Annotated in this window: 188 protein-coding genes (2 of these 188 only partly in view); 121 read left to right on the top strand and 67 right to left on the bottom strand. The window is 45.4% G+C overall.

Translation table 11 applies throughout. The features are described 5' to 3' along the window. The 9 genes from MKY66_RS22455 to MKY66_RS22415 all read left to right on the top strand — a co-directional run. Nucleotides 1-685: the 3' portion of a pyruvate kinase gene (locus MKY66_RS22455; RefSeq protein ID WP_076216330.1), read on the top strand. 278 nt of this gene lie to the left of the window's left edge; 685 of the gene's 963 nt are visible here — the last part of the coding sequence; its start codon lies off the left edge, out of view; its stop codon occupies nucleotides 683-685. 195 nt (nucleotides 686-880) lie between these two features. Continuing rightward, nucleotides 881-2,818 carry a serine hydrolase domain-containing protein gene (locus MKY66_RS22450; protein ID WP_076216332.1) on the top strand — a complete coding sequence of 646 codons (1,938 nt, stop codon included), beginning with the start codon at nucleotides 881-883 and terminating at the stop codon, nucleotides 2,816-2,818. Nucleotides 2,819-3,085: 267 nt separating this feature from the next. After that, entirely contained in the window at nucleotides 3,086-3,502 is a 417-nt protein-coding gene (locus MKY66_RS22445) for a VOC family protein (protein WP_076216334.1), read from the top strand. Nucleotides 3,503-3,539: 37 nt separating this feature from the next. Continuing rightward, nucleotides 3,540-4,649: a nucleotidyltransferase family protein gene (locus MKY66_RS22440; protein ID WP_076216336.1), complete on the top strand. Its 1,110-nt coding sequence runs from the start codon at nucleotides 3,540-3,542 to the stop codon at nucleotides 4,647-4,649. Between the two features lie 19 nt (nucleotides 4,650-4,668). Beyond that, nucleotides 4,669-6,447, top strand: a complete 1,779-nt coding sequence (locus MKY66_RS22435; RefSeq protein ID WP_076216337.1) for an amino acid adenylation domain-containing protein — start codon at nucleotides 4,669-4,671, stop codon at nucleotides 6,445-6,447. Nucleotides 6,448-6,952: 505 nt separating this feature from the next. Then, complete coding sequence (ispF, locus tag MKY66_RS22430; protein WP_076216339.1) at nucleotides 6,953-7,420, top strand: 2-C-methyl-D-erythritol 2,4-cyclodiphosphate synthase; 468 nt, start codon at nucleotides 6,953-6,955, stop codon at nucleotides 7,418-7,420. Between the two features lie 444 nt (nucleotides 7,421-7,864). Further along, entirely contained in the window at nucleotides 7,865-9,067 is a 1,203-nt protein-coding gene (locus MKY66_RS22425) for a glycosyltransferase (protein WP_076216341.1), read from the top strand. A 448-nt stretch (nucleotides 9,068-9,515) separates the two neighbouring features. Further along, nucleotides 9,516-10,052, top strand: a complete 537-nt coding sequence (locus MKY66_RS22420) for a transposase (protein WP_143760391.1) — start codon at nucleotides 9,516-9,518, stop codon at nucleotides 10,050-10,052. Nucleotides 10,053-10,944: 892 nt separating this feature from the next. Continuing rightward, the gene (locus tag MKY66_RS22415) at nucleotides 10,945-11,085 is read left to right on the top strand and encodes a hypothetical protein (RefSeq protein ID WP_339805995.1); all 141 of its coding nucleotides are present in this window, start codon (nucleotides 10,945-10,947) and stop codon (nucleotides 11,083-11,085) included. Between the two features lie 332 nt (nucleotides 11,086-11,417). Here the strand turns inward: MKY66_RS22415 and MKY66_RS22410 are convergent, their stop codons facing one another. Beyond that, on the bottom strand, nucleotides 11,418-11,783 hold the full coding sequence (locus MKY66_RS22410; protein ID WP_339805992.1) for a hypothetical protein: 366 nt from the start codon (nucleotides 11,781-11,783) through the stop codon (nucleotides 11,418-11,420). Nucleotides 11,784-11,991: 208 nt separating this feature from the next. Here MKY66_RS22410 and MKY66_RS22405 point away from each other — a divergent pair, with 208 nt between their 5' ends. From MKY66_RS22405 to MKY66_RS22395, 3 genes are all read left to right on the top strand, one after another. Further along, complete coding sequence (locus MKY66_RS22405) at nucleotides 11,992-12,939, top strand: YafY family protein (protein ID WP_076216349.1); 948 nt, start codon at nucleotides 11,992-11,994, stop codon at nucleotides 12,937-12,939. 67 nt (nucleotides 12,940-13,006) lie between these two features. Continuing rightward, a complete protein-coding gene (locus MKY66_RS22400) occupies nucleotides 13,007-13,543 on the top strand; it encodes a DinB family protein (protein WP_076216351.1) in 537 nt (178 codons plus the stop codon). Between the two features lie 26 nt (nucleotides 13,544-13,569). Then, complete coding sequence (locus tag MKY66_RS22395) at nucleotides 13,570-14,013, top strand: EVE domain-containing protein (RefSeq protein WP_076216353.1); 444 nt, start codon at nucleotides 13,570-13,572, stop codon at nucleotides 14,011-14,013. A gap of 75 nt (nucleotides 14,014-14,088) precedes the next feature. On the opposite strand, the gene yidD is transcribed toward MKY66_RS22395, so the two are convergent. Together yidD and MKY66_RS22385 are read right to left on the bottom strand one after the other, a co-directional pair. Continuing rightward, nucleotides 14,089-14,394: a membrane protein insertion efficiency factor YidD gene (yidD, locus tag MKY66_RS22390; protein ID WP_083657377.1), complete on the bottom strand. Its 306-nt coding sequence runs from the start codon at nucleotides 14,392-14,394 to the stop codon at nucleotides 14,089-14,091. A gap of 214 nt (nucleotides 14,395-14,608) precedes the next feature. Beyond that, nucleotides 14,609-14,833 (bottom strand): hypothetical protein, encoded by a 225-nt coding sequence (locus MKY66_RS22385; protein WP_076216355.1) that lies wholly within the window; start codon nucleotides 14,831-14,833, stop codon nucleotides 14,609-14,611. Between the two features lie 260 nt (nucleotides 14,834-15,093). Here MKY66_RS22385 and MKY66_RS22380 point away from each other — a divergent pair, with 260 nt between their 5' ends. Both MKY66_RS22380 and MKY66_RS22375 read left to right on the top strand, forming a co-directional pair. Continuing rightward, on the top strand, nucleotides 15,094-15,687 hold the full coding sequence (locus MKY66_RS22380) for a YdeI family protein (protein ID WP_076216357.1): 594 nt from the start codon (nucleotides 15,094-15,096) through the stop codon (nucleotides 15,685-15,687). A 122-nt stretch (nucleotides 15,688-15,809) separates the two neighbouring features. Next, on the top strand, nucleotides 15,810-15,926 hold the full coding sequence (locus tag MKY66_RS22375; RefSeq protein WP_256704346.1) for a type II toxin-antitoxin system HicB family antitoxin: 117 nt from the start codon (nucleotides 15,810-15,812) through the stop codon (nucleotides 15,924-15,926). 14 nt (nucleotides 15,927-15,940) lie between these two features. On the opposite strand, the gene MKY66_RS22370 is transcribed toward MKY66_RS22375, so the two are convergent. Then, nucleotides 15,941-17,263 carry an amidohydrolase family protein gene (locus MKY66_RS22370; RefSeq protein WP_076216359.1) on the bottom strand — a complete coding sequence of 441 codons (1,323 nt, stop codon included), beginning with the start codon at nucleotides 17,261-17,263 and terminating at the stop codon, nucleotides 15,941-15,943. Nucleotides 17,264-17,646: 383 nt separating this feature from the next. After that, nucleotides 17,647-18,258 carry a TetR/AcrR family transcriptional regulator gene (locus MKY66_RS22365; protein ID WP_076216361.1) on the bottom strand — a complete coding sequence of 204 codons (612 nt, stop codon included), beginning with the start codon at nucleotides 18,256-18,258 and terminating at the stop codon, nucleotides 17,647-17,649. A gap of 400 nt (nucleotides 18,259-18,658) precedes the next feature. Here MKY66_RS22365 and MKY66_RS22360 point away from each other — a divergent pair, with 400 nt between their 5' ends. The 5 genes from MKY66_RS22360 (at nucleotide 18,659) to MKY66_RS22340 (ending at nucleotide 24,817) form a co-directional block, all read left to right on the top strand. Next, complete coding sequence (locus MKY66_RS22360) at nucleotides 18,659-21,406, top strand: P-loop NTPase fold protein (protein WP_339805984.1); 2,748 nt, start codon at nucleotides 18,659-18,661, stop codon at nucleotides 21,404-21,406. A 194-nt stretch (nucleotides 21,407-21,600) separates the two neighbouring features. Next, nucleotides 21,601-21,870, top strand: a complete 270-nt coding sequence (locus tag MKY66_RS22355; protein ID WP_076216363.1) for a hypothetical protein — start codon at nucleotides 21,601-21,603, stop codon at nucleotides 21,868-21,870. Nucleotides 21,871-22,069: 199 nt separating this feature from the next. After that, complete coding sequence (locus tag MKY66_RS22350; protein WP_083657368.1) at nucleotides 22,070-23,107, top strand: ROK family protein; 1,038 nt, start codon at nucleotides 22,070-22,072, stop codon at nucleotides 23,105-23,107. A 307-nt stretch (nucleotides 23,108-23,414) separates the two neighbouring features. Continuing rightward, entirely contained in the window at nucleotides 23,415-24,614 is a 1,200-nt protein-coding gene (locus MKY66_RS22345) for an MFS transporter (RefSeq protein ID WP_051450021.1), read from the top strand. A 20-nt stretch (nucleotides 24,615-24,634) separates the two neighbouring features. Next, nucleotides 24,635-24,817, top strand: a complete 183-nt coding sequence (locus MKY66_RS22340; protein ID WP_076216367.1) for a hypothetical protein — start codon at nucleotides 24,635-24,637, stop codon at nucleotides 24,815-24,817. Nucleotides 24,818-24,949: 132 nt separating this feature from the next. On the opposite strand, the gene MKY66_RS22335 is transcribed toward MKY66_RS22340, so the two are convergent. Beyond that, nucleotides 24,950-25,555: a DedA family protein gene (locus tag MKY66_RS22335; protein ID WP_036617246.1), complete on the bottom strand. Its 606-nt coding sequence runs from the start codon at nucleotides 25,553-25,555 to the stop codon at nucleotides 24,950-24,952. A 397-nt stretch (nucleotides 25,556-25,952) separates the two neighbouring features. On the opposite strand from MKY66_RS22335, the gene MKY66_RS22330 reads away from it, so the two are divergent. The 4 genes from MKY66_RS22330 (at nucleotide 25,953) to MKY66_RS22315 (ending at nucleotide 30,919) form a co-directional block, all read left to right on the top strand. After that, the gene (locus MKY66_RS22330) at nucleotides 25,953-26,255 is read left to right on the top strand and encodes an AbrB/MazE/SpoVT family DNA-binding domain-containing protein (protein ID WP_083657369.1); all 303 of its coding nucleotides are present in this window, start codon (nucleotides 25,953-25,955) and stop codon (nucleotides 26,253-26,255) included. Further along, nucleotides 26,252-26,587, top strand: coding sequence for a type II toxin-antitoxin system PemK/MazF family toxin (locus tag MKY66_RS22325; RefSeq protein WP_017687002.1), 336 nt, complete (start codon nucleotides 26,252-26,254; stop codon nucleotides 26,585-26,587). Before MKY66_RS22330 ends, MKY66_RS22325 begins: the two co-directional genes overlap by 4 nt. A gap of 299 nt (nucleotides 26,588-26,886) precedes the next feature. Further along, nucleotides 26,887-30,054: a GNAT family N-acetyltransferase gene (locus tag MKY66_RS22320; protein WP_076216369.1), complete on the top strand. Its 3,168-nt coding sequence runs from the start codon at nucleotides 26,887-26,889 to the stop codon at nucleotides 30,052-30,054. Continuing rightward, the gene (locus tag MKY66_RS22315; RefSeq protein ID WP_076216371.1) at nucleotides 30,041-30,919 is read left to right on the top strand and encodes a TatD family hydrolase; all 879 of its coding nucleotides are present in this window, start codon (nucleotides 30,041-30,043) and stop codon (nucleotides 30,917-30,919) included. Before MKY66_RS22320 ends, MKY66_RS22315 begins: the two co-directional genes overlap by 14 nt. 253 nt (nucleotides 30,920-31,172) lie before the next feature. Here the strand turns inward: MKY66_RS22315 and MKY66_RS22310 are convergent, their stop codons facing one another. Beyond that, a complete protein-coding gene (locus MKY66_RS22310) occupies nucleotides 31,173-31,580 on the bottom strand; it encodes a hypothetical protein (protein ID WP_076216373.1) in 408 nt (135 codons plus the stop codon). A 275-nt stretch (nucleotides 31,581-31,855) separates the two neighbouring features. On the opposite strand from MKY66_RS22310, the gene MKY66_RS22305 reads away from it, so the two are divergent. Then, nucleotides 31,856-33,913: a methyl-accepting chemotaxis protein gene (locus MKY66_RS22305; RefSeq protein WP_179088585.1), complete on the top strand. Its 2,058-nt coding sequence runs from the start codon at nucleotides 31,856-31,858 to the stop codon at nucleotides 33,911-33,913. A 100-nt stretch (nucleotides 33,914-34,013) separates the two neighbouring features. Here the strand turns inward: MKY66_RS22305 and MKY66_RS22300 are convergent, their stop codons facing one another. The 7 genes from MKY66_RS22300 to MKY66_RS22270 all read right to left on the bottom strand — a co-directional run bounded on the left by MKY66_RS22300 (nucleotide 34,014) and on the right by MKY66_RS22270 (nucleotide 40,602). Beyond that, nucleotides 34,014-34,400: a RidA family protein gene (locus tag MKY66_RS22300; protein ID WP_076216375.1), complete on the bottom strand. Its 387-nt coding sequence runs from the start codon at nucleotides 34,398-34,400 to the stop codon at nucleotides 34,014-34,016. 19 nt (nucleotides 34,401-34,419) lie between these two features. After that, on the bottom strand, nucleotides 34,420-35,796 hold the full coding sequence (locus MKY66_RS22295) for an amidase (RefSeq protein WP_076216386.1): 1,377 nt from the start codon (nucleotides 35,794-35,796) through the stop codon (nucleotides 34,420-34,422). Continuing rightward, on the bottom strand, nucleotides 35,793-35,978 hold the full coding sequence (locus tag MKY66_RS22290) for a hypothetical protein (RefSeq protein ID WP_076216388.1): 186 nt from the start codon (nucleotides 35,976-35,978) through the stop codon (nucleotides 35,793-35,795). The genes MKY66_RS22295 and MKY66_RS22290 overlap by 4 nt, the downstream gene beginning before the upstream one ends. 11 nt (nucleotides 35,979-35,989) lie before the next feature. After that, a complete protein-coding gene (locus MKY66_RS22285) occupies nucleotides 35,990-37,021 on the bottom strand; it encodes an ABC transporter substrate-binding protein (RefSeq protein ID WP_076216390.1) in 1,032 nt (343 codons plus the stop codon). A gap of 34 nt (nucleotides 37,022-37,055) precedes the next feature. Continuing rightward, a complete protein-coding gene (locus tag MKY66_RS22280) occupies nucleotides 37,056-37,922 on the bottom strand; it encodes an ABC transporter permease (RefSeq protein WP_076216392.1) in 867 nt (288 codons plus the stop codon). After that, nucleotides 37,922-38,698, bottom strand: a complete 777-nt coding sequence (locus tag MKY66_RS22275) for an ABC transporter ATP-binding protein (RefSeq protein WP_076216394.1) — start codon at nucleotides 38,696-38,698, stop codon at nucleotides 37,922-37,924. Before MKY66_RS22275 ends, MKY66_RS22280 begins: the two co-directional genes overlap by 1 nt. Before the next feature lie 242 nt (nucleotides 38,699-38,940). Beyond that, on the bottom strand, nucleotides 38,941-40,602 hold the full coding sequence (locus MKY66_RS22270; RefSeq protein WP_339805968.1) for a PucR family transcriptional regulator ligand-binding domain-containing protein: 1,662 nt from the start codon (nucleotides 40,600-40,602) through the stop codon (nucleotides 38,941-38,943). 237 nt (nucleotides 40,603-40,839) lie between these two features. On the opposite strand from MKY66_RS22270, the gene MKY66_RS22265 reads away from it, so the two are divergent. From MKY66_RS22265 to MKY66_RS22245, 5 genes are all read left to right on the top strand, one after another. Continuing rightward, nucleotides 40,840-41,316 carry a hypothetical protein gene (locus MKY66_RS22265; protein ID WP_076216398.1) on the top strand — a complete coding sequence of 159 codons (477 nt, stop codon included), beginning with the start codon at nucleotides 40,840-40,842 and terminating at the stop codon, nucleotides 41,314-41,316. A gap of 155 nt (nucleotides 41,317-41,471) precedes the next feature. Beyond that, nucleotides 41,472-41,681, top strand: a complete 210-nt coding sequence (locus MKY66_RS22260) for a hypothetical protein (RefSeq protein ID WP_256704348.1) — start codon at nucleotides 41,472-41,474, stop codon at nucleotides 41,679-41,681. Nucleotides 41,682-41,732: 51 nt separating this feature from the next. Beyond that, on the top strand, nucleotides 41,733-42,113 hold the full coding sequence (locus MKY66_RS22255; protein ID WP_339805962.1) for a hypothetical protein: 381 nt from the start codon (nucleotides 41,733-41,735) through the stop codon (nucleotides 42,111-42,113). A gap of 556 nt (nucleotides 42,114-42,669) precedes the next feature. Then, nucleotides 42,670-43,281 (top strand): NUDIX hydrolase, encoded by a 612-nt coding sequence (locus MKY66_RS22250; protein ID WP_083657372.1) that lies wholly within the window; start codon nucleotides 42,670-42,672, stop codon nucleotides 43,279-43,281. A gap of 114 nt (nucleotides 43,282-43,395) precedes the next feature. Next, a complete protein-coding gene (locus MKY66_RS22245; protein WP_339805958.1) occupies nucleotides 43,396-43,821 on the top strand; it encodes a hypothetical protein in 426 nt (141 codons plus the stop codon). A gap of 151 nt (nucleotides 43,822-43,972) precedes the next feature. Here the strand turns inward: MKY66_RS22245 and MKY66_RS22240 are convergent, their stop codons facing one another. Then, nucleotides 43,973-44,335: an iron-sulfur cluster biosynthesis family protein gene (locus MKY66_RS22240; RefSeq protein ID WP_017687018.1), complete on the bottom strand. Its 363-nt coding sequence runs from the start codon at nucleotides 44,333-44,335 to the stop codon at nucleotides 43,973-43,975. 289 nt (nucleotides 44,336-44,624) lie between these two features. On the opposite strand from MKY66_RS22240, the gene MKY66_RS22235 reads away from it, so the two are divergent. The 8 genes from MKY66_RS22235 (at nucleotide 44,625) to MKY66_RS22200 (ending at nucleotide 57,962) form a co-directional block, all read left to right on the top strand. Then, complete coding sequence (locus MKY66_RS22235) at nucleotides 44,625-45,653, top strand: LacI family DNA-binding transcriptional regulator (RefSeq protein ID WP_076216403.1); 1,029 nt, start codon at nucleotides 44,625-44,627, stop codon at nucleotides 45,651-45,653. Nucleotides 45,654-45,833: 180 nt separating this feature from the next. Further along, the gene (locus MKY66_RS22230; RefSeq protein ID WP_076216405.1) at nucleotides 45,834-47,105 is read left to right on the top strand and encodes a sugar ABC transporter substrate-binding protein; all 1,272 of its coding nucleotides are present in this window, start codon (nucleotides 45,834-45,836) and stop codon (nucleotides 47,103-47,105) included. Nucleotides 47,106-47,206: 101 nt separating this feature from the next. Then, nucleotides 47,207-48,094, top strand: coding sequence for a sugar ABC transporter permease (locus tag MKY66_RS22225; RefSeq protein WP_036668619.1), 888 nt, complete (start codon nucleotides 47,207-47,209; stop codon nucleotides 48,092-48,094). Further along, nucleotides 48,087-48,932, top strand: coding sequence for a carbohydrate ABC transporter permease (locus tag MKY66_RS22220; protein ID WP_076216407.1), 846 nt, complete (start codon nucleotides 48,087-48,089; stop codon nucleotides 48,930-48,932). Before MKY66_RS22225 ends, MKY66_RS22220 begins: the two co-directional genes overlap by 8 nt. A 90-nt stretch (nucleotides 48,933-49,022) precedes the next feature. Beyond that, entirely contained in the window at nucleotides 49,023-50,525 is a 1,503-nt protein-coding gene (locus tag MKY66_RS22215; RefSeq protein ID WP_083657373.1) for a glycoside hydrolase, read from the top strand. A gap of 478 nt (nucleotides 50,526-51,003) precedes the next feature. After that, entirely contained in the window at nucleotides 51,004-54,039 is a 3,036-nt protein-coding gene (locus MKY66_RS22210; RefSeq protein ID WP_076216409.1) for a beta-galactosidase, read from the top strand. A 494-nt stretch (nucleotides 54,040-54,533) separates the two neighbouring features. After that, nucleotides 54,534-55,880 (top strand): glycoside hydrolase family 43 protein, encoded by a 1,347-nt coding sequence (locus MKY66_RS22205; protein WP_076216411.1) that lies wholly within the window; start codon nucleotides 54,534-54,536, stop codon nucleotides 55,878-55,880. 237 nt (nucleotides 55,881-56,117) lie between these two features. Beyond that, the gene (locus tag MKY66_RS22200) at nucleotides 56,118-57,962 is read left to right on the top strand and encodes an RICIN domain-containing protein (protein ID WP_076216413.1); all 1,845 of its coding nucleotides are present in this window, start codon (nucleotides 56,118-56,120) and stop codon (nucleotides 57,960-57,962) included. 118 nt (nucleotides 57,963-58,080) lie between these two features. Here MKY66_RS22200 and solA read toward each other — a convergent pair whose 3' ends face one another. After that, nucleotides 58,081-59,217 (bottom strand): N-methyl-L-tryptophan oxidase, encoded by a 1,137-nt coding sequence (solA, locus tag MKY66_RS22195; protein ID WP_076216415.1) that lies wholly within the window; start codon nucleotides 59,215-59,217, stop codon nucleotides 58,081-58,083. A 164-nt stretch (nucleotides 59,218-59,381) separates the two neighbouring features. On the opposite strand from solA, the gene MKY66_RS22190 reads away from it, so the two are divergent. The 6 genes from MKY66_RS22190 to MKY66_RS22165 all read left to right on the top strand — a co-directional run bounded on the left by MKY66_RS22190 (nucleotide 59,382) and on the right by MKY66_RS22165 (nucleotide 64,020). Further along, nucleotides 59,382-59,939 carry a GNAT family protein gene (locus tag MKY66_RS22190; RefSeq protein ID WP_076216417.1) on the top strand — a complete coding sequence of 186 codons (558 nt, stop codon included), beginning with the start codon at nucleotides 59,382-59,384 and terminating at the stop codon, nucleotides 59,937-59,939. 110 nt (nucleotides 59,940-60,049) lie between these two features. Next, nucleotides 60,050-60,808 (top strand): exodeoxyribonuclease III, encoded by a 759-nt coding sequence (locus tag MKY66_RS22185; protein ID WP_076216419.1) that lies wholly within the window; start codon nucleotides 60,050-60,052, stop codon nucleotides 60,806-60,808. A gap of 229 nt (nucleotides 60,809-61,037) precedes the next feature. After that, a complete protein-coding gene (locus MKY66_RS22180) occupies nucleotides 61,038-62,021 on the top strand; it encodes an alpha/beta hydrolase (RefSeq protein WP_076216421.1) in 984 nt (327 codons plus the stop codon). Nucleotides 62,022-62,071: 50 nt separating this feature from the next. Next, nucleotides 62,072-62,218, top strand: coding sequence for a hypothetical protein (locus tag MKY66_RS22175; RefSeq protein ID WP_017687030.1), 147 nt, complete (start codon nucleotides 62,072-62,074; stop codon nucleotides 62,216-62,218). 32 nt (nucleotides 62,219-62,250) lie between these two features. Then, nucleotides 62,251-62,829 (top strand): hypothetical protein, encoded by a 579-nt coding sequence (locus tag MKY66_RS22170; protein WP_076216423.1) that lies wholly within the window; start codon nucleotides 62,251-62,253, stop codon nucleotides 62,827-62,829. A gap of 207 nt (nucleotides 62,830-63,036) precedes the next feature. Further along, a complete protein-coding gene (locus MKY66_RS22165) occupies nucleotides 63,037-64,020 on the top strand; it encodes a diaminopimelate dehydrogenase (RefSeq protein WP_074096058.1) in 984 nt (327 codons plus the stop codon). A gap of 162 nt (nucleotides 64,021-64,182) precedes the next feature. Here MKY66_RS22165 and MKY66_RS22160 read toward each other — a convergent pair whose 3' ends face one another. The 3 genes from MKY66_RS22160 to gdhA form a co-directional block, all read right to left on the bottom strand. Beyond that, nucleotides 64,183-65,037, bottom strand: a complete 855-nt coding sequence (locus MKY66_RS22160) for a pentapeptide repeat-containing protein (RefSeq protein ID WP_076216425.1) — start codon at nucleotides 65,035-65,037, stop codon at nucleotides 64,183-64,185. A gap of 145 nt (nucleotides 65,038-65,182) precedes the next feature. Further along, on the bottom strand, nucleotides 65,183-65,755 hold the full coding sequence (locus tag MKY66_RS22155) for a DUF421 domain-containing protein (RefSeq protein ID WP_076216427.1): 573 nt from the start codon (nucleotides 65,753-65,755) through the stop codon (nucleotides 65,183-65,185). Nucleotides 65,756-65,910: 155 nt separating this feature from the next. Next, nucleotides 65,911-67,296: an NADP-specific glutamate dehydrogenase gene (gene gdhA, locus MKY66_RS22150; RefSeq protein ID WP_179088586.1), complete on the bottom strand. Its 1,386-nt coding sequence runs from the start codon at nucleotides 67,294-67,296 to the stop codon at nucleotides 65,911-65,913. Nucleotides 67,297-67,684: 388 nt separating this feature from the next. Here gdhA and MKY66_RS22145 point away from each other — a divergent pair, with 388 nt between their 5' ends. From MKY66_RS22145 to MKY66_RS22125, 5 genes are all read left to right on the top strand, one after another. After that, entirely contained in the window at nucleotides 67,685-68,158 is a 474-nt protein-coding gene (locus MKY66_RS22145) for a GreA/GreB family elongation factor (protein WP_076216429.1), read from the top strand. Continuing rightward, nucleotides 68,148-68,654, top strand: a complete 507-nt coding sequence (locus MKY66_RS22140) for a cation:proton antiporter regulatory subunit (protein ID WP_036617317.1) — start codon at nucleotides 68,148-68,150, stop codon at nucleotides 68,652-68,654. Before MKY66_RS22145 ends, MKY66_RS22140 begins: the two co-directional genes overlap by 11 nt. A gap of 3 nt (nucleotides 68,655-68,657) precedes the next feature. Then, the gene (locus MKY66_RS22135; protein ID WP_076216431.1) at nucleotides 68,658-69,863 is read left to right on the top strand and encodes a cation:proton antiporter; all 1,206 of its coding nucleotides are present in this window, start codon (nucleotides 68,658-68,660) and stop codon (nucleotides 69,861-69,863) included. Nucleotides 69,864-70,380: 517 nt separating this feature from the next. Further along, nucleotides 70,381-71,097, top strand: coding sequence for an expansin EXLX1 family cellulose-binding protein (locus tag MKY66_RS22130; protein WP_036668609.1), 717 nt, complete (start codon nucleotides 70,381-70,383; stop codon nucleotides 71,095-71,097). Between the two features lie 108 nt (nucleotides 71,098-71,205). Next, entirely contained in the window at nucleotides 71,206-72,153 is a 948-nt protein-coding gene (locus MKY66_RS22125; protein ID WP_083657374.1) for an alpha/beta hydrolase, read from the top strand. 74 nt (nucleotides 72,154-72,227) lie between these two features. On the opposite strand, the gene MKY66_RS22120 is transcribed toward MKY66_RS22125, so the two are convergent. After that, nucleotides 72,228-73,106, bottom strand: coding sequence for a PhzF family phenazine biosynthesis protein (locus MKY66_RS22120; protein WP_076216433.1), 879 nt, complete (start codon nucleotides 73,104-73,106; stop codon nucleotides 72,228-72,230). Nucleotides 73,107-73,301: 195 nt separating this feature from the next. Between MKY66_RS22120 and MKY66_RS22115 the strand changes: the two genes are divergently transcribed. After that, nucleotides 73,302-74,228: an NADP-dependent oxidoreductase gene (locus MKY66_RS22115; RefSeq protein WP_076216476.1), complete on the top strand. Its 927-nt coding sequence runs from the start codon at nucleotides 73,302-73,304 to the stop codon at nucleotides 74,226-74,228. Here MKY66_RS22115 and MKY66_RS22110 read toward each other — a convergent pair. Then, the gene (locus tag MKY66_RS22110) at nucleotides 74,212-74,847 is read right to left on the bottom strand and encodes a type 1 glutamine amidotransferase family protein (protein ID WP_076216435.1); all 636 of its coding nucleotides are present in this window, start codon (nucleotides 74,845-74,847) and stop codon (nucleotides 74,212-74,214) included. The two genes, MKY66_RS22115 and MKY66_RS22110, sit on opposite strands and share 17 nt — an antisense overlap. A gap of 200 nt (nucleotides 74,848-75,047) precedes the next feature. Here MKY66_RS22110 and MKY66_RS22105 point away from each other — a divergent pair, with 200 nt between their 5' ends. Next, a complete protein-coding gene (locus tag MKY66_RS22105; protein ID WP_076216437.1) occupies nucleotides 75,048-75,785 on the top strand; it encodes a cyclase family protein in 738 nt (245 codons plus the stop codon). A gap of 293 nt (nucleotides 75,786-76,078) precedes the next feature. Here MKY66_RS22105 and MKY66_RS22100 read toward each other — a convergent pair whose 3' ends face one another. Further along, entirely contained in the window at nucleotides 76,079-76,579 is a 501-nt protein-coding gene (locus MKY66_RS22100) for an AAA family ATPase (RefSeq protein WP_218639211.1), read from the bottom strand. A 190-nt stretch (nucleotides 76,580-76,769) separates the two neighbouring features. After that, entirely contained in the window at nucleotides 76,770-77,039 is a 270-nt protein-coding gene (locus MKY66_RS22095) for a hypothetical protein (RefSeq protein WP_017687044.1), read from the bottom strand. Between the two features lie 138 nt (nucleotides 77,040-77,177). On the opposite strand from MKY66_RS22095, the gene MKY66_RS22090 reads away from it, so the two are divergent. The 3 genes from MKY66_RS22090 to MKY66_RS22080 all read left to right on the top strand — a co-directional run bounded on the left by MKY66_RS22090 (nucleotide 77,178) and on the right by MKY66_RS22080 (nucleotide 79,892). Beyond that, the gene (locus tag MKY66_RS22090) at nucleotides 77,178-77,633 is read left to right on the top strand and encodes a hypothetical protein (protein ID WP_143760394.1); all 456 of its coding nucleotides are present in this window, start codon (nucleotides 77,178-77,180) and stop codon (nucleotides 77,631-77,633) included. 548 nt (nucleotides 77,634-78,181) lie between these two features. Next, nucleotides 78,182-79,189 (top strand): ROK family protein, encoded by a 1,008-nt coding sequence (locus MKY66_RS22085; protein ID WP_076216439.1) that lies wholly within the window; start codon nucleotides 78,182-78,184, stop codon nucleotides 79,187-79,189. A gap of 58 nt (nucleotides 79,190-79,247) precedes the next feature. Continuing rightward, entirely contained in the window at nucleotides 79,248-79,892 is a 645-nt protein-coding gene (locus MKY66_RS22080) for a sugar O-acetyltransferase (RefSeq protein ID WP_243391449.1), read from the top strand. Nucleotides 79,893-80,132: 240 nt separating this feature from the next. Here MKY66_RS22080 and MKY66_RS22075 read toward each other — a convergent pair whose 3' ends face one another. The 3 genes from MKY66_RS22075 to MKY66_RS22065 all read right to left on the bottom strand — a co-directional run bounded on the left by MKY66_RS22075 (nucleotide 80,133) and on the right by MKY66_RS22065 (nucleotide 82,879). After that, nucleotides 80,133-80,912, bottom strand: a complete 780-nt coding sequence (locus MKY66_RS22075) for a hypothetical protein (protein WP_076216443.1) — start codon at nucleotides 80,910-80,912, stop codon at nucleotides 80,133-80,135. A 114-nt stretch (nucleotides 80,913-81,026) separates the two neighbouring features. After that, nucleotides 81,027-81,788 carry a LuxR C-terminal-related transcriptional regulator gene (locus MKY66_RS22070; protein ID WP_076216445.1) on the bottom strand — a complete coding sequence of 254 codons (762 nt, stop codon included), beginning with the start codon at nucleotides 81,786-81,788 and terminating at the stop codon, nucleotides 81,027-81,029. A gap of 26 nt (nucleotides 81,789-81,814) precedes the next feature. After that, entirely contained in the window at nucleotides 81,815-82,879 is a 1,065-nt protein-coding gene (locus tag MKY66_RS22065; protein ID WP_076216447.1) for a suppressor of fused domain protein, read from the bottom strand. 147 nt (nucleotides 82,880-83,026) lie between these two features. Between MKY66_RS22065 and MKY66_RS22060 the strand changes: the two genes are divergently transcribed. The 6 genes from MKY66_RS22060 to MKY66_RS22035 all read left to right on the top strand — a co-directional run bounded on the left by MKY66_RS22060 (nucleotide 83,027) and on the right by MKY66_RS22035 (nucleotide 91,480). Further along, nucleotides 83,027-83,320, top strand: a complete 294-nt coding sequence (locus MKY66_RS22060) for an antitoxin Xre/MbcA/ParS toxin-binding domain-containing protein (RefSeq protein WP_083657375.1) — start codon at nucleotides 83,027-83,029, stop codon at nucleotides 83,318-83,320. A 291-nt stretch (nucleotides 83,321-83,611) separates the two neighbouring features. Beyond that, entirely contained in the window at nucleotides 83,612-85,069 is a 1,458-nt protein-coding gene (locus MKY66_RS22055; RefSeq protein ID WP_036668687.1) for a glycoside hydrolase family 1 protein, read from the top strand. A 150-nt stretch (nucleotides 85,070-85,219) separates the two neighbouring features. After that, nucleotides 85,220-86,887 (top strand): S-layer homology domain-containing protein, encoded by a 1,668-nt coding sequence (locus MKY66_RS22050; RefSeq protein WP_339805936.1) that lies wholly within the window; start codon nucleotides 85,220-85,222, stop codon nucleotides 86,885-86,887. A 44-nt stretch (nucleotides 86,888-86,931) separates the two neighbouring features. Beyond that, on the top strand, nucleotides 86,932-88,362 hold the full coding sequence (locus tag MKY66_RS22045) for a glycoside hydrolase family 1 protein (protein ID WP_218639212.1): 1,431 nt from the start codon (nucleotides 86,932-86,934) through the stop codon (nucleotides 88,360-88,362). Nucleotides 88,363-88,595: 233 nt separating this feature from the next. Continuing rightward, nucleotides 88,596-89,447, top strand: a complete 852-nt coding sequence (locus MKY66_RS22040) for a PRD domain-containing protein (protein ID WP_036668684.1) — start codon at nucleotides 88,596-88,598, stop codon at nucleotides 89,445-89,447. Nucleotides 89,448-89,575: 128 nt separating this feature from the next. Continuing rightward, on the top strand, nucleotides 89,576-91,480 hold the full coding sequence (locus tag MKY66_RS22035; protein ID WP_076216453.1) for a beta-glucoside-specific PTS transporter subunit IIABC: 1,905 nt from the start codon (nucleotides 89,576-89,578) through the stop codon (nucleotides 91,478-91,480). Between the two features lie 76 nt (nucleotides 91,481-91,556). Here the strand turns inward: MKY66_RS22035 and MKY66_RS22030 are convergent, their stop codons facing one another. Beyond that, a complete protein-coding gene (locus MKY66_RS22030; RefSeq protein ID WP_076216456.1) occupies nucleotides 91,557-92,459 on the bottom strand; it encodes a LysR family transcriptional regulator in 903 nt (300 codons plus the stop codon). Nucleotides 92,460-92,643: 184 nt separating this feature from the next. Between MKY66_RS22030 and MKY66_RS22025 the strand changes: the two genes are divergently transcribed. The 3 genes from MKY66_RS22025 to MKY66_RS22015 all read left to right on the top strand — a co-directional run bounded on the left by MKY66_RS22025 (nucleotide 92,644) and on the right by MKY66_RS22015 (nucleotide 96,091). Continuing rightward, nucleotides 92,644-93,231, top strand: a complete 588-nt coding sequence (locus tag MKY66_RS22025; protein WP_076216458.1) for an ankyrin repeat domain-containing protein — start codon at nucleotides 92,644-92,646, stop codon at nucleotides 93,229-93,231. A gap of 50 nt (nucleotides 93,232-93,281) precedes the next feature. Next, nucleotides 93,282-94,625, top strand: coding sequence for a uracil/xanthine transporter (locus MKY66_RS22020; RefSeq protein ID WP_256704351.1), 1,344 nt, complete (start codon nucleotides 93,282-93,284; stop codon nucleotides 94,623-94,625). Nucleotides 94,626-94,912: 287 nt separating this feature from the next. After that, nucleotides 94,913-96,091 carry an IS110 family transposase gene (locus tag MKY66_RS22015; protein ID WP_076217271.1) on the top strand — a complete coding sequence of 393 codons (1,179 nt, stop codon included), beginning with the start codon at nucleotides 94,913-94,915 and terminating at the stop codon, nucleotides 96,089-96,091. A gap of 150 nt (nucleotides 96,092-96,241) precedes the next feature. On the opposite strand, the gene MKY66_RS22010 is transcribed toward MKY66_RS22015, so the two are convergent. After that, entirely contained in the window at nucleotides 96,242-96,619 is a 378-nt protein-coding gene (locus tag MKY66_RS22010) for a PilZ domain-containing protein (RefSeq protein ID WP_036617371.1), read from the bottom strand. Between the two features lie 188 nt (nucleotides 96,620-96,807). Between MKY66_RS22010 and MKY66_RS22005 the strand changes: the two genes are divergently transcribed. From MKY66_RS22005 to MKY66_RS21975, 7 genes are all read left to right on the top strand, one after another. Next, nucleotides 96,808-97,275: a DUF6386 family protein gene (locus MKY66_RS22005; RefSeq protein ID WP_076214011.1), complete on the top strand. Its 468-nt coding sequence runs from the start codon at nucleotides 96,808-96,810 to the stop codon at nucleotides 97,273-97,275. Nucleotides 97,276-97,303: 28 nt separating this feature from the next. Further along, the gene (locus tag MKY66_RS22000) at nucleotides 97,304-97,984 is read left to right on the top strand and encodes a hypothetical protein (protein WP_076214014.1); all 681 of its coding nucleotides are present in this window, start codon (nucleotides 97,304-97,306) and stop codon (nucleotides 97,982-97,984) included. Then, on the top strand, nucleotides 97,944-98,660 hold the full coding sequence (locus tag MKY66_RS21995; RefSeq protein WP_256704293.1) for an SMI1/KNR4 family protein: 717 nt from the start codon (nucleotides 97,944-97,946) through the stop codon (nucleotides 98,658-98,660). Before MKY66_RS22000 ends, MKY66_RS21995 begins: the two co-directional genes overlap by 41 nt. Nucleotides 98,661-98,674: 14 nt before the next feature. After that, nucleotides 98,675-99,001 (top strand): hypothetical protein, encoded by a 327-nt coding sequence (locus MKY66_RS21990; protein WP_076214020.1) that lies wholly within the window; start codon nucleotides 98,675-98,677, stop codon nucleotides 98,999-99,001. A gap of 106 nt (nucleotides 99,002-99,107) precedes the next feature. Next, a complete protein-coding gene (locus MKY66_RS21985) occupies nucleotides 99,108-99,293 on the top strand; it encodes a hypothetical protein (protein WP_076214022.1) in 186 nt (61 codons plus the stop codon). Between the two features lie 182 nt (nucleotides 99,294-99,475). Further along, nucleotides 99,476-100,024 carry a sigma-70 family RNA polymerase sigma factor gene (locus MKY66_RS21980; protein ID WP_305956072.1) on the top strand — a complete coding sequence of 183 codons (549 nt, stop codon included), beginning with the start codon at nucleotides 99,476-99,478 and terminating at the stop codon, nucleotides 100,022-100,024. Further along, on the top strand, nucleotides 100,014-101,156 hold the full coding sequence (locus tag MKY66_RS21975) for a DUF4179 domain-containing protein (RefSeq protein WP_076214025.1): 1,143 nt from the start codon (nucleotides 100,014-100,016) through the stop codon (nucleotides 101,154-101,156). The genes MKY66_RS21980 and MKY66_RS21975 overlap by 11 nt, the downstream gene beginning before the upstream one ends. A 123-nt stretch (nucleotides 101,157-101,279) precedes the next feature. Here the strand turns inward: MKY66_RS21975 and MKY66_RS21970 are convergent, their stop codons facing one another. After that, the gene (locus MKY66_RS21970; RefSeq protein ID WP_083657256.1) at nucleotides 101,280-103,265 is read right to left on the bottom strand and encodes a beta-galactosidase; all 1,986 of its coding nucleotides are present in this window, start codon (nucleotides 103,263-103,265) and stop codon (nucleotides 101,280-101,282) included. Between the two features lie 114 nt (nucleotides 103,266-103,379). Between MKY66_RS21970 and MKY66_RS21965 the strand changes: the two genes are divergently transcribed. The 4 genes from MKY66_RS21965 (at nucleotide 103,380) to MKY66_RS21950 (ending at nucleotide 108,742) form a co-directional block, all read left to right on the top strand. Next, nucleotides 103,380-104,222 (top strand): AraC family transcriptional regulator, encoded by an 843-nt coding sequence (locus MKY66_RS21965; RefSeq protein ID WP_076214028.1) that lies wholly within the window; start codon nucleotides 103,380-103,382, stop codon nucleotides 104,220-104,222. A gap of 305 nt (nucleotides 104,223-104,527) precedes the next feature. Continuing rightward, nucleotides 104,528-105,556, top strand: coding sequence for a pectate lyase (locus tag MKY66_RS21960; RefSeq protein WP_235200863.1), 1,029 nt, complete (start codon nucleotides 104,528-104,530; stop codon nucleotides 105,554-105,556). A gap of 302 nt (nucleotides 105,557-105,858) precedes the next feature. Next, the gene (locus MKY66_RS21955; protein WP_076214031.1) at nucleotides 105,859-107,337 is read left to right on the top strand and encodes a methyl-accepting chemotaxis protein; all 1,479 of its coding nucleotides are present in this window, start codon (nucleotides 105,859-105,861) and stop codon (nucleotides 107,335-107,337) included. Between the two features lie 196 nt (nucleotides 107,338-107,533). Then, the gene (locus MKY66_RS21950) at nucleotides 107,534-108,742 is read left to right on the top strand and encodes a GNAT family N-acetyltransferase (protein ID WP_256704294.1); all 1,209 of its coding nucleotides are present in this window, start codon (nucleotides 107,534-107,536) and stop codon (nucleotides 108,740-108,742) included. Nucleotides 108,743-108,861: 119 nt separating this feature from the next. Here MKY66_RS21950 and MKY66_RS21945 read toward each other — a convergent pair whose 3' ends face one another. Both MKY66_RS21945 and MKY66_RS21940 read right to left on the bottom strand, forming a co-directional pair. Further along, nucleotides 108,862-109,227, bottom strand: coding sequence for a VOC family protein (locus tag MKY66_RS21945; protein WP_036617391.1), 366 nt, complete (start codon nucleotides 109,225-109,227; stop codon nucleotides 108,862-108,864). Between the two features lie 163 nt (nucleotides 109,228-109,390). Next, complete coding sequence (locus MKY66_RS21940) at nucleotides 109,391-111,043, bottom strand: alkaline phosphatase (protein ID WP_076214034.1); 1,653 nt, start codon at nucleotides 111,041-111,043, stop codon at nucleotides 109,391-109,393. A 725-nt stretch (nucleotides 111,044-111,768) separates the two neighbouring features. Here MKY66_RS21940 and MKY66_RS21935 point away from each other — a divergent pair. Together MKY66_RS21935 and MKY66_RS21930 are read left to right on the top strand one after the other, a co-directional pair. Next, on the top strand, nucleotides 111,769-114,012 hold the full coding sequence (locus MKY66_RS21935; RefSeq protein WP_076214036.1) for a carboxylesterase family protein: 2,244 nt from the start codon (nucleotides 111,769-111,771) through the stop codon (nucleotides 114,010-114,012). A 143-nt stretch (nucleotides 114,013-114,155) separates the two neighbouring features. Beyond that, nucleotides 114,156-114,362, top strand: coding sequence for a hypothetical protein (locus tag MKY66_RS21930; protein ID WP_036668655.1), 207 nt, complete (start codon nucleotides 114,156-114,158; stop codon nucleotides 114,360-114,362). A 134-nt stretch (nucleotides 114,363-114,496) separates the two neighbouring features. On the opposite strand, the gene MKY66_RS21925 is transcribed toward MKY66_RS21930, so the two are convergent. After that, a complete protein-coding gene (locus tag MKY66_RS21925; protein ID WP_076214039.1) occupies nucleotides 114,497-116,083 on the bottom strand; it encodes a stalk domain-containing protein in 1,587 nt (528 codons plus the stop codon). A 319-nt stretch (nucleotides 116,084-116,402) separates the two neighbouring features. Here MKY66_RS21925 and MKY66_RS21920 point away from each other — a divergent pair, with 319 nt between their 5' ends. From MKY66_RS21920 to MKY66_RS21910, 3 genes are all read left to right on the top strand, one after another. Continuing rightward, a complete protein-coding gene (locus tag MKY66_RS21920) occupies nucleotides 116,403-117,362 on the top strand; it encodes an AraC family transcriptional regulator (protein ID WP_076214042.1) in 960 nt (319 codons plus the stop codon). A gap of 316 nt (nucleotides 117,363-117,678) precedes the next feature. Next, nucleotides 117,679-118,881 (top strand): MFS transporter, encoded by a 1,203-nt coding sequence (locus MKY66_RS21915; RefSeq protein ID WP_076214045.1) that lies wholly within the window; start codon nucleotides 117,679-117,681, stop codon nucleotides 118,879-118,881. Between the two features lie 191 nt (nucleotides 118,882-119,072). After that, the gene (locus MKY66_RS21910; protein WP_047843886.1) at nucleotides 119,073-119,516 is read left to right on the top strand and encodes an Hsp20/alpha crystallin family protein; all 444 of its coding nucleotides are present in this window, start codon (nucleotides 119,073-119,075) and stop codon (nucleotides 119,514-119,516) included. Nucleotides 119,517-119,650: 134 nt separating this feature from the next. Here MKY66_RS21910 and MKY66_RS21905 read toward each other — a convergent pair whose 3' ends face one another. Both MKY66_RS21905 and MKY66_RS21900 read right to left on the bottom strand, forming a co-directional pair. Next, the gene (locus MKY66_RS21905; protein ID WP_076214048.1) at nucleotides 119,651-120,208 is read right to left on the bottom strand and encodes a DUF1697 domain-containing protein; all 558 of its coding nucleotides are present in this window, start codon (nucleotides 120,206-120,208) and stop codon (nucleotides 119,651-119,653) included. Nucleotides 120,209-120,242: 34 nt separating this feature from the next. Further along, nucleotides 120,243-120,893 carry a hypothetical protein gene (locus tag MKY66_RS21900; protein ID WP_076214050.1) on the bottom strand — a complete coding sequence of 217 codons (651 nt, stop codon included), beginning with the start codon at nucleotides 120,891-120,893 and terminating at the stop codon, nucleotides 120,243-120,245. Between the two features lie 293 nt (nucleotides 120,894-121,186). On the opposite strand from MKY66_RS21900, the gene MKY66_RS21895 reads away from it, so the two are divergent. Further along, nucleotides 121,187-122,821, top strand: coding sequence for a DUF1593 domain-containing protein (locus tag MKY66_RS21895; protein WP_076214053.1), 1,635 nt, complete (start codon nucleotides 121,187-121,189; stop codon nucleotides 122,819-122,821). An 85-nt stretch (nucleotides 122,822-122,906) separates the two neighbouring features. On the opposite strand, the gene MKY66_RS21890 is transcribed toward MKY66_RS21895, so the two are convergent. After that, nucleotides 122,907-123,470, bottom strand: a complete 564-nt coding sequence (locus tag MKY66_RS21890; RefSeq protein ID WP_047843882.1) for a TetR/AcrR family transcriptional regulator — start codon at nucleotides 123,468-123,470, stop codon at nucleotides 122,907-122,909. Further along, a complete protein-coding gene (locus MKY66_RS21885; RefSeq protein WP_076214056.1) occupies nucleotides 123,463-124,677 on the bottom strand; it encodes an MFS transporter in 1,215 nt (404 codons plus the stop codon). The genes MKY66_RS21890 and MKY66_RS21885 overlap by 8 nt, the downstream gene beginning before the upstream one ends. 208 nt (nucleotides 124,678-124,885) lie before the next feature. Here MKY66_RS21885 and MKY66_RS21880 point away from each other — a divergent pair, with 208 nt between their 5' ends. Then, the gene (locus MKY66_RS21880) at nucleotides 124,886-125,155 is read left to right on the top strand and encodes a diguanylate cyclase (protein WP_076214059.1); all 270 of its coding nucleotides are present in this window, start codon (nucleotides 124,886-124,888) and stop codon (nucleotides 125,153-125,155) included. A 130-nt stretch (nucleotides 125,156-125,285) separates the two neighbouring features. Here the strand turns inward: MKY66_RS21880 and MKY66_RS21875 are convergent, their stop codons facing one another. Next, on the bottom strand, nucleotides 125,286-126,773 hold the full coding sequence (locus MKY66_RS21875) for a DUF1565 domain-containing protein (protein ID WP_076214062.1): 1,488 nt from the start codon (nucleotides 126,771-126,773) through the stop codon (nucleotides 125,286-125,288). 102 nt (nucleotides 126,774-126,875) lie between these two features. Between MKY66_RS21875 and MKY66_RS21870 the strand changes: the two genes are divergently transcribed. Next, nucleotides 126,876-127,532: a DUF2625 domain-containing protein gene (locus tag MKY66_RS21870; RefSeq protein WP_017687085.1), complete on the top strand. Its 657-nt coding sequence runs from the start codon at nucleotides 126,876-126,878 to the stop codon at nucleotides 127,530-127,532. Nucleotides 127,533-127,689: 157 nt separating this feature from the next. Here MKY66_RS21870 and MKY66_RS21865 read toward each other — a convergent pair whose 3' ends face one another. Both MKY66_RS21865 and MKY66_RS21860 read right to left on the bottom strand, forming a co-directional pair. Beyond that, nucleotides 127,690-129,030 (bottom strand): MFS transporter, encoded by a 1,341-nt coding sequence (locus MKY66_RS21865; protein WP_076214064.1) that lies wholly within the window; start codon nucleotides 129,028-129,030, stop codon nucleotides 127,690-127,692. Nucleotides 129,031-129,463: 433 nt separating this feature from the next. Further along, nucleotides 129,464-132,115: a cation-translocating P-type ATPase gene (locus MKY66_RS21860; RefSeq protein WP_076214067.1), complete on the bottom strand. Its 2,652-nt coding sequence runs from the start codon at nucleotides 132,113-132,115 to the stop codon at nucleotides 129,464-129,466. 312 nt (nucleotides 132,116-132,427) lie between these two features. Between MKY66_RS21860 and hcp the strand changes: the two genes are divergently transcribed. Beyond that, a complete protein-coding gene (gene hcp, locus MKY66_RS21855; RefSeq protein ID WP_076214070.1) occupies nucleotides 132,428-133,720 on the top strand; it encodes a hydroxylamine reductase in 1,293 nt (430 codons plus the stop codon). A gap of 279 nt (nucleotides 133,721-133,999) precedes the next feature. On the opposite strand, the gene MKY66_RS21850 is transcribed toward hcp, so the two are convergent. Both MKY66_RS21850 and MKY66_RS21845 read right to left on the bottom strand, forming a co-directional pair. Then, complete coding sequence (locus MKY66_RS21850; protein ID WP_076214072.1) at nucleotides 134,000-134,710, bottom strand: response regulator transcription factor; 711 nt, start codon at nucleotides 134,708-134,710, stop codon at nucleotides 134,000-134,002. Next, the gene (locus MKY66_RS21845; RefSeq protein ID WP_083657260.1) at nucleotides 134,697-136,895 is read right to left on the bottom strand and encodes an ATP-binding protein; all 2,199 of its coding nucleotides are present in this window, start codon (nucleotides 136,893-136,895) and stop codon (nucleotides 134,697-134,699) included. The genes MKY66_RS21850 and MKY66_RS21845 overlap by 14 nt, the downstream gene beginning before the upstream one ends. A 180-nt stretch (nucleotides 136,896-137,075) precedes the next feature. On the opposite strand from MKY66_RS21845, the gene MKY66_RS21840 reads away from it, so the two are divergent. The 10 genes from MKY66_RS21840 (at nucleotide 137,076) to MKY66_RS21795 (ending at nucleotide 147,456) form a co-directional block, all read left to right on the top strand. Next, a complete protein-coding gene (locus MKY66_RS21840) occupies nucleotides 137,076-137,636 on the top strand; it encodes a hypothetical protein (protein ID WP_076214075.1) in 561 nt (186 codons plus the stop codon). Beyond that, nucleotides 137,633-138,154 carry a hypothetical protein gene (locus MKY66_RS21835; RefSeq protein WP_143760358.1) on the top strand — a complete coding sequence of 174 codons (522 nt, stop codon included), beginning with the start codon at nucleotides 137,633-137,635 and terminating at the stop codon, nucleotides 138,152-138,154. The genes MKY66_RS21840 and MKY66_RS21835 overlap by 4 nt, the downstream gene beginning before the upstream one ends. Nucleotides 138,155-138,172: 18 nt before the next feature. Further along, a complete protein-coding gene (locus MKY66_RS21830; protein ID WP_256704295.1) occupies nucleotides 138,173-138,295 on the top strand; it encodes a hypothetical protein in 123 nt (40 codons plus the stop codon). A 209-nt stretch (nucleotides 138,296-138,504) separates the two neighbouring features. Next, the gene (locus MKY66_RS21825) at nucleotides 138,505-140,121 is read left to right on the top strand and encodes a helix-turn-helix domain-containing protein (protein ID WP_076214080.1); all 1,617 of its coding nucleotides are present in this window, start codon (nucleotides 138,505-138,507) and stop codon (nucleotides 140,119-140,121) included. Between the two features lie 120 nt (nucleotides 140,122-140,241). Then, complete coding sequence (locus MKY66_RS21820; protein ID WP_076214083.1) at nucleotides 140,242-141,258, top strand: ABC transporter substrate-binding protein; 1,017 nt, start codon at nucleotides 140,242-140,244, stop codon at nucleotides 141,256-141,258. Continuing rightward, nucleotides 141,259-142,290 (top strand): NAD(P)/FAD-dependent oxidoreductase, encoded by a 1,032-nt coding sequence (locus MKY66_RS21815; RefSeq protein ID WP_076214086.1) that lies wholly within the window; start codon nucleotides 141,259-141,261, stop codon nucleotides 142,288-142,290. Nucleotides 142,291-142,462: 172 nt separating this feature from the next. Beyond that, nucleotides 142,463-142,861 carry a hypothetical protein gene (locus tag MKY66_RS21810; protein ID WP_076214089.1) on the top strand — a complete coding sequence of 133 codons (399 nt, stop codon included), beginning with the start codon at nucleotides 142,463-142,465 and terminating at the stop codon, nucleotides 142,859-142,861. A gap of 827 nt (nucleotides 142,862-143,688) precedes the next feature. Beyond that, nucleotides 143,689-144,231, top strand: a complete 543-nt coding sequence (locus tag MKY66_RS21805; protein ID WP_076214092.1) for a CueP family metal-binding protein — start codon at nucleotides 143,689-143,691, stop codon at nucleotides 144,229-144,231. 175 nt (nucleotides 144,232-144,406) lie between these two features. Continuing rightward, nucleotides 144,407-145,408, top strand: a complete 1,002-nt coding sequence (locus MKY66_RS21800) for an iron-siderophore ABC transporter substrate-binding protein (RefSeq protein ID WP_076214095.1) — start codon at nucleotides 144,407-144,409, stop codon at nucleotides 145,406-145,408. Then, nucleotides 145,405-147,456, top strand: a complete 2,052-nt coding sequence (locus MKY66_RS21795) for an iron ABC transporter permease (RefSeq protein WP_076214098.1) — start codon at nucleotides 145,405-145,407, stop codon at nucleotides 147,454-147,456. The genes MKY66_RS21800 and MKY66_RS21795 overlap by 4 nt, the downstream gene beginning before the upstream one ends. Before the next feature lie 114 nt (nucleotides 147,457-147,570). On the opposite strand, the gene MKY66_RS21790 is transcribed toward MKY66_RS21795, so the two are convergent. Then, the gene (locus tag MKY66_RS21790; RefSeq protein WP_076214101.1) at nucleotides 147,571-151,017 is read right to left on the bottom strand and encodes an S-layer homology domain-containing protein; all 3,447 of its coding nucleotides are present in this window, start codon (nucleotides 151,015-151,017) and stop codon (nucleotides 147,571-147,573) included. A gap of 180 nt (nucleotides 151,018-151,197) precedes the next feature. Here MKY66_RS21790 and MKY66_RS21785 point away from each other — a divergent pair, with 180 nt between their 5' ends. Beyond that, nucleotides 151,198-153,282, top strand: a complete 2,085-nt coding sequence (locus MKY66_RS21785) for an NB-ARC domain-containing protein (protein ID WP_339805887.1) — start codon at nucleotides 151,198-151,200, stop codon at nucleotides 153,280-153,282. Between the two features lie 96 nt (nucleotides 153,283-153,378). Here MKY66_RS21785 and MKY66_RS21780 read toward each other — a convergent pair whose 3' ends face one another. Together MKY66_RS21780 and MKY66_RS21775 are read right to left on the bottom strand one after the other, a co-directional pair. Next, a complete protein-coding gene (locus tag MKY66_RS21780; protein ID WP_076214107.1) occupies nucleotides 153,379-154,551 on the bottom strand; it encodes an aminotransferase class I/II-fold pyridoxal phosphate-dependent enzyme in 1,173 nt (390 codons plus the stop codon). 94 nt (nucleotides 154,552-154,645) lie between these two features. After that, nucleotides 154,646-156,721: a methyl-accepting chemotaxis protein gene (locus MKY66_RS21775; protein ID WP_179088559.1), complete on the bottom strand. Its 2,076-nt coding sequence runs from the start codon at nucleotides 156,719-156,721 to the stop codon at nucleotides 154,646-154,648. Between the two features lie 261 nt (nucleotides 156,722-156,982). On the opposite strand from MKY66_RS21775, the gene MKY66_RS21770 reads away from it, so the two are divergent. Further along, on the top strand, nucleotides 156,983-158,011 hold the full coding sequence (locus MKY66_RS21770; RefSeq protein WP_076214110.1) for a hypothetical protein: 1,029 nt from the start codon (nucleotides 156,983-156,985) through the stop codon (nucleotides 158,009-158,011). A gap of 80 nt (nucleotides 158,012-158,091) precedes the next feature. Here the strand turns inward: MKY66_RS21770 and MKY66_RS21765 are convergent, their stop codons facing one another. The 4 genes from MKY66_RS21765 to MKY66_RS21750 form a co-directional block, all read right to left on the bottom strand. After that, nucleotides 158,092-158,811: an SDR family NAD(P)-dependent oxidoreductase gene (locus MKY66_RS21765; protein ID WP_076214113.1), complete on the bottom strand. Its 720-nt coding sequence runs from the start codon at nucleotides 158,809-158,811 to the stop codon at nucleotides 158,092-158,094. Between the two features lie 175 nt (nucleotides 158,812-158,986). After that, nucleotides 158,987-163,957 (bottom strand): discoidin domain-containing protein, encoded by a 4,971-nt coding sequence (locus MKY66_RS21760; protein WP_076214116.1) that lies wholly within the window; start codon nucleotides 163,955-163,957, stop codon nucleotides 158,987-158,989. Nucleotides 163,958-164,340: 383 nt separating this feature from the next. Further along, nucleotides 164,341-166,404 carry a family 43 glycosylhydrolase gene (locus MKY66_RS21755; RefSeq protein WP_076214119.1) on the bottom strand — a complete coding sequence of 688 codons (2,064 nt, stop codon included), beginning with the start codon at nucleotides 166,402-166,404 and terminating at the stop codon, nucleotides 164,341-164,343. Nucleotides 166,405-166,437: 33 nt separating this feature from the next. Continuing rightward, nucleotides 166,438-168,378, bottom strand: coding sequence for a carbohydrate-binding protein (locus MKY66_RS21750; protein ID WP_076214122.1), 1,941 nt, complete (start codon nucleotides 168,376-168,378; stop codon nucleotides 166,438-166,440). 923 nt (nucleotides 168,379-169,301) lie between these two features. Here MKY66_RS21750 and MKY66_RS21745 point away from each other — a divergent pair. Then, a complete protein-coding gene (locus MKY66_RS21745) occupies nucleotides 169,302-169,661 on the top strand; it encodes a hypothetical protein (RefSeq protein ID WP_076214124.1) in 360 nt (119 codons plus the stop codon). A gap of 33 nt (nucleotides 169,662-169,694) precedes the next feature. After that, nucleotides 169,695-171,137 carry an exosporium glycoprotein BclB-related protein gene (locus tag MKY66_RS21740; RefSeq protein WP_076214127.1) on the top strand — a complete coding sequence of 481 codons (1,443 nt, stop codon included), beginning with the start codon at nucleotides 169,695-169,697 and terminating at the stop codon, nucleotides 171,135-171,137. A gap of 179 nt (nucleotides 171,138-171,316) precedes the next feature. On the opposite strand, the gene MKY66_RS21735 is transcribed toward MKY66_RS21740, so the two are convergent. The 3 genes from MKY66_RS21735 to MKY66_RS21725 form a co-directional block, all read right to left on the bottom strand. After that, nucleotides 171,317-173,266 (bottom strand): AraC family transcriptional regulator, encoded by a 1,950-nt coding sequence (locus MKY66_RS21735; protein ID WP_339805876.1) that lies wholly within the window; start codon nucleotides 173,264-173,266, stop codon nucleotides 171,317-171,319. A gap of 471 nt (nucleotides 173,267-173,737) precedes the next feature. Then, nucleotides 173,738-174,754 (bottom strand): alcohol dehydrogenase AdhP, encoded by a 1,017-nt coding sequence (gene adhP / locus MKY66_RS21730; protein WP_076214130.1) that lies wholly within the window; start codon nucleotides 174,752-174,754, stop codon nucleotides 173,738-173,740. Between the two features lie 121 nt (nucleotides 174,755-174,875). Then, a complete protein-coding gene (locus MKY66_RS21725; protein WP_143760359.1) occupies nucleotides 174,876-175,292 on the bottom strand; it encodes a DUF1801 domain-containing protein in 417 nt (138 codons plus the stop codon). A 279-nt stretch (nucleotides 175,293-175,571) separates the two neighbouring features. On the opposite strand from MKY66_RS21725, the gene MKY66_RS21720 reads away from it, so the two are divergent. Both MKY66_RS21720 and MKY66_RS21715 read left to right on the top strand, forming a co-directional pair. Beyond that, nucleotides 175,572-175,856 carry a winged helix-turn-helix transcriptional regulator gene (locus MKY66_RS21720; RefSeq protein ID WP_339807182.1) on the top strand — a complete coding sequence of 95 codons (285 nt, stop codon included), beginning with the start codon at nucleotides 175,572-175,574 and terminating at the stop codon, nucleotides 175,854-175,856. Nucleotides 175,857-175,858: 2 nt separating this feature from the next. Beyond that, nucleotides 175,859-176,896: an FAD-dependent oxidoreductase gene (locus tag MKY66_RS21715; RefSeq protein WP_076214135.1), complete on the top strand. Its 1,038-nt coding sequence runs from the start codon at nucleotides 175,859-175,861 to the stop codon at nucleotides 176,894-176,896. 103 nt (nucleotides 176,897-176,999) lie between these two features. Here MKY66_RS21715 and MKY66_RS21710 read toward each other — a convergent pair whose 3' ends face one another. Both MKY66_RS21710 and MKY66_RS21705 read right to left on the bottom strand, forming a co-directional pair. Next, the gene (locus MKY66_RS21710; protein WP_256704298.1) at nucleotides 177,000-177,761 is read right to left on the bottom strand and encodes an ankyrin repeat domain-containing protein; all 762 of its coding nucleotides are present in this window, start codon (nucleotides 177,759-177,761) and stop codon (nucleotides 177,000-177,002) included. Nucleotides 177,762-177,826: 65 nt separating this feature from the next. Further along, nucleotides 177,827-178,729 (bottom strand): phosphotransferase, encoded by a 903-nt coding sequence (locus tag MKY66_RS21705; protein ID WP_076214138.1) that lies wholly within the window; start codon nucleotides 178,727-178,729, stop codon nucleotides 177,827-177,829. A 323-nt stretch (nucleotides 178,730-179,052) separates the two neighbouring features. On the opposite strand from MKY66_RS21705, the gene MKY66_RS21700 reads away from it, so the two are divergent. Beyond that, the gene (locus MKY66_RS21700; protein WP_076214141.1) at nucleotides 179,053-179,640 is read left to right on the top strand and encodes a DUF1629 domain-containing protein; all 588 of its coding nucleotides are present in this window, start codon (nucleotides 179,053-179,055) and stop codon (nucleotides 179,638-179,640) included. A gap of 154 nt (nucleotides 179,641-179,794) precedes the next feature. On the opposite strand, the gene MKY66_RS21695 is transcribed toward MKY66_RS21700, so the two are convergent. After that, nucleotides 179,795-180,361, bottom strand: coding sequence for a TetR/AcrR family transcriptional regulator (locus MKY66_RS21695; RefSeq protein WP_339805868.1), 567 nt, complete (start codon nucleotides 180,359-180,361; stop codon nucleotides 179,795-179,797). Between the two features lie 152 nt (nucleotides 180,362-180,513). Here MKY66_RS21695 and MKY66_RS21690 point away from each other — a divergent pair, with 152 nt between their 5' ends. Next, nucleotides 180,514-181,416, top strand: a complete 903-nt coding sequence (locus tag MKY66_RS21690) for a CPBP family intramembrane glutamic endopeptidase (RefSeq protein WP_076214147.1) — start codon at nucleotides 180,514-180,516, stop codon at nucleotides 181,414-181,416. Between the two features lie 159 nt (nucleotides 181,417-181,575). Here MKY66_RS21690 and MKY66_RS21685 read toward each other — a convergent pair whose 3' ends face one another. After that, on the bottom strand, nucleotides 181,576-182,412 hold the full coding sequence (locus MKY66_RS21685) for a sulfurtransferase (protein WP_076214150.1): 837 nt from the start codon (nucleotides 182,410-182,412) through the stop codon (nucleotides 181,576-181,578). 63 nt (nucleotides 182,413-182,475) lie between these two features. Then, nucleotides 182,476-183,420 (bottom strand): DMT family transporter, encoded by a 945-nt coding sequence (locus tag MKY66_RS21680; RefSeq protein ID WP_076214153.1) that lies wholly within the window; start codon nucleotides 183,418-183,420, stop codon nucleotides 182,476-182,478. A gap of 228 nt (nucleotides 183,421-183,648) precedes the next feature. Here MKY66_RS21680 and MKY66_RS21675 point away from each other — a divergent pair, with 228 nt between their 5' ends. From MKY66_RS21675 to MKY66_RS21665, 3 genes are all read left to right on the top strand, one after another. Beyond that, a complete protein-coding gene (locus MKY66_RS21675; RefSeq protein WP_256704299.1) occupies nucleotides 183,649-184,551 on the top strand; it encodes a polysaccharide deacetylase family protein in 903 nt (300 codons plus the stop codon). Between the two features lie 40 nt (nucleotides 184,552-184,591). After that, nucleotides 184,592-185,245, top strand: a complete 654-nt coding sequence (locus tag MKY66_RS21670; protein WP_076214158.1) for a YkyA family protein — start codon at nucleotides 184,592-184,594, stop codon at nucleotides 185,243-185,245. 142 nt (nucleotides 185,246-185,387) lie between these two features. After that, nucleotides 185,388-186,278 carry a hypothetical protein gene (locus tag MKY66_RS21665; RefSeq protein WP_076214161.1) on the top strand — a complete coding sequence of 297 codons (891 nt, stop codon included), beginning with the start codon at nucleotides 185,388-185,390 and terminating at the stop codon, nucleotides 186,276-186,278. A 217-nt stretch (nucleotides 186,279-186,495) separates the two neighbouring features. On the opposite strand, the gene MKY66_RS21660 is transcribed toward MKY66_RS21665, so the two are convergent. Further along, nucleotides 186,496-187,668: a mannitol-1-phosphate 5-dehydrogenase gene (locus MKY66_RS21660; protein ID WP_076214164.1), complete on the bottom strand. Its 1,173-nt coding sequence runs from the start codon at nucleotides 187,666-187,668 to the stop codon at nucleotides 186,496-186,498. A 47-nt stretch (nucleotides 187,669-187,715) separates the two neighbouring features. Then, complete coding sequence (locus MKY66_RS21655) at nucleotides 187,716-188,384, bottom strand: HAD-IA family hydrolase (RefSeq protein ID WP_017687123.1); 669 nt, start codon at nucleotides 188,382-188,384, stop codon at nucleotides 187,716-187,718. 498 nt (nucleotides 188,385-188,882) lie between these two features. On the opposite strand from MKY66_RS21655, the gene MKY66_RS21650 reads away from it, so the two are divergent. Together MKY66_RS21650 and MKY66_RS21645 are read left to right on the top strand one after the other, a co-directional pair. After that, nucleotides 188,883-189,809: an ADP-ribosylglycohydrolase family protein gene (locus tag MKY66_RS21650; protein WP_076214167.1), complete on the top strand. Its 927-nt coding sequence runs from the start codon at nucleotides 188,883-188,885 to the stop codon at nucleotides 189,807-189,809. A 26-nt stretch (nucleotides 189,810-189,835) separates the two neighbouring features. Next, a complete protein-coding gene (locus tag MKY66_RS21645) occupies nucleotides 189,836-191,083 on the top strand; it encodes an MFS transporter (RefSeq protein WP_076214170.1) in 1,248 nt (415 codons plus the stop codon). 69 nt (nucleotides 191,084-191,152) lie between these two features. Here the strand turns inward: MKY66_RS21645 and MKY66_RS21640 are convergent, their stop codons facing one another. Beyond that, nucleotides 191,153-193,468: a hypothetical protein gene (locus tag MKY66_RS21640; RefSeq protein WP_179088560.1), complete on the bottom strand. Its 2,316-nt coding sequence runs from the start codon at nucleotides 193,466-193,468 to the stop codon at nucleotides 191,153-191,155. Between the two features lie 532 nt (nucleotides 193,469-194,000). On the opposite strand from MKY66_RS21640, the gene MKY66_RS21635 reads away from it, so the two are divergent. From MKY66_RS21635 to MKY66_RS21615, 5 genes are all read left to right on the top strand, one after another. Next, nucleotides 194,001-194,933, top strand: coding sequence for an alpha/beta hydrolase-fold protein (locus MKY66_RS21635; protein ID WP_036615244.1), 933 nt, complete (start codon nucleotides 194,001-194,003; stop codon nucleotides 194,931-194,933). A gap of 219 nt (nucleotides 194,934-195,152) precedes the next feature. Beyond that, on the top strand, nucleotides 195,153-195,332 hold the full coding sequence (locus tag MKY66_RS21630; RefSeq protein WP_036615241.1) for a hypothetical protein: 180 nt from the start codon (nucleotides 195,153-195,155) through the stop codon (nucleotides 195,330-195,332). Nucleotides 195,333-195,462: 130 nt separating this feature from the next. Then, entirely contained in the window at nucleotides 195,463-196,161 is a 699-nt protein-coding gene (gene sigK, locus MKY66_RS21625) for an RNA polymerase sporulation sigma factor SigK (protein ID WP_047843844.1), read from the top strand. Between the two features lie 176 nt (nucleotides 196,162-196,337). Beyond that, nucleotides 196,338-196,583: a hypothetical protein gene (locus MKY66_RS21620; protein WP_076214175.1), complete on the top strand. Its 246-nt coding sequence runs from the start codon at nucleotides 196,338-196,340 to the stop codon at nucleotides 196,581-196,583. 258 nt (nucleotides 196,584-196,841) lie between these two features. Then, a complete protein-coding gene (locus tag MKY66_RS21615; RefSeq protein ID WP_076214178.1) occupies nucleotides 196,842-198,203 on the top strand; it encodes an amino acid permease in 1,362 nt (453 codons plus the stop codon). Between the two features lie 56 nt (nucleotides 198,204-198,259). On the opposite strand, the gene MKY66_RS21610 is transcribed toward MKY66_RS21615, so the two are convergent. Continuing rightward, nucleotides 198,260-199,444, bottom strand: a complete 1,185-nt coding sequence (locus MKY66_RS21610; protein ID WP_076214181.1) for a serine hydrolase domain-containing protein — start codon at nucleotides 199,442-199,444, stop codon at nucleotides 198,260-198,262. A 170-nt stretch (nucleotides 199,445-199,614) separates the two neighbouring features. On the opposite strand from MKY66_RS21610, the gene MKY66_RS21605 reads away from it, so the two are divergent. Then, nucleotides 199,615-200,067: an Lrp/AsnC family transcriptional regulator gene (locus tag MKY66_RS21605; protein ID WP_017687134.1), complete on the top strand. Its 453-nt coding sequence runs from the start codon at nucleotides 199,615-199,617 to the stop codon at nucleotides 200,065-200,067. A 94-nt stretch (nucleotides 200,068-200,161) separates the two neighbouring features. Here the strand turns inward: MKY66_RS21605 and MKY66_RS21600 are convergent, their stop codons facing one another. The 4 genes from MKY66_RS21600 to MKY66_RS21585 form a co-directional block, all read right to left on the bottom strand. After that, the gene (locus MKY66_RS21600) at nucleotides 200,162-201,367 is read right to left on the bottom strand and encodes an MFS transporter (RefSeq protein ID WP_076214184.1); all 1,206 of its coding nucleotides are present in this window, start codon (nucleotides 201,365-201,367) and stop codon (nucleotides 200,162-200,164) included. Between the two features lie 124 nt (nucleotides 201,368-201,491). Next, on the bottom strand, nucleotides 201,492-202,355 hold the full coding sequence (locus tag MKY66_RS21595) for an alpha/beta fold hydrolase (protein ID WP_076214187.1): 864 nt from the start codon (nucleotides 202,353-202,355) through the stop codon (nucleotides 201,492-201,494). A 56-nt stretch (nucleotides 202,356-202,411) separates the two neighbouring features. After that, nucleotides 202,412-202,834, bottom strand: coding sequence for a MarR family transcriptional regulator (locus MKY66_RS21590; RefSeq protein WP_076214342.1), 423 nt, complete (start codon nucleotides 202,832-202,834; stop codon nucleotides 202,412-202,414). A 116-nt stretch (nucleotides 202,835-202,950) separates the two neighbouring features. Further along, nucleotides 202,951-204,015 carry an ABC transporter substrate-binding protein gene (locus MKY66_RS21585; RefSeq protein WP_076214190.1) on the bottom strand — a complete coding sequence of 355 codons (1,065 nt, stop codon included), beginning with the start codon at nucleotides 204,013-204,015 and terminating at the stop codon, nucleotides 202,951-202,953. A 166-nt stretch (nucleotides 204,016-204,181) separates the two neighbouring features. On the opposite strand from MKY66_RS21585, the gene MKY66_RS21580 reads away from it, so the two are divergent. Continuing rightward, nucleotides 204,182-205,258, top strand: a complete 1,077-nt coding sequence (locus tag MKY66_RS21580; protein WP_218639204.1) for an iron ABC transporter permease — start codon at nucleotides 204,182-204,184, stop codon at nucleotides 205,256-205,258. A 2-nt stretch (nucleotides 205,259-205,260) separates the two neighbouring features. Further along, the gene (locus MKY66_RS21575) at nucleotides 205,261-206,028 is read left to right on the top strand and encodes an ABC transporter ATP-binding protein (protein ID WP_076214195.1); all 768 of its coding nucleotides are present in this window, start codon (nucleotides 205,261-205,263) and stop codon (nucleotides 206,026-206,028) included. Between the two features lie 137 nt (nucleotides 206,029-206,165). On the opposite strand, the gene MKY66_RS21570 is transcribed toward MKY66_RS21575, so the two are convergent. Then, nucleotides 206,166-206,798, bottom strand: coding sequence for a DUF421 domain-containing protein (locus MKY66_RS21570; RefSeq protein WP_076214198.1), 633 nt, complete (start codon nucleotides 206,796-206,798; stop codon nucleotides 206,166-206,168). A gap of 155 nt (nucleotides 206,799-206,953) precedes the next feature. On the opposite strand from MKY66_RS21570, the gene MKY66_RS21565 reads away from it, so the two are divergent. From MKY66_RS21565 to MKY66_RS21545, 5 genes are all read left to right on the top strand, one after another. Continuing rightward, nucleotides 206,954-207,607, top strand: coding sequence for a ribonuclease H family protein (locus MKY66_RS21565; protein WP_076214201.1), 654 nt, complete (start codon nucleotides 206,954-206,956; stop codon nucleotides 207,605-207,607). A gap of 210 nt (nucleotides 207,608-207,817) precedes the next feature. Beyond that, nucleotides 207,818-208,687 carry an alpha/beta hydrolase gene (locus tag MKY66_RS21560; protein ID WP_076214204.1) on the top strand — a complete coding sequence of 290 codons (870 nt, stop codon included), beginning with the start codon at nucleotides 207,818-207,820 and terminating at the stop codon, nucleotides 208,685-208,687. 299 nt (nucleotides 208,688-208,986) lie between these two features. Next, nucleotides 208,987-209,976: a serine/threonine-protein kinase gene (locus MKY66_RS21555; RefSeq protein ID WP_076214207.1), complete on the top strand. Its 990-nt coding sequence runs from the start codon at nucleotides 208,987-208,989 to the stop codon at nucleotides 209,974-209,976. Nucleotides 209,977-210,236: 260 nt separating this feature from the next. After that, on the top strand, nucleotides 210,237-210,692 hold the full coding sequence (gene imm48 / locus MKY66_RS21550) for an Imm48 family immunity protein (RefSeq protein WP_339805854.1): 456 nt from the start codon (nucleotides 210,237-210,239) through the stop codon (nucleotides 210,690-210,692). 31 nt (nucleotides 210,693-210,723) lie between these two features. Then, nucleotides 210,724-211,263: an RNA 2'-phosphotransferase gene (locus tag MKY66_RS21545; RefSeq protein ID WP_076214213.1), complete on the top strand. Its 540-nt coding sequence runs from the start codon at nucleotides 210,724-210,726 to the stop codon at nucleotides 211,261-211,263. A gap of 189 nt (nucleotides 211,264-211,452) precedes the next feature. Here the strand turns inward: MKY66_RS21545 and MKY66_RS21540 are convergent, their stop codons facing one another. Further along, nucleotides 211,453-212,310 carry an SDR family oxidoreductase gene (locus MKY66_RS21540; protein WP_076214216.1) on the bottom strand — a complete coding sequence of 286 codons (858 nt, stop codon included), beginning with the start codon at nucleotides 212,308-212,310 and terminating at the stop codon, nucleotides 211,453-211,455. A gap of 111 nt (nucleotides 212,311-212,421) precedes the next feature. After that, nucleotides 212,422-212,847, bottom strand: a complete 426-nt coding sequence (locus MKY66_RS21535; RefSeq protein WP_076214219.1) for an Rrf2 family transcriptional regulator — start codon at nucleotides 212,845-212,847, stop codon at nucleotides 212,422-212,424. 423 nt (nucleotides 212,848-213,270) lie between these two features. Here MKY66_RS21535 and MKY66_RS21530 point away from each other — a divergent pair, with 423 nt between their 5' ends. From MKY66_RS21530 to MKY66_RS21520, 3 genes are all read left to right on the top strand, one after another. Next, entirely contained in the window at nucleotides 213,271-213,747 is a 477-nt protein-coding gene (locus MKY66_RS21530; protein WP_026080959.1) for a DUF6790 family protein, read from the top strand. Between the two features lie 63 nt (nucleotides 213,748-213,810). After that, nucleotides 213,811-230,598: a hybrid non-ribosomal peptide synthetase/type I polyketide synthase gene (locus MKY66_RS21525; RefSeq protein WP_076214222.1), complete on the top strand. Its 16,788-nt coding sequence runs from the start codon at nucleotides 213,811-213,813 to the stop codon at nucleotides 230,596-230,598. After that, nucleotides 230,588-230,686, top strand: partial view of a beta-ketoacyl synthase N-terminal-like domain-containing protein gene (locus tag MKY66_RS21520; RefSeq protein WP_076214225.1) — the 5' end (the start) only. 4,101 nt of this gene lie beyond the right edge of the window; the window shows 99 of its 4,200 coding nt (coding positions 1-99); its start codon is at nucleotides 230,588-230,590; its stop codon lies off the right edge, out of view. Before MKY66_RS21525 ends, MKY66_RS21520 begins: the two co-directional genes overlap by 11 nt.

Raw genomic sequence — 230,686 nt, 5'->3', positions numbered from 1 at the left:
AATATCAATAAATTCGTCAAATACTATTTTCGTCGATGATTCTCGTGTTTTAGAATTAAGCATTGGAGAAACCATATATTACTCTGATGGTGAAGGTGTTTGGGTGGTAGAAGAAGTACATACAGATCATATTGTTGTGAGAGCTAAAAATTCATGCATAATTTATACTGGAAAATCTATCTCCATTGGAAAATTAATGAAAAGCCAATTGCTGAATACATACAGAGAAATTACTGAGGTAGTTAATCCTGATAGCATTGCTTTGTCGTTTGTGATGAATTCTACCGATGTGCTCGAGTTTCTGGGTAACAAGACACCTGATTTCGAAATCATAAGTAAAATTGAGACTCAAAATTCTGTTTTAAACATTGACGACATTGCATGCCATTCAAACATCATGATAGGAAGAGGAGATCTTAGGCTTTACGCTGATTATAATAATCTTTACCAGTTTCAAGAACAAATTGCTAAGAGTACAAGAAATCTAAACAAAAAATTGTATTTCGCTACTGGAATTCTGCAATCATTAGCAAAAAACGTGATTCCTAACCCTGCAGAAATTATAGATGTGACAAAAATGCTTGAGTATAATCCGGATGGTATCATTTTAAATACTGAAGTAGTGATTGGAAGAGTGGATATTGCCGTTTCTATAATTAACAAAATATTGGCTCAAAAGCAATGAAAAAGGAACGCTTAGAAAAAGTTCCTTTTTAAATCTATAGTAAAAGCTGAATATATTACTATTTGAAGTATTTAACATGTTTTCGAATCACTTTGTTAGATTTTCTGGTGTTTTGCATCTGATTTTTTATGGCTTAACGCAACCTAAGAGTAAACTTAACTGGTGATATATTTATATAAAAGCATGGAGGTAAACATGAGTTTAGTTGGGACTAGAGTGGATTTAGCGGGGAAAATGAAAGAATTATTGGATGCTAAAGTAAATAAAAATGCAACAGCAATAAGTGCCGCATTTATTAAAGATGGTGAACTCATAGCTGCTTTAGCATATGGGACGCAGGACGGAAATCCAGATAACCCTGCGACAGTACACGATTTATATAATGTAGGTTCTATATCGAAAATCTACTGCGCCATCGCGGTTATGAAGCTCGTTGAAATGGGGAAAGTGAACCTCGATGTGTCAGTAACGGAGTATTTACCCCGTTTTAGGATGCAGGACAAAAGATACAAGCAAATTACACTGCGAACTTGCCTTAATCACAGCTCAGGATTGCCTGGGGCAAATTTAAAATATTCATTCAGTACAAAATGGCTTACTGAAGATATATATGAAGAGTTCTACGATTATTTTTCCAAATCAAAACTAAAAGATACTCCGGGGAATAACTCCGTTTACTGCAACGACGGCTACATATTGGCGGAAATGGTTGTAGCGGAAGTATCAGGCATAAGTTTCATACAATTTGTACAAGACCATATAGCAAAACCTGTAGGTGCACTATCAACTTTTTCAGGAGGAAATATTCCGGAAAATCGTGTGCGAGTTAAGGAAAAAGAGAAAAAAGAAGAATACATTATGTGTACAGGATCAGGTGGAATAATAACAAATATTATTGATTGTGCAAAGATAGGATATTTATTTATCGATCCGAAAGAAGTTTTCAAACCTGAAAGCCTACATGAAACATGTCTTTCACAAGGGAAATCTGTAATCACCGGGATAGCAGAAAACTTCGGATTGGGTTGGGATTCAGTAAACTTTTCACTTGAACCCTACGATTTCGGTGAAAATGTGCTTGTGAAAAGCGGTGCTACAAATATGTTCCGTACTTTTCTCCTTGTTAGCCAAAAGTATAAACTTGCAGCCGCGATTTCAGTGACAAACGACAATAGAATCGTTGTCTATGATATATTAAGCGAACTTTGCAGCTTGTTATTAGATGAATATAATATCAACACACGGAAAAAGAAAAAAGAAAAAGAGTTCGATATTGAAAAAAAGCCTATACCTGTTGAATATGCAGAAAGATTTTCAGGTGTATATTACAATAATACTCATAGTTTCCGCGCCATTTTTGATAACGATAGTCTTAAAATTCAATTCAGGAAACAAGATGTCTGGGAAGATTGGGTCACTGAGTTATTTTATGATGGACAACGATTTGTTTCCAATACGAAACCATTTATATTTACTTTTGAAAACCATGAAAAAAATTCTTATTTGATAAATACAGTACCATTTTGGGGAAAGAATCCGATGGCACAAAAGTGCACGTCTTTTCCTTCGCTTACAGGAAAATGGAAGAGTCGTGTTGGTAAAAAATATATCGTATGTGATGCGCACCCAGCCGATACGGTGCTGACGCCCAGTGGATTTTCTTTAACAATTAAAGAATTTGAAAATGAAGAAGGAGTGTTGTTTTTTGCATATACTGGGCCATTTGGCACGGACACTTTGCCTGTGACTCCTTCTGGAGAATGGGAAACCGAAATGATATTAAACGCACCACTCCAAGGAGCACGGAAAGGATTCGCTCCTTATATTTATGAGAAGGGAGGTGTCGAATACTTATATGCCTTTGGTTATAACTTAATTGACTCGGTTTATATAAAACCACTTCAATCTGGACGTGTTATTTCAATAAAAGGTAGACAAAATAAGATTTTCAGTATGAAAGCTGGAAATAAACTTCATATCGATAAACCTGCTGATGTACGTATTATCATTCTCAATTCTGAATTAGAACAGAAATTTGATAGCGAGTCTGGTCTAGATATCACTGAAACGTGCGATGGTTTTATTTTGTTTATCAACGAAGGCACGATGAATTTTTCTGTTGAGATTAGTTAGAAGCTGTATCACTCATTTGACACTTGTTAAACTAGTGCTAAATGTGAGAAAAACGATACATATTTTCAGCAGAAACCGTTGTGATTTTGAAGTTAATTGATAGAAGCGCCTAGAGACCTTATAACCCATGAGTTTCATGAATAACTACACATTTTATGAAGGCTTAACTATTATCGAAATACAATTAAAGGTTGCTTTTTTGAATTCGTTCTTTTCAGTAACTATACATTTGCGTAGATACAATATTATTGAAAGCAAGGTGAATACATGCTTTTGCATGCTGATTTTTTTGTGAGCTCTATAAATGATTCACTAAAATTCTACGTTGATGCTTTGGGTTTTGAATTAGTGGATGAATTTGAAGTGAATGGAGATTTAGTGCGATTTATTTCTGCTGGGATATACTCAAAATGCAGAGTTGTATTGTTGAGAATTGGAGTTAGAAGTGCAATGATCGAGTTGATTGAATTTGTGGATAAAAAAACAGATGATGTAATAAAGTCTAGGGGATCTATAACAATATTAGTGCCTTCTTTAGATGAGAAAATATCTGTTTTACGAAACAAAGGTATTAGTCCAGTTTCTGATGTTTTTAATGTAGATAGTAATAAGTTTGGGAGAAGTAAAGTTTTATTTTATAGTGATTTTGATGGGAACAAAATAGAATTCTTAGAAAAGGTTTAATGAAATAAACAAGACTATAAGTGGAGGGAAAAATAATATGCAAACGAAACTTGAATGGACCCCTGAACAAGAGTTGCTTATATTGACTAGCAGACTTACTTTTTCTGAAAATCAAAAAGAACAATTAACTACCTTGCTTAGTGAAAACAGAATTAATTGGTTTGAGTTTTACAAATTAACATTGTACCACAAAACTACGACATTATGCTGGAAAAATATCAAGACATATTGTCCTGATGTATCCATCCCAAAATATTTAAGAGAAGTAATAACCAGCGCAAGTATCTCAATAGCTGAAAGAAATAAAAATTATCAATTGAAAATAAAGGAAGCCTTAGATGAATTTAAGAAACATGATCTTACTTGTATTCCCGTAAAGGGATCTTACTTAATACCAAATATGTATAAAGATTATGGTATTAGATATAGTGGAGATGCTGACTTTCTAGTTAAGTATTCAGATATAGCGAAACTAGGAGATGCAATGGAATCCCTTGGTTTTATCAAGAGCAACGGCATATACAATGAAATAGATAATACAATAACTCCAATTTCTCGAGCAGAGGAAATTATGTGGAAGAGATCAATGAGTAACTTACCACCTTATCTAAAATTAAATGATAATCGGTTTACCCCATTTTATTTATTTGACTTTAGATTTGCATTAGATGATACATTGAACCATGACCCAATTAATGAAATAATTGACAACTACATAAGGACAGGACATGTTAATCCATCCCATGTCCTTACTCATCTTTGCACCCATTTTTATGGCGAAGCTACGTACACATTAACTATATTTTTTGGAAAAGATATGAGTTTAATAAAACTTTGTGACATAAGAGAATATATCATTCAATGTATGGATAATGTATCACTTGAATCGTGTGTTTCGTTTGCCAAAAAGAACAATCTAGAAAAACAAATATATTACACAATGTTCTATTTAAAATTAGTATATAACGATGGATATGAAGATGAAATCATGGAAAAATTAGGAGTAGTGGATCAAGACTTTATGAGAGAATTTGGAGAGAATCAACTCGGTGAGAAACAGAAATTTAAAAAAGGATTCTATGAAAGGATTTTTTCGTGTGACAATAGCGATGAAATGTTAGAAGGACCAAGATTTCTAGAAATCTAACAAGTGGAGGTTCTCTAAAATGAATGTGAAAGATTTGACAATAAACAAAGTGTTTGAAATCCAAGCACAAAAAACACCAGATAAGATTGCTTTAATTTATGATGGCGGCACAATGACATATTCTGAGCTTAATAAAAAAGCTAACCAGCTGGCAAGATATTTAATCCAGAGAAATGTCATGGTTGGTGATATAGTTACACTGCAACTAAAACGTTCATTTGAAATGGTTATTTGTATTTTAGCCGTTTTGAAGGCGGGTGCCGTTTATTTACCCTTGAGCGTGAATGAACCGGTTGAACGGCTCAACTACCTCTTATTAAAAAGCAATGCAAAAATTCTATTAACTGACACAGAATTGTCGGCTCCAAGTACTGTGCCGTTTATCAATATAAAAGAAGTAAAGTATGACATTTTTGAGAGTTCAAGCTTGGAGATCAAATTTTCTTCCGAGAATCTCGCTTATATCATATTTACCTCCGGATCAACGGGTGAGCCTAAAGGTGTGATGGTTGAACATAAATCCGTGGTCAATTTTTTGAGTTGGAGGAAAGAAGAACATTCATTAAGTGACGATGATGTTCTGATTCTAAAACATTCTTATACTTTTGACTTTTCAATATTTGAATTATTCGCATGGTTTTTTGCAGGAGCTTCATTATGTATATTGAAACAAGACGAAGAGAAATACCCGGATATCTTAATAAACAAAATATTTGAACATAACGTTACTTCAATAAACTTTGTAACATCGGCGTTTAAATTATTTTTAGATGTTGCAGAACATAAGGATTCCATGGATAAGCTTAAATCTTTGAAAAATGTATATTTTGGTGGAGAATATTTGAACCATACACTAGTAGAAAAGTTTTATAGTTTGTTTGGTAGAAATACAAATACTAATTTACATCATGTGTATGGTCCTACAGAAACTACAATTATAGTAACCTGCTTTAGCTTAAGTCATGATATTTTTTCAAAACTATCTGAAATTCCAATTGGAAAGCCAATTGATAATACGATGATAAACATATTAAATGAAGATTTAACTGAATGTGCTGTGAATGAGGTTGGAGAAATTTATATTTCTGGTGCTTGTGTTGCTCGTGGCTATATTAACGATGAAAATTTGAGCAGTAAAAGTTTTTTGCCGGATTTGATACATCAACATGGCAGGATGTATAAAAGCGGAGACCTAGGAAAACGGACAGATGATGGTAATATTGTGTTCGTTGGAAGGGCTGATAATCAGGTTAAAATACGTGGCTATAGAATAGAGCTTGAGGAAATTGAAAAGATGTTGATCAAATACACTGACGTTACCCATGCATTAGTAATGGTACATGATCATAACGCTCTGGTTTGTTATTATACTAGCACAAAGGAAATAGCCAAAGATACTCTTGTCGAGTATTTAGCAGGCTATTTACCGGAATATATGATTCCACTTGATATTATTAGAATTGATGATTTTGTATATACTTCAAGCGGGAAGATAGACCGAAACTATGATTATTCTTTACCAGAGAAAAGTAAAGTTATAAATAACCAACCACAACTATCAACGTTAGAACAAAGAACTATTGGAATAATTGCAAGAAATCTGCCCAAAATCCCCGAACAATCAATTTCCCTTGAGGCGGATTTGGTAAGTCTCGGAGTTAATTCAGTATTTTTCATAAAATTAATTATTGATATGGAAGAAGAGTTTGACATAATATTTGATGACAACATGTTGGCCAGGGATTCATTTGTGAAAGTCAAAGATTTTGCTGAGTACATTACCCAAAAGATAAACTGAGATCATAGTGTACGTTAAAATTATTTCGAATGATTTTCGAAGTAATGAATAAGGTTCTTGCGGATCTTATACCCACCATCGATAGAAACTCATATAAGTAACGCAATATTTCATTCAAATTAACTAACCATAGGTCCCTAATTTCATATTTTTTTGAATGACAACTGAAATTATCCCGCCAAGCAAGGGTGAAGGATTATGCTTAATCATTTAGGATCTCCTGCTTGGCAGGCCTATGGTAGCATCTATTGATTAGTTTTTATTGATAATTTTTTTCAACGTTCCATTTGAATGGTACAAAGATTCGACGGCATTTATAGTATGGATGAACCATTCATATTTTTTAGCTTTTATAGAAGGTGATATAATAAATATGGGTTAATATCAATTTTAACTAACCATAGTTTACCCAACTGATTCCTCGATACACTGGGAGTCGAATTAGAAAACACATAAAGTGAATTCCAAAAATTAATCTTGAAAAGACTAACAGGAGGTAACTAGTATGAAGGTAGGTATTGGGCAAGATAGCCACAGATTTGATCCAAATGGTACCAAGGAACTCATTTTAGGTGGAGTGAAGGTAGACAGTGATAAATCATTTTTTACCAACAGCGATGGAGATGTTGTTCTTCACGCATTGACAAATGCAATTTCAGGTATTACATGTGTCAATATCCTCGGGAAAATTGCGGACGAAATGTGTTTGGAACGAGGAATTCTGAATAGCGCAGAATACGTTAAGGAAGCATTAAAGTATATGAATGGATTGAAGATATCTAATGTTTCTTTTTCAATAGAATGTTCCACACCCAAAATATCACCTATTATTGCTGACATGCGTAATTCAATAGCTAATTTGCTTGACATTGAGGCTAATTGTGTAGGTATTACTGCAACATCGGGAGAAGAATTGACAGAGTTCGGTAAAGGGAAGGGTATACAAGTTTTTTGTACTGTGTGTGCTATTTAAGAAAATCAGCTTGAGTTCTAACATCGGTTGAAACGCTAAACTATTCATGCTGATGCCTCATTTGAAAATAATGAGGCATCTCGGCATCGCTTTACTCATTTTAGGGTAGTAAGGGAACAATCAAAAGGAAGCGTTACCGTTGAAAATGAATTCCTATGAATCCAAAAAAGAAGAACGAGGATTTGCATCAAATTGCACACATTCGGGCTAGGAACTAGCCTGTAAACTTGAGGCAGTAGCTTAATTTGATCAAGAAGCCGACATCTCTTAGGTGGTTGGTAGTTCACGTTATGATATCCACGTTGACCTCCTAATCGTTGGGTACGTGGAGTCGACGTTCACCTCTCTATAATAGGAGATTTTTTGTGTTTTAACATAAAATCTTGAATATAGATAACAGATTAAGAGTTTGGTTGAAAATTGATATGAGGAGTGTTTTCAACAATGAAAATAACTGGTTGTATTTTAACAAAAAATGAAGCTCCGCTCTTGGAAGATGCTATTAGGAATCTGAAAAAATTAACAAATAATATTATTATAGTTGATAATGGTTCATCTGATAATACAAGACAAATTGCTGAAAAGTTTGAATGCGATATAATTATCAGCCCCCAAACTATCTTAGATCAAACTAGAAATGTTTATTTAAATGCAATAAACTCTGGTTGGGTTTTTGTATTAGATACGGATGAACGTTTAGATGATAGAACAATAACTACTATACATAATTTTTGTTCACAAGCTCCTGCTGAAGTTATGTTAGCTAGATTACCTAGATATGAATATTTGGGTAATGGTTTGTTTTTTGAGTCAACTATGTCACGTTTATTTAGAAGTCACCCTCAAATCCGTTATGATCCATCACCTATTCATTCTTCAGTTACATATTCTGTAAAGGATTTATCAGGTGAGATAAAATTTCTTGACGCTCCAATTCAACATATAGATGTTCTAGTCAAACAGAATAGTGAAATGAAGAGATTATCTTACACAAAATTATTAGAAGAAACACTCACTCAAAATGAAGGAACTTATTATTATATGAATTTGTTGATGTTTTTAGGCGTAGAATATGCGACTTCGAGAGATTATGACAAAGCTTTAAATATTTTTGATAGTATTTTGAATTCAAATAGATGTACTGAACGAATGAGATATTATGTGGAATTTTATAAATGTAGGCTTTTTATGTTAGAGGGCGAATTTGAAAAAGTTAAGGAGTTAGTACATGTAGATCAGATATCTGATTTGTATTGGAAGGCGAAATTTTTAACTTTAAAAGCAGAAATATTATGGATAAATGGGGATCTTGAAAATTCGAAGAAGTGTTACTACGAAGCGCTTGATATCAATCCTAACGAATTGCAATTATTGTTGAATTTAGCTTATCTTGAAAAAATTGAAAACCCACAGGTTACTGTTGATATGATAAACAATGCTATAAAAATTAATTCATATTTATTAGAGCCTATTATTTATAAAAATGTTGATAGCACTAAAAATGTATTCTTTTTTCAAAAACCGATTGATTTAATGAATCGTAATTCTACTAATATTTTTGAATGTATGATAGAAGCATTGAAAAGTTTAGAAGAAACCAATGAAATCAACACATGGATGAATCACCAAATAAATTGTATTGCATAAAAAGACAGACTGCAAAACTCGTAAGTTTTTGTTTACAAGGAGCAGAACTTCCGCTCAGTGGTCGATTTATGTTGCTCAAGAATTCATAGATACAGACCGAGGGCATCTTTCTCAACTAAACTTTAACAAACGGTTGTCATTCATCCCACATTTCTAAAGTGGTGGGATGAATGACAACCGTTTGATTTTTGAGGCCCATTCGCTATAATAACGAACACATGTTCACTCCTTTCTTATTTGGTTAGGATAGAACGGAGGTAAACCCGATGCTGAAAAGCTTATCGGTATCGATTAGTTCCCCATCAAGCGGAGGATTCTTCCTAAAGACGTTTGTTTGCATACGCAAAGACTACAACCTCATCCTAAAGGAACGTATCGAATCATACAAAAGGGTCCAGGAGACCGGCGAGAAAATCAAGTTCCCTACGCCTGCTTGGTACAAATACGAATGTTTTTGAAAGAAGTCGACAGCTTGGGACTCACTAACGCGCAGCTTAACTTGAACAAGTCGTACCAAAAATTCTTCAAACGCCTGGCTGCCGGTTTTCCCAAGTGGAAATCCCATAAGAATTCGGTACAGTCCTACACCACGAATAATCAAAACGGGACGATTGCTATTGTGGATGGGCGATATTTCAAGCTGCTAAAAATGGATCCAGTGCGCATCAAATTACATCGACAACCCCGAGGTATCAATAAGTCGGCGACGATTTCCAAAGCAGCATTGGGGAAATATTACTTCACTATTCTGTTCGAAACCGACGTGCAGCTGAAGGATCTGGGCTTGACTCATTTTGCCGTGCTGTCAGAACTCACCAAGATCCAGAATCCGAAACACCAGGCGAAAACGACGGCCAGGCTCGCAAAGCCGCAACGTAAACTCTCGCACAGAGCACAAGTAGCGAAGAAACATGGGCTACCTTGTAGACGACAGCTGCAACTACCAGAGGCAGCGCATCTTCGTCGCCAAGTTATGAAAAAATAGCCAACCAACGAACCGACTTTTTCCATTTAATGTAGTACGCCTAGTCCAATGGTCGAAAGATTTTCATTTATCCTAATGTGACTACCTCACAATACAGCAGAATTTTGGAGCGGAAATTGCTGCACAGATACGACGACACCTGCGCTCGTTCCAACCTCAGATATGGATGTTATGGTCGGTGAAATAGGTATAGACTTTTATGAGAGAACCACCCTTATTTGTGCCAATGAGCGAGTTGTACTGAGGGGGATAAACCGTAAAAAAGTTTACATCGGTGATGTCATTGTAGTGATAGGTTCCTTCTTTGAGAATGGTTTTTAGCTGCGGAAGTATATAAACAATAACTCTTATCAAACGTGTTAGTCGTTGGGTTAGAGAAGCACCAGTGAAATTGTCTTGTCAATAGGGCATCAAAGAATCGGCTATTTTACAGCCGATTCTTTTCATGTCTGCGCGCCTACCCAATCTAGACACAACTAGCCGGCGAAAGTCCGGTCGAGGTAAGAGCCAAGTCGCCTCGTAGTTGCCGGGCAACTGGTGGAAGGTTGAAGCTCCGTGACAAGGTAACTTCGACACGAAGTGCAAGCAGATCCACAGGCCGTAACATGGAGTGAATCCTGCCGCACCGTTAAAAAGAGCCTTTTTTTAGGACAAGAGAGAGCCGAGCCTTGAGACAGTGGGCGAAGGTCATGGAACGCGTGAAGCCCTTGAGAGCGCAGCGCGGAAGAACTCTCCGGTGTAAGGGGAGCGGCATGTGGAGAAAGTTGGGTCTGGAACTAGTGAGACCATCCCCCGCACGAAGTTTTTTTCGTAGTGAGCTAACCTATAAGCCCGAAAGGTGAAATGGGGAGCTGTGGGAAGGGAGTCGGAGGGGGACATAGTACCGTGGGAAATGAGAACAACACAACCTTATGAAGGGAAGGACCCTGCTTTGACTCCGGTTGCCGAAGGTGCTCGTGGTATCCAGTGCTCCAGTATCACCATTGATCTGGGATGTGAAGAAATTGGTTGCAAAGTTGTTGGGGCCGGATAAAGCTGTAAGATTGGATACGGTAGGACCAAACAGAGCCTGATCACCCGTTTTTTTCGCGTCTCCCTCCTGCGAGCTGAGAAGTGAACGTCCTGACAGCGGACCAGCAAACGGCGTGGCGAAGCCCTCAATTGGTGTTGTGACCGGACCCGATATAGAAAGAGTGACTTCTGCTCCTACCCGAATGGGCATATTTCGGAGCGGCAAGGCAGGATTGCGGTACACCACTCCAAATGTCCAGCCTGCATGATTCGATGTGGGATCGGGGATGGACAACGTTCCCACATCCCCACCTGTCACGTATGTACCCGAACCTTCAGAATGAATGAGATTCGTCACATCAGACGACCGTAAGTTGTCGGGCATCCAGATGCCGTGGAAAGGATCACTTCTCTGGCCGTAGCTGGATCGGGTGAATCAATGTACGTTCCTCCCCAGATTAACTCCGCATAAAGAACCGTGCAGCCCGCAGGCAGATTGAGGACAGTAGCTGAGCTGTTGTTCTTAAATACGTTGGTGGTTCCAGGGGGATAAGAGCCAAACTGCACACTTGTACGCTTGATAATGTAGCCTCTAATACTGTCAACCGTACCTGGAACACCCACCGTATTGGACCGGCTCAGACCCAAAGTATTACCTGTGAATGTTATAGCCCCAGTATCGTTGATCACGTATCTTTCAATGAAAGTCACTTTTTTCACACCTTCCCATAAGTTGCACTCTAATCAATTTATTTGAGCGAAAAAAATTTATGTGGAAGTACAGGCTTAACATTGAGTAGGGATGCAATTTTGCAATTTTGTATTTTCGATATCTTTAGTTCCGCCAGTTCTTAGCAGAAGTCGCGAGTACAAGTTACTATGATAGAATGAGTTAGGTTTGGATGATGAAACGGTGGGGGCTTAGAAAATGAACAAAACGGAGCGGCAGCTTGCGATTACGCTTGAATTGCAGCGAAGAAAGATGCTACGAGCAGAAGATTTAGCGGCTCAATTCGAGACAAGTGTACGTACGATATATCGAGATATTCAGGCATTAAGCGAAGCTGGTGTTCCGATTATGGGAGCTCCGGGTCAGGGGTATTCCCTCATGGAAGGATATTTCCTGCCCCCGGTAAGCTTCACCGCAGAAGAAGCCGTATCCCTGCTCATGGGAGCTGATTTTATCGAACAGAGAATGGATACAGAATACGCAATGGAAGCTAAGTCGGCTCAACGAAAAATTGAAGCGATTTTACCAGAAGCCGTTCGTAATGAATCAACACGTGTACGGGAAACGATGCGACTGCTTCATACGGTTGAACCTTTAACCCGAGCACGGGTGAAAACATACCTTAACCAGATACGTAGTGCCATTCTGGATCAACGTAAAATCAGCTTTATGTATCTGAAAAAAATGCCAGGAACGGATGGAAATCGGTATAACATGCGAGAGGTTTCACCCTATGGCCTCTCACTTGTTCAGGAGAATTGGGTGTTGATCGCACGTTGTGATATGCGACAAGACATTCGTCATTTTCGTTTGTCACGTATGACTGAACTTTCCGTGCTGGAGGATCATTTCCTTTTGCCGCCGGATTTTGATCTAAACAGTTATCGACCTCCTGACGACCGTAACGAACAAGTATTAATCAGAGCAAAACCTGAAATTGCTGACAAAGTTATGGAGGCCCTACATTTTTATATGGATGCATTTGAGGAGCGAGAGGAAGGTGTGATTTTTCATTTTCGTGTCCGCTATCCAGAAGAAATCTTGCATTATTTACTTGGCTGGGGTGGAGATATCGAGGTCTTGGAGCCAGAGTCTTTACGCTTCCGAATGCAGGAAGTAGCCCAAAACATCTTAAAACACTACTGACATACACCTGTCAGTAGTGTTTTTTTATACTTTGGTATATCACAGATCAAGAGGAGTGGGTTGAAGGATGAGAAGTACAACGGAAGTATTGAAATCATTTGACACGGCAGTAGAACGATATTTGGCAGAACTGAACAAATTGGATATGGGGAGCTTACTTAAAAAACAGAGTGAAGAGGAATGGTCCATTGGACAGATGTATGTACATTTGATTCAATCAGCGCTTTTCTTGCATCTGCATAATATTGAGCAGTGTTTGAGCAGCGGGGATTCAACATTAAACTCGGGTGAGGAAAAAACAGAACTGGGTAGGCAAGTGTTTGAATTAGGACAATTCCCTCCCGTGCCTGTTAAAGTCCCTGCTTCCCCGCAGTATACCCCGCAACCACCCGAGAGCATGGAGTCCTTGATCGATGGGCTTCACATGGTCGTGGAACGGATGAGAAGTACAGAACTCCTTTTATACCAAGCATCGGTAAACAACAAAATACATCATCCAAGGCTTGGCGCTCTAAACGCTCAGGAGTGGTTTTTGTTGATAGAAATGCACTACAGACATCATTTTTTGCAATTAGACCGATTGAAATCGAATCTGGAAATGTAAACGAGAGAAGGGAATGAGATGTATCCATGAAACCAAATCAGGACAGCAGATATTGGATTGGTGTTGTATCTGCTTCTCATGTGAATGTAGCCGTAGAGGGAGGGTTTGCGCAGCTGTGCCATGGCAAGTCAGCACTGTTGCGACAAATGTCCGCGGGTGACTGGATGATATACTATTCTCCACGCACAGACATATCAACAGGCAAGCCACTTCAGGCTTTTACCGCTATTGGTCAAATTAACGACGACAGGATATACCAATATCAGATGTCGGAATCCTTTGTACCCTTTCGCCGATATCTCCGTTATCTTCCGTGTCGAGAAGTAAAGATCGCAACGTTGTTAGACCAACTTAGTTTTACACGCGGAAATCGCAATTGGGGGTTTCCATTTCGTAAAGGTCACTTTGAAATTGGAGCTGAAGACTTCATGAAGATAGCTTCCTCTATGTTAGAAGATGAGACACAATAACTACTCGGTATTAGCTTAAGCCAGAAATGTTAACCAAAGCAAAAGGCCCATAGATTGTCTATGGACCTTTTGGCTTTATGGATAATCATATCCTCCACCGTTGATATTACATTTGCGAAGACGCTGGATGCCCAAGGAAAGACCTTTAATCGCCCCGTATTTCTCAATAGCTTGAATCATATACACAGAACAGCTTGGTTCAAAACGACATTTGTTCCTCACTTCAATGGGGGCAAAACGTTGATAAATTCTAATACTCCATATCAGGATTGCTCTAACACGTCGTAGAACTATGAATAATATACTTGCTATGAAAACAATCTGGGCACTCAGCAACGCATATACTGGGGTGAATAGATTCAAGAGATAGAAACAGATCATAGAGATGATTAGCCCTGTGAATAGTGCAAGTGTAACGTTAAGCAAAGACTTCAACCAATCAATTTCGGGAATAACATGAGTTCTTATATAGAAACTGCTTCGAGGGTCGTTTTCTTCATGATGTGTATGTAAGAGTCTAATAAGTTCTTCTTCGGATGGCATGTTATTAAATATCAGTTCCTCAGATTCTGAGTTTCTCATGATTGTTGTACTGTTATTGAATCTCTCTGTAGAAAATCAGCATATAATGATGCGTTGTAACAGGTTGCTGAAGACAACCGGGCTTCTCGGTGACAGCTAGCGACTCCATCGATTGATAGATCCATCCGGATTGTGCTTTGTGATTGATGATATCAGCAAATAAATTAACAGCAGCCTGAGTATCACCTCGGTTTACTTGAACATTTTTCGGACCTGGAACGACTGTGTACTCTCTCATTTAAATCATCCTTTCGTATGTTGGAATTATGGAAATAGACATTCCATTATTTTACTATGGGTATGGTAAACTGTCGATTGAAACTTATTAGATGAGATTGGATTAAATGATAGGCCATCTAACAGGATGGTCTTTGTTGCTATTAAGGTTTAAATTCAAATGGGAAAGTCAATAAAAGCTCTGTAAGCAACGCTGTACAATCCACCGAAAACCAGTACAATTGAACCTATAAGATATGAGATAAAGAGAGGTATTTCTCCATGACGGATACAAGTGGGAATCGCAAAGTTGACGGCTATCTAAAGAAACTCAAAACGTGGCAGGAAGAGTCCACGAAGCTGAGAGAGATTATTCGAGATTTTGACCTGACCGAGGATATGAAATGGATGCATCCTTGTTATATGCTCGATGGGAAAAACATCGTCCTAATCCATGGATTCAAAGAGTACGTGGCGATCCTGTTCTTCAAAGGTGCTCTGTTGAACGATACACACGGCATTTTGGTCCAGCAAACGGAGAATGTACAGGCAGAACGCCAGCTTCGCTTCACCAGTCTGGAGCAGATTGAGGAGCAGGAGGCTATGATCAAAGCCTATATCCAGCAAGCGATTGAAGTTGAACAGGCAGGATTGCAGGTGGAAATGAAAAAGACTACCGAATATAGCGTTCCTGAGGAACTTCAGCAGCAGTTCAATGAAAATCCTGCCTTCCAGGCCGCATTTGAAGCACTGACACCCGGACGGCAGCGGGCATATCTCTATTATTTCTCACAACCGAAGCAATCCAAGACAAAAGTGTCACGAATCGAGAAGTGCATGCAGCCGATCCTGGAGGGCAAAGGATTGAATGATTAATCTTATAACAATATATTTGAGGGAAATTTAAGAGTGAAAACGAGTTGAAAGCCTTTCAGATATAATTCGAAAGGCTTTTTGCTGTTTTTGCTAAAAGTGTAGATAACAGGAGAGTGTCCCATATGATTCGAACTTACCAATACTACGCAATTTTTAATTTTGCTGAAGATGGAATTAATGTTACATTTCCTGATCTGCCTGGATGTATCACCTGTGGCGATTCAGTTGAAGAAGCATAATTTCACCCCTGAATTCACCAAACTGAGTTTAGAACATCGTCGACTGCTTTGATTCTTGTGACAGATGGTGTTTGAATTAGATTTCCTTTGACCATGACCATAGAGATGTCTGACAAGGCCTCGATATGTTCCAGCGGATTTTGCTCCATGATAATCAGATCAGCATGTTTTCCGATATCCACCGTCCCTGTAACATCGTCAACACCGAGGATTTTCGCATTGGTTCGAGTCACCATGTCGATGACCTGTTTGTTGTTCAGGTTGGCCTGTCTCATGTAGTGGTCCATCTCTCTCCACATATCATAGTGAGTCACGTAAGGCATGGCGGCATCAGTACCGATACCAATGGTGATGTCGTTTTCGATCGCTTGTTTTACACCTTTGAGCATGGAATCGTAGACGAGTCTTGAATTCTCTTTTACCGTTGCACTTACCTTCGTTACGCTAGTATCCAGTGAAGCGGAAGGATAGGCGGCTTGCAGGGTGGGGATGAGTGCGGTGTAGCCATTTAGGGCATTGGGATTATTTTTGTACAAACGAATGATTTCGTCGTCCATCTCCGAACCGTGCTCGATGGTATCGACGCCACCTTTTAAAGCAACTCTTACGCCTTCCGTGCTTTCCACATGAGCTGCCACCCGCAAACCAATCTTATGCGCTTCATCGCAGATCGCCGCAACTTCGTCCACCGTCATCTGTAAACGTCCAGCTTCGCCCACCATTTTCGCATCCGTCACGCCACCCGTCACACAGATTTTGATCAGATCCACACCGTGTTTCACATTCAGCCGTACATTTTTTCGTGCTTCCCACGGAGAATCGCCCACCAGAGCGAGGAATGGAGCACCATGTCCGCCTGTGACACTTAGGAAAAACCCGGAGACAAGCAGATTAGGGCCGACAAAGTCGCCGTTGTTAATCTCATCCCGCAGCTGGACATCCGTGTAAAAGAATTCTCCCACACTGCGCATCGTGGTTACACCCGCATGGAGTGCAGTCAGCGCGTTGCGTTTCATGCGTTTTTTCAATACGTTTCTGCCAAACTTCGTGTTCAATATCCGATCATAGGCAAACTGCAACAAGCCTTCACTGACCGAGAGACTGAACGGTTTACCGTCTGCAAAGAGGTGGACGTGGGCGTTGATCAGTCCAGGCATCACGTATTTCCCTGAGAGGTCAATTGTTGTGTAGTGACTAGGGATATTCAAATCATGATCTCGGCCGATATCCTGAATAAGTCCTTGTTCATTGACGAGAATGGTCATATTTTTTTGCAGATTGCGGTTGGAGTCGCCGTGGATCAGATTTACGTTTTTTAATGCGTAAGCGGTGTTCATGTTGTGTTCCTCCTTAGAATGGTGGGTGAAACTATATAAGTTGAATGATGGGTATGTACACTTATCACTCCGATGACAGAACAACCTTCGGATCGCTGTTATCCCCAGATTTTTTTGATACTCTCTTATTAGGGGAAATCCGGTGATAAATGCGAACGCTTCGCTTCCTCTGGTTATTTCTGTCCTCTCCGTTATCGTGTAAATGTAGGTTCAACTTAAATAGTTTGGTAAATGGTAACATTCAACTTAAAAATGAATAATTAATTCATTTTTGAATCAAAAAAATAGAGTGATTTAATGTTAGATATTTTTTGCGTGCAAACCAAGTGAAGTTGATCTGATCTGCACGCTTTTTCTAACCAGCATAAGTGATGGATGGAGCGTTATTCGTTGAGACTTTTCATGCCGTATAGTCTGTAGACATACAACGCTTCGAATATTTGCTTCCGGCTGTCCTCACTCATATCACGCTTCAATAGATCCAGGTTCATGTCGATCACGTTGTGTGCGAGAATATTCAGCAAGATCAAGTTCTCCTCGGTGCCAATCTCATACCGTTTATATTGGTTCTTGAGATAGGCCTTCTTGGTTTCGATCATCAGTTCAACAAGCTCATTCTTGGCGTTGGTGTAGATGGTGCCTTTATTCTTTTCAAAGATAATCACGATCTGATTCCGGTATTTACGTAGTACATCCACATGTTCCTGCAACAGCGCCGACTTTCGCTCGCTATCCGATTCCTCGAACAAGGTCTGGTTATCAAAGTGAATCGTCTCCACCAGCACATTTTTCAAATAATCCACCAGATCCGGCGGCACGACGGCGTAGAATAATTCTTTCTTGTTTTTGAAATAAGTATAGATATTGCCCACGGAAATATTGATCTCATCCGCGATATCGCTCATCTTGGCATCCACATAGCCTTTTTCAAAAAAGACCTTGAGCGCCGCATATTCAATCTCTTTCCTGACTTCGTCTTTCTTGGCTTGCACCATCGGGAACGACTCCTTAATAGTGAATGGATGATTCGTTATTAGGATAGAGTTGTTTTGAGGTTTTGTCAAATGGATGAAATGAAAGCCACTGTGGTAACAAATATATTTTCAATAGATAGTATTTACTATGATATACTATGCGTGTAATTACGCTTAGATGATTTATTATGCATTTATTTTTACCAATTCCAAAGCGAATACAATTCAAAAATTAATTATGAATGAAGTGGGTGAGCGTTTGAAATCAAATTATTATACATTAAGTAAAGTTTTCATTTTAGGAGTACTTATCTCTGAAGCGAGTTTAATTGTAGGTATGATATTAAAATATTTTTATAACCTTTCCTTGCAAAGTGATAGATTGTATATTTTTTTTAGTGTGATTTTTCTTTACTTGCTTATGGCTGGTTTAAGTGTAAAAAAGGATAATATTCACAGGAAAGTAACATCCATATTCAAGAGTAGACGATTCGATTTATTAATCGTATTTATAGCAGGAGTAATGGCATTGATAATAATAGATGGAATTGGAACTGATTACATTGAAAATGTAATCAAAAAAATAGAATTATTATATTTTCAAACGTCATTAATCATTCCGATAGTATTATTCTTGGCAAACAACATAAAAAAACGCCAAGATAAGAATAAAGAAAAATCAGAAAAAAAATCAGGTTTCTTGAGTGATGTAGAAGTTATTACTCCTGAGGAAGATGCCTTTAATTTTGCCAAATTGGCTGACAAATTTTCTGAAAGAGTTTTCAATTACGGATCATATGAAAGTCTAGTTTTCGGAATTGATGCTCCATGGGGAACTGGAAAATCAACATTTATTAATCTATGTCAAGAGAATTGGAATAAGAAATATGAGGAAAAGGTAATAGTTTACAGGTTTGATGTAATGAAATTTGAAAGTAACGAAAACATATTAAATAAGTTTGTAGATGGACTTATAAAAGTAATAAGAAGTAACCTCTTTGCTCCTGAACTCGAAACAATGTTTTCTAGATATTTGAAACTACTGAATGATTCAAAAACAAATTTCTCAATATTTGGAGTGAGATTTGGTATTCCCTCTGACAACTTATCAATAGAGAAAGCATTTGAAAAGTTAGAGAATTTTCTGAAGGGCTTGGATCAAAAAATAATCATTATTGTAGATGATCTGGATAGGCTTAACTTTTCTAGTGTTAAGGAAGTTTTATTTGTAATAAAAAAATCATTCATTCTTCCCAACATGTCATACATACTTTGTTATGATACCGAGAACATCTCCATTATTGAAAATCAAAAATTAGATGCGGAGAAAACTATTGAGTTCTTAGAAAAATTTATAAACATAAAGTATAGTTTATTCATAGATCCGGCATTACTTTTAAATTACTTCATTGACTACAAAGACAAAGTTACTTCAAGAATTAATCTAAAAAATCCCGATTTAATTTCGGTTGCATCTGAAGGTCTCAAAGATATATTTAACTCAAAAGAGTATGATCGATATGCTCCTTTTGTAGGAAATGCTCGAAAAATTAAAAGATTAGTTAACACCATTTTATTACTAGAAGTTGATAGGGTAGATTTTACTGTAATGGATTTCAATAAGTATGATTTAATTCATCTTATAATAATCTATGTTAACTATCCAAATATTTTTAGGAAGATATACTATACAGAGATTGGTGCAGGTTTTGGTTTTTTCTCAGTTGTTACAAAATATGATGACTATTACCCTGAAGAAGGAGATTCATCAGGTTCGGAGTACAAAAATTCAACAAGGTATACGGAATATGTAGAAAGCTTAAATTCAAATCAAAAATTTATCCTTAGCAAGGTGTTTGATGCAAATGAGAGACTGAAAAAAAATAGGTTTTCTAAGCTCTCAAATGAAGCCAATTTTTCCTATGCTTGTTTTAATAAGCATTATAGAAATTTAAATAGGTATTTGGATCTTATTGTGCATTCAACTATTAAATCTGAAAATGATCATTATAAGTATTATGTTAATTTGAAGAATCAATTACTTAAAGATGAGTCGAATATTTCAGTGGTGCTAGAAAAATATTCATTAGTTGATCCTGCATTCAACAGTAAACAACTATGGAGCATTATTGTGAATGAGTCTTATTACAATTTTTCTCCTGAAAAAGTTAAGGAAATCATAATTTATTTTTTAGAGCTGCTTCCAAAATACTCTATTCTAGAAATTGATTCTATTAGCGAAGGACTTAGAAACTTCTTATTTCCTTACTTTATTGCAAAACTCTTAAATGATGTTGGCTGGTTAAAAGAGAAAGTTGATTTGAAAAGAGAGTTTAGAAAAGATGATCTTAGAATTGCTGAGTGGGTTTTCGGAAAGAATGATTTCACTGAAATAGGCATACTTGATATATTATCAAAGCCTGAACGTGGAGTATTGGGAATTCACGATTTATTGCAATTTAGGGCTAATTGTAATTCTAGAGACAGAGGTAGTTTGTATGGTCTCTCTAGGTCTTTATCTATGTATGAAAATAAAAATAATCCTAATGAAGGTATAGTAAAAGATATAATTATCGCTGAATTGAGAGGAGTTTCACAAGCGATTTTTAAAATTTTCAAGAAACAATATATTAATAAAAGGAAGAATATAATAGAGGGTGTGAGCAATCTATCTGCAAAGGATATTTGTGGAGAAGAGTACAATTATATTAAATCAAGATCTAGTAAAGAAGATTTTGACAACAAAATTATTAGAACTAAGTCAAGTATTATTAATTATATTTTATATCATTTAATATCTAAGGACAATTCAGAAGAAATTGGATGTAGCTTCTATGATGAGTCGGGTTATGAAGATCAAGGTACCATTCACAATAATATTAATAAATATTTATTTGAAGTTTGTTTTAACCCTGAGTTAAATGCCAAAGCTTATGATTACTTTTTATCCCTTCTAGTTGGGTTTAATTCAATGTCTAGAGAGACTGTTCACAAGAATAGCTTTATAGAACTATTAAGCAAAGAAGAGCTTGTGAAATACTGGAAAATAAATAAAGATGATATTCAAAAGATAGAAGTTTCTAAGGAAAATCAAATTTTATTGAATCTATATGGAATGACTTATAATGAACATATTCAAGATATCTATAAGTTATTAAATAAATTGTAATATTAAGGGGAAATTCCTGATTTTTCTCGGGTATGAAATGAAAGACTTTAGTATGCAAAGGAAGAGATGTGACAGTATGTACACACAGATCTTCTGACTGGAATGATTCTTAAATTCTTATATAATGTTACTTCTTTACGTACCACATTCGTCTTCTCAAAGTGTTACTCTCTTTTTATTAAAGGAGTGATGACATGACAAGTACCAACAGCGAAGACTTAACTTTGCAGTACGCACAACTCGTAGAACAGGAAGACGATTATGTAGACCAACTGGTTACATGCAACAAACTCATCCTCGACGCCATGGAAATCATCGCCAAGCGGGCAGGGGTGCTGCATATGGACACGGTGAAACAGGCTGCGTATCACCTACATGCCATGGAACAGGATTTAAACCGAAAGTTATTTAAAGTCCGACTGGAGAAGAGCATCTTGGCAAATCAAATGAGCCAGTCTACATAAAATCACCTTAATTAAAGGACAGTACAGGATCACACAAGATGATCTTGAACTGTCTTTTTGCCTTCCCGTCCAAACGTTTTCCCCTTCCAATTAAGCATTGACTTTCCCTGCAATTCCCCCTACACTTCAATTATTAAAATACTTTTAAAAACATTCATTGAATGATTCGAAATGAACGAAAGGAGGCATATAACTTACCATGTTACCCACATCACACAACACCCAACAGGTGAAGCGCATTAACGTTGAATTGGTGAAGAACACGCTTCGATCCATGGGCGTAGGTACGAAGGCTTCGATTGCGAACCTGACCAAACTTAGCGTGGCGACATGCGGCACGATCCTGAACGAATTGCTCCAAACGGGTGAGATTATTGATCTGGGCCCGGATGAATCGAGTGGGGGGAGACCAGCGAGTCGGTATCAATTCAATGCGGACTACGCCAGTGTGCTGTGCCTAATTATTCGAACAGAGGGCGGTATTCACTCCATTACACATACATATGCCAATCTGAACGGAGAGTTGGCGGACGAACAGACGCTCATTTTGGAAGAAATTAATGTAACGGTGGTAGAGGATCTAATTGCGAACCTGATCGAACAACACCACAATGTGCAGGCGATTGGTATCGGTATACCTGGTGTGGCACACAACGGTATTATTGGCATTTGCGATGTACCGGAGCTGATGTATCAGCCGCTTGGGCCAAGGCTTAAAGAACAGTATGAAGACGTGGAAGTGGTCATTGGCAACGACATGAACCTCACGGTCTATGGATTGTATAACCAGCAACAATTTGAGGAAGAGAAGAACTTTGCGGTGGTGACTTTCCCAGAGAACCATTTTCCGGGTGCAGGATTTATCATTGATGGTCGTCCGCTGACCGGGAATACGCAATTTGGGGGCGAGGTGTCCTTTTTACCTTTTGGCGTGTCACGGGAAGAGCAATTGCGCATGTTGAAAACGACAGAGGGTTTGCAGGAGCTCGTCGTACAGACGCTTGTATCCATCATCGCGATCATTAACCCGGCTACGATTGTGGTCACAGGGGATACGACGGACCCTGCTATGAGGGATGACCTGACGCAAGGTTGTCTGGATCGAATGATTCCACAGGAGCATATGCCTGAGTTGATTATCCAAAGAGACACTCGGCGCGAATATGTGACTGGGCTAGTCGCGGTGACGCTGGAGAGCCTGACCTACCGCATCCAGGTGATTGAGAAGCAATGGTAAAGGAAAAAGGAGCTTTTACGAGTATTCTATTTCTAGGAATAAAGCTTAACCATGTTTCCTAGTTCAAATGTACAAATCATTGACACGATAACGGAGAGGGCAGAACCAATCTGAAGAACGCCTTTATCACTGTATTTTCACCTTTAGGAACAATTCAAAAAAATACAGGGATAACAGCGGTCGGAAGATGGTACTGCAATCGTAGTTATAACGGGCAATCATTTTTCTGAACACAATGGAGGAACTTATTTTGAATCAGCAAGCAGGTACGCAAGGGAACAAACGAAAGTTCAACAAGCTGTACGCCATGCAACTGGCAACAATCTTTCTGGGATTTATCGTATTTGGAATATCGGAAAATATTAAGGGGCCGGCCATTCCGCGAATTCAATTCGACTTCAATTTGGATGAGAAACAGCTAGGGACGTTATTGTCCCTGAATGCATTAGGGTACCTGATCGCCTGCTCCTTCACGGCTATTCTGGTTCGCAAATGGGGCATTAAGGCAGTTAGCATCATATCGTTTGCATCGATGATCCTATCAGGTGTGTTCATTTATGTGTCTCATACCTATCCACTCTTTGCTTCATCATACTTCTTCATGTACATCGGTAACGGTATGCTGGAGATTGCTTTGGCGATTCTGGGTGCGCGGATTTTTGTAAAAAACACAGGCACGATGATGAACCTGTCCCATTTCTTCTATGGGCTGAGTTCAACGGTAGCACCTTTGCTGGCGACGGGTGTCATGTCATTGAAGGTGTTTGGACACGAACTGGACTGGCGCGGTATGTATCTGGTGATGTTATCACTCTGTCTGCTGCCGATCATTGCGGCGCTGCGCAGCAAATTCCCGGGGGATGATCTTGCTCATGAAGATCGGACATCACTGAAGACGTTAACACGTGATCCAGCCCTATGGCTGATGGTGCTTATTCTTTCTTTTGGCGTGGTATCGGAACTGGCGGTTGGGGGTTGGCTGGTTAATTTCCTGGAAAAAGCCTACACGTGGGACACGGTCAAAGCCTCCGGGTTATTATCTGCGTTCTTCCTCACGTTCTCGCTGGGACGCTTGCTGCTTGGACCATTGACGGACCGGATCGGATTTGTATTGTCACTGATTCTGTTCTCGGCGTTCTCGGGAGTATGTACGTTCGTGGCGCTTGCAGGGGGGGAGCGTCTTGCAATTTTCTTTGCGATATCTGGTGCAGGTATTGCGATGATCTATCCAACAGTTATGGCATTTATCGCACGCAGATATCCGAACGGCAGTGACACCGCGATTACGTTCACGGTTACCTTGATGGGGGTTGGTAGTGTCATCGGTAACTATGTGATTGGCTGGGTGATTGAAGGTGTGAAGAATCTGTACGGTTCAACGACTCAGTTGGGGCTGCTGCGCGGACTTCAGGCGGGATATGGATTCATTGGTTTATGTGCTGTGATCTGTGCGGCATCTGGCGTAGTGTTGTATGTGTATTTGAAAAGAAGGCAGGAACTGATATAGGAATATTGGGAGGGTGAAATATGTCAAATGGCGTAATGATTGTTCCACCACCGGTAGGCGCAGAGCATTCCATAGAGCTTGAAATGAAAAGGATACGTGAGGCATACAGGGGCGACCTCGGTACGGTAGGTTACGAAAAACATATAAATAAAGTAAATCAAGACTTTAAGTCTATGATGGCTAAAAAAGGAATCCGCATATAGTGGATTCTTCTTTTTTCCCTAAACAAAAGCCCCGCTGATTCTCACGATCGGCGGGGCTTTACATGTATTCTGACCAGTCAATGAGTAACAATCACCTCTGACTTCCCATCTCTTTTCCTTACTTAAACAAATCTATGACTTGTTCAAAGCCGTTCTTCTTTTCCAACGTTTCAAAAGCACGTAAAATCCAAAAGCACCTAAGAAAATAACCGCTGCCGGAACGATATAAGGTTTAACAATCTCATCCACATGCTCCCATTGAGAGCCTAGTTTGAAGCCTAAGTAGATGTACAATGAGGTGATCGGAAGCATGGCCAAGAATGTAAAGATACTGAATTTAAACACATTCATCTTCGCCATTCCACATGGGATCGAGATGACTGTCCGAATACCGGGTACAAAACGTCCATAGAATGCTACCCCGCTGCCATACTTCTCGAAGAACTTATCGGAAGCGTCCAGATGGTGGGGGCGAATCAAGAAATACTTGCCGAATTTTTCGACCATCGGCCTGCCGCCATATCGTCCCAGGGCATACAACGTCAGAGGTCCAAACGTTCCACCTACGGTACCAGCGAGTATAGCCAGCCAAAGCTTCATATCCCCAAGATACACCCAATATCCAGCCATGGGCAGCACAAGTTCAGCAGGTACGAATTCAAACGACAAGGCAATAACGAGACCTGCGTATGACAAATCTTTAAAAAAGAGTATAAATTGCGTGATCCATTCTGTCATGCTTTCCCTCCATGAATCTATCTTTTTTTATATATAAAAGAAACACTCCTGTACAAAGAGTAACAATAGCGAATAGAGCTTGTCAAAGTTCACATGAAAGGCCTTTTCAGGTCACACTGCGGCAATATGTTTACCCGTACATAAGGCATGGATTCATTGACACTTCATACAGAAGTGGATACCAGCTGTTTTTCATTGTTGGGGATGATCTGACTGGGAAACCTCGTTTCGACCAAATGAGGTTTTTTTATATGCTTCTTATTTTGCTTTATACCAATGGTATATCTATTCATAATCATAGGCTGTACAATCATTATTTTATGGTTGAATACAATGTATCCTTTTATTGTTTCATGTATATCATATAGATATACAACTGTAGGGAGGTGAGGTATAATTGGAGCATCAACCAAACGAAAGGCGTGGGATTGCCATGACTACAGCCACACTTAGCAAATGGGGAAATAGCAGTGCAATTCGCATTCCTAACCAATTGCTTAAGCGTCTTAATCTGGAAGAAGGCTCGGAAATCGAGATTTTGGTGACAGAAGATAATGAATTGTTGTTGCGTCCAAAAACCAAGCCTGTAGAGTCCAATGAGGAACTACGTAACCATCTAAAGACTTTGCTCTCTAAAGTGAAACAGGATACAAGACATGAAGAAATAGACTTTGGTACCGAAGGGAAAGAGTTACTTTGATTATTCCCAAACGAGGCGATCTGATATGGCTTGACTTTGATCCTCAAGCGGGTCACGAGCAAGCCGGGAGACGACCGGCTATTGTTCTATCGGAACTTGAATTCAATGAAATAACGGGTTTTGCCGTTGTATGTCCCATAACGAGCCAAGCCAAGGATTATCCTTTTGAAGTTACACTACCAGAAGAGCTACCATTTTCAGGTGTTGTTTTGACGGATCAGTTGAAGAGTCTTGATGTGCGGCAACGACGTATCCAAATTGCGGGGCATGCCGAACCAACCTCTGAATTTATGAAATCAGTTCTACGCAATGTCCGTTCTATATTGGCATAATTGAAAATTAGTAGCTGATCATATTCCTAAATCCACGTCTAACTAAAAGACGTGGATTTTTTCTTTCATGCCTAAATAGATTCGTCCATCCTTGACGCTTCTAACAAGAGCTTCCGAAAGGCACATATAAGTTGGAAAGAAAGATTTTTAATTCTCTGAAAATGTTTCCAATTATAGTATGATAAGACTATCACTAGCTTCTTCAAACATGGCCTGTATTATCTCTGCGGCTATCGGGCAAAGGCCATATTGAAAGTTCACAAAGACCATCTTATAGATAAAGATAAGGAGATCCAAATATGACCGTAACTTCGATTATCGACCAGATCCATATTATTGAATACGATCCCTCTTACGCTGCCGCACTTGCGGATATGTGGAACCGCAGTAACGAAAGCTGGGGAGGTGGCACCAACCTTAGGACGGAGGAAACCGTTCGCCGGGAGATGGAGAGTTCGTCCAATCTTTATGTGTTTCTAGCTGTTCATGAGAAAGAGGTTGTTGGCTTCTGCAGTTTTGCTCATTACCGCTATGACGAGAGAGCGCTATATGTACCGCTGCTTAATGTACGCCCCGACTATCACGGTTACAAGGTCGGACGTAATCTGATCCTGAATGCTGTGCGCAAGACCGTGGAGGCCGGATGGCCCCGCCTGGATCTGTTCACATGGGCAGGCAACACGAAGGCTGTACCGATGTACAAGAAATGTGGATTCTTCTGGGAGAAAAAAGATGAACATGTGCATCTGATGAATTTCATCCCTACCATTTTGCAGACCGAAGCAATCGCTCCTTATTTTGAGGAGTTGGATTGGTATGCAGACAGCACGCGTGAACTCGTAATCGAGCCGGATGGCCGACGGGAGCGCGGTTTTGATTTCTTTGACTACACGTGGAAAAAGGGAGATGTCTTCCTGCGGGCTGCATTTGAAAAGTCGGGTCGCGGGCTGACTGCCCTCGAAACACCGGATTACGAGATCTCAACAGAGGTCGACGATCATGATCTGGTATTCGGTTCCAGCTATAAGGTTCGCTATCGCATCAAGAACACTTCTGCGTCCGAACTGGCGGTTGAGATCAAGGGTGAGGATAACAAAAACATTCGATTTGCGCTGGACGTTGCACGAGCAGTGGCTCCGGGAGAAACCATCATCGTGGAAGGTGAGTTTCACCTTGATCCAATTACAGAGGAACAGAATAACAATAAGACCCATCCCGTGGTTGCCAGCACATGGTTGATCGGTGGTAAGAAAGCGGAGTTCAGGTTGGGTATCGCCCCGAAATTCCCGGCCAAGATCAAGACCATCTTGCCTGTGAAGGAGCTCTATCCAGGCATCCCGGCTGAGTTGGTTCTGAACGTGGAAAATAATGTGGATGCCGAAACGGAGTTCAGCTTGGACCTGCCAGAGGATGAATTCCTGGAATGGACGGAGCGTTCGGTGGTCTTTACGGTGCCTGCCAAAGGCAAAATGTCTGTGCCAGTGCCTTTCACCTTGCGTTCATATGGTCTCTATTCCCAAGAAGTAGAAGTGACGGCTGTCCCAGTAGGGAACCATGCGATCTCTTTTACAAGCAAAATTTCTGTACTGATGAAGGGAATCGAAGGGAAATATGGCGGGCAGATTGAGGATCAATGGGTGGCTGTTAACGGCGCATTCTCGCTCCATATGAACAAGCATGATAATGTCATGTGGATTGAATATCCCGGTTCCCGTCATTCATTCTGGTGGACTTATCCGAAGCTGGGTAAGCCGTTTGCCGAAGAGTTATCCAAGAAACAAGCAAAAGAAGTGAATATTTATGCCGAAGGGGAACGTCAGGTTCTTGAAGCACTGTATGACTCGGAGGATTTCCCTGGCTTGCAGATTAAATCTGTGGTCAAGCTGTCTGCGAATGGAATCGCCGAATTCCACCATGAGGTTGAAAATACACGAGATACCGCCTGGGAAGAAGAGCTGTTTCTGATGAATAACTTTGGTTTCTACGGAAACCAGCTAATTTTACCGTATCAAGGCCGTTTTGTGGATATGGGGGATTCTTACGCTGGTGATCCGAGCCATTGGGACAGCGCCCAAATCACGGAGAACTGGCTGTTCTGTAAGGAGGAGTATGGTGCCAGCGGTATCTATTGGGACCCTTCTCTGAAGTTGCTTCGCCCGGAATACACGCTGGGGTTTCAGCATGAGCTTGGCCGTATTCCTGCAGGAGCCGTTGTGCGGACAAAAGCAACTGTATATGCTTTGAACACGTTTGCCAAATGGTCGGATTTCCGTGCTTTTGCGCGGAAGCAGCGTAACCCGGTCATTCCGTTGCTGGACAGTCATCTGGATCTGACACTGAGTGAGGGGAATCCATTTGCCCCGGATGTGCTGCAAGCAACGTTGACTGAACACAAACTGGTTTCGCTTGCGGGCAAGCTGGAGCTGTATGTACAGCAGGGTGGCAAACCGGAGGTTATGGCCAATGCGAAGGAATTCAATCCGGAGCAGAATCTAAACTCTGCCAAGCTGACATTTTCACCAGACGAAGCGGACCGAGACCAACACGTGAGTGGTTGGAAAGTTCGTGGGCTATACCGGGGCGAAGATCGGATTCAGGAGCGAACTGCCCTTTGGTTCCCGCAGAGCGGAACAGAGGTGAAGCAGAAGATTGAAGAAGGTTCATCTGGACCTTTGTACACCGTAGACAATGGAGTGTTGTCGATCGCCGTTGCTCCTGAATTCGGGAGTGTAGTACACTCCCTGAAATATGCAGGAGAAGAATGGCTGGATAGCTCATACCCTGAACCGGCTCCACGCTCGTGGTGGAATCCGTGGTACGGCGGGCTGGGTGTGGGGGTTCCAGGCATGAATGGTTTCAGCCGCCAGTTGGAACAGAGAGCCGCTTCCTGGACAGAGCAGAAGGATCAATACGGCAACGTTTGGAAGGGTATTAAGCTGACCACCCGGATTGAAAAGCATGAAGCGAATCGGGGAATCACGATCCACCAGCATTATCTGATGCTCCCGGGTGTTCCTGTGCTATGTACGCTGCTTGCCGTGACCAACGAAAGCGGCCTGACGCTGACGGATTACTCGCTTGCGGAGGAACGTTTCCTCCAGCCATCATCTGTATTTGCGGAAGGTTGGATAGAGCAACCGGGTAAAGATCGATTCCCGCTCGGCAAGGTGGATGTGGGCCTGCCACTTGAAGACCTTTTGCGGGTAGGATCGGTTTCGCGTGAAAACATGCTGCATGCGGTCCAGCGTTACCCGAATCAGAGTGCGTGGGGGTTTGCCAATAATCAGGTGACGGGTCTGAACGTGAATCATCATCTGACTCTCCAACAGGGAGAAACGGTCTGGACGGAGCCGACATATCTGGTTCTGGGACCAATCCCGCTGAGTTCAGCGGATGTGCATGACCTTCTCAAACTGAATTTTGCAACTTCTACCGATGAAAAGGAGGCTTCACATGCCGATCATTGATATTCATATTCATCTGTCGGACATCGACAGCTTTCACCGAACAGCGATCGATCTATCGAAAGTGGATTACTCTGCCGCTGGTCTTAAAGCGGAGTTTGATAAGAACGACGTCATTCTGGGTATCGGAATGGGGGTTACGGAGCAGACGAAGGGCGCGTTCCCGGATTCCAGTTCCCCTAACCCGATGGGACTTGACCTAGAAGAGAAAGTTCCGTCATTCCTCATGGAATGTGTGGGGATCAATCCCAATGCGCTAGACGGTAAACACGCGCAGGACGAGCTTGACCGGATTGAAGCTAGACTGCAATCCCCGGAGGTAGCCGGAATCAAACTCTATGCCGGATACTATCATCACTATGTGTATGACAAAATCTATACTCCGGTCTATGAACTCGCAGCCAAGTACAACCTGCCTGTCGTGATTCATACGGGTGACACGTACTCCATGAATGGATTGCTCAAGTATTCGCATCCACTGACGGTGGATGAATTAGCCTTGCAGCAGCGCGGTGTGAACTTTATGATCTGTCATCTGGGTGATCCCTGGGTGATGGATGCAGCTGAAGTGGTGGCGAAGAATCCTAACGTGTACGCGGATTTGTCCGGTCTTGTGGTGGGGGATCGGCCTCATTTTGAACGGTTCATGAACGAACCTTTGTTCATGGATCATTTCCGCCGGGCCTTGGTCTATTCGGATCATTACGAGAAAATGCTGTTTGGCACCGACTGGCCGCTTGCGCAAATCGATCTGTATGCCGAATTTGTCCGCCGACTTGTACCGGAACAGCATCATGATAAAGTGTTCTACGAGAATGCCTTTGGGCTGTTTCCACGTATTGGACAGCGGATTGCCGATCTGGGTTAAGTATGCAATTTGATTTCAACACGGAATTCGCGGTTATATAAGCTTTTATCATAAAATGTACCCTATGGAGCAGACACGTATTAGTCTCTCTGTAGGGTATTTTTTTGTATGCCTGTCGAGGTAGCTTACAACGAGTATAACGAAATGAAGTACAACATGTGAACGGAAAACAATGCGATCCAGCTTATACGTACTAACAGAAAAAAGCCTGACGACATCGTCAGGCCCTTTTGGAATTAACCCTTCGGTTTAACTACGGCATCATTGACAGGGTATCCTTTCGTTTCAGATACATCTTGCTTGGACGATGCAAAAGCACGATGAGCAGGGCGAAGAGATGAATCAGGGTGAACAGGTTACTCTCATTCGGAATGGCAACGAATAGCGCCAGACTCAGAAACGTCACGGTGAGCTTGAACTTTCTTTTGGTGATGAATATAACAGCGAGCAGGCTGGGACCGATGATAAACAACATTCTGGCTAAGATTACGCCAGAGGCGTAAGCCAGATCATCTCCTTTGCGTGAGAAACCCAGATAGGCCTCCATGTTCTGGTTGAAGTCAATGAGGAACACGATAAAGGACACAATTACGTAGATCAGTTTTACACTTAATAAAATGCGCACGACATTTAATAGCGTGGGTAATGCTGTTTTTGCCATATCACTTCTCCTATTCGACATTTAATAAAGTAGGCATTTTCGGATTCAATGGTAGCCCCTCTTCCTGCACGATATGTATTTCATATATTATACGATGTTGATGTCATATTTTGTATTAACCCAAAGTCTTCATTTTCCAATCGTTTGCAGTGGCCTTTGACCTAGAATAACTGGGGAAACAGCTTACAGATTATTTGATATCGACCGATATAAAGTAGATACATAGAATTTGGACTTCTTAATGACGAAAATGAAAATGGATGGTGAATGGAATCATGGTATTTAGCAAGGCAAGAGAACGCATGCGCAACATGTCGTTCAGAGTCAAGTTACCACTTATGATCAGTCTGCTGGTGTGTATCGTACTGGCGGTAACTGCGGTAGTGTGTTACAGCGTAGCGGCAGTTATTACACTCGACAAAAGCAAAGATGAAATTAAGGCAACCTCGGACCGGGTGGGGGCAGGTTTGTATGCTTCACTGAGTTTGGAAGAAAAATCCACCTTTCTGATCACAACACATCGGACCTTCCAGGATCTGCTGGAGATTCGGAATACGGATGGGCAGGAAGGTGAGAACTTTTTCTCGGAAAACAATGAACTGCTGGATAAGGCAAGTGGTATTCTCGCGGACAGTCTGGCAGGTATGGAAGGTAACAACAGTCTGATTTTGTTGGATCGGAATGGCATTATTATTGCAGCGAATGATCCGGCAGTGATCAAGGCGGAACGCGGAGATCGGGCATATTTCCAAGAAGCGATTCAGGGTAAAAACGTGATTAGTGAAGGAATTGTAGCCAAGTCCTCAGGACAACTCGGTACGGCTTTTGCCATGCCAATCTACAATGAGAATCAAGAAGTACAGGGAGTGCTCGTATCTGCGGCATCCACCTCGTTCTTCGTTAATCAGCTACAAAATATCAATATTAATGATGAGGGTAAAGTGATCATTCTGGACCGTGTAGGTACGGTCATCTACGATTCAGCGGATGAGAAGTTGGCAGGCCAGAAGATGGAGTCCGGCGAATACCAATCATTGATAGATCTTGCTCCTGGCGCTGAACTACAACAAGGGGATATTAGCACAGATGAGAAAGTGGCGTATTATTCCAAAATCCCAAGATCGGACTGGACCGTCGTTGTTGAAGATAAAATGAGTGATGTGCAGAAACCTTTGCGTGCGATGGCAAAACAGATGTATATTGTTCTGTTTAGTGCTATTGCGGTTTCCGTCGTAGCCGGTATCCTGATCTCTTTGCTGGTAACCAGACCAATTACAAGACTAACTGTGTTGTTCAGACAGCTTGCTGACGGCGATCTGACGGTGCAGGCTCAAGGTAAATATAGCGGAGAATTCAAACAATTGGTGGACAGCTTCAATACCATGGCAGCAGGCAATAAACAGCTGATCTCCAGCATGAACCATTCCATCGGCATCCTGAAAACTAGTACATCCGAGCTGGAACAGTCCACTCAGCAAACTTCGACCACGATTGCTGAAACAACGACAACAGCATTTGAGATTTCACGAGCGATGGAGTCCCAGGCGAACGATACGGAAGCCATTGTGGACAAATTCATGAATGTTGGTAACAAGATTGCCAACGTGAATGGAATGTCGCAGGCAGTGAAGTTCAAGGCAGATGAAATTACGGATGCATTCAAAAATAATCATGAAGTTATTGATGCACTCATTGCGGTGAACGGACAGAACGAGATTGAAGTTGGTAACATCTCCAAAATTACAGTGCAACTCGCCGAAAGTTCTTCGGGCATTCACCAGATTACAGGTACGATTGCCGAAATCGCAAATCAGACGAAATTACTTGCGTTGAATGCTTCAATCGAGGCGGCGAGAGCTGGTGATCAGGGACGTGGCTTCGCAGTCGTTGCTTCTGAGATCCGCAAGCTGGCAGAGCAGACGACAGCTCAATCGGAGGATATCAACCGAATTGTGATGCAGACCATTGATCACGTGGAGCAGAATAACCGGAGTGTTCAGGCTATTGAAGCGATTGCGGAACAGCATAAGAGCAGTGTTAGCCAGACCAAAGAGACATTCAATTTTGTCACCGAGAATATGAATGAGATGATGAGCCAGGTTCAAGCTATTGCCACAGAGATCGAATCCATTGAACGTGATAAGGATGACGTCATTGGGGCGGCACAGAACTTGTCTGCTTCCGGTGAAGAGGTGTCGGCTTCTGTTGAGGAAGTCACAGCAACAATGCAGGAACAGTCCGGCATGACGGAACATTTGACAGATATGGTGCAGAGAATCGATGGACTGACCAAACAACTTGCCGAGGAATCATCTCGCTTTAAAACAAAATAGGAATACGAAAAGAAACCCGTTTTTCAAAAGAGAACCGGGTTTCTAGAACAAAAAGAGCACCTGTACCCATCTATGGCTACAGGTGCTCTTTGGTGATGTGTTACTCTCCTCGAATGGAAGGTGCATACGCCAGCACTTCCATTTCAATTAAATAAGGGCCTAACCCGCTGAATACGGTAATACGGGCGGGATAGGGTTGTTTAATCATTCGCGCATACACTTCGTTGTATTCGGACTGATCCTCGACTCGGGCCAGATGAGTGGTTACCTTCACAATATGATCAAGTGTAAGTCCGGCTTCTTGCAGGATCACCTCAATATTACGAATGCACTGCTCAGTCTGCTCCTTAATGCCGCCGATAGGCACAAGCGTCTGTGGATTGACACCTACTTGACCTGCGACGTAGACTAAATCTCCTGCGCGGACAGCATGGGAGAAAGGAAGTGGGAACTTGGGTGCTGCACTTGCATGTATGATGGTAGACATCGTAGCTGTCATTCCTTTCCTAATGAGTGTGTATGATTGGTGTTAACTGATGCCAGTTCGTAGCCTGCTGATAATGATGAGCAATGGACAACAAGCGGTCTTCTCGCATAAGTGGACCAGCAAGCTGCATGCCGATAGGTAATTGCTTCCCTGAGGTGGTATCAAACCCGATGGGTACGGTGATGGACGGTAGACCCGTATTGGTGAACGGTCCGTTAAAAATCGGGCTCCCCGTCTTGTAGCCGTATGGGGCCACATAGGGTGTTGATGGAGTCAATAACACATCCACTTCATCGAAAAGCATCATCATCTCGCTCCGGAATATCGTTCGGATGCGTTGTGCCTGCAAATAATCAACGGCACTCGTCTGGTAACCAAGTTCAAGCTGCTCCCGCATCGTGTGGCCGTAACGATCAGAGGCTTCCGCGTAGCGTTCCTGATGGAAGGCGGCAGCTTCTGCCCGCATTACCGTACGATGAGCAGCAATAGTCTCTTCCATATAAGAAGGCAGGTCAACTTTCTTCCATTGCATGCCCAGCTTCTCAAGCACAGCGATTGCCGACTCTACCGCTAACAAGATCGCCGGTTCATCAGTCTGGAAGAAACTGCTTGGTAGCCCGACCATCATTCCTGATATAGGATGCTCAAGAGCATTTTTTAAGTCTGGCTTGCCATGAGGGAGCGTGAAGGGGTCCAGCTCATCTTGTCCGACCATTGCTTCCAGAACGATTGCGTTATCTTGTGCGGACCGAGTGAAGGCGCCAATATGATCCAGGCTCCAACTGGCTGGGATGACACCATTACGGCTAACCCTGCCGTAAGTGGGTTTCATACAGGTTAATCCGTTGTAAGCTGCGGGTCTGAGCAGAGATCCAAAGGTCTGCGTTCCGAGTGTGAAGGAAGCCATGCCAGCCGCTACTGCAGCGGCAGAGCCGGAGCTGGAACCGCCCGGGGTATGTTCTAAATTCCATGGGTTGCGGGTTGGTGGTTCTCCTCCCTGAAAGGCGTATTCCGTCGTTGTTGTCTTGCCGAGCAGGATAGCTCCTGCAGCTTGCAACTTATCAATCACTGTTGCATTCGTTCCGGGTACGAAGTCTGGAAAGGTACTTGATCCAGCGGAGGTGCGTATGCCAGCGGTATGGATAATGTCTTTGGCTCCATAGGGAATACCATGCAGAGGACCGAGATATTCGCCATTCATCAGTTTTTGTTCAGACTCTCTTGCGGCCTGCAAAGCCTGTTCGGCGGTGACCGTAACAAAGGCTTGCACAGAAGGCTCTACTTTCTCAATGCGATTCAAATAAGATCTTGTAAGCTCGACAGGAGATATCAACTTATTTTTAATCAGTGTCGCGGCTTCAGCAATCGTCAGCTCGTTAAGTGGTTTCGTAATCATCGCAGAGGCACGCTCCTATGCGGGGGATTGGGCCCTACTTCTTCTGGCAACTTGAAGCTTCGAATCAGCTCCAAGTCTGCTGTAAATAGGGCAAGCTCCTCGCTGGTAATAACTCCGTCCGCATATTTGGCGCTTTCTGTACGGCGGTGTGTGAGATAGTTGTCCTGGTTCAGAGTAATCACCCTTTCTCTCTCTATTTGGTGGTGAAGCTTGAATCGATAATCTCCTCGTAAGCGAGGTCTTCCTTCAGATTGCCGATGAAGCGTTGCATATCGATTGCGGTCTCGAATGCTGATTCATTGATGAGTCCTTCCGCAGGATATACCTTGCTGTCGATCATGCGTTGTACCGCTTGCTCCACGACGTTTTTGTCCAAATTCGGGAATTCCTTCACGGCAACTGCTTTTGCGCCTTCAGGATTCGATTGAATGTAGTCCAGGGCTTGTTCAATAGAGGTGACAAAGCGCTGGATGAGATCAGGATTCTTTTCAATGAAACTTGCGGTTGTATTCATCGTTGCAAAGGCAAAGTCAGGGTAATCCTTTGTGAAATCATGGACAATATGCAGTCCTTCTGCAATGCCTTGATCCAGCTGAGGTTCGTAAACGATAGCAATATCGGCTTTGCCAGCTAATACAGCACCAAGCTCGGAGCCATTCTGAACCTCGGTGATCGTCACATCCTTGTCGATATCGATGTTATTGTCAGCGAACAGCTTCCGCAGTAAGCTGTTCGAACTTGTAGGTGCCAAACCCACCACGATGGTTTTACCTTTGAAATCCGCTGTCGAGTTCACGGTTACTCCTTCTCGCGCAACTGCCCAGACTGGGGCACTGCCGGATAGAAGGACCAGTGAGCGAGCATCTCCGCCCTTTGCATTAGCAAATGCGACATGCTCAGGACCGTGGAAGGAGAACGCCGACTCGCCTGAGATCACCGAAGACAATGCTGTTGGACCGCTTCCGGCAGCACGTATGGAAGAGAGCTCAATGCGATTCTCCTTTAGAAAACCTTGGTTGTTCGCTACATACAAGGGAAGGTAGAGCAGGTTGTGATACACCTCGGAGACCATAATTTTGTCCACCTGCGTATTTGCTTGCCCCCCGCTATTAGATGTACCTGCACCACTCGCGGGTGTTGTGGCATTGCTTCCGCATGCACTGAGCAGTGTAGCCAAAATAACCGTCATCGTTGCTAGAAAAGCTATCTTTTTGAATGTACGCATTAGTCATCAGTCCCCTTTAATCATTGTAGGTCAGCTATACAGATGTGGATTTGCTGCTGGTCTTGTTGTCATTCCATGGAAGGAGACGGGATTCGATATAACCGACACAGGTGTAGAGGAGCATGGCGACCAGCATAAGCATGAACACGCCGACCCATACGGCCGGAAGGTTGAACAGGTTACCTTCGACGAATACCATGTGTCCAAGTCCTTTATCTGAAGAGATGAATTCTCCACCTACAACAGACACCAGTGCCAAACCGATATTGATACGGAAGGCCGAGATGATCCATGGCAGAGAGGAAGGAACGATAATTTTGCGGAAAATTTGTGATTTCTTCGCACCGAAGGATTTCATCAGATTAATCTGGGATTCGTCGATTTGATGCGTCGCTTGGTAGGCGGATAATAGCGCGACGATAAATGTCGCCACGGAGGCCAGAGCAATTTTGGAGAAGATGCCTGAGCCAAACCAGATGATAATCATGGGAGCAAGTGCGATCTTCGGAATACCGTTCATCGCTACAATGAATGGATCGAGTACACGGGCAACGGACTTGGAATACCACATGAGCAGTCCTGCCAATGATCCGATTAAGCTTCCGGCTACAAAGCCGATAACGGTGGCATTCACCGTTGCAAACGCGTCTGTAAGCAGTTGCCCTGAGCTGGCCATCGTGATGGCGGCATCGAGAATGGCGCTTGGAGATCCCATGAGGAATCCATTAACCAGCTTCAAACGAACGGCGGATTCCCAGATCACCAGGATGACCGCTACGATAGTGAACCGCCATAGCATCGTCATCAGCCATTCTTTGGAGAAAGTGGACTGTCTACGTTTGCTCTTCGCAACTCCAGCAGGCTTCCCGGCAAGGGTAATTTCAGGTGATGTGCTCTTCATTAGCTGATCCTCCCCATTTGGATATCAAGCTCTGACCAGATCGATTCAAAATACTGTTTGAACTTGTGGTCGGAGCGGGCTTTCAGTGCTGAACCGTATTGGGAAGCGAGCCCAATGTCATACACCTGCTTCACGGTTGTTGGTCGTTTACTCATGACGGCAATACGGTCGGAGATGGCGATCGCTTCCTCGATGTCATGTGTGATCAGGACGCCTGTCTTGCCCTCGGACTTTAGGATGGACAAGATTTCATCTTCCAGAATGAGTCTGGTCTGATAATCAAGTGCGGAGAAGGGTTCGTCCAGTAATATAATATCGGGCTGGGTAACGAGGGTGCGTATGAGGGCTACACGTTGGCGCATACCGCCAGATAGTGTGGAGGGATAGGCTTCTGCGAATGAAGCCAGGCCGTAACGATCCAAGTAATCCATGGCAATATCGCTGCGATCCTTTTTGGACATGCCCTTCACTTCCAAGCCTAACGTGACATTGTCCAGGATGCTTCTCCAAGGAAGTAACAGGTCCTTCTGCATCATATAACCGACATGTCCGGTGGTCTGATCGATCTCTTCGCCACAGACGATAACCTTGCCATTTGTTGGCTTAAGCAGACCCGCGATAATGTTGAAGATCGTACTTTTGCCGCAGCCGCTCGGTCCCACGATGCTGAAGAACTCCTGCTTTTTGATTTGCATCGAAACCTCAGCCAGGACCTGAATATCTTCTCCGGTTGCACTGACAAATGATTTGGATACGCCTTGTATCTGTATAGCCATGATAGGTAGCCCCTTTCCTACAGCCTGATGTTTGTTTGTTTCTTGATGCGAATTTATGTTAATTAATATAACATTGATGAATATATTCCTAATCATATAGACTGTTTGTACAGTTGTCATTAGTTACTCTGAACATAAAAATAGAATTAAATCAGTTAAAATGCACAAATGAAGATTGAATCTGAATTGAATATGAAAAGAAAACAAAAAAAACGTGTCATTATACATGACACGTCCTCGGTTCAAGACGTATGATTAGCTTCACTAGGAGCTGGATTAACATTCAAAAGGGACTCAAGCGCGAAGGCAAGTCGGAAGCGCAGGCTCTCCATCGGGTCCTTAATGTTCCTGCCGGTCAGTTTCTCGCATTTTTCCAACCTATAGATCACTGTATTGCGATGTACGAACAGCTCTTTGGCTGTATCAACGATCTGGCAATGATTCTCATAGAAAGAGGACAAGGTTTTCATAAGCTCGTTACGCTCATTTGGATCTCGGTCAGCGAAGGCCTTAAAGGTTTCGTGATGGAATTGCAGCATCTCATCGTAAGGAATCATGCGCAGCAGACGGCTTATATCCATGGTTTGATAGGAGTGAGCGAAGCGGGTCTTTCGCATCTGATAGCCGGATTGGAGGGCCTTGACTGCCTCCTTATAGGAGAGTCCGATATCCAATACGTTTGTGTAGGGATTACCTATTCCGAAGGATAGGCTGAGTTGCGACTCTGTATACAGACTGCTCGCGATCCGCTCAAGCTGCTGAACAACGGTATGTTCGTCCCAAGACGATTCGGCCAAAAAGACGAGTATGCCGAACTGGTCGTTCTTAGTGAACATGACAAAGGAGAGATCCAATCGGGCGAATTCCTGTTTAATCAGCTCATAATTAGCGTCTCGTTCCGAGATGAAACGCTCTCCCCCAGAGGGAGTAGAGTTCTGCTTAGGTATGTCCGCTAAGGATTCATCCTTTTTGGCGATGATGAGAACAGAACTCCCTTTGGCTTGCAGCCCATATTTCTTGCCGCGATGTAGCGCTTCTTGTTCCGAACGAATGAAGCCTTGAATGAGATCGGAGAAATATTCATTTTTGTAACGGCGGGAGCGTTCCTTGACGGCTTGTTTCTTGGTTAACTCCAGGCCGATCACATTGACGGCTTGCTCCAGTGCCAGAGTGGAGAGTTTAGAGCTTGCGGAACTCTCGTATAGTGCGATCAAATAACCCTCGTGCCGATCCGTGAAGATGGGATGAAGCTCAGCATGTCGATATTTATCAGCAGTAAGTAGACAGATCGAGATTGCGGTGTGGAAGGAAGGGGACTCATCTATAAAAGTCAGTAAGGGCGCGGCGAGAGACTGGTGATCCATCTGTTGTGCATAATGGGAGCTTGCCGTAATCTGTTTCTTCGAACCAAGCAGAAGTACAGGTGAGGATAGCAACTGAGACAATGTATCTACGATGGATGGTATGCCTTTTCCCTGCATCACCATCGTGGAAAATTGCTTGTGAATAGACAAGGCGTAGTGTAGCTCATGGGTTTTGTTCTGGAGGATGGCACTGATCGAATGTTGAAATATCTCACCGAGTGTATTGTCTATCTCAGACAGCTCGATGATTGGGAAGCCTAGTCTGTCGGCTATCTCAAGCAGTTGCGGAGATAATTCAAGAGAGAAACGCTGTGTCTTGACAGCAAGCGCTGCACAACCAATTGCATGCATGTCTGTAATGAATGCAAGATGAGCATCGGGACGATCTTTTAGGATATAACCGTTCGTCAGCAGCATATCCCCTGGCTTCAGGAATTGGACAATATCTGGTGCGTCCATAATATTAATCGATTGCACCAAGCGATCAAGGCCACGATGCCCGGCAATGACCTTTGCTTTGGAGAGAATGGGGATAGTCAATAACTGTCGCAGATCCATCTTTAACCCACTCGCTTTCATAATGATATGTTATAAAATCTAACATTAAGTGAGGTGGGCGTAAAGAAGAGTTTGGATAAAGAGGCTAAAAGATAGATGTAAACAAATTTCTCATAAATATAAAAACTTTCCAATAATTCAATGCGTTATACTAAATAGATCTCAAAGAAAATTTGATCACTATTACCAACTCTATCACTAAAAAGGAGTTCTCAATCCATGAAACGAAAAGGATTAGTATCGCTTTTACTTGCCAGTGTTGTTGCTGGTTCTATTTTAGTAGCATCGACTACAACTGCGGAAAGAGTCGTAGCCCAAACTCCGATGGAAGCAGCAACGGAGTACTTTCAGGCTTACATTGCTAGGGATGTTGAAGGAATGATGTTCTATTCTAAAGATACAAATTATTTGGATGAGAAAAGTCGTGAAGAAGGATATGTGAAGGATTTTAAAACCAATCCAACTACAGGGTATGAAATTGTGGAAAGCAAACAAATCAATACGGATGAAGTTCAACTTTACGTAGTTCAAAAGTATGCAGGACAAGACTACGAACAGTCACCACCACTCCCGTATAAAATTTTCAAAAGCGAAAATGGATGGAAGGTTTTAGTAGAGCTACTAGAAATCAATACATTGACAGGTGAAATCACTAAAGGTACACCGATTCACGCTTTGCAGTATACAGATCATTAGTTGTGATTGTGAAAAGTGATTCCGAGGAATAAATTTATCAGAAATTAAGCTCGGAAAGGCGGTGTAGCAATGCCAGCGACCTGGACATTTAATGCGAACAAAATGAGATATTCTCCCATTTAAGAAACATTCTTATACAGGGGGATGGTTGTACAATGAAAATTTCAGATCGACTATTAAGACAATATTTAGATCACGTTTATTGGATATGTGGAGGCCCTTGCGGCGGCAAAAGCACGATGACTAATTTACTTTCTTCAAAATGGGATATGAATTATTATTCTTCAGATGACCACACTTTCGATTATCAAAAAAAGGCTAATCCGCAGGATCATCCAGCAATTTTGCGACACTTCATTGATTGAGAATGGTTCTTTTTAGGGCGTGGGAACGATAGAAGTCACTGGTTAAATTCAGTGTTTGATGAAAGCGTTGAGTTTATTATTTTGGATTTGTTACAGATGGGGAAAGAGAAGCCAATCGTAGTAGATACTTTTATGGAACCTGCTTATCTAAGGGAGATTGTTAACCCCAACCGAGTTGTTTATATGTTTGCAGAAGATGACCTAGTTCGAGCGGAGTATTTGGATCGGGATCATCTGAGAGGCATGGAGGGTTTGTTCCCTAGTTTATCAGATCCACAACGTGCACGGGAAGAAACATTAAACACGGTGGTTAGAGCATCGAATCATTACCTGCAACAAGCAGAGCAGTATCAATTAAAATGGTTTATGAGAACATCTCAGTCTAATAAAGATCAGATGTTACTGGAAGTTGAAAAGCATTTCGGTTTTTGATGATACTGAAGTGTCAAATTATATTCGTCGTCATTTGTTACACTAAAAGTATACGGTAACTCAATAAACCTCAGACAGCAGTCGATCAGCTTGTGAGCTGCACCCCATTTGTTAAACACGACTAACAATGGAGGTACAGTTCACGTGATCGGTTGTTTTTGTTCAGCTAAAGGACAGTTTAGTTCAATGAATGAGCTAGAATAAAGAAAATATATAAATAAATCGAGGTAAGAAGTTGAAAACAAAGAAAAGCATGAGACAGATTTGCCCAAAGTGTGGCTACGAGAAATGTGTTCCCAAACTGTATATCGATAATCCAAAATATCCTTCTGGTTCAATTTTAAGATGTAAGCAGTGTAAATCACTTTTCTCGCTAAGAGATGGAGGATGGACCTTTTGGAAAGAGTGGGAATGAACTAACGGGAAGGTTACGTTATTGGTAAATCAGCAAAATTATATACTTGACTCTAAAGTGCTAAGGTGGGTATCATTTCCATATATTGATGATTAGGAGAATGACAGATGTTAATTCAAGAATTAAAACAATCTCACCATCATGAAAAGCGTTAATCCATTCCTAAAAAATTTGGGGTGGGTTAACGCTATTCGCGCTCCCCATCCTGTGAGATATGAACGCGCAGGACTAAGGTCTAGCGCGTTTTTTTATTTTTTTTACAAAAGAAATGGAGGAGTAAAAATGGCAATCGTGACAGATTCAAAAGGTAACATTTTTTTGGAATTTATTCGTATCGAATACGATAAGGTCATTACAAGCACACTGGATGCTCCACTAACACATGCTCTAATTGTGGTGAAGTGCCAAGGAAAATATCTATTCATGCATAATAAGTGGAGAAACAACTGGGAACTTCCAGGTGGTATTATTGAAGCTGGAGAGAATGCGGAACAATGTGTAATTAGAGAATTGTTTGAGGAAACCAATCAAAATATGGATACGGCTGAATTCAAAGGGCTAATGAAGTTTAGACTCCAGCCAAGTTTTCATGGACCCGAACGGACGGAGTATGGAGCTCTGTTCATGGGTGAATTGTGCCAACTTGATGATTTTGTTGAAAACGATGAAGCTTCTTCAATTATCCTTTGGGATGGTACATCGGAGATTGGTGATATCGCAGAAATAGATAAGAAGTTAATTGAATTCGTGTGATACATGATTGAACTAACAGTAAATGATAGTTCAGGGAAACCAAGGAACAAATTGAGCAACCCTTTCTATACATCATTCGTTAGAGTATGAGAGAGGTGATACGAAATTATTAAAATGAGTAATAGCATCTTAATGTTGGTATTAGCGGTATCCATGACAATAGCTGGGTGTTCATCAACCGATAAAAATGAGGATAATGTTACTGAACGTGTAGTAGCAACTGATTTTATTCTCGAAGTCACAACACCAACAGTTTTAAGTACGGGTGAGACATTGAAAGTAAAAGGAACATTAAAATATACAGGTATTAAACCTGTTGAAGTAACCCATGGAAAACCTATCATTCGTTTTTCCTTCTCCGGTAGTAACGAGCAGCGTAATTATGCGGATGTGGGATATGTAACTGAGTTTAAGTTAGGTCAAGTGGTTGAGGTTGAAGATGAGTTTATAGTAACCAAAAAAGGGAAACAAAATCTCATTGTGGATATGACCGCGGATATCTCTATGACCATGAACCCAATTGAAATTGTTGTGAAGTAATTTCAGCAAAATTGAACTGACAGCAAACGTTAACTCAAATGAAATGTTCACAAAAATAGTGCCTAATAAACTCAATAAAATTGATAAAAAACCTCCCGTCCCACGGAGCATCTGGGATTGGGAGGTTTTGATTATAGTGCTAATTCAACGTTTATCGTACAAACCATCCAGTGGGCTGAGGGGCTACGTCTGCGGTATCTCGTAAATCATGGACTTTGACATTACTGCCATAGATCATGGAATCGCTACTCAGTCGGAATGAAGGGAAACTGTGCTCGGATTGCAGACGCAGAGAGGGTTCAAAGTAAATCTGCTGCTGTTTGTTGATTACAAAGGGAAGCGACCCCGCTTCTACGGTAACATCATCGCTATCCGGTTCGTTTAAGATCAGAAGTACCGCAATTCCGTCACAACCGCATCCATCGGTATCATAAAACAATTTGAAATAGCCTGGTCGATCTCCCAGCTTTTCAGTAAGTCTTGCTTCTGCCAGCGGACTGACTTGAATGATCATGACGTCGTTCACACTCCTCTAATCTCCATTGAATTCGCTTACATTTTAATATATGGACCATAAACGCAGATTAGAAGGTGAAATAAAGAAAAGCATACATGTACTGTAAAAATATGGACGCTAATGCGTAATGCAACGAACCATTCACGTATGAATGTCATACCCGGAACTTCTATGGGTTCAGTGTGAAATCATTCGCCCGACACTGAAACCCATTTCATCGCCATTCCTTATCTGGTATGATAAGCAGGGAAAATAGGGAAAATTAGAGAAAAAGGAAGGTTCCGCTATGACACCGATCACCATATACGACATCGCCAAAGAAGCAAATGTATCTGTAGCGACGGTCTCCCGGGTACTGAATGATACGGCACCTGTGCGTGCAAGCACCCGAGAGAAGATTATGTCCATCATTGAAAAACACCAGTTTCAGCCCAATGCGCAGGCGCGCAGTCTGATCAAGAAAGAGACGGGTACCATCGCCATCATCCTGCCGGACATTACGAATCCCTTCTTCCCGGAAGTGTTCTGGGGAGCGGAGAATGAGGCTCGCGGATTGGGGTATACCTTCTTTCTGTGCAATACCGCAGGTGACTACAACAGGGAATCTGAATATTTGTCCATCCTGCGAGAGAAGCGGGTAGACGGGATTATTTTCCTCGGCGGGCGAATTAACATGCAAGTCTGTCCGGATGACATGGCTCAGGAATTGATTGATATGGGCAAGCGTATGCCAATTGTACTGGTCAATGGCAATATTGCCAAAGGCGGGTTCCACCGGGTATACACGGATGAGGGGGCAGGGGCAGCCCTTGCAGCTGAGCATTTGCTTGAATTGGGGCATCGGGATATCGCCTTTGTTGGCGGTCTGAAAGAGTTGTCCACCACCATGGTCAAGGTCAGAGCTGTGCAGAAGAAACTTCGGGAGCATGGGCTCGAAATACCGAAAGAACGGCAATTGCTCGGCAGCTTCTCCATCGACGATGGCAAACGGGAGATGTCCAAACTGCTGGATCGTGACAATCCACCCACCGCAGTCATCTGCGTTAATGACAACACAGCGATTGGTGCGATCAAGTCAACGATTGAGCATGGGCTCTCGATTCCGAAGGATATATCCATTGTGGGATTCGATGATACACCGCTCGCCAGTGCCGTTATACCGGAACTGACAACCGTATCCCAGAATACGTATCAGCTTGGCAAACAGGCTGTGGATGTGCTGCATGAGCTGATTAACCAAGGCAAACCGAAGAAGCAGATCATTCTGCAACCGGAGCTGATTGTGCGTCAAAGTACAGGACCTACTGCAAGATAAAGGGCCTGTAATTGGAAAAGAAAGCGTTGACATTTCCTCGAAGGGTGAAATATAATGAGTGCGTAAATGAAACCCCTTTCATAAAGTGGAACGGGTTTTATGTTTCAGCTTAATGAAACCCATTTCATGAAACGGGTTTCAGTGTAGTCATCCATTCATTAGTTCAAGGGGGCGTAACGTATGAGAAGAAGTTTAAAGGTCATTTCGTTATTGATGCTGGTCATGGTAATGGGTCTGACAGCCTGTAGCAGCGGGAGTAAAAACGGTTCTTCCGGCGAGTCCGGTGGCAAGGTTGATTTGAGCATGACGATCTGGGGCTCAGAGGATGAGAAGAAAATTTATCAGGAACGACTCGACATTGTGAAGCAAACGTATCCCGATATTAACGTGAAGCTGAACGTGGTTGCAGGAGATTATGACCAGAAGGTACAGACCATGATCGCCGGAGGAACGGCACCGGACATCATGATGATTGCCGAGAACTATCAGGCTTACGCCTCCAAGAATCAGATTATACCGCTGGATGACATGATTCAGGCGAACAATGTGAACATGTCCGAGCGTTATTCCGATGATATCGCAAACCTGATGAAGTATGATGGCAAACAATTTGGTTTGCCGGATCGAGCAGGTGCGATGGTTCTCTTTTATAACAAAGATCTGTTTGACAAGGCTGGGGTGGAATACCCAACCAAAGATTGGACGCAGGACGATCTGATGGCGGCAGCGCAGAAGCTGACGGTGAAGGAGAATGGCAAAACGGTTCAATGGGGTTACTACCCAGGTAGCTGGTGGCCGCAATGGATGCAGCTGATCTACCAGAACGGTGGCTCATTGTTCGATGAGAGTGGTAAACCAACCTTCAATACAGAGCCTGTGCGGAAAGCATTACAATTCATGAATGACCTGACCTTCACACACGGTGCGGGACCAACGCCAACCGAGATTGCCGACATGGGGAATATCGGAGCCGATCCGTTGTTCGCTCAAGGCAAGATCGCTATGGAAACGACAGGGTTCTGGAACATCGGTTCACTTGCCAAGGTGGAAGGCATTAATTGGGATATCTCTCCGGTATGGGGCGAAACGAACGCATTCTTTAACGGGTTAACGATTACCAACGCTTCCAAACACAAGGAAGAAGCTTTCAAAGTCATCGAAGCACTGACCACACCGGAAGCACAGCTGCCAATGATCAAAGCTGGTCAGGATGCTCCTGCAACCAAAGCAGGTTTGTCCAGTGATGAATTCCTGAATGCTGAATACGGCGGCAAAAAAATCAACATGGCTGCGTTCAGTGAATCGACGATCTATGCAGAACCGTTCAATCCACAATGGAACGAAATGATGAAACTCATTAACGATAAGCTGGGTGTGTACTTCAATAACAAAGCCTCGCTTGATGATACCGTAACCGAAATTCAGAGTGGACTGGAAAGACTCTACAAATAGAGGATTTTTCTGAACATGCACAAATAGCAGCGACAGCAGGACAGGTGGAATCGGCGTGAATGCGGGTTTCATCTGCTCTCTGCGTCATGGGAGGGCTTAACGTGAGAAAAAAGGACGGGAAATGGTTCTACATCTTCATCTCGCCTTGGCTGATCGGGTTTCTGGGGCTGACCCTGGGTCCGATCCTGTTTTCCATCTATATGAGCTTCACGAATTGGGATCTGTTCCAGTCCCCTGAATTCATCGGTATCGACAACTACAAAACGCTACTGACCGATGATCCGATCTTCTGGAAATCCGTCGGCAATACATTCTTCTATGCGCTAATATCCATTCCGCTGGGCATGTCGATCTCGCTCTGGATTGCATATTACCTCAACAAAAAAATCAAAGGGATCACCTTCTTCCGTATTCTGTTCTACCTGCCTTCCGTTGTTCCGGTGGTTGCGAGTTCATTGCTCTTCATCCACTTGCTTGCGCCAACTGAAGGTTTGATCAACCAGGCACTTGCGATCTTCGGTATTCAGGGTCCTGCCTGGCTTCTTGATCCCAACTGGGTTAAGCCTGCATTGATTCTCATGTCCTTATGGGGTGTGGGTGGTGGCGTGGTATTGCTGCTTGCAGGGATGAAAGGCATTCCACAGGAACTGTACGAGGCCGCTGCCATCGATGGGGCGAAAAGTACACAATCGTTCTTCCATATTACATTCCCAATGTTGACTCCCGTCATTTTCTTCAATCTCGTGACTGGCATGATTGGAGCGCTCCAGACCTTCGCGCAGGTATTCATCGTTACTGCCGGGGGACCTGACAATTCAAGTCAGATGGTTGTTCCCTACCTATTCCAGAATGCATTCCAATTCTACAAAATGGGATATGCATCGGCGATTGCCTGGGTACTATTCATCATCATCATGGCGTTGACACTTGTTGTATTCCGTTCATCGGCGCTATGGGTGCACTACGAGGAGGGAAAAGCCAATGAGTAATCCATCGACTGTGGAGAAGACGATATCCTATATTTTTCTGATTCTGGTCGGGGTGCTGCTTGCTTCGCCTTTCCTGTACATGATCTCTATTGCACTGGCAAGTGACACAACAACCGTCAAATCAGCTTTTACCTTCGTACCAATGGAGTTCCAATGGTCGAACTTTTATACCATCTTCACGAATAACAATCTTGGCACGTATCTCAAAAACTCGGTCATCATTACGGTCTTTACGATTGTCGGATCGGTATTATCAGCTTCGATCGTATCCTACGGCTTTGCCCGAATCAAAGCAAAAGGCAGCCGTTTCCTGTTTATTGTGTTGCTCAGTACGATGATGATTCCGGGTGAGGTGACGATGGTACCGCAGTTCATCATCTTCCGTCACTTGGACTGGATTAATACATTTTACCCGCTGATCGTACCGAGTTTCTTCGCCGGAGCGTTCAACGTATTCCTGATTCGGCAGTTTGTCATGAGTATTCCAAAATCACTGGATGAAGCCGCCATGATCGATGGTATGGGACACCCGGGAATCTACTGGAAGATCATCATGCCACTGACTTATCCGATACTTGCGGCCATTGCGATCTTCTCATTCTCCTATAACTGGGGCAACTTCATGGGACCGCTCATCTATATCAATGATCCGGAGAAAATGCCGCTGGCACTCGGAGTGCAGCTGTTGACAACGGTAGGTGGTGGGCAGATGCCGCCATGGAACCTTGTGATGATTGCTTCCCTGTTCCTCACCATTCCGATGGTGCTGGTATATCTGTTCGGACAGCGTTATGTCTATGAAGCCAACATTAGCGGTGGAAGCAGCGGAATCAAGTAACCGAGGTGTCTGTAGTGGATGTATATACTGAACCTGATGTTCAAGGTCAATGAAGTAATCAACGTACATGGAGAAAGGATTGTATAGCCCATGGCGCATAAAGAACAACGCAGCAGAGGCAAACGGAGTTATATCCTCATGGGTGTCGCTCTGATTGCGCTGCTGGCAGGAGGAGGAATTGTTATCAATCATTTTGCCAATGAATCATCCAAAACACTTGAGTTCCAAGGGGAACCAGTACGTCTGAAGCTGGACCAATCCTATGATCATTTTGAAGGTTGGGGTACGTCACTTGCCTGGTGGGCCAACGATCTTGGCGGATGGAAGGATCAGGCGAAGGTTAGTGAAGTGATGGATCTGGTCTTTGACCCGGAGAAAGGATTAGGTCTGAACATCGTTCGTTACAATATTGGCGGTGAGGAAAATCCGGAGATGAAAGCCCTTCGTCCCGGCGGGGATGTACCTGGCTTCCAGCCTGAACCTGGAGAGTGGGACTGGGATGCTGATGCAGGTCAGCGGGCTGTATTACAAGGCTCGATGGAGCGTGGCGTGAACATTGCTGAAGCATTCTCCAATTCACCACCTTACTGGATGACGATCAGTGGATCGGTTACCGGAGCCGTGGATGGCAGCAATAATCTGCGTGACGACCAGTATGATGCATTTGCAGATTATCTGACCGAAGTTGTGAAGCATTATCGGGACGAGTGGGGGATCACCTTCCGCACACTGAATCCGCTCAATGAACCTTCCTCCGACTGGTGGAAGAAGGGCAATATGCAGGAAGGCAGTCATTTTACCAATGAGAAGCAGGCCGAGATTATCAAGAAAGTTGCTGCAACGTTGAAGAGCAAAGGACTGGATGGAACCGTCATTAGTGCCGCGGACGATAACAGCATTGATGAGACGGTGTTTAATTTCAACCTCTATGATCAGGACACGCTGGACGTGATCCAGCAGATCAATACCCACTCCTATAATGGTAGCAAAATGGAAGAGCTGCGCACATTGGCAGAACGCCATGGCAAGAAGCTGTGGATGTCCGAGTACGGAACCGGCGGCAGCGAGCCGCACAGTCATGAGGATATGACCTCAGTTCAGGAGCTGGCAGAGCGGATCATGTTTGATCTGAAAATCATGCAGCCATCCGCCTGGGTATACTGGCAGGCCGTTGAAGATGAAGGGGCCAATAACAATTGGGGCTTCATTCACGCCAACTTTAATGGAGAAGAGCAGTACGAGATGACCAAACAGTATTATGGCATGGCCCAGTTCACGAAGTTCATTCGTCCCGGTGCGACAATTATTCCCACGGATGGTGGACGCACACTGGCTGCCTATGACGCGGAACGTCAGAGACTGGTGCTGGTGATTCGTAATGAATTGTCAGCGGGTACAACGGCGTTTGAACTGGAAGGGTATGCGTACGGAAAATCATCCAACGCTCAGGTGTATCAGACTTCACCGGATCGGAACATGGAACAGCTTGAAGACATCCCGGTGTATGCCAACGGACTGGAAGTGCCTACGGCCGACAACTCCATCACAACGGTTGTACTGGAAGGCGTGACGGTGCAGGGAACTGATGATTAAGGAATATAAGTTCAACTACAGATTTACACAGAAAACGGAGAGGACAGAAAAAACCTGAAAAAGCGGAGCGTGCGCCTACAAGCTTTCTGCAAGAAAGCTACATCGAAAGCATACGCTATCCCCGGATTTTCCCTTTGAGAAAAGGGAATCAAAAAATCTGGGGATAACAGCGATTGAAAGGTTATTCTGTCATCGGAGTGCCAGTGTAAACATTCATTAGTTGAACTCATATTTTTAAAAGATTACAGGACATATGAACCTATATAAATTGAACTAAACATTTACACCAAACGGAGAGGACAGAAAGGACCTGAAGAAGCGGAGCGTTCGCCTTTATCCCCGGATTTTCCCTTTGAGAAAAGGGAATTCAAAAAATCTGGGGATAACAGCGATCGGAAGGTTGTTCTGTCATCGGAGTGTACAGTGTAAATAATCGTTAGTTCAATTTATATAAAATACAGAGAAGGAGGGGATTACTTTGACAGAGAAAGCATCCCTTTTGCTGCAGGAACAGGAGAAGAACATCGCCAGGGCTGAGAACGGTGTTCAATCTGAATTAACATACGATGCACGCAGCTTTTTCCTAAACGGAGAGCGTGTATTTCTGAACAGTGCCACGATCCATTATTTCCGTATGCCGAAGGAAGAATGGCGTGAGGTTCTGCTGAAGGCGAAGCTGGCAGGTATGAACTGCATCGACACCTACTTTGCGTGGAATGTGCATGAACCGGAAGAAGGACAGTGGTCCTTTGAAGGGGACAACGATTGCGGAGCATTTCTGGATTTGTGCGCGGAACTGGGCATGTGGGTCATCGCGCGTCCGGGTCCGTTTATCTGTGCAGAATGGGATTTTGGCGGTTTTCCATACTGGCTTGGTACGAAGGACGGCGTGAAATTCCGGGAAAACAATGAGACGTATCTGCACTATGTGAATTTGTATTTTGACCAGCTTGTGCCGATCATTCGGAAACGCCAGCTGTCTGCCGGGGGTACGGTCATTCTCGTGCAGGTGGAGAATGAGTACGGGTATTTGATGGATGACGCTGCTGCAAGTGACCATATGAATAGGCTGAGGGATGGATTGTTGCAACGTGGCATTGACGCTACGCTGATCACTTGCGTTGGCGGGGCGGAAGGCACAATTGAAGGGGCTAATTTCTGGTCAGGTGCTGACGGGCATTATGAGAAACTCCGAGCCAAACAGCCGGACACCCCGAAGATGGTCACGGAATTCTGGACCGGATGGTTTGAGAATTGGGGAGGACCTTCAGCCATTCAGAAGACAGCGCCTTTGCTGGAGAGACGTATCATGGAGATTCTGCGTGCCGGGTATACCGGAATCAGTCACTACATGTTCTATGGTGGCACGAACTTTGGTGGATATGGCGGCAGAACGATGGGTAGCAGTGATATTTTCATGATTACGTCCTATGACTATGATGCACCCCTGAACGAATATGGACGGGTGACACCGAAGTATGCAATAACCAAGAATTTGTCCTATTTCGTCCATGCTTTCGGGGCCCTTCTGATGGAAACAGAGGAAATTCCAGAAGAACAGATTGTTGTACGTCATCCTGAAGGCATATCTGTGCGAGGCAGACAGGCTGACAACCAGAAGATTTGGTTCCTGGAGAGTCACAAGGATGAACGGGAGACGATGCACATTACGCTGGAGGAAGGCCGTACTCTTCCCGTATCGGTGAATCCAGGACAGATTGTTCCGTTGCTGGATCGAGTACAGATTGCTGAACACGTATACCTGACTGCGGGTACGATGATTACGGGCAATGAAATGATAAACGGAGAATTAACCCTGTTCATCGTGGCCGCTGCGGGACAGCGTTCTGTTGTTGAACTGGAAGCCGGCGTATTGAATGTCACGGGCAGTACAGTGCAAGTGCTGGTCGAGCATGATTCAGCAAGGAACGTATACCGCTTCGATCTGTTTCATTTCCAAGAACCGGGAACAATCCAACTGGAAGCAAACGGCACACCGATCCGTTTCATGATTCTAGATCAAGAAACGACGAATCGAACATGGCGATTGGAAGCAACAGAACAGAAGGGACTTCGTTATGCAATAGGCTTCGATGATGTAGACGTATTGCCATCCGGCGAGGTCAAAGGCATGATCACTGATCCGGATCGGACAATTACGCAGCTTGGTGACTGGGCCGATGGAGAACGGACGTTCACAGGTCACGAGTTCTATGCCAGCGAGGAGTCTATTGCAGGTATACAGCAGCAGCTTCCATGGACATCGCCGAGTGCACCGACGTTATCTGATTCTCCTGAGCTGTCACGTATTACGTTAACTGCGAAGCAACGCTCGGCGAGTGGACAACCGGAAGACTTCTCCCGGTATGGACAAGATTTTGGTTATCTATTGTACGAATGCGATTTCGAAAGTCCAACCGAAGGAATTACGAGTCTCATTCTGTCGGATATCCAGGATACCGCCAGAATCATCGTTAATGGTGTTCAGCAGGCATTAGTGCGTCAGGTAGGTGCCGCTGGAGTGCAGTTGCAGGTGGCCAAAGGGAAGAATACACTTCAGATTCTGGTGCAGCATATGGGCAGATTGAACTTCTCCCCGTATTTGGGTGAGAGCAAAGGTCTGGCTGGTGCTGTGTATCTGGATGGCAAGGTTCAGGATATTCGTCGGGATTGGCGTATGGAGAGTGGACTTGTGCATCTCGATGAGGTGAACGCTATACATGGGGCGCCACGTATCAGCAGGAGCTTTAAGCTGGATGGCATGGATCGCGCGATTCTTGTGGGTGCCTTGAGCAAAGGTCTTTGTATCAATGGCATCGAAGTTCCGATGGAGGGATATCAGGATTGGTTTGCCTTCCAGACGTTAGACATATCTCTGTATATCAAGCCCGGAGAGACGAATACACTGGAAATGCCGTATAGCCGTTCATTACTGAATCGACTGGAACTGATCACGTATCCAAGTCAGGGCGAACTGAAGGATTGGCGTATGGCAGGGACGGATGCATTGCTTCCCCAACAATGGGAGAGATACGAGGTAGAACAGGAAGCGCTCCATCCTGGACAGGGATCAATCCAGCGTGCAGGACAGCCTGGTATCGCCTCAGGTGGCAATTGTACTGCCAATCTGGTGACCGTTACCTCGGACGATGGGATCTCAAGTGTTATGGTGAGCGAGAAGGCTCACTCTACATCTGGTACCCTCCGAGCACAAGACTCGTACGGTCAGCCCGTTTGGTACCGCTGGCGTTTCACCAAGCCTACCCTTTCCGAGCATCATAAGGTGAACTTGATGCTTCGCCTGACTGGGATGAGCAAAGGAACCATCCACTTGAACGGACATCATCTGGGTCGTTACTGGCAGATTGGTCCGCAAGAGGATTACAAGATCCCTGTAGCCTGGCTACAGGAAGAGAATGAATTACTTTTGTTCGATGAAGAAGGTAAAACACCAGAACGTGTACGTTTTCTTTTAGATGGGCCATCCCGTTATCCATGGGTTGTGGTGAAGTAGCTCATGTATTGATCTTTAGCTGTCTTATTGATTTAGAGATGCAAGGGAGCGATGACTGGAACGAGATCGTTCGAGTTTGAAGCAGCCATTTATTGTAATGGACCAGGACTAGAAAATAGCAACACATAACGCAAAAGTTTATTTTTACCGCAGTTTTACCCCCTCATTTTCTTAGCCAGATTGACCTGGGTTTGTGAATCTTGGGATTCGGTCTTGGGAGTGAGTTCGGCTAAGGGGATGGGGAACTGTGGTAATCAGGTTTGTGCAATAAGCAGAGGGAACATTTGTGGCACGATTATTTGTAAACGTTTACATATATAAAGAGTGTTCATCCATGATCTGTGAAGGGAGTGATGCTTCATGTAATTGGAATTTGAACAGGTAGTCGTAAGGTGTGTCTATAGAGGTTGACTCCAAGATAACGTGTATTCTGCCATAGGGTATGTTAAGTCTAATTAATTATTCCATTTAATCATGGATAAGGAGATGACCCAATGTTGACGAAGACGGAAGAGGGGATAGGAATAGGAGTAGAAAAGTCCAGCGGTTTCAAGGCCGGAATGATTCTGCTGCTCGGAACATTGCTTCTATTAACGATGTTATTCCCCAATACAGCCAGAGCAGCGACAAGTGTTTATACGATATCCGCCTTTACGAACACAAGTGAGTCCAATATGTATATCTATGAATCGTATAATGCGACCCACTATAGTTTGCTGAAAGGGCCAGCCTATACACCTCCGGCCGATCTGATCCGCGATCCCAGCATCATGAAGCACACAGATGGTCTATATTACGTTGTTTACACCACGAACTGGTCGGGTAACACCATCGGCATTGCCTCCAGCCCGGATAAGGTAAACTGGACATTTGTCCGTAACATTACATTATCCACACCGACCACAATCGCACACACCTGGGCACCAGAATGGTTTAAAGACAGCAACGGCAGTCTGAACATTATCGTGTCCCTCTCACCAGGAAACTATCAGAATTTCAAACCTTATGTACTCACAGCTTCAGGTAGTAATCTAACATCTACCTCATGGTCTGCACCTACTGAACTGGCAGGCATTGCTCCCAATTATATCGACACTTTTATCGTGAAGACAGGCTCAACCTATCATGCTTTTACCAAGAACGAGACCACCAAATACATTGAATATGCGACATCCACTTCGCTAACGGGTCCTTATACCTTTAAAGGTACAGGGGATTGGGCAGGTTGGGGTTCTTGGGTGGAAGGCCCGGCGCTTGTTCAGCTGGATAATGGTTCATGGCGAATCTACTTTGACGGCTATGCAACACAAAAATATTATTACAGCGACTCTGCTGACAACTTCCAGACTTGGGGTGCCAAACAAGAGATTGCAGGTCTTACCGGACTCGTTCGGCATATGACTGTATTGAAAGAATCCGGACAACTGGGTGATATCCGCAAGCTGGAGTCATTCAATGTACCTGGCAGTTTCATTCGTCACTACAACTATCAGGCACGGATTGATGCCAATGTCAGTCCGGCGGAAGATGCACAATTCCGTATCGTTCCCGGGCTGTCAAATGCAACAGGCATTTCGTTTGAGTCTATGAATTATCCGGGTTATTTCCTGCGCAATAATAATGGCAACATTACACTTGTGAAAAATGACGGCAGCGCTACATTCCGAAATGACGCCACATTCAAACGTGTAAATGGACTTGCTAATGCCAGCTGGACATCGTATGCATCGTTTAGTAACCCGAACCTGTATCTGAGACATTACAATAATGTGCTGAAATTGGAAGCTGTCGTTACTGCACTAGATAAGTCAGACGCGACCTTCAGAGAGGTTGCACAATAATAGGTGTTTATTTTCTAAGTTAAACTATACATTTACACGATAACGGAGAGGTCAGAAATAACTTGAAGAAGCGAAGCGTGCGCCTAAAAGCTTTCTGAAAGAAAGCTGCATCGGAAGCATATGCTATCCCCGGATTTTCCCCTTTTAGAGAATAATTAAAAAAATCTGGGGATAACAGCGATCGGAAAGTTGTTCTGACATCGGAGTGCAAGTGTAAAATGATAAGGAGTGAAGCGGATGAAGTGGTTAAAACGAATGAGCTCGCTGCTGCTGGCAGGAAGTCTGCTAACAGGCAGTTTGGGACTTGGTACAGAGGTATCTGCTGCAGGAGCCTACACGGCTGTTGCCGATCCATCGAAACAATATCAGACGATGGAAGGCTGGGGAACATCCCTCGCGTGGTGGGGCAAAGTGGTTGGAGAATATTCCAATCGGGATGAGTATGTGGAGAAAATGTTCAATGCAAATACCGGACTGGGACTGAACATCCTGCGGTACAACATTGGAGGCGGAGATAATCCATCATCCAATATCCTCGAATATCGCAAAGCCGTTCCTGGTTACCAGCCTTCTCCCGGCGTGTATGACTGGAATGCAGATGCAAACCAACGATATATGCTGCAAGCTGCCAAAGCGCAAGGTGTGAATGTTATCGAAGCCTTTGCGAATTCCGCACCATACTGGATGACGATCAGTGGTAATGTGTCCGGTTCGGCCAATGGTGGGAACAACCTCAAGCCCGATTACTACGATGATTTTGCTGATTACTTAACCGAGGTTGTGAAGCATTTTCGGGATAACTGGGGGATCACATTTGATAGTGTAACTCCGCTAAATGAACCGATCTCGACGTGGTGGAAGCAGGGCAATGACCAGGAGGGCATGCACTTTGACCGGGCGGATCAGAACACCATTCTGAGTCAGGTACAAGCTTCGTTGAATGCAAAGGGCCTGTCCACAAAGCTGAGCGCACCAGAAGAATACAGTATCGATGATACCAATGTGTCGTTCAACAGCTACAGCAATGCGGTTAAATCAGCGATCACTCAGATTAACACCCATACGTATGGCGGCAGCAATCGTACTGCTTTGCGTAACACAGCGACGTCTGCGGGCAAACATCTGTGGACCTCGGAATATGGAGATGGGGATGCAAGCGGTCTTACGATGTCACGGACTATCCTCAAGGATATTCGCAATATGGGCGCAAGTGGATGGGTGTATTGGCAAGCCGTCGATAGTGCAGAAGGATGGGGATTTTTCAAGAACGTGTTGAACAATACACAAACGACCAGTTACACCGTGAACCAAAAATATTATGTCATGGGCAATTACAGCAAATTTATTCGTCCTGGGTACAAGATTATCGGCATGAGTGATGCCAATACCCTTGCAGCCTATGATGCAGCTTCCGGCAAAGTAGTACTGGTTACAACCAATTCGGAATCGACGGATACAACGGTAACCTATGATCTCAGTCGTTTTACGAACACAGGCACGTCTGCTCAAGTATATCGGACCTCTTCAACGGAGAAGTTGCAGCAACTGACCAATATTTCGGTGCAAAACAAAACCTTTACCGCTACGGCCAAGGCCAATTCGGTCACAACCTACGTCATTTCCGGTGCAACTTACAATGGCGGTACAGGATATGAATCCGGGGCCATCTACAAATTAATCAACCGCAATAGTGGACTTGCACTCGATGTTAACGGTGCTTCTTCTACGGGTGGGGCAACAATCATTCAGTGGAATGATAATGGAGCAGCCAACCAGCAGTGGAAGCTGGAGTCCGCAGGTAACGGATATTACAACATCCGCAATGTGGGCAGTGGGCTTTTGCTGGATGTGAATTCGGGTTCCACACAAGGCGGAGCCGCTCTGATTCAATGGCAGGATAACGGGGGCAACAATCAGCAATGGCTGCCAATTGATGTGGGAGGATATGTGGTACTTGCGAATCGAAACAGTGGCCTGACGGTTGACATCAATCAGGGTTCTTTGACCGCAGGTGCCTCCACGATTCAGTGGGCCGACAATGGCGGAGCCAATCAGCAATGGAGCCTAGTCAAAGTTAATTAGTGTGAGTACGCATGAATTAAACGTTATTATATGTCCTACTTTCTTGGAGGTGCAGTGCTCTAAGCAACACTGCACCCTCAAGGAAAGTAGCTATTTTAGATATACATATGTTCATCACTTAACGAAAACGGGATAAGGCGAACCTGCTAATATCCTGATCCGTGTGCCCTGTTTGCACCAAGTCGGATAGAATCTGCCCAATGGCACTTGCAAACTTGAAGCCATGACCGGAGAAACCGCCTGCGAGCCACACACGTTCATGGGCAGGGTGTCGGTCGATAATAAAATCTTCATCCGAAGTGAATTCATACTTGCACACACTACCACGTTTCAATTCTCCTGCTGCCTGAGGCATATGAAGTTCGAGCAGCCTGCGCAGATCCCCCTCGTCCGTTTCTTCCGTACCAAATGGAGCCATTGTACTTCCTGGTGTCCACACCTGACCCGTATCATGACGACCCATCTTCAGACCTGATCCGCCAATGCTTGGAAATCCATAATATGTACCTTCTTTTCCCGCCAGTGTAAAACCGGGGAAGTGTGCCTCGCCGTACAAAGCTTGTGGTGCATCAAACCATCCAACCGTTTTACGCACTGCCTGGATCGGGAGATCCACGAAAGGTTTTAATGTCTGAAACCAGGCGCCAGCGCTCAGGATGATTTGGTTGGCATGGTATGTCTCACCACCTGAAGTCTGAACTGCAACGGAATGTGGTCCGTATTCGATATGCTCCACAAGCGTGTGCGTTAACAAGGTGGCACCGTGAGTCTCGGCTGCTTTGCGGAAGGCACGAATACAGGGTTCACTATACAGATAACCCGCATCAGGCTCATACATGCCCTCGTAATGTTCAGGTATTGTAATACCTGGCCAGCGTTTCATCACCTCGGCTGCGTGCAACGTTTCATACCGAATACCTGCATCATCTGCATGGCTCAATCGGTTGTGGAAGGAATGAATCTCTGGATCAACCACATTTATTACACCGGAAGGAACAAACAGTTGGTCTCCGGTCGTTTCCTCCAGCTCGTGCCATAACTTCTGTGCAAGTAATGCCATGGCAATATAGTCAGGCCCACCACTGTACACATGGCGCATCAGTCTGCTATCCCCGTGATGACTTCCTTCCGTATGCGGAGGGTCAAAGGCATCAATTAATAAAGTTTTGCATCCACTGCGCGATAGATAATACCCAGCACTCATACCCATGGAGCCGGCTCCAACGATAATAACGTCATATGATGGTGTGGTCATGGTTCCGCCTCCTAGTCTATTTCCAATGTTAGTCTTCTAAAGCATAATGTAGTCTCCCTACTTTTAATAGTCAATAGAACATCTTATAGAGAAGAGAGAGATGTTAATAGAACATATTAATAGTAAAATGATTTATATAATGAATGTTGCAAAGGAGACCTCGCATGAGTGAGCAATTTAGGTTTGATCTATTTCCGTTAATTCAGACAGAACGATTCATCCTCCGGTCGGCAGAGGCTGAGGACAGCCATGATCTGGTGGAGTTATATTCGGATGAAGCTGTGGTGCAATATATGCCATTCACTCCCTTTGAATCCGTGGAGGATGCACAGGGTGAGATGAACTGGTATACGAAGATTTTCAAGGAACACACGGGTTTACGCTGGATGATTGAAGACCGTGAAACTCGTAAAGTGATCGGAACCTGTGGGTTCCTGAACTATGAAGATGTACATAACCGTGCAGAGATCGGATACGACTTGCGTTCCTCTTTCTGGGGCCGCGGTGTTATGACTGAAGTGGCCCGTACTGTGCTGCATTTTGGATACACAAGCATGCAGCTCAACAAGATTGAAGCGAAGGTTGAACCGGAGAACGAGGCGTCAATTCGCCTATTACACAAGCTTGGTTTTCAACAGGAAGGTGTACTGCGGCAGCATGAGTTTGAGAAAGGCAGATATATTGATCTTGCGGTGTTCTCCAAGTTACGAAGCGAAATATAGGCAAGCTCGCCCCATCAGGATTCCAATGACTCCATCTCATCCCAAATCCGTAAGGCTTGTCCCCCAGAATGGGCCCGTGCTATATTGGAGAGATGTGAGGAGATGAGGATATGAAGCTGGTGTCCTGGAATGTGAATGGTTTAAGGGCATGTGTTACCAAAGGATTCATGGATTATTATCAGGAGAGTCAGGCAGATATCTTCTGCCTTCAGGAGACCAAATTGCAAGCTGGACAGATTGAGATGGACCTGGGGGAAGATGTTTATCAATATTGGAATTATGCGATCAAAAAAGGATATTCCGGTACGGCTGTATTTAGCCGAATCAAGCCTATATCTGTCCGTTACGGGATGGAGGAGGACAGCGAGCCGGAAGGCCGGATGATTACACTGGAGTATGATGAGTTTTATCTGGTGAACGTTTATACCCCTAACGCAAAGCGGGATCTGACCCGGCTGCCTTACCGTCTGGAATGGGAGGATCGATTCCGGGGGTACATTCTGCAACTGGAGCAGACCAAGCCGGTTATCGTCTGTGGTGACCTGAATGTGGCTCATCAGGAGATTGACCTGAAGAATCCGAAGCCCAATCTGGGCAACTCGGGATTTACGCTTGAAGAGCGTGGCAAGATGACTGATTTGCTTGCTTCCGGGTATGTAGACAGCTTCCGCCATCTGTATCCGGATCGTACGGATGTATACAGCTGGTGGTCTTATATGCCAAAGGTTAGAGAACGGAACGTCGGCTGGCGCATTGATTATTTTCTCGTATCCAATCAATTGGCACCTAAGGTGGCAGATGCGCATATCGACTGCCACGTGATGGGCAGTGATCATTGCCCGGTGGGTCTTACGTTACACTATAGGTAAGGATCATCGTGAGATAGATTGAGGTAAGAGTTTTAGAATACAAGTATAGATCAACTGCAAGTTTCCTGAATGGGAGATTTGCAGTTTTTTTTGCGTTACAGGTAGGGGAGGGGCACTGGACTTTGGTTGGGGAAAGAACTGGACTCGGGATTGTTTCAATCCCGCTATTTCTTGGGTACGATTGAAGCATACATATATAGATGAACCTTTGGGGTAAGGGGTAGAGAAGATGAAGAAGGGGTTACGGAGAGGGTTAAAAGTGCTGGGAGGCATCATGCTTGCCACAGGACTTTTGCTGCTGGCAGGTACAGCGTATGAAGCGTATCAATCCACGCAGGATATGAAGTCCTATCCCCCGCCAGGCAAGTATTATGAAGTGAGTGGTCGCAACATGCACCTCTACACCGCTGGCAAAGGAGAGGTAACCGTGGTGTTTGCCTCAGGCTGGGGGACACCCAATCCATATGTGGATTTCAGTCCGCTATATGACAAGTTGAAATCACAGGTGAAAATTGCGGTATATGATCGGTTCGGGTATGGATACAGCGACTATACAGATGAACCTCGTGATGTTGATACCATCTCGGAAGAGATTCACCAATTGCTGCGAACATCCGGTCAACGTCCACCTTACATCATGGTCGGTCACTCTCTGGGTGCGCTGGAGACACTGCGGTTTGCGCAAAGGTATCCTGATGAGGTGGCTGGCATGGTCATGATCGATGGCGGAAGCCCGGAGTATTACAGTACGGTGGAAATGGATACGCCCGAATGGTATTTTACTTCAGTCCGATTCCTGGTTAAAACAGGCATTGCGCGTACATTGCTACATTCGGATCAGATGATGGCAACACTGGTCATTGACCCGGAGTTGGTTTCTGCGCCGATGAAAAAGGCTGCCACCATTGCTACCCTGAAGCATGCATACAATGACAATGTGATGGATGAGATTCGTCATTCCAAGATCAACGCATTACGTGTGCTGGAGAACAAAAAGGAGTTTCCTTTTCCTCTGACGATCCTGACAGCCGGATCAGATCAACCCAGTGAGGGGAGTCGGGCATGGCAGGCAGATCAAGTGAAATTTGCTTCATGGTCTAGACAAGGAACCCAGCAGATTGTCCCTCACGCCGAGCATTACATCCACAACAGTCAACCGGATATTGTCGCTGCCGAGATCATGAAATTAGTGACATTGTCCAGTGACCTATGAGTAACATGACCCCACAAACACATGATGAACAGGATGAGGAGGAGGGATGGATGAAAAAGTTTAAAGTAATCACCCGCTTCTTGTCCATTCTCGTAGCCAGTTGTCTATTGTCTTTAAGTGTATTATCTGTATCTGTGATATGGGTTAAGAATAACGTTCATGCCGTGCCTGTGATCCAGCCGTTTGAACGAGATTAGCACATAAAATGAAGATGAAGGAGTGGTAACGGATGGTGAAGAGAAGGAAATATGTATTGGCCTGTGCGGCACTGGCGATGATGGTGGCCTTGAGTGCTTGCAGCAGCGCGGCAGACGAACCTAGTGATACGGAGAAGGTGGACACCGAAGTTTCCTCCGGAACTAATGAACAAGCGACTAATGAAGGTGCAAGCGAAGCAACAACAAGTGAAGTGATCGAGACGGAGGGTACGACTGCGCCAGCCGACTCGGATTCAGATCGTGGTGAGGAAGCCGCTGCTGGAACCAATGAGTTGCCGGAGAACTTGCCAAGTGATTTCCCATTGCCGGAAGATGCAACGATTCGTTTAGCCAATTCTGGTGAGAATGAAGGCAAGCAATCGGCCATGGTGATTTTCTCCACTGAACAAGATATGAAAACCGTATCCCAGCTGTATAAAGATTACTTCAACGCCAAAAAGTTAACGGATGCAGGTCAGACGATCGATGACAAAAATATTATCATTCAGGGAACCGATCCGGAAACGCAGGATGTCTGGTCCTTGATTGGAGGAACATTGGCGGGACAGGAAGGCGTCATTGAACTGACGTTGACCTGGACAGAATCATAAGCAGAAGATAAGGGGCTATTTTTCTTTCCTGCTTTCTGCCTTCCTAAAATAACGAATGAACGCCATAATACCTTGCATACGGAGCCGCATTATTGCTGCACCGCTGCAAGGTATTTTTATTTCGAACTGGAAACCTGACAGGTTACATGGTATGTTATATCATTATAAACAGAGTAATAGACAACTATAGAAGAAGACAGGAGAGGATTGAACATGATTAGAGTGGGTATTGTTGGTTACGGTAACTTGGGTAAAGGTGTAGAGAAAGCCATTTCCCAGAACGAGGATCTGGAACTGATTGCTGTGTTTACACGTCGTAATCCGGAGCAGATGGTCGCTGAAAGCACAGAAGTACGTTTTGAGCATATCTCTGCAGCGGAGCAATACATAGGCAAGATTGATGTTATGATCCTCTGTGGTGGTTCTGCAACCGACCTTCCAGAGCAGACACCAGCCATCGCCAAATTGTTCAATACGGTAGATAGCTTCGATACACATGCGAAGATTCCTGAATTCTACAAGGAAGTTAATGCTGCGGCAGAGCAAGGCGGTCACGTAAGTGTCATTTCCACAGGTTGGGACCCAGGCTTGTTCTCCATGAACCGTCTGCTTGCACAGTCCATCCTGCCAGAAGGAAAAGAGTACACGTTCTGGGGCAAAGGTGTGAGCCAAGGCCACTCGGATGCTATTCGTCGTGTTCCAGGCGTTAAGGCGGGTGTACAGTATACTGTACCTGTTGAAGAGGTGATCAACCGCATTCGTGCAGGGGAGACACCAGAGTTGTCTACACGTGAGAAACATCTGCGTCAATGTTATGTGGTAGCAGAAGATGGTGCTAATCAGGATGAGATCCGTGAGACGATTGTGTCGATGCCTAACTACTTTGCAGATTACGATACAACTGTAACGTTCATTAGCGAAGAAGAATTGAAATCCGAGCATGAAGGTATGCCGCATGGTGGATTTGTAATTCGCAGTGGGGTTACGGGTGCGGGTCAAAAGCAAATTATTGAATTTGGTCTGAAACTCGACAGCAATCCTGAATTTACAGCAAGCGTACTTGTAGCGTATGCAAGAGCCGCACAACGCTTGAGCGTGGAAGGACATAAGGGAGCGAAAACGGTATTTGATATTCCGCTCGGTCACTTGTCTCCGAAATCGGCTGAAGATCTTCGCCGCGACTTGTTATAATTCTGATTCGTTCCAGTGATTTGTATAACAAACAGCTCGTCCTTGGATGTACAGGACGAGCTGTTTTTTTTGGCTGTTGCTGTACACGATTCATACATTCATATGAATTAGCAGGTATAATCCTGCCTGTATCCCTGCTCGTGCTCTTGTGGAAAAGGCATCCTACACCCAGTGTGAGGGAATGTTAAGATGATCCGGCAACTTGGTATTCACATTACCTTTGGCTGCATTAATCTGGGATTGCGTCAGGAAGATGCCACCTCTCAGGTCTGCATCGCCCAGATCCGTATCCCGCAAGTCTGCGCCAATCCAATCCGCATTTCGTGTATCTGCATTTCGGAGATCGGCTGCGATCATTAAAGCCCCTCGGAAGCTTGCGCCCCGCAGGTCAGCCCCTTTTAAATTGGCACCAAAAAAGTCACTTCCGGTACGTTTTTTACTCTTCTTCGACTTCCCTTGTCCATGAGCGGTGGGTGGCACATTCGCGCGTACCATCTCACTTGCCTGGACCAAGAGTTGATTCACACTGGACCGATAACTGGCGATGTCCAGACGGAGAAGAGCCGCAGGCTCCAGATTGCTCAAGCGCTCAACCTCCTCATATAACTCACCAAATGCCGAGTGAAGGGATGACGTCTCCGGTCTCATCATCATTTCCTTCATATAACTGAGCAACTCGTGAAGTTGTCGCAAGGCAGGCAGACAATCGAACATCTCGCTTGCAGACTCTGGATGATCACGCCAATCTTTGCCCGCGTAGGTCACTTGGGACAGCTTCTGTCCAGCTCCGAAACAGTCATATACCGTGCAACCTTTGAACCCTTTCTGCCGAAGCTGAGTATGGATACCGCAGCGATTGTCCGTGCGCAGATTGGGACAGGGTGTGCCGCTGGCTTTATCAAAAGCAAAGTCAGATGACTTGCCATAGGGCAAGGCAACACAGCACAGGCCAAAACATTGCTCACAGTCTGCGCTAAGATGAGGACTCGCAGTGCTGGCAAATGGTTGGTTAGACAATGTAAACACTTCCTTATAATAGTACAAATAGATGTAATTACGTCAGTACCACTGTACCATTGCCTTGCGATTAGAGCAATTCTAATCAGTTTTCTCGTGAATTATCATGCATGGTAGGTCAGCAGATCAGTATATCCGCACAGGGTTATTCTAGCTCGGGATCGATAGGATACGTATGACTGCCCGTACTTACTTCCTGAAAGATATCATTCGAATTGGTATTTGTTAGATTGGGAGTGCCTCCCAACAGTTTTTCCAAATCACCCATGGTGACGGGACGAGCGTGCGGCTTTAGAGCATAGGCAAGTTGGCCATTCGGTTCCAATGTTGCTATCTCCAGATCGCTCAGGTTGGATATTCCATTTAGTCGTAACTGGGTTTCTAACTGATCTACGGTGTAACGCATTTTTTTTAAATTAGTGATGCTGATCTCACCATTCTCTACCACGATTTTGGAGCTTCCGCTCAATAACTGTTCGAACAGATTAAATTTAATCTTTAGTCTCTCTACCAAGAGCAGTGTTGCAATAAAAACGGTGGCTGACCCAATTGCCTTTCCTAGTTCATGATTTGCAACAGGTTGCACAATGGTTGTACCGATTGAGATCATGATGACTGTAGTAGCGACATTCATTTGTGAGATTGATTTGCGCCCTGCAATTCGTAGAAGAATCATACCTACGAGTACTAACAAAATGGATTTCCATATCCAGTCCATGGTGATTCTCCTTTAATTCAAATATTATCTTTTTTCGTTAAAGGTAGCTTGTTCTGGAGATGAAACGTTTATACAACAAATCAGCAAGCGTTTCTCTGTTGATTACTGAGAGACGCTTGCTGATTAAAGTTATTCTATATCATTCCTATTTAGTATTAAACTACACCTTGAGCAATCATGGAATCAGCTACCTTGAGGAAACCGGCGATATTCGCTCCGGCTACGAGGTTGCCTTCACAGCCATACTCTTCAGCAGCTTCTACACAGCTGGTGTAGATGTTCTTCATGATGTCATGCAACTTGGCGTCTACTTCTTCAAATGACCAGGACAACCGCATGCTGTTCTGTGACATTTCAAGAGCAGACACGGCTACACCGCCGGCATTAGCCGCTTTGGCTGGACCGAACAGCACGCCTGCGCCGTGGAAGACGTCAATGGCAGCCAGGGTGGAAGGCATATTCGCGCCTTCGCCAATGGCCTTCACGCCACCTTTGATTAGAAGGGCCGCAGCTTCTTCATCGATCTCATTTTGCGTCGCACATGGAAGAGCAATATCACAAGGGATGGACCAGATGCCTTCACAGCCTTCGGTATATGTAGCATGCGGGTGTTCTTTGATGTATTCGCTGATGCGAAGACGATCAACCTCTTTCAGACGTTTCACGGTATCCAGGTTGATGCCTTGTGGATCGTGTATATAGCCACCTGAGTCACTACACGCCACGACTGTAGCTCCAAGCTCCTGTGCCTTCTGAATGGCATAGATGGACACATTACCAGAGCCAGAGACAACGACTGTGCTGTCTTGGAAGCTGAGCCCCTTGGATTGCAACATCTCCTTCACGAAGTACACACAGCCGAAGCCAGTAGCTTCCTTACGTGCCAAGCTTCCTCCGTACAGCAGACCTTTTCCTGTCAATACGCCTGCCTCATGCCCGCCATGGATACGTTTGTATTGGCCGAACATGTAACCGATTTCCCGTGCGCCTACACCAATGTCACCTGCCGGTACATCCGTATCGGAACCGATATATTTGTACAGCTCTGTCATGAAGCTTTGCGTGAAACGCATGACTTCCAGATCCGATTTTCCTTTGGGATCGAAGTCAGAACCACCTTTACCACCGCCAATGGGCAGACCGGTCAAAGCATTTTTGAAGATCTGTTCGAAGCCAAGGAACTTGATGATGCCCGAGTATACAGAAGGATGGAAGCGAAGTCCACCTTTGTAAGGGCCAATGGCACTGTTGAATTGCACCCGGAATCCACGGTTAACCTGAACTTTGCCCTGATCATCTACCCATGGGACACGGAATGTGATTACACGTTCGGGTTCAACAAGCTGTTCCAACAGACTATGGTTCTTATACTTGGGGTGTGCTTCAATAACAGGAATAAGGGAATCCAGAATTTCTTTGACAGCCTGATGGAACTCGTCTTCGTACGGATTTCTGGCGACAACCGACTCGTAAACGGAATGAACATATTCTGCGGCAGTAACTTGAACGGACTCTGTAGTTTCTTTTGTTATCGTGGACACTTTTTCGATGCACTCCTTTATTGTGTTAAAGTCTGTAGAGGCTTATTTGCATAAATTGAATAAAAGTTTGTAGTTAAATATACAGGAAAGCAAATAAAAATACGAGATGAAAATTCATAAAATGTTTTTTATGCAGTAATTAAAATGTTCTATGGATCTACCATATGATGTGAAGAATTAAGTTATTAAATGGAAGATATGACCACAAATGATAATAAAAAAGCAAGTTAGACGAATATACTGGATTAAAATATTAGTTTTGGTAAGATGGTAAGAAGGTCTCGTATTCCGGGATCTTTTTAAAATATAAAGGAGGAAAACAAGATGATGAAGAGAAACATGCCAATCAACATGGAGAACAAGGCTTGTATAGGGGGTGAAATTTACTATGAACCATAGGACTTCCCGCCATAATTGCAGAGAGAAGCTGGTGAGCCAGCTATTTACATTCGGTGAAGAGAAAAGAACATTTCTCGACGCCTATTTCGACGTGCGCGATCCAGAGCGGATACAGTTGGAAAAACAACTGTCGGCATATACGGAGTATGTGGAAAAACTGCTCCTGGGCCCGGATGAAGATCTGGACTCGGCTGTATTGATCGGCAGTCATATTGATTTTGAATATCTCGATTTTCATACGTCAGATTCGTTCATGATTGTTATGCCAGAAGATACCGATCCTGATGAGGGGCGTATTTCCTTCCTCTCTCCAGTAGGGAGTCAATTACTGCTTGGCAGTGTAGGGGAAGTTAGGTCTGTTCATACACCATCAGGTTCCATGAGAATCCGCATCACGGGGATTGAGCTGAGGAGCGAAACCTTGAACGAGCCGGCCCTAGGGGGTGCAGATCATGCACTTTAAAGAGACAGACTTGCCAGGGATTGGGCGTAAATACTGGCTGCATACCCGTAGTGGTGAGCACTTGGTCATTGTGATTCATAACGACGAGCGACGTGACCTGTTCCATATGGAGTCAGGGGATACGCCTGAAGAGGTGGGCGATATGGTATCACTTGTCACCCTGGACGATGATGAAGCCCGGGCAGTAGCCGCCATCGTTGGTGGTATGACCTATAAACCGAAGTTTCAGGATGAGCGTGAAGTGATGCTTGAAGGGCTGTTAATCGAATGGCTACGGATTGAGCCCCACGCCGCAAGCGTAGGCATGACGATTGGTGAACTGGATATCCGTCAGGCTACGGGCGCCGTAATTCTCGCTGTTGTGACCAAGGATAAGGAGAAGCATTTTAATCCAGGCCCGGATTATGCTTTTACCGCTGGGGCTACAATTGTAGTTGCCGGTGAACGGAATCAGATCAAACATCTCAAACAATTGTTGACTGATGGACGGACTTAGCCTATGGATATGCTCATATTCGAAGTGGGAATTGCCGTTGCGCTGATTACACTTACTGGGCTGATATCTTCACGATTACGATTTTCGGTCATTCCGTTCTATATCCTGATTGGTATGGCTGTTGGACCACATGCACCACAGATCGGCATAGTGGATTTACGTTTTATCGAAAGTTCGACCTTTATTGAATTTATGGGCAGGCTTGGCATTTTGTTTTTGTTATTTTATCTGGGTTTGGAGTTCTCGGTCTCCCGTTTATTAAAGTCTGGTAAAGCCATTCTGACCGGGGGCATGTTCTATGTTGGTCTGAATTTTGTCTCTGGATTGTTGTTGGGGTGGTTCATGGATCTGCCCCTTCAGGAGACACTTGTTGTCTGCGGGATCATGACCAGCTCTTCTACAGCCATTGTAGCTAAAGTGCTGGTTGATCTGAAACGCACGGCAAACCCTGAAACAGAGATTATCATGGGCATGATCATGTTCGATGACTTGTTCATCGCGATTCATATCTCCATCCTGACTGGGCTTGTGCTCAGCGGGGCAACTTCATTCTTAAGTGTTCTACTGGTATCGCTGTCTGCCCTGCTGTTTATTGTGCTGTTCCTGATTATTGGCAGGAAAAGCATCAAATATATTGATAAGGCACTGAATATCAAGTCATCAGAGTTGTTCCTGCTTACCGTCATGACACTGCTCTTCCTGGTGGCTGGTTTCTCGGAGACACTGCATGTAGCGGAAGCTATTGGAGCGTTGATGATGGGACTTGTGCTGGGCGAATCAAGACATGTGAGTCGGATTGAACATCAGATCATGCCTTTCAAAGATTTTTTTGGTGCAATTTTCTTCTTCAGTTTTGGCCTGACCATCGAGCCGGCTTCACTTGGCGGAGCTGTTGGGATGACGATTATTGCCGTTATTCTGACGATTGCCAGTAACTATGGTGCAGGTATGATTGCTGGCAGATTGGCTGGAATGAGCCCTAAGGCCTCGTTGAATGTGGGCTTTACCCTGGTCTCCCGGGGCGAATTCTCCATTATCATGGCAAACATCGGCAAGGCCGGAGGGCTGATGGCATCCATCCAATCGTTTGCCGTGTTGTATGTGTTAATTCTGGCTGTGCTGGGGCCGATCCTGACCAAAGAATCTCCGCGGATTTACGCATCGTATGAGCGACTAAGGAAGCGGATGAAACGAAGGGAAACAGGATGAGCCGGTGCGGCTGTCCCTGGGCAGCCAGGGAATTTTCACCGTAATGCTTAATAGGCGTCACACCATTTGGAGAGAGAAATTACTCCGGGGTGTGGCGTTTTTTTATTACTGGGAACCCATCCAATACAGCCTTGTTAGTATACCTATTTCACCAAATTATGGTATGTATCCATATCTTGTGCGTGGTCGTGAATGTTCAAGTCCACGGGCAGGACTAAAGATGTGATTTAGTTGAGAGGGATTGAAAATAAACAGTTATTATGTAAAATAATGTTATATTCAAATCTAGCAGTTGAATAGATATTTTACACGAGAACGTAGAGGACAGAAGAGACTTGAAGAAGTGGAGCGTTCGCCTTTATCAACAGATTTTCACCTTTGCAATATTGAATCAAAAAATCTGGGGATAACAGTGATCGGAAGGTTATTCTGTCATCGGAGTGGCAAGTGTAAATATTCTTTTGTTCAACTTATGTTTCAGTGTAACAGAAGGTAGAATGACGAGGAGGAATAGCTCATGAACAAGAAAAGTAGATTTCAACGGTTAAAATGGGCCGGTACAGGAATGTTGCTCAGTCTCGTATTATTTGCTCTGCCTGCATCTGCTGCATGGAATGATACATATCAGGGTTACGCGACGTATACAGGCTCAGGTTACTCGGGAGGTGCAGTGTTGCTTGATCCCATCCCGGCAGACATGAAGATTACTGCACTTAATCCGTTCCAACTCAATTATAACGGTGTCAAAGCCGCTTTAGCGGGAGCCTATCTCGAGGTGCAGGGTCCTAAAGGCAAAACAACCGTCTATGTAACAGATCTCTATCCAGAAGGCGCCAGTGGAGCGCTGGATCTCTCACCGAATGCCTTTAACCTGATCGGTGACCCAAAGGCAGGTAAAATCGATATCAGCTGGAAAGTGGTCAAAGCTCCAATTCAAGGCAACGTCTCCTATCGGATCAAGGAAGGCAGCAGTCAGTGGTGGGCAGCCATTCAGGTTCGCAATCACAAATATCCGGTGCTGAAGTTCGAAGTGAAACAGAAGGATGGTACGTGGCTCAATCTTGAAAAGCAAGACTATAATCATTTCCTCGGAACCGGATTGGGCAAAGAAAAACTAAACGTTCGTATTACCGATATTCGCGGTCAGGTATTGAATGACACGATCCCGGCTCTGCCTAATGATGGGTCAGGCGGTGCATATATCGTACCGGGCAATGTACAGTTTCCCGATTGACAGAATTATGAAGTTGTTATAAAAAGAAGTATGGTCATAGACGTTTTTAACGAAAAGTCGTACACTATACGGCTTTTTTTGGTATAGGAAAAGAGGAGAATGTACCGCATGAAAAAAAGTTTGCCTTCCTATCAGACAACACATCCCTATTGGAAACAGTATCAGAACTTTTTTCCGGAAGAAGTGAGGCTGAACGATGATACAGCTCCTGAAGAAGAATGGTGGGAATCGAATGGCGTTCATCTTCATATCGATCGATTACCCGCGCCTGAATCTTCAATCAAAATCTTGTTTATTCATGGTGCTGGAGGCAATGGCAGGTTGCTCGCTCCTTATGCCCGAATGTTGCAGCGACATGGATACGAGGTGGTATCGCCAGATCTTCCGCCGTATGGGTTAAGTTATGCAATGTCTGGTACACGTATCAACTACGAACTATGGATAGAGCTGCTTGTGTCACTCATCGAACGGGAATACAAGAAAGACGGCAAGCCAATCGTTGTATTGGGAAGTAGTATCGGAGGTATGCTTGCCTATCACACCAGTGCACGCAGCAAGCGTGTTAAGGGTTTGATCGCAACTACTTTTGTAGATACGAGTAACCCGGAAATGCGTGATCAGCTTGCACCGAATCGTCTGGTAAGCCGGGCGGGAAAACGGATGATGGATCTGTTCCCTGGTCTGCTGGATCATGTACCTATTTCGGTCAAACAGGTATCCCGAATGCAACTGATTACTAATAATAAGGACTTAACCCGGCTTATTATGGATGATCCACAAGCGGCAGCTACACGTATTCCGTTGGAATTATTAAGAACATTCCTTAATAAAAAACCGGAGGTAAGCCCGGAACAGTTCAACCAGTGTCCGGTCCTGTTGGTTCACCCTGAACTGGACCCCATGACACCAATCAGGTTCAGCCAATCTTTTTTTGATCGTCTGGTGGTAGACAAGGAATGTGTGATCTTGGAAGGGGCAGGCCATTTTCCTATAGAGCAGCCAGGGCTGAACCAGTTGGAGGTAGCGGTACTACGATTTTTACAACAAATTCAATGATGACAACAGGCCAGACTACTACACTGCTTCGCATAAGATAGTTTACATATCCTACGTACGTAAAACACCTCCCATTAAGGGAGGTGTATTTGAATGTTTTCGATATGAATTGCATTACCGCCAACCTGAATCTGTGTGATTTCATTAGAGCTGCCCAGCGTTAATCTGGCTCGGATCTCGGAGGGGCGGTTCATGGTATACCCTTGTCTGATCGTGTACGTGTGAAGATGAGGATCTGTAAGCTGGTTGTACTGGGATAAATAACAGAGCATTGCACCATTGGATGTGCCCGTTGCGCTCTCTTCCGGTATATCATAAAGCGGTGCAAAATTACGGCATTCTGCCAGAACGTCCATATCATCTGATTCGAGTGTAAACACGTGATAACCTATGGCATGATGAGCCCTGCTTATTTCAGTGATACGCTGGAAGTCAGGATCGATTTTGGTCAGAACATCAATATCTTTAACGGCTATCATGATATCGGGTAGCCCGGTAGACACAATCTGTACAGGTAGTTCAGCATGCAAATCCTCCATAGAAATACGTAACGAATCGGTAATCTGCTGTCGATCCACGATCTCCCCAAACTCCGGCAACGTCTGAGACAGATAGACTTCTCCATTGACTTCGATATCAACTTTAAGAATTCCGGCCAGTGTCTCCAGTGTATATGTACCAACATTAACGAGCAGCTGTGTCTTCATTATATAAAACAAAGCAATTGTGGCATGTCCACATAGATCGACTTCATCACTTGGGGTAAAGTAACGCACTTTGAAATCAGCCTGATCCGACGGCATAACAAATGCAGTCTCTGAAAAACCGACTTGTCTGGCAATCTCCTGCATCTGGGTTTCAGACAAATGAGCTGCTTGTAAAACAACACCTGCGGGGTTTCCGCCATGAGCCTGATCCGAAAATGCATGTAATGTACTTACTTCTACTTCCATCGTGTTACCTCGCTTGTTCAATTATTGGGTTAAGATTTAACTTCATCACTAATCGACATTATATCACGATTGTTGAATTGGCTTGTGAATCTCAGATTGTTGTGAATTTTGAATGAATAGGTCAAGTGATTGCTGGGAAAGGGTAATGATGGAGGAGAGCATAACGATAATCCAATGGAAAGGCTGGGATCTCTAATGAAAGCAATTGTGATTGAGAAATTTGGTGGAGCGGAACAATTGAAGGAACAGGAAGTAGCCAAGCCAAGATGTGGAGTGAATCAGGTGTTAATCCGAACGCATGCCACGTCGGTGAATCCGGTAGACTTCAAAATCAGACAAGGTGATATGAAAGAAGCAGCGGAGAATTTTCCGTTGATTCTGGGCGGCGATGTTGCGGGTATTGTGGCTGAAGCAGGTTCCAATGTCACGCGGTTCAGAGAAGGTGATCGGGTATTTGCGCGTCCGCGTCAATTCGGGACCTATGCAGAATATGTTGCTGTCGATGCAGACATTATAGCCCGTATACCGGAGCAACTGAGTTTCGAGGAAGCGGCAGCGATCCCGCTGGCTGCGATGACGGCTTGGCAAGCCCTTGTGGATCATGGACGTTTAGGCAAAGGGCAGAAGGTACTCATTCATGCAGGTGCAGGTGGTGTGGGAACGTATGCAATTCAAATCGCCAAGTCCTTAGGCGCTGAAGTGGCTTCCACGGCAAGTGAATCAAACGAAGCGTTGCTTCGCTCGTTGGGTGTGGATCATTTTATCAACTATAAAAAAGAAGATTTCTCGGAGATTCTCTCCGGTTATGATGTTGTACTGGACACCATGGGCGGTGATATTCAGCGCGACAGCTTCAAGGTGTTAAAGTCTGGCGGACATCTGGTATCCTTGGTGGAACAACCGGATGAGAAGCTTGCCAAGGAAGCCGGAGTAACGGCCAACGTCTTCATGATGGAGCCCAAAGGGGATCAACTGGATCAGCTGGCTGAACTGGCTGCGGAAGGCAAGCTCAAATCGATTATTGATGGAATGTACCCACTAACTCAACAGGGAGTACGTGAAGCACATGAGAAGAGTGAAACCCATCATACCCGAGGGAAACTGGTTATTCAGGTGCAATAGAATTCATTAACCGGTAGAAGTATTTGGACTCATGAGTCTGATACAGATTGAACCAGGCCTGTAATGTTTCTGGTGCAAAGACATTCAACAGCTTCAACACATGCATCGTAAATTCTAACGGAGCTATTCCAGATGCAGTAACTATATTTCCATCGGTTACTGCTGGCTCCGTTTGATAATATGTTTCCCCAGTATATTCTGGGCATATCATCTTCAGGTATTCTAAATCATTGCTTGTATGTTGTCTGGAATCCAGTATCCCTATTTTTGCAAGTGCAACCGTCGCACCGCAAATCGCTGCAATAACCGTACCCTCTTCTATAGAGGCAGCAACTTTTTTCAATAGGGGATCATGGATGGTGTCCATCCAGGTGTTTCCTCCCGGAAGAATGATGACGTCGTCACCTTTCAATGTACATTCATCAATAGAAATATGGGGAAGGATGTTCAATCCGCCCATGGTAGTTACCGAATGTTTATCCACGCCTACGGTTACGACCTGTAAAGGCTTGATTTCTTTCCTGAAATACCTTCCCGAGTTCAATTCAGCAGTTAGATATCCTATCTCCCAGTCTGACATCGTATCAAATACATATAGATATACGTTCTTCGTTTGCATCATACACGCTCCTTTTGTTATTCATGATTGAATGGATTACTCTCCTATTATAAAAAAACTTCACTGACATCTATGGTCAGTGAAGTTTTTGAATTTGAAAATTAACTGCCCTGCCAACCAATATAGGTATTCTCCCCAATTGTAATGGAATAAGATATAATAGGAGAAATTTATTCCATTTTGTGCATGAGGTGATTAGGATGTCCAACGAACTCATTCAAGCCATTCAATTGTTAAAAGAAAAGAAATGGGTGGATCTGACTCATACGTTTGGTCCAGGCTCTCCACATTTTTCAGCTTTTGAGGCAGCGCAATTCGATACACTGTTTGATCACGATCAAGGCTTCTTTGCCCAGAGCTTCAAGTTCCCGGGTCAATACGGGACACATCTTGATGCGCCGATCCACTTCGTTCGGGATACCCGTTATCTGGATGAACTAGGTTTGAAGGAGCTTGTGCTCCCGCTTGTGGTCATTGACCAGTCTGCCGAAGTAGAGAACAATCCGGATTTTACACTGGAAGTGGAGCATATTCTTGCATTTGAAAGAGAGCATGGCGTGATTGAAGCTGGAAGCTTTGTAGCCTTACGTACCGATTGGAGCAAACGCTGGCCTAACCATGAAACATTTGATAACAAGGATGATGAGGGCAACAGTCATGCCCCTGGATGGTCGGTTAGTGCACTCATGTTTTTATTTGAGGAGAGAAAAGTGCAAGCCATTGGGCATGAAACCTTTGACACGGATTCCGCCGTGGATTATCAGAAAAATGGAGCACTTCTGGCAGAATATTATGTACTTGCCCAGGATACATATCAAGTTGAGCTGTTAACCAACCTGGATCAGGTGCCAGCTAAAGGCGCGGTGATCTTCAACATTGTACCAAAGGCGGAGAAAGCTTCTGGTTTTCCAGTCCGGTCTTTTGCCATTTTGCCTTAAAACGAGGTAGATCAAAAACTCATCGTGGTTGTCGGTATACATCGGAGCTGGGATTTAAGCAAACCAGATGACTGGACCCGCGATTTCTTGCAAGATAGTAGAATGAGGATTACTAAAGGTATCTCGTTGATCGATGAGTTTTGAACGACTAAATGGAGGATACTCATTGGGCTAACGGGAAACGTTAGCTCAATAAAACAAAGAAAGCAGCCGATCATTGTGATTGGCTGCTTAGTTTAACAAGATACTTGGAATGGTCTAACTGGGCGGTTTTGTACAGTGCGAAGAAGTGATCAGCTAGTGGAGTTGGCAATGAGCTCAAGCTCGGTTATAACTTCATCAAGCGGCTTCCTGGTGTCGATCTCAACAGTAGCTCCAGCACGTAAGAGAGGCTCAACAGTAGCGACGTTTTGCATAATTTCTTCACGTTGTTCGACAGTTTTTCCATAATCGTTCGTCTTACGGGAAGTTATACGTTCAAGGATTACTTCGAGGGGGGCACTTAACAACACTACTGCATCAAACATCGGGTAAAACTTCCCCTGATTTGATACACAACCCGAAATGAATAAAGTACCTTCGCTATGTTCAGTGAGCAGCTCATCGATTCGATTCTCGTGCCATAACCACCCAGAACCATCCACATTCTCGCTCCAACCATCATAATCGGTGTCGATAACTCTATGCCCTCTATGAGCAAGTTCGCCCAGAACCGTTGATTTACCTGTACCCGACATTCCTGTCACCAGAATTATTGCCTTCTTTTTTGATATTGAGCCCGAAGTATTTGTCATATTTTCACTCCCTTTATAAGAAAGTCAGGTAAGTAAGCTTATCAGAAACCAAGTCCAGCTAGGATTTGACCTATTGGAAGCATAAATGTGTATTTTAGCTAACTTATGGATTAAGTCACAACTAACAAAGCCTAAATAATTCAAGTATGTAAATAGCAAGGGAGGCGTATTCCGCCTCCTTTTTATGTTGTTACTTTTGATCCGAGTGAGGATCTTGATTAAATCTTTGAGAGATTTTTTTCTCTGTTTTCTTACGCCGTATCCAGCGCTTGAGTATGCCTTCTTCTTTGCGTTCTTGCAGTGTTTCCTTCAAGCCTTGAATCATAAATTCCGATCTTCGTCTGTCATCCCGACTAATCTCGCGTAATTCCTTAATAAATTTGTCGTCCATATCTGCCTCTCGCTTATTCAGGATAATCTCATTATACCGAACGTACGTTCTTTTATCAAGTTTTTCCATTACGAATGATTTTCGAGATCAATATAGTGAAAAGAAGCACAGGAACAATACGTGGCATGTGTGAGAATGGTACTAAAGGGTTTGAGCATAATCGTCCATATATGAGGTTGAGTAACGAGAGAACGGAAGGAGCCATTCATGATGAAGCAGCGTATAGGCAGATCGTGGTTACTTATGTTGATGCATGGAATGCTGGGGATTGGGGCGATTGTTGGAGGCGGCATTTTAATCATAGACCCATCCGGAAGTATGGTGAATTTGCCCGCATCTTTGTTGGGGAATTCCCCGTTTTCCAGTTTTTTGTTCCCGGGGATCATCCTATTGCTGGTTCTTGGCGTGATGCCTACAATGATTGCTATTTCGCTCATCCGCTACGTTCATTGGGGGCTGGGTGAGAGACTGAATCTCTATCCTGACCGCTATTGGGCTTGGACTTTTTCGTTGTATACGGGGTTTGCTCTCATCATCTGGATTATGGTGCAGGTGTACTGGATTCAGGATGTCTCTATCATTCACTTGGTCTATTTTGCATGGGGAGTGGGTATTCAAGTTGTGACCTTATTGCCCGGGGTACAACGAATATATTCAAAATAAACTGCTTGTATATTGAACAAACGGCTGCCGAAAGAATCGTTGAATGATTCTTTCGGCAGTTATTTTTTTATGGGCATCGAGATAATACGCGTTGTTGTAGTCTTGTTGTCCACATGTTCCTTGGACTGAAAAGGGCTCGGATAAATCTAAATCATATTGACAAAGAACTATTATCCTCGCATACTTACGTAATATACTTTATAAAGTATATTTATTAACTAGAGGAATAGTCACGTGTGGTAAGTATCGCAAAATCATAATCCGCATGAAACAGGGAGGTAAGTATGGATGGTCTACGTTATTATGGCAGTTATAATATGGGCAGGTACCTATGCAAGTATGGTCTTGTCAAAGCAACCGATTGAAGTGAAGCCTGTGAAATCGATGGATGATTTGTTTGAGTGAACAAAGTAGCTCGGCCGATTTCGATCCTTTTCCAACACGATGGAACTCATGTGTTCGAGTAAGGCATTATGTTATGATATGGTGTGAATGACATCCATACCATTGCTTTGGCTCAATTGAACCAGAGTAGAAACGAGAGGGTTATGAAAAAAGCCAACGCTACAATGATGAAATACATCAATTTGAATAATGTGCGTGAAGTCATGCAGCAGATTGAGACGGCGACCAAACCGCAATTAGCTTTATTAACCAATCTTAGTGTTGTTACCATTAATGCGCTGATTCAGGAATTATGTGATGGCGGAGAGTTGTTCCAGGATAAAGTGGTTCCCTCTAACGGCGGTCGTCCTGCTCAGGCATATCGATATAATTATAACTTCAAGCTTGCTTTGGTTCTTTACATCAAAGAGATGAAAGGCCAGGAGTTGATTTCGGCAACGGTCATGAATCTGGCGAATAAGGTTGTGTTGAAGGAAGAGAGCATCTTGCCTGCTTTTGATAAACAGCATATGCTGCAACTTATTGCGCGTTTCATTAAGGAGTATCCCTCCATTGATATGATCGGCATCGGTATTCCGGGGCAAGCCGTAGATGGGGACATCACGGTGAGCAGTCATGAAGAACTTATCCATTCACATCTGATACGGGAGATCGAGAGCGAGTTCCAACTGAACGTTCTCGTGGAGAATGATGTTAATGCAGCAATTAGCGGATACTGCACACAGCATGCGGATATGAAGGAACAGAGTGTAGCCGGAGTTTATTTTCCGAACCGATACCCGCCGGGTATGGGCATGATGTTGAATGGACAGATGATTCGTGGGAAAAACGGGATGTTTGGTGAGATCAAGTATCTTCCTTATTCACCTGATTGGCACCGTGACTTGAGCAAAGATGATTTTGTAGTGCAGGTATGTCATATCCTGCAAACGATTAATGCCGTCGTTGCCCCGCACCAGATTGTCATTTATCAGGAACGTGTGGAGAGAGAAGAGCTGGATTTGGCGTGGAAGCAGTACGGGAAGGATCACCCCATGCCATCGTTGCCGGAGATTGTACATCAGGACTCGTTCCAACATGATTTTGATGCTGGGTTACGAGGAATGGTGCTTCAGGCGTTGAAGTCAGGCATTCTAGCAGAAGCCTTATAACCCACAGGTCATGTCTGTGGCTTTTATTTTATAAGCTAACCCTTGTAGAGGAGGATTCATGATGCGTGAAGAAGAGAGAATCATGAAAGGCGTGTTGTTCAGTCCAAGTGATCCCGAATTAAAGATCATCAAAAGGCGGGCCCATAATCTCAGTCAGCGTTACAGTCAGACCTTTGAAGAACAGACTGAGGAAAGGAATCAGATATTACAACAGTTACTGGGGCAGATCGGTGAAGGTGGATTCATGCAAGGTCCCATCTTTTTTCATTATGGTGTGCATACCCGGATAGGCGAGCATTTCTTCGGTAATTACAATCTGACGATACAAGACGACGCACAAGTGACGATCGGAGACTATACCAGTTTTGGACCCAATGTCACGATTGTTACCCCCATTCACCCCATGATTGCCAGCGAGCGGAGACAGATGGTGGACCAGAACGGTGATGTGAAGTCACTATGTTATGCCAAACCGGTCACGATTGGTAACGATGTGTGGATCTCGGCAAACGTCACAGTGTGCGGGGGCGTAACGATTGGAGACGGCTGTGTGATCGGAGCAGGTAGCGTGGTGACTCGTGATATTCCACCGCATTCTTTTGCAGCAGGCGTACCGTGCAAAGTTATTCGCAAAATTACTGATGCGGACAGCATGCGAAACTATCCCGATGTTCTGGCAGATTGCCGTGTGCTGGAAGAATGACAAAAGGCTGCCATCAAGATCTTATAGATGATCTTGGTGACAACCTTTTTTGTAGGACCGTTATAATCTCGAACATTCCAAGTGGGTAGAAGTCACGGAAGGGCACTGGGTAGCCATATCTAGCTAGTGCAAGAGCAAGACATCTTTTTTCAGTAAAAAAGAACCCCGACAATGATCTCCATAGATCGTTATCGGGGTTGTGTCATATGTGCTTCGTATAATGGCAGTAATCAAAAGCGATTATTTGAATTGAACCGATTTCTTGATGGTATCAATCTCGGCTTTGGTCTTATCATCCACGTAAGTGAATATGAAGTTGAAAGCATATCCTTCAATAATTGTACTATAGTAATCTTGAGTAACGGTTGAACCGTCACCTGGATCCATCGTGATTTGCATCAGATCCATCTCTTTACCACCGATGGTTTCCGTTGTCATTTCCTTATAATCGTAAGGGAACTGGCTATCCACCATGAATTTTTTGGTTGCTTCCAGGTAGTCTTTACCTGTACGGATGCCTTGCAACAAGCTTACTTTCTCAGCAATGGCCATAGCGGAAGGGCCAACTTGACCTCCGTCCAATGGGTACTTTGAAGCCATAAGCAGATTCAATGTTTTGGTCTGAGACAGTTCAATTTGTTTTTTCTTTGTTTCATCATCACCAGCAATCGCTTCGGATGAAGCACTTGTCAGCTCATTCATGCCTGCAGCATCCTGGAACTCCCATGCTTCCGGGAATTTCAGAGATACGCCAAAATAGTCATTGGTGTAAGAACCTTTTTCCGTAGTCCCCAGCTCAACGTCTTGGGAATTATCAGTTTCCTTGGACTCTTCGCTTGCTGGTTCTGTGTTCTCTGTTTCTTCTGTAGTCGCTGTATCAGAATCAGTACCTGTCGTTGTTTCTGTCGGGGTAGGCTCTTCTGTTGCGGCTGTGTTATCTGCTTTGTCACCGCAAGCGGCTGCAACCAGCATAATCATAATGAGCATGGCGAATAAAGAAGCTTTTTTTGGAATTGTCATATTACCCTCCTGAAATGTGTGTGTGTTTGTTTCTCTCTCTCTACATGTTGCCTGCTTCCTAAATTGTAGCACAAATGTTCTCATATACTACCTATAGGAATCTATAGGGGTCTTCTATACATAAGACATTCGGCTGGCAATTGAAACAGCTTCTGTGCTGGATTGCACACCTAATTTGTTAAAAATCACTTTTTTGTGATGATTCACGGTGCATTCCTTGATCTTTAATTTCAAAGCAATGGCTTTTACCGTGAGGCCTCCGGCTATCATCTCCAGAATGGTTAACTGACGCTCGGTGAACTCCACTGCCGGTTTGTCGCACAGTTCAGCAGTCTGTTGACTCTGGTAACAGTTCTGCATGTACGCTGGAATTAGCTTGGCAATGGCGATCAGTTCACCCTGCATATCCGCATTGATGGTGGACACATCCAGATAACCGAAATGTTGTGATCCCATGAACAGAGGTGAGGCGTAACAATGCCAGCTTTGAAAATAAGGACTTTCATGCTGCTCGGGCAGCAGCAGTACAGGCTTATTGTTATCCATCGTTTCTGATATGGCGTTAACTCCACAGCTCTTTGCAGTGAAGAACATGCCCGGACGAATGGGGGAATGTTCTACTACAGCTTTTAGATCTGAACTGTAATTCATGGAGAGGAGCACACCGTTGGTATCGGCGAGTAGAAAAAGATAAGTGCCCGTTAAATTCTCTTTGATAACCGAGATACTGTTCTGGAATGCATGAATCAGGAAATGATTGATTTTACGAAGCCTATCCAGACTGGATTTTGGTAAATAGTCGAACGGAGCCGTTCCTGCTGCATGCGAGCAAGTCGGGGACTGTTCGTGTTGTGAGGCAAATGTAATGGCAGGCATGTTGTTTCCTCCTTGCTGCACAGTTCTCATCCAATCGTTTGAATGACGTGTCCTTCCTGGTCCTTAATCTCTGTTCTAACAATCTGAACGATAATATGATCCAATGAAGTTATCTCGAATGTTCCTTCAAACGGGCGAAGGTTCTCTGCCAGCTCATCAACAATTTGTTTGTTCACCGTCAGGGTAACTTGTCTGTCAGACTCCAATACGGCTGGATGTTCTCCTGCTTCGAACAGAATATTAGTATCCGGTCCGATCAAGGATAGGGAGGCACCTTTCGAAATTCGGCTGCGAAGGATGGTGCCAACTAATACGGCTTGTTTGGCTCCAAGCTGGAGTTTGGCCGGGACCGATTTTTGCAGCAATCTTTTGCGAGGAGACTCCCAAGCCAGTTGTTGTATGAATAAAAACGCTGTGCTGGACCCGTCCTGTTCCATTCCATCCTCAACCGCTTGTATAACCGAAGGAATATCTGCGTACGAATTTCTCATCAGATCCGTCACATATTTGGGCATGAACATGGAGGAGGCAGACAGGAATCCACGAGCATTCCAGCTTTGAATCATTTCCAGTTCCCGACCTGTAATGCCAACCATCTGAATAAATTGCACTGAACCATTAGGCGTAGAGATTGCGGGTAGATCCGGATCTTCAATAAACGAGAGAGCAGTCAGCAAAGTATCAGACTCCAGACAGATGGGGCCATTGGCGTCCATGTAATCTCCTGGCTGAAAGATATTTCCGCTGTTGAACACGTAACGTCCTACATTCTGTAGCAGATTCAGCGCCCAGGCTGGCGGATCAGTCTCTGCTTCACTACGTGTAAGACGAAATGTGAGTTCAAAACCATACCCGCTCTTGGATGCATCCTGCATCTCTTTTTCATATAATTCAGAGAAACCATATGTGACAAAATGCCAGTGAGGCATAGGTGTGTTCACCGCATAGACGCTGATACCATCAAGTGGATCAGGCCCACCGAGCATATACGGAAGGGCAGTGCCGTAGTGTTTTGGCTCCTGTTCCCCATACAATTCACGCATGGATTGATCAATCGCATCCCAACCGGATGTGTTTTCTTCCTGAGTCATTATTGAATCCTCCTTGACTGTTCTTTCCCCCGAAAAACATTTAAAATTAAGTCTACCTGTTACAGAAACGGATTCAAGCGGCTTAAGGATGAATTGTGTCAGATAGGACTTCGGTGTTATTAATTGCAATCCAGGGAGTGAAATTACATGAGTATGAAAGGTATCTATTTAAAGGAGTTTAATCAGGCAAGCTGGGACTCATTTTCCGAATTGTTCGAAGAACTTGGACAAAAGATGGACCCTGCATGGGTAGAACGTGCGCGATTACAAGGGATTCCGGCAGATATAAGTCGGGTGCTTTTGTGTGAAATGGGGGAGTACGCTTTTGAATGGATGGCGAAAGATATCCCGGCTTTAGGGGACCAAAGTCCCGCTGTTTACCTGGAAACGGAGGAAGGAGCGCAGGCATTAAGGGCAGCGATTATGCGTATGCCGCGTTAATTTTTTCGATGGTGAGAGTGTGTGAACGATCAGTTGATCCAGTGAAGTTGATTTTGCAAAATAGATATGTTACGCTTACATTACAAGAGCAAACACAACAGAATATGCAATAACATCTTTTGATGGATTGTAACTGTGAAGACAGGCAAAACCTAAACTGATGGTGAAATGAAAGCTCCTTTTTTTGGTGCTATTTTACCTTGAGTTTAGGTTTTTCTTGTTTTCTGCTCTAAATTACACCATTTTTTATCTGGAAAAACCAAAATAAATTTCGAAAAGAGGTTGTTGTTCATGACCACGGCAAAAAAAGGATTCCCCGAAAACTTCCTATGGGGCGGCGCTACAGCTGCCAATCAATTGGAGGGTGCATTCGATAAGGACGGCAAAGGCCTCTCCACAGCGGACATGATCGCTCATGTTCCAAAAGAGAAGCGTACAGGCGGACATGCTATGGAAATTTCCTCTTCCCGAATCGAAGAGATCCTCTCCGGCAAATTTGAAGAACGTTTCCCGAAACGTTTTGGTATCGATTTCTACCATCACTTTAGAGAAGATATTGCATTGTTCGCTGAAATGGGCTTCAAAGTATTCCGTTTGTCCATTCACTGGGCACGTATTTTCCCGAACGGTTATGATCAAGAGCCAAATGAAGCAGGCTTGAAATTCTATGATGAAGTATTCGACGAATTGTTGAAATATGGCATCGAGCCGCTCGTTACATTGTCTCACTATGAGACACCGCTTGGCTTGACGCAAAAATATAACGGTTGGGCTGGCCGTGAAGTAATCCAGCACTATGTTCGATATGCAGAAACGGTGTTCAACCGTTATAAAAATAAAGTGAAATACTGGCTGACGTTTAATGAAATTAACGTCATGCTGTTCAGCCCTTACACTGGCGGCGGCATTCTGATCGATAAAGTGGACAACAAACTGCAAACCACTTATCAAGCGCTGCATCACCAGTTTGTAGCAAGTGCATTGGTAACGAAGCTTGCTCACGAGATTATGCCTGGATCCCAAGTGGGTTGTATGCTTGCTCGTATGGAAACTTATGCAGCAACATGTAATCCGGTAGATGTTCGTCTGGCTCAACACGAGAATCAAATCAACCTCTTCTTCACGGACATGCATGCTCGTGGTAAATATCCGAACTACATGGCTCGTTATTTTGAAGAAAACGACATCGTGATCCAAAAAGAAGCAGGCGATGACGAGATCTTGCTGAACAATACCGTTGATTTCATCTCCTTCAGCTACTACATGTCCGTAACCAAATCTGCATCTGCAGACAAGGAAGAAACATCGGGTAACCTGACTGGCGGCGTGAAAAACCCTTATCTGGAAGCATCCGACTGGGGCTGGGAGATCGATCCGATCGGTCTGCGCGTAACCCTGAACAACTTCTGGGATCGTTACCAGAAACCATTGTTCATCGTAGAAAATGGTCTGGGTGCATATGACCGTGTTGAAGAAGACGGTTCGATCCATGACTCCTATCGTGTGGATTACCTGAAAAAACACATCGAACAAATGAAAGAAGCCATCAAAGATGGCGTCGATCTGATTGGATTTACAGCATGGGGCCCGATTGACCTTGTGAGCATGTCCACTTCCGAAATGTCCAAACGTTATGGTTTCATCTACGTGGATCTGGATGACGAAGGTAACGGAACACTCAAACGTTCCAAAAAGGATTCATTCGACTGGTACAAAAACGTAATCTCCAGTAATGGTGAGCAACTGTAGTTCTCACGTTTTCTGAGCGGGCAAACCTGATATAACAGTTCGTGTTTAATGGAATTTAATGTTCCTGAGGGCCTGCTGATTAGCGTTTGTCCGCTTTTTTATGTGCTGCAAACATTACATATGGAGGGATATCTTTTGAAAAGATGGAGCATGAACACAAAAAGTATGGGATGGATGCTTGCCCTGACACTAAGTCTGAGTGTGATCTGGCCAGCAACCGTTGGTGCGGAAAGCAACCAGGTTACTCGAATCCAGGCCAATACCTATGTTGGTGATCCTGGAGAGATGGTAGAGTCCTTTGACATTAGTGTAGCGAATCCGGAGAAATATCAGAATCTGAAAGCTTCAGACTTCGAAATTACTGGCAATTATGATGGCTATCCTTTAAATGAAGCGGAAGAGATCATACAAAATGAGTATGAAGATGACGGAATAAAATTGACAATTACGGATCGTACCATCCATATGGCGGTAAAGCCTTTTAAATATCCAGGTGGATTTAAGTCAGCATTTGCAGTCACAAGCAAGGCGTATCCTGAACTTTCTTTTGACGATAAAAATGTAAATGTAATCAAAACGCGTACGGTCGATGAGTTTGAAAACGGACAATTTACAGGCAGTAATGGTGCGAACTTGTCCTATCAACTGAAACGAAGCACGTCCGAAGAACCAAAGCCGCTCATGGTATGGCTCCATGGTGGTGGCGAGGTTGGTACGGACGGGCGAAGTCATCTTACTGCGAATCGTGGAGCTGTAGTCTGGACGGAATCAGGGTATGATACTTCTGTACTGGCCGTACAGTATCCTGAGAATTACAGTTTCAAAATCTATGATAACCCGCAGCAACTGGCCCAGATGCAGGCGTACTTCGTGGCGCAGTATGAGTTGATTCAGAAGCTGGTTGCTGAAGGTGAAGTTGATCCGAATCGGATCTATCTGTCTGGTGTTTCCAGTGGGGGTGGCGGTGCCTTCCGTTTCTTGACACAATATCCCGATCTGTTTGCTGGAGCGATTATTGTAGCGGCCAAGGATACGGTAGCGGATTACACAGGATCTGTAGAAGCATTCAAAAAAGAACTGAAAGATATTGTGGATGTCCCAGTATGGATTATGCATGCAAAAAATGATCCAACCACTGACAGCCGGACAAGCTCTTTGGCTTATCAGGCTTTAACTGAGCTTGGAGCCAAGCATGTCAATATGATACTGTATGACGATGCATACATGGATAGCCAAAGACTGTATGGCGGCATGAAGCATTGGTCATGGGTACCGGCTTTTGACAACAAAGAAGTACTTGCCGACCTGTTCCAACTAAGCAAAGGAACTTCAGGGGAACAGGATGGAGGTAACATAGAACATGGAACAAAACCAACGGAGCCTGTGACAAGAGCGCAGATCGCCCTCGTGCTTGCCGACAAGTTAAATCTTCCTGAAGTATCCGAATCTGCTTACCCGTACACAGATTCTGCCCCTGAATGGGCTCGTCAGGCCATTGTAACAGTGACCAAGGCAGGGTTGATGAAAGGTGTCAGCAATCAGATATTTGCCTCGGGAGAGGAAGTAACACGTGCACAGATGGCAGTGATCGTAGACCATATTCTGACGAGTCGCGGCTGGAATGCTACAGACGAGTCAACTGTAGTATTGTTCAACGATTTGAATGATAAGCATTGGGCTTTTGAAGCCGTTCAAAATAGTGCCAAAGCCGGTATTATGTCCGGTATGTCCAGAGATCAATTTGGTTCATCAAAGTCGATTACGGGTGCTCAGCTGGAGCTGATCATGCAACGATTGGAACAACTGCCAACTAACTAAGTTCTATAACCAACCTATTATAGTGATAAATAATGAGAGGAATGATTGATATGACTACACCATTTCCGAAAGAATTCCTATGGGGCGGCGCTGTAGCAGCCAACCAACTTGAAGGAGCTTATAATACAGATGGCAAAGGGCTGTCTGTTCAAGATGTTATGCCACACGGGATTACAACGCCTAGAACGGAAGGTCCTACAGAGGATAACCTGAAACTGATCGGGATTGATTTTTATAACCGTTACAAAGAGGATGTTAAACTGTTTGCTGAAATGGGCTTCAAAGTGTTCCGTACATCCATCGCTTGGTCCCGTATCTTCCCTAAAGGTGATGAATTGGAGCCAAATGAGAAAGGTCTGCAATTCTACGATGACCTTTTCGATGAGTGCCACAAATATGGTATTGAACCACTCGTAACGATCTCTCACTATGAGACACCGCTGCATCTGTCCAAAACATATGATGGCTGGGTTAACCGGAAAATGATCGATTTCTACGAGCGTTATGTAACAGTGCTATTCAACCGTTTCAAAGGCAAAGTTAAATACTGGCTGACGTTTAATGAAATCAACTCCATCCTGGAGGAGCCATTCATGAGCGGCGGGATCTATACGCCAAAAGCAAAACTGTCCAAGCAGGATCTGTACCAAGCGATCCATCACGAACTGGTAGCCAGTGCGTTAGCTGTGAAACTGGGTCATGAAATTATGCCTGAAGCCAAAATCGGCTGTATGGTACTGAGCATGCCTACGTATCCGTTGACTCCGAATCCGGATGATGTGGTTGCAGCGATGCATGCGGAACAGCGCAATGATATCTTTGCTGATATCCATGCACGTGGTTACTATCCGAAATACATTAATCGTTATTTCAAAGCGAATAATATCAATATCAAGTTTGAAGATGGCGATGCTGAAATTCTGAAGCACACCGTAGACTTTATCTCATTCAGTTATTATGTAAGTATCTGTGAGACAGGTGATCCGGAGAAACGGGTTGAAGGAAAAGGAAACCTGTTCGCAGGTGTGCAAAACCCTTATCTCAAAGCGAGCGAGTGGGGCTGGCAGATTGATCCGCAAGGACTACGCGTAACGCTGAACAAATACTGGGACCGTTATCAAAAACCATTGTTTATTGTCGAAAATGGTCTGGGCGCAGTCGATGAGCTGATTACGGACGAAAATGGCAATAAAACGGTGAACGATGATTACCGTATTCAATACTTGAATGACCATCTGGTACAGGTTGGCGAAGCTCTTGAGGATGGCGTAGAAGTGATGGGTTATACGTCATGGGGCTGTATTGACCTGGTAAGTGCTTCAACAGCAGAGATGAAGAAACGTTATGGTTTCATCTATGTAGACCGCAACAATGACGGTTCAGGAACATTGGATCGTTACAAGAAAAAATCATTCCATTGGTACAAGGAAGTTATTAGTACAAATGGCGCAAGTCTTAAGAACAACAACGAGTAAATACTAGTTCTATAAGCATAGTTGTGCAAGCACCTTCTGATGTCACATTAACGCACATTAACCGCTTTCACAAAAACATTGTCATATGGATAATTATATGGTAAGATGGGCCTAAGGCTAATGAATACTGGATTGTTACTGTTCAATCAGGCAAAACCAGAAGCGGGGCATATTTCGTGACCTGCTTTGGTTTTGCCTTTTACTACTTTGACGGTGCAAGGTGATGTGAAGAAATGAAAATTGAGAAGGTGCTGAACAACAACGTAGTTACCGTAATTGATCCGGGAGGAAACGAACTGGTCGTTATGGGACGTGGAATTGCCTTCAAAAAGCATACTGGTGAATCGATTGACGAGAGTCTCGTCGAAAAAATATTCTCGCTTGAAAGTAAGGAAGTATCACAGAAACTCAAAACACTTCTGTCTGATATCCCGGTTGAATATGTCGAGTGCTCGGATGAGATTATCCGTTATGCCGAGACGGTGTTAGGTGAGAAGCTGCATGAAAGCATCTACATTTCACTGACGGATCATATTCATTTTGCCATTGATCGACATCGTCAAGGATTGCAGATCCGTAACGCATTGTTCTGGGAGATCAAGCGCATGTACCGGAAGGAATATGCCATTGGACTCAAGGCGCTACAGATTATTGAGGAAACGTTAGGTGTCCTGTTACCCGAAGACGAATGCGCATTCATTGCAATGCATCTGGTTAATGCCCAGATGAACGGTGAGATGAGGGAAACGATCAGTATTACAAACATTGTTAAGGACATACTTAACATCGTAAGACGTAGCTTTGTGATTGAACTTGATGAAGATTCATTGAGTTATTATCGATTTTTAACTCATCTGAAGTTCTTTGCCCAACGTGTGTTGCAAGGAACGGCGATTGAAGATAAAGAAGAAGATAATCCCCTTCATGACTTGGTGAGCAAGCAGTATCCGGAAGCACATGCATGTGCAGTAAGGATCAGTGACTATACGCGTAAGATCTATAATCGGGTGTTGTCCAAGGAAGAGATATTGTATCTGACCATTCATATTGAACGAGTTGTCAGAAATGAACAAACAATTGAATAAAATTGGGATTGTTACTGCTAAAAAGGCAAAACCTAAACGTTGAATAATGATAAGCTTTTCTGCTTTGTCATTATTCAGTGTTTAGGTTTTTTTTTAACCTTCATTACACATAAAAGGAGCAAAACACAATGGATAAACAACAATTGTCCAAGGATATTTTGAAGCTTGTCGGTGGCGAAGAGAATATCGATCAAGTCACACACTGTATGACAAGACTCAGATTCAACCTCAATGACAACAAAAAAGCGGACAAAGCGACGCTGAAAAATACACCAGGCGTTATGGGTGTTATGGAGAACGGTGGACAGTTTCAGGTCATCATCGGTAACGATGTGCCTATCGTGTATAACGCACTTGTTGGCAACATGTCCAAATCTCCAAACGCAGATAATGCAGCATCAAGTGCCTCAACTGGAGAAAAGAAAAAGAGAAATCCGGTAAGTGCGTTGTTCGACTTCATTTCCGGTATATTTACACCGATTCTGCCAGCGATTACAGGTGCAGGTATGATCAAAGGGATCGTGGCTATCCTTGTTGCCCTGGGCTGGTTGTCCGATACCAGCTCGACTTACATCATTTTGTCCGCAATTGGTGACGGTGCATTCTACTTCCTGCCAATCATTCTGGCGATCAGTGCTGCACGTAAACTGGGTAGCAATATGTACATTGGCGCGGCACTTGCCGCAGGTATAATGCATCCAACGATTACCGCGTTACTTGCTGAAGGGGATTCAACATTTGCAGGCATTAAAGTCATTGCCGCAACGTATTCCTCCACAGTAATTCCGATCATTCTCGCCATCTGGATTGCTTCTTATGTAGAGAAAGCCGTTGATCGTGTAACACATGCTTCACTTAAACTCTTGGTTGTTCCAACAGTAACACTGTTAATTATGGTTCCACTGACGTTGATGACAGTAGGTCCATTGGGTACGGTTCTTGGTAATGGTTTGTCAGGTGGTATTTCATGGTTGTTCGATAACATGTCCATCTTCGCAAGTATCTTGATTGGTGGTACGATGTCACTGCTGATCATTACAGGTATGCACTATGCGTTGCTGCCAATCGTTGTAGGTTCAATGACAACACTGGGTTACGACTTTATCATTCCACTGATGTTTGCAGCTAACTTGGCACAAGGTGGCGCAGCATTTGGTGTAGGTCTCAGATCGAGAAATAGCAAAACCAAATCCCTTGCTTATTCCACAGGTCTTACGGCTGTCATGGGGATTACGGAACCAGCGATGTACGGTATCAACATGAAGTTCAAAAAACCGTTTATTGCAGCCCTTATCGGGGGAGCGATTGCCGGTGGGTTCATGGGTATCTTCAATGTTAAATCTTACGTTATTACAGGACTTGCAGGTCTGCCGAGTGTGGCAGCATTTATCAGTCCAGCAATTAGCACACTGCTCTATGCTCTGGCTGGTGGTTTGATTGCCATCGTAGCTGCGGCAGTACTGACGTACATTCTTGGGTTCCAGGAAGAAAATGCATCAGAGCCAGTAGCTGCACCAGCAGCTGAGCCGGCACCAGCAGCAACAACTTCTGCTGCTGTAACTGAAGAAGCAAAAGCACAAGATGAGCAAGTATTCAGCCCAATCACAGGTGAAGTTAAACCGCTGAGCGAAGTGCCAGACCCTGCATTCTCTGAAGAAATTATGGGTAAAGGATTCGCAATTCAACCATCTGAAGGTCGCGTCGTATCTCCGATCAACGGAACCGTGTTCTCGTTATCGAAGAGTGGACATGCCATTGGTTTGGTAAGTGACACAGGCGCAGAGATGTTGATTCATATCGGGATTGATACCGTGAAGCTGAAAGGTCAATTCTTCTCTCCTAAAGTTCAAGCAGGTGCGAAGGTTACCGTAGGTGATGTATTGATGGAGTTTGACCGGGAAGAGATCGAAAAAGCCGGTTACACAACGATTACACCAGTCATTATTACAAACATGCATCAGTATGAGTCCATTGAGTCTGCTGGTCGCACTACGATCAAAGAAAAAGACTTGTTGTTCACAGCTAAAGCTTAACCATAAAAATGAAACAGCAGCTTTACCGGAATGAATGTAATCCGGTAAAGCTGCTGTTTTTTTTGCTTATAGTTTTTTACACGGGAAGCATCCCCTGAACCAATTGCACAAAGTGTTGTGCAGGCTTGGACAGATAACGGTTCTGCAGCCAGACCAGCGCCGAGCCAACCGTGGAATGCTGGTCCTGGATACGATATACGTGGAATGGGTGCTCGTGATATAGCTGTAGTACCGTGTGAGGCACGATGGAACTGGCGAAGCCGAGTTGGACCAGCTCGAGCAACATATTAATGTCTGAGCACTCACCCATGATGGAGGGGGTAACCTGATGCTCCCGGAACTTGTCCAGAATCAACTCGAACATACCGAGTCCTTCTGTGCTTGGAAGCAGTAGAGGGATACCTGTAAGCTGCTCAAAATAAGTCCCCATCTCCGCTCCTGGTCCCACCTCTGTCGGACTATCAAGCGGTGTTGAAGAAATATAGAAAAGGGGCTCCTGTGGCAGATGCAGCACCTCATAGCGTTCTGTCTGGACAGGCATGCGTACACAGGCGAGTTCAACTTTGCCATCTTCCAGCAGGCGGCATAATTGCGCAGATTCATTTTGTTGAATTTTATAGGTAACCTGTGGGTGGGTGGTGCGAAACTGTTGCAGTGCTTGCGGGATCAGGCGATCCGATATGGTATTGATGCCGATGGCGAGTTTGCCCCGTATGCCGTGACGGAAACTTTGCATCTCCATTACAGCTTCCTCCATATATTTGGTCAAGGTAACCGCATAATCATAGAAGCTGCGACCCGCCTGCGTTAGCTCCATCATGCGCCCTTTGCGTTCAAATAGAATCACACCAAGCTCTTCTTCCATTAACTTAAGCTGCTGGCTTAAGGGTGGCTGAGCCATGTGAAGTCTTCGGGCTGCTGCTGTAATCTGTTTCTCCTCAGCAATGGCAATAAAATAGCGACATTGTTTGATATCCAAGTGGTTGTTCTCCTTCGCCTGCAATGTATATGTAATTCGTATGGAAAGCCAACAAAACATGTATTTTTAATATACTACGATCTTATGTTACCATACATTAGATTTGCATACCTGACTAACAGGGTTTGGTTTCTATATGAATATTACTGCATGAGAAAGACCTTGAATTGGAGGATAAAACAACGTGGTTAGAACAATACATGATGCTGCTCAAGCGGGCCATACCGATGAGGTCATTCGATTTATCACACAACAGGGTAGCCGGTTGAATGAACGGGATGCATTGGGGCGAACACCTCTGCTGGCTGCGGTGCACGGTAACAAGATAGACACGGCAAGGATGTTAGTGGATGCCGGAGCAGACATTAATCTTCGGGATGCACGATTAGACAACCTGCTGTTATATGCGAGTGCTGAGGGGATGTATGACATGGTCGAATTGGCGATTACTGCAGGTGCAGATACAAGGTTAACAAATCGTTTTGGCGGCACAGCTCTTATCCCAGCAGCGGATCGGGGCCATGTGGACATTGTGGAGCTTCTGCTGACACGCAGTGATGTGGATGTGAACCATATCAACAACCTGGGGTGGACAGCCTTGCTGGAAGCGGTCATTTTGGGAGATGGTGGGCCGCGTCACCAGCAGATTGTTGCCTTGCTTTTGCAATATGGTGCAGATCCAAAGATCACGGATCGGGACGGGATTACACCGCTTGCACATGCGAGCCGTCATCGGTATGCCGAGATGGAACGACTATTAACCCAAGTCTGAAGAGACTTATACATTTATGATACAGAACAGTGAAAGGATATTCCAAACGAATGAACAGACATCAAGAGCATTTTTTACAAAAGAATATGAAGGACGTATCTTCACTGATTTTGGCAGGTATACAGTGGTTTTTCTTCCTGTTTACCAATACCGTTGTTGTTCCGCTATCCATTGGACATAATTTTCATCTGTCTCCGGATGCCATCGCTGCCTCCATGCAGCACGCATTTATCCTTACCGGAGCAGTGTGTATTCTTCAAGCCGTATTCGGTCATCGATATGCGATTATGGATGGTCCTTCAGGGTTATGGTGGGGATTGACGCTAAGTTTGACGGTGTCTGCTTCATCGGCCGGTATGAGTTTGGAGCGTATTGGCGGTGGGTTGGCTGCAGGTTTTCTGTTAGCGGGACTAACGATGGTGATTCTGGGTTGGCTGGGAGCAGCGCAAGTGCTGCAAAAGCTGTTCACACCTATGGTGAAGAGTGCCATGTTGTTTCTAATGACGATTCAATTAACGATGAATTTTTTCAAAGGCATGATTGGATATACGGAGTTTGGTCGTTTCGATCTGCCTGTTGCCGCATTGTCCGTTGTCATTGCATTTTTGGTGGCATGGATTCAATTAAAGGGTAGGGGGAAACTGGGGAACTACGCGATCCTGATTGGGATTGTGGCAGGCTGGATCGCTTATAGTCTATTGTTTCCTGGACAGCATGGCGGACAGCCTAATCAGGCCCCGGCAGGTCTTGAACTGTTTCCGTGGGGAGCACCCAGATGGGAACCGGGTATTGTCATTACTGCATTTTTCGTGGGGTTGGTGAACATGACGAATTTGATCACCACATTAAGCACAGTTGAGAAACTATACCGGACAGAAACAACAAGCCGTCAGTATAGGCATTCCTATGCGCTAACGGGTCTGTTCACGATGTTGTCAGCCTGTGTAGGTGTGCTGCCCTTTGGTTTATTTGCATCATCGATCGGATTCCTGGAGAGTACTCGCATTCTGCGTCGTGCTGCCTTGATAATTGGAGCGGGGATGTTATGTGTGATAGGTCTTACACCTTCAGTGACAGCATTTTTTGCACAAATACCACCAAGCGTCGGCAGTGCGGTTTTGTTCGTGGCTTATCTTCAGATGTTCGGCACGGCACTAAGAACGCTTGAAGGTACAACGTTTAATTCTAAAACGATCTATCGTGTAGCGCTGCCGGTCCTCACGGGAGTTGCGGTCATGAATATTCCTGCTGAGGCCTTTCAAACTTTGCCCATGTACCTCATTCCGATCATAAGTAATGGTCTCGTCATTGGGGTATTGGTCTCACTGGTTCTTGAAAAAACCGTGAACTGGTCCAAAATGGAACAACCAGCGACAGTTAGTAAAGCGGCATAAAGAGTTTCATCTTGCGACAGTCCAATTTGATTGGGCTGTTTTTCGTATTATCAGGTTAGCCAGTAATTACTGGTTGGCCTTTTTATGTGGTCGTTTTACGATGGGGGAAGCCGGGAGAACGTGGCGGTTTTAGGGGCTAGGACCTCGTAACAAAAACAGTTCTCCCACGACCTCCAAAAGACCATGTTTGGGCTGGTAGGGGCAGTTGACCCCGTATAACAAGCGAAGCTATGGGTTTGGAACCATCGTGGAAAGGACCGGCGAAACAAAAGATAAGGAGTGAGCATATGGAACCTGTTGTTGGTGTAGATGTCGCTAAAGGTTCAAGTGTGATACAGGCGTTTCAAAAACGAAATGAACCCGTTGGCAAAGCTATCGTCATTGAGCATGCTGCGAGTGGATTCGAACAATTCACGGAGATGTTAGGGGCCCTTCAAGCCGAAACGGGTGTTGCTCCTGTGGTTGTTTTGGAAGCGACTGGGCATTACCATCGTGCCTTGGTGTCCTGTCTGAATCGGAGTGGCTACACCTACTACATTGTGAATCCCTTGCAATCCAAGCGAGCCAAGGGAACGCAGTTACGCAAAGTTAAAACAGATGCTGCAGATGCTTGGCATCTGGCAGAGATGTACTATCGCGGCGACGTGAAGCCACATCGAAATTGGGATGAGACGTTTACAGAGCTACAGCATTTGACTCGGCAGCATGAGTTTGTCACGGGAATCTTTGTGCAGGCGAAGCTGAACAGCAGAGCCTTGCTGGAGCAAGTGTTTCCGGCGTATGAGCAGATATTTTACAATGTGTTTTCAACCACATCATTGACGGTGCTGTCTCATTGTTTGGAGGGAAGTGTGGCGAATTGGAATGAAGTCATTCAGGGTAATTCGGGACGATCCCATTCCAAGCGATGGGCCCATGAAAAAGCGAGAAAACTGGAGGAAGTACTGGATGAATGGAGAGGAATTCGGCGTAGCCCCGCTCAAAGCAAGGCACTGCTCGGAATGGTCTCTTTATTGTTGACGATGATTCAGCAACTGGAGGAACTCGAAAAACAAATGGAGGAACTCGCAGAAAATCTGCCCGAAGTCGAACTGGTGAGAAGTATCCCGGGAATTGGAACGAAACTGGCCGCAGCCATTGTAGCTGAACTAGGTGATGTGAAACAGTTTAGTGATGCGAAGCAACTTGTGGCGTTTGCGGGCCTTGACCCCGGGATTTTCAGTTCAGGAAAGTTCACAGCGACAAGTACACGAATCACGAAACGAGGTTCTAAAAGGCTCAGACGTTCGCTATATTTAGCGGTGCAATGTGGAATGCGAAAGAATGCGAATGCAAGAATCCGTTCGTACTACGAGAAAAAAAGAAACGAGGGCAAGCCCTACAAGGTGGCTGTGATCGCCTGCGCAAACAAGCTGTTGCATCACATTTTCGCCATCTTGCAGAAGGGCCAGCCCTACCAAGTTTAATCCATATTTAACCAAAACCTCCATTGCAGTGGAGGTTATTTGCATTGGTCGAAAAAAGTATAACATGAAAAGAAAACTCATCCAACCTGAAATGCTTGACAAACATTAGCTGGTTTTTGTTTTTTTGTTATCAGGCTATATGGCATCTAACTATTTCACAATAATTTTGCCTTGTCCTGCAAGCATTCGCATCTCTCTAGAGAGACGGTCCTGGTTCCCATCCTGCATTTCGAGTTGAACACCATAATGCCATGAGGTATTTTTTTCTTGACCCCAGCGGAGAGTGCCTTCCATATATAGAGGGTCTTCAAAGAGCAGCATATTCATTCCAATCCGAATATCGTTATTCTCTACAGGAAGGGACAGTGGAAATGACAGCTGACAGCCGGATCGACTGATATCGCAGAGTTCGGCCTGAATGGGTTTGGCTGGTGCGTTAACCCCGTTGATGCTGAGAATATAGATCTCAAAGTGGATCGGTTCCTTCAATGTGTAGCGAAAGGGTTCTTTTCTATTGTTAATTGACATGGCTTGGCTTCCTCCATCAGGTTCAAAAAAAGTCAGTTATGCTTATATCGACCATTTGGAGCGAGAAATGAAGAGTTGCGAAAGCAGAGATGGTCCATGGGTTCCTTTTACACGTGTATCAGGCTTGATATAATGATGGAATATATTTCTGAGGTCAGACCTGGATCAGACAGAAGGGACGGGTGAATATGAGAGGAACATTTCAAATGGTTACAGATACGGCAACATTGTGCCTGTATGATCTGGCAGCGTTAAAGCATCGTGCCCAGGATACTTCGGACTGGTGGTCCATTCCAGTGGATGAGCTGGCTGAGGTAAATGCAGGTCATTGTCTGTTCTTGAATCTGGGTACGGATGGAGTGTATGAGGTGGAATGGAGCCTGGAGGATGTAGAGGAGGATTCAGATCCAGATCACGCAGCGGAACGGGAAAAGGTGTATCATCTGCAAGTTCCGTCTGGGCACGTCTATCTGGGAGCGGCGGATGATGTCACTGGCGGTGAATTGGAGCCGGATGATACGTGTGAAGGGGTTCTGTTTCAGTTAAAACCCGGAAATTATGCGTGTATCGTCTCCAGAGAAGCCAGTCGGATCACCATTGTCATGACACCAAGTATTCAGGGAGATAACACGCTGGATGAATTAATCCGGATTTAGTGTACATATACAAACAGGAGGGATTCATATGCAGGAATGGAACGAGATAACGATGATGAATGCAGATGCCCTGCGTAAACGGATGAGAATACTCGCTGCTTTGGATATCATCTTTTCGGAGGAAGAATGGTTACGCGTACATCATTATGAAGCTGAACTTCAGCCAGGTGTGGCATGGGGAAGCATCAATAACGGCGCAGGTGATCATCTGCATGTATTGTTTACGGATTCAGGCACGTTGATCAAAGGATTTGATCATGAGTCACCCTTGAGCCCACATGCTCGTGAGGACGGAGAAATCTATCCGGGCATGTACGATGAAGTGCCGGAGACGTTGTCGGCTGTTCTGCGAGATCAGGAGGAAACATTGGATCTGGAGGATGTGACCTTTTGCCTATGGCAGGAAGGGAACGACTTGTCATGGATGGTTGGTAACTGGATTCAGATGGCCATGGCCGAGGAAGATGAAGCGGACGCCAGAGGTGGCGCAGAATTTTTACTGGGATATTTGGAGAAGAACCCGGAAGATTACGGTGACTGGGCCAAAGGGTACTATGACTTGCCGGATCTGCCGTTGGAAGCCGTAGCTGAAGTATATGAAGAAAAACCGGTGACCGCCAGCCTGATCAAGCAGTTGTGTCCTGAGCGAGATGTGACAGCAGCACTGGATGAGTTACAGCAACGCGGGTACGCCGTGGAACAAACGTAATAGAGTAACGAAGGGAGATAGGGAAGCCATGTACAATGTGCAACTGGAACGGATGCGTGAAAAGTTGATCACTCTCCGAAGTCTGGACCCGGATCTGGAGCTGTTTGGCGCAGAAAACCATGAATATGAAATGGCACCTGTATGGACACAGAAGGATATTGCGCAATTTGAACAGAAATGGCGAATTGAGTTGCCGGAGGACTATAAGCTATGGCTTCTTCATATGGGAACGGCTGGTGCAGGACCTTATTATGGTCTGGAAAACCCGGATGATGGCGTATACGCTGTGCTTGGTTATGATGATGAGCTGAATGCGATCTCGGACCCTTTCCAATTCACGGAAGCATGGAACTGGAACTATGACTGGTTCGATGACAGCAAGGAAGAAGAGGAATGGTATGCTCTGGAACACGAATATTTTGATCCAAAATGGTCGGCAGGCATGCTGCGCATCAGTGATTTTGGCTGTGGCATATCCATGAATCTGATCGTTAAGGGAGCCTCCTACGGAGAAATCTGGGTTGATGACCGGGCTAACCGCAACGGAATTTATCCTGATCAGTATTGGGGCAATACGAATCGATTACATTTTCTGGACTGGTATGAGTTGTGGTTGGATCGTTCAATCGATCAAATGCATGAACAAAAGCAACAATCTGGAGCGAACGAAGTCTGAAGGAGGTTGTACATATGGGCTGGGAATATGGGATTAGAGCAACGGAGCCTGCGATTTTACCTGAAGTTGTGAAGCGTTTGGCAAGTGCATTAACGTTTACCAACATGTACAGCTTAGAACACCAAGCCAACAGCTTTGTCTTGAAACGTGAAGATCCTTCCTGGCCTAGAGCCCTTGAAGTGTGGATAGAAAAAGCTTCCGGGTTAGAAGAGATTGTGGATGGGGATTCGTATATCTACTGTTTGTTTCATATCTGGGGTGAAGAGGCGCGGAGCTGGATGCATCAGATGGAGCAAGAAACCAGCCGGGTTGATGGTGGTTTAATCTGGTTTGAACTCTGATGGGTAGAAGATTTGCCTGAAACAGGAGGAGCATATATGGCTAAAAAATCAAAGAGAACAATTCCTGCGTTCATGTATCAGTATTGACCCGCGAACTGGAGAAGAGATGAAGGCTTTTGATCCCTGCTGGGAGAATCCGATTACGAAGGATGTGTGGGTGGGGATCTTATCAGAGCTGGATCAACAGGTGGTTGCAGAGCCAGAATTACGGAACTTTTTGAATCAGTTTACCACTTGGGTGAGAAATCATCTGCAATTGGCTGACGGGATCGAAGTCACCGGCAATTTGTAAGTTAGTTGATCTTGAATTGTTCATGCGTGTACGTAATTCAGTATATCGGCAGACGAAGTCCTATGTAATCAAGCTCCCTCATGATGATGGCGGGGCTTTTTATAATGAACAAATATTAAAAACCGTTTGCTTCACTCACCCGTCTTATACCACAGAAAGAGAGAGAGAAGGAGGGATGCGGGGTGGAAACAAAAGCAGAGATGAACCAGAGGATCTATGTACAGACCGAAGACGAGACGGCATTTGTGCAATCCATTATGGAACATCAAGATACGCTCATTTCCATTGCCTACAGTTATCTGCGTAACCGGCAAGATGCGCTGGAAGCGGTACAGGAGATGACGTGCCGAGCTTGGATCAAACGTCGTACGCTGAATAATGAGAAGGCGTTCAAGTCTTGGATCATTCGGATTCTGATCTATGTCTGCATCGATGAGCAGAGGCGCCGCAAGCGGGCGACACCTCTGGCGAAGGAGGATATGGAGGACAGCATTCCGGCATCTTGGATGATTAGCGTTGATGATAATCGAATAGCTATGGAATCTCTTTTGCAAAAGGTGAAACCGAAATATCGCCATGTATTATTGCTGAAATATTATAACGACATGACACTGACGGATATTGCCTCCATCCTCGGCAAACCGGAAGGGACGATCAAGACCTGGCAGCACAAGGGACTCCAGCAGTTGCGCAAGTTGATGAAGAACAGGAGGGATTGGCATGACCACTAACCCGGAGGAGAAAGCACTTCTTGCAGATGCATATCAGGTGAAAAGAGAGAAGCAGCACTGGAATCCGGCGGACACGACTGCTGCAATTCAACGTGGTCTCGCAAAGGGCAGAACAAAACGATCAGGTAGGACCTTTCGTGTCAAATGGATCACGGCAGTGCTGGTCACGGTTCTGGCTGCAGGTTGGTTTCTTATAGGCCCGCTTGGAAACTATGGGCAACAACCGGCAACATATACTGAGCCTGTAACCCATTGGGGAGTTCTAGAGCCCTTCCGTGGCCTGCTAACTTCGGATATGGACCGTGCTACGATTACTTCAACGCTCAATAATGGTTATGTGCAACTCGTGGATCGGACGGTTACATCGGGCATATATCAGTTTACCGTGAATGCGGTTCTGGCAGATGAGAACAGGATAACGGTATTGTATACCGCTAGAACGGATGCTTCGCAAGAGATTTATTCGATAGTCAATACCAAGATGACGGATGCAAGAACAGGTTATGTCCTTGATAACGGAAATATAGGAGGTATGCATTTTTCGAAGGATAAACATACCATTTATGGCCGGAATACAATTGAGCGTAATCGAAATAAACCGCTGCCTGAGCAAGTGAATCTTCAGTTCCAGCTTTCTTCCGTTGTTCCAGATGTGGTGGTAAATTCAGGAAATGGGGAAAAGGAACGGAAATATAAATATTCCAAAAAAATGAATCTTTCTTTTCCTCTTGATCCTAAATTCTCTATCCCCAAAACGGAAGTCATTAACGTTAATCGGACTTTTACTCTTGGAGGCTATGAGGTTTTATTGTCGGAGGTGGAGATGTCTCCTCTTGTAACTCGGGTCAAATTTGTCCATGCAACTGATCAAGAGATGGATGACAAAACGAAGTTGTCACTCAACGAGATCGTTTGGCCTATCGAGATCATTTCGATCTCCAGGAACGGGAAGCAGACCAAGTTATCCATGGTAGGCGGGAGCGGAACGGAAGATGGAATGATGTATTCTTTCAGCAGTAATCTCCTGGACAATCCGGAGTCAATGATATTAATACTTCGTGGCAAACCTGATAAGGTCTATGATGATTTGCAGGAAGCCAAGAATGATGAACTGGAAATCAAAATCAAATAAGATGAACTAACTGGCAATACTCTTATTCAGATTAGGTGGATGTTAGTGAAATAAGAGAAGGGATGCCCCTCAAGGTCGTAAGCCTTGTGAGACATCCCTTTTTAAATACGAAAGCTGCTGATCTTATACAGTTAGAATATCTACTCCCAGAGCTGGAAGAGTCAACTTCTGATCCAATCTCTCGCTAGTCAACAAGCTACGATAAGGAACGTCCAACGTAATCTCTCGTTGCTCATTCGTCAAATTGATCAGAAACAGGAAGTTTTGCTCCCCCTTCGTTCGAATCGACAGCTCAACACCTTCCGGCAGCTGGATTTTGGGCGCCAATTCCTTTTCTTTCAATATGCCTTCAAACAACTGATAGAAATACGATGGCTCCGGCCAAGTGCCGATATAATACACTTCACCTTCACCAAACTTATTGACAGTAACCGCCGGTACACCCTCGTAAAAGTCGTTGTCATACCAGGCGATCGGCTCTGCGCCTCGCAGTTCCAGTAGATCACACCATTGCTTCGCAGCGAAAGTCTTGCCCTCCGCATTCCGTATCCGATGCTCACTGTTGCCGATGGCATCATATTCACTTACGACAACACCCGCCGCTTCACCCAGTAGCCCTGGCAGAGGCAGCATCTCACATACGTTCCTCATGTTCTTCACGCCAGTCCGATTGGTGAGGACAACCGTCCCCCCTTTAGCTGCGAATCGCTCCAGTCGTTGTGCTACTTCTTCACTTAACAGGAAGAGGGAAGGGACAACGACCAGCTTGTACCCATCGAGTTCCTCGGTCCAATTGATAACGTCTGTACCTACGCCCATTTTCAGAAATGCATTATGCATGGAGGACAAGTTGTCTATATAGTGCATTCCTCCTTCTGCCTGCGGCTGAAGGGAAAGCGCTGTATGCTGATCATGCGAATGCAGAATCGCAACCTGGGTAACAATGGTCGAGTCGGCCAACAGTTCTCCTAACTGGTTCACCTCGCGAGTAAGCTCGGCAAACTCCCTGAACCTGCGTCCAGGAACATTGCTGTGGTCGATCAGCCCATGCCAGAACTGTTCCGCTCCCACGGTAGCACTCCGCCAGCGGAAATGGACGACCATATCCGCACCGCGGGCGATTGTCTGCCAGGAGCGAGCTCGGATCAGTCCAGGATACGGCGTGCGCTGAATCGGCATCCAGGCACCCTGTGCTCCGCTGAGCTGTTCCATTACCCAGAAATTCCGGCGTTTGATGCCGCGGACCAAGTCCAGCGTAAGCGCTCCGTTCCTCGGAAACCGATCGCCATAATCGCGATACAGCTCATTTGGATAATAATCAACAGAGACGAAGTCCAATTCGTTGTGCATATCATAATAGTCCAGGCTATTCGGATACTGCCACATGTTATGCGTCACAAATTGGTCTGGACAGTTACGGCGTAAAATCTCAAGCTGCCATCCCAGCAGATAGCCTACGCTGTCAGAACAAAACCGCTTGTACTCCAGAAGATAGGAAGGATTCATCGGTTTGCTGGCACCGAGTGGTGTTGTTACCTCAGCCCAGCTGCTGTACTCACCACTCCAGACGACCGTTCCCCACTCCCGGTTCAACTCCTCCAGATTGGAATAACGCTTTTGCAGCCAAGCGACAAATGAACGATTACATGTATCACAATGGCATTCCTGGTAGTGCATCTCGTTATCGATTTGCCAGCCTATGACGGCGGGATGCTTACCATAGCGCTGTGATATCGCTTCCACAAATTTGGAGCCCAGCATTCTCAAGGAAGGGCTGTTGTTGCAGCGATGTCCACGCACGCCTGGCCGAATGATGTGTCGTTGTTCATCCATGGGCAGCACATCCGGATAACGGGTTGTCATCCAGTTTGGCGGGGTATTGGTTGGGGTGCATAACACAATTTCCATGCCACGCGAAGCGAATACTTCTATAGCCGCATCCAGCCATTCAAACTGATAATTACCCTCAGTCGGTTCCATTCGGCTCCAGGCGAACTCTGCCATTCGTACAACAGCAACCCCCGTCTGTTGCATAAGTATGGCATCTTTCTCCCATAACTCCGGGGTCCATTGCTCTGGATAATAATCAATTCCGATCTTAATTGTCATCCTGTGATCTCCTTTATTTATCAATATATTGCGATTATATGTTATATTAATTTGAGTGAATATCTTAAATAATTAATATCATATAACAATATTAAGATCAGGAGAGTTAGTCGTATGCCGCATCCCAATCGTAATTTCCCGGTGTTATCTACCCGAGACAAGCTGCTCCCTTTTTATTTACTTGGCATCGGCCTGCATCATGAACAGGAGCATATCCGCCGAGACCAAGGCATTGAGGATTATCAGTGGATACAATGCCGCAGCGGTGTGGGTAAGCTCAAGCTAAGTGAAACGGAACATATCGTCAAGCCAGGTATGGGCATGCTGTTATTCCCTGGACAGAAGCACGAATACTATGCGCTATCCGACAGTTGGGAAGTCGACTGGATCATTTTCGATGGCAACGGGTCAGCAAACTTGTTTGAAACCGTTGGCATTGCCGACACATGCGTATACACGCTTGCACAACCTGAATACCTTCTATCCCGAATGCGGGAGCTGCTGCAAGCTGCCTTAACACCACAAGAGCAGACATTAAGCAATTACGCCTGCTCCGCCATTCTCTATACCTTATTGACAGGGATTATTCAACGCGTATCTGTTGAGGGCAGCGATACCGTCGGACAGCAGTATGAGCGAATAAAGCCGGTTCTGGACTATATTGAACAACATTATGCTGAAGAGATTACTTTGCCAACGCTTGCTGGATTGATCTGTGTCACACCAGAATATTTCTGTCATTTGTTTAAGAAAACGACAGGTATTCGTCCCATCAGCTATGTTAATCAGGTAAGAGTCAACAAGAGCAAGGAACTGCTGCTCGATAATGTGCAACGCGGGATGGAGGATATCGCTCGTCAAGTCGGTTTCGAATCGACCAGCTATTATGGAGCCATCTTCAAGAAGCTGGAACAAATCACACCTGGCGCCTTCCGCCGCAGCTATCAGAAGTCGTGACATATTATTATCCGCAAGCGAATGGTTTTTCGTCAGAGGCTTTAGGAACTGATCCAAGTGTGGATCAGTTCCAAGTTGGATCACATAGTACTCGTTAATAGAGCCGCTAATTAGCGGCTCAATTTTGTGTGAACGTATGGCCTGGTTTTATGTTTTTTCACTATATCTGATCTGCTGTTGCATAAAAATGATAATTGTTGTCTTTTTGCAATTTTTGTATTGTCACAGCCAAAGTTACACGATATAATCGAGTTGTCTTTGAGGATAATATTATAAAGGATGGTGAAATTTTGAAGAAATTTTCGATGCTTTTACTCGCTGTAACTCTATTGTTGTTAACTGTCTCCACAGCCCCGTCTACATATGGTGCGGCCAGTTATCCAAACACAGGTACGAATGGGTTGACTGGTTTTGCAGGCAGTGCCAAGAATGAAAATGGTGTATCCAAGTCAGCTACGACAGGTGGCAAGAACGGTCAGGTGGTTTACGTTAGTAATCTCAATGACTTGAGAACACATATGGCGGGCTCTACAGCCAAGATTGTCGTAGTTGAACAGAATATTTCTTCCTCCACGCTACAAAAGGTTGAATTTGGAGCGAACAAGACACTTGTAGGTTCCTTTGGCAAACATACATTAACGAATATTCATTTCAGATCCACAAGCAGTTCAAGCAATGTGATTTTTCAGAATCTGACTTTTGAACACGCTTCCAATATTAATGCCAATGATGATATCCAGATGTATATCACTTCAGGCTCCAATTACTGGATTGATCATGTGACGTTTGCTGGTCACAGCTACAGCTCTGGCGGTAGTGATCTGGACAAACTTCTGTATATTGGCGATCGCGCCGACTATATTACGATTAGCAATTCCAAATTTGCGAACCATAAGTATGGCGTCATCCTCGGTCATCCGAATGATGGGAACAGCAGTTACAATGGAGTACCTCATGTGACCATGTCCAATAATTACTTCGAAAATTTGTATGTACGTGGTCCTGGACTTTTAAGATATGGTTACTTCCATCTCAAAAACAACTATGCAAACAACTTCAATCAGGCCATCACAATTGGTGAAAAAGCACGGATATATTCCGAAAACAACTACTTTGGTGCTGGCGCTGAAAAGGGTGGCATCCTGGATGACAAAGGAAAAGGTGAGTTTACGGATACGGGAAGTACACCAGCGCTTAATAGTCCGACTTCTCCTAAAACGAACTGGAGACCAAGCTCCAATTACAGTTATCAGGTAGAGAGTGCCAGCTACGCCCGTGAGTTCGTCACCAAGTATGCAGGCTCCTCCAATACGACACTTGTATTCGGAAAGTAAGATTTGCTGCATATCCATTCACGACCCAAAAGGCCTGTCTTGTGCGCCATAACGCATAAGACAGACCTTTTTTGTTTGTAAAATGATATGCTTACATATCATTTTACATTTCATATTCATTTTAAATGTTGAATACCGATATACATAAAGTAGCGCTGATTTCATACTTGTGAAGTTAATATGTACTATGTTAAGGCGCTGCGTATTTGCGATTTGTGCATAAGCAGGACCAAAGACTAGTAGATGTAGTACAGAAAGGCCCTACAGTTCACATTTAACCTACATAAAAGGATGGGGTATGCATGGATCGTATGGACGAAATTATTTGGAAAAGGAACAAATTAATCGGTATCATTTTGTGGATTATTATTGCCATTGGTATGGGTCTGGCCTTTATGATGCCGAAGTTACTTGTGTCTAATGGAGTAGCTCTGATCTTTGTAGTTTGGATTACATACGCTAATGTGAAAAAGAAACATATTCATCTCATTCCATGGCTGATTACCGTATTACTAACAATATGTGGAGTCTATGTCGGTTGGGGAACGGTCAATTTTGCGTTAAGTTTGGTGATAACCGCAGTTCTACTGTTATTTCCTAACAAGAAATTTTTTGTGGTTGGATTTTCGGTATTACTAGTTAACAGTGTTCTTCAGTTATTTGTTATGAATACCGTTGACTCTGCTGAGCTAATGGGTAATATCGTCAATGTGGGATTATTTGCTCTCACAGGAGCCGTCTTGATGCTGGTCTCACAATTGAATCAAAGGCTCTTCCATGAAAGTGAAGTACGCCAGAATGAGGTGGAGCACTCTAAACAAAGAGTGGAAACCATGCTGGAACGTGTGAAGGAATCGGTCGAAGGTTTATCACGTTATACGGATCAATTGAAGCAAAAAGTGAATGCGACTGGCTCCATTACCAATGAGGTGACGCTTGGGTTCAGTGAGGTTGCAAAAGGTGTTGAGTTCCAGGCGACCAGTGTGGCCGAGATTTCGGAATCCTTGTCTGTGTCGGATCAGCATATCAAGGACGTTGCTTCGTATTCCCAGCAGATGAAAAAGTTGTCCGCAAGTATGGCAACAAGCACGCAAACTGGAAGTACACAGATGGACCAGCTAAACATCCAAATGCAAGATCTATATGAAACGATCAATACAACTGCAAATGACATGCGAAAGTTCAACGAGGAAAGTGAATCCATGACACTTATGTTGAACAGCATAGTGGATATTGCGAGTCAGACAAACCTGCTTGCACTCAATGCAGCCATTGAAGCCGCTCGTGCGGGTGAGCATGGACGCGGGTTTGCTGTTGTATCAGAGGAAGTTCGCAAGTTGGCAGAGAACTCGGGTCAGTCCGCAAGTGATATCGGAACCATCCTGTCTCGATTAAAAGGGCAGACGCAGGCACTGACGGATCGATTCGAACGCATTCGTCAATCGTTACAACAAGGAAGAGATAGCGTCCATACGGCAGAGGAAGTATTCCGTACGATCAACAGCAACTCTCAGCATGTGTTGAATCAAGCGACAGATATCGAGACTAGTTCGGCGACCATGAAGGAATCTTCCACCAGAGTTGTGAATGAAGTTTCCGAGATTTCGAGTGTAACGGAGCAATCCAGTGCAGCGACAGAAGAGATTCTGGCGAGCATGGAAGAACAACGTAACCTGACACAGAAGATGGTAGAGAGCTTTGGAGAATTGGAGCAACTGATTGTAGACCTGAATGAGTTAGTCTCGGATCATCAGGCTTCTTCCGTTGAGAATAAACTTTAATATTAATAGTTGAGGGCCTGTCGGTACGTATTTAGCGTACTAGACGGGCTTTTTTTATCTGGAATACAGCTTGATGCCGACATTTTTTTCCTATACAGTGATGTGTAGAGTATGAAGAGCGTAGAACTGAAACTGTAAATGGTAGTTAAAAGAAGATGTAACCTCATGGGGGAGTAAAAGGTTGAAGGATAAAGGAATGAAAGATAGATTGGACTGTGATGACAGTACATATGAGGTTAAGAATGATAATAGGGCTGCACGCGTACGTTTTTATGATCAGCAATCGTTCAAAGACATGGACTGGCCCGATACGGAGGATGGCAGATATGCCAGAGTCTATCTGGAACCTATGATGCTGGACGGGACCCAAAGCTTTATGTCCAACGTGGAAACGACATTGTTGCTCGCCCGGATTGATGATCTCGTTATTCCGCTGACAGTGAATGATACAGAGTATGATAATGCTTACGTTTGTTCGCCATATACGCACTATGTGAGTTACGCCAAGCAGGAATTGACCATGTTGCAGAAGCCTGTGTTGGAAAAAGGTCTTTCTGTGCTGCTCAGTCTAATAGGTTGGGGAATGAAGCAATCGCAGATCAACAAAGTTGTGCATGTGAACAACTGGTTGTTGTCCACCAATCTGTATCCAGCCATGTCAGGTGAACAGGCGGAATGTTTGCTTGCAGCGGTACAAGAGCGATACCCTGAGCATGTCATTGTATTTCGCTCCTTGTGCCCTGGACTTCATCCCGATCTGACGGCGAGGCTAACGGAAGCGGGGTGTAGACTAATTCCGAGCCGACAAATCTACCTGTACCATGCGCATGATCCGAACTTTGGCAACTCCAAGTCGCGCTGGTTGCTGAAGCGGGATTTCGAATTATTGGCCAAGCATGATTACGAACTCGTATCCGAAGCAGATATGACAGATGCAGATATTCCGCGAATTGTGGAGCTATACAAGCTGTTATACCTTGAAAAATACTCCTATCACAATCCGCAATTTACCAAGCGGTTCATTGCTGCTGCGATGGCATCAGGAACACTCAGACTCTATGGACTGCAAAAGGAGGGGCGCCTGGACGCGGTGATGGGTTATTTCTGCCGAAATGGAATCATGACAACACCGCTGTTTGGTTACGATACAACGGTGCCCCAATCCGTCGGACTATACCGCATGTTATCCGCTTGTCTGATCGGACAGGCTCGCGAGAACGGCCATCTGTTACATGAGAGCGCCGGGGCTGCGCAGTTCAAGCGCAATCGCGGTGCTGTGGCGGATTTTGAATATTCGGCTGTATATGAGCGCCACCTTCCATGGGGCAGACGCTGGTGCTGGCTGCTGCTTGATCGGTTGTTGAATCGCATAGGTGTGTCGCTCATGCGCCGAATGAAGCTGTAGACAGACATAATAACGTGCTTACCCTGCCCGATGCAGGTGTGAGCTTGCATCGGGATTGACTGCACACTTGCACACCCAACTGGTCATCGGATACGCACACTCATTTCACACTCGCCTAATTAGACATGCTCTGAGAGTTGCACCTCGAAGCCATCTGGATCTGTAATGTAAATAAACCGCAGATGCGGATTGGGCTGGATGGGGCCACGTACAATCGGAATATTCAGTTCTGCCAGTCGTTCCATGGCTTCATCCAGTGAGTTCACCTCATAACCGATCGATACGCCGGCCTCTGGTTTAAGAATGGATTCACTGCCCTCAATCAGTTCCAGTTTGGCTTCATTCTCCATGCCAAGCATGGCAATCTGCCGTCCACGGCTTTCGAATCTGCGCTGAATTGGAAGTCCGAGCATGTCGTGGTAGAACCCGAGTGAAGCTTCCAAATTACTGACCCTCAGCGTGATCCAGTTTAATTTGATCAACATGGTGAATCTCTCCTTTTTCTTGCATCATATGTATTTTTGTTACGTTCATTATACGATAGGTGCTAGCAGGAACCTACTCCTTAATAATAAACAGTAAAATAGCTGCCGAAATATTCGGCAGCCAAATGGTGTAATCTCCTGTAGTCCCAGTAGTTCTAACGAATTATTGAATCAGATCAACGGCCGTTTGTGGTACAAATGCTTCGACACCGTTATAAACAATGACACCTTCCAAAGTTGTCTTTTTGCCGTTTACCAATGCAATATTTTTATAGATTTGCAGTTCCAGTTTGGTGTTGCCTTTTGTAACGAGAATCTTCGGATTTTTGGCGTCCGTCAGGTCTAGTTTGTACGTCGCGCCTTTGGCCGTAAATGCCTGCTTGGCTGGTACAAACAATTGTTTGCTCACGCTGTCGAGATCCAGATCCAGTACACGAGCCATATATTTAGCGACATCCGTGTTATCAATCACACCGAATGGACGGTCATTGTTCGGAGCATACGTGTACAGCACGACATCTCCACCTGTATGACCACCAGTTGTCCAGCCAATCCCTGCACGTTTGCTGATCATTGGACCGATTGCATAGTTAAGGCTGCCTGGTTCAGCTGCTTTAATGGCGGCAATCTCTTCGGAAGTCAGATCGGTAATGCCATAGTATTGTTTCATCACTGCTTTGATGTTTGTGCGCTTGGCATTCAGTTTCGCTTCTACGCCTTCGCCTGTCAGCTTGGCCTTTTTCAAAGGTCCGATAAATGTGGACAATGGCTCTTTGTCATAAGTGCCGGACGTCGCGTTGTTACCAATGGTGAGTCCGCCATTACCGTGGTCCGTTACAGCGACAACGGCAGTCTCTCCATCAGCTTTGGCAAAATCCATGGCTACCTTTACGGCATTGTCAAAAGCCAGCACGTCACTGATAATACCAATCGGATCGTTGGCGTGAGCTGCCCAGTCTACTTTACTGCCTTCAACCATCAGGAAGAAGCCGTCTTCATCTTTGGACAGAACTTCGATGGCTTTGGATGTCATCTCGGCAATGCTTGGCTGCTTCGCAGGGTCACGGTCCATATTGTAAGCCATGCTCGTGGGAGCGAACATACCCCAGAGTTTATTTGAGTCGGATGCTTTCATTGCAGCCGGTGTAGTGACGTAATCGTAACCCAGTGCCTTAATGGAGGAAACCAGATTCTCCCCGTCTTTGCGCCCCGCTGGCTCAAGGTATTTGCTACCTCCACCCAACACAACATCCATGCCATTGTATACTTGTTGTTTGCTGAGGGCATCGTAGTTTTTGCGATCCGGGTAGTGAGCGGAGAAGTCGGCTGGGGTAGCGTGCATAATCTCGGATGTAGCGATAATGCCAGTTGCTTTACCCGCCAGTTTTGATGCTTCCAGCACGGAAGCAACAGGTTTTCTTTCGTCTCCAGGCGCAATAGCCTTCTGTCCAGGCATGGTAGCCTTGTCCGGCAGTACACCAACAAATCCGGTATGAGATTTATAACCTGTAGCAAAAGCGGTTCCGGCAGGGGCTGAGTCCGCAATCGGCGCATCGGCGGAGTGTGTCCGAACCATGCCACTTGCCATGGAGTCCAGTGTCAGGGACGAGCCCTTATACCAACGAGCCAGAGCGGTAGCATCGTTAGCCATACCGTCAGGAATCAGAATAATCACATTTTTAATCGGTGATGCAGATGTCGTTGAGGTGGTGTCTTCCACAGCCCACGCTGCACTGCTACCTCCGAGTGTAGCCGTAACAATTGTTGTCACCGCGAGCATCATTTTGGCTGCACGGATATTAAACCGATTTAACATGAATGCATCCTCCTAGAATATATGTATAGTTTGGTATCTCAAACCAAGTGTATACAACAATTGCTAAACTAACGTATGAAATGGATTAACTATATGTAAAATTTACGATTAGTGAAGGATGCTGGAATTCAGGTGAACTGGACAAAAAGAGGAGTCGACGAATTAAGAGACAGTATTTATAGATCATCATGTTGTAAGTTGAGTTTAAACCCGCATGAGAACGCAGTTTTTTAATGTTACCCTGTCAAAGATCATATATTGACGATTAAAAAAAAGGTATTGCGAACGCTTACATTATGTGCTAACATCACCATAACAACAGGATTGTAACCGTGTTTAGGGCAATACCTGTGTCAGTTCATTCGTTGACTCTTTAGTTACCAAACGATTGATTGCGTTTACATTTTCATATGGAATGAACCTCATTCCTCAGGGTTGTTACTGATTGCAGGCAAAACCTGAATTGAGGGCAGTAGACCACGCTAAAGCGATGTCTGTTTGCCTTCGGTTCAGGTTTTTTTATATAAAAAAATGCCTGATGGCATGACCGTAAGCGCCGTAGCAGATAGGTTAAGCAGAAAGGAGCGCAGCAGACCATTTTTCCTAAATAGAGATATAGACTCATCCAGACATTGGAATACTGATTCCTAGATACACATCTCAAGTGAACATTTCCAATGAAATTATCCCATCACACACTATTCGACAGCGAGGAGATTTATGACATGAAAACCATTAAACGTTCGATTGCCGTGGCAACAATTCTGGGGTTATGTGTATCCGCTCTACCAGCTTATGCAGCAGGGAACACAACAACCTCTTCTTCAGCAGAGATGGACAAGCTGATCCAATCCGAGCTTATTCGCGGCAGCGGTCAAGGTGTTAATGCAGCTTATCTGAACAAAAAGGCCACACGCATTCAGGCCGCAGTACTTTACTTGCGTTTGTCCGGATTGGAGAAAGAATCACTCGCCTATCAGGGAACGGAAACGTATGAAGATGCCGCTCAGGCAGGCAAAGTATTGCAACCGGTCGTTGGTTACTTGAAGCAGCATCCGTATGTGGCTGAGATCGTAACAGGAACGGAGAAGTTTGAACCTAATGCACCACTTACAGCGGAAGGTTATGCCGAAATGCTGCTGAAGGTGCTTGGATATGAAGCGGGTTCGGATTATGAGCAGGGAGCGGCTTCCACCTATGCGGCTGGTAAAGGAATCAAGGCGCTTCAAGGGAAGGGAGCGAGTCAACTTACCAACCGCCTGATGGCAGAGGCAACCGCACAGGCTTTGCAGATACAGCTCAAGAATGGCAGTGGAACCTTGGAGCAGAGTTGGTTGAAACATAAAGAAGCTGGGGCGTTCAAACCTCAAACGGTGCAACAGACCAAGTATGGCGCGATTGATGGCAAGACCTATGAGCAATATGGCACGCTTGGTTGGCTCGGTGTTCCTTACGCGAAACCGCCAGTAGGTGAACTGCGCTGGAAAGCCCCGCAAGAACCGGAATCATGGACAGGAACGAGATCGGCTAAGGAATTTGCAGCGAACAGCTTGCAGATCTCCGGTAAAAATACAGTAGGTAGCGAGGATTCTTTGTATCTCAATATCTGGCGTCCCGACACAACCAGTTCGAAACTTCCGGTTATGGTGTTCCTGCACGGCGGCGGGAATATGACCGGATCAGGTAAAGATTTTCAAGGTGAACAGCTTGCACGGAGCACCAACAGCATTATCATTTCCGTGAATTACCGTTTGGGAGCCCTTGGATTCTTCGAAAATGCAGCGCTGAAAACAGGCAATGCCCTGGATGACTCAGGTAACTATGGTTTGCTTGACGCATTCCGTGCATTGGAGTGGGTGCAGGATAATATCGAAGGGTTTGGCGGAGATACAGGCAATGTTACATTGGCCGGACAATCTGCTGGTGCACGTGATGTGCTGGCAACTCTGATCTCGCCACTTAGCAAAGGATTGTATCAAAAAGCAGTTGCTTTCAGCGGAGGATTGACGACAGTATCACCTGAAGAAGGCGAGGAAAAATCCGAGGATGTACTTGTGAAGTTACTCGTGCAAGAGGGGAAAGCGGCTAATGCAGAAGAAGCAAAAGCATGGATTGGCAAGCAATCTCAGTCACAACTGGAGAGCTACCTGCGTGCACTGCCTGCGGACAATCTGGTCACAGCGTTTGGCGCAACGGCAATCCGTATGGACCCATTCCCGCATCTGTTCCGTGATGGCACAGTGATTCCAAAAGAAGGATTTGACGCCATCAATAATGGCAATTATACGAAAGTTCCTGTATTGCTCGGCAGCCTGGAAACGGAGTTCTCCGGTTTTGCCTTCGGTGATCCAAACTTCTCTCCATCCATCACGGATGAGACTCTGTTTACTGATAAAACCAAGGCGGAACAATATGCTGCTGCGTTGAAATACGGTAGCGAAGCTTATGCAGGCTTTAATGCAGAGCGTGTAGCGGAGCAATTGACCAGTGAAGCAGGTCAGCCACCGGTATATGCGTATCGTTTTGCATGGGGCACACAACCTGGGGTCATCTCTGAGCGTTTGCTCACGTTACTGGGTGCACCACATGGTGCGGATATGGACTTCTATACAGGACATGCAGACGGAATTGCTGCCTACTTCCCTGATGGGTACTTTAGCGATACAAACAAACCAGGACGTGATCAGTTGTCCGCCGCGATGGCAGCATATCTGAAGCAGTTCCTGTACACAGGCAATCCAGGTACGGGTGGATCACCTGATCTAGCGGCATGGACACCTTGGACGAAAGATGCTCACGCCCCAATCATGCGTCTGGATGCTAGCAATACAACGGCAGAGATTGGCATGTCCACACAATATAATCAAGGCAAAGACGCCGTTATGGCAAAGATGAAAAAAGAATTGCCTGAAGAAACGTATAAACTGTTGACGGAAAAAGTGTTCGCAGGTCGTTTCTTCTGGGAATAAGGATCACCGGATAGGAAGGTATATATATAAATTGAAAGCCAAGGGAGCATGCTCTCTTGGCTTTTTATACTGTTCGTTATGCTTAATTATGGTATTGTTGTAAATATAAATTAATAGAATGTCGAAAGGGGAAACGTAAAGTTATGATTAGCTCTATAGGTATTGCAGGTATTATAACGCTATTAATTTTCTTTATTATGATTGGTCTTGTATTATATCTGGTTTTCTATCTTGTGATGAAGAGGTCTGGCGTCAAAGAGGAAGTATCCGCATTAAGGATGGAAGTACGAGTGTTGCAAGAGGAAGTCGAGCGGAACAGGCGGGAATTGGAAAATATGAAGCGTCGATAACCTTTGCAGCATTATATGTGGGTACGTGGAATAGCGCGTACAATAGTATGAGAGGACAGGGGCTCTACGCCCCCACCTACTCAATATAACGTGAAACCGCTCATTTCAGCCTTTACATACTAAGGACACTTGATCTATTTCTTGGCAAAAAAACTAAGTGTTCCCGTGCTTTCATCTGCACTCACAAACAGGCTTCGTCCGTTAACACGATGAATTCCCTCTGGTGATTCTCCAGCTGTAGGAATCAGACCCAGGTAGTCCGGATTGACCGGATCAGCAAGATCAAAGAACAAAATGGCATCTGCCCTTTCGGAAGCTACGGCTGCATACGTAGTGCCGTCTACAGTAGCAACGGTCAGGTTCTCCACTTCACTTCCCTTGTTGGGACTGCGATCATCCGGATACAAGCCGACCATAGCGGTTGCCTCGTCAATGAGATTCTGACTATCGTACATCCACTGGCCTTGCAAATTCCAGACAGCAATATTACGTCCGCCTGCTTTTACACCATCCTCAAATTCATTCTTGCCCAAATCCCCTTCGTTAGCTGTCAGCAGGTATTTACCATCTGCCGAGAAAGCAATCCCATCCGGTTCATAACGAGCGGTCAACGTCTCTTTAAACTGAACGATACCATCATCTTTCAGATCTGCTTGATGTGAAGTGGTACCCAGAGCGAAGATTGAGCTGATTTTTTTTGTCTCCAGATCTACGATGGCAACGACATTGTTTTCCTGTAGCGTGATGGCTGCTGTTTTACTATCTGGACTAATAGCAACATACTCTGGTTGTGGATCATGCGGATAGATGGCACCTTTTACATTGTCCAGAGAGACCGGTAAGTTGGTGATCTCACCCTCCAATACGTTCCCGCCAGCAAAAGATACTACTATAATGCTACCCGGACGTTTGGTGTTGGCATAGTCAATTTCATCCGCAGCTGTATTCAGCTCTTCATCCTCTATGGCGATCACCGCATGCAGACCGTCAGGTGACAGTGCAATCGAGTCAGGACCAATACCGAGTTCATACGTTTTGACGGTTTTGTAGGTTGTCAGATCCACAATGGCAAGTAACCCTTTGTTTGCTTCACTGTCCGTATCCCCTGTGCGAATAACTGCAAGACCATATTTGCCATCTTTGGACACGGTTACGCTTGTGACTTCAGCTTTGGCGGAGAGGTCATGGAAGCTGACTGTCTTTAATACGTTAATGTTTTTCAAGTCAGCAATATCCAGTATGGCAATGCTACCATTGTCCGCTTCGGTTACGAGCAGGCGCTGTCCATCTGGCGTAGAGGCTGATATTTCTGCTTTGCCACCAGGCATCTGAAACGATGCGGTCTGTTCAAAACCGGTTTTATTTTGTTTCAGGATCAGTTGATCCGTAATTAATTTTAGCGTTTGGGAAGATACATACGTTGTACCTTTGGTAATGTAGCTTTTACTGTCCAAAGGGGTTTTCACACCGTTGATGGTGGCTGAAGACGTTCCTATTGGAAGTTGTACTTTAGTATCTGCGATCTGGATATCAACACTGCGTCTGCTTCCGTTCCATGTGACCGTACCCTGCATATTTTGGATGGCTGTGCGCAGTACGACATGATCATTGGTGGTTTTAGTTGCGTCAGCGGCATGAATCATGGATGTGTAGCTGGTTGCTCCTGCGGTAAGAATGGCAGTCATCGACAGAACGGCGAGCCATTGATTTCTCTTTTTCAATGTTCCAGATCCCCTTTATCGTTTCGTGTGTAATGAGTTATACAATTGTTTTAGTATAGGGAGCTAATGTTAAGGTGAGGTAAGAGAAGTCTGCGATTTGTGTAAAAGGTTTGATAAGAGATATTTTTCCAAATTGGATATGTAAGTTAGCGTATAAAATGATGTTGCACATGAAGAAAAAAGCAGACGTGAGCCTTCATATATATAGGACTGGTCGAACGGGCGAAAATACGCTAGAATCATAATTGAGAATCATTATCAATTAATTCGGGCTTTTTTACTGACAAGTCTGATCAAGATATAGGCGAGGTGAATACCCATGCGCACGGATGATGCATTAGGCGTAGTATATCAGCATTACCTGACCCAGGAGCCTTACAGTCAGCAAGATGAACACACGTATCTGCTCTCTCCCAAGGCGGGTAGCGGTAAGGTCAAAAGAGTGACAACATACAGTGGCATTGAGATTTTATATTCCCAGGTTGAATATCATCAGCCTTATCCTACGTATTTTGCGTCGGAGACACCCATCGTGGAATTGCAATTTGCCTTGTCAGGAGAGCGACATGTGGATATATCCGGTCAGGACTATTCATTATCGATAGGGCAAGGGGCCCTTATTTTTATGCATGATTTCGAAGCGTGGTTCCATCCTCCGGCAAGGGAGCAGTATACGTCTTTTTCGCTGGGGATTCCGGTTTCTCTGTTCAATTATGCGGCGGCACAACTGGGCGGTTTCAAGTCGATTGCGTTTAATCAGGTTTTAGGGCGAAAAGTGTTCAAGCCGATTGTATTTCAATTGGATAATCGGATACGAACGATGATCGACAGTCTCATTGTAGAATTAAACAATAGTTATCGATCATCCTTAATGATGGAAGCGACAGCGTTGGAGATCTTAAATCGATTTATGATTCAATTGTTTGATCTGGCGCCAATTCCCGCGGGACTCTCGAGAGAGGACATCCGGAAGTTACATACGGCACGGGAGATTATGGAGGCCTGTATGGTAGATCCTCCATCTTTGCTAGCATTGTCCAGACAAGTAGGTCTTAACGATTTTAAATTAAAAAAAGGATTCAAGGCACTTTTCGGAAGCACGGTGTTCGAATATTTGCGTCAGGTTCGTCTCGACAACGCCATGAAGTTGCTGCGCAATCAGAATAACAACGTCACCGAGGCCGCCATTGCGGTTGGTTACAGCAATGTCAGTGCCTTTTCGCAGCAATTTTATCGCAAATTCGGTGTGAAGCCTTCCGAGATGAAAAAGATTTATTAAATAAGATGAACAGAAACTTTACACGAGAACGAAGAGTGCAGAACCAGTCTGGAGAAGCGGAGCGTTCGCCTTTATCAACGGATTTCTCCCTTTAATAGAAGGGAATCACGGAAATCCGGTGATAACAGCGATCGGAAGATGGTACTGTAATCGTAGTGGTCTGGTGTAAAGTTTTAAGGGTTGATCTTATTTAAAATAAGATTAATAAATCCGTCTTGCCGTGAATTGTTCCGTATAGAGGCAGTGGGGATTCACTCAGCCTTGTATACTCCAGGTACAGTGGGTACTGTACTGAAATATAGAGGAGTGTACAAACATGAATAGAATCAGAGGAAGTATTTTTTTTAGCGTATTTGCAGCGATGTTGGGTCTGATGCTGATTGCACCTATTATGCCACCGCTTATTCGCGAGTTGGGCATGAAAGAAAGTCATTCCGGTCTTATTATATCGCTTGGGTCCATTATGATGGCTGTCATGGCTCCGATATGGGGAAGATTCAGTGATCTGAAGGGTAGAAAACCCATCATATTGATTGGGTTCATAGGAATGTCTGTGAGCTGTGCATTATTTGCACTGGCATTGTACGGGGGATTAAATGCATGGATCGGAGGAGGGCTACTGTTAACCCTTCTGATTGTGACGCGCAGTCTGATTGGCATGTTTATTCCTGCCGTACTTTCTTCTGCCCAGGCCTATATGGGTGATGTGACAGAAGGGGAGGAGCGGGGAAGTGGGATGGCGATTATCAGTGCTGCGAATGGACTTGGCCTAGTATTTGGACCTGCGATTGCAGGAGCATTTACCCTTATCGGTCTGCTCTGGCCGCTTTATTTTGGCATTTTTATAGCGATAGCTGCGTTTATTATTGCCTTGTTGTTAATCCCGTCAGCCAAACCGGTCATTCAGGCAAAACTGCCTAAAGTCAACCCGTTCCAAGGTGGTTTACGAATGTACCTTGCTGCCGGCTTGGTCACGATGATGGGTATCATGACACTACAGGTTGTCGGGGGATTTTATTTTCAGGATCAACTGGCTCTATCCTCAGCGGCGACGGCCCGAATGGTTTCGTTTGGACTCATGTTCTCTGGAGCAGCGATGTTGATCATGCAGGTCATTCAGATGAAATGGTTGAAATGGAAACCATGCCCAATGATTTTGCTCGGGTCCCTTTTCCTGATCGCAAGCATGATCCTGTTTTTGGTTTTCAATGTGTTATCCATGTATTATTTCTCGTTTTTCCTGTTTGGCATGGGTGCAGGTCTGATGATGCCCGGGTTCATGGCAGGTGCTTCGCTGGCAGTTAGCAAAGAACAGCAGGGAGGTGCAGCGGGATTGGTAGCAGCGATTCAGGGGATATCCGCCGTCATTACGCCTTTACTTACAACGACACTCTATCAGGTGGACAAACATGTTCCATTTATGCTCGTAGCTGTTCTGGTTGTCTTGCTGGCAATCATGATGCTAGGAATGAGGAAGAATCAATCCAATACTGTATCGGACCCCATTCATTCGTTATAGTCAGACAAAGTCAGAAGATCAAATAAGGTCAAAATAAAAGAAAATAGGATCTATTTTAAAATAGTGAACCATGATGAAAGAAAATCGGTTTTTTTCGTCTTTTACAGACTTTGAGCCTTATTTGCACGGGTATTATAATAATCAATGTAAGCAACACCAATAAACCAACCACACAAAAGGAGCTGATTTTCATGTTTGATCTGATTCCGTTTCGTAAACGAAATGAAGACCCGTTCGGACACATGTTGAAATCCTTCAATGACATGGTTGAGAACTCATTCCTCTCCCCTTTTGGAACTGGCTCCCAGCCATTTCGCACCGACATTCGTGAGGAAGAAGACAAATATTCGGTAGAAGCCGAGCTTCCGGGCATTGCCAAAGAGGATATCGACATTCAGGTTCAAGGTAACGAATTGATTATTCGTGCCAAACGCAATGATATAGTGGAGCAGAAGGATGACTCCAATCGAATCATACGGCAGGAACGCCGTTCCGGCGAATTTATCCGGCGATTCTATGTTGATCATATTGATGAGGAGCACATTAAGGCCAGATTGGAAGAAGGTGTGCTGAAACTCGAGATTCCGAAACGTCCTGGTGATGATCAATCTCGCAGACGCATTCAAATTGACTGATACACAGTGGAAAAAATAGTTTCCTAACATGGTAAAAAGCATGCAGGAGACATCCATAAGGATGTTTTTCTGCATGCTTTTTTTCATATGAATTGGACGATACACAACTGACTATCCATTGTGCTGGTTCCGAGTTATTTCTCTGTTGCTGCTTGCATCAGGGCATAGATCTTACGTGTGGTATTTACATTTCTAACCGTCATATAAGCATAGACTTTGGAACCCACAAGCTTGTTCATGCCACTTTTGGACGCATCTTCTCTGCTGACTGAATATAAAATCGCTCCGGGAACATAGATTAGTGTGCCGATTCCCGGTTTGATGGGCAGCTGGTCCAGCACGGAGGGCTCATTGATCTCATCCCAAAGGAACATCACATCACTTTTGGCTGTGTCATCATTAACCCATTCTTCTGGCAGCGCCTGAATAACGGATTGAATTTCATCCATATTCCGCACCATTACCCTGATCTGTAAGCCAAAATCGGCGGCGATGGCCTGTTCTAACACATGGGATATCTCCACATTCGCATTGGCACGTTCCTGATGATCGGCAAAAATAATATTGCCAGAGTTGATATAGGTAACGACATCCAGCATGCCTGCTTGTTCAAATGTTTCTTTCAGCTGCTTCATATTGATTTTATTGTTCCCGCCTACATTAATGCCCCGCAACAAGGCTACATAGTTCATAGGGATGCCCCTCCAATTCCTTCAATTCACCGTTTTAACAAAAGGACAGATACTCGAAAAGATGAGCGGTATACTCTTCTCCCAACAGATCTTGCAATAAAGGTTCCACTTGCTCCAGATACTCGGGCTTGGTTTCATAGGTTTCTTCATCTTTTACTTCTCCGGCATAGGTGCGCGCCGCTTCAATCAGGATGGCTAGTGCACTGAAAAAGTCTGACAACGAATCAGCAACACGGTTTGGTTCTCCACCTGTAAAAGCGGCATATACGGGAGAGTTTGGTGCTTCTACATCTACAATTAACGGATCATCGTTAAAGTTTGCGATGACAACGTGATTTTTTGGCCAGGTGGAGGACTCCTCATAAGGTTCATTCATGCCAATCCAGCGGAATCCCAGTTGCTGACGAAGCAGATGTTCAGGTGCGACAAAGGAGATCAGCGCTGCATCACCGATTTCGACGGCGGCATTTTTCATTTTGAGTGTACCTTCCGCATCCGCATCCATCATTTCATAATGACTGTACAGATACTGAAGTTCTGGAGAAAGAGGTATTCGAGTATCCACTTCCGGCTGGTGATGTTGTTCGCGGGGACGCAGATCATGATTTTGGAAAAGTCCATAAGCTTCATTATATAAATCCTGCTGTTCCACCAAACGGCTCAAGGCCGCATCCAGTTGTTGCATGATGTCTGAGTCCTCCTAATAACATTGATATAATAACAGGCCGATTCGTTTGATTATTGGCTATAAGCATTATACTATATCAAAGATAAATTCAAAAAACATTTGAATGCGTTTACATTCATGAGTGGACATGATATACTTTCACTCAAATAAGGATTGTTACTGCTTCGGGCAGGCAAAACCTGAACATCACTATGCGTGGACTTTGTTCCATTCATAATGTTGTTTGGGTTTTTTTGCATTGATCCCATCCCAACACTAACATCACGCTGTACAGAAGAAAGGGGAGCATTATGAACAAGAGAAAATGGTTAAACGGTTTTGCCGCAGGTTGTCTCAGTATCATCCTGGTGATTAGTGGGTGTGCATCCAAAGCGCCACAAACCGCGAGTGACACACCAAATCAGGCGACAGAACAGACAGAGAATGAAACCCAGGAACCTGCAAACAACCAAGCTGCCAAAGGCAGAACAGTGATTACAACCGACGGTGAAGTGGATGATATGAACTCTGTCATTCGTTTCCTCTTGTATTCGAATGAAATGGACCTTGCCGGAATTGTACTGACTAGCTCAGTGTATCATTATGCTGGAGACGAGGAAGCAGGAATCAAGCCATTCCGCTGGACAGGCACACAGTGGGTGTACGACATGATCGATGCCTATGGTGAGATTTACCCAAATTTGTCCAAACATGCGGATGGGTACCCGGAGCCGGAACAGCTTCGAGCGATGACCAAGATCGGTAATATTTCCGATAAAGGGGAGATGGAGAAGGAAACCGAAGGTTCCGAATTCCTTGAAACTCTTTTCCTCGACGATGATTCCCGAGATCTGATTGTTCAGACATGGGGTGGCACCAATACCACAGCCAGAGCGCTGAAATCGATTGAGGAACAGTACAAAGACACGGCTGAGTGGGAGACGATCCGCAAAAAAGTCAGTGACAAACTGGTCCTGTATATCATTCTGGATCAGGATGACAGTTACAACGAATACATTGCGAAGAATTGGCCGGATATCCGTATTCTCAACGACCAATCAAACTTCTGGCATTTTGCCTATGCATGGAAGATGCATGCCGAAGAAGTGAACAGTAAGCTTCATGGAGACTGGATGGTCAAGAATATCCTAAACGGACATGGCAAGCTGATGGATATGTATGCATCGATGGGTGATGGTAAAATGATCGAAGGCGAACTGGCTGAAGAACAGCGGGGAAGTGCTGAATATCTCCAGAACAATCCGCAATATGACAAGTACGATTTTATATCTGAAGGTGACTCTCCTTCCTTCTTTTATCTGATCGATAATGGGCTGCGCAGTATGGAAGACCCTTCCTACGGCGGTTGGGGTGGACGCTTTGGCGTTGTGAACGACAAGTTATTTAGAAACAATGTGCTTGATTACGATCCGTACACCAAACGATATGAAGCCGAATACTCTCTGATGAGATGGTTTGACGATATTCAGGATGATTTTGCAGCACGTGCAGACTGGGCAGTTGCAGACACTTACGAAGGTGCCAACCATAACCCCTCTTTAACGATTAAGGAAGGGTTGGATCTAAGTGTTAGTCCCGGGGAGGAAGTGACTCTTCACGCGGAGGGTAAAGACCCGGATGGAGATCAACTGACGTATACGTGGTGGAGATATTTCGAAGCGGACACTTATGAAGATTCCAAAGTAACACCGAACAAAGTTCAGCCTGAAATGGCGGGTGACCTGCAGCTTGGAATGCATCGTGAACTTGCCAAGGATGAGCAGGTGGATACGATAAAATTACAGGGCAGTGACACCGAAGCGGTGACATTTACCGTTCCTGACGATGCCAAATCCGGTGATACCCTTCATATCGTTGCCGAAGTACAGGATGATGGAGAGCATCAGTTGAAGCATTATCAACGTGTGATCCTAACCGTGAAATAAAGAAATAGAGGGGTTATCCCAAAAGTCATCAACATGGCTGGTGGGACGCCCCTCTTATTGGTGTAGTCTGATCGTAATTGATCCGTTAACGCTGGATGCCTGACCAAAAGACATTCCAGGTGATTGCCAAAGCTTGTTCATAGGATTGCCGTGTCTCATACACGAGCTGTACATCCAATCCATCCATCACGGTGACAAAAGCTACGGTGGCTTCTTCCGGACTCAGGCGTATATCGGAATGTCTGGTAAATACCGCTGCCAGCTCTTCCTTCAGTGTCCCGAGGTACGTTCGATACTGGGCCAGCACAAAATCATGCACCTCCAGCGGTGTGATAAAGGACAGGATATACATAAAAGCAACGTTTGGGTGAGTCAGAAAGCGATTTTTGTGTTCATGCAAAAAGGCATATAGCTGCTGATCCAGCGTTTGGGTAACAGACTCACTGAAAAATTGGCGTACAAACTGTTGTTCCTCCTGCACAACTTCCTCATATAACTCCAGCAATAACGCTTTTTTGGATGAATAGTGATAAGCCAGGGATTGCTTGCGAATGCCTGCCTCTTCGGCAATCTGCGCCATCTTGGTTCCCTCGTAACCCAGACGGTTAAAATGTTGAATGGCAATTTCCTTGATTCGTTTTTTACTCAATGTCTACCTCCAGTTGGCGAGCTGTATACCTCTGCTGTTTTTGGGAGTATACCAAATATAACAAGATATATACCACAAAAATGCCTATAGAGATAGCATACACCACCGTATAGGAAAATGCAGAAGCCACCACGCCCAGGATCAACGAACCACCGCCAATTCCGAGGTCAAAGAAGTTAAAGAAGGAAGCCATCGCACTTTCGTGCTCATGTTCTTCTACAAGATTCACACACCAGGTCTGAATCGCCGGGAATATGGCACCAAAACCAAAGCCGTATAACGCACCGGCGATCAGGAATTGCACATCACTCTGGGCGATAATCAGAACCAGTAGGCCCGCGATTGCAAACACGGCAGAAGGTAACAACACGGAACCTGGTCCCCATCGATCAAACATTTTCCCCGAGAACAGTCGAACGGCGAAGCTGGCGATGGCGACGATGAAGAAAAACCAGGCTATATTCTCGAACCCTCTTTCGGCGGCGAATAAAGCCACAAAGGACATGATTGAACCCGCTGCAATGCCAACGAGCATAATGAGAAGGGAAGGGAAGAGTACCTTCTTTTCAATCAGTTTCACCGAAGGGACATGAGTTTGCATAGACTCGCTACTACCTTCTGTTTTCGGCTTTCTGGATACAAACACTGTCATTAGGAGAGCTAACAGCAAAATGCACATACCTCCCATAAACAGGCTCTGGTAGTCGTACCTGAACAACAGGCTTGTTCCAATCAATGGACCGATGGATATAGCGACCGTCTCCCCTACGCCGAAATACCCCATACCTTCTCCCCGGCGATCTCTTGGTATGTTTTCAGTGGCAATCGTTGCAAAATATGTCGTTGCCAAACCAAATCCGAATCCGTGGATCACTCGAAATACAAGAATCATCCAAATACCTGACGATAGGTAGTATGCGCCTGTCATTAATGCACAGATAGTGATGCCGATAATCAATAGATATTTTTTATCTATTTGAGCTGCTAAAACAGAAGTGAAGGGTCGAATCAAGATGGCAGAAAACATAAATACGCCGGTAACAAGCCCAATTTGGGAGGCATCGCCACCAAGACTTGAGACAAACAAAGGCAAGGTGGGAAGCAACATTTCAAATGCCATAAACAATAATGCGTTGGCTAACATGATAAATAGGAATGATCTTCCCCAGAGTTGCTGAGGTGTAGAGCTATGTGTTGAAGTACTCATGGTTTTCCTCCGTAATGTTAATCTCTGTCGCGCGACATGTTGAACTGATTTTACCTGACGATGGTCAGATTGTAAAGCGCGTATTCAGAGTAAGGGTTCATGATTTTTTGGTGGGTGAGAGAAGTTATTAAACATTTTTAATTCATACCCCAACATTTTCCGATATAATAATCAGATAAAATGATTCAAGTGAATACTACCTCGGAGATTGAAGAACCGAAGGTTTTTCCAGGAAAAAATGCTTGAAAGTTTGATGATGTTCCAGGAGAAACAACGTTATTTCTCCCTTCTCGTTGTGGACATTGATCATTTCAAAAGCTGGGGTGAATATAACATTACTGTGAGTATCGGTGCGGCCACTGTAGTAGAGGAAGATACGGAAAAGTCCTTGTTCCAAAGAGCGGACAACGCCCTGTATGCCTCCAAAACCGGAGGACGAAACCGGGTGACACATGCAGCTCAGATGGTAAGAAGTTAAGAATTGGATTGCATCAAAAGAAAGCAAAAAGGAGCCTGTGCATGATGAGGGAGATGATCCCACTTGCACAGGCTCCTTTTATTTGCGTGAAAAAGATTGACTAAGTTGAGATGGCAGACTCAGGGTTAATTTATCGCGGAGCAAGGTGACCATACGCTTTAGCCGGAGAGTTCGCCTGAGGACGAAAATCTTCGCTCGGTTCATCCATAAATGCCGGGTTCACATATATGGAGTGTGCATCATTGCCAGATCCCTTGATGTAGGCGGCGATGCCGGAGTAGGCTTTATTTTTCCAAACCCACAGGGCATCTTCCTGCTCACCTGGTGAGTAATAGACATTATGGTCAAACACATTGCCGGTATTGCTAGTATATTCGTTGTATATCAGTACTTCCGAGCTGCCCGATACGAGAATGTTACGCATGAACGTATTGTTCTTTGTCCGTGACTGCATGAATAACTGTCCATTGCCTGCATTCAGGGTATCATTTCCCACAAGTGTATTGTACATAATCTTGCTATCCTCGGTAGCTCCTCGTTCCTCGTCATAACCTCCCATGGCAATCCCCGTCAATCTGTTGGAATAAATCAGGTTATCACGCACGGTAATGTTGCTGGTTGAACGTCCGGCATGCTCTGATGCAATCTCAATTCCGATGTCGCTCCGATATACCCGGTTCTGGTCGATGATATGATCTTTCCCGCCATCTACATAGATGCCGCCCGCCGAGTTGGTATCATTGGGCAGGTCTGTACCGTAGGAGGGGTTGTTATTGGACGTAATATCGTATACTTCGTTTCCTCGTACAATGCCGTTCCGAGCCTGATCGTACGTGTCGTCCTCGGACGTACCCTCGTACCCGATCAGATCAATACCAATATTGTCGGAATCATGGATGATATTGTCCTGGATGGCAAAGGTATCAACATTACCGTTAACTGCGAGTGACTCGCTTGAACCAAGTGTAAGATCATACAATTCATTATCCTTGATGATGATATCGCGTAAAGCTTGAGGGTGCTCTGTGCCATATATGGCAATACCGTGGGCATCCCTGCCCCGTAAATCGGGACCTTCAGGAGTTGCGTAACTAGCGATCGCGTGTATGGTGTTGCCTAACAGCTGAATATGCTCACCTGCTCCGTGGACATAAATCCCGGTTGGAACTTGGCCCCCAAGTGTGGTTGTGAAATTACGAATTTCGAGATTTTGAATCGTGATATAACTGGCATTTTCAATTTCAATTAACCCTTCAATGCCCCGGACAGATAAACCGTTACCATCAATGATAACCTGCTCCTGAGGATAACTTGAAAATAGGGTTGGATTAGCGGAAGAATTACCGCTCCGGGTGATTTTGACTTTCTGATGATAGACACCTTCACGCAAATAAATCGTGCTTCCTGGCGAAGCATGGTCGGCTGCGTGCTGCAACGTTTTCCACGGAGATTGAATGGTTCCTTTATTCGAGTCGTTTCCTTGGGGTGATATGTAATGGATGACCTGGGGATCAGACTTTTGAACAGAAACGGGTTCCTTCATGGCAGATGTATGATTCTGACAACCGGATACAAGCACCATCAGAATCGGAATCATAAGTATAACTACGCGAATCAAATCGTTTCCCCCTTGAATTTAGCTTTGAAGATAGATTATAGCAGATTTGAACGGGTTAATAACCCATGATATGCTCTTATAAAATCAGCGAGGAGACTGCTCATGAATACATTAACGATAGCTGAATTAGTAGATCGGGAGAATCACGCATGGGAAGAACTCAAGGAACTCCTGGATAGCGGGCAAAATACATATGTGTATGTTCCAGCAAAACAAGAGGCTGGAGAGGATACCCTCTATCGTCTGCAAATAAGCACCAAATCCTATTTGGGGGCTGTTGCTTATGAGACAGAAGGGATTGTACTGGACCATGGCTGGATCACGCTGCTTGGTGCGGGTGGTGACAGTACATCGGGGAGTCTCACCAGTTGGAATGGTGTAAGTGAGCAACCTTGGGTAGATGTGCTGGAAGGTATGATGGTCGTTGCATATGATGCGGCAGGTGGTTTCTTCGGACTGGATACAGGCAAGTATGGCCGTACGGGACACATATATTATTTTGCACCGGATACACTCGAATGGGAATCGACAGAACTGGCATATTCAGGTTTCATCAACTGGCTGGCGAATGGCGATCTGGAGCAGTTCTATCAGACCTTTCGCTGGAAAGGCTGGCAAGAGGATATGTCTCAGCTCCAGACAGGACAAGTATTTGCGTATTACCCACCACTTTGGACGCAGGAAGGTGACGGCGAGAGCAGTAGTAAAGCCCCAATTAGCATAATGGAGGCCTGGAAGTTCGCACTGGACGGTAAATAGTTGGCATGCTGCTGTAGGATGAATTCAGGAAAGTAACCGGCCGGTAAGTTCAAGTTCATTGAGTGATCTACTTTTAAAAAACGGCATTTCTGTTCCAAACTAAAAAAGGCTCGCGCTTGGCGCAAGCCTTTTTGTTCTGAACTTTAAACATCAATTATCAATTGTCCAATGTAACAGGTTTAATGCCTGAGCGTGAAGCTCTGCTATGCCAGACGGTCAACCCGAGTGAAACAACGCAGATGAGCAACAGACAAGCATACACCACATGATAAGCTTCCTCGACTGAGACTCCCGGAATGCTGTGCAGCAGCAGCCCACACACGGCTACAGACACCGAACCACCGAAGAACTGAATCAGTTGTAACATGCCCATACCGGAACCGATTTGCGCTTTGGGCAGCACACGTGACGCTTCATTATTCAGTGAAGCCATGGAGGCTGACAGTGCCGGTGAGAAAAAGAGATAACCACTGGTAATGATCAGGGCGGATTGATCCAGTCCGAGCATGAATAGGGCAAGTACCGCTGCGAGCAGGGTGTGTCCAATGATCATAAATCGCATATTCCCATAACGGTCGATCCAACGCCCGACGAAACGGGTGCAGAATGCTGCAACGATTGCCCCAGGAGCAATCAGCAAACCAATGGCGAGCGAAGAGCGACCATATAGATCAGCAAGCACAAGCGGCATCAAAAACAGATTGCCCAGATTCACCACCAGCACGCAGAATCCGATAAGGATTAACCGGGTGTATCCTGGCGTTCGGAACACTTGTGGATTCACAAACGGAAGACTCGCTTTCCGAATATATAGGAGGTGTGCAACAAGCGAGATAACGCCGATGGCAAACCAGAACCAGGATTGCTGGGTGATCGCGACCAGAAGTGTAGTGGCGTTAATGACGGTTAATATGGCACCAATCACATCGAACGGCTGATCTGTTTTGACGGATTCACGGGGGAGAAAGTAGAGCAATACAGGCAGGGCGAGCAGGACTAGCACGGTTATGGCAAAAAGTCCGTTCCAGCCCCAGTACTCGCTAATGAGTCCGCCGACAATGGGACCAAGTCCAAAAGCCATGGCGCTACCTGATGAGATGAGTGCGATGGCAGCTCCGCGCCGTTCCACCGGGATGTAACGACTTGCAATGACCAGACCAAGCCCGGCCATAACTCCTGCACCCGCAGATTGTAGTATGCGTGTCAGCAACAGGATCGCGAAGTTATGCGCGAACAACCCCAGCAATGAAGATAACCCCAGGATCAGAAGCCCGACTGTTAACAGGTTGCGTACCGAGATACGGTCTGACAATCGACTGTAAATCACCGTCGACAGGGCGTAACCAATCGAATAACTTGAGATGACCCAAGACCCCAGGTCCGAGGTAATCTGTAGATCATGGATAATGACTGGCAAAGAAACATTGAACATGGTGGTATTCATCACAACGATGAACAGACAGCATGTCCAGAGTGGCATGACAATTTTATCTTTCACGGTACCATTCCTGTCTTGGGTATGAATATGAATTCGGATTGAGCTTTGATGAAAATGTGATGAAAAGCAATATATCATTTTACACCCAAATTTATCATATGGCAATAATGTCATACTGATTCGTTCGGATGTGATGAGCATAGAAAGATATTAATAATAAACAATAGACGGATTTCCTGAATTTAACTAAAATGATCATTGAAGCATACATAAGCAGATGGATCAGCGGTTACATACAGACTATAATAACAAGGAGTTTGTGATCGAGGATGTTGATGGACGATGGATCGCTTTTGGCATCAAACAGGGGGAGTTAGATACGCCTTAGAAATTAGTATGCATGAGAAGTGTACTCTTTGTATGTGTGAAAAAATGTAAACAAACAGGCGCTCCGATAACGGGCGCCTGTTTGTGCATGTTATATCTACAGATCTTACGCCGCAGTAACTTGTTTGCCGCGATTGCGAATCCACTTGATGACATCCATCAGAATGACGGCAGCAAGAGCAAGTCCGCCTGCAATCAGGAACTCATTCCAGCCGAATGTATCCGGGATAGCGAAGACACCGCGAACACCTGGAATCAGTGTGATTGCATAGAGACAGAGACATACCAGAATGGAGCCAAGCACGAATTTATTGGTCATGAAGCCCACCTGGAAGATGGTCTGTGTATTGGAACGTGCTGCAAAAGTTTGCAGACTGCGTGCCAGAATCAAGGTTGTGAATGCCATAGCTACACTGTTTTCCTCCGAGATGCCAAGTCCGATATATTGGGACACGATAACAGCCGCACCAATCAGGACACCACGTGTAATCACAGCTTGCAGGGTTCCACCTGCGAAGATCCCCTCGTTAATATCACGTGGTTTACGTCGCATGACATCTGGCTCGGGCTTCTCTGTACCCAAAGCAATGGCAGGCAGGGAGTCGTTCACCAGATTGATGAACAACAGCTGAAGGGCCGTAAATGGATTAACCCAGCCGACGATCAAGGCAAACAAAATGGCGATAATCGCGCCGAGGTTACCGGCGAACAGGTATGCGATGGCTTTTTTGATATTATCAAATACCATCCGCCCAACACTGACCGCATTCACGATGGAGACAAAGTTATCATCCGTCAGAATCATGGCAGCCGCATCCTTGGCGACATCTGTTCCGCTACCCATCGCTACGCCGATATCGGCTTGTTTCAGCGCTGGTGCGTCATTGACCCCATCTCCGGTCATCGCTGCAACTTTGCCTTTACGCTGCCATGCACGCACAATCCGGATTTTATTCTCAGGTGATACTCTGGCGTATACCGAGATGTGTTCGAGTTGTTGATCCAGCTCTTCATCAGACATTTTGTCCAGTTCGGCTCCTGTAATGGCGAGGTCATCCGGTTCCGCAAGGCCGATATCCACACCGATCGCCTGAGCCGTCGTTTTGTGATCTCCGGTGATCATGATGGTGCGGATACCCGCTTTTTTGGACTCTTCAATAGAGCCGTATACCGCTTCACGCGGTGGGTCAATCATCGCTGTCAGACCAACAAGTGTCAGATCATGCTCGTCATCAATGGTGACCTGGTTTTTATCATCGAATTTTTTGTACGCGTAGGCCAGCACACGGAAGGCACGTTTGGAGAAGGCTTCATTTTTTTCTTCAAACTGTGTGCGAATCTCGGGTGTGAGGGGCTGAACCTCACCGTTGATAAACACATGACTACAGCGACTGAACAGCACATCCGGTCCACCTTTGGTCAGCAAAGCCGTCTGTCCCTCGAAGGTATGCACCGTACTCATGAGCTTTCGATCCGAGTCAAAAGGAAGCTCAGCTTCACGCGGGAACTGGTCACGGATTTCATTGTAATCCTTGTTCACCCGGTTGCTGAAGGCAATGAGGGCCACTTCGGTTGGATCACCCAGTTCCTTGCCTTCCTGGTTAATATTCGAATCATTGCAGAGCACTGCAATATGTAACAAACGCCGTTCCTCTTCCGACCACTGTTCGGGATCATCGGGGAATTCGTCCTTGGTGCCATGGGGAATGTAATAATCAACGACAGTCATCTTATTCTGAGTTAGTGTTCCTGTTTTATCCGTACAGATGATACTGGCAGAGCCGAGCGCTTCAACGGCAGGCAGTCTGCGAATGATCGCATGTTGTTTGGCCATCTTATTTGTTCCGAGTGACAATACGATAGTCACAATGGAGGACAACGCCTCAGGAATGGCAGCAACCGCAACAGCTACGGCAAACATCAATGCATTTACGATGGATGGTCCGATATTCTCCGTACCTTCGGTCAACCATACACGACCGGCTTCAATGCCAAAGATGAGAATCGACAAGCCCAGGATGAAAAAGCCCAGTTTTTTGCTGAATGATTCCAACTTGCGCTGTAATGGCGTGTTTTTGGCTTCGGCATTTTCAATCAATTCAGCAATTTTGCCGATTTCGGTTTTGAGAGCCGTTCCTGTAATGACTAGCATGCCCCGTCCATATACGACCAGTGAGCCACTGAAGGCCATATTGCGACGATCTCCAATAGGCGCTTCATCGGGAATGGCATCAGCGTGTTTCTCCGCAGCTTCGGATTCTCCGGTCAGCATGCCTTCGTTGATTTTCAGACTTCCTGATTCCAGGATACGCCCGTCTGCCGGGACATAATCACCTGCATCCAGCATAACAATATCACCGGGAACGAGTTCTCTTGCTGGAATGGTTTTTTTCTGCCCGTCACGAATGACTTTGGCTTCAGGTGCAGACATTTGTTTCAGTGCGTCAAGCGAACTCTCGGCTTTTTTGGTCTGTACTACGCTGATCACCGCGTTGAGCAAAATAACCAGGAATATGATCAATGATTCAATCAGGTGTCCAAGTACAACCTGTACCGCGGCTGCAATCAGCAGCACGATGACCATCGGATCTTTGAAATTTTCGAGGAACAATTTCCAGACTGGTGTTGCATCTTTACCTTTTAACTCGTTATATCCTTCCGTTTCAATTCTCTTGGCAGCTTCGGAGGTCGTAAGTCCCTTGGAGGAACTCTGTACATCCTGAAGGGTTTCCTCCGCACTGTGTCTGTAATGTTGCAATTGACCAGCTCCTTGAATATTAGATTTCTCTGTGTATTACCCTTACGGGCAAAATCTAGAATCGTTTCATTTTCGTATTTTTTTAAGATTATGGATTTAGACGTTTTTTAGCTGTACACAGTATTTTTCATAATGATCCGAGATATGCCTTTTTTTGAATGTTATTATTTCCAGTTTGGATGAAAGTCTGGAGAACCATATATAGAGGTTGGATCAGAAACTGTGTGCACCATCACACTAGCTCATATCAGGGTCTGTTACGCTATTACATAACGAACTGCGTTTTTAATCTAAGTTTGGAGGGGAAACCATATGTTTTGTTATCAGTGCGAACAGACGCCAAGTGGCGGGTGTACCGTGGTAGGGGTATGCGGCAAAAACGAAACAATCGCAAGTTTGCAGGATACGATGATTTTTGCGTTAAAAGGCATCGCTGCTTATGCCACACATGCACGCCAGTTGGGATATTCTGATCCTGAGGTGGATCGGATTACACATGAGGCATTATATATGACATTAACGAACTCGAATTTTAATGTACAGGAACATCTGGAGATGGCGATGAAAGTCGGCAATGCAGCAATCCGCATTATGGACGTGCTGGATCGTGCGCACACGGACCGCTTTGGTGTACCGCAGCCGATAACGGTTAGTCAGAACCAGATCGAAGGACAGTGCATCGTGGTGACAGGGCATAATCTGTATGCATTGGAGGAGTTGCTTCGTCAAACTGAAGGAAAAGGAATCAACATCTATACCCACTCGGAAATGTTGCCTGCGCACGGTTATCCTGCGCTGAAGAAATACGCCCATCTCAAGGGCAATATCGGCAAAGCCTGGTACGATCAAAGAAGACTCTTCGAACAATTCCCGGGTGCTATTCTTGCAACAACCAACTGTGTCATGCCGATCAAAGGCACATATGCAGACCGCTTTTTCTCGTACGAAGTGGCAGGTCTGGAGGGGGTTGCCAAGATTATGGATGATGACTTCTCACCGCTGATTGAACGTGCATTGTCACTGCCTGCGGCCGATATACAGTCCGAGCAAGTCTTAACAACAGGATACCATCATGAGACCGTGATTGGGCTTGCGCCCGAGATTATTCAAGCGGTGAAAGACGGTCATATTCGTCGATTCTTCGTTATTGCAGGTTGTGATGCGCCGGGGAAAGGTGGCAACTACTATCGTGAACTCGCGACATCCTTGCCGAATGATACTGTAATTCTGACGACGTCCTGTGGCAAGTTCCGCTTCAACGATGTGGATTATGGTACGGTTGGAGACACGGGTATACCGCGTTATATCGATCTGGGTCAATGCAACAATTCCGGTTCTACGGTGAAAATTGCAATGGCTTTGGCGGATGCTTTTGGCTGTACTGTGAACGAGTTACCTGTCAGCATTGTGCTATCCTGGTTTGAGCAAAAAGCAGTTGCAATCCTGCTTGGCCTGTTCAGCCTTGGCATTCAGGACATTCGAATTGGACCAAAACCGCCTGAGTTCATATCGGAAGGTGTCTTGGATGTGCTCGTGGATATGTTTGGTCTGAAGTTAATTACAACAGCAGAAGAAGATATGAACGCCATGTTGGCACTGTCATAGGGGGTTCCGTCAGTCTGTTGGACATTCCGTTCTACATAGAAGAGGGAACCTTCAATATGTTGCATACTTATATTGAAGAACAGCCAACCGCAAAAGCTTGTAAGCGAGGCATAATCTTAGTGATAGGCATGGCATTGAAATCATTTTCCATGTGAAACTGGCAAACGTGAAGAGGGCTATCCATAAAGTCATATCATGACTTATAGGATAGCCCTCTGTTCTCATTTAACGGATCAAGCAGGTTATTAAATGAAATATATAGGGTTGCTACGATCCATCTCACTGTGCCTGGAATTTGTAGCCGATCCCGCGAACGGTGATAATGTATCGATGGGTACTGGAGGTATCCTCAATTTTGCGTCTCAGGTGATGAAGATGCACCATGACCGTGCGAACATCACTCCAGTTATCCAGCCCCCATATGCGTTCAAATAAGTAGTCTGTACTGAAAACGTGCCCTGGGCGACTTGCCATGAGGAACAGGAGTTGCAGCTCTTTAGCAGGTAAACTGATCTCTTTGCCGTTGACCCGGACTTCAAAGCGGTCAAAATGCAGATCGAGCCAGCCGTCACGCCATACGTTCTCGCCAGTGGCAACCATGTTTTCGGATGTGGAGGGTACAGGTCGTAGTCTTTTTTTGACCCTGGCGACCATAATATCCGGATCGAACGGTTTGGTTATATAATCATCCCCCAGTTCCAGTCCCTGAACGATATCCTCGGTTTCCTGCCGGCTGCTGAGAAAAATGACAGGCACATCAGCGCTCTTCCGAAGCCCTCGTATCCAGTCGGTGCCTGTTCCGTCAGGCAGCATGATATCACACAAAATGAGATCAGGGCGTCGCTGTTCCAGCAGCTTCGTAGCTTCCTCAAGATTATGCGCTACATGAGTTATGTAGTTCTGATTATGTAAATAAATCGTGACCAGATCTGCGATATCGATATCATCCTCCACAACTAGAATGCGGCGGCGCTCCTCAATGTATGTCATCTTCCTGCAATCTTCCTCTCCAGGCGGGTAACCGAAAACAGAACTGACTGCCTGAACCTGGCTCACTGGTTACCCCAATCTCTCCATTGTGATAATACATAATTTCTTTGCAGATGGCGAGTCCCAGCCCTGAGCCTCTGTGATCAACTCCAAGCTGCTGACTAGCTTGTTCAAAACGTTCAAAGATTCGTTCCTGCCACTCCGGCGGAATGCCCGTACCCGTATCCTCAACACAGATGCAGGCGGTCCAGCCTGTTTCCGTTAAGGGTGTTTCCTCAAGATGAAGACGCACACAGATCGTCCCGGACTGAGGTGTGAATCGCAGTGCGTTTGATATCAGATTGGACAGCACCTGTTCGATTCGAATAGGGTCCAGTTGCACGATCCAACCCTCGGAGTCCTTGTCCCCGAAGTTTGATTCCACAGGCAGATTCAGACGGTAATGGATACCTTGCGTCTCTACGTCTGCTTCATATTTCTGGAACAACTCCTGCATGAATGAGAGCAAATCAACGTCCTGCATTTGAAACTGAACCTGGTTGGTTTCCAGCTTCGTAAGCTCAATCAGATCATGAATCATTCGTTCGAGTAGCAGGGAACGTGTGTAGATCCGGTTCACATACTTAGGAGCTTCGGTCGTAATGATGCCATCTCGCAATGCTTTGGCGAAACCCTTAATGGATGTGATCGGTGTGCTCAGCTCATGAGAGATGTTAGACAGGAGCCGGACACGGAACAGTTCGAATTCAGCCATCTTCTGGTTGGCTTCCTGAAGCTCTGCATTGCTTAGCCGCAATGAGCGGGTTCGCTCATCCACGGTTCGTTCCAGCCGCTGGTTCGTTCGTTGAAGCTGGAGGGACAACTGTTCCTTTTGCCATAATGCTCGTGAGAAGCGGGAAGACAGATTATACGCCTGGGTTAACAGAAAAATAAGCAACCCGATGGAGAGCATGTCCTCTGTGGGCAAATGGACCGTGTAGAAGAGCATATCATTCAGGGCAAAGGCCATGAAAAACAGAAAACCGATCATACTGGTGACAGCACCCTTTCTCCGTTTGAACGCAGATCGGACATACATATAGAGTGTATAGATCAGTGAAGGAAACAGAGCCCCCCATGTAAAGGGTGTCAGAACATAAGTGTACACACGAGCCGGTGTGAGCAGGAATAACAGAATAAAGATCGGGAGAACAAGTCCGCCGATTTTAGACACGCAGGATACAGATTCCTCGGGATATTCCCTGTTAATAAACAGAATTAGCAATAATGCCGTCAGGGCGACGGATATGTATTCGGCTTTGACCGCCCATTCCCATGGGAGATCAGGTAGTAGATATAGCGCTGTCGACTCACCAAGCACAACGGTACGCACACCCACGGACAGACAGAGCAGACTGTACAGCAGGGCGGAAAATTCTTTTCTGCGGTTAAGATAGACCAGTCCGTAATATAACGCCATCACACCAAAAATCCCGACAATACCTGACTGCGCGGCGATATGAAGAATCCGTAGCCAGGAGATATTCTCCGCTGTTCCCAGATTCATGCTCTGCCAGATGCCTGCATTTCGCTGGGAGAAGTTGGACACTTGAATGACAATTTCGTTCAAACCAGGACGCGATTCGAAATAGATGACTTTGGGATAACTCTTGGGACTCTCAGAGAAACGATCCGTGCCAACAGTGCCATTGCCTCTTTGCAGTTGACCATTAATCCAGATTCGGTAAGCCGAGGCGATGCTCTTGGAATAAAGGGCAAGTGGTGGGCTGCTTGATCGTTCATCCGGAAGGAGGATGCGTAGTCTGTAGGTTGCATAGCCTTCATTGGGCAGAAATGAATCGTTGTCCTGTTTGTACGATGTCCAGGGCTCGGGTACTTGTTCAAAGGCAGGCACAGGTGGAGCAGAAGCGTAAAAATCAATCGGCTCCAGCAGTTGATGCCAGTAAAACTCCCATTCTCCATCCAAAGTCACATTGGGCAATATGGAGTAAGAACGATCAGACATATCCAGGATTCCGTGTTCTGCGGATATTAACGCCTGGGCTGTAGCTGCTGTTAATTGGGCTGTTTTTGATATTGATATATATATCATCAGAATTCCGGTAGCAATCACAAGCAGGAACAGGCTTCTCCGGAGAATAGTCCGTTTGCGGATGAGACTGCGAGCCGATGGGATAAGCTTCATCTAGGGTGACCTCCGGCCAGGGTAAGATCGTATATTTTTTATTATAGATGGATCCCCAGTTTGCAGAAAGAAGATTTTTGGCGAAATTTCCCGGACTTAAACAAAACTTAAACTAACGTGAGTACAATAGACCACATCACCTGTAGGGATAAAGGCCCGGTAATAGAAAGGGACATACTTATGAGTCACTATTTTGCTAAATGTTCAACCTATATGTACCAGCATAGATATATGGACTTTCTGCTGGCTCATTATAATGAATTAAATCTGCCCTATTCCTTTCCGACGACACTCAGCTATATATCCAGTCCACTGCTTATGGGTGGGGGGGCGATGTTATGTTTTGATGATGAGGATGAGGTAGCAGGTGCGTTTGGATATATTCATGGCACGGGAGAGCATGATTATGAGGATCGGCATGTGATTCAGCTTCAGGTGGCTTTCATTGTGCATGAGCACCGCCGAAGCAGGATTTTTATCGAGGGTCTTCAGCTCCTGGTGCAACACTTGGATGAATATGAGGATGAGGAACCTGTGCAGGAAATTCGGTTCTGGGCTCTCAGTGAAGAAGCCAACCACAGGTTATTCTCCAAAATTGCGCAGCAAGTTACAAGTACAATCCGTGAAGAAGGTGAACTGAATGCTTACGTTGTGAAGCTTGCGCAGCTTCGTTCATACCTCACTTCTTTTGAGCGAGACTTAAGGATGAAGGAGCAACATGGAAAGGTGGAGTCGTCTTGATGCTGCAACTTAAGGCACACGATACGTTAAAAGACGAGGATTATGCCCGTTTTGCGCGGTTTTATCTGACAAACAGTGATGAGTTCGATGAGCAATATATGCTGCATGATGCATTGCTCCATCTGATTAGTACGGTACAGAAAGCACATTTGCTTTTATTCGACGATGAGCAGGGGCAGTTGAGCGCGTTCATTCAGTATCGTTATACGGAAGACAGGAACACGGCATTCATTGATTCTGCCATATTGGCTGAAAAATATCGCAGCAGCAGAGTGTTTTTTGCAGGGCTTCGGGATGTGGTGTTATGGATCTGTGAGGAGAACCGTGATATTCAAACGCTGCAGTTCCATGCCGTTGCAGAGAACCGTTATATTAACAGGCTTTACAGCAAGTTCTCCAAACGGACGGATGTTCAGGTGCGAAACGGAAGAACAGAGCATGTCTATACGGCTGAACTGGATACCCTTCTGGCTTATCTGAAAATAAAAACGTTCGATTCCGCAAAATTCAACGGGTGATCAGGAAAGGAGGTGAGCATGTCCATGATACCTATGTACCCAGGCATATACGGATCCAAGAATGGCAGCCGCATTTCGAAATTTGAAAATGTGCTGAAATTGAATGAACAATTGCGAGTGAACACCACTGCCGCGAAATAATCCCCCTTTTCCGCAAGCATTCTGTTTCCTGCTGAGGAACAAAACAGACCATGAGAAGGAGCAAGCCGACCACACATGTGTGATACGCTTGCTTCTTTTTTGGCTTTCGATAGTCCAAATCTTATGAAAAGAATGCTAAATGGTACAATGATAGAAATTCAAATGAAAGAAATTACAATCTTACATAGCGTATGGAAAGGATTAATCTTATGACGAACAATGCAGCATGGGTGGCGCAGTGGGCATCAACCGAACCTTTAACCCCGGCATGGATGACTGCGGGCAAAGTGCATTATTTTTCGAGTCCCTCCTTTATCCTCCTTATGGATGGAAAAGCCATCTGGAAACTAAATGGGCATCCAGTCGAAGTTTCTTATGGACAGCTTATTGCTTTAGAAGAAAATGTGGTTATTGAAGTAATGGAGGGAGGGCTTCAGGATCTGGCAGGGTGGCATATTCAGTTCCATACGTACACAATGCCTCAGAACCAACGAGAGATCGTGAAGCATTATTGGCATGTTCCTCACGGTACTGGATACCAGAAGGTACAACTGACGGGTGGAAGCTTAGGCAGCCTTAGCCAGCAGGTAAGCGGAGAAGTGTCTCAGAATCCACATGCAGTATGGGTTCGCAGACAACATCTGATTCATGAGTTGTTGGACCACCTGTACCAAGCTCAGCCGGACAAGATGCATACGACAGAAGAGAGCCTGCGTCGATCCGTTCATTACATGCAGCAGCATCATGATCAGGTGATCACACGCAAGCAGTTAGCCCAGATTTCAGGTATGAGCCCGTGGCATTATTCCCGCAAGTTTAGTGAATATTATGGAAAGCCGCCCCTCGATTTTCTGGCCTATTACCGAATCTATCGCGCACAGGAAGAGCTGGTGCTAACGTCAGCCACTTCACAGGTTATTGCCAAAAAACTAGGATTTGAAGATGCACATTATTTCAGTCGTCGTTTCAAGCAACTGACAGGCGTATCCCCAAGAGAATATGCACAGACGCTGCCAAATCGCAGGATAGTGTGCCTTTCCCCGCTTTTTGCTGAAGTCTTAATTCATTTGGGAATCATCCCAGAGGCGGTGATTGTAACCCCTTTGCTGTTGCCCGAGCACCAATATGAGCTGTTTCAAGCGCATCAGGTACAGATGCTGCAGGCTTCACCCTATGAAATGGATGTCGAGGCGATTCGGCACATGCAACCTGAGCTCCTGATTGGCAACGTGTGGTCTGACGAATACAGGCAGCAGTTACGCACAATTGCGCCATGGATCGGGGGAATGAATATGGAAATCGGAAGTGTGCTAAACGAATATTCAATCTGGTTTCACAAGCAAGAAGAGGGGAGACAGCTTCAACTCCGGATGACAAACGAAGTGGAGACTGCACGTCAGCAGTTGCAAAGTGTGATTGAATCTGGTGCAACCTTCATGGTATTGCGAGTGGAACCATTCGGGTATCGATATTTGGGGGGCCAGTCTGGCGGAGCATCCCGATTGCTGTATAGACAGCTTGGATTGTCTCTTCCAGACGCACTGATCGATGGTAAAGCATGGTTCAATCCTTGTTCCCTTGACTTGCTGATGCAGGCTAATCCGGATTACTTGTTTGTGGAGAGGCGCGTCATGTTGCATTTTAATGTGGAAAATAGTAAGAGGAATCTATTGGGCAGCAGTGTGTGGAAAGAATTAAAGGCAGTCCAGAGCCATCAGGTGTTCGATATAGATACCCGTCTGTGGGTAGAAGGTCGCGGGATTATAGGGCACTCATTGATCCTGAACGAAATTGTGAAATATGTAAATGGAAAAGCAGAGCACTAGAGCACTAGAGCACAATAATCCAACTGAATACGCACGATATGCTATGGAAGCAACACTTCTTATTTGATACTATTTGATAATAATTATCATTATCAACATATATAAGGGGCGAAGTATATCATGTTACGAAGTTTTAAAGGGTTGTGCATTATGCTGTTGGTGATCAGTATGATGCTGGCGGCATGTTCCGGTGGAGCTACTGAAGAGAAGGCTACAGCTGGAACAGCAGGTGCTCAAACTGAAGGAGCAGCGAGTACAACAGAAGAAACCGCCAATGAAAGTGGGACTAAGGTGGTGCAGGATCAGTTTGGAGAAGTAACGATTCCAACCCATCCTCAAAATCTGGTTGTGTTTGATTCGATCTATGCCGAATACCTGATTGAAATGGGTGTTACACCCCAAATCGTTTTGTTAACTCCAGAAGTTGAAGCGGAATACCGCCCTGATTATTTGAAAGAACACGGGGTCCAGATCATTGAAGTCGAGCAATATCAATATAACTATGAGCAGTTACTTGCGTTGTCACCGGATATGATCCTTGCAGCTGGCGAAGGTATGGAACAGGGCGTATATGATGAATTGTCCAAAATCGCTCCTACGGTGGCACTGGATGCCAACAGTGAAATGAAACGTGCTATGCCAAAGCTGGCTGCCATATTTGACAAGACCGAAGAATCTGCCAAAGTACTGGCTGAATTCGATGAGAAAGCCTCAAAAGCAAAAGAGAAAATTGCGGCAGCACTGGGAGACAAGACCGTATTGGTTCTCCGGGTTGAGCACAATCGATACCGTTTCATGGGTCCCAAAGGAGGAAGCAGCAGTGTTTTCTTCTATGATATCCTGGGTTTGAATAGTCCTGAAGCTATTAAAGACTCTACAGATTGGTTTAGCCAGTTCTCCCTGGAATTCTTGCCTGAGATGAATCCGGATTATATTTTCCTGGAAGACAGAACCCTCGTAGGTTATGACACGAAGAAATCTATGGAAGATCTGAAAGCAAGCCAAGTGTGGTCGAATCTGGAGGCTGTGAAGAATGATCATGTCTTCCCGTTGAAGACAAGCCAATTCGTATCTGGTGTGGGTCCGATTGGTTCTGTAAAATTGATGGACTATGTTGTTGAAAAGTTGGTGCCTTAAATGACAACGGAGACACAATTGGATATTTATGATATTACCATCGTTGGTGGGGGACCTGCTGGAATGTACGCCTCCTTTTATAGTGGCATGAGAGCCATGTGTACCAAAATCATTGAAGCCAAACAGGAGCTGGGTGGATTCATGCGTACGTACCCGGAGAAGCTGATCTGGGATGTAGGCGGGGTTGATCCGATTCGCTGTGAGAAGCTGATTGAATCGCTGGAGAGACAAGCGAGAACGTTCGATCCAACGATTGTATTTGGGCAGGAAATAGCCGAGCTTGAACGACGTGAGGATGGTGTATTTGTACTCATTTCCAAAACAGGCGAGCGTCATTACACACGTACCATCCTGTTATGTGCGGGCAGAGGCATGACTCAGGTGCAAAAGCTGGATGTCGAGGGTGCCAATCGGTATGAGCTGACGAACCTGCACTATACCGTAACTGATCTATCCCGATTTGCCGGGAAGCGTGTTCTGATCTCGGGTGGCGGTGATTCCGCAGTTGACTGGGCGAATGAAATGGGCAAGATCGCAAGTGAAGTTACGGTGGCACACAGACGTCATGCATTTACCGGACACGAGTCGCCAGTTGCTCAGATGAAAGCTCAAGCGAGCGTCATGACGCCATTTAGCATCTCACGCTTATACGGTACAGGTGACAAAATCGATCGTGTTGAGCTGGCCCATGTAGAAACTGGTGAGATCACACATGTTGAAGTGGATGAAGTTGTCGTAAGCCATGGGTATGATCGTGATTTTGGTAACCTTGTGCAATGGGGACTGGCGCGGGAAGATTACGGCATATCGGTGGATGAACGGATGCGCACCAGTATTCCCGGCGTATTTGGAGCAGGGGACTTCATCACTTATGGCAGCAAAGTTCGACTGATCGCAGGTGCTTTTAACGATGCGGTGCTCGCAGTCAACAGTGCCAAGACCTATCTGGAACCTGCTGCTTCCGATATGGCGGGTGTATCTTCTCACAATGCCCGGTTTTATGAAAAAAACAAAGCTCTCTCCAATACGTAGATAGGTTTGCGTGAATGGAAGGCAATCTGAAGAGCCCGAACAAGTTCGAGATTTCCTCGAAATTGTTCGGGCTTTTTTCAATAGAATGATGAAGTAAGGAAATGAAATACAAGTTGAAGAAATGATATAATCGTAACAAAGAAATATGAAAGATCACTATGGGAGGTAGCAAATGAAAAAAATAAACAAATTTATATCTTCTCCTCTTGAATTTGAGGTCTTGGAGCATGACCAGGTGATTGCCAAAGTGAAGTTGGATTATAGTAATCAAACGGTTGATGTATGGCAAGATCACAATGTATCTCCTGTTTTTCTCCCTTTTCCAAGCAAGTCTAAGGTAACCGTTGGGGATGTACTGGATTACTTTGAATCCAGATGCTTCCCTCGTACCAGACACCATGCCGATAAAATTTTGCAATCTTTAGATCTGAATGATTATGTAGCTTCGGAGATCGTAAAACAAACACATGGTGTGTTATATGATGATTATGTCTGGATTCGATTTTCTAATGAGGAGTTGTCTTGTGCTGATGTCCATCCCCGTTTTGCAGGTGAGCAAGGATTCTCGTAAGACTTTTGTCAGTAGTATCAAGATTTTGAGATATGAACACTTATTTGTGTGATTAGATATAGTATTTTGGCTTATGCATATTGAAAATAGCGACATATTCAAACCAAATAATACAGCGCCACCTGAATCGTTCTGGTGGGCGCTGTTTTTTGTGTAATCTTTTTTGAGCTGGATAAAGAGTCTTAAATCCCCAGACTGCCGATTTTGGCGACTGGATAGATGATTTTCTAAGGAACTCAGGACATCTTATTATGCCTTCATGTCCTCTGTTTAAATTGTAAGCAACATCAGACATGTTATATACCAAAATTCCCCAATAAAAACACTGAAAACGGCTTGTTAATCGGATATAGAGTGTCTCAGGTTCCTCCGATTTCTGCAGACGCTTCAAATCGTTGAATCAGACGTCTCAGATTTGTTAGCGCTTGCTCCATGTTTTGATCTAACCGGTGGTGAGCCTAGAGAACGACCCTGAATCCACGATAATGGTCCAAGACGTGGGCTTGATCAAGCTTCAGGCAAACCATGGCAGAAGTCCATCGAGACAGATCACTGCCGTGTTATTAGCCTTGACTGGAATAGATATTTCCTCTCCGACCCGTTGTCTGCGGTGCTGCAAGCCGAGGAAATGGCAGACCGGATTATGGCACATTAATTGTCGCTCACGCAATGAGCGTTAAGACTTATCAACTAGATATTCCATATATACTTATCCCGAATTGAGCCAACCATATATGTGAATATCTGGTGAATTTCTTGCTGTATAAGTCCATGATAGTTTGTTCTCCATTATACTTAATGAAAACGGACGAGGAGATGGACTCCAGATGAAAAAACAAATGATGGTCATTGCAAGTGTTGCAGTTGTGATTGTAATCGGAACCTACCTGTTTGCAAGCAATACGGGCAAGGAAGAGGCAGGTACAGCCAATGGGCCTAACATCAAAAAATTGGTGGAAGATATCAGCACAAGAAAAGAGACACCGGAATCTGCCTCCATTAATGCCAAACAGTTAATCGTCACAGATCAAGATAAACATACGACTACATATGATTTGCCTGAGAATGAGTTTTTCCTTTCCATTGCACCCTATGTGGACCAGACCCATCCCTGTGCAATTCATAGCTTGACCGGTTGTCAGGGAGAAATGAGTAATAAGGAATTCAGTGTTACCATTCACGATTCTCAAGGCAACACTTTTATGAAAGATGAAGTGATGAAGTCTGGTGCAAACGGATTTATGGATTTTTGGGTGCCTAGAGACAGAACCTATCTGATTCGTATTGTTGGAGATGGAAAGGTTGCAGAAACGCAATTGTCTACATATGAAAATGATAATACATGCATCACTACGATGCAGTTGAGTTAACAGCAATCAACAGAAGGGAAGGATGGCATTTGAGCTATCCTTTCCTTTTTTATTTGATAAAAGAATGGGAATAAGGTACTTTCCATTGACAAAAATACATTCCTACGGCATAATCCAATAGTGATAATGATAATTGTTATCATATAAATACATATTAACAGGGGAGAAAAGAGATATGAAAAAAGGGTTGAATGGACTGTTGATTATGCTGGCCTTTGTGCTGGTTTTGGCGGGTTGTGGTAAAACCGCGACTACAACAGATACAAGTCAAGGTAGTGACTCCGGTAGTGCTCCGGCTGAAGAGACAGCAGGTCCTGTTACCGTGAAGCATAAACGTGGAGAGCTTAAGCTGGACAAGCCAGCAGAACGTGTCGTTACGCTTGAATGGACATATACGGAAGATGTCGTTGCCCTGGGTGTTCAACCAGTAGGTAACGCAGATAACGCTAACTATAAAGTGTGGGTAACATCCGAAGCAGCACTGGATGACAGTGTAACGGATATCGGAACACGCAGTGAACCAAATCTGGAAGCTATTGCTGCATTGAAGCCAGATCTCATCATTGCTAATGCAGATAATAACACGGCGGTTTACGATCAGCTTAATGCGATTGCCCCAACGATTGAATATGATCCGTATGATGGTGACGGCTATGATTATGACAAGATGACAGAGATCTTTAATAACATTGCAACAGCTCTCGGTAAAGAAGACAAAGCAAAAGAAGTTCTGAGTAATCTCGATCAGCACTATGTAGAAGCCAAAGAAAAACTGGCTGCTGCGGGGAAAGAAAACTTCAACTTTGCACTGACACAAGCGTTCACATATCAAAATGCAGTCAGCCTGCGTATGTTTACCGATAACTCGGTTGTGATTGGTACCTTGGACAAAATCGGACTGGTTAACGATTGGCAGCCGGACAAAGTTGAAAACTATGGCTTCTCTACAGTAGGCATTGAATCCTTAACTGATGTGAAGGACAGTAACTTCATTTATATTACACAACCAGACGATGACGTCTTTGGCACAGCCATGAAAGATAACTCGGTATGGAACGGACTGAACTTTGTGAAGGAAAAACGCACATATCAACTCGATAGCACAACATGGACATTTGGTGGACCGATCTCCTCCAAAGTATTGGTTGATGGGGTAGTCGAGGCGATTACCAAATGAGTTCGGTTCAAGGATCTAAGCCAGCTATGAATTGGCGCACAATAAGCATATATGGGGGCGGTCTAACCGCTCTCATCGTGCTTTTTTTTGTAAGTCTGTGTTATGGAGAAGCTTCCATTCCTTTGCATGTCGTTTGGGACGCTCTTACAGGCAGACAGGATTCATTAGAGCACAATATGGTCTGGGACTTGCGCATGCCGCGTACAATGATTGGTATTCTTGCGGGTGGCGCACTGGCTGTTGCGGGCGCTTTGCTGCAAACGATTACTCGTAATCCATTGGCTGCTTCAGATACGCTGGGCATTAATGCAGGCGCATACTTTGTGGTGGTTCTGGGAGCTATCGCTTTTCCAGGCGTGTTAAGTCAGTCGCCTTTTCTTTTCGCAGCACTAGGTGGTTTGCTGGCAGCATTTGCGGCTTATTTCATGGGCGGCGGACGAACATCAAGCCCGGTTCGACTTGCATTGTCCGGTATGATTGTATCGATGGTGCTTGGTTCATTTACAAGTGCATTACATATTTTTTTCTCCATGGAGACTCAAGGGTTGTTCCTTTGGGGCTCCGGAACACTTGTCCAGAATGACTGGAGTGGTGTGTTTTATGCTTTGCCTTGGGTGGTTGGTATTACCCTTCTCGCGTTAATCCTGTCCAGACAGTGGGATATGCTGGAGTTGGATGAATCAACGGCTTCTTCCTTGGGACAAAAGGTTACATTGGCTCGTGCAGTAGGGTTAATTCTTGCTGTATTGCTGGCTGCTGTGATTGTCAGTGTAATTGGGCCGATTGGCTTCGTGGGACTGGTCGCACCACATCTGGTTCGATTGAGTGGTGTACGTTCTAACCGATTACTTTTACCCGGTGTGTTCATATGGGGCGCAGCGCTCCTGGTTGGAGCAGATGTCCTCGCCAAGATGGTGCATAACTCCAGCATGGAGCTGCCAACAGGTGCGGTTATGGCGATCATTGGTGCACCGTGGCTCATCTGGCTTGTTCTTACACGCATGAAGGCTGCAAACGGATCAGGCATGTCAACTTCAATGAGCACAGGAGGAGCTGCACGTCGCTTTGCATTTGGCCCGATGGCTGTATTATTTTCTGTCATAACCGTCGTGCTTATCTTGCTCAGTACGATGTTTGGCGGTATGCGAATTCCGCTGGCCGATTGGTTGCCGAGTCTATTCCAATCGGATGGACTGTTCTCCGCGCTGATTCAGCTTCGGATTCCGCGTACTCTTGTTGCCGCAGGTGCAGGAGCTGCACTGGCAATTAGCGGTGTGCTCATTCAGATGGCGGTACGTAACCCGCTGGCAGATGCTTCAATTGTTGGTGTGTCCTCAGGTGCAGGGCTTGGAGCGATGATGGTCATCATCTTATGGCCGGGTCTTCCGATATACTTGCTGCCAATTGCGGCAATCATCGGTGCAGCCATTGCTGCAGTGGTGGTGTTCTCCCTCGCCTGGAAGAAAGGACTGAACCCTTCGGCGGTTGTGTTGCTAGGGATCGCGATGTCTGCCATTGCTGGAGCAGGTATTCAGATTCTGATTGTCCGTGGTGCGGTATACGGTAGCAGCGGATATATCTGGCTGACAGGAAGCACCTATGCTCGTACCTGGGAACAGGTGAGGGTTATCGGATTATTTTTAGTTATTCTGGTACCGGTGGCTTGGTGGCTGGCACGCAGATTCGAACTACTGGTATTTGACGACAATAGTGCATCCGGGCTTGGTCTCGGAGTACGTCGTACACGATTATTAGCCATGACAGTTGGTGTATTACTTGCAGCAGGTGCGGTTGCTTGTGTAGGAACCGTTGGTTTTATCGGGCTGATTGCACCACATATGGTTCGGTTACTGACGGGGAATAAGTTAAGACGTTCGATGTTTTTATCCGCATTAGCGGGTGCAGTCATGCTGGTGCTCGCCGATACAATCGGCAGAACCGTCATGGCACCGACAGAGATTCCATCAGGCATACTCATTGCGATCATCGGTACACCGTACTTCCTGTATCTCATGTATCGTTCCAACTGGCGCAAGTCGATGAAGTAAAGGAATTTAAAGACACAATGTAGAAATTGCAGTGAAAAGAAGCCCGCTCATGCATGATGCATGCAGCGGGCTTTTCTGAACGAACTGTGCTTAGATAATATGTCAGGACTTCAGCTACTGCGGGCTGTTGATAAATTTCATATATTGCAGCATTCGGCTCAATACTGCCGCACTCTGAGCCCGAGTAACCAGTTCCTTAGGAGAAAACATGTTGGTTTGTGTACCTTTCATCAAACCTTCTTCCAGCAAAATGGATACAGGGCTGGAAGCCCACGGGGAGAGAGTAGTTCTATCCGCTAACATATCCAGTACATCCGTGTTCGGCTGAGGCATCATTCCTGCAAACTTCAATGTACGGACGAGGACAGAGGCCATTTGTTCACGGGTAATGGCTGCATCCGGTCTAAATGAGCCATCACCGTAACCGTTGAGTAAGCCAGCAGCCTGTGCAGTCCCTACGGCTCCAGCATACCATTGATCTGAAGTGATATCGTCAAAATTGGATGTTGGCTGGTGCTCAGGCAATCCCAAGGAACGGACTAGCAATGCAGCGAATTCGGCACGTGAAATCTCTTTCTTTGGCGCAAAGGTATTATGGCTTACCCCCTGGACAATGAATTTGTTCGCAAGCATTTCGACGTCGGTTCGTCCCCAGTGATCTTTCATGTCCGCAAACGCATGATTCGCAGAGACAACTGCAAACATGCTGTTCTGGGGAGTGAAAATGATAGCTTGTGTCAACCGGGCGTCCATGGTGAACAGGGAAGGAACAAAATGCATCTGATCTTCTGCATCGATCCAAACGGCCGTTGATGTGGCGGGATCAACCTGTGCAGGGAGTGGAAGGATTCGTTTGCTATATTTGTGATTAGCATGTTCTGTCTGCTTCCCGTCGATATATAAGGTAAATTTCATAGGAGTGCCGATGAGTTCATAGCCTTGCTTCGCCACCGTAGCATTCAGAGTGCTGATGGTGCTAGGAGAGACTTTTCCAATACCCATGGTAACAGTCATGTTGTCAGTCAGTGGGGGTAAAGTGTTCAGGGGCAGTTCATAACTCGTTCCATTGACCTCGAAAGTTACACTGGTTTCCGATGGCTTTTGAATACTCTGTAACGACTTACCCGGCAGATCCAGGAATACGACAGGAGAATCCAGATTAATGCGGATTAGTATTCCCAATTCTGCACCACTGAAGGCTTGCATGAGAGAAGCTGTATCAGGTTTGAGTCGGATTACAGTCTGACCGTCAGGAGCTATCTCTGTTGAGGCTGTTGATTTGATGTCCAGACCGTTAATTTCAAGCTTGAGTGTAGCTGGATCTTCGGCCGGTGGCAAAACATTTGGGAACCCTGAGAACGATTCCGATCCTGAAGCTGGTGAAGGTGCTGGAGTTGTACCCGGTGATGGGTGCGGCTCTGGCTGCGGGGTAGCAAGGGGCTTTAATGTAATCATGCCCATATCCACGGCCTGCTCTGCCAGTACTTCGACGCTTCGTTCAGTTGTATTATAGCCTTTGGCGCGTACAACAAGTGTTCGGGCTCCTACAGGGATCTGTTCCAGTGTAAAATGCCCCTGGCTGTCTGTAAATACACCGATGCTTTCCACAGAAACGGAGACTTCCTCCAGTGGAGTCATTTCTGTGTCATATACAGACCCGGTAACTGTTCCAGCTTGGGGAAATACAGTGATGGTTGCCGTTGCTGTATGGGAGCCATCTTCAGATGTAACCGTAATAATGGCTGTACCTGCAGTCACAGGCTGGACTTCCCCATGCATATCCACGGTGGCGACAGCCTCATTACTGGAGCTCCAGTGAATGGTCTTGTTTGTAGTGTCTTCTGGATCAATGATTGCTGTCAGTTTAGCCGAGGGCCCACCAGAGGTCAGGTCCAGTTGAGATGGCTCCAGATGAAGACCGTTAACCGGAACGAACTGACGAATGTGCTTTTGTTCCAGGGTGAAGTGCTGCCACGCCTGAATGAGATATTTCCCTGTATTTTCATCTTCTGTCACTTCAAAGAGGTCTACAGCCTGCCCTGGACTTGTACCAGGAATATCGTCACCTGAAATATAGGTTACCGCACCCTCAGGTAGTATATCCCCAACCCATGGAGGATTGATGTCCGTGCGATCCAAGATGTAGGCAAAGGAATGCCCCGTTTGCGTCTGCGCTGCTGTAATGCTCGTTGCGCCCACCTCTAGTCCGGGCTGAACCGACGCATCCGCAATGCCTGGAGTCTTCGTAACAACGACAAGTTGCAGAATACGTTCAGTTGTGGCGGAGCCTCCATCCAGCAGCGAGAGGTTTACAGAGTACGTGCCGGATTGTGTCGGTGTACCGCCCAGCTCACCAGAAGGGCTCAAGCTTAATCCTTGGGGAAGTCCGGAGGCTGTCCAGGTAAGTCCTGAGCGCGCTCCATCATAACCTGCCAGGTCCATGGAGTAGGATTCATTCTGAACCGCCTGAGGCAGCGCGGTTGTTAATATGGCAGGGCGCAGATAAGGATAGCCATTGTTGATTGCAGGATGAATGTTCCAGGTATCTGTAAAATCCCATCCAGTATAAGTAGCCTGCTGCTTCATTTCTGTTGTTGTTTTCCCATAGATCTCAATTGTGCTTTGATAAGGATCGCTTGCTCCGACAGTCATACCCGATGTCATCGTATCGTAGTATGTATCCGTTATATTTGTTTTGTAGACATATCCACCGATCGCCCCCCAACTGGAGTAGCTTCTCGGATTCAGTGTGGAGATCGCGCCAGTTGAATATGTATTTTTGAGGATATTGTATTCATCTGTGCTGCTTAACTGATAACCTACAATTCCTCCAGCATATATATGGGAGGTAGGATGGTCCTTGACAGGCTCGTTAGCTAGATTACCGGTAAAGTAAGAATCGCTTATGCTCCCCATTGCCTGGGAACCTATAAGTCCACCACCATGCAAATTGTCAGATTCGCCTACTGTAACGAAAGCAGCGGAGGAAGAGTGAGACAGACGTGCATTGCTCAGTAATCCTACGATGCCCCCTGTAGGAGTGACACTTTTGTAGATGTGCCCGCTTCGTACAGTTCCTTCCGTATAGACATGATCAATGCTCCCCCCGGATTGAAAGCCGACAAGTGCGCCTGTATTGGAGCCACCTTTAATATCTGCCCTCAGGTTAATATATTGAATGCGGCCGTTGGCTTGACCAAAAAAACCATTGGACAATCGTGTGTCGTTGTTTATCTCCAAGCCAGTGATCCAATGCCCCTGTCCATCAAATGTTCCACTGAACGGTACGTAGTCATTGCCGCCAAATGGAATCCAGTCTATTCCCGTCAAGTCGATATCCGCAGTCAGGCGGATGTTCTCTGTCAGATAAAGCTCCTGATTTTGGTTAATATACATAAGCTGTTCTTTGGTAGATACCTGGATCCAGCCGTTCTCAACCGGAGGAATGGCATTTGGCCCGTCAGGTTCTCCTTCTGCATTCACAGAGCTGTACTCTCCCATTTGTCCCGCGATCATGATGAGTACAAGCAGTACTTTCATCATGGATAAACGTTTCTTCATTTACACTTCACTTCCCCTTTGGTTTGCAGTAATGAAATTATTGTTGAATGGATAAGCATGTGAGGAACCGAAACAGTCTATGCCTGTCAAGAAATAGTATAGTATATTATAAGAAATGCGTTGTCTCGTTTTTGTTTCAAATTTGAATGGAAAGTAGTGTGCAGCATGAATCTTAGATCCGTGGAACCAAATTCCCCTACGCCATGTATTGTCGGTTTGACTCAGCAATTGGAGGTATTATCCAATTGGCTTGCTTCACCTAATGTCAATTCACAAATATTTTCAATTTCGGGAATTGGAGGGATTGGCAAGACGACACTCCTCACGGAGATGGCGGCAGAGGCCAGACGATGTTCAACGGTTACCTTGTGGATGGACGGACAGTTCTGCCTGCAGACGCCGCGCGCTTTTCTGTCTCATCTGGAGATGAGTCTGGAAACGGAGTATGGTCGAACACGTGTCGCAGATACACCACTTCTTGCACATGTTGTTGAAGAGCTTACCCGTCAACGGACTGTCGTGATTATTGATAACTGTGAAACAATAGATCGGATCGATAGCTGGCTGTTATCCAGCCTGCTTCCCATGCTAGTAACAAGCACAAGCGAATTCTTGCTTATTGTGGCTTCTCGGACAGGTCTGCCCATTCAGTGGCATACGAATCTTGTATGGGGCAATCAGATTCATTCTTTTGCTTTGGAGCTTTTCACTCGCAAAGAGGTTCACGAATATGTGCAGTCAAGCGGTTTGCCACCCCTCGTACAGCAGGATATCGTACACAAAACAGATGGACACCCGCTGTTGCTGGCGTTAACAGTGGATATGCTGCGACGTCAGGGAAGGGAGCGAGAGGACTACGCACAACAGATACCCGGCATATTGAGTGCAGAGTTACTCAAGGAAGCAACCTCTCCTTATATGTATGAGGCTTTGCAGATGCTGTCGCTGTTCCCGGCAGCGGATCAGACGATGCTGAACCAGTTGTTGAGTCATCCTCTGAATGCATTGGATTACACGGCACTGAGTACTTTATCCTGTGTGCACACTGGAGCCGGAGGCCTTTCTCTGCATCAGTTGGTATCCCGGATGTTAAGGGAGGATTATGAAAGGCGCGACCCCAGCCATTATCAAATGATGCGTTCCAGGGTACTGGAGCTGCTTATGGAGCGGTATCCTTCATTGAACAAACTGTTGCAAATGCAGATTGCGGCCCACATATTGGAGTTGTACCGTGATCAATTGCCCTCGACCCATGCATATACGGATTTCACAGGGATACGTCAACGGGAAGTGGAACAGCAGATGTCTTTTGAACCTGGAGATCTTCCTTACTTGCAGCGTTTTCTTGCCGAATCGCTGGCACGTTCGGATTGGCAATCGGAGCTTATCGAGAACGGACAGTATTCTTCATTATTAGATGATATTGCTAATTATGCGCCGGCGGGGATACGTGTCATTCGGAATCCGGACAGGGTACCTTTGGCTTTCTGTGCCGGACTTTGGTTGCATGACCAAACGTTATCCATATTGGAGCAATATTCTCCTGATATTAGAAAAATGCTAGGTGACCCGGTCAACTCGGCACGCGGATGCTCTCCTGAAGCGGCTGATACCATATGTATCCTGTTAGCTGCGGTAGACGTGGGACAGTCTTCTTATCGGCCTGAGGAACTGGGCGGCATGCTGTTTCAATCCTGGCTAATTGATGCAATGAGCGGTCTGCGTGCAATCATTCCCACTGCGGACAGACAACTAAACATGTTACTCCCTCATTTGGGATTTGAGGAGTCGACGATGCCCTCTCAGCCATATGCCAGGGAGGATATGCATGTATGGGAACTGGATTTCAGGCAGGCAACCTTTGAGGTCTGGGTTCAGCGTATTCTAAGGCAGAACATTCGGACTGCAGGCTGCATCCCGCAGGAAGCCCCCCGTATCTTGTCCCGGGATGAGGTCAGACTGATGCTTCACCATATATATGATGATAAGGTACTTGAGGAGATGGTTCCTTTACAGGCAATGGGGTGCGAAGGAGTGAGGGCACGGGAGTTGGTCGTAAGCATCCTTCATGCTGATCCACCGACCTATCCGCTTACTAATCTGGAGCAGCGCATACTTAGGGAAAGTTATCTGCATAAAAATTATCGCAAGTCCGAGTTGGCCGAAGCTTTACATATGAGCCGCGCCACGTTTTACCGCCATTCGCGGCAGGGCTTCATCCATTTGGGTCATGCGTTCACACAGCGATGGATGGCTTTAAAATGAAAGGCCAGTAATTGAATGATACCTGATTATAACAACCCCAAAAAACGCGAGCCTGCTCCGGATTCAATCCGTCGCAGCTCGCGTTATTGGCTAATCCTACATGTTTCTGAGAATGCCGCTGTCCTCAACAGAAGCCACTGCTCGGAGAAGGTTCTCATTATCCTGCACCAGTGCCAGTCTGATATATCCTTCACCCGAAGGGCCAAAGGCACTTCCGGGTGTTGCGATGACGCCTGCCCGGCTGACCAAGTCCATGGTGAAGTGTTCAGAACTCTCATAATGAGCGGGAATCCGTGTCCAGATAAACATGGTCGCTTCGGGCTTCGTTATTTTCCATCCGAGTCTACTGAAGCCTTCGCACAGGATGTCCCTGCGCTGTTCATAGATTGCTCTGACCCGTTCAACCTCGGATTGACCTCCAGTAATGGCGGCAATTGCTGCTTTTTGGATCGGTAGGAACATCCCGTAATCCATATTGGATTTTAGCTTTTTCAGCATGGAGACCATGGTTGTATTGCCCACACAGAAGCCAATTCGAGCTCCGGCCAGTCCGTACGTTTTTGATAGGGAGTTGAATTCCACACCGACGTCCATGGCACCAGGAAACGCAAGGAAGCTTCCACATGACTTTCCGTCAAATACGAGTTCACTGTACGCGTTATCGTGGAGCACGATAATATCATACTTCTTCGCAAAGGCAATCAGGTCAAGATAGAACTGATCCGGTGCCATCGCGGTTGTTGGATTGTTGGGATAGGAGACCAGCATGAATTTCGCTCGATGAGCGATATCTTCCGGTATATCCTGAAGCTGAATAACATACCCGTTTTCTTCTTTTTGCGGCATATAATACAGTTCTGCACCTGCCAGTAACGGTCCATCCGCGAAGACGGGATAGCAGGGGTCGGGGACTAGCACCACATCACCTTCATCGACAATGGAGAGGGATATATGTGCCAGCCCTTCCTGTGAACCGAGCAAGGAACAGATCTGTGTTGCCGGGTCTAACTCGACCTGATAGCGCTGCTTGTACCAATCGCTTGTGGCTTGCAGCAACTCACTCTGATCATTCACAGCATATATATAATTAGCCGGATCAGCTGCGGCCTCGCATAGTGCAGTTATAATATGCTGCGCAGGTGGGATATTCGGCGTACCCACACTGAGATCAATAACGGGCTGCCCGTTTTCCAGTCTGCGGCGTTTGATCTCCAGCAACCGGGTGAAAATTCCTTCATTGAAATGATCCATTCGTTTGGCAAAGTTCATGATGATGATTCAGCCTCCAATCCTCTTCGTACGCATATTCATTAATAATAAATGGACATCGACTAAAAGAGAAGAGCAGGGGAAAGCTTGCGGATCATGACTTTACTTTAAACTGGCTTAATTCGTCTTGCAGTTTGCCAGATAGCTGGTTCAACTGTTTCGACAGATCCGCTACCTGTTCGATACTATCCAGCTGCTCCTGCGTGCTGGCGCTTACTTCTTCCGTCGATGCCGAGTTCTCCTCTGTGGTGGAAGAGATAATCTCCAGTGCTTGGAATATCTCATCTTTGTGCTTGTGTACATTGGAGGTATTGTTGGTAATCTGCATCATACGCTGCTGTAGATCTTTCAGGTCTTTGTTAATACTAAAGAATACATGTTTGGTATCTTCTACGGATTTGGCATTCTCCTCCGCAATCTTCATACCGCGCATGGTATGTTCAACCGACAGGGTTGTTTTCTCTTCAATAACATTCACCTTTTTGTTGATTTCCTCTGTTGCCTGAGCCGTCTGTTCTGCAAGTTTGCGGACCTCTTCAGCAACGACGGCAAATCCTCTTCCATGTTCGCCAGCACGTGCAGCCTCAATAGAGGCATTCAGGGCGAGCAAGTTCGTCTGAGAGGCAATCTGTTTGACCGTATCCACAAAACTGGATATTTCATTCCGGCTTATATCGATCTCCTGAATGATGGAGGACACCGCTTGGGTGGACTGATGATTTTCCTCGGACCATTTCGATAATTGTTCCACGACCGCAAGTCCTTGGCTGCTTTGATCAGCAGATGTCTGCACGACCGTCCCCATAGCCTGCGCATCGGTAGCAATTTCATCAATTTGGCTGGATAACGAGCCTGTTTTGCGTAAAATATTTTCCGTTTCGATGGACTGATAATTCGTTGCATTGGCAATTTCGTTGATGGCTGTCGATGTATCATTCATAGTCACAGCTGTTCGAGAGGAGATGGCTTGCAGATCATTCGACGACTGGTTCAGGATTTGCGCCGAGCTGCCGACCATTTGCAGCATGACCTGAATTTTCTGCACCATGGAATTCAAACCTGTAGCGATCTGTCCAATTTCATTATTAGATTTGATATCCAGTTGGACAGTCAGGTCACCTTGTTCAATCTGTTTAATCTTGGCCAGCAGCTGTGGTATGGAGCGTAACAGACGGCGAAGGGTAATGTAACAGATAATCACAAGCAGAAGGGTGGCTGCAGCAAAACCGCCAAGCGTAATCCACGTGAATGTTTTTAATTCCGCGAGAACTTCTTCTTCGGATATGGTCAGACCAACGGACCATCCCGTATCTTTGCTGGTAGCGTAGCCGATATATCGACGTTCCCCATTGTCGTTCATAAGTTGTACGCCGTTTTCACCCGCAAGCATTTTCTTGCCGATGTCTCCCATGTCCCCCGTACTGTTCAGGATGTTCTCCTTCAATACCTTCTCTTGATCCGGATGGTACAGAATTTCCCCGCTCTTGGATAGCAACATGGAATAGCCCGTGCTTCCAAGGGAATAACTCTCCATAATCGCCGGGATATCCTTGAATGCAATATCCGCTGCGGCAAAGCCGATCGTGGTGTTGTTTTCGTCTTTGATCGGATAAAAGATACCCATGAGTACATCGCCTGCTGCAATATCAATGTACGGATCGGAGAAATAAAGTCCGTCTGCGTCAGTAACCGGCTTGTAGTATGGACGCGACTGGATATCAAAGTCCGGTGCAGATACGACACCATCATTTTGAATCCAAAAGCCTTTTCCATCCAGACCCGCGACCCAGGCATCGGCAAACGAAGGCTCTGCCTTAACGATAGCGGCCAGTGTCGCCTGTGTTTCCGCAGCGTAGGTAGAACTTGCCGCATCGGCAGCAGATGCTGTTGTTTCTATGTATTGCTGAAATAATGTGTTGGTGGACATTTGCTTGACCAGTGCGCCCTTTTCCTTGAATAATGCATCAAATTCACTAACAATGGCTTGTGTCTTGGTCTGGAGCATGGATTCCTGCTGTTTCACCAGAATGTTTCGTGTGCTTGCAAACATAAATGTTCCCAGCACGGCAAAGACAACTACGATAATGACCAGCAGCACAATGGACAACGTATTTGCCATACTGGATGTCCGTGCTCCCGTTTTCCCCCACTTGTTCAACATGTTCGACATATTCCATCTCCCCAGATGAGTAATTAAAAGCTCAAAACGCCTTAGTTATATGTCGGCATGATCTATAGTTTTATGTAGATTTCTGTCGAATAATCCTGAAAGCAACGGGAAGGAAAGGCATGAGTATGAGAACAGTAAAGGGGAGGAACGAAAAAAAGAGGAAAGGAATGAAAAAACGGGGATCGGTGGTGGTGGTTCATCCAGGCGATCTTGTTTATAATGGAATGAATTGGAACTATGGGAGGAAAAGGGGGATTATCTGTGAGTGAGTTATGGCATGCATCAATACAGGGGGTTCCATGGAATGCCGAAAAGATGCACCAGGCGGTGCATCTGTTGCGCCGCAGAGCAACGGTTCATTTTCGCGTTGGCGCGGATACATATGAGGACCTTGCCGAGCTCGATGCCAAAGTATTCTTTGCCCGGCCGGATCTGATCCTGCACATATCACATATGGACCCTAAAGGGGTATATTCATCCGGATTTCTGGGGCGACTGGCACAGTTGAAACATGTCTCTGCCTTGCAGCTTGATCTTTCACAGGCACAGGATTTGACGATTCTGGGTGCGATGGAGCAGATGCAGTTTCTAAGATTGAATTCACCTGCAAAGGCGACCGTGCTCGACTTTATTAAACACTACACACGATTGACCTTTCTTGAACTGCGTGGCAAATTCAACGGATTTGCTTCCATTGCGGCATGCCTCCAACTGCATACGCTCATTCTGAACTGCGCGGTCGAAAGTGTTGATGTGTTAGCGGAACTGCCCATGCTTCAGTATCTGTCCCTGGATCACTGTGAGTTAAAAGGGGGACTGGATGTATTGACACAGTCGACCATATCGATGTTAAAGCTAAGCTCTGTTCGCAAGCTGACGAGTATTCAGGGACTCGAACAGATGCGCGTGCTGGAATATCTGCATCTGTCCTTGCCCAAGCTGGAGCATTTATGCGACTTTTCCCATATGACCTCTCTCAGACAGCTCGAACTGGACTATATGAAATCGTTACGGGATACCAAACATCTATGGACAGCCCGTGCTTTGGAGTCTATTGAACTGAAAGAGATGAATACGGCGCTCAAGGCGAATTCTTTTGCTGGACTGACCGGGCTGGAGCATTTGCGCCAAATCGATTTTCGTTTTATTGATGTTAACAAAGGACGAATTGCAGCTATGCGTGATCACCTGGCCAAGGCCGGAAAATCCCATTTGTTATATGAAAATATCCCTGAGCATGAACGCCTGAATTCTATAGGTATTGCGCACTTATCGCATGTATTAATGTAAACGGGCTTCTGGTCCAGCGTGTGTATACAGAGCGCACTCCGGTGAACGGACCGATTGAGGCGGCCAGATGTCATTTCTATCTAGGTGTTCGTATCCGTTAAGGCGGGTATGTTGATCTCTTTCACGCAGGCCGCTTTGGACAAGCTGATGATGCATCGAACGATGGCGACCATATCCTGCAGGGGAATGCGGGTCCCATCATACTCGGCCAGTGTACGTTCCATCCCGTCTTCATACGGAATTTCTGCCGCCAGTTCTCCCGGGTTGATGCATGTCACCGCGATGCGGTCATTTCTCGTATGTTCTCTTAGAGCTTCCGTAATACCCCGTATTGCAAATTTGGAGGCGACAAAAGAAACCTGGCTGCTGCCTGCATTGCTCAAACCGGCTGTTGAACCGATCAGGATGATCTTCCCTGCTTCAGACTGGCGGAGCTGAGGCAGTAAAGCCTGTATACATATAATCGTAGAAGTCACATTCACATGGATCAGCTGACTGATATCTGCGGGTTCATCCCGATCAAACGTATAGTGCTCTTCAAATCCTTCCTTTTCCCAGATCCCCACGTTATAAATAAGCACATCCAACGTCTCGCCTTGAAGCTGGCTGGCAATATGCTCCGCGGCCTGAAGCTCAGAAAGATCAGCCTGAATCCATATTCGCTGGACGCCATCCTCCACGGACAGACTTTCCGGCTTGCTGCGAGAGACCACCCAGACCTTATCACCGGATTGTGGCACACCTCTGACAAATGCATCGCCTAATCCCTTGCTTGCACCAAAGACAATTATATTTTTCAAATAAAGCCCTCCTTATCGATTAGAAATTAATAATTTTTACATTAATCTATATCTTACTATAGAGGTGATACATGGAACATGAAGTTTACATGAGGTATGCTTCATCCTTGTCAAAGAAAAACCACCCCTGCCCCGCAAGGACGGGAGAGAGATGGTTGGAGAGATCATGCTGACATTAATGGTAAAGTTTTAACTCGGCAATGGACCACCACCACTCGGGAGTGTCCGCGGTCAAAACAATTTTGATGTATCGCGCCGTTTGTTTGGAGAACGTTTCTGAGATGGCTGTTCCTGTTCCCAGGGATTCCGTAACCCCATTCCAATGCTCGCCATCATCAGAAGTGAAGAACTGGAAGCTGCGAGCATAATCGTTACTGCTGCTGCCCGAGTCCATTGTCAAGCGGCTGAAGCTCTGCTTGCTTCCCAGATCAATCTGGACCCATTGATTGGCATGTTGACCAGATGAAGAGGTCCAGCGCGAATTCAGATCGTCGTCGAGCATCGCCGCAACATCTTCAGAGGTGGAGGCAGTCGCTGTCCATGATGTTCGATCCAGTTCAACAGGTAGCAGATGATCCTGTTCCCCGGATATCCAAGGTGTCTGATCAGCGGTATAGACCTCTAATTCAGCCACGGACCACCAATGAGAATCGGTACCCGTCTGTACGACCTTAATATAACGTGCCTCATGCGGTGTAAAAGCGATAGAAAGTAGCGCATCTGATCCTTCACCCGAAGCCAAGGCTTTTCCCCAATGCTCTCCATCCAGAGAAGTATATATTTCATAACCGCGAGCAAAGTCTTCCCGGCTGTGCGCGCTGTCCAGCACAATCCGATTCACTTGCTGCGAGGCTCCCAGATCAAGCTGAATCCATTCGCCGCCTGTTTGAGTCTGACCGGAGGTCCAGCGTGTTTGGTCCGAGCCGTCGAGTATAGCCGCTGCATCGTCTCCGGAGGAAGCGGTCACGGACCAGCCATCTGGCAGCAGCCTCTTTTGTTTGCCCGTTCCATTATGATGAACAAACAACTCGGAGATCGTCCACCATTGATCGGAATCCCCGATCTGCACCATTTTCACATAACGTGCTTGCTGTTCAGGGAAAGTGATGGACATGCGTCCAGGCGTGCCTTCGCCGCCCGCAATGGATGTGCCCCAGTGTTCACCGTCATCCGAGACATAAATCCGATACTGTCTCGGATAGTCTTCTTTCGCATGGCCCGGGTCCAATTCTATGGCATCGAACAAACTCTTCTGGCCGAGGTCAATGGTAATCCATTGTCCTTTGGTTTGCTTCCTACCGTTTGTCCATAGTGTATCTGAACTTCCGTCCAGCATATTGGCTGTAACATCTGCTCCTTGAGTAGAAGAGGCGGTTACGATCCATGAAGAGCGATCTGGAGGCGGTACGGGCTGTGGGAGCTCTGGTGTTGCTTCAAGTTTGCCAAATCGGGCAAGCTTGAGTTCAGAGATCGACCACCAGCTGTCTGCAGAGGAAGTCAATACAATTTTGACATAACGGGCGGTTTGCATGCCCAAATCAACGGACAGACTTGGAGATGTTCCTGCTCCCTCTGCGATAGGCTCGCTCCAGTTCTCGTTATCTTTGGATACGTAGATTTCGTACCCGTGAGCATAATCACCGCCGTTGTTGCCGGAGTTCATGAATACCGTATCCATAAACTGTTCGCCACCCAGATCGATATGCAACCAATCGCCGGGCTTCTGAATCTGTCCGGATGACCAGCGTGTAGTCAGATCACCGTCCACCATGCGCTCTACCGGCTCCGAACTGGAGGATGCCGTAATGGTCCATTGGCTCCGATCGAGATAGACTACACCCTGAGAGGCATCCGGCTGTTTAACGACGGAATGTTCCAGCGGGTTAACCTTTACTTGCGCTTTGGCATACACGGTAGCCGAACCCAAAGCGCCATGGGCATTGTAGAAATGAACTGTTTTGACAGTGTCGGACGGATTCCAGATTTGCGCTGTATAGACGCCGTCTTTTTCATACACAGTTGCTGCCGGATCATCTGCCCATATATCCATCGTGCGTGTTCCCGTAGAAGCCATGCTGTGCATGAACCAGTACGCGTTAAAGACTTCATTTTGCTGCATCTCACTCGTATTCCATTTGGCTAGAGCACCTTGCGGGTCTCCAATGGACTGGAATGGCCAGATAATATGCTGCCATGTGCGCTCCTGCTGACCACCCAGGTCCTTAATGAGACCATTGTAGAGAGCCTTAGTATTCTGCGGATTACGTCCATAATAGGTCATCCATTCCGCTGGCGGCAGCCAGTGAATACCGTAAATATGCTCCGCCTCATTAGAGAAGTACGTTCCATACAGGTAGGCGCTGCCGTACACATGACCTACCGTAGCGTGTTGGTAATCCTCCAGCCAGTTATCCCCGTCATAGTTAAACCAGTATTGCTCGGCAGCTTTCTCTTCGGTCATGAAGCCCCAGATCCCGGTGTCGCGATAGGCTTTGTTGCCTGTCACCTCACCCCACATATATTGGCCGACCCAACTAAAGAGGGCTTCACCTGCGGCCTCCTGGTTATTCCCGCTGCGATTATCGGCGTAACCACCTGCCCAGGAGTGACCTGCGTACGGATCAAAATTGCGAAGCCATGGAAACTGATCATCTGTCCTTGAAGGATTGGCATAGTCCCGAATCAGAAGCTCAACCATGTCGCCGTAATCTTGCAAGAATGTTTTGTCATATGTGGCCAGTACAGCCGATGCAAAAACGTAATAACCGTAGGTGAAATGATGATCTGTCAATCCCGTATTAACACCGAATCCGCTACCGTAAGGGAAGATGGTTCCCCATTCATCCGAATAATAAAAATAATACGAGTGCAAAGGTTCGTCCGGCGAATAGGTATACCAATCTGTCAAAATGGTTCGAAGCAGGGACAGATAGTTGTCTCGTCGTACCGTATCTCCTATCTGGTCGCTGATGAGTACACCCAGCGCAAGCGGATGAAGCTTTTTCCCTTGCCAGTAAGGATCCTCGCTCATCAGATTGCCTGCCGTATCCGCGTCAAGCTGATCCAGATAGCTGATTAATTGTGCACGCGAGTAGGTTGGATCATCTGGCTCCACAAATTGCGGAATAATGCCATAGAATCGATCCTGTGTCGTAAACGTATTGCCTTCACTTACTTTCATCATGCCGCGAATGGAAGGGTAAGCAAGCTCCGTTACCGGAGTAGTCGCTAGTTTCCATTGGTGCGGCAACAAGGCCATCAGTGTCTCGGATGAAAAGCCTGCACGCTTCGTCCGGGTTACCGAGTTGAAGGTAGTCGTTACCAGTGAAGTGCTCTCATTATAATTGTAGTCCACTGTTGTATCGGTTACAAAGGCGTAGGCATGCCGGTAATAATAAGACAGTTCTGCCGCGGACGGCAGGGTAGCCAGTGACAGATAGTCTTCGCTCTGGCCCAGCTTGATTTTGAGCGTATTGCCAAGTTTCATAAATACGGTTCCTTCAGGTGCAAAGATCCCGTAGTTTCTTGTAAAGGTCTGAGGCGTGGGCGCTCTGTCCTGATTGGTTACTTCAACACCGATATGATCGGCCGTCAGCGATTCTCCATCATTCAGAACAATTTCACGGTTCTGATCATCGAAGAGACGTGTGATGTTGGGAGAACGAACAATAATGGTATCCGGGTTATCGAAGGTGTTGTACAGGAAAGGGGAACCTTTCACAAACGTGGTATTCATTTTGGCTGTGTCATCATCGCTCATGATGATCGTTGCGGAATAATCCCCATATCCCGCCACCTTGGTATTTACCTCCGCCGGGTTCATATTGCTGGTGCTCATGATCAGATCTGGTTCACCGTCAGCGTCCATAGAACCGCCATCAGCCGAAACGTAACCAGCTCCGGGATTCAGAAGTTGAAGTCCTTGTTTGGTATATCTGCTTTTAAGCGGGAGTGTGACCAAACTGTTGCCATCCCCCAGATCGGATACAAGAATAGACTGCCACCAGTCATTGGAAGGGAGGGGCGCTGTGATGTCAGCCGTGCGATTTTTCGGGTTTTTCGGCTGCAGCATGGTGATGTCATTTACAGCGTAACTGCCGGAACCCACCTTTACCGAGGACGGTGCAGGGATATTCGGAATTGTATGCACAGGTTTGGCATCGCCTTCGATATACTCGTAGACGTCGAATGCGTACAGGGAGTATCCGTTGGTTGTTCCTCTGCCAAGTCCGGCTAATTTCACATACCGTGCTTCGGCGTATACCGGAATCTCATCCCGTCCACCGTCGCTGTGCAGTTCCCGGTATAATGTAGTCCACTGGTCTGCATCATTTGATACTTGAATATCGTATGCACGTCCAAAAGCGTTTTCCCATTGTAGGGATACGTTCCCGATTTCCCGGACTAGTCCAAGGTCTACAACAATCCATTCCTGATCCTTGTAGATGGAAGACCAGCGTGTATCCGGACGGCCATCCGTTACATTCCGGGCTTCGTAATTCCCTTTTTCCATTTTGGCTTTATCCTCGGCTGAACGGCTTGGCTCATCAATTTCTTCCGAAGACGCTGTAACCGGTTGTCCTAGTGCAAGGTTCATTGCTAATGGTTTGGGAGGTGGATTTGCCCCGCCCGTCCCATATACATTGAATTCGTATACAGAGACACCATAGGCTGGCTGTGCTCTTTGATGACTGAATAAGCGCACATATCGTGCCTCCGCTGTGACCTCAATTTCTGTCAGGCCGCCTTGCCCCTTTGTTGTCGAGTAAACAGACTGCCAGTTGACCTCGTCGTTGGATACTTCCAGATCAAAGGCGGAAGCATACGCATTTTCCCACTGGATGGAGATGCCCGAGATGGAGGCCACCGTGCCTAAGTCAACATAGATCCACTGCGGATCTTTCTGCCATATGCTTTCCCAGCGGCTGTTTTTGTTGCCGTCAACCACAAGATCTGCCGTATTGCCGCCCAGAGATGACGAACTGTACACAGGCCGGTTCAGGGATAACAGATGATGTTCCTCATCTGCGGCGTTCACTTTTGAGACCGGCCACAGCGGGATGCTGCTAATCAACAACAGAACAGATAACAGCAAGTTCATGTAGATGTTGCGTGTTTTTCCTCTTTGACTCGTTCGTACCTTCATATGACTACTCCTTTGTTAGCCCGTGCCATCTCACCAGACAGAGCTTCTCTTCTTCTCTTTCTCGCTACCGTATGTATCATTTTGTTTCCCGTGTTGCTTTTGTGAGATGTGAATCCAATGCTCAACACGGGATATTCAGGTGCCCCATTTTGTATATCGATCATTTTGTCTGGAATATAAAGGTTTTTTAATCGTTTTCGTGGAAAAAGAGACATATGTCCTACATAATGTATGGGGAATGTGCAACTGTGAAATCAAGGATTTTTGAAGTTAAAAGGTGAATCTCTTCATAGAAAATGTACTGAAAAGGACCTGGCTCCACACATGGTGAAGTCCAGGTCCTGATCAATAAGTGGAAAATTAATAACCGAATACAACTACATTTATTCTACGCGGAAATAATCAAAATCTGCATATCCTCCGGTAGACTTCGTTGCATAATTGAATAGTGCAAACCGATATCCCATAAAGTGTGGCAGGGTGTAAGACATTTGAAGTGTATTGCCAATGGTTGTCCAGTTGCTGCCATTCAGGCTATAAGCAAAGTAGGCTTTGTCGGTTTGGTTCGTAAAATCACAGATGACGCGGAGATAGATTCTGTTCTGGTTTAATGGCACAGTTGCTACTTCGGTCATGGTGCCGGAGCTGGCATTAGCCATAACGATGGATTTGGTGCTGCCCGTCATTTTTACGCCGACAAAACCATATCTGGCCTGAAAAGCAGCAAGTCCAGCATAATCACCATCCTTCATGCCGGCTGTATCCAAAGCGGTCATCCCTGTGCTTTTTGGACCAAAGGTTCGTTGTGTCAGGGTGTTGCGAGCTTCTAACAGGTTTTTGCTGATTTTGCCTGCAGTTAACCGCATGAAACCGGGCCGCTGGAGCAGGGACCAGTTGGCAGCATCAGGGTTATGATTCCACTGCCAGAAAGTAGCGAGACTGGATGTACCAGAAGATGAATTGCTCGTCAGGGAGACGTCATCCACATAAAACGCCATCAAATCATTGGTCGGGTCCGGATTCGAGTTATACGGTGTTTCCACAAAAATAAAGCTTTGGGACAGGTCTGCATTAGACGGAACGGTATACGTACCTTGAATGGTACCCCACTGTCCGCGGGTTAACGTCGCACTGCCCATAATGGTAATTCCGGTATAACTTGCACCGTTCTGGATGCTAAGATTGAACGTTTTGGTTGCAGGACCAGTAGTGTATTTGATCTTTGCCGAAAAAGAGTATGTTCCTCCGGGTACCAGCTTGCCTGTAACCATCTGTTTGGCTCCGCCTGCTGTCTGCTGTCTGCCGCTGACGAGCAGGCTTTTTGTACCGCTGAACGCTTCGGCATTTGTTAGGGTGATGTTCGCCGTATTGTTGCTGGTCCACGGCTGAATGCTGCTTGCCTCAAAGCCGCCGTTCACTAACAGTTGCGTTACTGAGGGTGTGCCTGATGTGGTTGCGTTGAACTCATCGGACCCGTGGATTTTGGCAGCAGGCTGACCTTCAACGGGCATATTCATGTTAAGGGGAACCTTGCCGTTCACCCCAAACACAGGCCAGTTATCAGACCACGTCACAGGAACGAGATAGGGGATGCGTCCAATGGCCCCGCTATCACGAAACAGCAAGCCGTACCAAGCGCCGGATGCGGTATCCACGATGCCTCCTTGGGCGATTCCCGAGTCTCTGAGTACAACTTTACCTGTGTATGGACCTGTCAATGTGTTTGCACGATAGGCAAGCTGAATGCGACCATCACCCGAAGGCCAGGCAATCAGGAATACATAGTACATGCCATTGATCTTCTGAATGTGTGCTCCTTCTGCCTTTACAATCATGTTGGAGCCGGCTACACTGCTTGCGTTTGGAATCAGGACCTGATTGAGCCCGCCGGACTTGACGGACTTGGCATCAGGTGTCAGCTCAACGATACTGATGTTATCACTGCCATGAACAAGAAAGGTTCGATTCCCGTCAAACAAAAGGGAGGGGTCATGGTAATAACTGTTCAATGTGTAAGGTGTCCATGGCCCTGTTTCAATATTGCTGGTTTGGTAAATATACGTCTTGCCCGTAGAAAGCGAGCCAAAGGCCACATAATACATACCGTTGTTGTACCGCAAGCTGCTCGCCCAGGAACCACGCCCATACTCGTTTTGTCCATTGTTCAGATTCTGTATGTCCCCGTTCCCAAGCGTATCGTATACATAGTTTACGATGCTCCAGTTGACCAGATCATAAGACTTCATGACGGGTACTCCCGGATTCATATGCATCGTTGTACTTGTCATATAAAATGCATTGCCCACCCGAATGACGTCACTGTCAGGAACATCCGCGTAAATAACCGGATTGCTGAACGTTGCGGCTGAAGCTGCCGGACTTGTCAAAGGGAATGATGTTATAAGCAAAGGAAGAGCGAGTAGAAGAGTACTGATTTTTTTCCACATATTCTATCCTCCCAATGGATCATGTCCTATGAATTAAAGCGAGTACTCCAGATAATCAATGTAAGCATCCCAAGTGCCATTATCCGTTGTTACGACCAGCTTGATTTCCTGATTGCCTGTAGCGTGAGTGATGCCGGTGAGGGTTTGAACGGTCGGCTCCGTTCCCGTGAAGTAGAAAGAACCAGCGGTTACACCCCCGATGACCAGATCAACACGGGCTGTATTATTGTTGTTGGAAGCGCCGCGGACAGAGAATTGATGGGTTGGGAATGCAAAATATTGATTGTATGCTGCATAATCATTGTTCCCGTAAAGAGCCACTCCATTAAAAGGGGAACTGACTACACCAGCGTATTGGCCGCCAAGCGTCATATTCTCGGCTTCGTAACGGGTAACGTTTGGATTGGGATTAGGATTAGGATTTGGGTTAGGGTTGCCGCCCGAACCGGATGTGAATTGCCAGTAGTCCAGTTTGAACAGATTTCCATTGCCCGAGCCTGTAAACACCAGATACAAACGATGTACCCCTGTAGCGTTGGTAACATTGGTCTCCATCTCGCGCCAAGTTTGCGAACCGCCAGTTGAGCTTACGTTAAGTGTTCCAACTAGTGGGCCTGTCGGACTGTCCAGTCGAACCTCGATGTTGCCATTTCCGGTAGAAGCGACATTGGCCTTGAACTTGGAGGCTCCAGCTGAGCCAAAATCAACATTGCCAACCGCGATCCAATCCCCGTTATGAATATTAGTGACATTCTGATTGGCTACAGGTCCACCGCTCGCTTGACTCGGTTCAGTGTTAATTCCTGCTTGCCAGCCAATGGTTTCGGCTTCCACGCGGACATACGGGTTGAGGTTAGTGGTCTGAGGTACACCTGTCATATTCCCCTGAACTTCCTGGATTGTTCCATCCGCATTATGTGTCAGTTTGTTGATATGTGTGGAACGGTACCCTTTACCATCACCGAGGAATGCCTTGCTTACCGTTTGCGCATGGTACGCCACATACCATTCGTTGTTGAATTGGAACACGGCATGGTGGTTATTGCCGCCTACACCGAAGAACGTGCCGGGATTTTTCAGAAAGTGTCCTTTATACGTGAAAGGCCCCATCGGGCTGTCGCTGACCATGTATCCGATCTCACCTTTTGGATATGCAGTGGGGTGTGTTCCCGCGAAGTTGATGCAGTAGGAGTAATAATATTTGCCGTTATACTTGTGGATGCCAGAATCTTCGAACATATAAGGAGAATCAATAGTCACAGCACTGCCCACCACACTGGTCATGTCGGCACCGAGACGAATGACCCGAGCTGTTTTGGGATTGGCAATGGAAGCAGCATTGGTATCGTTCGGGATGCCGCCTCCAGCATACAAGTAAGCAGAGCCATCATCATCGACAAGTACAGCCGGATCAAAGAGCCAGGTTACGCCGGACATACCCGGTGTACCGTGAGTCAGGAGGGCACGACCAATTGGATCGGACCATGGTCCAATGGGGGAATCAGCCGTGAGTACGCCAATACCTCCACCCGAGTTGGCAAAGTACAGGAAAAACTTTTCTTTGCCAGCAATGGTTTTCTTCGCCATGGCAGGAGCCCAGGACTGGGTAGCCCATTTGGCAATTCCTTGTCCATTATTGGCATTATTCGCACCCGCTACCGGGATGGAACCATGGTCTGTCCAGTTCACCATGTCAGCTGAGGAGATGACGTTAATTTTCCCGATTGTGCTGTACTGGTTCTCTCGGACAGAGCCGTCACTGTTGTACAGATATGCATCACCTGTCATGTAGACATAGACCCGATTGTTATGGACGAGCACATAAGGATCGGCTCCCAGTTTATGATCGATGAGGGGATTAGAGTTTCCAGGAAGTTTGGCAACGGCTGCATTGGCTGCATGGCTCGATTCAACGGGCAGGGTGACAAAGATTAGCAGACACGACAACAACAAAACTAGCGGTTTACGAATCATACGTTTCGCCTCCATGAGATTGGATTAGTTGGTGAGCTGAAATTCAGAATAACTGAGATGATGAAATGTCGAAAAAACGAAAAGATTTTCCTCATGTCACCCCCTTCTTGAAATAATGGTTAGGTTGGCTGTTAGGTTAAGTCTTCATGTTGTCATATATGGTTTAAGCCAAACGACCTGTGCACCGGGTACGTGGTCACGGCAGCAAGGGGAGTGGCTATAACCCGAAGTAAACCTGCATCTGTGGGTGCGATTAGAAAAGCTATAATCTGTCAGGTTTCTTTTTGTAATCGCTTTCAATAAAATGGGTTAGAACACTGAAATCTGGCGAAGAAAGAGGTGTGGTCACATTTAAATGTAATTATTTTTCATATTTTCTTTTAAATGTTTATTAACTTGACGATATCATATCACAATTTTAAGATAATACAATCTTTTTCTATTTTTTAGTAGAGGATGAAGAAGATCATTATTATTTCTATGTGTTTAACATTGGGCTTGATGGTAAAATACGATCTCGAATTCTATAAGACTACACTCTCAAGCACAGCTTTATCCGCCCCATCAAATAGATAGCAAAAAATAGATAGCAAATAAAGAAGTCTTAAGCTGTGACCGTTTCCCTGGAATCTACCGGGGGGAACGGTCATTTCGTTTTTTTCTGGAATCGATCCTGGTTATATAACAAAATCTACCCTTTCTTGCTGTCCAACTTTGACATTGCATAATTTCTTCTCTTTGTTGTACATATCCCAGTTTTTGTATAGCTAAAGCCCTGAGCGTAAAAGGTTGTTAAGTGATAATGGTGGATTGCCCCCTGTGTTTTGTCCACACCGTTGGTTGAGTGTTTGAATATTACTATCGAGTGAGCTTATGCCAAATACTGCTAGAGTCAGAGGTTCATAAAAGATGGGGTGAAAAAAATGGCTATTTTATCAACTGGGCCGATTGAAAACAATCCGGTTTCCGGGGTTAGACCGACCCAACAGGTAACGATTAGATTGGTAAGTCGGGCTGAGGTGGATTCTGTAACAGTATCCATTCAGGGGTATGTGCTAAGCACAACAAGAACGCTGTATGTGAGTGAAGTAATCAGTATTGCCCCTAATGAAGCAGTGACCAGAAATTATTTTGCTGATTTAGATGCTTTTGAGTTTGTTTTTGGAACAGATGTGGAAGGCGTGGAGGAAGTAGAGATTTCAGTGTGGGGCAAACAAGCCTCTGGACAATTGGTTGATGCACACCGAGTGGTAGAGCACGAAAAAACAGTTAATAACATCTAGCAGATCAGAAATCCCCAAAGAGGAGATGTAGCGATGAGCTTTTTATCAACAGGGCCGATTGAAAATAATGCTGTTAGCGGTGTAAGACCGACTCAGACAGTTACTGTCAGAATTGATAACCGTAGTGATGTGAGTACCTCAACCATACAAATACAAGGGTATTACATGAGTGGTGGAATGAGGGTCCTGTATGTCAGTGAGTCTTTTGACATCGCACCCAATCAAGTAATAACCAATAACTATTTTGCGAATCTTGATGCTTTCGAGTTTACTTTTACAACAACAGCGACGGTTAATGATCCTGTTCAAGTGTCCGTATGGGGTAAGAGCAGCACAGGCGCATTGGTAACAGCCCATCGTTTGGTTTCTTCCGAATTGCTGGGTGAAACCCCAAGCATCAACGGAGCTACAGGCGCAACTGGGGCTACGGGGGCGACAGGCACACCAGGGACAGCTGGAGTGACAGGTGCAACAGGAGCACAAGGCACAGCGGGAACAACAGGAGCAACTGGAGCAACAGGCACAGCAGGTACAACGGGAGTAACCGGAGCAACAGGCACGGCAGGTACAACAGGTGTAACAGGAGCGACAGGCACAGCAGGTACAACCGGAGTAACGGGAGCAACAGGCACAGCAGGTACAACGGGTGTAACCGGAGCGACAGGCGCATCAGGTACAACCGGAGTAACAGGAGCGACAGGCACAGCAGGGACAACGGGAGCAACAGGAGCGACAGGTACAGCGGGCACAACCGGAGTAACGGGAGCAACAGGCACAACAGGTACAACGGGTGTAACCGGAGCGACAGGCGCATCAGGTACAACGGGTGTAACAGGGGCGACAGGCACAGCAGGGACAACGGGAGCAACAGGGGCGACAGGCACAACAGGTGCAACGGGAGCAACAGGCACAGCAGGGACAACGGGTACAACCGGGGCTACGGGTGCGACAGGTTCTGGAACAATTATTCCTTATGCATCAGGACTTCCAGTTGCGTTGACTACAGTTTTGGGTGGACTTTTGAATACTTCCAGTTTAGTTGGTTTTGGCAACAGTGCTACCGGAGTAAGTGTTAACGGAGGAATTATTGATCTCACAGGCGCTGCAGGCACATTGCTTAACTTTGCTTTCTCGGCATCGCGTGCAGGAACGATTACTTCACTGGCCGCTTATTTCAGCACGACAGCCGGACTTAGTTTGGTTGGATCTACAGTAACCTTAACTGCACAATTATTCCGTTCCACTACACCTGATAACTCCTTTACAGCTGTACCGGGTGCATTGGTAACCTTGGCTCCTCCACTGACCGGCGTTTTGGCACTGGGCACAATATCCAGCGGAGTGACTACAGGACTGAGTATTCCGGTATCTGCCGGTGACCGCCTGCTTATGGTGTTCTCAGCATCAGTAACAGCCGGAATTGATGTGGCTACATCCATAGCCGGATATGCAAGCGGAGGCCTTACCATCACTTAACGGAAAATGGGCTATATAACAAGTTTAAAGACAGGGACCCTTGCCAACATGGTGAGAGGTCCCGTTTATGTGTGTGCTTTTGTTTTCAAACTCTCTTTAAATGAAAGATAAGAACTATACAAAAATACAAAAGGGCGAGGATTGCTCCTCGCCTCGTACATACCGTGGTCTACTCAATTTCACTCTGTTTTGGTTAGGCTGTCTACGACAAATTTAAGTTGGGCTTCCAACGAAATTGGGTCACTAAACACGAAGCCACGGCTTTCCTCGCGATAAACGTGATTATTCTGGACAGCAGGGAGGTTATCCCAAATAGGGCCATCAAAAACGGAATCCCCACTCTCATCACCTGTCCATCCACTAATAAAGATATAATCTCCTGCGTATTGTGGTAACAATTCAAGTGATAACTTGGCCCAACCTTTGCCGCTATCGATGGCTTCCTTCTGAATGATCGGCGGTGCCTTCAGACCAAACTCACCATAAATAATATCTCCACCTCTACCAAAGCTCCCGTAGGCATAAAATTCTTTGGCACTTCCCGTATCAAAAATCGAAACAGTGCGATCACCTACCGCTTGCTCCACGAGTGGTTTGTATTCAGCGATCTTAGCGTCCCACTCTGCGATCCAGGCTTTCGCTTGCTCTTCTCTACCAGTCATCTTGCCAAAATCCATCAATTGCTGCCGTAGAGGTACTCCATATTCAACAGCGACGGTCGGCGCAATTTTGGACAGCTTTTCGATCGTTTCAGGGTCATTCCAAACGACAATTAAATCCGGCTGCAACTCCATGATTTTTTCGTAGGGTACATCGTTACCGATGTTAACAACGTCATCGAGCTTACCTTCTGTATAACTGTTAAAGGACTCATCACCGGTTCCAACAGGCTTAAGGCCAAGAGCTAGCAAATGACCGGTAAAGGCTCCTGCAACCATTACGACCCTTTGAGGTTTTTTGGGGATTTGTACTTCACCGTTAACCGCAGAATAGGTTACCATCTCCGAGCTGCCGGTTGTGGTGTTACTGATATTACTCTCTGCACCTACAGTTGGACTTTGCGTACTGCCAGTGCTTCCATTCGTACTTGCTGGCCTGGAACATGCGCTAACCAATAGAGTTAGGCACAACAGTAGGGTAATTCCTACAGGTAGTTTGTTTCTATACATCCGTAAATCTCCTTTTTCGCTATGTTGATAATGATTATCATCTCTGATATCAATATAACGACGGAGTTTACGGGGAGCAATGGATGATCGAAGCCTAAGGATAGGACGATAAGAACCTCTTGTCACTTGTCCGGACTCATCCTTGAATTGCTTTGGTGTGACTCCCGTATGTTTTTTGAACATTCTTATAAAATAGGATACATCAGCATATCCGACGCTTGCACCGACTTCTTGCAGAGATAACTGGGTCTTTTGCAGCAGCGTTACTGCTTTGTTCATCCGAATACCGATTAAGTAATCGATTAGACTTGCGCCAGTTTCACGACGGAAGTACTTGGACAGATAAGGGACACTGTAATGGAATGTACGAGCAAGGGTTTCTCGCGTCAGCGGCTGGGCGTAGTGCTCCTGCATATAGCGAATAAGCTGAGAAGCAAGGTTAGGCCTAACAATGCTGACCTGTTGTTGATCCATTTGTCTGAGTAATTCATATACAAATTGATAGAATAGTGTTTTGGTATGGAGTCGCTCCAAGCGTCCCGGTTTATTCCACTCGCCCAGCATTCGCTCAGTGATTTCGTAGAGGATGGCAGGATGATATGGAATAAAACCGTACTGGAGGTGGAATGGCAATGGTTGATCCGGTTGTTGAAGTGTATGCTGCTTGCCAGGTAGCGGTAAGGAGGCTTTATAGAAAATCAGGTAATAATGAAAGGATTCGTTCGTTGGGATGATGTCCAGACGGGTGTTTTTGCCCCCATGAAGCATATAAAATGGTTTGGTAGCATGCTCATTTCCGTCTAAGATCACGGTTGCATTGCCATTCGTTACGTACAAAAAGGCGCTGGCAGGGAACAGGTAAGGACGTACGCACTCGTCGGCCTGTATGACAATATGTCGTACATCCATGATTTTGAGCGATGCACAATTCCAGATGAGTATGTGTTCTTGTACATTCAAGGTTGCTTTCAATAGAGAGTTGTCTTCCTTCCATGAGCTGTTGAAGCCAGCCTTTTATGTGGTGAGGTTATTATATAATAATATTAGTGGCTACTTGCAAAAAACTGAAATACAGCCGCTGCAATGCGATATACATATTCCGAAGTCGCTATTTTAGCGGCTTCGTATGCATGGAGGGAGGAAAGCGACATGTGAGGCCAGTAGATACATTAAAGGATCATACGAACAAGTGCTCTGTGAAGAGCGTTTTGAAAGTGTTTACAGAAAACGAGCTTTACCATCCTGCTGACTTGGGGTATAAAAATACCAAAAGTGATCTGAAATGTGTACGAAGGCTCTGACTGTAGGGTAACAGGACAAAAAAACAGACTATGATTTATAATCATAGCCTGTCAGCGTTCAGGACATTGGGGTTAAACTAAAGCTGCAACGGGTCCCCGGGTTACAATCGGATCTGACATTCTGGTCGCATTACTTCGTAAAATCAATGACCATGCGCCCCTGGATTTTGCCTTGCTCCATCTCCTTGAAGATGTGGTTAATGTCTTCAATCTGACGTTTGGCTACGATGGGAACGACTTTGCCTTCTGCGGCAAACTGGAAAGCTTCCTTCAAGTCTTCCCGCGTGCCGACCAAGGAGCCGATAACTTGTATGCCGTCGAGAACCAGACGCGGAATATCAAGATCCATCTTGTCCGTCGGAAGTCCTACCGCGACGACCCGAGCGCCTGCTTTTACAACATCGATGGCTTGATTAAAAGGCGTTTTCGCAACAGCGGTAACTACGGTTGCATCCAGTCCATACCCGTTCGTTAACTCTTTGGCTCTGGAGACCGGATCTTCCTTCAAGCTGTTAACCACATGGTCGGCACCGACCTTCAGCGCCAATTCCAGTTTGTCTTCACTGATGTCAAAGGCTATGACTTTGGCATTGAACACATGTTTTGCATACTGCACAGCCAGGTTACCCAAACCACCGATGCCGAAAATCCCGATCCACTGCCCAGGTTTGATATTGCTTACTTTCACCGCTTTATAGGTGGTAACCCCGGCACAAGTTACGCTGGTTGCAGCAGCAGGATCGAGATTATCCGGTACCTTTACCGCATAATCGGCTGTAACGATGCATTGTTCCGCCATTGCGCCATCTACCGTGTAACCTGCATTCTTGACCACACGGCACAGCGTTTCCCGCCCGGTCAAGCAATACTCGCAGTGACCGCAGCTTTCGAACAACCAGGCAATGCTGACTCGATCACCGATGCTTAGGCTGGTTACCCCTTCCCCTAATTGAATGACTTTTCCAACGCCTTCATGACCGAGAATCCTGCCCGTAACATCGCCAAAATCCGCATTTTTTACGTGTAAATCCGTGTGACAAACTCCGCAATATTCAGTTTGAACGAGAGCTTCGCCATATTTCAGGGGGCGCAGTTGTTTTTCCTCTACACTGACCCTCTTGTCCTTTGTCACAACTGCAGCTTTCATCTGAATTCTCCTCTGATTAGCAATCTGTATTCGTTGTTGAACTTGAGCAAATGCATTCCAACTACCCAATATGATTTGAATTTGGTTCTGAAAATATGCAAGAAATAGCCCATAACCTTTATTACAATCCAAGCATTGGAAGGTGTTTTCGGTAATGATAAGTGAGAGATAATAAAATGCATTGTTTTAATTCATCTATCGGCATTTCCTCATTATCATTGAACACAATTGCCCGATTGCCTTCAAAGTTAAGTTCACTAAAAACTTCCTTGAATGTAGCAACAAGCTTAGTGTTGCAGTTAAAATACATTGCATACTGTTGTGGATTTGACTCTTTCCAAGCTATTCTGATTGTGCTCCCATGTTTTGTGACGTAGCTAGGCTCACCCCATTTCAGGGTTTCTTCCAGGTGGTCAATGCCTTCTGTTTCTAATGCTGTGTCCAGAATCAATTGGCGTAGAAACAACAACCTCTGCTGAATATGGTTCGGATAATGTTCGAACACCGCTGCTACCTTTACGTTTTCAAGCATACTCATGCTAATCAGTCCTTTCCGAAAATATGTGATATAGAATGATTTCTTCGTCAGTAATCTTTTCGTATCACATTTCCGCTCCAATATCTTTTTTTTCATTATAAACAGAATACCCTACAAGATGGGCTTTTTCCAAAGTGTCCATCTTATTGGTACATTTTAAATTGTTCAATTTCGCTATCTGCCTCTATACTAAAGTGAGAAAGATCAATCAGGAAGTAGGCACTTAACCTGACCAGAAAGAGAGGAATACAATTGACTTTCAGTGAATTATAAAAAGCGATTCCAGATATTTCGAAAAAGATGCTGACCCAGCAGTTAAAAGAACTGGAGTATCACGATTTTGTGCATCGTGAAGTATATGCCCAAATTCCGTCTAAGGTCGAATACTCGATTACGGAGTACGGACAGCTCATGAAACCTGTGCTCCAGACAATGAGCGACTGGGGCGCTGGCCATATGAAGCATATGGAAAGCTGTACGGCGAAGAAGACGAAAAAGGAGCAAACCCATCCGAACTTCGGAAAATCGATTCCTTGGGGTGATAGGGTGACAAGGGAGAGTTAGTTTTGAATAAACAAAAAATTGTGATTATTGGTGCAGGGATTGTTGGGGCGTGTATGGCCTATCATCTAGCCAAACGAAATCAAGATGTAACTGTTATTGAACGGCACTCAGCCGCGGCGCGTGAAGTCACGGAAAAATCATTTGCCTGGATACATACGACGCATAGAGTGGCTCCTGAATACTGGCATTTGTACGATGCAGCTGTGGAAGAATATCACACACTTCAGCAAGAGTTGTCCGAACTGAACATTCTTTGGCATGGCGCGCTAACTTGGGACACTCCGCCTCTAAGGGAGCAACACTTTCAAAAATTAAACCGGGAGCAGCTTGAGGCATTGGAGCCCAATCTGAAGGAATATCCGGATGAAGCCATGTTTGTCAGCGAAGAAGGTGCGGTGGACCCTATAGCGGTAACGGAGCTGTTGTTGAGCAAAGCGCAAGAGTACGGAGCAAAGATTCAGTTCGACACCAACGTTACACAGCTGAAGCAAGAGGGCTCCCGTTTGGTTGGTGTTCATACATCCAAGGGTTTTGTGGAGTCGGATGTTGTGGTATTGGCCGCAGGAACAGGTACACCCGAACTTTGTAACCCGTTAGGTTGTCACGTGCCGGTAACTTCGTCACCTTCGATTCTAATTCGGATGAAAACTGCGAATAAACTGATACACACATTAATCTCCAATGCGCAATTTGAAGCGCGTCAACTGACAGATTATACGCTGCTGGCTGCGGAAGATTATATCGACGAGTCGGAGGAAAACGGACCACAGGCGGTCGGTAAGCGAGCTTACGACACATTGCGTCGCAGTCTCAAGCACGGAAATCAACTGGAACTGGAGAGCATAAAAGTTGGATGGAGACCCATGCCTGAAGACGGTTATCCGATTGTGGGCTTCCATGATCACATTGATGGACTTTATCTGACGGTAATGCATTCTGCAATTACACTGGCGCCGCTGATTGCGCATTTGGCTGCAAGTGAAATTATTGATGGCAAATCAAGAAATGAATTAGACCCTTGTCGCCTCTCCCGGTTTTAGGATCATTTGTTGGAGTCTTCTACACTTCCCCAGTAACCACCGGATTCTCCTCATAACTATATTCGCAGCCACTGGCGATTGGCAATTTCACGCTAGCATTCATCTACTTGTGAATCTCGCTAGCGGATTTGGCACCATGACTCTCAAGCCACGGGATCAGTTCAGCAGAAAAATTACGTTTTGCTGTGTCCAGTGGAGTCATTCCATCCCAGCTGGCTATCCAGTTCAGTTCGGCGCCTTGTTCAAGAAGGTACTCTGCTGTTTCTCTTTGACCTCCATGGCAAGCACACCAGAAGGCAACGGTTACTGCATCGGGAGGAGAAGGGGAGGTGCTTGTTCCCCAAGGATAACGTCTCGGGAGTTGGGCCCCTTTAAAATGTTCTTGTATAGCGTGAATATCTCCAAGGGCGGCCGCATGCCAAAGGGCAAAGATCGCGCCGCGCTCAACCAAGCGCCGTGCTGCATCCCATTGTGCAAAAGCAATAGCATCATCCAGCGGCGTGCCACCGGCGATCACCGCGCCAGGCGTTTCAATGTCTGCACCAGCATCAAGAAGGGCATCAAGCACTTGAACATCATTGGAGCTTGCAGCCCAATGCAAAGGTGTTTCTATGTTTGGACCGACAAAAGGAGCGTTCACTTCCGCACCAAACTTGGTCAATACTCGCACGGTATCCGCTCCATTAGGGAAATGCCCCGGCCAATCCGTCACCACGTGCAGCAGCGTTCGTGAGATACTGGAGTCTGCATCTACGTTGTCAGGCTTTCTTTCCAATATTCTTATCTTTGCCAATCCCGGATTCTCTGCCAGCAGCTGCTCTAACGTTGGAATATCTCCAGTGTGAATGGCTTGAATAACGCTCACTGCAAGTTTTTCATCTTCGTGAATAAACTCCATGCTCAAATCTCCTTCCAGGCTCGTATCCATATTCATGAAAGCATCTGAACTGCACATCTGGCATGATACTCTGCGAGACTCCTAGCAAATTGCTGATCGGGGAATTGTCTGTGAAGCAGTTTCAGTCCTCCTGATATCAAGGACAAATGATGGCAAAATCGATAAAATGTCATCCGCTCCGGGTCGAGATCGAAGAATCCTGCGCCCTCAATATCAATAAGGCATGGTTGCATAGCATGATCTATCCATATATGATCCGGACCTAACTCTCCATGAATGAAACTATAGAGATCTCTGGGTTGAATGGCTGCTTCCAACTCGTAAATTTTCTCAAGCAGCCTTTCGTTATTTTTCCTGATATCTGTCATGTGTTTGGATGCATAGGATAAGGCTGTTTGGGCAGCCAACCGCTGAACTTGGTAGCAAGGCCCAGCCTTTTTTCTGTTATCGTTGGCGCTTTCATAAACGTTTCTTTGGATGTTATGCATATTAGACAACATATCCCTGATCCGTTGAAACAACTCATCCCGATCTTTGTGATTTTTATGCTGGAAATAGGCTTCGGCTTTCTGTCCATCCACATACTCAACAAGAGCAAAATCATAAGAGTGCTGGTCTCTATCGTTATTTAGATCATACAAGATTGGTGTTCGAATTCCATGTTGAGCGAGAAAGCGAGTATTCAAAGAGAAAAGTTCGCTGCCATAGGAACTGTGAAAAGTGGGTTCACTCAAGATCTCTTCCTGAAAATAGTTGCTGGAAATATCCCAAACGTACAACATACAAGTGAAACCATTTGTGCAATCAATTTTGTAAATGACTTTTTGTGCGCCTCCATGTATTCTTGCGATCTGCGTTATGAGGTAACTGGCTCCAAATACATTGTGCACATAATCCTGTAATTCATCACGAGTAAGATGGCTGTTGGACATCATAGACTTATGCTCCGTTTCAACTGTATTTTGCCGGCCAGCAACCTAAATATATAGAATATTTTCCTAAAAATATAGACTGTTTCTTTTCAATCTGTTAAAGTGTTGATTAAGGTCTGTATATTCATATGTATATCAAAGCAAGGGGCAGGGTACTCACGTTAGTGGGTGATCCGGCCCCTATTTTGCATGCAAGTTGACTCTGTTGACTAATATATGACCAATGATTTTAAGGAGCTGGGAAGCCATCTTACATTTCAATGAACATCTTTTATTATGTGTATAATTGATCGAAAAGCACTTCATTCGGAAAGGAGCATCATTCTTTGAACTATTATTTTCTGGAATCTCAATATCCACGTAGAGGTTTTATTAGTGGTGGAACAACCTTCACTCCCGAATTAGATATGAATTATTTGGCGATAGAGAATCCGTTACCAGAGGGGACAACAGCTGAGGTTGAGTTACTGCCTACGGTGCGCAACCTGAACGTAGATTATTTTGAGACGATCACAGGAACGAGACACGTATCAGATCGTTTTAAAACGCTGTTGGAGGAAACGAAAACAAACACACAGTTTATTCCGACAACGGTCTGTTACCACGACGGTCGTTCGGTTGAAAAAACCTACTGGACTGCACATCAGCTTGATCGTTTGGATGTTTTTGATTATGAACGTTCGGAGTATGGGCGCAAAGCGGTCATTGCTGCATCTGTACAACAGCCTCCACGTAAGATCGTCAAAGTTGTATCTCAAATCTGCCTTCATGAAGAGCGAATTGGCAATCATGAATTTTTTATGCTGGATTATATCAATATCTTCAAACCCATTGTTTCAAAAGATTTTTACGAAGTATGCCGAAAACATAAGCTAAACCTGAACGTGACAGAAGTCGGAAATGTAAGCAGCTAAATGCTACATGATTATAATGAAAGCGCAGAGAAGCCCGTGCAAAACGTGGGCTCTTTAGTTTTTATTTTCCCCGACAGCCACCTGATTTTCCTGCGTATTTTGCTTGGCCCGGATCAGCTTACTTAGCTCCCCGATCTATGCGTCAAGTTTTCCTTTAACGAATAATCCAATTGATATAGTCTTGTATCATTTCTTTGCTTCGTGTTCTATTTATCTTATCCGGCTCTAAATACAAATTGAGAGCCATCCCATTGATAAAGGCATACAGCTTTTCTTGTTCCTTCTCTTCATCGGTTTTGCGCAGAAGACCTTCATTTTTCAAGTACATGATGCAGTTCTTGATTGCGTTTTGGAGGTCCACATAATTGGCGTCGAACCCTTTTTTCGTTTTACCATAGCTTACAAATGCAAACCAAACCTCCATTTCCAATAATGTTTGTTCATCCGTCGGGACTAGTTCGAGCAAGTATTCAACAATTCTTTCTTGAGGGTCCAGTTCTCTTGCATTCAGATTTCTTAGTCGAGTAAGTACCTTTTCCTTAACTAACTCCATTGCAAACGCTAATAGGCTCTCTTGTTTTGAAAAGTAATGTCTTAAAGCGCCTTGTGATAATCCGGCCCCCTTTGCAATCGTTCTTGACGTTGCATGATGAATGCCTTTCTCACTAATGATTTTCCAAGTAGCTTCAGCGATAATATTCTTCATTTTCTCATGGTCCACGATTTTTGGCATACACACAGAATATCATATTATTTAACTCAACTGAAATAAATAGACGATTAAGATGGATTGTGCTAGAGTTTATTTAACTCAACTGAATTAAAAAAAGAATGGGGCAAACGCGACATGCCACTCAAAGGAGTGCAAGTGGAATGAATCAGCAATTCAAAGTAATGCTTCCAGCATGGGGAAAGGCAATCGGCTTATTATGCATGATTATTATATTTGCTGCTGTACTGTGGTTAGTGTGGACCGGAAACTTGAATATAAGGTACACAGCTGATCGTGAGGAAGTGATTCCAATATGGCATAGTATGTTGCCGGCATTCCTTGGCATCTTTCTAATCCGTATGATTCCTTATAAAAGTCAAAATCACCGGTGTTTCCAACAAATGGATAAAAAGAACTTGGTCGTTCAATCGATTGTATTATTACTGTCAGGCGTTTTATTTACGGTTTCTCTGATATCGATAGACCAGCAAGGATTACATTTCCAGCTATATTATTTGGCGTTCAAATTGACAACACTATTGTTCATTCCGTTGATTTTATTGCTGATTTATCGCAAAATGACTGCCAGGCAACTAGACATTATTTCGGCAAAGCCTCGCTCTCGCGGACACGTCATTGCACCAATGATCGTTATTGTGGTCTGGAGTTATCTAAAGTTCTATTCCCCAATTGCACAACCAGAAGGAGCAATCGTATCAACCGATATGACAGAATTACTACTCTTGGTGTTGATTGGTTTTATGATCAATAGCGTATTGGAGGAAGTTTTTTATCGGGTATGGCTGCAAACCCGATTGGAGGCATTGCTTGGAAGATGGCCCGCCATACTACTAGTTTCAATACTATGGTCCATTTGGCATGTCGCCATTCAAGGAAATGGTCAGTGGGATATTGATGTGGCAACAGTGATCGCAAATCATGGGGTTACGGGTCTGTTTCTTGGTTATTTATGGGCCCGCTATCGTAAAATATGGGTGATTATCTTGGCTCATGGACTCATGAATGCTTCCCCTCATTTTCTTTTGCAGATCCTGTTTCATTGAGCGGGAAAATATCTTGTTGGATCAGTTTTCGCGTGCAACGATGCCTCTATCTCTCCCGTATACCCGGATGACGCTCATGCACTGAAAATACACCGCCCCAGGCATCAGCCTGCATGGCGGTGTATTTGTTTTGAGATACTGTAGACTTGTGCTCTTTACCTACTCTTCCCCCGTTGCCACCGGATTCCCCTCATAACTAATCCAGTCGCTCCAGCTTCCGGAATACAATTTCACATTCGAGAATCCCGCTTCTTCCAGTGCAATCACGTTAGGGCAGGCCGAGACGCCTGATCCGCAATACACGATAATCGCACCATCCTTGTCCAGCTTACTGAAACGCTCTTCTAACACGCCAGTATCTGTCCAACGTCCATCCCAATCCAACACATCTTTCCAAAAATAATTCACCGCACCCGGAATATGTCCGGCCTTGGCATCAATCGGTTCCTCCAGACCCGCATAGCGGCGAGCATCGCGAGAGTCGATTAACACGGAGCTGCCACTTGCTGAAGCCTGCTGAACATCCTGGGCACTTGCCAGCATAGCTGGCTGCACATTCACCTCAAAAGAAGCCGGGATCTGAACCGGCACATCCGTGGTCACCGGGAATTTGGCGTTTTTCCAAGCGGAGAAACCTTCGTCCATGATATACACCTGTTCATGACCGATGTAGCGCAGCAGCCACCATAGCCGAGATGCATTCATCCCGCCTTGATCGTCATAAGCAACAATACGACTATTGGAGCCGATGCCAGCTTTGGAGAGACGACTTGCGAGAAGAGCCGGATCAGGAAGCGGGTGACGCCCTCCGTGCGCAGACACAGGAGAAGACAGATCTTTTTCCAAATCGAGAAAGACAGCTCCTGGAATATGTCCAGCTTCATAGGCTTGTCTTCCAGCCTCCGTTTGACCGAGCAAGAATCGGCAATCTGCAATGACCACATCCGGTTCATACATTCTGGCGAGCAGCCAGCGCATGGATACAATATTTTTCATGAAAATACACCGCCTTATGAGAGTGGTAGAGTCGTTTATAACTATGCATTACGAAAAAATACGTTATACCGTGGTAGGTTCAACAGGCCCTTTGCCAGCGATAGGAGCATCAGCAGGAATAGGTTGAGGTTTGGTTTTGCCATATCGAATGAAGATCCATACCCCGAATATAATGACAACCCCGGCAGACATCTGTAATGCACTGAGGGATTCGCCGAGCAGCATCCAGGCCAGCAACGAAGAGAATACGGGTTCCCCAAGTACGCCCATGGATACCGTTGTGGCATTCATATATTGAAGCAGCCAGTTGAAGAGATAATGTCCAAAGATCGTTGGCACAATGGCGAGTAGCAGGAAGATTCCCCACTCTGACGCAGCGTAACCTCCGAACGGATGGCCCATGATCAGATTATATACCGCCAGCGTGCAGGCAGCCACGAAGAACACCCAGAAGTTATACGAAAATGCACTAAGTCCCGCTCGCAAAAATTGACCCAGCAGCATATGGACAGCAACTGCAATTGTGCCAAGTAAAGACAGGATATCACCTTGCAGAGCAGTACCTGCCAACTGGAAATCTCCTGCGCCAATGACGATTGATCCAAGCAGGGCGATGCCCATGCCGATGATCATCATGCGGTTAATTTTGGCTTTGAACAGCCATACCGAACCGGCAAGAATCAGTATAGGCTCCAGCGCGAGAATAACTGTGGAACTGGCAACACTGGTGAGCCGTAGCGAACCCATCCAGAGCAGGAAATGAAGGGCCAGCATCACACCGGATGCAAGCAGCAAGCCCCACTGCCGTATGCGTAGACGCGTCATCTCATGTCTGTATTTCCAGACAAAAGGCAGCATTAGCAGATTGGTCAGAAATAGACGGTACATGGCAATGACCGCAACATCTGCGGTAGACCAGCGTACAAAGATCGAAGAAAAAGAAATGGCGATAATGCCGACAATGAATAACAGATAGATGGATCTGCCGGCACGGTTCAAGCTTGTCATGGGTGTAGCTCCTTCTTGAAGTCTGATGGCGTAAATCACTTCATTATACAGGAGAAGGTAACCGCAGGAAAGATAAAGAGAACGAAGAGATAAGTAGATTGTAACCGGGCTTGTAACTATTCTGTCATTCTCCCGATCCATTTTTCTATTAATCTTCTATATAGAGACATGAAACGAGATAATATACCAATAATCGGGAAAAAATGAAAGTAAGGAAGTGGCATGACAGTGAGAGTTCAACAAGAGAGAGCGGGAGAACGTGGCAGTATTCCGCCTAGCACAAGTCGCACGAAAACACATAAACGAAGAAAAATCCGGTATGGAAGGGTAAGCATAGCTCTAATGCTCCTGGTACTGTTCGTTACCGGTATTACATATGTATTCCTTGGCATGACGCATTGGATCAAAAGCGTTGTGGCGCCGCCTCCGATTACTGTAATAGAACAGCCCGCCAAGCTTGGCATGATACAAGTTACTCCGGATGCGAAGGAGGAGCCGGCCCGGTTCCAGGGCCAGGTTCGCAAATTGGCATACATAACGTTTGATGATGGGCCAACTGAATATACGGAACAACTGCTGGATATTTTGAAGCAGCATGAGGCAAAAGCTACCTTTTTCATGATCGGACGTCAATTGAATCAGCATCCAGAAGCAGTGAAACGGCTGTTGAAGGAAGGCAGTTATCCTGGACTCCACAGCATGACGCATAACTATAAAAAGCTGTATAAGAGTGGCAGCTCTGCGAACTTTGTGAAAGAGTTCAAGAAAGAGCAGAAGATGGTGCAGGACCTGATTGGTTTTACACCTCATCTGATTCGTGCACCTTATGGCAGCAGTCCACAGATCGGTGAAAAGTTCAGAGGGGACATTGCTGCGGCCGGGTTCAAACTGTGGGACTGGACGACAGATTCACTCGATTGGAATCTTCCCGGTCAGCCTGACAAGATTGTGGCCCGCGTGAGCAAAAGTGTACATCGGGATAAGGAAGTGATTCTGATGCACGAGCGGGAGCAGACCGTTCAGGCTTTACCGCGTATTCTGAAGCTACTCGAGGATCGGGGTTACGAGTTCGAAGTATACGATCCGGATGCACACTGGGTAGCCAATTTTAGCGGGGATAGCCGTTTGTAATATAACAACAAGATGATGATGCAAGAGAGGAAGGACTTGGGTGCTAACGAGTAAAAAAGTGGCGCTTGCGGCAGTTAGTGTATTGCTAATTCTGCTGGTGAGTGGTTGTGGAGATCCGCAGGAGCCTGCGGCAAATCAGGTAAACCAATTGGTGCTCAGTGGTCAGGAGATCGATCAGAGTTTGAAGACGCTGACCAGTCATGAGCAGGAAGATATGAAGTTATACAAGTCTATTTTGGACAAAGGCAAGAACACAAACAGTGATCTCGAAGCACTGCTGGATCAGGCAGCAGGTCATATTCATGAACGAAGAACGTTGTTGAAACAGGCGGAAGAGGCCATGAAACAGACCAACGAGAAGACGGTGGCCCTGCGCAGTTCATTGAAAGAACTATCATTTGAAAAAGAAAAAACATTGGCACAGGCTGAAAAGGTGCTGGATCAATATGAAGCAAGAGCACGTGCATTGGAAAATTTTGTTGCCTCGTATCAGTTGAGTCTGAATGCCGATGAGCAGTTGTATGATCTGATGAGAGAAAGTGCAGAACCTAATCTGGTTAAGATTAAACGAGCCATCCGGGTGCGGAATAGCGAATATGCGAAGCTTGCTGAATTCCGAAAGCAATTTAACCTCCAGACCAAAGCATTTAACGGAGCCAATGCCAAACTGGTACAGATGGATCAAGCCGGTTAGGTAGAGGATCACAATAATCTTTCAGACATTGTGCATGATTGAGCTGCCTTTCTCCCGTGTAAGTACTAGTATACAGCCAAGCCAATGGATGAGAAGCAACATGGACAAGCATCATTGCGTATAAGCTAACGGAGGTGTTCATATGCGAAAAGGAAATACAATGAAAGTCAGTGCATCACTCCTGGTTTTACTTATGGGATTCTCGCTTGTGGCCTGTGGGAACAGTAATCCTGCTGCACAGCCACCAGTGAATAATACGGAAGAACAGTCACCAGCACCGGAGCAAAAACCGAATGAAAGTGCTGTAATAGAAGCAGAAGGTATTCTGACTGGATGGGCTGATCCGCATACCGTTGAGATTCGAGTGAATGAGAAGCCGATGTCATTTCAGGTGAGCGAAGATCTGCAGAAGTCTCTGGATGATATCGATGACGAAGATTCCGTGCGTTTCAAATATGTAGAGAAAACGATTGATGCAACTACGAAACAGCTGGTACTTACAGAGATTGCAAAGATTGAATCGAGTGATGACAATAACGGTTCCAATGCAGGCGGTGCTGTAACGTCCGATCGCCCGAAGACGTCAGAGCTTGAAGTGACGGTAGAAGGAATGACCGAGAAACGCCCAGTGACACTGGCACAAGCAAAAGGTTATTCACTTTATGTGTTTGAACCGATGGCTTTTGATGCGGAAGACCATGAATTAACAATGAAGATTGATCCGGATTATGAGGTAGAGATTGAGAAGCTGCCGGCGGATTTTAATCTGGATATGTTGAAGATGGATGCCAAGGAAGAGTTGTCCGAGACCGGAGAAGTGAAGCAATTGACAGCTGAACAACTCAGTAACGGGCCGATGAAGGATGCAAGATTGTATATGATGTCCCAGAATGATAAGAAAACAGAGTACTTTATTGTGAAAGAACTGGACGGCAATGGTTTCATTTTCCACATCCAAGCACCTATTGGTGAACCTTCGGAAGGTTTCCTGCCCATGGCTTATGCATCCCTCAATTCCATTATGAATGAGTAGAAAATTAAATTAAAAAGATTCCCTAAACAGCGTGTTTCCTTGAGAGAGGAGATGCGCTGTTTTATTAACGTTACTACCATAGAGATAGAATGTACCGTGTCGCGTCGTGCATAGACAAAGAGCCGGAAGGAGCGATGCAGCTGCATAGGTTCCTCCCGGCTTCTTGGCCGTGCTTCTATTCAGTTTGCAGGATCGAACCCATGCCCTGATCCGTTACTCAGGTTAGTATAGTCGATTCCTTGCGCCCTCTGAGTTCTTGATAACGGGCGATTACATTCTGATGAACGGGATGTTCGTCGGGAATTCCCATGCGTTCACGGATGAAGGTGGAGACGCCATCTTCGCGAATCATGTGTTGTAGCTTCATGGCTTCTTCGTCGCGTTTGTCATTAAACAGCATTGCGGCCGCCATAGCAGAAGTTAAATGAGGAATTTCAATTCCGAATTCACTGGCCTGCAGCGCTGGGCGAACAAGCCGATCATGAGGCGAAAGCTTGCGAAGGGGGGAACGTCCAACCCGGGTGACCTGATCCGTCAGGTTGGGATTGGCGAAGCGTTCCAGTATGGTGTCGATATATTTGTTATGCTTCTGTGCGTTGAATCCATGCTTCTGGATGAGCATCTGACCCGTCTCTTCCATAACATGGCGGACCTTGGCCCGAAGGGTAGAGTTACTCATGACCTGTCGAATGGTCTTGAATCCTTCGAGATAGCCGAAGTATGCGGCGACACAATGGCCTGTATTGACCGTAAACATTTTACGCTCGATATAAGGTTCAAGCGAATCCACATAGTGGACGCCATCTATTTTCTTAAATCCATCCAGAAGTGCTGGACGATGAACGACCCATTCGTAAAAAGGTTCAACAGTGACCTGCAGCGGGTCTTTGTGGTTTTGAGCCGGAACAATCCGGTCCACAGCTGCATTGGGGAAAGAAACATAACGTTCGGCTTTTTTGCGAGTTTGTTCATCCAGAAAAGGATAGATGCGTTTCTTCAGCCTGGTGCTGCCACCGATGGCATTTTCGCAAGCGATAATATGCAGTGGAGCCTGATTATTGTTTTTCATGCGAAGTTGAATGCCTTTGGCGATAGGTTCGGCGATATCTCCGAGTGCAGATACACCCACCGCGGTTGTGATCACATCGGCTGAAGCAATCTCTTCAGCAACCAGATTCTGCTCATTCACATTGATCGCCGTCACGTTGTTGACAATCGTAGTGTCCCGATCGCTATTGGCAAGTGTAATCGGATATTCCTGTCTCTCTTGAAGCATGGAGATTTTCTTCGGGTTACGTGCGACAAAGCAGACTTCGTAGTTGGAAGCGGACAACATATGACCGATAAAACCGCGGCCTATATTGCCCGCACCAAAATGTACAGCTTTCATGTATGAACTCCCCCTTTAAGGATTAAATCGCGAAATTCGTGCAGACCTTAGACGGTAGTGACGAGTGGCTTCGAAATCAAATCGTTAAATGTAAGGTCAGTCAAGCAAGACAGCCGTTGGTGAGGCATATCGAATTCCAGTGTTCCTGTGATGGTATTCGAGATGACTACGCAGTGCATACCAGCCGCAGCAGCTGCACGCGCGCCGTTAGGTGAATCCTCAATCGCTACGGCTTCGTCTGCAGTTACTCCAAGGGCTTCAAGCGCTTGATTGTAGAGTTCCGGATCAGGCTTCACATTTGCAACATCATCTGCCGTACGGATAACTTCAAAATAATCTTTCAGTTTCAGTTGTTCCAGATGCTGTTCAACCCACTCCCGTTTGGAGCTGGAGGCTACAGCGAGTTTTAGCCCAGCTTTACGCGCTTCATCAAGATAGTTCTGAATGCCAGGACGAACCACCTCTTTGTTCATCAATGCAGCGTGCTGCAACTGAACGGATTCCCTGAACGCTTCCCGATCGATCGGAAGATTCAAATCTGTGATGAGGTACTCATATGGATTAAATGTTTTCAGACTGGTACCGATGCATTGTGAATACATCTCCAGGGTTAAATCTACGCCGTGTTCCTTGTAAGCATCGCGAAAAGCAATATACCATGCTGTCTCTGTATCAATAATCGTTCCGTCGAAATCAAACACCAGTGCCTTAATCATAAATTTGTTCCTCCTGTTTCAGAATTAGTTTGGGGATAATAATGAAAATTTTCTGCAAATTCATTCCCTGTATTCATTAACCTGCGGGATATTAGTTGACACAATAAACCGAAAATGAATATTAATTTGGGAAAAAATATGCGTTTGAAGCTAATAAAACCGTAACATAGGACAAACCAAAGGGTCAAGTGCGTCATGATTGTTTACATTGAAAATTTTCACATGTATGATTTGTTTTCAGAAAATTATGAACGTTGCAAACCGTTAACCCTTTTGCATGTAAGCGGTGTACTGAATAAACTGTTTTTACAGCTTAAAAAAATAAAACTTTTTTTATGAAAATTTGATCATCTGGCCGTTCAACAGCTTTCGACACTTTTATAATAGAAGAAATGGAGCTGAATGTATTGGATTTTATTAGCTTTACGCCAGATCAGGCCCTGTGGGAAAATGGAAGAAAGATTCTGAAAGTATATGGAGTAAGGGAGGAAGACAAGCATGTTGCAAAAGGACCGTTTTAAGGGCTGCTTCATCGGGCTTGCAGCGGGTGATGCGTTGGGGACTACCGTGGAATTCAGTAGCCCGGGCGCATTTGAACCCGTAACGGATATCGTGGGTGGCGGCGTATTCGGTCTGGAGGCAGGGCAGTGGACAGATGATACGTCGATGGCTCTGTGCCTGGCAGAAAGTCTGGTACGCAAGGCAGACTTTGATCCTGCAGATCAGATGCGCAGATACACCAATTGGTACAAGGTCGGGTATATGAGCAGCACAGGCGATTGCTTTGATATCGGCGGGGCCACGCGAAGTGCCTTGGAGAGGTTTGAGATAACCGGAGAAGCCTACAGCGGATCAACGGACCCGATGACGGCGGGCAATGGCTCTATTATGAGGCTTGCACCTGTTGCGATGGCTTATGCCAATTGTCCGCAAGAGGCAGTTCATTATGCCGGGCTGAGCTCCCGGACAACACATGCTGCAACGGAAAGTGTGGAAGCATGTGAAGTGCTAGCCGCAATAATTGTTGCTGGTCTGCGCGGAGCGGACAAGAGCGTCATGCTGATGCCGGAGACATGCAGACAGTGGAGGGAAGAACCTGCTTTTTCGCCCGCTATTGAAGAGGTTGTTATGGGTTCCTATCAGAGCAAAGAACCACCGGAAATTAAGGGCAGTGGCTATGTGGTTCGTTCACTTGAGGCAGCACTATGGGCGTTCCATAAGTCATCGAGCTTTGAAGAAGGTGCGTTGTTAGCTGTTAATCTGGGTGATGATGCGGACACTACGGGCGCGGTGTATGGGCAGATCGCAGGTGCTTATTATGGACTGAGTGGTATTCCAGCACACTGGCGGGACAAGCTGGCCATGCGTGAAACGTTCGAACAACTAACAGATGCCTTATGGTTGAAGGCGACAGAAAATCGTTGATTAAGAGACAGGAGAAGAGAACATCTATGAGCACGACTGGACACACATTACAACCACAGGCTTCACAGTCAGGTAAACGAGGGGCGTTTCCATTATCCCTTTTATGTCTGACGATTGGGGCTTTTGCGATTGGTATGACTGAATTTATTATTATGGGCTTACTGCCTAATGTGGCAACAGACCTGAATGTAAGTATTCCACAGGCAGGACAACTCATTACGGGATATGCACTTGGTGTAGCGGTAGGTGCGCCGATTTTGACCGTATTTACACACAAGATTCCGCAGAAAAAACTGCTGGTGCTGCTGATGTGCATTTTCGTTATCGGGAACGCATTGTCTGTCATTGCTCCCACCTATGGGTTGTTAATCTCAGCACGGATCTTAACGGCATTTGCCCATGGTACGTTCCTGGGTGTAGGTTCAATCATGGCGACGCGGCTTGTTGCACCCGAGAGAAGGGCAGGAGCGGTATCGGTTGTTCTCGCAGGGCTTACGATTGCCAACATCATTGGCGTTCCATTTGGTACGTTTATCGGGCAACAGCTTGGGTGGAGATCATCCTTCGGGGCGATTACGATCTTGGGCATCGTTTCGTTGATTGGTATCATTCGTTTCATTCCCGTCCTCCCGCAAGGAGCACCAGCGAACCTGGGACAGCAATTCCGGAATCTGGTTCGTCCCCAAGTGTTGCTGGTTCTGCTTATTGGGGCGTTGGGGTGCGGAAGCTTGTTCACAGTCTTCACCTATATTACGCCGATGCTTGTGGATATTAGCGGCTTTGCGGAGCAAAGTGTGACCTGGATTCTGGTGTTGTTTGGCTTCGGTGTAACCTTGGGCAATTTGGTTGGCGGCCGACTGGCAGACTGGAAGCTGATGCCTTCGTTAATCGTCAACTTTGGTATCCTTGCTGTTCTTCTGGCAGTGCTCACGCTGACGCTGGAGAATCCGTATCTGGCAGTGATCACGATATTTTTCTGGGGGGTTGCCGCTTTTGGTATTATGCCGGGACTTCAGATTCGGATTATGAATATGACTCTTGAAGCACCGCTACTTGCGACAACCTCAAGTCATTCGGCATTTAACCTGGGAAATGCCGCTGGTGCCTATATGGGTGGGTATGCAATAACGCATACGGGACTTATCTCAGTGCCTTTGTATGCCGCAGTTATTGCCGCATTGGGGTTAGTGGGGTTATTCGTAAGTTTGGTAATGGATCGTAAACAGCGTCTGCCGGAGATTCCGAACGTTGTTGAGCCGGTATCGGTACAATAAAAGACTGATAAAAAAACAGCCTCAGTTTCCTGTATGTCACAAGGAATCTGAGGCTGTTTTTCGCTTGCTTTAATAAATTTCAAGCTCATTGATTCGCACATAGGTTGGCTGATGGGAAGGACCTTTACTCGCTACGACACGGATCTTGGAAGTACTGACTGCTGAAAATGTGTGTGAACGCGTTAACTCTTGATTGCCTGTAATCTGTACAAGATTCACCCAATTTGAGCCACTCCAGTATTGCAGATCATAATTGGCAAGCGGGTATCCCTGGGTGGTATACAGATCAATTCGCTGGATTGAACTCGATGCCGGCAAATCAATGACGACATATTGGGGAAGTGAGGAATTACGGTTATTGGCCCAACTATAACTTTCCCCCAAGGCCGTGTTACGATCTCCGTCATTGATTCGGGCTGCTGAATACCCGGGATAGGTGGAAGTTACCGTTATGGCAGCATTTCGTGCCAGGTTCTGTCCGGTTCCCGGATTGGTAGGGGTTTTCACCAGATTCACCAAATTCCAGCGCAGCTCGAAGAGTTTGAAGGACTTATTAAATACAGCTCCTTCTCCTTTGACGAGAGCATCAATCTTTAGAGACATGGTACTGGGTACATTATTGCTGCTTGTCCATTTCCCTGTGCCTTCAATGCCGGCAAAAACACTTACCTCAAGTATTTTTTTGCCGGCAATTTTCAGACCGACTTCCGCTTTGGCTCCTGCCCAAGCTGTGATCTGTCCCTCAATTTTATGAGTAACCGTAAGATATCTGTTCACACTGCTGTAAGGCTGGATCTTCACGGGAATAAAGACACGTGTTTTCCCTTTGACTCCCGCGGTAACCGTGTATCCCTGATCGACCTGAAATTCAAAGGTGACGTTGCCGTCAATACCAATGACCAGAAAAACGCCGACTGATACGGCTCCGAGATTGCCAGCACCAATGTTGAAGCCCATGATTGGAACTTTGACTTCTTTTTTGAACTTGGCATCACCTTTGATATAGATGTTGGCTTTCTCACCAGCAGTAAATTTCAGATCGTATTTTCCCCAAAATCCGTATTTCCCCGTAACTTTGGGTGCAATCAAGGTGAGCTTGCCACCCGCTTCAACGAACACTTTGTTACCGTTTGCATTTTGTTGATTTACAAGTACCTTCTTGAAATCACAGACAAACTCATTGCCGGATTTTTTGCAATTGGCAAAATCACCTGCTCCAGCAGCACGAATCACATCATTCATGTCCATAGGTGCGATATCCGTGGAAGCGATATCCATTGTTTCTGCATCCGCAACCATGTCCATATTTGCATCCAAACCATTTTGAATCGTGTTGTCTATGTTGAACTGACGCATTTCAGCATCGTCAGTTATATCGGTCTCTAACAAGGAAAGGGGTTCCTGAACAAGCCATTCCTTGCTATCCAATACCATCTCAGGATCAGGCATGACGATGTTACGCTCTTCGAACGAGACCTCCTGCTCGGGAATATCATAGTAATCGAACAATTCCTCCACACCCGGAGTGGTGTAATCTACCTGCATACCACCAGAGCTTCTATTGACGCTTGTAACTTTGATAGCCCGGGCAGAGGACTGATCGAGAAAGATCTGACCAGGAGCTAGGTTATTACCGATTTGGGCAGCCTCTTGGGTGCTAAGTTCTATAGAACCTTTCTCTTCCACCGTTTCAAAGACGGCATTTACCACGGGAAGTCTCTTCACCATGGAAGCAGGCATGGGCTGGGTCGGTTTTAACTGATAATCGACTTGCTCGAATTGACCTGAAGAAGAAATGGGATTGCTAATAGCCAGTCCATCTTCGGAAACGTTAAATGAGATTCGAAAATATGCTTCTGAAACTGGAGCATCCACATTGGTCTTGCCTGCCCAGATCCAGCGTGCACTGGTCTCCTCTGGCATGCCACTAATCTGTTTCCAAGGATCACTGCCATACCGTCCGAAATCAGTAGCACGTGACCATGACGAATCATCGAATTTGGGCTGCTCCCAACCTTCGATATATCGTTCAGATACTTTCCAGTTGAAATCCGTAACCAGATTCTCATCTCCGTAGCTGAGGTCTGCCAGCAGTCCCGCATAGAGGCCTATATCCTTCGCTTGAACTGCAATCACATTGATGCCAGATTGAATTGGCACAGGGAACGTATAGGCTTTGGCCCAGTCAGTGCCTTTTCCCGTCTGTCTGCCGTTTATAAAAAGTGTGAACTCATCATCTGCAGTTATGGATATTTTTCCTTCATTGTTAGATGCAGCATAGACATTGGATGGCCCTAACCCGACAAGTAAAGGCAGCAATAATGTAATAACCAGAAATGAAGCCCATGCTTTTTTGATCGAAAAGCGTACATTGAACATCATCATTTTCCTCCCAGAAAATAAAGTAGTTTGCAAAAGATATTGGCGGCCGAGACGTTGAAACTTTTGCGAAAGCTATCTCAGAAGAAAAATATTATGAATCTATTGAAATTGTTCATAGACACCCCCCTATGGAAGCTATAATAAGGTAAAATATTCAATTTAACAACAGTATTTTACAATTTTTAATTATGATTCGAGAATAGAGAAGAAAGAAGAAAAACTCTGATGCTATAAGATCATTGAATTGAATCGATAGAAATGAAAATATTGTTGCAAAAAATGGATAAATAAGTTTAAATATACTATATAAGTAATTCTATGTCGGAAAAACAGAGTGAAATCTACAGGTTTCAGTGTTTTTCTGAATGGAAGGGAGGTGATCTAACCTTTTTATTGTAAGGGCTTTCAATTTTGAGTTGAGAGGAAGCTTGCTTCACCGCGTTAGAAAAAAGTTGAACTTCAGCATCAAGCGTAATCCAGTGAAACTTCGAGAAACGCATACTTAAGTTTGACAAAATTGAGAGGAGAAATTGAGATGAAAAAACGTATTACAATCCTTTTAAGTCTTTCGATGATCGTTGCCATGATTGCCCCAACAATGGCTTTTGCTACGGATTCCAGCGAGGTTGGTGCTCAGAACACAGCGTATGAATCTATGAATGTATCCGGCAATGACGCAAACAATGCGCTGGCTAATACTCCGGTGGTACCGGCACCACCGGGTTTTGATGGCTATCGAAACAATATTCCGCACGGAAATACCAATCTGATATCCTATTACTCCACAACGGTAGGCAATACACGGAAAGCGACGGTGTATACACCGCCAGGATATTCTCCGAATAAAAAGTATAACGTCCTGTATCTCCTGCACGGCATCGGCGGGGATGAGCATGAGTGGGTTAATGCAATGAAACCAAAGAACATTCTGGACAACCTGTATTCCGAAGGTAAGCTGTCCCAGATGATCGTTGTTATGCCAAATGGCCGTGCCATGAAGGACGATCGTCCAGTCGGTGACATTTTTGCTCCGGACAAAGTGGCTGCGTTTGAACGGTTTGAGCAAGATCTGCTCAAGGATCTGATTCCTCATATCGAGGCCAATTATCCGGTGTACAAAGACAAGAATAGTCGTGCGCTAGCCGGACTGTCCATGGGTGGTGGGCAGTCACTTAACTTCGGATTGAAAAATCTGAATACCTTCGCTTGGGTAGGGGCCTTCTCGGCTGCACCGAATACGCAATCTGTATCGCAGCTGGTTTCCAACCCGGGACAAGTCGCTAGCCAACTCAAATTGTTGTGGATCTCCTGTGGATCAAGTGACGGTCTGTTATGGGTCAGCCAGAACTTCAAAAACGGCTTGAGCAGCATGAATATTCCGCATACCTTTTATCTGGATGTAGGTGGACACGAACCATCTGTCTGGAACAGCGGCCTGTATCAGTTCTCACAACGAATCTTCAAATAATTTAATTTGAATTAGCTTCTTGAAGCAATCGACAGGAGAAACAGGAATTCATATCGATATGTAGCCTCAGTTCTGTTCTGCACAGGGCTGGGGCTTTATGTTGGTTAGTGTGCGAATATGACATGATGAATGAGAGAGAATATGTTAGCATGAAGGAAGCAGATCCACATGGAGCGGGTAGTTAATTACATAGGTAGATACATGAAGGAGAGAAATAGGATGTTCTATTACAAAGGTGCGTTTCGGGAAACGGACAATGTGATCTATTTTAAAAGCGATGTTTCATTAGCCCAGAATGATGTTGTCCTATTTGGGGAAAAGAAGTATTTTATCGAAAGTGTGGAAAAAGAATTTCTCCTGCTTCAGCGGGTGGGCTCCATAGTTTCTGTGAGTCTGTGAAATCTTCGCAAGATCATCCCCTTTTTCAAGTGTACGTGCACTTCTGGGCCACTGCCTACATACAATAGATCGACCCTGTTCCCACACGTGCTCAGGCCAGATCGTTGTAAAACTGCAGGAGGTGTCATCTGTGCCCGGATTGTTTACCGCAATTGCTCTATTCATTAAAGAGTTAACGTTACTCGTCTCGTATGTCAAAAATAATGCGTTCCCCCAGCCACTGGCTGAGGGTGATGAAGCCAAGCATTTGCGCCTTATGGCTGAAGGCAATGCTCACTCTCGCAATCTGCTCATTGAACACAATCTGCGCCTCGTCGCGCATATCGTCAAGAAGTTCGACAATACGGGTGAAGATCAGGAAGACCTGATTTCCATCGGAACCATTGGTTTGATCAAAGCCATCGAAAGTTTTCAACAAGGCAAAGGCACGAAGCTTGCCACATTTGCGGCGAGGTGTATTGAAAACGAAATTTTGATGCATCTCCGTTCCCTGAAGAAAACACGCAAAGATGTATCCCTGCACGACCCCATTGGTACGGACAAAGAAGGCAACGAAATTACGCTAATCGATATCCTCGGAACAGAAGCCGACGACGTTGTAGATAAAGTGCAGCTCAAGATTGAAAAAAGCAAAATTTATCGCAATCTCGACATCCTGGATGATCGGGAGAAGGAAGTTGTGATCGGTCGATTCGGCCTGGAAGCAGGCGGGGAGGAACGAACTCAACGCGAAATTGCGAAGGAACTGGGCATCTCACGTTCTTATGTATCCCGGATTGAGAAGCGGGCGTTAATGAAGCTGTACCACGAGTTTTATAAGCAAAAGTAGTTGCTGAACAGACCAGAGGGCGCCTTTATCGGGAGCCCTTTTTACTGTGAAGATACTTAAAATTGGGTCTGAATAGTATTAATTATTTGGGGTTATGACCTAAATAAAGGAATTTTAATTCCTGTTGAAGAATATCTTATACACAGACCAATTTAATATATAAGGAGTAAATCATAATGAAGCAGCTTTTTCGGAAAACTCCACTGTGGTTTTTGTTAATCTGGATCGTAGGATTTATGATGATCGTGTTCAACTCGTTTCAATCCAACTCGGGTATCATTAACTTTATTGCGTTATTCATGATTAATGTTGCTAATGCTATTCGAATTTGGAAAAACGAACGTTCATTAGCAATTACCTTTTTAGTTGTTGCCGCTCTATGCTTGGCTTATATTTTTGTATACTTCTATAGATATGTATAATCAGCATGACATGGCATGAGAATAACAAAGGAATGTACATAGGCTGATGATAGTATGGATCGGATGCAACTCAATATTATAAAAGCAAAGGGCATGAAATACGAGCGTATCAAAAGGTCACCTCTTACAAAGGTGGCCTCTTTGCTGTGCAAAAAAATATATAAGGGAGGGATATGTATTCTGGGCAGATTATTATATGATGAATAATAATATTTTGCATCGTAGAGAGCATGTGCAGAAAGAGAGTGGTGGTTGATCATGCAGCAAGAAACGTTAACAAGGGGATTAAAGAACAGGCATGTGCAGCTAATGGCAATTGGAGGGGCGATCGGAACAGGTCTGTTTCTCGGAGCAGGCAAAACGATCCAACTGACAGGGCCATCCATCTTGCTGGCCTATATCATCACGGGTGTTGTATTGTTCCTGATCATGCGTGCATTGGGGGAACTGCTGCTTAGCAACTTGAAGTATCATTCCTTTGTCGATTTCGTGCGCGATTACCTGGGAAATATGGCGGCATTTATTACAGGTTGGACTTACTGGTTCTGCTGGATTTCCATTGCTATGGCTGACATTACCGCCGTTGGATTGTATACGCAGTTTTGGTTTCCGAATGTACCTCAGTGGATGCCAGGGTTAATTGCGTTAGTCATTTTACTAATCATGAACTTGGCAACGGTCAAGTTGTTTGGGGAGATGGAATTCTGGTTTGCCCTGATTAAGGTCGTGGCTATTCTGGCACTCATTGTTGTTGGTTTATATATGATCTTCAAAGGTTTTACCACGGATCAGGGTCCAGCAAGCTTCACCAATCTGTGGAGTCATGGGGGATGGTTTCCGAATGGACTGCATGGGTTCATCATATCGTTTCAGATGGTAGTGTTCGCCTTTGTAGGCATGGAACTGGTGGGACTCACAGCAGGGGAAACGGAGAACCCGGAGAAGGTTATTCCGAGAGCAATTAACCAGATTCCGATCCGGGTACTGCTCTTCTATGTTGGCGCACTGCTGATTATTATGAGTATTTACCCGTGGAACGCCATTGTGCCTACTGAAAGTCCGTTTGTACAAGTGTTTGCCGCTGTGGGTATTGCAGCTGCCGCCGGCATTGTGAATTTCGTGGTGCTGACGTCCGCTGCTTCGGCGTGTAACAGTGCCATTTTCAGTACAAGCCGTATGGTGTTCTCCATGGCAAAGGATCACAACGCACCCGAATCGTTTGCACGACTGAATAACCGGAAGGTTCCTTCGAACGCGCTATTTTTCTCTACGATTGTTATTTTGATTGCAATTGTTTTGAACTATATCATGCCAGAAGGCGTATTTACGCTGATCACGAGCGTGTCGACCGTGTGTTTCATCTTTGTATGGGGCATCATGGTGATCTGTCATCTCAGATATCGTCGTACTCAGCCGGAACTGGCGAGTCGCAGCCGCTTCAAACTTCCACTATATCCGTTTTCCAACTACTTGATCCTGGCGTTTCTGGCATTTGTGCTAGTGGTATTGGCATTGGCCGAGGATACGCGTGTGGCACTGTTTGTCACGCCAGTGTGGTTCATTCTTGTTGCGGGGATCTATCTTATTAAAAAGAAAAATTTGAGTAGTAACAGACAGTAGGTCTTACCATAGATTCCAAATAAAGCCGCCCAATGATATTGGGCGGTTATTCGTATTTAATTTCTTGCAGCCTCTTTGCCTTCACGAATGCCTGCGTAGACGGCATCACAGATATCGGTGGTATACTGGCCCGACATCCCTTCAAGTGCCGTGTTGGTGAATGCTGCAACACTAAGTTCTTCTTTTGGATCAACAAACCAGGAATGACCGTAGGTTCCACCCATCCGCCACGTACCCACTGATTCCGGTGTGCCGGCTGCGACAGGATCTTTAAGTACGGTAAAACCAAGGCCAAACCCTCTGCCTGGCCAGTATGGCATCACGAGATCACCGATTTGATTGGTAGACATCTCAGCCGCAACGGCTTCGGTAAGAATAGGCTGACCCCCTTGCCGCAATGTCTCAAGTAAAGTGAGAAAATCTCCGGTACTCCCAACCATACCCGCTCCGCCTGATGAATAAGCCAAAGTATGATTTGCACGGTTGGGGGCAAGCCGGAAACCGGCAGTACCTTCAATAAAAGGAACCTGCTCTAACTCATTATGGAGAAGACGCGGTTCTTCAGAACCATTAGCGTATGCGGCTGTCAATCGATCCGAATCCACCGCAACAAAGTCAGTGTCGGTCATGTGGAGTGGATGAGTAACCAGCGTTTGAATAGCTTCTCGTAGTGACATCCCAGTTACCTTTTCGATAACGGCACCAAGTACATCTGTCGCAATGGAATATCTCCACATGTTTCCTGGCTCATACAGAAGAGGAGCGGAAGCCAGCCTTTGCAGATTCTCCTCCAGACTGATTTCAGACCAATCCATTCCGTCCGATACTCCTGCAAGCTCATAGGTTCCCTGATCTTCTTGGAAGAAACGGTATGTCAAGCCTGCGGTGTGCGTCATCAACTGATGTACTGATATTAAAGTGTCCTGACCATTGGCAAGTTTGGGCCGGAATGCAGGAAGCCAGCGGGTCACCGGATCATGCAGACTCAGCTTTCCTTGTGAGATTAATGCCAGAGCTGCTGTCGATACAATAGGTTTGGTTACGGAAGCAAGTCGAAACAGAGCGTTTTCCGACATGGTGCGTTTTTGCTCCCTGTCTGCGAAACCAGCAGCCCGGCTGTATACCAGTTCCCCTCCTAATGCAACCTGTACAACTGTTCCTACAATTCTTTTTTCGCTTAGAGCGCGATCAATAGCTTCATCCACATAAGTATGCAATGTCGTTATGTCTTCTTTTCCCATGTTTATCTTCCTCTCACCAACTGATGTATTTGATTTCTCGTGATAACTGTGTTTATTATATAAATGATTGATCTTGTATTACATGGTTTGTTAAAGGCATTATAATGAATTGGCGAATATACTTAAGGTAATTTCTGAATATATCTTATGTATTTAAAGGAGTGGATCACATGGACGAAATAGATCAGCATATTCTGTATCACTTGGAGAATCAGGCGAGATTATCCATGACCGAACTAGGCAAATTGGTGGGGTTATCTCAGCCCGCCGTTACTGAACGAGTCAAACGAATGGAAGAAAAGGGAATTATCGAGGAATATCGAACCGTAATCTCCCCATCCAAATTGGGCAAGCAGAGCACAGCCTATGTTCTTTTTCGTACGCGGGATTGTTATCCTTTCCTGGATTTCTGTCGTGCGTCACCTGAAGTTGTGGAATGTTATCGGATAAGCGGAGAGTACAATTACTTGCTGAAAATCCTCACAGATACCATTCAGGGACTCGAGGAGTTTCAGAACAAGTGTGATCCGTACGGTACGTACATGACTTTAATCACCATGTCTTCTCCAATTGCACATAAGAATCTCGTGGAAGGACCAAATTTGCTGGCACAGGCAGAATAAGATTCTGGTCTTTAAAATGAAAAACAGAAGAGGAGTCCACATCAAGTGAACTCCTCTTTCCTCCTGCGTGTAACTCATGAAAAATGCCTTCCTGTTAATTTGCTCTGGTAAATCCATATTTATAAGCACGCATAGCTACAAGCAACGCAGGAATAAGCAAGATAAACAGCGCCCCAGAAAGGTATCCTGCTCCAAATACTTCAAGAAGGATGCCCCCGATGATGCCTCCTCCGCCAATCGCCAGATTCCATGCTGTAACCAGCATCGATTGGGCGACATCTGTACTTTTGCCTCCGGCTTGAGCAATGGCAGTTTGTAGTAGCGTGGCAGCCCCACCAAACGTAATTCCCCAGATCATGATGCCAAGGATAATAATCATAGGTTGATGAGTACCGATTCCCATCACGACAGACGCGAGAGCGAATGCTGCCAAGCTAATGATTACTAATCTCCTCAAAAATCGGTCAATGAGCATTCCGGTTAACCAAATTCCAACAATGGAAGTAATACCGAAAATGAGCAAAATCAAGTCTACTCTGTTAGCAAATACGGTCTGGGCTAGGTAGGGAGAAATATAGGTGTAAAGGATATTATGGGCAAGCATCCAGGCCAGAACAACAAACAGAATAGGCCTAACTCCCGGAATTAAAAACACCTTATGCAGCGGAAGACGTTCACCAGCTGGCTCTCCGGCAAAATCCGGCATTCTCCAGAGAACCCATACGATTAAAGCTACGGTCAGAAGAGATACAATCCCGAAGATGAGGCGCCAGCCGACATAAGAACTGAGAAAACTACCGATTGGAACACCCAGGGCTAATGCTACCGGTGTGCCGACCATAGCCACAGCCATGGCTTTACCTTTTAACGAATCCGGGACCATCCGACGAGCATAACCTGCTGTCATTCCCCATAACACACCCGCAGAGACTCCCGCCATGAAACGAGCAGCAAGTGTCAGGATATAATCTGAGGATAAGGCAGTAACGGTATTAAAGACAAGAAAACCGCTAATGCATACCAGCAGAAGAGGTCGGCGTCTCCATCCACGTGTAGCAGCAGTCAAGGGAATGGCAGCAACAAGTGATCCAATGGCATAAAGAGTCACCAATTGTCCGGTGAGGGCTTCTGTGATCCCCAAGTCTTTTGCAATTTGCGGCAGCAGTCCCGCAGGCAGGCTTTCAGTGAGGATGCAAATAAATCCCGCCATGGCTAATGCAAGAAGCCCAGCCCACGGAAGGCGTTTTGAAGATATGGAAGGTAGCTCCCTTTGGTTTGGGAGGGATGTGTGAGCGGTCATGAATAAAACCTCATTTCTTATATTTTAATCCTATCCAGAACTATGCATATAAGCTTATCTGAAAAAATCAAACTTTTGCATACAGGATTAAAGGTAAGAGGGAGGTTTTAACATGGTATTTATTTTAATTTGTGAATTTTTCCGTTAATTCAAAGGGTAACTGTCTGTTCATCCATTCAAGGATGATATCGACAGGTTCCTTGTACCGTTGGCCTACCAGTAAACCTGTATGGGTCGTATCCCACAGTCCGGCATATTCAGCATCCAGCTGTTTGGCAGTTAATTTGCCTCTCTGATCTTCGTCTTCACAGGAAACAGCCTTAATCACCAAACTGGGGCAATGGATCAGGTCGCCATTAATGGATACACCGCCATCTGCTCCAAACATCACGGAAAATGTGCTAAATGCCTTCGCAGACTCCATCTGAAGATATTTACGCTGAAAAGCAATGTCATCTGCCGTCTCATCTATACCGGTCTCTTCATCACGGACAGGTGCAGGAATGATGATCCCCGGTGTGATACGATTACTTTCAGGGTAGGGGATTAGCTCATGGACTTCCTTGCTCAGACTGGCGTCGATCACAACCAGGCCTGCCAGAGTAACGGTTTCTGCAATCTTTTGACTGAGAATCCCACCCATGCTAAAGCCAATGAGAACAGGAGGCTCGTTGAACTCGGCTAACACTTCACGAATATCCTCCAAATAATCGTCAAACGTAATCTTTGTCATATCCATGACCCGACTCTTGTAGTGACTTCTCAGGTTCATGACATAACAGGTCCAACCGTGCTGGACAAAGTGGGGGATATATTTGCTCCACATCCAGCTGCCTGTGTATGCACCGTGAACGAACAGCAGTGGGGGCTTCTTGATCGTTGTTTTTTCGTCATGAGGCGGGGTTCCTTTGAATATTTCCAAGTGTAAATCATGTTCTCCGATCTTCTTTACCCCATGTTCCGGTAATAATTGAGTGTAGTCCGTCATACCAAAAACCTCCTCTAAAATATTAGTTTGATATCAAACTATTTCTCCAAAAAAAATTAGAAGTTGCTATGAATTTTCATTAAAATTCGCAACAGTTCTTTTTTCTCCGCTTCCGTAACGTCCGCATAAAACACGTCCAGCATGCGCTGTGATATCTCTTCGAAGACTGGCTTTAATTGTTCGCCTTTTGCAGTCAAAGCCACATGAACAACTCGTGAATCTGTTGCATCACGCTCCTTAACGACGTATCCTGTCCGCACCAATTTGTCCACAAGTGCAGTCACCGTGGATTTATCCTTGCCAATTTTTTTGGCGATTTCAGCCATGGTCATCCTGTGATTATTGTACAGGGCATAGATAATATCCCCATGGGACGTAGCGAGATCCTGGATTCCCTGCTCAGCCATCTCGGCCAGGATAAAGCGGTTAACCTTCTCTTTAATTTTGGATATGAGTGAAATAGCGTCTCTTGTTTTCATACGTGTAATATAGTTTGTTATCAAACTAATGTCAAGCTTTGATCCATCGTTTATTGCATGCGCGGTATAAAAAAAGAGCAGTGAGAATGTCTTCTCCTGCTCATTGGCTCAAGTCATTACTTCATCGGATTTGCTTTCATTTCCTGTCCCATTTTCTCAATACCATCCAGAATTTGATATCCATAACCCCAGAACTGGCTGAAGTCTGTGACATAGATTTGTTTATTTTTGATTGCGTTCATACTTTGCAGGGCAGGGTTGGCATATAGGTTCTCAATTAGCTTATCGATATCCGGTGAACCGGCATATGCGGACAAGAGCAGGTAGTCCGGATTCGCTGTGATCAGTTGCTCAACACTTACCTCACCTTGCACACCATCAAACGTATTTTTCAGCTTCAACAGGCCAAGTGCATCAAGCTGATACGTATCATTTTGCATGCTGCTTACCGTAATGGTGTCTTCCGTAGCAGGTACGATGTAGGCAAAAGTATGCTCAGGCTGATCGGCTACACTTGCCTTAATGGCTGCAACACGAGTCTTCAGACTTTCCGTGAAAGTTGCAGCATTTTCTTGAACATCGAAGATCTGTCCAAGTTGTGCAATATCACTATACAGGCTATGGAGTGAGCCTTTGTGATTCGTCGTTTGCAGGAACGTACGGATATTCATGTCATTCAATCCATCGACGGTACCTACGCCCCAGTCTGCATCAGCGAACAGGTCGCCCCGTCCGAGTACCAGATCCGGGCTTGCGCCTACAACCAGCTCTTTACCTACATAATCCTTGGATAGTACCGGGATTTTGGCGAAATCATCAGCAACATCCGGTGTAACGGAACCGTATAGAGCAGCGACACCGACCATTTTATCGGTCAGACCCAATTTGATGAGCATCTCAGCCGCAGATTGAGTATTCGCAACAACACGTTCAGGTGTTTTATCGAATACTTGCACTTTGGGTTTCCACTCGCCACCTTCGCCCGAGATCGTGAAATTCTCAATGGTAAGCGGGTACGTCGTTTTATTTGTATTCTCAGCAGAAGCTGAAGTTTCTGTCGTGTTAGTTGTTGAAGTTGTTTCTTCGGCAGGGGAAGAAGTTGAAGCATTCGAACAGGCTGCAAGCAGCAGTAACAGGAGACTTAGAGCAGCAAAGCCAATGGTTCTGGATGTGAATTTCATTAAATGATGAACCCCTTTTCTATGTGTTTTAAATTGACAAAGATAATCATTCTCAATTATAATCCGAGAAAACACGTTGTAAATAGCTAAATTTAATTTGTTCTACATTTTACGTGAATTGATGGGGGAAGAGATGGCACAGACGGTTCAGGTTCAGACACAGCGTATGGGGAAAAGAGAGTCTCTGATTCATAGTAAATCCGGGTTTGCTTTACTGATTGCAGCTTTAATCATGATTACGCTTATATCCGTAGGTATTGCAGTTTCCATTGGACAGGTTCGTATTCCGCTGGCGGAGTCATATCGTATTCTTTTAACCAAATTAACGGGATTTCAGTGGGGGACAACACCCATTGAGGCAGGTTCCTTTACCGATATTATCTGGCAGATTCGTTTCCCGCGTGTGCTGATGGCGATGTTTATCGGTGCAGGCTTGGCCTTGTGCGGTGCTGTTATGCAGGCTGCTGTGCAGAATCCGCTCGCTGATCCTTACATACTGGGTATATCTTCAGGTGCTTCTCTTGGAGCAACCTTTGCAATTCTTATTGGTTTCGGTGCGATTGGGTGGCTAGGTCAGACGGGGGTGGCTTTCTGGGCCTTTGCCGGTGCGATGGGTGCGTCCTTGCTGGTCCTGACTTTGGCAGGGATTCGGGGGAAAATGACGTCGGTCAAGCTGGTGCTTGCCGGAATGGTGATTAACGCGTTATGCAGCGCTTTTTCGAACTTTATTATTTATTTTGCTAACAATGCTGAAGGCATCAAAACGGTGACGTTCTGGACCATGGGCAGCCTGGCGGCTTCCGGATGGAACAAGCTTCCACTCGTGGGTATCGTTGTGCTGGTGGCGATTCTATTCTTCCTTTTACAGTCCAGAGTTCTTAATACGATGTTGTTAGGGGATGAAGCAGCGGTTACGCTGGGCATTAATCTGAGTGTGTATCGCAGACTGTACATGCTGTTAACTGCTTTAGTGACAGGAGTTATGGTGGCGAGCTGTGGCATGATTGGTTTTGTCGGCCTCATTATTCCGCATATTGTCAGAGGTCTCGTGGGTTCCGACCATCGTAAAGTGATGCCTGTATCCGTGCTGTTTGGAGCTATTTTCCTCATCTGGACGGATGTTATTGCACGATCCCTCATATCCAGCGTGGAGTTGCCAATCGGTATTATTACAGCCATGATTGGTGCACCAATGTTTATGTATATGCTGGTCAAAAAAGGCTACGGTTTTGGAGGAAATTAACCATGAAGCTGAACGTAGAAAATATATCCATCTCTGTGCTGAACACGGACATCATCAAGGATATTTCATTACAGGTGAACGGTAAACAGTTCGTTGGACTGATCGGACCCAATGGTTGTGGCAAGTCAACGCTGCTCAAGAGCATTTATAAAGTGATCAAACCGCAGCAAGGCAAGGTTTTTCTGGACAATACCGATATTCTCAAATCCAGTCCAAAACTTGTTTCCAGACATATGGGCGTTGTTGGCCAGTTTAATGAATTGAGTTTTGATTTTACAGTACGCGAAATGGTCATGATGGGCCGTACCCCACACAAAAAAATGCTGGAGACGGATAATGAACGGGATCATGAAATCGTCGAGCAGGCTTTGGAAAAAGTACATCTGACTGGACACGCTGATCGTAATTACGTGTCTCTGTCTGGTGGAGAGAAACAGCGTGTGGTCTTGGCACGTGTCCTGGCACAGCAACCCCAATTCCTGATCCTGGACGAGCCGACGAACCATCTGGACATCAAATACCAGCTTCAGATTCTAAATATTGTCCGTGGACTCGGCATTGGCATATTGGCAGCGCTGCATGATCTCGAACTCGCCGCAGAATATTGCGATTATCTCTATGTGGTGAAAAAGGGCCAGATTGTGGTCCATGGCAAACCGGCTGATATTCTGACTCGTGAGATGATTGGTGAGGTATTCGATGTAGATTGTGAAATCTATAAGAACCCGGTTACGGGTGGTTTGGGCATCGCTTATCTTAGTACACGTTGATTAGGACTATATCTTCGTTTGGATGACCTGGAGCAATCTTTCGAAATAACCAATTGAAGTGAACATAGACCGTACCTTTTTGAGCCCTGTTGATAAGTGCTCATAGGTGCGGTCTTTTTTTGGAGGGGAGGGCGTATCTATTGAAGCTTAGGATCAACGGGATGAGCATGAGCACCTTTGCTGACTTCTTGAAAAATATCTGAGGAGTTATCACTATGCGTTGAAGACTTGTTGCTGTTGTCTTGTTGAGGGTGTTCTCCCGTTGCTGGGCTACTACCTGTAATTGCATAACTTCGTAGGATCTCTTCCAGATCTCCAATCGTCACGGGACGAGCATGTCGTTTCAGAACATAACCGAGTTGACCATTGGGTTCCACCGTTGCGGTCTCCAGATCGTCCACACTCGTAATACCTTCCTTCCTCAGGTGCATCTCGAGCTGATCCATCGTGTAACGCATACGTTTCAGATTCGGGATAATGACCTTCCCGTCCTCTACCACGATTTTGGAAGTGCCACTCATGAGCCGTTCAAAAAAATTAAATTTCAATTGCAGTTGTTCCACCACAAGCAATGTCACAATGAATACCGATGCTGATCCAATCGCTTTACCAAGTTCATGATTTGCGATGGGCTGCACAATCGTTGTTCCGATGGAGATCATGATGACCGTTGTAACCACACTCATCTGTGAGATTGACTTGCGTCCTGCAATTCGCAGCAGGATCATGCCGACAAGTACAAGTAAAACAGATTTCCATATCCAGTCCATAAGGTGTATTCCTTTCTATTCCAGTATGCTCTTTGCTTCTTAGGCTGTTCTGGAGATGGAGGAATTATGCAGTTGGCTGAATCCATTGCTTTCATTCCGCCCACCGGATCGTATACAATAGGGTATTGATGAAGTGAACAAAGGAGCGGGTCACAGTGGCGAAACAGAAATACTATGTTGTCTGGGAAGGTAAGAAGCCTGGTGTATATAACACATGGGCAGATTGCAAAGCGCAGACGGATCATTATACTGGAGCAAAATATAAATCCTATGAGTCCAAAGCAGCCGCAGAAGAAGCGTATCGTGCGGGATGGAAAGGGAACTGGGGTTCAAGTGCAGGTGGAGCGTCGAAAACGAAGTCGGCTGGGAGCGGAAGAAGTGCAGGCATGGAAACGTCGGAGGAAGTGGATTACGACAGCATCTCTGTTGATGTTGGAACACGTGGTAACCCTGGACCTGTAGAATACAAAGGGGTGGACACCCGCACCGGTGAGATTATTTTCTCTGTTGGACCGATCTCCAAAGGCACGAACAATCTGGGGGAATTTTTGGCCATTGTGCATGCCCTCGCACATCTGAAGAAAGAAGGCAGTACCAAAACGGTGTATACCGACTCAGTCAATGCCATGAAATGGCTAAAGCAGAAAAAAGTAGCCACGACATTAGCACGGGACAACTCCACGGAAGAGATCTGGCTGATGATTGATCGGGCGGAGCAGTGGCTCCAGACGAATACGTACAGCAATAAAGTGCTAAAATGGCAGACCAAGCAGTGGGGAGAAATCAAGGCAGATTACGGCCGGAAGTAGGTATTTTTCCAAAGGATGCCTCCTTTATTTCTTGTCTATTAGAATCGATATTTACAATTTCCAGTTTCCGCTCTATAATCATCTGAATATGATTCGTTAAACATATGGAGGAGCCTGTCATCTGCAGGCCCTCTTTATCTTTTTGGTCCATTGATTAGCAAGTCCCTTTAATAGAATGGGTTATTTGAGTATATATTGCAGGAGGCAGACATGAGTTCCATTTATAGAAGTGAAGAAGGCAAGAGCAGCATACTTGAAGAGTATGAGATTTATTTGAACGAGTTGGGTGAGAAATTTACTCGGGAGTATGTAGAGACACGTTTTGGCAAGACGCATGTTTTACTGACGGGTCCTCTAGATGGCAAGCCGTTATTTATTCTCCAAGGTGGTAATTGTGTGAATCCGATGACGTTGTCCTGGTTCTCTTCCTTATTTAAGGAATACCGGATTATTGCTCCTGATACGATTGGTCATCCCGGCTATAGTGAGGAAGCCCGCATCTCGGCACGATTTGATAGTTTCGCATTATGGGTTTCTGATTTACTTGACCATTACAAAATTGAAAAAAGTGCGTTTATCGGTCCCTCGTTTGGAGGAGGAATTATCCTTAGGCTGGCTACCTATATTCCAGAACGGATTGCGTGCTCCGTATTGGTCGCTCCGGCAGGTCTGGCCGTCGGCTCCAAAATGAAAGCCGCTCAGGATATCGTTCTTCCACTCGTGAAGTACCGCATGACTTCTTCACCAACTTCTTTGCAAAAAATTACGGACACCATGTCTTGCAACTGCATGAAAGAAATGGATAAAATTATTATCGGCAAAATCTTCAAACACGTCAGTTTGGAGATGGATATGCCCAAGCTCACGGAGCGAGAAGAACTGGTGAATTATACGTCACCAACCTTGTTGTTGGTAGGGGAGAAGGATGTCTTTTTCCCTGCGGATAAGTGTATTGAACGGGCTCAAAAGATTATTGCGAATGTGCAAGCCATCAAGTATGATACAGGACATTTTCCTTCACAGGACGTATTGGTTCAGATGAACGAGGAAATCGGACGTTTTTTACAGAATAATTATTAATAAAAGCTGCAAATGATGGAAGAGAAATGTTTTTCTCCAGTTTAATAAAGTAATTACATCCATCTGTCGATACTCTATATAAGAGAATGCTTTTCTTCTATAGAATAGTGTGGATAGGGATTAGCAGAAGATCGTAGAAGGCTTGATATCATTAATATTTAAATATTTCGCGTTAAGCTGTTTCAAATTGCATCATTTGGTTTATATGTATAGTTGGCGATGAATTGCTGACTGGTTGAACCAAATGATGCATTTACGCGGAAAGTCTTCCGATCGACAAGGTTGAAAAGAGGTCCGTTATGAGAAAAGACAATTGTAAAATGGCATTGCAGCGCAATGTGATTATAAATGATACATATCAGGTAAGACAGGTATTAGCCAGCAGTGAGTTGGCTATTGTATATGCAGGGCGGGATCGTAACACGGGTGCCAAAGTAGCCATTAAGGAATTTTTCCCACAGAGACTGGCTGAACGTCAGGCAGACAAGCGGAGAGTGTTCTGTTCTTCACGAGGATACGGTGGGCAATATCAGGAGCTACTGGCTGTATTTCTGCTCGAAGGTGAACTGTTATCGAAACTGGACCATCCTCATATTGTTTCGTATTTGGATCATTTTGAAGCAAATGATACGGGGTATCTGGTTATGGAATACTGCACGGGAATCACATTGACCGAGTATCTGAATGAACACAATCATGCTCTCGATGCTGCCTTCATAACGGAGACGCTGCTTCCACTGGTGGATACATTGGATTATATACATAAACAAGGCATTCTTCACCGGGATGTGAAACCTTCCAACATTATGGTTATGGAAGATGGTACACCCAAACTTCTGGACTTTGGCTCAGCTACCCGTTGGCCTATGCAATCCGGAGAGAAACAGGTGATATTTACATCGGCAGGTTATTCTCCGCTGGAGTTCTATTCAGAGAAATCCAGTCAGGGACCGATGTCGGACATCTATAGTTTGGCAGCTCTGCTCCATTATTGGACATGCGGGCAACCCCCTATGGACGTGAAACAGCGGTTGTTCCAGGATGAATTGCCATCTGTTCGCTCACATAATGAGTATGTGAATCCTTGGCTTGCTCGTGTTATTCATTGGGGGTTGACGGTTCGTTCTGAGAAACGCTGTGCCTCCTTAGCCTGGGTCAGAAGCTCGTTGCGAGTTCAAGCCTGGGTGTGGAAAGTGCGTAAACCTGGAACGGTGGAATGGTCTTTGGCCGAGAATGAACATACACAGGTCTATGAAGTGGAGCCGAAAAAGCAACATGAGATGGCTTGAGTTATAACACCTCTTTTATAAATTGGTATGCTAGATGAGCATATTCATACAAAAAAATAAACCAAGTCGACTTTTAAATCAGGAGATTTGGTTTTTTATTATTTATTAGTGTACTTTATGGAGTTCATCTTGGAGTGAGCCAAACGATGAATCATGCCGGAATTAACAGCTCCACCTATAGATGAATTTGAAACGAACACCCCAACTCCGATACAATGTTCTCATAGCGTCTGAGAGAATGGATCAAATACGGTGCAGAAATGGAGAAAACCAATATGACTGAATTTATCAAGGCTGACGATATTAATGACGTAATTCTGGCTGCGGCAGCAAACGAGCTGGAGCAGATGGTGGACAAAATATGTGAGCTGATTGGCACGCCTTTGGAACAGACGACAGAACTGGAGCGTCAGGTCATGGCTGCTTTTGGTTTTGGCGCGGTGTATGGCATCACTAATCGGGATCAGCTGGCGGAGCCGCAGGCCCATGCCTTGAGCATTCGGATGCTGATTAAGCCGTTTAACTACAGTGAGCAGCAGGCGGTTGATTTTGCCGATGATCTGATTCGGGTGGCTTCCGATCGTGAGGTTCATCTGGTGATGAATACGATTATCCAACGTGGGATTGATGGACACCGTCAATTCAATCAGGAAGATGATGAAGGGCTGGAACGTAACATTCAGGAGATTTTAACAGCGGTTCAATCGCAAAAATAGACGGTTTTATTAGATGTGGGAGATGATTGCAATGGATCTGATGAAATTAAGCAAGGAACTCTCCTACGCTCTGCGACATGCACCTTGGGAGTATGAGCTGGAACTGGACGAAGAGGGTTGGGTGGAAATCTCGCAATTGCTGGTGGCTTTACATGAAAGTCCGCAGTGGAAGGAAGTCACGCAAGCCGATCTGGAGCAGATGATTCAAGCCTCGGAGAAAAAGAGACATGAAATCCGTTCTGGCCGCATCCGGGCATTGTATGGACATTCGACACCTCATAAGATATCGAAGATATCTGCTGAGCCACCCGAAACCCTGTACCATGGGACCCCGGCACGCGCAGTGCATTCTATTATGGAACATGGCTTACAGCCGCGGCAAAGGCAATATGTACATCTGTCCGCAGATATCGATACGGCCAATCAGGTGGGACGAAGACGAGATGATCAGCCTGTCATTTTGAAAATCAATGCTGCTCAAGCGGCCACAGACGGAATCCTCTTTTATCATGGAAACGAAAATATCTGGCTGGCCGATCACATTCCTGCACGTTATATTCTTGAGCAGTGACTGGTGAGCAATGAGTGATGAACTGTTGTGGAAAGCATAAATACCTATCTCGATTTGCAACAGTCGCAATGAATGGATTGAATGTGCAGTCTTCCGTTCAAGTTGTATACCGTTGTATTGATCGTTAGCTACACAAAAAAAGGGACGCATCCAACACTTGTTGGTGTGTCCCTTTCTCATATCCAAAACTTACTTGCCTACAATTGCTTTAATACCTTCGTTAAGTGGTTGAGCCGGACGGCCAAGCAATTTCTCTAAAGTGTCACTTTCTACAGCCAGTGCGCCTTCACGAATGGCACTTTGCATATCAACAAGCATCGATACGACAAAGTCTGGTAGACCTGCACCTTTCATGATGTCAGCGTAAGCGGCATCGTCTACGTTTTGCACGTTGATTTCCTGTCCAAGCACTTCAGCAACAATGGCAGCCAGTTCAGCTTGCGTGCGTAGTTTGCCGGACAATTCATATACGGTATTCTCGTGCCCTTCGCCTGCGAGTACAGCTGCTGCAGCATGGGCGTAGTCACTGCGGGTAGCCCAGCCTACTTGGCTGTTATTGGTGGCATGAACCCAAGGCGCACCTTGGGTAGCTGCTTGCACACTGCCTGCTTCATTTTCCAGGTACCAGTTGTTGCGCAGGAAGGAATACGGAATGCCGGATTCACGAATAGCTTTTTCTGTAGCGCGGTGAACTTCCGCCAGGGAAAGGGTATTTTTCTCTGCATTCACAACGCTTGTATAAGCGATGAAACCCACGCCTGCGTTCTTGGCAGCGTCAATTGCAGCCTGATGTTGGCGAATACGCGTTTCATTGTCACCATCAGTCGAGATGAGCAACAGACGGTCTACACCGGCAAAAGCTTTCGCTAAAGTCTCCGGTTGATCGAAATCACCGTGACGGACGTCAACGCCTTGAGTGCGGAGTGCTTCCGCTTTCTCTGGATTACGTACACTTACTGCCACATCCTTGGCAGAATTGTTTTTTAACAATGCCTCTACAACCAGTGAACCCAAATGACCTGTGGCGCCAGTAACCAAAATTTTCATTTTCTTTTCCTCCTATGATATGTGTTGTTGGTTGCATATGGATGTAATCAAAATTGTTATAACAGGTGTGATTACAACGAAAGGGTTAAAAAAAGCTCATAATGAGCTTTTTTATTCAGAGACATGAATCTGATCCATCATCTGCTGTATGGTTACACGATTCAAGCGCTGTTCCAAGGCTGTCTGAGCCTCAATAAGTTCGGCACGCAAGGTGTGTTCAATCATGTTGCCGACCGGACATTTCGGATTCGGATGTTTGTGAAAGTTAAACAATTCCCCATCCTCCACGACCTCAAGCGCTCGATATACATCAAGAAGGGTAATGTCGGCCGGATCTTTCAACAAGGAAGCACCGCCCACACCGGGTCTGACGTCAATCAGACCAGCCTGTTTCAGCTTGGACATAATCCGCCGAATAATCACGGGATTAGTATTCACACTCTGCGCGATCACATCTCCGGTGCATTCATTGGGCATAACAGCGATCAGGGACAGGGTATGAACCGCAATGGAAAAGCGACTGCTGATTTGTCTCATGGGATAATCACCACCGTTGTAACTATAATAGTTACAAAGTGATCGGATGTCAATTCTTTTATATCATAGGTTAATTGATCGTTGCTGTTATCCTGTAATCGTAGATGATCAAACAGATGATAATTGAACTATCACCCATGTCAAATAAATGAGTTGTGGTTCTTTTGAAGCGTTAAAAAAGAAGTAGGTTTCAAACCTTTTAATGTAATAATAGGGCTAAATTCCTATTATTTTCAAGTTAAATGGAACTATATGGTTTTCTTGTTTGCGTACAGAAGAATAAAAATGACAAAAGCTTCGACAAAATAGAAAATTATGTATGAATTGACAAATGTAAAAGCGATTATATAATGTGTGTATCTACAAGATTGTACATTTAGTTACAAATGATTCCAAATAACAAACGGCGGGAGTGGGACAGGCATGTGGTTTTTGGTTCTATGGTTGTTAGGTCTAATTTCAGGGGGAGTACACCTATATGTGTTAGGTTTTCCCGGAGAAATGAGCGAGATTAGCAGAGTATTGCTGCTTCATCAGTTTGTGGTTACGTTTGGATTGGTTGGAGTGATTGGTTATGTTGTCAACATTGCCAGAGCGGATCAGACAGCCAAAATGTTAGGATGGCCTGGTGGACCATTTCAGGTTAAATACGGTTTTTCCCAGGTAGGGCTTGGAGTTATGGGGATTATGGCCATCTGGTTCCAAGGGAACTTTTGGGTTGGTGTATTGGTAACGATGTACATATACGGATTAAGTGGTCTTTGGTCTCATACTTATGTCATGATTAAAAATCGCAAGGCAGATGGAGACAGTATCGGAAATCTCATTATGGATGTGGTGTATCAAACGTTTATCACGGTTCTCTCCGTATTGGCCGGCGGAATCTGGGTAATGCACTAAGCTGTAACTGATTTTTTGCCTTACACAGCTTGAATCTCAATTAAACGATGAGGTGTGGTCGTGATGGTACAAAAAACCGTTGAACTTTCCGAAACACAAAAGGGAATCTATTTTGATTGTCAGGTGAATGATCCCACTTCGTATAACATCTCAGCTTCAATGCAATTTGATCATCTTCAAATGGAGATATTTCGCCGGGCCATCGAATTGCTTATATATGAGCAAGTGGTGCTGCGTACTCGGATTGAGATTCAAAATGATGTACCCGTGTTATCCGTTCACGAAGATATGGATTATTCACTTGCCTTGTGGGATCTAAGTAGCGAGAATCAGGAGAATCCAAAGGATCAACAGTTAGAAGCATTGGTGGATGAATGCATCGGGACACCTTTTGAGCTGGAGAAAGGTCCTCTGTTCCGTATAATGATTGTTCAGATGGATAAAAGCCGATATATTCTGACCTTATGTATTCATCATTTAATATGTGATGGCTTGTCGCTTGAACTGATGAAAAACAAACTTATTCAGTCATATACGTGTCTTCTTGAAGATCAGCCTGTGGATGTCAAGCTGGATGAAGGATTCATCTCTTATGTTGAGGCAGAGAACAAGAAACTGCACGAAAACAAGTACTCCAAAGAGCGGGAATATTGGTTAAACAAAATGAAGGGAGCGGAACCTCTTTCTCTAAAACATGACTTTCCAGCAGGTTCTGTACAAGAAGGGATTGGTCATGAACTGCGATTTGATATTTCCGAATCGTTAATGGATGATATTACACAGATGTCCAAAGATAATGAAGTAACCGTTTTTATGTTCTTTATGGGTGCCTTTGGCATTCTTATGAGTAAATATGTCGGTACAGACGATATCACCTTTGCCTCCCCATATTCTCATCGTCCCGGTATGGACTTGGAAGAAACGATTGGATGTTTTGTCCATATGCTGCCTATGCGATTCCATATTGACCTCGAATCAACTCTAAAACCTCTGCTGCAACAAGTAGCCACAACCTGGATGGATACGTACAGGAACATCGGATATCCCAATAACCTCATTGTCAGAGACAGTATGTTACAGGCTCAACCCGGATCACCATCGTTGTTTGATATCTCCTTTGTTTATGATTCCTATGAGGAAGATATGCTCGGAACTCGTATTCTGGATCAGGATAAGGTTACGTTTCCAGGAGATCTGATGGTGGTGTTGAGTCGTTTACCGCAAGGTGCTCAGTTGAAGCTGCAATATAAACCGAGCTTGTTCCGTGAAGATTCAATGGAGCGAATGGGCCAACGGTTTCTATACTTGCTGAATCAACTAGTAACCAATTCTGATCAAAAAATCAGTGAGTTCAGCCTCCTGATGCAGGATGAGAAAGAAAACCTACTGTACCGATTCAATCAAACTTCTTATTTTCCCTACACTCCACAACATATTATGGATATATTTCACGATAAAGTAGCACGTTTCCCGGAGCGGGTAGCTCTAATGGAAGGCAAGCAGCATCAGACCTATGCGCAGGTCAACGCAAAAGCGAACCAATTGGCTAGGCAGATCGTTGCGAGTAAAAAAAGTGATAACGCGGCAGTTGGCGTGCAGATGCCACGTTCCTCGGACATGGTCATTGCCCTATTGGCTGTATTAAAAGCCGGATGTGCTTTTGTGCCTGTAGACCCTTCCTATCCTTTGTCCAGAAAGGACTATATTATATCGGATGCAGACATATCCATCGTGCTGGCTATGCAGCCCGAAAAAGATGACGAGACGCTGGATGTCCAGTACATCTACGTTGAGGGCGATCAGGCCTATACGGGGGATGTCTCAAATCTCGAAGAGGCGCTGAATCCGCATAGCCTTGCCTATATCATGTACACGTCCGGATCAACAGGCAAGCCAAAAGGAGTCATGGTTGAAAATCATAGCGTAGTCAATACACTGCTTGATCTGGAGCGTCGTTTTCCAATGCAGGCGCAGGATGTTTACTTGCTGAAAACGGCATATACCTTTGATGTGTCGGCCACGGAACTTTTCGGCTGGTTCATGGGTGAAGGCGCACTAAGTATTCTTGAGCCTGGAGCAGAAAAAGATCCTGCTCGTATTGTGTCTACGGTGGCATCACATAAGGTTACGCACATCAACTTTGTTCCAACGTTATTCCGTCTTTTTCTCGAAACAATGGAGCTTCGCTCCGATCTGTCAGCATTGGAAACGCTGAAATGGATGTTTGTTGGCGGAGAGGCAGTCACGCCAGACATCATTGAGAAATTTAACAGGTTAGGCATTAGAGCAAGTCTTGAAAATGTTTATGGTCCAACCGAGTGCACCATATGGGTTTCTCATTATCCGTTAAGCCATTACGAAGGCTTGGGCAATGTACCGATTGGCTACCCGCTCAATGAGTCCAGATGGTATGTCGTCGGAAATCATGATGAGCTTCAGCCGTTGGGTATTCCAGGGGAGCTTTGTCTTAGCGGTGTTGGGCTTGCACGTGGATATCTGAATCTGGAACAGATGACCCGAGAGAAGTTTGTCCCTAATCCTTTCTTTCAAGAAGGACAGGATGCAGAGCATTTCAGGTACATGTACCGAACGGGGGATCTGGTACGTTCACTCCCAAGCGGTACGATCGAATATCTGGGACGCATTGATTTCCAGGTTAAAATTCAGGGAGCCAGACTGGAGACAGGCGAAATTGAGAATACCCTGTCATCCTATCCGGGTGTGATCCAGACTGTGGTAGTCATGAAATCATTTGAAAATAGGTCCGGTTTGCTGTATGCCTACTATCTGTCAGAGCAGGAACTGCCTTCTGTCGAATTGAGAGAGCATCTGTCTCGTTTGTTACCGGCATATATGATACCATCCGTTTTTGTACATAAATCCGAATTTCCATTGAATAGCAGTGGGAAAATTGACCGGAAGGCACTCATGGCAGATATCACGCATGCTCACGCTTCCAGTACGTTCTATACCGCCCCGTCTTCTGAGCTTGAGAAGGTTATAGCCGAAGTGTGGGCCGAAGTGCTCGGTGTTGAGAGAGTAGGGCGCGATGATCATTTCTTTGAATTGGGCGGAAATTCATTTTCTGTCATTCAGGCTCACAATAAACTAAAGCATTATACCGATGTGGAGTTCCCTGTTCCTCGTTTTTTCGAATGCCCGACATTGCGTCAATTTGCCGCGCTGGGACCAAAAGATGAGGGAGTTCGGATACCGACTGAAAGGGAACAGTTGTTTCAACGAAAAGAAGGCATTATGCGTGAGGACATTGCAATTGTGGGCATGGCGGTGAATGTGCCGGGTGCTGAGGATATAAGGGAGTTCTGGAGTAACCTTGTTGAACGGCGGGAAAGCATTCACTTTTATAGTGATGATGAATTGAGGGAGCTTGGCGTGGAGGAAGCGCTGCTACGTTCACCTCGTTATGTCAAGGCAAAAGGACGTGCCAACGGCATTGATGAGTTTGACGCAGGGTTCTTTGACTATACTCCCGGTGAAGCCAAAATGATGTCTCCCCAATTCAGACTTTTGTATCAGGGAATATGGGAAGCGATGGAGGATGCAGGCTGCAGACCGGATGAAGCGGGTAAGGTGGGTGTGTTCCTTGGCGGGTCCGATGACTTCGAATGGTACCGTCAAGTGCTTTTTAACGATGCTAACTATAGCAGTAAATACGAAGCATTCACCCTCAGCACCAATCATTTTCTCGCTACCCGAATGGCTTATAAGCTGAACTTAAAAGGGCCGGCCTATACCGCTCTGACGGGATGTTCTACTTCATTGGTTACACCTCATCTGGCATGTCAATCTTTGATCGTTGGAGAATGTGATGTGGCCGTGGCTGGTGGGATCACCGTGGAGTTGCCCAATGAAGGGGGTTACATATTTGAGGATGGCATGATGTTCTCCACAGATGGACACTGTCGTCCATTTGATGCGGCAGCCAGTGGAACTGTCTTCTCCAATGGTATGGGAATTGTGGTGTTGAAGCGGGTAACCGATGCTCTGCGGGATGGAGATCATATCTACGGGGTCATCAAAGGCTCAGCAATTAACAATGACGGACAAGAGAAACTCAGTTTTCTTGCTCCAAGCGTAAGCGGACAGGCTGAAGTCATTCAGGATGCTTATAAGGTAGCCGGAGTAGACCCGGAAACGGTGAGTTATATCGAAGCACATGGCACGGGAACGTTGCTAGGTGATCCAATTGAAGTAAACTCGTTAACTCGGGCCTTTGCTTCCGACCAAAAGCAATTTTGTTATCTGGGTTCGGTCAAAGGCAATGTGGGACATATGGATACAGCCGCAGGTGTGGTTGGTTTAATCAAGGTAGCGCTCAGTCTTGGACAAGGATATATCCCTGGAACAGCGAATTATGAGCAACCTAATCCCAAAATTGATTTTTTGAATACGCCTTTTAAAGTTAATGCACAAGGGGTGGACTGGAAACAGGGCAAAGTTGGAGTCATGCGCGCAGGAATCAATTCATTTGGTGTGGGGGGCACGAATGCTCACATGGTATTGGAGGAGGCTCCCGAGATGGAGAAGTGCAGTCCGGATGATGACGTAAATATATTGCTTTTTTCCGCCAAAACAGAGTACTCGCTGAACCGCACCGCTGAACGGATTATGGAACATCTGACTCAGCAGCCGGATCAATCTGTGTCAAACGCAGGGTGGACCTTGCAATCAGGTAGATCTGTTTTTGCGTATCGTAAGGCACTCATTCTGGATAAGACATGGAAGGATAATCCGGACAAGCTGATACAGCAACTGGGGAAAGCACGCGTATACCATTCGGCTCAAGGCACTCGTCCCGTATACTTTATGTTCCCCGGACAGGGCAGTCAGTATCAGGGAATGGGTGCAGAACTATACAGATCTACAGAGCAAACAGGCCTGGCTCCAATCTTCAGAAGTTATATTCAGGAAATATTGGACCTTCTGCCTGCGGAAGAACGAGAAGATATGCTGTCTGTTGTATACGGGGATCAGCACCCTGAGCGAATAAACCAGACGGAGTACAGCCAATTCGCACTGTTCATGACAAGTTATGCGCTGGCCAAGTCGCTGCTGGATCTGGGCATCAAGCCAGATGGCATGATCGGACACAGCATTGGTGAATTGGCTGCTGCAGCGGTAGCGGGTGTGTTCGAACTCGGAGATGCTGTCAAGTTAGTTCGACTTCGCGGACGTCTGATGCAACAACAACAACCCGGGGTTATGCTTGCCATTATGGCGGATGCACAGCAGGTGAAGTCACAACTGGAGGAAGATATGTGGCTTGCCCTGGTGAATACTACAGGTTCCAGTGTGATTGGTGGGACAGCTGAAGCCATTTCACGGATGGAAGCCAAGGCTGAAGGACTGGGCTGGAAGTGCATTCGTGTGAAGACTTCCCATGCATTCCATACGCCAATGATGAATCAGGCCGCTGAGGAATTTAGACGTTATCTAGCAGAGCATTCACTTCATACGCCACAGATCCCTTTACTGTCCAACACCAGTGGAACATGGGCGCTTGGAGATGAAATCACACAACCTGACTATTGGTCCCGTCATATTTTACAGCCGGTGTTGTTTGAATCAAACCTGGCTGAAGTGTTGAAGGATGAGCGGGCTGTATTAATTGAAGTAGGTGCAGGACGAACGCTAAGCTCCTTTGCCAGACAGCACAGTCTATCAAGAGATTCCCAGACGGTACTGAATATGCTACGTCACGTAAGGGAGACGGAGCAGGACAGTATCTATGTGAACCGCAGACTTGCGGAGTTATGGTGCGAAGGCATTGAACCGGACTGGAAGGTGTTCAAAGGGCAGACGGTACGACGCAAATGCTCTCTGCCTACTTATGTTTTCAACAAACAATCCTATCCTGTCAGTGTTTCTCTTTCTGGCTCATCAGCGGCGGCAGGAATGGATACCGGGGATGATAGGCAGCATGCAGATCAGGGAAAGGGAAGTGGCTCTACTCTAATAAAAGGGACAGTTTATACTGGCGGTTCAGACCAACTGAAGCAGATTGTCCTTGATGCATATCGAACGATTTTTGGCATCGATGATCTAGATGAAGAGGTTAATTTCTTTGCGGTTGGAGGAGATTCTCTCAAAGCAGTCAGCTTGTCTGCATGGATCCGATCTCATTTAGGAATTCAGCCTGAGGTAGCAGATATTTTCAATCATTCAACGCCTATTCAACTGGCGGAGCATCTCTATGTCATGGCGAAACCAAAAGTGGACCAACAGATAATTCAATCTGCACCCACTATGGATGCTTATCCAATCTCTTCTGCACAGATGCGTATGTTCACACAAGCGATGCTTGATCCAGGCAATACGGCATACAACCTACCGTCTGCAACCATTATTGAAGGTGAATTGGACCGTATAAGAGTTGAGGCTGCTTTGCAGAAGTTGATGCAACATCATGAGGCGCTCAGAACATCGTTTGAGATACGGGGTAGTCAGATCGTTCAGATCATCCAACCTTCGGTTCGCTTAAGTATGGGCTACGCAGAGCAGCATGTGGCAGATGACCAAGAGTTGCCTGCGATGATCGAGACATTGATTCGTCCTTTTGATCTGGGGAGAGCTCCGCTTATGCGGGTTGAACTGATTAAGATAGGCGAGCGCAGGCATCTGTTATTCTTTGATATTCACCATATTATCGCGGATGGTACATCTGTCGAAATCATTACTCGTGACTTCAATGATTTATATTTTGGCAAAGAGCATGCAGTCCGATTGCAGTACAAAGATTACGCGGTATGGCAGCAACAACGTCTCGCTTCACAGGAATACATTTCACATCAAACGTACTGGCTGGACCATCTTGGCCCTTCTTTACCTGTGCTGGAGCTTCCACTTGACCATGAGCGTCCATCACAGCGATCCATGCAAGGGGGACGTCTTCATTTCACGTTGAATCGTTCGTTAACACAACACTTGCATGAGCTGGCTTCCTCATCGGAAGCATCCATGTATATGGTAATGCTAAGTGTGTGGAATCTTCTTCTCGCACACCGCTCAGGTCAGCAGGACATTGTGGTAGGAACGCCTGTTGCAGGAAGGATGCAAGAGGAGTGGAAAGAGACGGTAGGCATGTTTGTCAATATGATTGCGATGCGGAATTTTCCAACGTTTGATCGTACGTATACTGATTTTTTACGCGAACTTAAACAACATACACTGGATGCCTTTGCGTATCAGGAGTATCCGTTTAATGAGCTTGTGGCACAACTGGGCGTGACACGTGAGTTGAACCGAAATCCGGTATTTGATGTTTGTTTTGATTATCAGAACATGGACTTGCATGGACTTGAACTTCATGGGTTGCAATTCAGTTCTTTTCCGGTGGAGACGGGTACGTCTACTTATGATCTGTTAATGACCTGTCAAGAAAACAGGGAGAAGCAGGTGATTGAAGGATATATCGAATACTCGCTGGATCTGTTCCGCCGGGACACAGTTGAAGGTATGATGCAGGAGTTTATCGGACTCTGCCAAGAGGTTGTACAACAGCCCAATCTGTCTCTGAGCGAACTGTTTGAGAGAAACGAACGTTCTCACGAGCACCCAGTCCATCGTCTTGCTGGTCCACGTCTGGATTACAATCCTGCGGTGGGTCTGCATCGGCTGTTCGAACTGCAGGCAGAACTCACACCAGACAAGAAAGCTCTCCTTGTATCATCCGGCGCCGCTTTTACCTACAGGGAGCTTAATGAAAAAGCTAATACGCTGGCTTGGAAGCTGATTGATCAAGGTGTGCGCCGGGATGAACCTGTAGGCGTATTATCCAGACGAGATGAATCGTTGATCATTATGCTATTGGCGGTGCTGAAAGCTGGGGCGGCTTATGTGCCTCTGGACCCTGCTTTTCCGCCGCAGCGCATCGTAAATATGATTGAAGACAGCCGAATGAACGTATTGCTGTGTACGCCTGATGAAGAAGGCACAGTGACTTTTAGCGGAGACCGATTTGTGTATGATCCAACTGTCCAGGATGTGTGCTCATCCGTTAACCCGGACATAAGCGTCCTGTCTTCGGACCTGTCCTGTGTGATTTTCACCTCAGGATCGACCGGTCGTCCCAAAGGGGTCATGATTACTCATGAGGCAATGGTCAATTTTGTTGAGGACATCAGGCACCGACATATTTTTGCACATGAGACAGATCGCATCATCAGTGTGACGACCATATCTTTTGATATTTTCGGATTTGAAGTGTGGACACCATTATGCACCGGATATTCGCTGTATCTGGCCAATGAGCAGGAGCAGCTTGACCCGGCTCTTGCTTCACGTCGAATACGTGAACATGGTGTTACACACATTCTTAGCACGGTCTCACGCATTAAGGCATTTGTCGAAAATCCGGAATTTGCTCAGGCGCTTGGCAATCTGCGGTGTGTTCTTACCGGAGGGGAAAATGTCCCTGTGGGACTCCTCACCGATCTGAAGCGGCTTACGCCCGCTCGAGTCTTTAACATGTATGGACCAACGGAAACTACAATCTGGTCAACGACCAAAGAATTGAATGACACAGCCGCGATCACCATTGGCAAGCCCATTACCAATACAGAGATTTATATTCTGAATGATGAAGGTGAAATACTGCCACCTGGAAGTTATGGAGAGCTGTGCATTGCAGGAAAAGGATTATCCCGCGGTTATCTGCATAATGCTGCTGAGACCGATGCCCGATTCATGGCAAACTCCAATGTTTTGGGAGGCCGTTTGTACCGAACTGGCGATCTGGCCCGTATACTGCCGGATGGGGATGTTGAGTTAATGGGACGGTTAGATCAGCAGGTGAAGATTCGTGGCTACCGGATTGAACTGAACGAGATTGAGCAGGCAGCGATGAATTATGAACGTGTAAGGGAGGCTGTCGTTAAGGTAGAAGGGGCCAAGTCACATTCATTGCAATTAATCCTTTTCTACAGTCTGAAGCCTGGGATTGGGCCTTCCGTTATGGGGGATGAAGACATACAGCTTCGGACCTGGTTAAAGCAGCGGCTTCCACAGTACATGATGCCTTCTCGCTTGATTCGTCTGGAAAATCTGCCTGTGCTGCCTAATGGCAAACTGAATCGCAATGCTCTTCGTCTGGCTGATTTTGAGCCGGGAGAGAGAACTAATCCGGCTTTGGTTTATGGCTCATCGATTCAAGGAATGGAGCGGGCAAAAGTTGATCTGGAGCAGATGCTCATTGCAACGTGGAAGGAAATATTGAATCTGGATACGGTTAATATCCATGATCACTTTTTTGACATCGGAGGCAACTCGCTGGGGCTTATTCTGATCAATAATCGGCTGAATGCCTATCTGGATAAAAAAGTTCCGCTGGTGCAATTGTTTGAGCATTCCTCCATTGCATCACTGGTCAGTCATCTGGTGGCTGAGCAGATGCTGCCGACAGTTACACAACAAGAGGAGAGCGGGAATATCGCTTCGGCTGGATATCCTGTTACGAACCCGGACCCGACAACAGCTCCCAAAGAGTATGTGATGAGCACAGTTGAACACAGCAAAGTGGAACAGAGCAGACCAGATCAGAGCAGACCGGAACAGAGTATCCAGTTTGCCTCAGAACACAGTAGCAGAACTTCTTCTTCGTCGGATATCGCAGTCATTGGCATGGCAGGGCATTTTCCCGGCTCAAGAAATATTGAGGAGTTCTGGGATAACCTAATGGCAGGTAAGGATGGTATCACTCGTCTGAATGAGGAGGATCTAACCGCTGCGGGTGTACGACCGGAAGACTTCAAACATCCTGATTATGTACGGGCCAAAGGTGTACTGCAAGATACTGAGTATTTTGACTCCGGATTTTTCGAATATCCGCATCAGGAATCCAACATGATGGATCCGCAAATACGGCTGCTACATCAGTGCTCATGGGAGGCACTTGAGCATGCCGGGTGTGATCCTTACAGTTATGAGGGATCTATAGGATTGTTTGCCGGAAGTGGACTGAGCTTACCATGGATGGTGCAATTTCTAGGTCGTTCCGGTAATTTGCTACAGGCTTTTGAAGCCATGACTTTAAATGAAAAGGACTATATTACAACCCGAGTATCTCACAAATTAAATCTGAGAGGGCCGAGTATGGCCGTACAGACCGCATGTTCGACTTCTTTGGTCGCCATCCACCAAGCTGCTGAATCGCTGATTCGGGGTGAGTGTGATGTGGCACTTGCGGGAGGTGTCTCTATCTCCTATCCGCTCAAAGAAGGTTATCACTGGCATGAAGGCATGATTTATTCAAAAGATGGTCATTGCAGACCGTTTGATGAGCAGGCATCTGGTACTGTGTCTGGTAATGGATGCGGAATGGTTGTGCTCAAGTCACTCCGCGACGCGCAGAGAGATGGAGATCATATCTATGCAGTCATTAAAGGTTCAGCGATTAATAATGATGGCATGGACAAAATTGGATATACGGCACCGAGTGTGGCCGGGCAGGTCAAGGTTATTCAATCAGCCCTGCATCGTTCGGGAGTGTCTCCTAGAGAGATCTCCTATCTGGAGGCGCATGGAACAGGAACCAAATTGGGGGACCCGATTGAAATTGAAGCGCTCAGGCAGTCATGGGGAACAGATCGTAGAAATTATTGTGCTCTAGGTTCTGTGAAAGCCAATATTGGGCATCTTGATGCGGCAGCAGGTGTCGCTGGTTTTATTAAAACCGTACTGACGCTTTATCACCGGGTGGTTCCGCCACAGATTCACATGAATCGGGCGAATCCAATGTTGGAGCTGGAGCATAGTCCCTTCTATATCAACAAGGAGCCACAGCCATTAGAAGACGCGAAGCGAATCCTGCGAGCAGGTGTCAGTTCGTTTGGGATCGGGGGGACCAATGCTCACGTCATTCTGGAGCAACCACCCGTCCAAGAGAGCCAAGCCAATTATGAGTCATTGCTTCTGCTGCCCTTCTCGGCCAAAAGTGAATCTGCGCTGGAACGCACGTACGATTCGGTTCTACAGGCGATCCATGCATTGCCGGAGCAGTTGCCCAATGCTGCGTGGACGCTACAGAAGGGAAGAAGCAGATTCATTCATCGTAAAGCGCTAATCGTTGTAGACGGTTATATTCCGCCAGGCGAGCAGTCTGTGGAGTTTGAGACACAGGCAAGTGTGACGAATGGGAAGCCTAAGGTCATGTTTTACCTTAGCGGAAATGCAGGTTGGGAAGCGCGCAAGATTCGGGAACTATATGCTTCCGTGTATCGCAGTCAGGTCTCAGAGATATTCAAACAACACTTTGAAGAGATACTGAACCTCTTTGAGTCCAAGGAACAGTATGCCATTCGCCAAGGCATAGGGCGATCGTTAACCGATTCAAGGCTTGAGCGCATGCAGTGCTTTGTTGTGCAATATGCTCTTTATAAAACCGTGATGCAGCTTGGTATCAAGCCAGATGCTGTCTGTGGGCAAGGCGTTGGCGAACTGGTGGGGTTGGTTATTAGTGATGCACTTGATCCAGTACATGCCGTAGGGCTTTTATACAATCTGGAGCATTGGTCACTAGAAGAAGGAGCATTGTCAGATGCTTTGACAGGAAGGATGACAGATGCAACTGTAACAGACCTTGCGTCGAGTATTGCACCACTGTTATCTCCAAATTTCCTGTTTACGTTGCTAAATCGCAAGACGCTTTCTGAATCTGATGGGCATACGCTGTGGATCGTTTCGAATCAGCAGCAGGATACAGAACAAATAACCCCGGATTCATTATCAGAGCCAAACATCATAGCTCTTACTGGAGATCGTCAGAGCTTGCTTGAGGCAGACGTGTATTTAATGAAAGTACTTGCTTTTTGCTGGTGCTCTGGCATGGAGCTGGATTGGGAACAGTTAAACGGAATGGGGCGCAGGCAAAAAATCTCTCTGCCGACGTATTCCTTTGATCCCATTGTTCACCAACATGATGTTGCGTTGTATCAGCTTGCAGGTATGTCGCAGGTTGCGGCGGGTTCTATCGCAGCATTAGACCAATCTCCATCCGGGAAAGTCAGGGTTCAACGGACTGATGATGAGATAAGGCATGTATTATCGCAATTGTGGCAGGAGTTGCTTGGTAATGGAGCAGTCAGCCTTGAAGATGATTTCTTTGAGCTTGGAGGTCATTCTTTAAAAGCGATTTCCTTGGCGTCTAGGATTAAAGAAATGTTTGGACTGAATTTGGGGCTGGAAGAGGTTTTTGATCATTCTGTATTTGAACACATGGTTCAATGGATTGCTGAACATCAGGTTACAAGTGACTCTGATTCAGTGAACCCAATCTTGCCTGTACCTAAGAAAGAGAAATACAAGACCACTTCTGCACAGCGAAGAATGTATGTGGTGCATGAGTGGATGAAAGGTGAGAGTACGGCGTACAATCTCGCCAGTTCCTATAGGGTAAGGGGAAAACTTGACCCTACCCAATTCAGAGTAACAATGGATGCACTGGTAGAGAGACATGAAGCATTCCGTACCAGATTTGAAATGATTGACGGTGAGCTTTTCCAGGTTGTCGAGGATCAGGTTCCAAGCGTGGTAGAATTGCTGGAATTAGAAACGGCAGGGTTAGAGCAGGTCATGGAATGGATCAAGCCTTTTGATCTGACCAGCGCACCATTGGTTCGTGTTAAGCTCATTCGCCTTTCTCAAGAGGAACACATCTTATTCATCGACATGCATCATATCATTTCGGATCAGAGTTCCATTGCTATCCTGATGCAGGATTTTGCTCGCATGTACAGAGGAGAAACATTGCAATCTCTTGATATTCAGTATAAGGATTATGCGGAATGGCGTGATGAAGCTGCGTCACATGGACAATCTGTTGAAGACGCCGAGTTTTGGATACGGGAATTCGAGGACATGCCTGCACCGGTTGAATTGCTTACAGACTTCCCAAGACATGGCGCGTCATCCTACAGCGGAGACAGACGTTCCATTGAACTTGGTGAGTCGTTAAGCACACAGGTCAATGACTTCTGTACTCAACAAGGGCTTACACCCTACATGTTGTTCATGGCAACTTTGAATCTATTAATTTGGAAGTATACGGGTCAGGAAGACTTGGTCGTTGGTACAGCGGTTGCCGGGCGTGAGAAGCCAGAACTCAATAACGTTATGGGGATGTTCGTGAACATGCTCGCCATTCGTACCAGCATGGACAGAGAATGGTCCACAGAGGCGTATTTGAATAAGATGCGTGGCAAGCTGTTATCCTGTTATGAGCATCAGCATTATCCTTATGAAGCACTGGTAGAACAACTTGGTCTATTCGGTGATTTAAGCCGCAACCCCCTATTTGATGTGGTTCTAAATTACATTAATATGGGGACCGATGATCCTGAAGCCGGGGAACTGATGCTTGAACCATGGGTCGAAGGTAAGGTGGATGCCAAATTTGATCTGACTTGGACACTGGTCGAGCATAAGCAATGTTACACGGTTGAACTTGACTATCGCTCGGATTTGTTTAAAGCGGAGTCCATGGAACGGATGCTGGATAAATTCCGGTATATCCTGTCTCAGATCACAACAGGGGATAATGAACGAATTGGACAGATTAAGCTCACTACACCGGAGGAAGAGGACTGGCTGCTGTACGGAGTCAACGATAATGCCGCCCAGTATCCGCGAGATGCGACCATCTCCCAATTATTCGAGGAACAAGTTCATATGCATCCACAGAAGTCAGCATTGGTCTGGGAAGACGATGAGTGGAGCTATGCAGATCTGTATGAACGTGTTCAGTGGCTGGCGTCCAGGTTGCTTGGACAAGGGGTAAAATCAGGCTCCAGTATTGCTCTCATTCTGGACCGTGGACCGATCCAGATGATCAGTATCCTTGCTACACTCAAAGTGGGGTGCAGTTATGTTCCGATTGACCCAGCTTCGCCGCCATCGAGAATTGAATTTATTTTGCAAGATTGCGATGCGGCTGTGTTATTGACTGAAACGGCGTATGCCTCCACATGGCAATCTGTAGTTCCTTGTATCGTGCCGGCAGATGAACTGGCAGCATTTGATTCAGGAAATATGCAGGAGCCCGTTGAAGATATGAACAAGACCGCTCTTGACCCGGCTTATATCATTTATACATCAGGGTCAACAGGAACCCCGAAAGGGACTGTGATGAGTCATCGCAATGTGACCAAAGTCATGAAAAATAGCAATTTCGTCACCGTCGTGCCAGAGGATCGTATCCTGCAAATTTCTAACTATGCGTTTGACGGTTCCATTTTCGATATTTTTGCTTCATTAATAAATGGCGCTACTCTTGTATTAATCTCAAAAGAGACCATTTTGGATATGGCTCGTTTGGCGGATGTCATCCAACAGCAACGGATTTCAGTATTTTATATTCCGACATCCTTGTTTAATATGCTGGTGGACTGGGATGCTGATTGCTTGAAGAATGTGCGTAGAGTGATGTTTGGTGGTGAAGCTGCATCGGTGAGTCATGCCAACAAAGCGCTTGCATGTGTGGGGCCGGGCAGGCTGTTAAATGGATATGGGCCAACGGAAGCGACCTTTTTTGCCTCCTACCACTTATTACAGCAAACAGAGCCTTATACTGGCTCACTGCCTATAGGTTATCCCCTGTCTAACACAGCCTTGTATGTTCTGGATGATGAGCTGAAGCCTGTGCCACCCAACGTTCCAGGTGAACTGTATATCAGTGGGGATGCGGTAGGTATTGGATATCTTAACCGTGAGGATCTTACCCGAAAACACTTTCTTGATGATCCCTTCCGCAAGGGAGAACGAATGTATCGGACAGGTGACATCGTCAAACGTCTGGCTGACGGCAGTCTGATTTTTATTGAACGTTCGGATTTCCAGGTCAAGATTAGAGGTTTCCGCATTGAGTTATCGGAGATAGGTAATTGCATGGAGCGTCTTTCGGGAGTACGTGATGCCTTTGTCATGACAGCTACAGAATCATTAGGAAGCCTATACATTGCCGCTTTTTATACAACTGATACTGGAGCAGATGGTGAGTATATTCGAAGAGAACTTCACCAGCAGCTGCCTGAGTACATGGTACCTGCACGCATTATTCGAATGGATCATCTTCCGATTAATGCCAATGGCAAAGTGGACCGAAGGGCATTGTCCGAGCATTTGGTTGAAGAGCAGCAGAGGTCTCTGGAAGTGAGTTCACCTCGGACAAAAACAGAGCGTGTCATTCTTGCCGCCATGCGACAGATCCTGGGTAATCCAGGAATTGGTGTGGAAGATCACTTCTTTCAAAATGGGGGGCATTCGCTCAAAGCGATTGCATTTACTCAAATTTTGGCAAAAGAAGGAATTGCCATCAATGTGAACGAATTATTCCAATATCCGACAGTTAGAGGACTTGCCAAATTGGTAGATATTAATCCTCCGGCGTCAGTTTGGTCCGAAGATAGCCTGCATATTCAGTCCCCGATAGTCATACCACAGGACATAACACTTCATGAGAAACAACTGGACAGCCTGGTCCTGCATGTCTTAAACAGCTGCAATCAGGTTTCATCTTTTATGGCGGGCATGACCCCTATGGGTCAATTCCCACTATCTCCAATTCAACAAGCACATGCTTCTACGACTTCACGAGCAAGCGGATTTACAACAACGCTGGAAGGCGAATTGAATGAACAAGCTGTAAAACACCTGATTCTTGGGGTTATATCCCGGCATCAATTGCTGCACAGCATGATATATGAGGAAGAACAATTGTATTGGCATCCATGTGATATGTCGTTAGCGGCGGACATGCTGCAACAGCTTATCCCGTATCTTGATATTCGTCATTATGCTTCGGCTACAATGGAGCAGCTGGAGTACAGACTGGTTCAGTCTCTGTTACACAAAACGTATACGTTGAAGGAACTACCTTGGCGTCTGTGTATTTTGCGTACAGGAGCCACAGAGCATAAGCTGATTTGGAGTTTTGATCACCTTGCGTTTGATGGTATGAGTGCCCAGATCATCAAGCAGCAACTTGAATCGAAGGCATTATATAGACCGCAAGGTATAGAGATCGAGAGTGATCTTCTGTACCAAGTACGAAATTATGAGGATTATGTAAATTTTCTGTCTCAAGGCCCCATAGGGGTATCAGAAGATGAAATAGAGAAACAATTTTCACTTCAAGCATGGAATAGATGTAACACCATCGTCATGAACAAGTTGAAGGAAACAGAAACATTGTCGCCTTCAGCAATGACTGTCGAGTTGTTCCTTGCAGGGAAGGAGCCTGCAGATGTTTGGTGGACATGCTTTGAAAATTTTTCCAACATCATTGCGGCTTATCTGAACATAAGCCAATTGCCAATAGCCCTGGTGCATTACGGAAGGGAGTATGGCGAAGAATCCTACTATGATTATGTGGGAGAATTCCTTGATCTGATTCCGGTACTGGTAGACAGTGAATTCACACAGGAAGATCTGTTGGAACGTCTGGAATTTACGAAGCAACACAGCATTAACTTTATGGCACTTACACATGATTCTTCCCTCTCGGCACAATATGATGGCATACAGGAACAATTGGGAACTGCCTACAGGCAAACAGAACAGGAGACGCGTCAGATGATTCTGTTTAATTATCAAGGCTTCATCTCCAGCAGCGAAGCGATCTCAATGTCGTCTCAGTCGTCGGATGACCAAGATTCGAATTCGGGACTCGCCCAATTCGAATGGGTTATTCGCTACGACGAAGAGCATCTGTATGTACATCTGGCCTGTCAGGCTGGTCTGGATATCAAACGTATGAAACAGCTGATTGATGACAGGCTTGGTAGCGATGTGAAAGTGGTAGTTCACAATGAGGCAATGGAGGTGCAACATGTCCAGTAAATCCATACAGCGAGGACCCGAGCTGATTGTGCCAGAACATTATTCAACAGTGGCTGAGATGCTAATCTACATTGCAGATATTCATCCA

Source organism: Paenibacillus sp. FSL R5-0766 (genome assembly GCF_037971845.1).
Taxonomy (GTDB): Bacteria; Bacillota; Bacilli; order Paenibacillales; family Paenibacillaceae; genus Paenibacillus.
The sequence above is the reverse complement of the archived record's forward strand: the minus strand, read 5'-3'. Positions and strand labels throughout refer to the sequence as shown.

Coding starts and splice junctions, on each gene's coding strand:
- imm48 (WP_339805854.1), top strand. CDS start 210,237: ATGGAGAAAACCAATATGACTGAATTTATCAAGGCTGACGATATTAAT.
- MKY66_RS21590 (WP_076214342.1), bottom strand. CDS start 202,834: ATGAAAACAAGAGACGCTATTTCACTCATATCCAAAATTAAAGAGAAG.
- MKY66_RS21580 (WP_218639204.1), top strand. CDS start 204,182: ATGGGGAAAAGAGAGTCTCTGATTCATAGTAAATCCGGGTTTGCTTTA.
- MKY66_RS21885 (WP_076214056.1), bottom strand. CDS start 124,677: ATGAGTACTTCAACACATAGCTCTACACCTCAGCAACTCTGGGGAAGA.
- MKY66_RS21915 (WP_076214045.1), top strand. CDS start 117,679: ATGAATAGAATCAGAGGAAGTATTTTTTTTAGCGTATTTGCAGCGATG.
- MKY66_RS21645 (WP_076214170.1), top strand. CDS start 189,836: ATGAGCACGACTGGACACACATTACAACCACAGGCTTCACAGTCAGGT.
- MKY66_RS21690 (WP_076214147.1), top strand. CDS start 180,514: ATGAATCAGCAATTCAAAGTAATGCTTCCAGCATGGGGAAAGGCAATC.
- MKY66_RS22205 (WP_076216411.1), top strand. CDS start 54,534: ATGTTGACGAAGACGGAAGAGGGGATAGGAATAGGAGTAGAAAAGTCC.
- MKY66_RS21535 (WP_076214219.1), bottom strand. CDS start 212,847: ATGAGACAAATCAGCAGTCGCTTTTCCATTGCGGTTCATACCCTGTCC.
- MKY66_RS22360 (WP_339805984.1), top strand. CDS start 18,659: ATGGCTGGTTTAAGTGTAAAAAAGGATAATATTCACAGGAAAGTAACA.
- MKY66_RS22235 (WP_076216403.1), top strand. CDS start 44,625: ATGACACCGATCACCATATACGACATCGCCAAAGAAGCAAATGTATCT.
- MKY66_RS21745 (WP_076214124.1), top strand. CDS start 169,302: ATGGCTATTTTATCAACTGGGCCGATTGAAAACAATCCGGTTTCCGGG.
- MKY66_RS22010 (WP_036617371.1), bottom strand. CDS start 96,619: ATGTCAATTAACAATAGAAAAGAACCCTTTCGCTACACATTGAAGGAA.
- MKY66_RS21935 (WP_076214036.1), top strand. CDS start 111,769: ATGAAAACCATTAAACGTTCGATTGCCGTGGCAACAATTCTGGGGTTA.
- MKY66_RS22060 (WP_083657375.1), top strand. CDS start 83,027: ATGAGTATGAAAGGTATCTATTTAAAGGAGTTTAATCAGGCAAGCTGG.
- MKY66_RS22405 (WP_076216349.1), top strand. CDS start 11,992: ATGAACAAAACGGAGCGGCAGCTTGCGATTACGCTTGAATTGCAGCGA.
- MKY66_RS22300 (WP_076216375.1), bottom strand. CDS start 34,400: ATGTCTACCATCATACATGCAAGTGCAGCACCCAAGTTCCCACTTCCT.
- MKY66_RS22080 (WP_243391449.1), top strand. CDS start 79,248: ATGATGCGTGAAGAAGAGAGAATCATGAAAGGCGTGTTGTTCAGTCCA.
- MKY66_RS21910 (WP_047843886.1), top strand. CDS start 119,073: ATGTTTGATCTGATTCCGTTTCGTAAACGAAATGAAGACCCGTTCGGA.
- MKY66_RS22180 (WP_076216421.1), top strand. CDS start 61,038: ATGAAGAAGGGGTTACGGAGAGGGTTAAAAGTGCTGGGAGGCATCATG.
- MKY66_RS21845 (WP_083657260.1), bottom strand. CDS start 136,895: ATGAAGCTTATCCCATCGGCTCGCAGTCTCATCCGCAAACGGACTATT.
- MKY66_RS21975 (WP_076214025.1), top strand. CDS start 100,014: ATGACCACTAACCCGGAGGAGAAAGCACTTCTTGCAGATGCATATCAG.
- MKY66_RS22040 (WP_036668684.1), top strand. CDS start 88,596: ATGAAAATTGAGAAGGTGCTGAACAACAACGTAGTTACCGTAATTGAT.
- MKY66_RS22305 (WP_179088585.1), top strand. CDS start 31,856: ATGGTATTTAGCAAGGCAAGAGAACGCATGCGCAACATGTCGTTCAGA.
- MKY66_RS21585 (WP_076214190.1), bottom strand. CDS start 204,015: ATGAAATTCACATCCAGAACCATTGGCTTTGCTGCTCTAAGTCTCCTG.
- MKY66_RS21655 (WP_017687123.1), bottom strand. CDS start 188,384: ATGATTAAGGCACTGGTGTTTGATTTCGACGGAACGATTATTGATACA.
- MKY66_RS22085 (WP_076216439.1), top strand. CDS start 78,182: ATGAAAAAAGCCAACGCTACAATGATGAAATACATCAATTTGAATAAT.
- MKY66_RS21635 (WP_036615244.1), top strand. CDS start 194,001: ATGAAAAAACGTATTACAATCCTTTTAAGTCTTTCGATGATCGTTGCC.
- MKY66_RS22395 (WP_076216353.1), top strand. CDS start 13,570: ATGAAACCAAATCAGGACAGCAGATATTGGATTGGTGTTGTATCTGCT.
- MKY66_RS21965 (WP_076214028.1), top strand. CDS start 103,380: ATGCCGCATCCCAATCGTAATTTCCCGGTGTTATCTACCCGAGACAAG.
- MKY66_RS22120 (WP_076216433.1), bottom strand. CDS start 73,106: ATGGAAGTAGAAGTAAGTACATTACATGCATTTTCGGATCAGGCTCAT.
- MKY66_RS21740 (WP_076214127.1), top strand. CDS start 169,695: ATGAGCTTTTTATCAACAGGGCCGATTGAAAATAATGCTGTTAGCGGT.
- MKY66_RS21985 (WP_076214022.1), top strand. CDS start 99,108: ATGAAGGCTTTTGATCCCTGCTGGGAGAATCCGATTACGAAGGATGTG.
- MKY66_RS22355 (WP_076216363.1), top strand. CDS start 21,601: ATGACAAGTACCAACAGCGAAGACTTAACTTTGCAGTACGCACAACTC.
- MKY66_RS21570 (WP_076214198.1), bottom strand. CDS start 206,798: ATGGACTGGATATGGAAATCTGTTTTACTTGTACTTGTCGGCATGATC.
- MKY66_RS22090 (WP_143760394.1), top strand. CDS start 77,178: ATGATGAAGCAGCGTATAGGCAGATCGTGGTTACTTATGTTGATGCAT.
- yidD (WP_083657377.1), bottom strand. CDS start 14,394: ATGATCTGTTTCTATCTCTTGAATCTATTCACCCCAGTATATGCGTTG.
- MKY66_RS22260 (WP_256704348.1), top strand. CDS start 41,472: ATGAAAATTTCAGATCGACTATTAAGACAATATTTAGATCACGTTTAT.
- MKY66_RS22105 (WP_076216437.1), top strand. CDS start 75,048: ATGTCCAACGAACTCATTCAAGCCATTCAATTGTTAAAAGAAAAGAAA.
- MKY66_RS22095 (WP_017687044.1), bottom strand. CDS start 77,039: ATGGAAAAACTTGATAAAAGAACGTACGTTCGGTATAATGAGATTATC.
- MKY66_RS21790 (WP_076214101.1), bottom strand. CDS start 151,017: ATGAAGAAACGTTTATCCATGATGAAAGTACTGCTTGTACTCATCATG.
- MKY66_RS22315 (WP_076216371.1), top strand. CDS start 30,041: ATGCCGATCATTGATATTCATATTCATCTGTCGGACATCGACAGCTTT.
- MKY66_RS21960 (WP_235200863.1), top strand. CDS start 104,528: ATGCTTTTACTCGCTGTAACTCTATTGTTGTTAACTGTCTCCACAGCC.
- adhP (WP_076214130.1), bottom strand. CDS start 174,754: ATGAAAGCTGCAGTTGTGACAAAGGACAAGAGGGTCAGTGTAGAGGAA.
- MKY66_RS22005 (WP_076214011.1), top strand. CDS start 96,808: ATGAGAGGAACATTTCAAATGGTTACAGATACGGCAACATTGTGCCTG.
- MKY66_RS21685 (WP_076214150.1), bottom strand. CDS start 182,412: ATGAAAAATATTGTATCCATGCGCTGGCTGCTCGCCAGAATGTATGAA.
- MKY66_RS21555 (WP_076214207.1), top strand. CDS start 208,987: ATGAGAAAAGACAATTGTAAAATGGCATTGCAGCGCAATGTGATTATA.
- MKY66_RS21525 (WP_076214222.1), top strand. CDS start 213,811: ATGGTACAAAAAACCGTTGAACTTTCCGAAACACAAAAGGGAATCTAT.
- MKY66_RS21955 (WP_076214031.1), top strand. CDS start 105,859: ATGGATCGTATGGACGAAATTATTTGGAAAAGGAACAAATTAATCGGT.
- MKY66_RS22000 (WP_076214014.1), top strand. CDS start 97,304: ATGCAGGAATGGAACGAGATAACGATGATGAATGCAGATGCCCTGCGT.
- MKY66_RS22350 (WP_083657368.1), top strand. CDS start 22,070: ATGTTACCCACATCACACAACACCCAACAGGTGAAGCGCATTAACGTT.
- MKY66_RS22185 (WP_076216419.1), top strand. CDS start 60,050: ATGAAGCTGGTGTCCTGGAATGTGAATGGTTTAAGGGCATGTGTTACC.
- MKY66_RS21945 (WP_036617391.1), bottom strand. CDS start 109,227: ATGTTGATCAAATTAAACTGGATCACGCTGAGGGTCAGTAATTTGGAA.
- MKY66_RS21800 (WP_076214095.1), top strand. CDS start 144,407: ATGAAAAAAGGGTTGAATGGACTGTTGATTATGCTGGCCTTTGTGCTG.
- MKY66_RS21630 (WP_036615241.1), top strand. CDS start 195,153: ATGTTCTATTACAAAGGTGCGTTTCGGGAAACGGACAATGTGATCTAT.
- MKY66_RS22190 (WP_076216417.1), top strand. CDS start 59,382: ATGAGTGAGCAATTTAGGTTTGATCTATTTCCGTTAATTCAGACAGAA.
- MKY66_RS22175 (WP_017687030.1), top strand. CDS start 62,072: ATGAAAAAGTTTAAAGTAATCACCCGCTTCTTGTCCATTCTCGTAGCC.
- MKY66_RS21795 (WP_076214098.1), top strand. CDS start 145,405: ATGAGTTCGGTTCAAGGATCTAAGCCAGCTATGAATTGGCGCACAATA.
- MKY66_RS21970 (WP_083657256.1), bottom strand. CDS start 103,265: ATGACAATTAAGATCGGAATTGATTATTATCCAGAGCAATGGACCCCG.
- MKY66_RS21610 (WP_076214181.1), bottom strand. CDS start 199,444: ATGGGAAAAGAAGACATAACGACATTGCATACTTATGTGGATGAAGCT.
- MKY66_RS21895 (WP_076214053.1), top strand. CDS start 121,187: ATGAACAAGAGAAAATGGTTAAACGGTTTTGCCGCAGGTTGTCTCAGT.
- MKY66_RS21830 (WP_256704295.1), top strand. CDS start 138,173: ATGTCCATGATACCTATGTACCCAGGCATATACGGATCCAAGAATGGC.
- MKY66_RS21575 (WP_076214195.1), top strand. CDS start 205,261: ATGAAGCTGAACGTAGAAAATATATCCATCTCTGTGCTGAACACGGAC.
- MKY66_RS21660 (WP_076214164.1), bottom strand. CDS start 187,668: ATGAAAGCTGTACATTTTGGTGCGGGCAATATAGGCCGCGGTTTTATC.
- MKY66_RS22135 (WP_076216431.1), top strand. CDS start 68,658: ATGGATATGCTCATATTCGAAGTGGGAATTGCCGTTGCGCTGATTACA.
- MKY66_RS22425 (WP_076216341.1), top strand. CDS start 7,865: ATGAAAATAACTGGTTGTATTTTAACAAAAAATGAAGCTCCGCTCTTG.
- MKY66_RS22015 (WP_076217271.1), top strand. CDS start 94,913: ATGGAACCTGTTGTTGGTGTAGATGTCGCTAAAGGTTCAAGTGTGATA.
- MKY66_RS22450 (WP_076216332.1), top strand. CDS start 881: ATGAGTTTAGTTGGGACTAGAGTGGATTTAGCGGGGAAAATGAAAGAA.
- MKY66_RS22155 (WP_076216427.1), bottom strand. CDS start 65,755: ATGGACTGGATATGGAAATCCATTTTGTTAGTACTCGTAGGTATGATT.
- MKY66_RS21820 (WP_076214083.1), top strand. CDS start 140,242: ATGTTACGAAGTTTTAAAGGGTTGTGCATTATGCTGTTGGTGATCAGT.
- MKY66_RS22110 (WP_076216435.1), bottom strand. CDS start 74,847: ATGCAAACGAAGAACGTATATCTATATGTATTTGATACGATGTCAGAC.
- MKY66_RS21650 (WP_076214167.1), top strand. CDS start 188,883: ATGTTGCAAAAGGACCGTTTTAAGGGCTGCTTCATCGGGCTTGCAGCG.
- MKY66_RS22070 (WP_076216445.1), bottom strand. CDS start 81,788: ATGCCTGCCATTACATTTGCCTCACAACACGAACAGTCCCCGACTTGC.
- MKY66_RS22340 (WP_076216367.1), top strand. CDS start 24,635: ATGTCAAATGGCGTAATGATTGTTCCACCACCGGTAGGCGCAGAGCAT.
- MKY66_RS21755 (WP_076214119.1), bottom strand. CDS start 166,404: ATGTGGAAAAAAATCAGTACTCTTCTACTCGCTCTTCCTTTGCTTATA.
- MKY66_RS21825 (WP_076214080.1), top strand. CDS start 138,505: ATGACGAACAATGCAGCATGGGTGGCGCAGTGGGCATCAACCGAACCT.
- MKY66_RS21805 (WP_076214092.1), top strand. CDS start 143,689: ATGAAAAAACAAATGATGGTCATTGCAAGTGTTGCAGTTGTGATTGTA.
- MKY66_RS22420 (WP_143760391.1), top strand. CDS start 9,516: ATGTTTTTGAAAGAAGTCGACAGCTTGGGACTCACTAACGCGCAGCTT.
- MKY66_RS22365 (WP_076216361.1), bottom strand. CDS start 18,258: ATGGTGCAAGCCAAGAAAGACGAAGTCAGGAAAGAGATTGAATATGCG.
- MKY66_RS21725 (WP_143760359.1), bottom strand. CDS start 175,292: ATGAGTATGCTTGAAAACGTAAAGGTAGCAGCGGTGTTCGAACATTAT.
- MKY66_RS22345 (WP_051450021.1), top strand. CDS start 23,415: ATGCAACTGGCAACAATCTTTCTGGGATTTATCGTATTTGGAATATCG.
- MKY66_RS21775 (WP_179088559.1), bottom strand. CDS start 156,721: ATGTCGAACATGTTGAACAAGTGGGGGAAAACGGGAGCACGGACATCC.
- MKY66_RS22115 (WP_076216476.1), top strand. CDS start 73,302: ATGAAAGCAATTGTGATTGAGAAATTTGGTGGAGCGGAACAATTGAAG.
- MKY66_RS21920 (WP_076214042.1), top strand. CDS start 116,403: ATGCGCACGGATGATGCATTAGGCGTAGTATATCAGCATTACCTGACC.
- MKY66_RS22335 (WP_036617246.1), bottom strand. CDS start 25,555: ATGACAGAATGGATCACGCAATTTATACTCTTTTTTAAAGATTTGTCA.
- MKY66_RS22130 (WP_036668609.1), top strand. CDS start 70,381: ATGAACAAGAAAAGTAGATTTCAACGGTTAAAATGGGCCGGTACAGGA.
- MKY66_RS21905 (WP_076214048.1), bottom strand. CDS start 120,208: ATGAACTATGTAGCCTTGTTGCGGGGCATTAATGTAGGCGGGAACAAT.
- MKY66_RS22280 (WP_076216392.1), bottom strand. CDS start 37,922: ATGAAGAGCACATCACCTGAAATTACCCTTGCCGGGAAGCCTGCTGGA.
- MKY66_RS21900 (WP_076214050.1), bottom strand. CDS start 120,893: ATGCAACAACTGGATGCGGCCTTGAGCCGTTTGGTGGAACAGCAGGAT.
- MKY66_RS21540 (WP_076214216.1), bottom strand. CDS start 212,310: ATGAAAATTTTGGTTACTGGCGCCACAGGTCATTTGGGTTCACTGGTT.
- MKY66_RS22170 (WP_076216423.1), top strand. CDS start 62,251: ATGGTGAAGAGAAGGAAATATGTATTGGCCTGTGCGGCACTGGCGATG.
- MKY66_RS21705 (WP_076214138.1), bottom strand. CDS start 178,729: ATGATGTCCAACAGCCATCTTACTCGTGATGAATTACAGGATTATGTG.
- MKY66_RS22380 (WP_076216357.1), top strand. CDS start 15,094: ATGACGGATACAAGTGGGAATCGCAAAGTTGACGGCTATCTAAAGAAA.
- MKY66_RS22285 (WP_076216390.1), bottom strand. CDS start 37,021: ATGCGTACATTCAAAAAGATAGCTTTTCTAGCAACGATGACGGTTATT.
- MKY66_RS22250 (WP_083657372.1), top strand. CDS start 42,670: ATGAAAAGCGTTAATCCATTCCTAAAAAATTTGGGGTGGGTTAACGCT.
- MKY66_RS22245 (WP_339805958.1), top strand. CDS start 43,396: ATGAGTAATAGCATCTTAATGTTGGTATTAGCGGTATCCATGACAATA.
- MKY66_RS22035 (WP_076216453.1), top strand. CDS start 89,576: ATGGATAAACAACAATTGTCCAAGGATATTTTGAAGCTTGTCGGTGGC.
- MKY66_RS21940 (WP_076214034.1), bottom strand. CDS start 111,043: ATGTTAAATCGGTTTAATATCCGTGCAGCCAAAATGATGCTCGCGGTG.
- MKY66_RS21665 (WP_076214161.1), top strand. CDS start 185,388: ATGCGAAAAGGAAATACAATGAAAGTCAGTGCATCACTCCTGGTTTTA.
- MKY66_RS22370 (WP_076216359.1), bottom strand. CDS start 17,263: ATGAACACCGCTTACGCATTAAAAAACGTAAATCTGATCCACGGCGAC.
- MKY66_RS21870 (WP_017687085.1), top strand. CDS start 126,876: ATGAATACATTAACGATAGCTGAATTAGTAGATCGGGAGAATCACGCA.
- MKY66_RS22435 (WP_076216337.1), top strand. CDS start 4,669: ATGAATGTGAAAGATTTGACAATAAACAAAGTGTTTGAAATCCAAGCA.
- MKY66_RS22415 (WP_339805995.1), top strand. CDS start 10,945: ATGAGAACAACACAACCTTATGAAGGGAAGGACCCTGCTTTGACTCCG.
- MKY66_RS21545 (WP_076214213.1), top strand. CDS start 210,724: ATGGATCTGATGAAATTAAGCAAGGAACTCTCCTACGCTCTGCGACAT.
- MKY66_RS22240 (WP_017687018.1), bottom strand. CDS start 44,335: ATGATCATTCAAGTCAGTCCGCTGGCAGAAGCAAGACTTACTGAAAAG.
- MKY66_RS21850 (WP_076214072.1), bottom strand. CDS start 134,710: ATGACATACATTGAGGAGCGCCGCCGCATTCTAGTTGTGGAGGATGAT.
- MKY66_RS21990 (WP_076214020.1), top strand. CDS start 98,675: ATGGGCTGGGAATATGGGATTAGAGCAACGGAGCCTGCGATTTTACCT.
- MKY66_RS21760 (WP_076214116.1), bottom strand. CDS start 163,957: ATGAAGGTACGAACGAGTCAAAGAGGAAAAACACGCAACATCTACATG.
- MKY66_RS21560 (WP_076214204.1), top strand. CDS start 207,818: ATGAGTTCCATTTATAGAAGTGAAGAAGGCAAGAGCAGCATACTTGAA.
- MKY66_RS21605 (WP_017687134.1), top strand. CDS start 199,615: ATGGACGAAATAGATCAGCATATTCTGTATCACTTGGAGAATCAGGCG.
- MKY66_RS21780 (WP_076214107.1), bottom strand. CDS start 154,551: ATGAACTTTGCCAAACGAATGGATCATTTCAATGAAGGAATTTTCACC.
- MKY66_RS22075 (WP_076216443.1), bottom strand. CDS start 80,912: ATGACAATTCCAAAAAAAGCTTCTTTATTCGCCATGCTCATTATGATT.
- MKY66_RS21680 (WP_076214153.1), bottom strand. CDS start 183,420: ATGACAAGCTTGAACCGTGCCGGCAGATCCATCTATCTGTTATTCATT.
- MKY66_RS22275 (WP_076216394.1), bottom strand. CDS start 38,698: ATGGCTATACAGATACAAGGCGTATCCAAATCATTTGTCAGTGCAACC.
- MKY66_RS22020 (WP_256704351.1), top strand. CDS start 93,282: ATGAACAGACATCAAGAGCATTTTTTACAAAAGAATATGAAGGACGTA.
- MKY66_RS22445 (WP_076216334.1), top strand. CDS start 3,086: ATGCTTTTGCATGCTGATTTTTTTGTGAGCTCTATAAATGATTCACTA.
- MKY66_RS21530 (WP_026080959.1), top strand. CDS start 213,271: ATGTGGTTTTTGGTTCTATGGTTGTTAGGTCTAATTTCAGGGGGAGTA.
- MKY66_RS22125 (WP_083657374.1), top strand. CDS start 71,206: ATGAAAAAAAGTTTGCCTTCCTATCAGACAACACATCCCTATTGGAAA.
- MKY66_RS22065 (WP_076216447.1), bottom strand. CDS start 82,879: ATGACTCAGGAAGAAAACACATCCGGTTGGGATGCGATTGATCAATCC.
- hcp (WP_076214070.1), top strand. CDS start 132,428: ATGTTTTGTTATCAGTGCGAACAGACGCCAAGTGGCGGGTGTACCGTG.
- MKY66_RS21950 (WP_256704294.1), top strand. CDS start 107,534: ATGAAAGATAGATTGGACTGTGATGACAGTACATATGAGGTTAAGAAT.
- MKY66_RS22055 (WP_036668687.1), top strand. CDS start 83,612: ATGACCACGGCAAAAAAAGGATTCCCCGAAAACTTCCTATGGGGCGGC.
- MKY66_RS21815 (WP_076214086.1), top strand. CDS start 141,259: ATGACAACGGAGACACAATTGGATATTTATGATATTACCATCGTTGGT.
- MKY66_RS21810 (WP_076214089.1), top strand. CDS start 142,463: ATGAAAAAAATAAACAAATTTATATCTTCTCCTCTTGAATTTGAGGTC.
- MKY66_RS22295 (WP_076216386.1), bottom strand. CDS start 35,796: ATGATTACGAAACCACTTAACGAGCTGACGATTGCTGAAGCCGCGACA.
- MKY66_RS21750 (WP_076214122.1), bottom strand. CDS start 168,378: ATGATTCGTAAACCGCTAGTTTTGTTGTTGTCGTGTCTGCTAATCTTT.
- MKY66_RS22265 (WP_076216398.1), top strand. CDS start 40,840: ATGAAACGAAAAGGATTAGTATCGCTTTTACTTGCCAGTGTTGTTGCT.
- MKY66_RS21595 (WP_076214187.1), bottom strand. CDS start 202,355: ATGACGGACTACACTCAATTATTACCGGAACATGGGGTAAAGAAGATC.
- ispF (WP_076216339.1), top strand. CDS start 6,953: ATGAAGGTAGGTATTGGGCAAGATAGCCACAGATTTGATCCAAATGGT.
- MKY66_RS22100 (WP_218639211.1), bottom strand. CDS start 76,579: ATGACAAATACTTCGGGCTCAATATCAAAAAAGAAGGCAATAATTCTG.
- MKY66_RS22215 (WP_083657373.1), top strand. CDS start 49,023: ATGGCGCATAAAGAACAACGCAGCAGAGGCAAACGGAGTTATATCCTC.
- MKY66_RS21615 (WP_076214178.1), top strand. CDS start 196,842: ATGCAGCAAGAAACGTTAACAAGGGGATTAAAGAACAGGCATGTGCAG.
- MKY66_RS22440 (WP_076216336.1), top strand. CDS start 3,540: ATGCAAACGAAACTTGAATGGACCCCTGAACAAGAGTTGCTTATATTG.
- MKY66_RS21840 (WP_076214075.1), top strand. CDS start 137,076: ATGAGTCACTATTTTGCTAAATGTTCAACCTATATGTACCAGCATAGA.
- MKY66_RS22200 (WP_076216413.1), top strand. CDS start 56,118: ATGAAGTGGTTAAAACGAATGAGCTCGCTGCTGCTGGCAGGAAGTCTG.
- MKY66_RS22140 (WP_036617317.1), top strand. CDS start 68,148: ATGCACTTTAAAGAGACAGACTTGCCAGGGATTGGGCGTAAATACTGG.
- MKY66_RS21600 (WP_076214184.1), bottom strand. CDS start 201,367: ATGACCGCTCACACATCCCTCCCAAACCAAAGGGAGCTACCTTCCATA.
- MKY66_RS22320 (WP_076216369.1), top strand. CDS start 26,887: ATGACCGTAACTTCGATTATCGACCAGATCCATATTATTGAATACGAT.
- MKY66_RS21995 (WP_256704293.1), top strand. CDS start 97,944: ATGAGTTACAGCAACGCGGGTACGCCGTGGAACAAACGTAATAGAGTA.
- MKY66_RS22400 (WP_076216351.1), top strand. CDS start 13,007: ATGAGAAGTACAACGGAAGTATTGAAATCATTTGACACGGCAGTAGAA.
- MKY66_RS22375 (WP_256704346.1), top strand. CDS start 15,810: ATGATTCGAACTTACCAATACTACGCAATTTTTAATTTTGCTGAAGAT.
- solA (WP_076216415.1), bottom strand. CDS start 59,217: ATGACCACACCATCATATGACGTTATTATCGTTGGAGCCGGCTCCATG.
- MKY66_RS21640 (WP_179088560.1), bottom strand. CDS start 193,468: ATGATGATGTTCAATGTACGCTTTTCGATCAAAAAAGCATGGGCTTCA.
- MKY66_RS21930 (WP_036668655.1), top strand. CDS start 114,156: ATGATTAGCTCTATAGGTATTGCAGGTATTATAACGCTATTAATTTTC.
- MKY66_RS22230 (WP_076216405.1), top strand. CDS start 45,834: ATGAGAAGAAGTTTAAAGGTCATTTCGTTATTGATGCTGGTCATGGTA.
- MKY66_RS22145 (WP_076216429.1), top strand. CDS start 67,685: ATGAACCATAGGACTTCCCGCCATAATTGCAGAGAGAAGCTGGTGAGC.
- MKY66_RS22050 (WP_339805936.1), top strand. CDS start 85,220: ATGAACACAAAAAGTATGGGATGGATGCTTGCCCTGACACTAAGTCTG.
- MKY66_RS22310 (WP_076216373.1), bottom strand. CDS start 31,580: ATGGCAAAAACAGCATTACCCACGCTATTAAATGTCGTGCGCATTTTA.
- MKY66_RS21620 (WP_076214175.1), top strand. CDS start 196,338: ATGAAGCAGCTTTTTCGGAAAACTCCACTGTGGTTTTTGTTAATCTGG.
- MKY66_RS22220 (WP_076216407.1), top strand. CDS start 48,087: ATGAGTAATCCATCGACTGTGGAGAAGACGATATCCTATATTTTTCTG.
- MKY66_RS22385 (WP_076216355.1), bottom strand. CDS start 14,833: ATGAGAGAGTACACAGTCGTTCCAGGTCCGAAAAATGTTCAAGTAAAC.